The 230,686-nt window shown below is 76.4% G+C and carries 178 protein-coding genes, 1 tRNA gene, 2 pseudogenes and 1 riboswitch (2 of these 182 running past the window's edge); of the genes and pseudogenes, 73 read left to right on the plus strand and 108 right to left on the minus strand.

What is annotated here, in order from left to right; translation table 11 throughout:
- From E5225_RS16170 to dcd, 4 genes are all read right to left on the minus strand, one after another.
- Positions 1 to 257, minus strand: partial view of a glycoside hydrolase family 15 protein gene (locus tag E5225_RS16170; RefSeq protein ID WP_341765632.1) — the 5' portion only. It extends 1,744 nt beyond the left edge of the window; the window shows 257 of its 2,001 coding nt (coding positions 1–257); its start codon is at positions 255 to 257; its stop codon lies off the left edge, out of view.
- A 275-nt stretch (positions 258 to 532) separates the two neighbouring features.
- Positions 533 to 994 (minus strand): hypothetical protein, encoded by a 462-nt coding sequence (locus E5225_RS16175; RefSeq protein ID WP_135973267.1) that lies wholly within the window; start codon positions 992 to 994, stop codon positions 533 to 535.
- A gap of 100 nt (positions 995 to 1,094) precedes the next feature.
- On the minus strand, positions 1,095 to 2,234 hold the full coding sequence (locus E5225_RS16180; RefSeq protein ID WP_135973268.1) for a hypothetical protein: 1,140 nt from the start codon (positions 2,232 to 2,234) through the stop codon (positions 1,095 to 1,097).
- 3 nt (positions 2,235 to 2,237) lie between these two features.
- Complete coding sequence (gene dcd, locus E5225_RS16185) at positions 2,238 to 2,813, minus strand: dCTP deaminase (RefSeq protein WP_135973269.1); 576 nt, start codon at positions 2,811 to 2,813, stop codon at positions 2,238 to 2,240.
- A gap of 401 nt (positions 2,814 to 3,214) precedes the next feature.
- Here dcd and E5225_RS16190 point away from each other — a divergent pair, with 401 nt between their 5' ends.
- The 3 genes from E5225_RS16190 (at position 3,215) to E5225_RS16200 (ending at position 7,996) form a co-directional block, all read left to right on the plus strand.
- Positions 3,215 to 5,683, plus strand: a complete 2,469-nt coding sequence (locus E5225_RS16190) for a glycoside hydrolase family 94 protein (RefSeq protein ID WP_135973270.1) — start codon at positions 3,215 to 3,217, stop codon at positions 5,681 to 5,683.
- 40 nt (positions 5,684 to 5,723) lie between these two features.
- Positions 5,724 to 6,764: an aldose epimerase family protein gene (locus E5225_RS16195; RefSeq protein WP_135973271.1), complete on the plus strand. Its 1,041-nt coding sequence runs from the start codon at positions 5,724 to 5,726 to the stop codon at positions 6,762 to 6,764.
- A gap of 98 nt (positions 6,765 to 6,862) precedes the next feature.
- On the plus strand, positions 6,863 to 7,996 hold the full coding sequence (locus E5225_RS16200; RefSeq protein ID WP_135973272.1) for a GNAT family N-acetyltransferase: 1,134 nt from the start codon (positions 6,863 to 6,865) through the stop codon (positions 7,994 to 7,996).
- A 43-nt stretch (positions 7,997 to 8,039) separates the two neighbouring features.
- Here the strand turns inward: E5225_RS16200 and E5225_RS16205 are convergent, their stop codons facing one another.
- On the minus strand, positions 8,040 to 8,642 hold the full coding sequence (locus tag E5225_RS16205; RefSeq protein WP_135973273.1) for a GNAT family N-acetyltransferase: 603 nt from the start codon (positions 8,640 to 8,642) through the stop codon (positions 8,040 to 8,042).
- An 82-nt stretch (positions 8,643 to 8,724) separates the two neighbouring features.
- Here E5225_RS16205 and E5225_RS16210 point away from each other — a divergent pair.
- From E5225_RS16210 to E5225_RS16250, 9 genes are all read left to right on the plus strand, one after another.
- Positions 8,725 to 8,795, plus strand: a tRNA-Gly gene (locus E5225_RS16210).
- 150 nt (positions 8,796 to 8,945) lie between these two features.
- Positions 8,946 to 9,380 carry a ChaB family protein gene (locus E5225_RS16215; protein WP_135973274.1) on the plus strand — a complete coding sequence of 145 codons (435 nt, stop codon included), beginning with the start codon at positions 8,946 to 8,948 and terminating at the stop codon, positions 9,378 to 9,380.
- A 146-nt stretch (positions 9,381 to 9,526) separates the two neighbouring features.
- Entirely contained in the window at positions 9,527 to 10,210 is a 684-nt protein-coding gene (locus E5225_RS16220; protein ID WP_135973275.1) for a TetR/AcrR family transcriptional regulator, read from the plus strand.
- An 11-nt stretch (positions 10,211 to 10,221) separates the two neighbouring features.
- Entirely contained in the window at positions 10,222 to 11,109 is an 888-nt protein-coding gene (locus E5225_RS16225) for an ABC transporter ATP-binding protein (protein WP_135973276.1), read from the plus strand.
- On the plus strand, positions 11,106 to 12,740 hold the full coding sequence (locus tag E5225_RS16230; protein ID WP_135973277.1) for an ABC transporter permease: 1,635 nt from the start codon (positions 11,106 to 11,108) through the stop codon (positions 12,738 to 12,740). Before E5225_RS16225 ends, E5225_RS16230 begins: the two co-directional genes overlap by 4 nt.
- Before the next feature lie 306 nt (positions 12,741 to 13,046).
- A complete protein-coding gene (locus E5225_RS16235) occupies positions 13,047 to 13,721 on the plus strand; it encodes a hypothetical protein (RefSeq protein WP_135973278.1) in 675 nt (224 codons plus the stop codon).
- Positions 13,722 to 14,031: 310 nt separating this feature from the next.
- A complete protein-coding gene (locus E5225_RS16240; RefSeq protein ID WP_135973279.1) occupies positions 14,032 to 14,643 on the plus strand; it encodes a hypothetical protein in 612 nt (203 codons plus the stop codon).
- Between the two features lie 138 nt (positions 14,644 to 14,781).
- Positions 14,782 to 17,472 carry a circularly permuted type 2 ATP-grasp protein gene (locus tag E5225_RS16245; RefSeq protein ID WP_135973280.1) on the plus strand — a complete coding sequence of 897 codons (2,691 nt, stop codon included), beginning with the start codon at positions 14,782 to 14,784 and terminating at the stop codon, positions 17,470 to 17,472.
- Positions 17,469 to 18,413: a transglutaminase family protein gene (locus E5225_RS16250; RefSeq protein WP_135973281.1), complete on the plus strand. Its 945-nt coding sequence runs from the start codon at positions 17,469 to 17,471 to the stop codon at positions 18,411 to 18,413. The genes E5225_RS16245 and E5225_RS16250 overlap by 4 nt, the downstream gene beginning before the upstream one ends.
- Positions 18,414 to 18,449: 36 nt before the next feature.
- Here the strand turns inward: E5225_RS16250 and E5225_RS16255 are convergent, their stop codons facing one another.
- From E5225_RS16255 to E5225_RS16265, 3 genes are all read right to left on the minus strand, one after another.
- Positions 18,450 to 19,358, minus strand: a complete 909-nt coding sequence (locus E5225_RS16255; protein ID WP_135973282.1) for a hypothetical protein — start codon at positions 19,356 to 19,358, stop codon at positions 18,450 to 18,452.
- Between the two features lie 133 nt (positions 19,359 to 19,491).
- A complete protein-coding gene (locus E5225_RS16260) occupies positions 19,492 to 20,049 on the minus strand; it encodes a DinB family protein (RefSeq protein ID WP_135973283.1) in 558 nt (185 codons plus the stop codon).
- A 317-nt stretch (positions 20,050 to 20,366) separates the two neighbouring features.
- On the minus strand, positions 20,367 to 21,641 hold the full coding sequence (locus E5225_RS16265; RefSeq protein WP_135973284.1) for a GAF domain-containing protein: 1,275 nt from the start codon (positions 21,639 to 21,641) through the stop codon (positions 20,367 to 20,369).
- 207 nt (positions 21,642 to 21,848) lie between these two features.
- Between E5225_RS16265 and E5225_RS16270 the strand changes: the two genes are divergently transcribed.
- The 6 genes from E5225_RS16270 (at position 21,849) to E5225_RS16295 (ending at position 29,783) form a co-directional block, all read left to right on the plus strand.
- Positions 21,849 to 22,457 carry a TetR/AcrR family transcriptional regulator gene (locus E5225_RS16270; RefSeq protein ID WP_135973285.1) on the plus strand — a complete coding sequence of 203 codons (609 nt, stop codon included), beginning with the start codon at positions 21,849 to 21,851 and terminating at the stop codon, positions 22,455 to 22,457.
- A 281-nt stretch (positions 22,458 to 22,738) separates the two neighbouring features.
- The gene (locus E5225_RS16275) at positions 22,739 to 23,737 is read left to right on the plus strand and encodes a class I SAM-dependent methyltransferase (RefSeq protein ID WP_243738194.1); all 999 of its coding nucleotides are present in this window, start codon (positions 22,739 to 22,741) and stop codon (positions 23,735 to 23,737) included.
- Positions 23,738 to 23,968: 231 nt separating this feature from the next.
- A complete protein-coding gene (locus E5225_RS16280; RefSeq protein ID WP_135973287.1) occupies positions 23,969 to 25,072 on the plus strand; it encodes a lytic polysaccharide monooxygenase in 1,104 nt (367 codons plus the stop codon).
- A 151-nt stretch (positions 25,073 to 25,223) separates the two neighbouring features.
- Positions 25,224 to 26,486: an FAD-dependent oxidoreductase gene (locus E5225_RS16285; protein ID WP_135973288.1), complete on the plus strand. Its 1,263-nt coding sequence runs from the start codon at positions 25,224 to 25,226 to the stop codon at positions 26,484 to 26,486.
- A 136-nt stretch (positions 26,487 to 26,622) separates the two neighbouring features.
- Positions 26,623 to 27,708 (plus strand): lytic polysaccharide monooxygenase, encoded by a 1,086-nt coding sequence (locus tag E5225_RS16290; protein ID WP_135973289.1) that lies wholly within the window; start codon positions 26,623 to 26,625, stop codon positions 27,706 to 27,708.
- A gap of 158 nt (positions 27,709 to 27,866) precedes the next feature.
- Complete coding sequence (locus E5225_RS16295; RefSeq protein ID WP_135973290.1) at positions 27,867 to 29,783, plus strand: NHL domain-containing thioredoxin family protein; 1,917 nt, start codon at positions 27,867 to 27,869, stop codon at positions 29,781 to 29,783.
- Positions 29,784 to 29,803: 20 nt separating this feature from the next.
- Here E5225_RS16295 and E5225_RS16300 read toward each other — a convergent pair whose 3' ends face one another.
- The gene (locus tag E5225_RS16300) at positions 29,804 to 31,228 is read right to left on the minus strand and encodes a GGDEF domain-containing protein (protein WP_135973291.1); all 1,425 of its coding nucleotides are present in this window, start codon (positions 31,226 to 31,228) and stop codon (positions 29,804 to 29,806) included.
- Positions 31,229 to 31,486: 258 nt separating this feature from the next.
- Between E5225_RS16300 and E5225_RS16305 the strand changes: the two genes are divergently transcribed.
- A complete protein-coding gene (locus tag E5225_RS16305) occupies positions 31,487 to 32,677 on the plus strand; it encodes a lytic polysaccharide monooxygenase (RefSeq protein ID WP_135973292.1) in 1,191 nt (396 codons plus the stop codon).
- 339 nt (positions 32,678 to 33,016) lie between these two features.
- Here E5225_RS16305 and E5225_RS16310 read toward each other — a convergent pair whose 3' ends face one another.
- From E5225_RS16310 to E5225_RS16350, 9 genes are all read right to left on the minus strand, one after another.
- Complete coding sequence (locus E5225_RS16310; RefSeq protein WP_135973293.1) at positions 33,017 to 33,244, minus strand: hypothetical protein; 228 nt, start codon at positions 33,242 to 33,244, stop codon at positions 33,017 to 33,019.
- Between the two features lie 42 nt (positions 33,245 to 33,286).
- On the minus strand, positions 33,287 to 34,288 hold the full coding sequence (locus tag E5225_RS16315; protein ID WP_341765633.1) for a chymotrypsin family serine protease: 1,002 nt from the start codon (positions 34,286 to 34,288) through the stop codon (positions 33,287 to 33,289).
- A gap of 350 nt (positions 34,289 to 34,638) precedes the next feature.
- Positions 34,639 to 34,863, minus strand: coding sequence for a DUF6458 family protein (locus E5225_RS16320; protein WP_135973294.1), 225 nt, complete (start codon positions 34,861 to 34,863; stop codon positions 34,639 to 34,641).
- Between the two features lie 130 nt (positions 34,864 to 34,993).
- On the minus strand, positions 34,994 to 37,108 hold the full coding sequence (locus tag E5225_RS16325; RefSeq protein WP_135973295.1) for a S9 family peptidase: 2,115 nt from the start codon (positions 37,106 to 37,108) through the stop codon (positions 34,994 to 34,996).
- 58 nt (positions 37,109 to 37,166) lie between these two features.
- Complete coding sequence (locus E5225_RS16330) at positions 37,167 to 39,260, minus strand: PhoX family protein (RefSeq protein ID WP_135973296.1); 2,094 nt, start codon at positions 39,258 to 39,260, stop codon at positions 37,167 to 37,169.
- A gap of 172 nt (positions 39,261 to 39,432) precedes the next feature.
- Positions 39,433 to 41,496 (minus strand): cytochrome c oxidase assembly protein, encoded by a 2,064-nt coding sequence (locus E5225_RS16335; RefSeq protein WP_135973297.1) that lies wholly within the window; start codon positions 41,494 to 41,496, stop codon positions 39,433 to 39,435.
- Between the two features lie 27 nt (positions 41,497 to 41,523).
- The gene (locus E5225_RS16340; protein WP_135973298.1) at positions 41,524 to 41,928 is read right to left on the minus strand and encodes a hypothetical protein; all 405 of its coding nucleotides are present in this window, start codon (positions 41,926 to 41,928) and stop codon (positions 41,524 to 41,526) included.
- 86 nt (positions 41,929 to 42,014) lie between these two features.
- Positions 42,015 to 42,812 (minus strand): copper resistance CopC family protein, encoded by a 798-nt coding sequence (locus tag E5225_RS18175; RefSeq protein ID WP_135973299.1) that lies wholly within the window; start codon positions 42,810 to 42,812, stop codon positions 42,015 to 42,017.
- 42 nt (positions 42,813 to 42,854) lie between these two features.
- Entirely contained in the window at positions 42,855 to 43,556 is a 702-nt protein-coding gene (locus E5225_RS16350) for a hypothetical protein (RefSeq protein WP_136225509.1), read from the minus strand.
- Between the two features lie 156 nt (positions 43,557 to 43,712).
- On the opposite strand from E5225_RS16350, the gene E5225_RS16355 reads away from it, so the two are divergent.
- Entirely contained in the window at positions 43,713 to 44,297 is a 585-nt protein-coding gene (locus E5225_RS16355) for a Rieske (2Fe-2S) protein (protein ID WP_244243671.1), read from the plus strand.
- A 41-nt stretch (positions 44,298 to 44,338) separates the two neighbouring features.
- On the opposite strand, the gene E5225_RS16360 is transcribed toward E5225_RS16355, so the two are convergent.
- The 9 genes from E5225_RS16360 to E5225_RS16400 all read right to left on the minus strand — a co-directional run bounded on the left by E5225_RS16360 (position 44,339) and on the right by E5225_RS16400 (position 56,055).
- Positions 44,339 to 45,868, minus strand: coding sequence for a dihydrolipoamide acetyltransferase family protein (locus E5225_RS16360; RefSeq protein WP_136225511.1), 1,530 nt, complete (start codon positions 45,866 to 45,868; stop codon positions 44,339 to 44,341).
- A 29-nt stretch (positions 45,869 to 45,897) separates the two neighbouring features.
- Positions 45,898 to 46,971: an alpha-ketoacid dehydrogenase subunit beta gene (locus E5225_RS16365; protein WP_135975024.1), complete on the minus strand. Its 1,074-nt coding sequence runs from the start codon at positions 46,969 to 46,971 to the stop codon at positions 45,898 to 45,900.
- A complete protein-coding gene (gene pdhA, locus E5225_RS16370) occupies positions 46,968 to 48,113 on the minus strand; it encodes a pyruvate dehydrogenase (acetyl-transferring) E1 component subunit alpha (RefSeq protein WP_135975022.1) in 1,146 nt (381 codons plus the stop codon). Before pdhA ends, E5225_RS16365 begins: the two co-directional genes overlap by 4 nt.
- Positions 48,114 to 48,256: 143 nt before the next feature.
- Entirely contained in the window at positions 48,257 to 48,913 is a 657-nt protein-coding gene (locus E5225_RS16375) for a hypothetical protein (RefSeq protein WP_135975020.1), read from the minus strand.
- On the minus strand, positions 48,910 to 49,620 hold the full coding sequence (locus E5225_RS16380) for a hypothetical protein (protein ID WP_135975018.1): 711 nt from the start codon (positions 49,618 to 49,620) through the stop codon (positions 48,910 to 48,912). The genes E5225_RS16375 and E5225_RS16380 overlap by 4 nt, the downstream gene beginning before the upstream one ends.
- Positions 49,617 to 50,951 carry a WXG100 family type VII secretion target gene (locus E5225_RS16385; protein ID WP_135975016.1) on the minus strand — a complete coding sequence of 445 codons (1,335 nt, stop codon included), beginning with the start codon at positions 50,949 to 50,951 and terminating at the stop codon, positions 49,617 to 49,619. The genes E5225_RS16380 and E5225_RS16385 overlap by 4 nt, the downstream gene beginning before the upstream one ends.
- A gap of 25 nt (positions 50,952 to 50,976) precedes the next feature.
- Positions 50,977 to 51,258 (minus strand): hypothetical protein, encoded by a 282-nt coding sequence (locus tag E5225_RS16390; RefSeq protein ID WP_135975014.1) that lies wholly within the window; start codon positions 51,256 to 51,258, stop codon positions 50,977 to 50,979.
- Positions 51,258 to 55,688 carry an FtsK/SpoIIIE domain-containing protein gene (locus E5225_RS16395; protein WP_135975012.1) on the minus strand — a complete coding sequence of 1,477 codons (4,431 nt, stop codon included), beginning with the start codon at positions 55,686 to 55,688 and terminating at the stop codon, positions 51,258 to 51,260. The genes E5225_RS16390 and E5225_RS16395 overlap by 1 nt, the downstream gene beginning before the upstream one ends.
- A gap of 70 nt (positions 55,689 to 55,758) precedes the next feature.
- Positions 55,759 to 56,055 carry a WXG100 family type VII secretion target gene (locus E5225_RS16400; protein WP_135975010.1) on the minus strand — a complete coding sequence of 99 codons (297 nt, stop codon included), beginning with the start codon at positions 56,053 to 56,055 and terminating at the stop codon, positions 55,759 to 55,761.
- A gap of 239 nt (positions 56,056 to 56,294) precedes the next feature.
- Between E5225_RS16400 and E5225_RS16405 the strand changes: the two genes are divergently transcribed.
- Complete coding sequence (locus E5225_RS16405; RefSeq protein WP_136225513.1) at positions 56,295 to 58,004, plus strand: LysM peptidoglycan-binding domain-containing protein; 1,710 nt, start codon at positions 56,295 to 56,297, stop codon at positions 58,002 to 58,004.
- A gap of 35 nt (positions 58,005 to 58,039) precedes the next feature.
- Positions 58,040 to 58,597, plus strand: coding sequence for a helix-turn-helix transcriptional regulator (locus E5225_RS16410; protein ID WP_135975587.1), 558 nt, complete (start codon positions 58,040 to 58,042; stop codon positions 58,595 to 58,597).
- 1 nt (position 58,598) lies between these two features.
- Here the strand turns inward: E5225_RS16410 and E5225_RS16415 are convergent, their stop codons facing one another.
- Together E5225_RS16415 and hisC are read right to left on the minus strand one after the other, a co-directional pair.
- A complete protein-coding gene (locus tag E5225_RS16415; protein WP_136225515.1) occupies positions 58,599 to 61,475 on the minus strand; it encodes an AfsR/SARP family transcriptional regulator in 2,877 nt (958 codons plus the stop codon).
- Positions 61,476 to 61,686: 211 nt separating this feature from the next.
- Positions 61,687 to 62,754: a histidinol-phosphate transaminase gene (gene hisC, locus E5225_RS16420; protein WP_135975506.1), complete on the minus strand. Its 1,068-nt coding sequence runs from the start codon at positions 62,752 to 62,754 to the stop codon at positions 61,687 to 61,689.
- A gap of 40 nt (positions 62,755 to 62,794) precedes the next feature.
- On the opposite strand from hisC, the gene E5225_RS16425 reads away from it, so the two are divergent.
- The gene (locus E5225_RS16425) at positions 62,795 to 63,169 is read left to right on the plus strand and encodes a phage holin family protein (protein WP_135975504.1); all 375 of its coding nucleotides are present in this window, start codon (positions 62,795 to 62,797) and stop codon (positions 63,167 to 63,169) included.
- On the opposite strand, the gene E5225_RS16430 is transcribed toward E5225_RS16425, so the two are convergent.
- From E5225_RS16430 to E5225_RS16455, 7 genes are all read right to left on the minus strand, one after another.
- A complete protein-coding gene (locus tag E5225_RS16430) occupies positions 63,153 to 64,649 on the minus strand; it encodes a hypothetical protein (RefSeq protein ID WP_135975502.1) in 1,497 nt (498 codons plus the stop codon). The two genes, E5225_RS16425 and E5225_RS16430, sit on opposite strands and share 17 nt — an antisense overlap.
- Positions 64,646 to 64,906: a hypothetical protein gene (locus tag E5225_RS17625; protein ID WP_166436066.1), complete on the minus strand. Its 261-nt coding sequence runs from the start codon at positions 64,904 to 64,906 to the stop codon at positions 64,646 to 64,648. Before E5225_RS17625 ends, E5225_RS16430 begins: the two co-directional genes overlap by 4 nt.
- 97 nt (positions 64,907 to 65,003) lie before the next feature.
- Positions 65,004 to 65,633, minus strand: a complete 630-nt coding sequence (locus E5225_RS16435) for a hypothetical protein (RefSeq protein WP_135975500.1) — start codon at positions 65,631 to 65,633, stop codon at positions 65,004 to 65,006.
- Between the two features lie 43 nt (positions 65,634 to 65,676).
- Positions 65,677 to 66,975, minus strand: a complete 1,299-nt coding sequence (locus E5225_RS16440) for a DUF58 domain-containing protein (protein WP_243738420.1) — start codon at positions 66,973 to 66,975, stop codon at positions 65,677 to 65,679.
- A 50-nt stretch (positions 66,976 to 67,025) separates the two neighbouring features.
- Positions 67,026 to 68,033 (minus strand): AAA family ATPase, encoded by a 1,008-nt coding sequence (locus E5225_RS16445; protein WP_135975518.1) that lies wholly within the window; start codon positions 68,031 to 68,033, stop codon positions 67,026 to 67,028.
- Entirely contained in the window at positions 68,030 to 68,587 is a 558-nt protein-coding gene (locus tag E5225_RS16450) for a hypothetical protein (RefSeq protein WP_135975517.1), read from the minus strand. Before E5225_RS16450 ends, E5225_RS16445 begins: the two co-directional genes overlap by 4 nt.
- Positions 68,584 to 69,366, minus strand: a complete 783-nt coding sequence (locus E5225_RS16455) for a DUF4129 domain-containing protein (RefSeq protein WP_166436068.1) — start codon at positions 69,364 to 69,366, stop codon at positions 68,584 to 68,586. Before E5225_RS16455 ends, E5225_RS16450 begins: the two co-directional genes overlap by 4 nt.
- Positions 69,367 to 69,542: 176 nt before the next feature.
- Here E5225_RS16455 and E5225_RS16460 point away from each other — a divergent pair, with 176 nt between their 5' ends.
- The 5 genes from E5225_RS16460 (at position 69,543) to E5225_RS16480 (ending at position 75,197) form a co-directional block, all read left to right on the plus strand.
- Positions 69,543 to 70,298 carry a DUF2243 domain-containing protein gene (locus E5225_RS16460; protein WP_244243672.1) on the plus strand — a complete coding sequence of 252 codons (756 nt, stop codon included), beginning with the start codon at positions 69,543 to 69,545 and terminating at the stop codon, positions 70,296 to 70,298.
- Positions 70,295 to 71,167, plus strand: coding sequence for a cytochrome c oxidase assembly protein (locus E5225_RS16465; RefSeq protein ID WP_135975476.1), 873 nt, complete (start codon positions 70,295 to 70,297; stop codon positions 71,165 to 71,167). Before E5225_RS16460 ends, E5225_RS16465 begins: the two co-directional genes overlap by 4 nt.
- 103 nt (positions 71,168 to 71,270) lie before the next feature.
- Positions 71,271 to 72,398: a class I SAM-dependent methyltransferase gene (locus E5225_RS16470; protein WP_135975478.1), complete on the plus strand. Its 1,128-nt coding sequence runs from the start codon at positions 71,271 to 71,273 to the stop codon at positions 72,396 to 72,398.
- Positions 72,399 to 72,689: 291 nt separating this feature from the next.
- Complete coding sequence (purB, locus tag E5225_RS16475; RefSeq protein ID WP_135975480.1) at positions 72,690 to 74,141, plus strand: adenylosuccinate lyase; 1,452 nt, start codon at positions 72,690 to 72,692, stop codon at positions 74,139 to 74,141.
- A gap of 201 nt (positions 74,142 to 74,342) precedes the next feature.
- On the plus strand, positions 74,343 to 75,197 hold the full coding sequence (locus tag E5225_RS16480; RefSeq protein WP_243738416.1) for a hypothetical protein: 855 nt from the start codon (positions 74,343 to 74,345) through the stop codon (positions 75,195 to 75,197).
- Positions 75,198 to 75,522: 325 nt separating this feature from the next.
- Here E5225_RS16480 and E5225_RS16485 read toward each other — a convergent pair whose 3' ends face one another.
- Positions 75,523 to 76,809, minus strand: a complete 1,287-nt coding sequence (locus E5225_RS16485) for a glutamyl-tRNA reductase (RefSeq protein WP_136225517.1) — start codon at positions 76,807 to 76,809, stop codon at positions 75,523 to 75,525.
- Between the two features lie 25 nt (positions 76,810 to 76,834).
- Between E5225_RS16485 and hemE the strand changes: the two genes are divergently transcribed.
- From hemE to hemL, 6 genes are all read left to right on the plus strand, one after another.
- Complete coding sequence (gene hemE, locus E5225_RS16490) at positions 76,835 to 77,920, plus strand: uroporphyrinogen decarboxylase (protein WP_135975464.1); 1,086 nt, start codon at positions 76,835 to 76,837, stop codon at positions 77,918 to 77,920.
- The gene (locus tag E5225_RS16495; RefSeq protein WP_341765701.1) at positions 77,917 to 79,482 is read left to right on the plus strand and encodes a protoporphyrinogen/coproporphyrinogen oxidase; all 1,566 of its coding nucleotides are present in this window, start codon (positions 77,917 to 77,919) and stop codon (positions 79,480 to 79,482) included. Before hemE ends, E5225_RS16495 begins: the two co-directional genes overlap by 4 nt.
- A 204-nt stretch (positions 79,483 to 79,686) precedes the next feature.
- Positions 79,687 to 80,703: a hydroxymethylbilane synthase gene (gene hemC, locus E5225_RS16500; RefSeq protein ID WP_135975466.1), complete on the plus strand. Its 1,017-nt coding sequence runs from the start codon at positions 79,687 to 79,689 to the stop codon at positions 80,701 to 80,703.
- Positions 80,700 to 81,578, plus strand: a complete 879-nt coding sequence (locus tag E5225_RS16505) for a uroporphyrinogen-III synthase (RefSeq protein ID WP_136225519.1) — start codon at positions 80,700 to 80,702, stop codon at positions 81,576 to 81,578. The genes hemC and E5225_RS16505 overlap by 4 nt, the downstream gene beginning before the upstream one ends.
- Positions 81,575 to 82,618: a porphobilinogen synthase gene (gene hemB, locus E5225_RS16510; RefSeq protein WP_279536553.1), complete on the plus strand. Its 1,044-nt coding sequence runs from the start codon at positions 81,575 to 81,577 to the stop codon at positions 82,616 to 82,618. The genes E5225_RS16505 and hemB overlap by 4 nt, the downstream gene beginning before the upstream one ends.
- The gene (gene hemL / locus E5225_RS16515; RefSeq protein WP_135973865.1) at positions 82,618 to 84,045 is read left to right on the plus strand and encodes a glutamate-1-semialdehyde 2,1-aminomutase; all 1,428 of its coding nucleotides are present in this window, start codon (positions 82,618 to 82,620) and stop codon (positions 84,043 to 84,045) included. The genes hemB and hemL overlap by 1 nt, the downstream gene beginning before the upstream one ends.
- Positions 84,046 to 84,146: 101 nt before the next feature.
- Here the strand turns inward: hemL and E5225_RS16520 are convergent, their stop codons facing one another.
- Entirely contained in the window at positions 84,147 to 85,100 is a 954-nt protein-coding gene (locus E5225_RS16520; RefSeq protein WP_135973866.1) for a sulfite exporter TauE/SafE family protein, read from the minus strand.
- 170 nt (positions 85,101 to 85,270) lie between these two features.
- Positions 85,271 to 85,729 (minus strand): RrF2 family transcriptional regulator, encoded by a 459-nt coding sequence (locus tag E5225_RS16525; RefSeq protein ID WP_135973867.1) that lies wholly within the window; start codon positions 85,727 to 85,729, stop codon positions 85,271 to 85,273.
- Positions 85,730 to 85,836: 107 nt separating this feature from the next.
- Between E5225_RS16525 and E5225_RS16530 the strand changes: the two genes are divergently transcribed.
- The 3 genes from E5225_RS16530 to E5225_RS16540 all read left to right on the plus strand — a co-directional run bounded on the left by E5225_RS16530 (position 85,837) and on the right by E5225_RS16540 (position 89,080).
- Complete coding sequence (locus tag E5225_RS16530; protein ID WP_243738274.1) at positions 85,837 to 86,184, plus strand: metal-sensitive transcriptional regulator; 348 nt, start codon at positions 85,837 to 85,839, stop codon at positions 86,182 to 86,184.
- A gap of 68 nt (positions 86,185 to 86,252) precedes the next feature.
- Complete coding sequence (locus tag E5225_RS16535) at positions 86,253 to 86,486, plus strand: heavy-metal-associated domain-containing protein (protein ID WP_135973868.1); 234 nt, start codon at positions 86,253 to 86,255, stop codon at positions 86,484 to 86,486.
- 89 nt (positions 86,487 to 86,575) lie between these two features.
- Positions 86,576 to 89,080 (plus strand): heavy metal translocating P-type ATPase, encoded by a 2,505-nt coding sequence (locus tag E5225_RS16540; RefSeq protein WP_135973888.1) that lies wholly within the window; start codon positions 86,576 to 86,578, stop codon positions 89,078 to 89,080.
- Between the two features lie 88 nt (positions 89,081 to 89,168).
- On the opposite strand, the gene E5225_RS16545 is transcribed toward E5225_RS16540, so the two are convergent.
- From E5225_RS16545 to E5225_RS16560, 4 genes are read right to left on the minus strand one after another with little or no spacing between them, the layout of a single operon-like run.
- Positions 89,169 to 89,981 carry an ABC transporter permease gene (locus E5225_RS16545; protein ID WP_135973869.1) on the minus strand — a complete coding sequence of 271 codons (813 nt, stop codon included), beginning with the start codon at positions 89,979 to 89,981 and terminating at the stop codon, positions 89,169 to 89,171.
- Positions 89,978 to 91,009 carry an ABC transporter ATP-binding protein gene (locus tag E5225_RS16550; protein WP_135973870.1) on the minus strand — a complete coding sequence of 344 codons (1,032 nt, stop codon included), beginning with the start codon at positions 91,007 to 91,009 and terminating at the stop codon, positions 89,978 to 89,980. Before E5225_RS16550 ends, E5225_RS16545 begins: the two co-directional genes overlap by 4 nt.
- Positions 91,006 to 91,311 carry a transcriptional regulator gene (locus E5225_RS16555; RefSeq protein ID WP_135973871.1) on the minus strand — a complete coding sequence of 102 codons (306 nt, stop codon included), beginning with the start codon at positions 91,309 to 91,311 and terminating at the stop codon, positions 91,006 to 91,008. The genes E5225_RS16550 and E5225_RS16555 overlap by 4 nt, the downstream gene beginning before the upstream one ends.
- Positions 91,308 to 91,937 carry a hypothetical protein gene (locus E5225_RS16560; RefSeq protein WP_135973872.1) on the minus strand — a complete coding sequence of 210 codons (630 nt, stop codon included), beginning with the start codon at positions 91,935 to 91,937 and terminating at the stop codon, positions 91,308 to 91,310. Before E5225_RS16560 ends, E5225_RS16555 begins: the two co-directional genes overlap by 4 nt.
- Positions 91,938 to 92,121: 184 nt before the next feature.
- On the opposite strand from E5225_RS16560, the gene E5225_RS16565 reads away from it, so the two are divergent.
- A complete protein-coding gene (locus E5225_RS16565; protein WP_166435978.1) occupies positions 92,122 to 92,961 on the plus strand; it encodes a CPBP family intramembrane glutamic endopeptidase in 840 nt (279 codons plus the stop codon).
- 38 nt (positions 92,962 to 92,999) lie between these two features.
- Here E5225_RS16565 and E5225_RS16570 read toward each other — a convergent pair whose 3' ends face one another.
- Complete coding sequence (locus E5225_RS16570; RefSeq protein ID WP_135973873.1) at positions 93,000 to 93,587, minus strand: HdeD family acid-resistance protein; 588 nt, start codon at positions 93,585 to 93,587, stop codon at positions 93,000 to 93,002.
- 141 nt (positions 93,588 to 93,728) lie between these two features.
- Positions 93,729 to 93,941 (minus strand): hypothetical protein, encoded by a 213-nt coding sequence (locus E5225_RS16575; RefSeq protein WP_166435980.1) that lies wholly within the window; start codon positions 93,939 to 93,941, stop codon positions 93,729 to 93,731.
- Between the two features lie 172 nt (positions 93,942 to 94,113).
- On the opposite strand from E5225_RS16575, the gene E5225_RS16580 reads away from it, so the two are divergent.
- Positions 94,114 to 96,750, plus strand: coding sequence for a lysylphosphatidylglycerol synthase transmembrane domain-containing protein (locus E5225_RS16580; RefSeq protein ID WP_135973875.1), 2,637 nt, complete (start codon positions 94,114 to 94,116; stop codon positions 96,748 to 96,750).
- 165 nt (positions 96,751 to 96,915) lie between these two features.
- On the opposite strand, the gene E5225_RS17630 is transcribed toward E5225_RS16580, so the two are convergent.
- The 6 genes from E5225_RS17630 to E5225_RS16605 all read right to left on the minus strand — a co-directional run bounded on the left by E5225_RS17630 (position 96,916) and on the right by E5225_RS16605 (position 103,738).
- A complete protein-coding gene (locus tag E5225_RS17630) occupies positions 96,916 to 97,062 on the minus strand; it encodes a hypothetical protein (protein ID WP_166435979.1) in 147 nt (48 codons plus the stop codon).
- Positions 97,063 to 97,080: 18 nt separating this feature from the next.
- Positions 97,081 to 97,155: riboswitch (cyclic di-GMP riboswitch) on the minus strand.
- Between the two features lie 197 nt (positions 97,156 to 97,352).
- Positions 97,353 to 97,523, minus strand: a complete 171-nt coding sequence (locus tag E5225_RS16585; protein WP_135973876.1) for a CsbD family protein — start codon at positions 97,521 to 97,523, stop codon at positions 97,353 to 97,355.
- Between the two features lie 154 nt (positions 97,524 to 97,677).
- Positions 97,678 to 98,280 carry a 1-acyl-sn-glycerol-3-phosphate acyltransferase gene (locus E5225_RS16590; RefSeq protein ID WP_243738275.1) on the minus strand — a complete coding sequence of 201 codons (603 nt, stop codon included), beginning with the start codon at positions 98,278 to 98,280 and terminating at the stop codon, positions 97,678 to 97,680.
- The gene (locus E5225_RS16595; RefSeq protein ID WP_135973877.1) at positions 98,277 to 100,583 is read right to left on the minus strand and encodes a SpoIIE family protein phosphatase; all 2,307 of its coding nucleotides are present in this window, start codon (positions 100,581 to 100,583) and stop codon (positions 98,277 to 98,279) included. The genes E5225_RS16590 and E5225_RS16595 overlap by 4 nt, the downstream gene beginning before the upstream one ends.
- Before the next feature lie 88 nt (positions 100,584 to 100,671).
- Positions 100,672 to 101,649, minus strand: a complete 978-nt coding sequence (locus tag E5225_RS16600) for an aldo/keto reductase (protein ID WP_135973878.1) — start codon at positions 101,647 to 101,649, stop codon at positions 100,672 to 100,674.
- Positions 101,650 to 101,719: 70 nt separating this feature from the next.
- Positions 101,720 to 103,738 carry a penicillin-binding transpeptidase domain-containing protein gene (locus E5225_RS16605; protein WP_135973879.1) on the minus strand — a complete coding sequence of 673 codons (2,019 nt, stop codon included), beginning with the start codon at positions 103,736 to 103,738 and terminating at the stop codon, positions 101,720 to 101,722.
- Positions 103,739 to 104,117: 379 nt separating this feature from the next.
- Here E5225_RS16605 and E5225_RS16610 point away from each other — a divergent pair, with 379 nt between their 5' ends.
- Entirely contained in the window at positions 104,118 to 104,792 is a 675-nt protein-coding gene (locus tag E5225_RS16610; RefSeq protein ID WP_135973880.1) for a GNAT family N-acetyltransferase, read from the plus strand.
- 74 nt (positions 104,793 to 104,866) lie between these two features.
- Here E5225_RS16610 and E5225_RS16615 read toward each other — a convergent pair whose 3' ends face one another.
- Entirely contained in the window at positions 104,867 to 105,817 is a 951-nt protein-coding gene (locus tag E5225_RS16615; RefSeq protein WP_341765669.1) for an LLM class flavin-dependent oxidoreductase, read from the minus strand.
- Between the two features lie 106 nt (positions 105,818 to 105,923).
- On the opposite strand from E5225_RS16615, the gene E5225_RS16620 reads away from it, so the two are divergent.
- The 3 genes from E5225_RS16620 (at position 105,924) to aroD (ending at position 109,033) form a co-directional block, all read left to right on the plus strand.
- Positions 105,924 to 107,402 (plus strand): phytoene desaturase family protein, encoded by a 1,479-nt coding sequence (locus E5225_RS16620; RefSeq protein ID WP_243738276.1) that lies wholly within the window; start codon positions 105,924 to 105,926, stop codon positions 107,400 to 107,402.
- 139 nt (positions 107,403 to 107,541) lie between these two features.
- Positions 107,542 to 108,129, plus strand: a complete 588-nt coding sequence (locus E5225_RS16625; RefSeq protein WP_135973883.1) for an ATP-binding protein — start codon at positions 107,542 to 107,544, stop codon at positions 108,127 to 108,129.
- Positions 108,130 to 108,202: 73 nt separating this feature from the next.
- Positions 108,203 to 109,033: a type I 3-dehydroquinate dehydratase gene (gene aroD, locus E5225_RS16630; protein ID WP_135973884.1), complete on the plus strand. Its 831-nt coding sequence runs from the start codon at positions 108,203 to 108,205 to the stop codon at positions 109,031 to 109,033.
- Positions 109,034 to 109,175: 142 nt separating this feature from the next.
- Here the strand turns inward: aroD and E5225_RS16635 are convergent, their stop codons facing one another.
- The 3 genes from E5225_RS16635 to E5225_RS16645 form a co-directional block, all read right to left on the minus strand.
- Positions 109,176 to 110,444 (minus strand): AI-2E family transporter, encoded by a 1,269-nt coding sequence (locus tag E5225_RS16635; protein ID WP_243738277.1) that lies wholly within the window; start codon positions 110,442 to 110,444, stop codon positions 109,176 to 109,178.
- 135 nt (positions 110,445 to 110,579) lie between these two features.
- Positions 110,580 to 111,566 carry a DMT family transporter gene (locus tag E5225_RS16640; protein WP_136225521.1) on the minus strand — a complete coding sequence of 329 codons (987 nt, stop codon included), beginning with the start codon at positions 111,564 to 111,566 and terminating at the stop codon, positions 110,580 to 110,582.
- 85 nt (positions 111,567 to 111,651) lie between these two features.
- Positions 111,652 to 112,215, minus strand: a complete 564-nt coding sequence (locus tag E5225_RS16645; protein ID WP_135975640.1) for a TIGR03086 family metal-binding protein — start codon at positions 112,213 to 112,215, stop codon at positions 111,652 to 111,654.
- Between the two features lie 35 nt (positions 112,216 to 112,250).
- Between E5225_RS16645 and E5225_RS16650 the strand changes: the two genes are divergently transcribed.
- Positions 112,251 to 113,111 carry a helix-turn-helix domain-containing protein gene (locus tag E5225_RS16650; RefSeq protein ID WP_135975642.1) on the plus strand — a complete coding sequence of 287 codons (861 nt, stop codon included), beginning with the start codon at positions 112,251 to 112,253 and terminating at the stop codon, positions 113,109 to 113,111.
- Between the two features lie 96 nt (positions 113,112 to 113,207).
- Here the strand turns inward: E5225_RS16650 and E5225_RS16655 are convergent, their stop codons facing one another.
- From E5225_RS16655 to E5225_RS16665, 3 genes are all read right to left on the minus strand, one after another.
- Positions 113,208 to 113,657, minus strand: a complete 450-nt coding sequence (locus E5225_RS16655; RefSeq protein ID WP_244243673.1) for an ArsR/SmtB family transcription factor — start codon at positions 113,655 to 113,657, stop codon at positions 113,208 to 113,210.
- Complete coding sequence (locus E5225_RS16660; RefSeq protein WP_135974308.1) at positions 113,654 to 114,373, minus strand: SRPBCC family protein; 720 nt, start codon at positions 114,371 to 114,373, stop codon at positions 113,654 to 113,656. The genes E5225_RS16655 and E5225_RS16660 overlap by 4 nt, the downstream gene beginning before the upstream one ends.
- 134 nt (positions 114,374 to 114,507) lie before the next feature.
- Positions 114,508 to 114,726: a helix-hairpin-helix domain-containing protein gene (locus E5225_RS16665; RefSeq protein WP_135974309.1), complete on the minus strand. Its 219-nt coding sequence runs from the start codon at positions 114,724 to 114,726 to the stop codon at positions 114,508 to 114,510.
- A 150-nt stretch (positions 114,727 to 114,876) separates the two neighbouring features.
- Here E5225_RS16665 and E5225_RS16670 point away from each other — a divergent pair, with 150 nt between their 5' ends.
- From E5225_RS16670 to E5225_RS16685, 4 genes are all read left to right on the plus strand, one after another.
- Positions 114,877 to 116,007 (plus strand): 6-phosphofructokinase, encoded by a 1,131-nt coding sequence (locus E5225_RS16670; RefSeq protein ID WP_135974310.1) that lies wholly within the window; start codon positions 114,877 to 114,879, stop codon positions 116,005 to 116,007.
- Positions 116,008 to 116,069: 62 nt separating this feature from the next.
- Positions 116,070 to 116,576 (plus strand): DUF6584 family protein, encoded by a 507-nt coding sequence (locus E5225_RS16675; protein WP_135974311.1) that lies wholly within the window; start codon positions 116,070 to 116,072, stop codon positions 116,574 to 116,576.
- A gap of 52 nt (positions 116,577 to 116,628) precedes the next feature.
- The gene (locus E5225_RS16680) at positions 116,629 to 117,897 is read left to right on the plus strand and encodes an alpha-amylase family protein (RefSeq protein WP_135974312.1); all 1,269 of its coding nucleotides are present in this window, start codon (positions 116,629 to 116,631) and stop codon (positions 117,895 to 117,897) included.
- A gap of 58 nt (positions 117,898 to 117,955) precedes the next feature.
- Entirely contained in the window at positions 117,956 to 119,146 is a 1,191-nt protein-coding gene (locus E5225_RS16685) for an AAA family ATPase (RefSeq protein ID WP_135974313.1), read from the plus strand.
- A gap of 3 nt (positions 119,147 to 119,149) precedes the next feature.
- On the opposite strand, the gene E5225_RS16690 is transcribed toward E5225_RS16685, so the two are convergent.
- Positions 119,150 to 119,761 carry a LysE/ArgO family amino acid transporter gene (locus E5225_RS16690; protein ID WP_135974314.1) on the minus strand — a complete coding sequence of 204 codons (612 nt, stop codon included), beginning with the start codon at positions 119,759 to 119,761 and terminating at the stop codon, positions 119,150 to 119,152.
- A gap of 70 nt (positions 119,762 to 119,831) precedes the next feature.
- On the opposite strand from E5225_RS16690, the gene E5225_RS16695 reads away from it, so the two are divergent.
- Entirely contained in the window at positions 119,832 to 120,728 is an 897-nt protein-coding gene (locus E5225_RS16695) for an ArgP/LysG family DNA-binding transcriptional regulator (RefSeq protein ID WP_135974315.1), read from the plus strand.
- 53 nt (positions 120,729 to 120,781) lie between these two features.
- Here the strand turns inward: E5225_RS16695 and E5225_RS18230 are convergent, their stop codons facing one another.
- On the minus strand, positions 120,782 to 121,312 hold the full coding sequence (locus E5225_RS18230; RefSeq protein WP_166436009.1) for a DUF1905 domain-containing protein: 531 nt from the start codon (positions 121,310 to 121,312) through the stop codon (positions 120,782 to 120,784).
- 65 nt (positions 121,313 to 121,377) lie between these two features.
- Complete coding sequence (locus E5225_RS16705; protein ID WP_135974316.1) at positions 121,378 to 122,151, minus strand: potassium channel family protein; 774 nt, start codon at positions 122,149 to 122,151, stop codon at positions 121,378 to 121,380.
- A gap of 187 nt (positions 122,152 to 122,338) precedes the next feature.
- Between E5225_RS16705 and E5225_RS16710 the strand changes: the two genes are divergently transcribed.
- Complete coding sequence (locus E5225_RS16710; RefSeq protein WP_135974317.1) at positions 122,339 to 123,652, plus strand: CE1 family esterase; 1,314 nt, start codon at positions 122,339 to 122,341, stop codon at positions 123,650 to 123,652.
- Between the two features lie 75 nt (positions 123,653 to 123,727).
- Here the strand turns inward: E5225_RS16710 and E5225_RS16715 are convergent, their stop codons facing one another.
- Entirely contained in the window at positions 123,728 to 124,213 is a 486-nt protein-coding gene (locus tag E5225_RS16715) for a type III secretion system chaperone family protein (RefSeq protein ID WP_135974318.1), read from the minus strand.
- Positions 124,214 to 124,423: 210 nt separating this feature from the next.
- Here E5225_RS16715 and E5225_RS16720 point away from each other — a divergent pair, with 210 nt between their 5' ends.
- Together E5225_RS16720 and E5225_RS16725 are read left to right on the plus strand one after the other, a co-directional pair.
- Positions 124,424 to 124,834: a YciI family protein gene (locus E5225_RS16720; protein WP_135974319.1), complete on the plus strand. Its 411-nt coding sequence runs from the start codon at positions 124,424 to 124,426 to the stop codon at positions 124,832 to 124,834.
- Positions 124,835 to 124,839: 5 nt separating this feature from the next.
- The gene (locus tag E5225_RS16725) at positions 124,840 to 126,084 is read left to right on the plus strand and encodes an RNA polymerase sigma factor (protein ID WP_243738335.1); all 1,245 of its coding nucleotides are present in this window, start codon (positions 124,840 to 124,842) and stop codon (positions 126,082 to 126,084) included.
- Positions 126,085 to 126,132: 48 nt separating this feature from the next.
- Here the strand turns inward: E5225_RS16725 and E5225_RS16730 are convergent, their stop codons facing one another.
- The 4 genes from E5225_RS16730 to E5225_RS16745 all read right to left on the minus strand — a co-directional run bounded on the left by E5225_RS16730 (position 126,133) and on the right by E5225_RS16745 (position 130,716).
- Positions 126,133 to 127,584: an amino acid permease gene (locus E5225_RS16730; protein WP_135974320.1), complete on the minus strand. Its 1,452-nt coding sequence runs from the start codon at positions 127,582 to 127,584 to the stop codon at positions 126,133 to 126,135.
- 77 nt (positions 127,585 to 127,661) lie between these two features.
- Positions 127,662 to 128,357: an HAD-IA family hydrolase gene (locus tag E5225_RS16735; protein ID WP_166436010.1), complete on the minus strand. Its 696-nt coding sequence runs from the start codon at positions 128,355 to 128,357 to the stop codon at positions 127,662 to 127,664.
- Between the two features lie 172 nt (positions 128,358 to 128,529).
- On the minus strand, positions 128,530 to 129,798 hold the full coding sequence (locus E5225_RS16740) for an MFS transporter (RefSeq protein ID WP_135974322.1): 1,269 nt from the start codon (positions 129,796 to 129,798) through the stop codon (positions 128,530 to 128,532).
- Positions 129,799 to 129,891: 93 nt separating this feature from the next.
- A complete protein-coding gene (locus E5225_RS16745) occupies positions 129,892 to 130,716 on the minus strand; it encodes a GNAT family N-acetyltransferase (protein WP_166436011.1) in 825 nt (274 codons plus the stop codon).
- A 368-nt stretch (positions 130,717 to 131,084) separates the two neighbouring features.
- Here E5225_RS16745 and E5225_RS18060 point away from each other — a divergent pair, with 368 nt between their 5' ends.
- Both E5225_RS18060 and E5225_RS16755 read left to right on the plus strand, forming a co-directional pair.
- Entirely contained in the window at positions 131,085 to 132,788 is a 1,704-nt protein-coding gene (locus E5225_RS18060) for a glucuronyl esterase domain-containing protein (RefSeq protein WP_166436012.1), read from the plus strand.
- A gap of 240 nt (positions 132,789 to 133,028) precedes the next feature.
- Positions 133,029 to 133,526 carry a hypothetical protein gene (locus E5225_RS16755; protein ID WP_135974324.1) on the plus strand — a complete coding sequence of 166 codons (498 nt, stop codon included), beginning with the start codon at positions 133,029 to 133,031 and terminating at the stop codon, positions 133,524 to 133,526.
- Between the two features lie 8 nt (positions 133,527 to 133,534).
- On the opposite strand, the gene E5225_RS16760 is transcribed toward E5225_RS16755, so the two are convergent.
- The 4 genes from E5225_RS16760 to E5225_RS16775 all read right to left on the minus strand — a co-directional run bounded on the left by E5225_RS16760 (position 133,535) and on the right by E5225_RS16775 (position 136,185).
- Positions 133,535 to 134,272 (minus strand): anti-sigma factor family protein, encoded by a 738-nt coding sequence (locus E5225_RS16760; RefSeq protein ID WP_136225523.1) that lies wholly within the window; start codon positions 134,270 to 134,272, stop codon positions 133,535 to 133,537.
- Entirely contained in the window at positions 134,269 to 134,772 is a 504-nt protein-coding gene (locus E5225_RS16765; RefSeq protein WP_135974986.1) for a sigma-70 family RNA polymerase sigma factor, read from the minus strand. Before E5225_RS16765 ends, E5225_RS16760 begins: the two co-directional genes overlap by 4 nt.
- Positions 134,773 to 134,783: 11 nt before the next feature.
- Positions 134,784 to 135,461 carry a YceI family protein gene (locus E5225_RS16770; protein WP_135974988.1) on the minus strand — a complete coding sequence of 226 codons (678 nt, stop codon included), beginning with the start codon at positions 135,459 to 135,461 and terminating at the stop codon, positions 134,784 to 134,786.
- A 160-nt stretch (positions 135,462 to 135,621) separates the two neighbouring features.
- Positions 135,622 to 136,185 (minus strand): class I SAM-dependent methyltransferase, encoded by a 564-nt coding sequence (locus E5225_RS16775; RefSeq protein ID WP_135974990.1) that lies wholly within the window; start codon positions 136,183 to 136,185, stop codon positions 135,622 to 135,624.
- A gap of 127 nt (positions 136,186 to 136,312) precedes the next feature.
- Here E5225_RS16775 and E5225_RS18065 point away from each other — a divergent pair, with 127 nt between their 5' ends.
- The 3 genes from E5225_RS18065 (at position 136,313) to E5225_RS16790 (ending at position 139,980) form a co-directional block, all read left to right on the plus strand.
- Positions 136,313 to 137,119 (plus strand): 4'-phosphopantetheinyl transferase family protein, encoded by an 807-nt coding sequence (locus E5225_RS18065; RefSeq protein WP_135974992.1) that lies wholly within the window; start codon positions 136,313 to 136,315, stop codon positions 137,117 to 137,119.
- Between the two features lie 78 nt (positions 137,120 to 137,197).
- Entirely contained in the window at positions 137,198 to 138,574 is a 1,377-nt protein-coding gene (locus E5225_RS16785; RefSeq protein WP_135974994.1) for a M16 family metallopeptidase, read from the plus strand.
- Positions 138,575 to 138,585: 11 nt separating this feature from the next.
- Positions 138,586 to 139,980: a M16 family metallopeptidase gene (locus E5225_RS16790; protein ID WP_135974996.1), complete on the plus strand. Its 1,395-nt coding sequence runs from the start codon at positions 138,586 to 138,588 to the stop codon at positions 139,978 to 139,980.
- A gap of 144 nt (positions 139,981 to 140,124) precedes the next feature.
- Here the strand turns inward: E5225_RS16790 and E5225_RS16795 are convergent, their stop codons facing one another.
- The 3 genes from E5225_RS16795 to E5225_RS16805 all read right to left on the minus strand — a co-directional run bounded on the left by E5225_RS16795 (position 140,125) and on the right by E5225_RS16805 (position 141,405).
- Positions 140,125 to 140,394 carry a hypothetical protein gene (locus tag E5225_RS16795; protein WP_135974998.1) on the minus strand — a complete coding sequence of 90 codons (270 nt, stop codon included), beginning with the start codon at positions 140,392 to 140,394 and terminating at the stop codon, positions 140,125 to 140,127.
- 64 nt (positions 140,395 to 140,458) lie between these two features.
- On the minus strand, positions 140,459 to 140,794 hold the full coding sequence (locus E5225_RS16800; protein WP_135975000.1) for a transcriptional regulator: 336 nt from the start codon (positions 140,792 to 140,794) through the stop codon (positions 140,459 to 140,461).
- The gene (locus tag E5225_RS16805) at positions 140,791 to 141,405 is read right to left on the minus strand and encodes a hypothetical protein (protein ID WP_135975002.1); all 615 of its coding nucleotides are present in this window, start codon (positions 141,403 to 141,405) and stop codon (positions 140,791 to 140,793) included. Before E5225_RS16805 ends, E5225_RS16800 begins: the two co-directional genes overlap by 4 nt.
- A gap of 225 nt (positions 141,406 to 141,630) precedes the next feature.
- Between E5225_RS16805 and E5225_RS16810 the strand changes: the two genes are divergently transcribed.
- Positions 141,631 to 142,746 (plus strand): methyltransferase, encoded by a 1,116-nt coding sequence (locus E5225_RS16810; RefSeq protein ID WP_135975004.1) that lies wholly within the window; start codon positions 141,631 to 141,633, stop codon positions 142,744 to 142,746.
- Between the two features lie 75 nt (positions 142,747 to 142,821).
- Here the strand turns inward: E5225_RS16810 and E5225_RS16815 are convergent, their stop codons facing one another.
- The 19 genes and pseudogenes from E5225_RS16815 to E5225_RS16890 all read right to left on the minus strand — a co-directional run bounded on the left by E5225_RS16815 (position 142,822) and on the right by E5225_RS16890 (position 173,873).
- On the minus strand, positions 142,822 to 144,507 hold the full coding sequence (locus tag E5225_RS16815; protein ID WP_208012617.1) for an alpha/beta fold hydrolase: 1,686 nt from the start codon (positions 144,505 to 144,507) through the stop codon (positions 142,822 to 142,824).
- Positions 144,504 to 145,832: an NAD(P)/FAD-dependent oxidoreductase gene (locus E5225_RS16820; protein WP_135975007.1), complete on the minus strand. Its 1,329-nt coding sequence runs from the start codon at positions 145,830 to 145,832 to the stop codon at positions 144,504 to 144,506. Before E5225_RS16820 ends, E5225_RS16815 begins: the two co-directional genes overlap by 4 nt.
- Positions 145,829 to 146,299 (minus strand): thiol-disulfide oxidoreductase DCC family protein, encoded by a 471-nt coding sequence (locus E5225_RS16825; protein WP_208543834.1) that lies wholly within the window; start codon positions 146,297 to 146,299, stop codon positions 145,829 to 145,831. Before E5225_RS16825 ends, E5225_RS16820 begins: the two co-directional genes overlap by 4 nt.
- Positions 146,300 to 146,307: 8 nt before the next feature.
- Positions 146,308 to 146,997, minus strand: a complete 690-nt coding sequence (locus tag E5225_RS16830; RefSeq protein WP_135975507.1) for a helix-turn-helix transcriptional regulator — start codon at positions 146,995 to 146,997, stop codon at positions 146,308 to 146,310.
- Between the two features lie 22 nt (positions 146,998 to 147,019).
- On the minus strand, positions 147,020 to 147,571 hold the full coding sequence (locus tag E5225_RS16835; protein WP_135975509.1) for a hypothetical protein: 552 nt from the start codon (positions 147,569 to 147,571) through the stop codon (positions 147,020 to 147,022).
- Positions 147,568 to 148,644: an alpha/beta fold hydrolase gene (locus E5225_RS16840; RefSeq protein WP_135975511.1), complete on the minus strand. Its 1,077-nt coding sequence runs from the start codon at positions 148,642 to 148,644 to the stop codon at positions 147,568 to 147,570. The genes E5225_RS16835 and E5225_RS16840 overlap by 4 nt, the downstream gene beginning before the upstream one ends.
- Entirely contained in the window at positions 148,641 to 150,536 is a 1,896-nt protein-coding gene (locus E5225_RS16845; RefSeq protein ID WP_167306028.1) for an ABC transporter ATP-binding protein, read from the minus strand. Before E5225_RS16845 ends, E5225_RS16840 begins: the two co-directional genes overlap by 4 nt.
- Positions 150,537 to 150,541: 5 nt before the next feature.
- Positions 150,542 to 151,360 carry a hypothetical protein gene (locus E5225_RS17640; RefSeq protein ID WP_135975530.1) on the minus strand — a complete coding sequence of 273 codons (819 nt, stop codon included), beginning with the start codon at positions 151,358 to 151,360 and terminating at the stop codon, positions 150,542 to 150,544.
- A gap of 407 nt (positions 151,361 to 151,767) precedes the next feature.
- Positions 151,768 to 152,040, minus strand: coding sequence for a hypothetical protein (locus tag E5225_RS16850; RefSeq protein ID WP_135975532.1), 273 nt, complete (start codon positions 152,038 to 152,040; stop codon positions 151,768 to 151,770).
- Between the two features lie 55 nt (positions 152,041 to 152,095).
- Positions 152,096 to 153,619, minus strand: coding sequence for an amino acid adenylation domain-containing protein (locus tag E5225_RS16855; RefSeq protein WP_135975534.1), 1,524 nt, complete (start codon positions 153,617 to 153,619; stop codon positions 152,096 to 152,098).
- Positions 153,616 to 156,555: a thioester reductase domain-containing protein gene (locus E5225_RS16860; protein ID WP_136225527.1), complete on the minus strand. Its 2,940-nt coding sequence runs from the start codon at positions 156,553 to 156,555 to the stop codon at positions 153,616 to 153,618. Before E5225_RS16860 ends, E5225_RS16855 begins: the two co-directional genes overlap by 4 nt.
- Positions 156,552 to 157,289, minus strand: a complete 738-nt coding sequence (locus tag E5225_RS16865; protein ID WP_135973116.1) for a thioesterase II family protein — start codon at positions 157,287 to 157,289, stop codon at positions 156,552 to 156,554. Before E5225_RS16865 ends, E5225_RS16860 begins: the two co-directional genes overlap by 4 nt.
- Positions 157,286 to 158,530, minus strand: coding sequence for an acyl-CoA dehydrogenase family protein (locus E5225_RS16870; RefSeq protein WP_208012512.1), 1,245 nt, complete (start codon positions 158,528 to 158,530; stop codon positions 157,286 to 157,288). The genes E5225_RS16865 and E5225_RS16870 overlap by 4 nt, the downstream gene beginning before the upstream one ends.
- Positions 158,527 to 163,020, minus strand: coding sequence for a non-ribosomal peptide synthetase (locus E5225_RS18310; protein WP_482764123.1), 4,494 nt, complete (start codon positions 163,018 to 163,020; stop codon positions 158,527 to 158,529). The genes E5225_RS16870 and E5225_RS18310 overlap by 4 nt, the downstream gene beginning before the upstream one ends.
- A gap of 135 nt (positions 163,021 to 163,155) precedes the next feature.
- Positions 163,156 to 163,281 (minus strand): annotated as a pseudogene (locus E5225_RS18315) (phosphopantetheine-binding protein); the annotation flags it as partial.
- 309 nt (positions 163,282 to 163,590) lie between these two features.
- Positions 163,591 to 166,161, minus strand: a pseudogene (locus tag E5225_RS18320) (type I polyketide synthase); the annotation flags it as partial.
- Positions 166,158 to 171,680: a non-ribosomal peptide synthetase gene (locus E5225_RS18180; RefSeq protein ID WP_167306029.1), complete on the minus strand. Its 5,523-nt coding sequence runs from the start codon at positions 171,678 to 171,680 to the stop codon at positions 166,158 to 166,160. The gene E5225_RS18180 and the pseudogene E5225_RS18320, both read right to left, overlap by 4 nt.
- Before the next feature lie 316 nt (positions 171,681 to 171,996).
- Positions 171,997 to 172,842 carry an ABC transporter permease gene (locus E5225_RS16885; RefSeq protein WP_135973119.1) on the minus strand — a complete coding sequence of 282 codons (846 nt, stop codon included), beginning with the start codon at positions 172,840 to 172,842 and terminating at the stop codon, positions 171,997 to 171,999.
- Positions 172,839 to 173,873, minus strand: a complete 1,035-nt coding sequence (locus tag E5225_RS16890) for an ATP-binding cassette domain-containing protein (RefSeq protein ID WP_135973120.1) — start codon at positions 173,871 to 173,873, stop codon at positions 172,839 to 172,841. Before E5225_RS16890 ends, E5225_RS16885 begins: the two co-directional genes overlap by 4 nt.
- A gap of 96 nt (positions 173,874 to 173,969) precedes the next feature.
- Between E5225_RS16890 and E5225_RS16895 the strand changes: the two genes are divergently transcribed.
- Positions 173,970 to 174,614, plus strand: a complete 645-nt coding sequence (locus E5225_RS16895) for a TetR/AcrR family transcriptional regulator (protein WP_243738173.1) — start codon at positions 173,970 to 173,972, stop codon at positions 174,612 to 174,614.
- A gap of 93 nt (positions 174,615 to 174,707) precedes the next feature.
- On the opposite strand, the gene E5225_RS16900 is transcribed toward E5225_RS16895, so the two are convergent.
- The 13 genes from E5225_RS16900 to E5225_RS16960 all read right to left on the minus strand — a co-directional run bounded on the left by E5225_RS16900 (position 174,708) and on the right by E5225_RS16960 (position 202,038).
- Complete coding sequence (locus tag E5225_RS16900) at positions 174,708 to 175,493, minus strand: response regulator transcription factor (RefSeq protein ID WP_208012514.1); 786 nt, start codon at positions 175,491 to 175,493, stop codon at positions 174,708 to 174,710.
- Positions 175,494 to 175,682: 189 nt separating this feature from the next.
- Positions 175,683 to 176,921, minus strand: coding sequence for a cation:proton antiporter (locus tag E5225_RS16905; protein WP_135973121.1), 1,239 nt, complete (start codon positions 176,919 to 176,921; stop codon positions 175,683 to 175,685).
- A 295-nt stretch (positions 176,922 to 177,216) separates the two neighbouring features.
- Complete coding sequence (locus E5225_RS16910) at positions 177,217 to 178,743, minus strand: alpha-N-arabinofuranosidase (RefSeq protein ID WP_135973122.1); 1,527 nt, start codon at positions 178,741 to 178,743, stop codon at positions 177,217 to 177,219.
- 169 nt (positions 178,744 to 178,912) lie between these two features.
- Positions 178,913 to 182,638, minus strand: coding sequence for an FG-GAP-like repeat-containing protein (locus tag E5225_RS16915; protein ID WP_136225529.1), 3,726 nt, complete (start codon positions 182,636 to 182,638; stop codon positions 178,913 to 178,915).
- Between the two features lie 40 nt (positions 182,639 to 182,678).
- Positions 182,679 to 186,032, minus strand: coding sequence for a DUF4214 domain-containing protein (locus tag E5225_RS16920; protein ID WP_135973124.1), 3,354 nt, complete (start codon positions 186,030 to 186,032; stop codon positions 182,679 to 182,681).
- A 303-nt stretch (positions 186,033 to 186,335) separates the two neighbouring features.
- Positions 186,336 to 186,851 carry a hypothetical protein gene (locus E5225_RS16925; protein ID WP_135973125.1) on the minus strand — a complete coding sequence of 172 codons (516 nt, stop codon included), beginning with the start codon at positions 186,849 to 186,851 and terminating at the stop codon, positions 186,336 to 186,338.
- On the minus strand, positions 186,848 to 193,900 hold the full coding sequence (locus tag E5225_RS16930) for a polymorphic toxin-type HINT domain-containing protein (RefSeq protein ID WP_135973126.1): 7,053 nt from the start codon (positions 193,898 to 193,900) through the stop codon (positions 186,848 to 186,850). Before E5225_RS16930 ends, E5225_RS16925 begins: the two co-directional genes overlap by 4 nt.
- A gap of 993 nt (positions 193,901 to 194,893) precedes the next feature.
- Positions 194,894 to 196,801 (minus strand): FG-GAP repeat domain-containing protein, encoded by a 1,908-nt coding sequence (locus E5225_RS16935; RefSeq protein WP_135973127.1) that lies wholly within the window; start codon positions 196,799 to 196,801, stop codon positions 194,894 to 194,896.
- 199 nt (positions 196,802 to 197,000) lie between these two features.
- Positions 197,001 to 198,119, minus strand: a complete 1,119-nt coding sequence (locus tag E5225_RS16940) for a nitroreductase family protein (protein ID WP_135973128.1) — start codon at positions 198,117 to 198,119, stop codon at positions 197,001 to 197,003.
- The gene (locus E5225_RS16945) at positions 198,116 to 199,264 is read right to left on the minus strand and encodes a hypothetical protein (protein ID WP_135973129.1); all 1,149 of its coding nucleotides are present in this window, start codon (positions 199,262 to 199,264) and stop codon (positions 198,116 to 198,118) included. The genes E5225_RS16940 and E5225_RS16945 overlap by 4 nt, the downstream gene beginning before the upstream one ends.
- Positions 199,261 to 200,058, minus strand: coding sequence for a hypothetical protein (locus E5225_RS16950; protein WP_135973130.1), 798 nt, complete (start codon positions 200,056 to 200,058; stop codon positions 199,261 to 199,263). Before E5225_RS16950 ends, E5225_RS16945 begins: the two co-directional genes overlap by 4 nt.
- Positions 200,058 to 201,722 (minus strand): phenylacetate--CoA ligase family protein, encoded by a 1,665-nt coding sequence (locus E5225_RS16955; protein WP_243738174.1) that lies wholly within the window; start codon positions 201,720 to 201,722, stop codon positions 200,058 to 200,060. The genes E5225_RS16950 and E5225_RS16955 overlap by 1 nt, the downstream gene beginning before the upstream one ends.
- 76 nt (positions 201,723 to 201,798) lie before the next feature.
- Positions 201,799 to 202,038, minus strand: coding sequence for a hypothetical protein (locus E5225_RS16960; protein WP_135973131.1), 240 nt, complete (start codon positions 202,036 to 202,038; stop codon positions 201,799 to 201,801).
- Between the two features lie 127 nt (positions 202,039 to 202,165).
- On the opposite strand from E5225_RS16960, the gene E5225_RS16965 reads away from it, so the two are divergent.
- Together E5225_RS16965 and E5225_RS16970 are read left to right on the plus strand one after the other, a co-directional pair.
- Positions 202,166 to 203,221, plus strand: a complete 1,056-nt coding sequence (locus E5225_RS16965; RefSeq protein ID WP_135973132.1) for an ankyrin repeat domain-containing protein — start codon at positions 202,166 to 202,168, stop codon at positions 203,219 to 203,221.
- Between the two features lie 62 nt (positions 203,222 to 203,283).
- A complete protein-coding gene (locus E5225_RS16970; RefSeq protein WP_135973133.1) occupies positions 203,284 to 203,808 on the plus strand; it encodes a GNAT family N-acetyltransferase in 525 nt (174 codons plus the stop codon).
- 231 nt (positions 203,809 to 204,039) lie between these two features.
- Here the strand turns inward: E5225_RS16970 and E5225_RS16975 are convergent, their stop codons facing one another.
- Positions 204,040 to 205,332 (minus strand): cation:proton antiporter, encoded by a 1,293-nt coding sequence (locus E5225_RS16975; RefSeq protein WP_135973134.1) that lies wholly within the window; start codon positions 205,330 to 205,332, stop codon positions 204,040 to 204,042.
- 237 nt (positions 205,333 to 205,569) lie between these two features.
- On the opposite strand from E5225_RS16975, the gene E5225_RS16980 reads away from it, so the two are divergent.
- From E5225_RS16980 to E5225_RS17005, 6 genes are all read left to right on the plus strand, one after another.
- Positions 205,570 to 207,000: a glycoside hydrolase family 10 protein gene (locus tag E5225_RS16980; RefSeq protein ID WP_166435937.1), complete on the plus strand. Its 1,431-nt coding sequence runs from the start codon at positions 205,570 to 205,572 to the stop codon at positions 206,998 to 207,000.
- 142 nt (positions 207,001 to 207,142) lie between these two features.
- Complete coding sequence (locus E5225_RS16985) at positions 207,143 to 208,120, plus strand: pseudouridine synthase (RefSeq protein WP_135973135.1); 978 nt, start codon at positions 207,143 to 207,145, stop codon at positions 208,118 to 208,120.
- A gap of 37 nt (positions 208,121 to 208,157) precedes the next feature.
- Positions 208,158 to 209,495, plus strand: a complete 1,338-nt coding sequence (locus E5225_RS16990) for an FAD-binding oxidoreductase (protein ID WP_135973136.1) — start codon at positions 208,158 to 208,160, stop codon at positions 209,493 to 209,495.
- A 229-nt stretch (positions 209,496 to 209,724) separates the two neighbouring features.
- Positions 209,725 to 211,755: a family 43 glycosylhydrolase gene (locus tag E5225_RS16995; RefSeq protein ID WP_136225576.1), complete on the plus strand. Its 2,031-nt coding sequence runs from the start codon at positions 209,725 to 209,727 to the stop codon at positions 211,753 to 211,755.
- A gap of 49 nt (positions 211,756 to 211,804) precedes the next feature.
- Entirely contained in the window at positions 211,805 to 213,976 is a 2,172-nt protein-coding gene (locus E5225_RS17000; protein WP_208012443.1) for a cellulase family glycosylhydrolase, read from the plus strand.
- A 134-nt stretch (positions 213,977 to 214,110) separates the two neighbouring features.
- The gene (locus E5225_RS17005; RefSeq protein ID WP_166435874.1) at positions 214,111 to 215,778 is read left to right on the plus strand and encodes a glycoside hydrolase family 27 protein; all 1,668 of its coding nucleotides are present in this window, start codon (positions 214,111 to 214,113) and stop codon (positions 215,776 to 215,778) included.
- Positions 215,779 to 215,860: 82 nt separating this feature from the next.
- Here E5225_RS17005 and E5225_RS17010 read toward each other — a convergent pair whose 3' ends face one another.
- Together E5225_RS17010 and E5225_RS17015 are read right to left on the minus strand one after the other, a co-directional pair.
- Positions 215,861 to 217,660, minus strand: coding sequence for an endo-1,4-beta-xylanase (locus E5225_RS17010; RefSeq protein ID WP_166435875.1), 1,800 nt, complete (start codon positions 217,658 to 217,660; stop codon positions 215,861 to 215,863).
- 473 nt (positions 217,661 to 218,133) lie between these two features.
- Positions 218,134 to 220,431, minus strand: a complete 2,298-nt coding sequence (locus E5225_RS17015; protein WP_166435876.1) for an endo-1,4-beta-xylanase — start codon at positions 220,429 to 220,431, stop codon at positions 218,134 to 218,136.
- A 307-nt stretch (positions 220,432 to 220,738) separates the two neighbouring features.
- On the opposite strand from E5225_RS17015, the gene E5225_RS17020 reads away from it, so the two are divergent.
- The 6 genes from E5225_RS17020 to E5225_RS17045 form a co-directional block, all read left to right on the plus strand.
- The gene (locus E5225_RS17020; protein ID WP_166435877.1) at positions 220,739 to 223,126 is read left to right on the plus strand and encodes an ATP-binding protein; all 2,388 of its coding nucleotides are present in this window, start codon (positions 220,739 to 220,741) and stop codon (positions 223,124 to 223,126) included.
- A gap of 301 nt (positions 223,127 to 223,427) precedes the next feature.
- Entirely contained in the window at positions 223,428 to 224,633 is a 1,206-nt protein-coding gene (locus tag E5225_RS17025) for an ACP S-malonyltransferase (protein WP_135972141.1), read from the plus strand.
- A gap of 68 nt (positions 224,634 to 224,701) precedes the next feature.
- Positions 224,702 to 225,538 carry an ACP S-malonyltransferase gene (locus E5225_RS17030; RefSeq protein ID WP_135972142.1) on the plus strand — a complete coding sequence of 279 codons (837 nt, stop codon included), beginning with the start codon at positions 224,702 to 224,704 and terminating at the stop codon, positions 225,536 to 225,538.
- Positions 225,535 to 226,668 carry a hypothetical protein gene (locus E5225_RS17035; RefSeq protein WP_135972143.1) on the plus strand — a complete coding sequence of 378 codons (1,134 nt, stop codon included), beginning with the start codon at positions 225,535 to 225,537 and terminating at the stop codon, positions 226,666 to 226,668. Before E5225_RS17030 ends, E5225_RS17035 begins: the two co-directional genes overlap by 4 nt.
- Before the next feature lie 16 nt (positions 226,669 to 226,684).
- Positions 226,685 to 230,329, plus strand: coding sequence for a type I polyketide synthase (locus tag E5225_RS17040; protein WP_135972144.1), 3,645 nt, complete (start codon positions 226,685 to 226,687; stop codon positions 230,327 to 230,329).
- Positions 230,326 to 230,686, plus strand: partial view of a glycosyltransferase family 39 protein gene (locus E5225_RS17045; RefSeq protein WP_135972145.1) — the 5' end (the start) only. 1,268 nt of this gene lie beyond the right edge of the window; the window shows 361 of its 1,629 coding nt (coding positions 1–361); the start codon lies at positions 230,326 to 230,328; its stop codon lies off the right edge, out of view. The genes E5225_RS17040 and E5225_RS17045 overlap by 4 nt, the downstream gene beginning before the upstream one ends.

Genomic DNA, 230,686 nt, shown 5'->3' on the forward strand with positions numbered 1-230,686 from the left:
CCGCCCCCCTCGGCGTCGAGCAGCGCCGCGAAGGTGGGCCGGGTGTCGAGCGCCGGCACGGGGAACCAGTCGATGCGGCCGTCCTCGGCGACGAGCGCGACCGTGCGGCCGTCGCCGATCGCGCCGTAGGAGCGCAGCGGCACGTACCCGTCCGTGCGCGGCGCCGGCGGACGGGTCCGGTCGGCGTCGCGCCGGCCGGATCCGGGGATGCCCTCCTGCGCGGTGAGGGAGTCGGGGAGCGCGGGGTCGCCGGTCACGGGGTCGGGTCGGCGTCGAGGCCGGGACCGTCGAGGCTCTGCTCGGGGATCTCCGGCTGCGGGTGCTGCGCGACGGGGTCGGTCATCGTGTGCTGGTCGGCCACGGGGGCCTCCTGTCCGTGCGTCGGTGGAGTGGGGGCGTCCGTCCGGACGTCACGTGCGGCCCGCCGGGCACCGTGCCGCACCGCGGGGACGGTGCGTCGCGCGTGCCGCGACGGTGGTGCTGTCGGTCGTGCACCGACGGGGCTGGGGTCGGCCCGACGGTGCCCGGGGTGTCAGCGGGAGGTCGCGACGAGCGTGCCGGCCGTCGCCAGGACGAGGGCGTCCTCGGCCAGCCCGGCCGCGCGCCCGCTGAGGAACGCGGGACCGTGCTCCGCCGCCCACTCCCGCCACGACGCACCGCCGACCGCACCCGCGAACGCACCGGCCGCACCCGCGGCGCCCGCGAGCACGACGACCGGCACCCGCCGCCGCTCGACCAGCGCGAGCGCGACGGCGCCGCCGGCGCCGGACAGCACGCGGGCCACCAGCATCGGCGGGACCAGCCGGCTCGGCAGGCCGGGCAGCTTGTCGGTGACGGCCTCGCCGGCGAGCGCGGCCCGGGCGGCCGTGCGCGCGAGGGTCGCACCGGCGCCCCGCCGCCCCGCGGTCGCGGCGAGCACGGGCACCGCCACGCCGACCGCCGCCCGTCCGCCGGCCGCCAGGCCGAGCGCTGCAGATCGCACGAGAGCTCCCATGCGACGTGTCTACCTGCGCGGCCGCCGCCCGGCATCCCGAGCGGGAGGGTCGGGTCGGCCGGGGCCCGCGGACCTCCCGCGACCCGCCTCCGCGCGGGCGTCAGAGGTCGGCCGGGTCCACCAGGAAGTCGGCCTCGTCGGCGATCTCGCCGCCCAGCTCGGCGTGCAGCACGCGTGCGACGGCCGCGACGAGCGGTGCGGAGCGGCTGCGCGCGACGCGGTGCTCGAGCGTCGGCCGCTCCCGCTCGATCTGCTCGATCTCCCGCGGCTCCCAGCGCACCCGGTACGCGACGACGCCGTCCGCGACCCACGGCAGGCCCGCCAGCAGCGGGGGGAGCTGCTCCGTCGCGGACACCTCGACGGCGAGCATGCCGTCGACGCCGAGGTCGACGAGCACGCCGAACGCCTCGGCGGCGGGCGGTGCGGCGAGCATGAGCTCGTCGTAGGCGTCGGCCTCGGCCATGAGGCGGTGCCGCTCGGCCTCGTCGTCGACGCCGTGGCGCTCGAGGGCGGCGCGCAGACCCGAGCCGCCGCGCTCCGGCGAGCCCCCGACGGCGCCCTGCGAGCCGCGGCCGGTGCGCGACGCGGGACCGGCCCACCCGCCGGGCGTCGCGACGGACGCGTACGCGCGCGGCTGCACGCGCTGCACGAGCGCGAGCACCTCCCCCGGCTCGACCCACCGGTCCGTCAGCACGGTGAGGTCGGTCGACGCGTCCGGGTCCGGGGTCAGCACGGCGCCGGTCTGCGTCCGCACGGCACCGCCGAGCCGACGCGCGGCGGCGACGAGCCACTGCAGCACGCGCTCCTCCTCGCGCACGGGCAGCCCGTCGGGGAACGCGCGCTTGAGACCGTCGCGGTCACCCCCGGGCCAGGGCCGCTCGCCGCGCTCGCGGGGCGCGGTCAGGACCCACACGGTCCGCGTCGTCCCCGGCAGGCCGAGCGCGACGGCGTCCTCGCCGCGCACCGCGTACGGCCCCGCGAGCGACGACAGCCGGGCGAGCCGCAGCGACCGCGCCGGCGTCGCCCGGGCGGCGACGGTCCGGATGCCGAGCGCCGCCGTCACGGCGGGCAGGACGCCCGTGCGCGGCGGCTCGGCGGGCCCGTCCTCCCAGCGCACGTTGCGGAACCGGCTCGCCGCGAGGACCTCGACCTCGTCCGGCTCGACGCCCTCGGGCAGCGCGAGCAGGTGCTTGCCCGCCAGCGCCGGGTCGCGCACGGCGAGCACGGGCAGGTCGGCCACGGCTCAGACCTCGGTCCGGTGGAAGTTCTGCCAGGACCGCGACGCCGTCGGCCCGCGCTGCCCCTGGTACCGCGAGCCGTAGGCGGCGGACCCGTACGGCTGCTCGGCCGCCGACGACAGCCGGAAGAAGCACAGCTGGCCGATCTTCATGCCGGGCCACAGCAGGATCGGCAGGGTCGCGACGTTGGACAGCTCGAGCGTGACGTGCCCCGAGAACCCGGGGTCGATGAACCCGGCCGTGGAGTGCGTGAGCAGCCCGAGCCGCCCGAGGGACGACTTGCCCTCGAGCCGCGCCGCGACGTCGTCGGGCAGCGTGACGCGCTCGAACGTCGAGCCGAGCACGAACTCCCCCGGGTGCAGGACGAACGACTCGCCCTTCTCGACCTCGACGAGCCGCGTGAGGTCGGGCTGGTCCACCGCGGGGTCGATGACGGGGTACTTGTGGTTGTCGAAGAGCCGGAAGAACCGGTCGAGGCGCACGTCGATGCTGGACGGCTGGATCATCGCGGGCTCGTAGGGGTCGAGGGCCACGCGGCCCTGCTCGAGCTCGGCACGGATGTCGCGGTCGGAGAGCAGCACGGGGCCACGGTAGTGGTCCTGCCGGTGCCCGGAACGCCCGTCCGGCACCTGCCGGCACGGCGCGCGACCGGGCGGCCGCACCGGTGCGGTGGGACGCTGGGACGCAAGCGGTTCGACGACCAGCGTCACGTCACCCGTCCGGATGACGGAACGGTGGGCGTCGCCGCCCGACCGGCCGCCCCCGTGAAAGGTGTCGGCCCGTTCCGGGCCGGGGTGCGCTGGGTCTATGCTGTCCGACAGCAGGCGTGGGAGCGCTCTCGCACGACGACGAGCAGGACCGCGCCGCACAGCACCACAGACCACGACCAGGTACCCGAGCAGGGCCGCTGACCTGGGCGCCCACCGCCCCGGTGGCGCGCCGTCCGGCGGTCACGTGCGACGGAGCACGCGAGAGGCATGCCATGCGGTTCGGCCACTTCGACGACGAGGCCCGCGAGTACGTCATCACGACGCCTCACACCCCGTACCCCTGGATCAACTACCTGGGGTCCGAGCGCTTCTTCTCGCTGCTGTCGCACCAGGCGGGCGGGTACTCGTTCTACCGCGACGCCAAGATGCGCCGTCTCACGCGGTACCGCTACAACAACATCCCCGCCGACGCGGGCGGCCGGTACCTCTACGTGCACGACGACGGCGACGTGTGGACCCCGTCGTGGCTGCCGGTGAAGGCCGACCTCGACCACTTCGAGACGCGGCACGGCCTCGGCTACTCCCGCATCACGGGCGAGCGCGGCGGGCTGCGCGTCTCGACCCTGTTCTTCGTGCCGCTCGGCGAGGACGCCGAGGTGCAGAAGGTCACCGTCACCAACATCTCGGACGCCGAGAAGACCGTGACGCTCTTCTCGTTCGTCGAGTTCTGCCTGTGGAACGCGCAGGACGACCAGACGAACTACCAGCGCAACCTCTCCATCGGCGAGGTCGAGGTCGAGCAGGACGGCCCGCACGGGTCCGCGATCATCCACAAGACGGAGTACCGCGAGCGCCGCGACCACTACGCGGTCTTCGGCGTGAACACGCGCGCGGACGGGTTCGACACCGACCGCGACACGTTCGTCGGCGCGTACAACGGCCTCGGTGAGGCCGCCGTGCCGCGCGCGGGCGTCTCCGGCGGCTCGGTCGCCTCGGGCTGGTACCCGATCGGCTCGCACTCGGTGCGCGTGACGCTCGCCCCCGGCGAGTCGCGCGACCTCGTCTACGTGCTCGGCTACGTCGAGAACCCGCAGGACGAGAAGTGGGCCGACGACGCCCACCAGGTCGTCAACAAGGAGCGGGCGCACGCGCTGCTCGGCCGGTTCGCGACGAGCGAGCAGACCGACGCCGCCTTCGAGGCGCTGCGCGCCTACTGGACGGACCTGCTCTCGACGTACTCGGTCCGCTCGGACGACGAGAAGCTCGACCGGATGGTCAACATCTGGAACCAGTACCAGTGCATGGTCACGTTCAACATGTCGCGCTCGGCGTCGTTCTTCGAGACCGGCATCGGCCGCGGCATGGGCTTCCGGGACTCCAACCAGGACCTGCTCGGCTTCGTGCACCTGATCCCCGAGCGGGCGCGCGAGCGCATCGTCGACATCGCCTCGACGCAGTTCTCCGACGGCTCCGCGTACCACCAGTACCAGCCGCTGACGAAGCGCGGGAACAACGACATCGGCTCGGGCTTCAACGACGACCCGCTGTGGCTGATCGCCGGCACCGCGGCGTACGTCAAGGAGACGGGCGACTGGTCGCTCCTCGACGAGCCCGTGCCGTTCGACAACGAGGCCGGCTCCGAGGTCCCGCTGTTCGACCACCTCACGCGCTCGTTCGAGTACACCGTCAACCACCGCGGCCCCCACGGCCTGCCGCTGATCGGCCGCGCCGACTGGAACGACTGCCTCAACCTCAACTGCTTCTCCACCGAGCCGGGCGAGTCGTTCCAGACGACGGAGAACAAGGGCGGCGGCGCCGCGGAGTCGGTGTTCATCGCGGCGCAGTTCGTCCTCTACGGCGAGGAGTACGCCGAGCTGGCCGAGCGTCGCGGGCTCGGCGAGGTCGCGTCGCAGGCGCGCAAGGTCGTCGAGGAGGTCCGCCAGGCCGTGCTCGACCACGGCTGGGACGGCCGCTGGTTCCTGCGCGCGTACGACTACTTCGGCAACCCGGTCGGCACGGACGCGACGCCCGAGGGCAAGATCTGGATCGAGCCGCAGGGCTTCGCCGTCATGGCGGGCATCGGCGTCGGCGACGGCCCGGACGACACCGAGGCGCCCGCCGTGCAGGCGCTCGACGCGGTCGGCGAGATGCTCGGCACGCCGCACGGGCTGGTGCTGCAGTACCCCGCCTACACGACCTACCGGATCGAGCTGGGCGAGGTCTCCACCTACCCGCCGGGGTACAAGGAGAACGGTGGCATCTTCTGCCACAACAACCCCTGGGTGATCATCGCCGAGACGGTGCTGGGTCGCGGTGACCGCGCGTTCGACTACTACAAGCGGATCACCCCGGCGTACCGCGAGGAGATCAGCGACGTGCACCGGCTCGAGCCGTACGTGTACGCGCAGATGATCGCCGGCAAGCAGGCGCCCCGCGCCGGCGAGGCGAAGAACTCCTGGCTGACCGGCACGGCGGCGTGGAACTTCGTCGCCGTCTCGCAGCACCTGCTCGGCGTCCGTCCCGGGTACGACGGCCTGGTCGTCGACCCGCAGATCGGCCCCGAGGTCCCGTCGTTCACGGTCACGCGCGTCGCCCGCGGCGCGACGTACGAGATCGCGGTGACGAACTCCGGTGCGCGCGGCTCGCGCGGCCGGCTGGTGGTCGACGGGGCACCGGTCGAGGGCAACCTCGTGCCGTACGCGCCGGCCGGCAGCACCGTCCGCGTCGAGGTCACGCTCTGACGCGGTCCGCACCGACCGCACTGCCGCCGGGGGCACTCACATGACTCTCATCGAGACGATCGACGCGCTCGACGCGCCGCCGCTCCGCCCGCCGCTGCGGGCGGGGTCCGGCGTCCCGCACCCGCTCGCGCCGCCGGACCGCCGGGTCCTGTCGGTGCGCAGCGACGGGTGGCAGCTCGACGTGCTCCCGGGGACGGGCGCCTGCCTGGCCGCGGGCCGCATCCGCACGTCCGACGGCGTCTGGCGGGACCTGCTCCGCCCGACCCGCCGGGTGCACCTGGGCGACCCGGAGAAGACCGCGAGCTTCCCGATGGTCCCGTGGTCGAACCGCATCCGCGGCGGCGTGCTCCCGTTCCGCGGGCGCACGTGGCAGCTCCAGCGCAACGCCGCGGACGGCACCGCGATCCACGGCGCGGCGCGGCACGCGGCGTGGGACGTCGTGGCGCGCACCGACGGTGCGGTGACGCTGCGCCTCGACTCGTCGCCCCTGGTCGGGGTCAACTTCCCGTGGCGCTTCCTCGCCTCGGTGACGTACGCCGTGCACGCGTCGACGCTCACCGTGACGACCACGGTGCGCAACGTCGACGACGAGCCGTTCCCCGCGGGCTTCGGTCACCACCCGTACCTGCGGCGCGCGCTCCTGCCGGCCGGGGCGCCGGCGGCGGAGTACCCGCTGACGCCCGGCCCGGTCGTGCACGTGCCGGCGTCGGGCGGCTACCGGCTGTCCTCCGCGATGGCGACCGGCCCCGCCGGTGCACCGCCCGCGCGCGCCGACTACCGCACGCCCCGCCCGCTGGGCACGGCGTTCGTCGACGACGTGCTCACGGGCTTCGAGCCGGGCGCGCCCGTGCGCCTGCACTACGTCGAGGACGGCGTGACCGTCGAGGTGGCGATGGACGAGGCGTACCAGCACCTCGTGCTCTACGCACCGCGCCGGCGCTGCTACTTCGCGGTCGAGCCCGCCACCAACGTCAACGACGGCTTCACGCTGCGCGAGGCCGGCGTGCCGGGCACGGGCGTGTTCGAGCTCGCGCCCGGCGAGGAGCGCACGGGCACGTTCACGATCACCACCCGCGGCTGACGGCGCGCGGCGACCGGGCGCGGGGACGCGGCCGCACGGTGCCGACCCGCCCGCTAAATGATTCGTCGGCACGCTCGCCCGCGGGTCACGCTGACCTCATGAGCACCACCGTCCCCGACGTCGCGGCGCGCCCCTGGCACGTCCTGCCCGCACCCCCCGTCCCCGACTCCCCGGACGCGGCGGACGCCTGGGCGTTCGCCGGCATCGCCGAGGTGGCGCGGCGCGTCGAGCTGGCCCGCTGGGGCTGGGACGACCTGCACGAGCCGGTCCCGGTGCTGCTCGGCTCGCTGCGGCCGAACCCGTACCGCGACGTCGCCGTGTGGGTGGCCGTGACCGGCGACGGCGAGCCGACCGCCCAGGACGTCGTCGGGTACGCCCGCGCCCTGCTGCCGCTGACCGCGAACACGCACACCGCCGAGATCGAGGTCGCGGTGCGCCCCGACCACGAGTCGCGCGGCATCGGCTCCGCGCTGCTGGCGGCGCTGGAGGACCACGTCCGCGCGGCGGGCCGCACGACGACCCTCACGTGGTCGGGCGTCCGCCCCGAGCCCGAGCCGGGCCCGGGCGTCCTGACGGCCCCGACGGGCACCGGCCGCGTCCCCGCCGACGCCCGCGCCGTGCGCTTCGCCCTCGCCCGCGGCTACGCGCTCGAGCAGGTCGAGCGGTACTCGGTGCTCGAGCTGCCGGGCGACCCGGGCCACCGGGCCGACCTGCTCGCCGACGCCCGCGCACGTGCCGGCGGCGACTACCGCACCCACACCTGGCACGACGAGCTGCCCGCGGACCGGCTCGACGACCTCGCGGAGCTGTGGACGCGCATGAGCACCGACGTGCCGCTCGGCGGTCTCGACCTCGCCGAGGACCGCTGGGACGCCGAGCGCGTGCGCGGGCTGCTGGAGCGCATGGCGAAGCGCCACCAGCGCGTGCTGCTCACCGCGGCGGAGCACGTCCCGACGGGCCGGCTGGCGGCGTTCACGTGGCTCCAGGTGCCGGTCGCGGACGTGCCGTTCGCCTTCCAGGCGGACACGCTCGTGCTGCACGAGCACCGCGGGCACCGGCTCGGGATGCTCGTCAAGGGCGTCAACCTCGACGCGTTCACCGCGTGGCGGCCCGGCGTCCGGCGCATCCACACGTGGAACGCCCAGGAGAACGACCACATGCTCGCGATCAACGTCGCGCTCGGCTTCCGGCAGGCGGGCGTGGAGGCGGCCCTGCAGCGCGCAGGGCTCTGAGGGGACCGCCGGTGGTCGGTGCCCGTGGCACGGCCGTCGTCGGTCAGGCGAGCGGCAGCACCATCCGGTACCCCCAGTCGAACGACTCGTGCACGCGCATGCCGATCCGCTCGTAGAACGCGACCGCCCCGGTGTTCTGCGCGGCCACGCCCAGGTGCAGGCCCGGCACGCCGCGGGCCCGCAGCGCGTCGGACAGCGTCGCGACGAGGCGCCGTCCCCAGCCCTGCCCCTGCAGGTGCGGGAGCAGGTCGATGTGCAGGTGCGCGGGGAAGCCTGCCGGGACGTCCGCGCGCGAGCGGTCGTGCAGGAGGTCGACGAGGACGTGGTCGCGGGTGCCGTCGCCGGGGTCGGCGCGGCGGGCGTACCGGGCCCGCAGGACCGGCCACCAGTGCTGCTCCAGCCAGTCGTCGAACGCGCGCGTGTCGGCGGTCGCGACGACGTACCCGGCGACGCGGCCGGCGTCGTCCGTCACGACCCACGTCAGGCCCGGGTCCGCGACGGGGTACGGCCCGGCGTACACGTGCCCGAGCAGGTCGGGGTCCCGGTAGAGGGGCGTCGCGTCGCGGCCGGCGTCCCCCGTGGCGAGGCAGACGCGGTACAGGCCGGGCTGGTCGGACGGGTGGTACGGGCGCAGGACGGCGGGCACGGGCCGAGCCTGCCACGCACGTCGCGACGGGCGCCGCCGATTGGGTAGGATCGTCGGCGCAGCGTCCTCCGCAGGGCGTCGCGCGGGTGTAGTTCAATGGTAGAACTCGACCTTCCCAAGGTCGTAGCGCGGGTTCGATTCCCGTCACCCGCTCCGCTTCGAGGGCCAGGTCCGGACGGCGTCCGGCCTGGCCCTTCGTGCACCCGCCGGCACTGCGCGTCACCCGGCCGCCGCGGTCGGCGTGCGACCCGTCCGTCCCGGCGCCACCATCGTGCGGACGGTGCACCGGTGAGGAGACGCGCCATGCCGAAGACCACGCGCACGGGCGACGCGAAGCAGAGCGAGATCCCGTCGACGCTGAGGCGCTCGGACGCCAAGGCGCAGCGGACGTTCGCGAAGACGTACGACTCCGCCGTCGAGACCTACGACGGCGACGAGCAGCGCGCCGCCCGGGCGGCGTTCGCGGCGGTCAAGCACACGCACGAGAAGGTCGGCGACCACTGGGAGCCGAAGGAGGAGAACGGCCCGTCCGACGCACGCGCCGAGGGCGGCGGTCCGGACGGCGACGCCCCGACGGCCGGTGGCGTCGACGCGAACGCGAGCAAGAGGCACCTGGTCGACGTGGCGGCGGAGCTCGACATCAGCGGGCGGTCGCGCATGAGCAAGGACGAGCTGGTCGAGGCGATCGGCAAGGAGAACGACCGCCGCACCCGCAGGGCCCGCGAGTCCGGCGGCTGACCGACGCCGCGGCAACGCCGGCCTCCGGTACACCGGCTCCTGCCCGAGGTGTGAAGCGTTGGGGACGCCCGGCGTCCGCAACGCTTCACACGTCCGCCGGGTCAGGGTCTGGCGCCGTGACTGAACGCGCGGTTAGTCTGCTGACCATGCGGTCAGCACCCCTCCCGACGCCCGACGACCTCACCGCGCGCGCCCGCATCCGCGACGCCGCGATCGACCGCTTCGGGCGCGACGGGTTCGGCGTGAGCCTGCGGACCATCGCGCAGGACGCGGGGGTCAGCGCGCCGCTGGTCCTGCACCACTTCGGCTCGAAGGACCGCCTGCGGGCGGAGTGCGACGTGCACGTGCTCGCCACGATCGCGGCGCACAAGCAGGACGTCGTCAGCACGGGCGGTGCCGACCACCTGCTCGTCGAGCTCGCCCAGGTCGAGACCTACGCGCCCCTCGTGGGGTACGTGCTGCGCAGCCTGCAGCACGGGGGCGAGCTCGCGCGGACGTTCTTCGAGGCCGTCGTCGCCGACGCCGAGCAGTACCTGCGCGCGGGCGTCGCGGCCGGCACCGTCCGCCCGAGCCGGGACGAGCCCGCGCGCGCCCGGTTCCTCGCGCAGCAGGCGTACGGCGGCCTGCTCGTCGCGCTCACGCTCGAGCCCGTCGACGACCCCGCGCTGCTGGGCCCGCGCCTGCGCGCCCACCTGGACGCGGTCGCGCTGCCGTCCCTCGAGCTCTACACCGAGGGCCTCCTCGCCGACCGCACGATGCTCGACACCTACCTCGCGTACGCGGCCGACCCGTCCCGGGCCGCCGCCGACGCCCCCGCACAGCCCGCCTGAGAGGCACCGCCATGCCCGTCGTCGACGTCCGCGACCTCAGCAAGTCCTTCGGCGCCGTCCGGGCGCTCGACCACCTGGACCTGACGGTCGAGGCGGGCGAGGTGCACGGGTTCCTCGGGCCCAACGGCGCCGGCAAGTCCACGACGCTGCGCGTCCTGCTGGGGCTCGTGCGCGCCGACTCGGGGACGGCGCTCGTGCTCGGCGCGGACCCGTGGGCCGACGCCGTGGCCCTGCACCGCCGCACCGCGTACGTACCGGGCGACGTCACGCTGTGGCCCCAGCTCACGGGCGGTGAGGCGATCGACCTGCTGCTGCGCCTGCACGGCCGCGCGGACGCCCGCCGCCGCGACGAGCTGCTCGAACGCTTCGCCCTCGACCCGACGCGCAAGGCGCGCGCGTACTCCAAGGGCAACCGGCAGAAGGTCGCCCTGGTCGCGGCGCTCGCGAGCGACGCCGAGCTGCTCGTGCTCGACGAGCCCACGTCGGGCCTCGACCCCCTCATGGAGATCGTGTTCCAGGAGTGCGTCGCCGAGGCCGTGGCCGCGGGGCGCACGGTGCTGCTCTCGAGCCACGTGCTCGCCGAGGTCGAGCGGCTGTGCGAGCGCGTCACGATCATCCGGGACGGCCGCGCGGTGCTGACGGGATCGCTCGCCGACCTGCGTGCGCTGCACCGCACCGCCGTCACGGCGACGACGGACGCCCCGACAGACGCCCTCGCGCGCATCCCCGGTGTGCACGACGTGCGGCGCGACGGCACCCGCGTGCACCTCGCGGTCGACGAAGACGCCGTGCCGGCCCTGCTCGCCCACCTCGCCGGCGCGGGCGCGCGCGGGCTCGTCGCGACGCCGCCGTCGCTCGAGGAGCTGTTCGTGCAGCAGTACGGCGGGGTGGCCCGGTGACCGCCGCGACGCTCGTCCGGACCTCCGCCCCCGCCGACGGCGGCGGCTGGACCGGCACCGGCACGCTGCTGCGGGTGGCCCTGCGCCGCGACCGCCTCCGCCTCGCCGTGTGGGCCGTCGCCCTCGGGGGGCTCGTCACGTACTTCGTCGCCGCGCTGCCGGCCGTGTACCCGGACGCGGCCTCGCGGCAGGCCCGCGCGGCGATCATGCGTGAGCCGTCCGGCGCCCTCATGAGCGGCCCCGGCTTCGGCCTCGACGACTACACGGTGGGAGTGATGGTCGCCAACGAGCTGCTCGGGATGCTCGCCGTGGCGGCGGCGCTGATGTCCTCCTTCCTCGTCGTGCGCCACACGCGCGCCGAGGAGGAGGCCGGCCGGCTCGACCTCGTGCTCGCGGGTGCCGTCGGCCGTCGCGCCCCGCTCACGGCGGCGCTGCTGACCGCCCTCGTGGCGAACGCGGTCGTCGCCGCGGCGCTCCTCGCCGCGCTGCTGCCCGCGGGTCTCGCCGTGCCCGACTCCGTGGCCGTCGCGGGCGGCGTGGCGGCCGTGGGCCTGGTGCTGGCGGGCGTCGCCGCCGTCGCGGCGCAGCTGACCACGACCGCCCGCGGCGCGAACGGGCTGGCCGGCGCGGTCGTCGGCCTCGCGTTCGTGCTGCGCGGCGTCGGGGACGCCCGGCAGCGGGGCGGGAGCGCGCTGTCGTGGGCGTCGCCGATCGGGTGGGCGCAGCAGTCCCGCGCCTTCGTCGAGCTGCGGTGGTGGCCGCTGCTGCTGTGCCTCGCGCTCGCCGCCGCGCTCGTCGTGCTCGCGTCGGCCCTCGCCCGGCGCCGGGACGTCGGTGCCGGCCTGCTGCCCGAGCGCCGCGGCCGCGCCACCGCGGGACCGCTGCTGCGCTCGCCGCTGGCGCTCGTGGTGCGGCTCGAGCGGACCGCCGTCGTCGCGTGGGCGGCGGGTCTCGCGGTGATGGCCGCCCTCACGGGGTCGCTCGTCGAGGGCGTGGTCGACAGCTTCGCGGACGACCCGGAGCTCGCCGCGGCGTTCGGGGCGACCGGTGCCGACGTGGTGCTGGGGATGCTCTCGGCGTTCGTCGGCTTCTTCGCGATGGCGGTGACGGTGTTCGCCGTCGCGACGGTGCTGCGCATGGGCCGCGAGGAGGCGCGCGGGCGCACCGCCACGGTGCTGGCCGCGCCCGTCGGGCGGCCCGCGTGGATGGGCGCCCACCTGGCCGTCGCGCTTGCCGGGTCGGCGGGCCTGCTGGCCGTCGGCGGGGCGGCGCTCGGGGCGGGCGCGCAGACCGTCACCGGCGACCGCGGACTGGTGGGCGACCTCGGGCTCGCGGCGCTCGGGCACCTGCCGGTCGTCGCGGCCTTCGCCGCCGTGGCCGCGCTGGTGCACGCCCTGCGCGCACCCGCCTGGGCGGTGTGGGTGCCGCTCGCCGCCTCGATCGTGGTCGGCCTCTACGGCGGGCTGCTCGACCTGCCGAGGGCCGTGCTCGACGCCGTGCCGTTCGCGATCCTGCCGGCGCTGCCCGCGGACGCCTTCGCGGCCGCCCCCGTGGCGGCGGTGACGGGCGCCGCACTGGCCATCGGTGCCGCCGCGGTGGCTCTGTACCGCCGCCGCGACCTCGTCGCCTGACGCGGGCGCGGACCGTCCCGGGCGGCACGGGCCCGGGCGCGCCGTCCGCGTCGCGACCGTAGTCACAGCGCCTACGACTGCGGGTGAGAACTCGGTGTGAACCCCCACGTCATAAGCGTTTAGGCAGGGTGGGTCGTGGCTACGGTCGTCGCCGACGTCGCCCCCACGTCCCCGGCCCGCCGGTGCGGTGGCGCGTCGACTCGCGCCGCCGCGGCACGTGCACCCGCACCCCGCGGCGCTCGCAGCCGACCCCGCCGGGACCTCCTCCCCGGGGCGGTCTGCGCCCGCCGACCAGGGAGACCCGACGTGACCGCACACCGCCCGCCCTTCGAGGGAGCGCTCCCACCGACGATGCCCGCGCGGCCTGCCGACGCGCGCGGGAGCGGCGTCGCCGTCGCGACGGACCCGGCGTTCCTCGCACCGGCCGCACCCGAGCACCCCCGGCCCCGGCGGCTCCGGCAGCTGCGCACCTGGGCGGTGCTGGCCCTCGTCGTCGCGGCCGTGGTGATCGCCCTGGCCGTGCGTGCGGCGCTGTTCCCGGGGGGCGGCGCCGCGATCGACACGGGCCGCGGGGCACCGGAGCCGCTGACGGCCGGCCTGACGGCGTTCGGCGCGCCGTTCACGTACGCGGACGGCCTCGCCGTCGAGGTGGCCGCGCCGCAGCCCTTCACGCCCTCCCGCACGGCCGTGGGCGGGGACGCGGGCACCCCGGTGCTCTTCCAGGTCACGGTCACCAACGACACCGGGGCGACGTACCGCGCGAGCACGCTCGAGGTGACGGCCACCTCGGGAGGGCTCGAGGCGGAGCCGGTGTGGGACCCGGACCAGGGGGTCGAGCTGTCGGGGCCGATGTTCGCCGTCCCGCCGGGCGGCGCGGTCCAGTTCCGGGTCGGGTTCGCGGTGCGCGAGCCGGACGACGTGCGCCTGACGATCGTGCCCGCGCTCTACGGGTACGAGCCGCTCGAGGTCGGCCAGGGCTGACGAGGCGGGGGCGGCGAGGCGGCGCGACACGCCATTGTTTCGGGCGCATTTCCGGAGCCGGCGGAAAGCACGCCCCGGGCAGCGGGGGCCGTCGCGCGTCACCGGCTCGTAGCGTGCGTGCGGCGCCCTGACCAGCGACGACGGCCCGCCCATCGTCGCACGGGCGCGCAGCAGAAAGTCGCCGCGCAGATTCCGGCCCGGACGACGGAATGCGCTGCTAGGTTCATCACCGACCGGCGGGGGCCGGATGAAGAACGGCCTTTCTCCCCGGACTGCCCGCGTCCCCAGCGGACATCCCGAGGAGCTCCGAGTGACCCACGACCGCACCGCACGCCGAACCGGCGGCGGCCTGCCCGCCGCCGTCCCCCCGGGTCCCGGCACGGGCGGTCGTCCCGCGGCCGCCCGTGCCCGGGCCGCCGTCGCCGCCGTCGCCGGCGCCGCCCTCGTCGCCCTGCTCGCGTCGGGGTGCGCGTCGACCGCGGGTGCGGCCGACGCGGCGCAGACCGCGACCGCGGGCCCGACGCACCCGGGTGCGACCGTCCCCTTCGGCCGGCCGTTCGAGTACGCGGACGGCCTGTTCGTCAGCGTCAAGGCGCCGCAGGAGTTCGAGCCGTCCCCGGAGGCGGAGGGTCTCGCGGGCGGCGGCGTGCCCGTGCGCCTGCGCGTGCAGGTCACCAACGGCACCGCCGAGCCGTACTCGCCGAGCACCCTGTCGGCGACCGCCGTGTCCGCCGGCGTCGAGGCCTCGCCCGTCTGGGACGTCCCGCTCGCGATCGACACGGCCGGCCCGTACGTGACGCTCGACCCGGCCGGCACCGTGGCGTTCGACATCGCGTTCGCGGTCGCCGACCCGTCGGACCTGCAGATCACCGTGCTGCCCGCGTTGGGCGGCTACGACCCGCTGGTCGTCACGACGGGCTGAGCGCCCCCGGTCGGCGGAGCGGCGGGGCCGGTGAGCCGCGGCTGCGACCGGCGGACGGACCCGGACGGATCGGGCGACGGGGCGTCCGCCCGCCGTCCGCCGCGCGCCGCCCGGCGCCGGGTGCGACAGACTGCCCCGGTGACCGACCTGCTCTCGTCTCCCCGACTCGTGGGCGACGGGCCGGCGATCGCGCACCGGCCGGACTGGACGTGGCTGCCCGACCCCGCCGACGCGCCGGGCCCCGACCGGCTCGCACGTGCCCGCCGGCAGGCCGAGCAGCTGCTCGCCGAGCACGGCGTCACGTACGGCGCGGACCGGCCCGACGGGCACGGGCAGTGGCGCCTCGACCCGCTCCCCGTGGTCGTCGACGAGACCGAGTGGGCGGGCCTCGACGCGGCGCTCGTGCAGCGGGCGGAGCTCCTCGACGCGGTGCTGCACGACCTGTACGGCCCCCGGCGGCTGCTCGACGACCGCCTCCTGCCGCCGACGGTCGTCCTCGCGCACCCGGGGTTCCTGCGCGCGGTCGACGGCCTGCGCACGCCCGGGGGGCGCGAGCTCGTGCTCACGGCGACGGACCTGGTCCGCGACGCGTCGGGCGGGTGGTGCGCGGTCGCCGACCGCACGCAGGCCCCCTCCGGCGCGGGGTACGCGATGGAGGACCGCCGCGTCACCGCGCAGGTGCTCGCGGGCGTCTACCGGCAGGCGCCGATCGCCCGGCTCGGGCCGTTCTTCCACGCCCTGCGGCACGCCCTGCGGGACGTCGCGCCGCCGACCGCGTCGGACGACCCGCGCGTCGTGCTGCTCTCCCCGGGGCCGGGCAGCGAGACGGCGTTCGACCAGGCGTACCTGGCGTCGATGCTGGGCCTGCCGCTCGTCGAGGGCCGCGACCTGCTGGTGCGGGACGGGCGCGTGCACCTCGAGGGCATCGACGGGCTCGAGCCGGTCGACGTCGTCCTGCGCCGTGTCGACGCCGACTGGTGCGACCCCCTCGACCTGCGCGCGGGCTCGCGGCTCGGCGTGCCCGGGCTCGTGCGGGCGGTGCGCGGCGGGACGGTCAGCATCGTCAACCCGCTGGGCGCGTCGGTGCTGGAGAGTCCCGCGTTCCTCACGTACCTGCCGCGCCTGGCGCGCGCCGTGCTCGACCAGGACCTCGCGCTGCCGTCCGCGGAGACCTGGTGGTGCGGCGAGGCCCGGTCGCTGCGGCACGTCCTCGCGCACCTCGACCGGCTCGTGATCAAGCCGACCGTGCACGGCGCGCACGTGACGACCGTGCTCGGCTGGACCCTGTCCGCCGCCGAGCGGGAGGCGCTGACCGCGCGCATCCAGGCCGAGCCGTGGCTGTGGGTCGGGCAGGAGGCCGTCGGCCCCACGGTCGACCGCCGCGACCCCGCGGGCGTCGGCTCGGACCGTCCCGACGCGGCCGGTGTCGGGCCCGCCGACCTCGGCCCGCGGGCCGCGGTGCTGCGGGCGTACGCGGTCGCGCACGCCGGCACGTACACCGTCATGGCCGGGGGCCTCGCGCGCGTCGCCGACTCGCACGTGGTCTCGTCGTCGCGGGGCGCGTCGGCCAAGGACGTGTGGGTGCTGGCCAGCCAGCCGGCGACCGCCCCCGACACGGCCGTCCGCGAGGACGACGTGGCCGCGGTCGGGCGCGCGGTGGGCGCCGGCATCTCGCCCCGCACCGCGGAGAACCTCTACTGGATGGGCCGGTACGCGGAGCGCGCCGAGGGCGAGGCGCGCGTGCTGCGCGCGGTCGCCGACCGGTGGGACGACTACCACCGCAGCCCCGGGTCGGCGGGCGGCCGCGCGCTCGCCGTGCTGCTCCAGGCGCTGACGCCCGCGGCGCTGCCGGACGGCGGCCCCCACCTCGCCGACGACGACGAGCACATCGGCCCGCGAGTCCCCGCGCTGCGCGACCTCCTGCTGGACCGGGCCACACCCGGGAGCGTCGCGCGGGCGGTGCACCGCCTCGCCGGTGCGGCGGCGTCGGTGCGCGACCAGCTGTCCACCGACACGTTCGGCCCGCTGGCCCGCGTCGAGCGCGCGCTGCGCGACGAGCGCGGCCGCACCCGTCCTCGCCCCGAGGGCGCGCTCGACCTCGGCACGACGCCGGCCCAGGAGCAGGCGGCCGCCGTCACGGCCGGCCTGCGGCCGACGCTCGACCGCGTCCTGCACGGCCTGCTGGCGCTGTCCGGGGTCGCCGCGGAGGGCCTCACGCGCGACGTCGGCTGGCACCTGCTGGACGCGGGCCGCCGCATCGAGCGCGCGCAGAACCTCGTCGACACGCTCGCCGCGACGCTCGTCGTCCGCCGCTCCGCCGACGTCGAGGACCTGCTGCTCGAGTCCGTCCTGCTGGCCACCGAGTCCGCGATCACCTACCGGCGCCGCCACCAGTCCGCACCGACCGTGCCGAGCGTGCTGGACCTGCTCGTGCACGACCGGACGAACCCGCGCTCGCTGGCGTTCCAGCTCGACCGGCTCCTGGCCGACCTCGAGGCCGTGCCGGCGCCGTGGCGGTCCGCCGGGCAGCGCGACCACCTGCTGCACGGCGTCGGCGAGCTGGTCGCGGAGCTCGACACGGTCGCCGTCGGTGCGGTCGTGTCCGAGGACGGGCGGCGCACGCGGCTCGAGGAGGCGCTGGACTCCATGCTGTGGCGCCTGCGCGCCGCGTCCGACGAGATCGAGCGCGTGCACTTCGTGCGCCCGGCGGCGAGCCGCGTGCTCGACGACCTGTGGGGCGCCACGAACCTGCGCGAGCAGGACGACACGGTGCGCGACGAGCCGGTGCGGGACCACGCCCCGCAGGACGCGGACGGGGGTGCGCGGTGACGGCCGACGAGCGCGGGCCCGCGCGCGTCTACGACCTCGTCCACCGCACGACGTACGAGTACCCGCAGCCCGTCACGGACTCCTACGGCCGCACCACGATGACGCCCCGCGACCTGCCGGACCAGCGCCTCCTCACGACGTCCCTGACGGTCGACCCCCAGCCGGCGGACACGCAGACGCACGTCGACTGGTTCGGCAGCACCACCACCTGGTTCGGTGTGACGACGGCGCACACGCGGCTCGTCGTGACGTCCCGCTCGACGCTCGAGGTCAGCCGCGTCGCGCCGACGCGCGAGCAGCTGCCCGACGTGCGGTGGCGGTCCGTCGCGCGTGCCGTCACGGTCGGCGACCTCGGCACGCTGCACACCGACACGACGGGCCTCGTCGCGCTGCGCGAGGCGGTGCTGCCGTCGACGCACGTGTCCTTCGCCGACGAGGTGCGCGCGTGGGCCGCGCCGTCCTTCGCCGCGGACCGCCCCCTCGCCGACGTGGTCACGGACCTCGTCCACCGCATCCGCACGGAGATCACCTACCGGTCCGGCTCGACCACGGTGCACACCACGCAGGCGCAGCTGCTCGCGCAGGGCGCCGGCGTCTGCCAGGACTTCGCCCACCTGATGATCGCGGCGCTGCGCCTGCACGGGCTGCCCGCGCGGTACGCCTCCGGGTACATCGAGACGCGACCGCGTCCGGGGCGGCAGAAGCTGCGCGGCGCGGACGCGTCGCACGCGTGGGTGTCGGTGTGGGTGCCGGGGCACGGCTGGCTGGACGCGGACCCGACGAACGACCAGCTCGTCGACGACCGGTACGTCGTCCTCGGCTGGGGGCGCGACTACCACGACGTGCCGCCGCTGCGCGGGGTCATCTTCACGGAGGGCGGCGGCGCGTCGCCGCGCGTGGAGGTCGACCTCGTGCCGGCCGGGTCGGACCCGTTCGTCTGACCGCGCCGCGGCCGCCGGTCACCGCGCGGCCGCCGGTCAGCGCGTGACGGCGCGCGTCCGGTCGTCCAGCTCCGCCGCCGGCACCACGAAGCCGCCCGCGTCGACGACGGTCCCGCCGGCGGCCCGCCACAGGGTCGCCGTCACCCGTGCGACCGCGGGCGCGACCCGCTGCCGGGCGACCACGTGCAGCTGCGACGGGTGCTCGAGCTCGAGCTCGCGCGGGTCCGGCGGCCGCCACGTCACGTGGTAGCCCCACGGCCCGTGCTCGCGCCAGTCGAGCGTCGACAGCACGACCGGCACCTCGCGTGACCGCGTCAGCCGCACGATCACCGCGCCGTCGTACTCGTACGTCGCGGTGAGCGAGAACCCCTCCGCCCCGCTCCCCTGCTGCGGGGTCTCCGTCGGGCCGAGGCGGCTGCCGGACAGCGCGGGCCGCACGAGCGGCACCGCGTCCTGCGCCGCGATGGTCACGGGCGACCAGAGCGTGAGGTCGAGCGCGGAGGCGGGGTCCGGCACGACCGCGTACCGCCGGTCGGCGGGGACGATGCCGCCGCCCGTCCGGCGCGCCGCGGCGGTCGCCCAGCCGGCCACGAGGTCGGCGGTGACCGCGGCGCCGGCGGGCGTCACGACGGGCAGCCCGTACAGGTCGGCGTCCTTGGCGGGAAGCCCCATCGCACGCGCCGCGGCCGCGTCCGAGGGGTGCGGCCCGGTGACCGTGACCCCCTCCGCCAGGACGAGGGCGCCCGCCGTCGCGACCGGCTCGACGGTGATGCCGCGGAACCGTGCGCCCGTCGGGCGGACCGCCGGCTGCCCGGCCGTCGGCACCCGCTCCCAGCCGGCCTCCGGGAACCAGGCGCGCGCCAGGGCCAGCACGTCGGACCCCGCGGGCAGCGCGAGGACGTGCAGGCCGTCGAGCGCGGGCGGGACCGGTGCCGGCGGGGTCATGGGCGGACCGTAGCGGCCCCGGGCTACGCCGGTGTTTCCGCGCGGACACGGATCGGGGGACGCGCCGACGACGCGCCGGTGGCAGGCGCGCCGTGTCCGGCGGGTGGTCGGGCGGGGCGGTCGGGCGCGCTCGTCAGGCGCGGACGTCGTGGAGGTGGTGCACGACGTCGTGCAGGAAGTACTGGCCGAGCGTGCGGACCGTGAAGCGCGAGCCGTTGCTGCGCCGGCCGGGGCGCTCCCACGCGTGCGGCGCGACCCCGTCGAACCGCTCCGCCGTCGTCTCCGCCGCTGCCGCGAGCTCACCGGCCACGACCTGGGGGTCCTGCAGGTCGTAGCGGTCCTCGACGGCTGTCGCGTCCTGGTCCCAGTTGGCGAACAGCGGGTCGTCCTCGTCGAGCATGAGCTGCACGCGCTCGCCGAAGACGCGCATCACGTCGCGCACGTGGGCGCCGTACTCGAGCGTCGACCACGTCGTGCTGGCGGGGCGCGCCCGCACGTCGTCGCGGTGCAGCGCGGCCACCCAGCGCGGCACCAGGTCGCGGACCGTGCCGGCGACCGCCTCCGCGGGGACGTCCGACGCCGAGAACCCGCACTCCGGGCAGCGCCGCTCGACGACCCAGGTCCAGTCCTTGTCGTCCGGCGCGATCACGGGCGGCTCGGAGGTGTGCGCGGGTGACGGAGGGGTGTCCACGCGCGCCACGGTAGCGCTCGCACCCGGGGTCGCGCCGGGGCGCCGGGCGGGTGAGGCACGGGCGCACGCGACGCTGCGCGGCCCGGGCCGTCCCGTGGGAGGGGCGGGGTGAGAGGCCGGGCGGCACGCCCCCTCCCGCGCGCCGCCCGACCGGGCACCGGTGCGCCGAACCCCCTCAGGTCGCCGCGGTGGTGCCGCTGCGCGGAACGGTATCCGGGTGACCGTTGCACGACCGTTGCACGGTGTATGCGCGGTTGTGTGCCCATTCCGCGACGAGCACCGAGGGCCGGCACGGGTCGCGGGCGACGCCGGGCGGGTCAGCCCAGGGTGCGGTCGAGCTGGGCGAGACGGGTGTGCGCGCGCAGGTGCGCGGCGGAGCCGATCGGCGCCGCCTGCGCGAGGGCCTGCCACGCCTCCCAGTCGTCGGCGCCGTGGTCCCCGGCGGTCCACCGCCCCACGAGGTCGACGTCGCGCGACGCGAGCACGGACGCCCGCAGCCAGCCGACCAGCGCGTCGCGCACGCGCTCGACGCCGGGTGCCATGGACCGCGGCAGCACCGGCCCGGCGTAGGCCGCGAGCGCGCCGGCCACGTCCTCGACCGCGAGCGCGTCGCGCACGTGGTCGACGTCGGTGTGCAGCTGCGACGTCAGCCGGTACGGCCGGGACTCGGACAGCATCGGGCCGACGAGCCGGCGCAGCCGCGAGATCTCGGCGCGCACGGTGACCTCGGACAGCTCGGCCTCGGACAGCAGGACGGTCAGCTCGTCGCCCGTCAGGCCGGCGGGGTGCTCGGCGAGGAGCAGCAGGATCTCCGCGTGCCGGCACGTGAGCCGGCGGCGGCCCTGCGGCGTGTGCAGCGTGCCGCCGTGCGTGCCGAGGACCTCGAGCCGCGTCGTGGGCGGCTGGGTGGCCGTCGAGGCGAGCGTCGCCTCGACGGCGGCGACGGTGGCGCGCACGAGAGCGAGCGCCATCCAGGACGCCGCCTCGTCGCGACCCGTCACGTCGAGCACGCCGACGACGCGACCGGAGGGGTCGCGCACGGGTGCGGCCGCACAGTTCCACGGGTGCACGACGCGCGCCCAGTGCTCGGTGCTGAGCACCTGCACGGGCCGCCGCGTCGCGAGCGCGGTGCCGAGGGCGTTGGTCCCGGCGGCGTCCTCGCGCCACGCCGCCCCCTCGACGAAGCCGACGCGCTCGAGCGGGCGTCGCAGCGCCGGGTCGCCCTCGACCCACAGGAGGCGGCCCGTCTCGTCGCTCAGCGCGGCGACCCACCCGGACGCGGGCTCGACGAGCAGGCGGCGCACGGCGGGCACGGCACCCGAGATGGGGTGCGCGGTGCGCAACCGGTTGAGCTCGGGGTCGGACAGGTCGACGGGCGGGGTCGGCAGCTCCGGGTCGACGCCGACCCGGCGGCTCCGCTGCCACGACTCCGCGACGACCTGTCGCACGCCGCCGCCCGGCTCGCCGCCCGCGACGACGAACCGCTCGTGCGCCGCGCGCACGCGCCCGACCGTGCTCGGTCCGAACCCGCTCAGGGCGGGCTCCGCAGACCGGTCGGCGCCGCCGGACGGGATCCGGGCATGTCGGCTCATGCGGTGACTTCCGTGGTGGAGCGGGCCCGAGGCCGACCGCCGTGGGGTGCGGGTGGCGGACGAGGGATGACGTCGGGCGGGACGGTGCGGGTGTCGCACGACGCATGGTACGCGAAAGCGACAGCGGGGACGTGAGCGACATCACACCTATTTCCGCCGCCTCCCCTGGGCGCCGCCTTTCCTGACGTCGTGTGCGAGAATGTCAGCATGCCCAAGATCATCGGCGGATCGCTCCACGAGCACCGCGAGCAGACCCGCCTGCGGCTGTTCTCCGCCCTGTCCACGCTCATGTCCGAGCGCGGGTTCGACGGCATCACGCTCGCCGACATCGCCGCCGCCGCGGGCGTCGGGCGCACCGCGGTGTACAACCACTTCCCCGACAAGGAGGCGCTCCTGCTCGGGTTCATCACGCACGAGACCGAGCAGTACGCCGCCGGCCTGCAGGCGTCCCTCGACGACATCGACGACCCCGTCGAGCAGCTGCGCGCGTACGTCCGCGCGCAGGCCTCGCTGACCCGCGTCTACCACGTGGCCCCCGGCCCCGAGCTGCGGTCCGTGCTCTCCCGCGGCGCGCAGCAGCGCGTCCGCGAGCACGTCGGCGTCGTCGAGCAGATCCTGCGCCGGATCCTGGCCGCCGGGATCGAGTCCGGTGCGTTCCCCGAGCAGGACCTCGACACGACCGTGCCGCTCGTGAACGCGTGCCTGTCCGGCCGCAACCTGCCCGACGTCGACGGCCCCGACCGTGAGCGGGCGGTCGGGCAGACGGAGACGTTCGTCCTGCGCGCGGTCGGTGCACCCGTGCCGGTGGCGGCCTGAGCGCCGCCCGCGGCGCCCGGCCGCAGCGGGGTGCGGGAGGCCCCGGCCGCGCCGCGCCGCCGCGCCGTGACGCCCCCGCGCGACGGCCCCAGCGCGCGACGACCACGCGGTCCGTCGCCCGGCGGCCGGAGGCGACCGCGGTCGAGCTGACGTTCCTGCCCGGCCTGCGCGACGTCCTCGCCGCCGAGGTCGCCGAGGTCCTGCCCGACGCGCGCGACCTGCACGACGTCCCCGGCCGGGACGACGCCGTCGCGCTGCGGCTGCCCGGCCCGCTGGCACCGGTGGTCCGGCTGCGCACGGCGGTCGCCGCGTGGGTCGTCGTGCACCTCGACGTGCCGCGCCCCAAGTCCATCGCGAGCCCCGAGCACCTGCAGCGCGTCGTCGACGCCGTGTACGCGTCCCTGCGCGTCGCCGGGTCCTCGACGTTCCGGTTCGAGGCCGCGGGCAGCGACTCCGCCGTGTTCGCGCGGCTCGCGGAGCTGCTGCACGAGGCGACCGGGCTGCGGCACGACGCCGCCCACGGCGACCTCGTCGTGCGCGTGCGGCGCGGGGTGCGCGGCGCCGGCGGCACGCGGCCCGGCGCCGGGCGGGGCGCCGTGGACCGCGCGCGTCGCACCGGGGGCGACGAGGCGGACCCCGGCTGGGACGTGCTCGTCCGGGTGGGTCCGCGGCCGCTGTCGGCACGCACGTGGCGGGTCGTCGACTTCCCCGGGGCGGCGAACGCGACGATCGCGGCGGCGATGACCCGGCTCGCCGGCACGCGGGACGACGACCGCGTCCTCAACCTCATGTGCGGTTCGGGCACGCTGCTCGCCGAACGCCTGCTCGCGGCGCCGGCGGCCGCCTCGCTGGGCGTCGACCGCGCGCAGCCGGCGCTCGACGCGGCGCGCGCCAACCTGGAGGCGGCGGGGCTGCTCGGCCGGGCGTCGCGCACGGCCCTCGTGCGCGCGGACGCCACCGACGCGGCCGCCGTGCGGGACGCGGTGGACGCGCACCTCGCGGTCGACGACCGGCCGCCCGCGGCGGACCTCGTCCTGGCCGACCCGCCGTGGGGCACGCTGCACGGTTCGCACGCCGCGAGCCCGGCCCTGCACGCCGGGCTGCTGCGCGGCGCGCACGCCGTGACGGCGCCCGGTGCGCGCCTCGTCGTCCTCACGCACGAGGTGAAGGTGATGGAGCGCGTGGTGCGCGAGGCGGCCGACCTGTGGGCGCCCGTCACGACGACGCGCGTCTTCGCCAAGGGGCACCACCCGCGCGTGCACGTGCTGCGCCGGGTCTGACCGCCGCGACGCCGCACGCCGCACGCCGCCGTCGCCGCACGCCGCACGCCACCGTCGCCGCACGTCGCGGCCGTCGAACCGCTTCACCGCGAATCGCTTCACGGCCTTCCGCCGCCCGCCCACGGGCGACGAGCGTGGGCGCCGACGCGCCCTCGCCGCCGCGGCACGGCAGCGTCGCCGGACCCCGCGGCGGCATCCCCGCAGCGCGTCCCGACCCCACGGGAGACCCGCATGACCTGGAGAACCCGGCTGCGCACGCTCGCGCTCGCCGTCCCGCTGGCCGTCGCCGCCACGACCGTCGTCGCCGCCGTGCCCGCCGCGGCGCACGGCTCCGTGACGGACCCGCCGACGCGCAACTACCGCTGCTGGAACGTCTGGGGGTCCCGCTTCCAGGACCCCGCGATGGCCACGCAGGACCCCATGTGCTGGCAGGCCTGGCAGGCCGACACGAGCGCGATGTGGAACTGGAACGGCCTGTACCACGAGGGCATCGGCGGCCGGCACGAGGAGCTCATCCCCGACGGCCAGCTCTGCTCGGGCGGGCGCACGGAGGGCGGTCGGTACGACGCCATGGACACGCCCGGCCCGTGGATCGCGACCACCGTCCCGACCCGGTTCACGCTGACGCTCACCGACCAGGCCCAGCACGGCGCCGACTACCTGCGCGTCTACGTCACGAAGCCCGGTTTCGACCCGACGCGCGCCGCGCCCGCGTGGTCGGACATGCAGCTGCTCAAGGTCACCGGCCGGTACGCCCCCGCGGCCGAGTACCGCGCCGACGTCGACCTGACCGGCCGCTCGGGCCGCGCGATCCTCTACACGATCTGGCAGGCCAGCCACTCCGACCAGCCGTACTACCTGTGCTCCGACATCAGCATCGGCGGGCCGGCCCCGACACCGACGGCCACGCCCACCCCGACGCCGACCGCCACGGCGACGGCCACCCCGCGGCCGACGCCGACGGCCACGCCCACGCCCACACCCACCCGGACGGCCACGCCCACGCCGACGCCCACCCGGACGGCGACGCCGACCCCCACGCCCACCACCACCCCCGGCACGGGGGCCTGCACGGCGGCGGTCCGCGTGGTCGGCTCGTGGCCCGGCGGCTGGCAGGGCGAGCTGACGGTCACCGCGGGGGCGGCCGGCACGACCGGCTGGCGGGCGACCGTCGCCGGCGCGACGGTGACCCAGGCGTGGAACGCGTCGGCGTCCGGCGGCGCGCTCACGAACGCGTCGTGGAACGGCACGCTCGCACCGGGCGCCAGCGCGACGGCGGGCTTCCTCGCCTCGGGCACGCCCGGCACCCCGACGGCCACGTGCGCGGGCGCCTGACGCCCGGCACCCGGTAGGCAGGCCGGCAACCCGGCTCCTACGATCGCGGCGGGGGCGACGTCTCGTCCCCGCCGCGAGACCGTCATCGAGGGGACGTGAGGTCCCCCGGGCGGCGGTCTCACGGGTCCGGGCGCTGCCGGAGGGGGTGGGCGTGACGTCCTCCGGCACCGGGGGCACGGCCGACCGGACGACCTGCGCCGTCGTCGGCGGCGGGCCGGCCGGGCTCGTCCTCGGCCTCCTGCTGGCGCGCGCGGGCGTCCGGGTCACCGTGCTCGAGAAGCACGCCGACTTCCTGCGGGACTTCCGGGGCGACACCGTCCACCCGTCGACGCTCGCCATGCTGGACGACCTCGGCCTCGGTGAGCGGTTCGCCGCACTGCCGCACTCGCGCCTCGCGCGCATCACGGTGCCGGCCGACGGCGGCGAGGTGGTCGTGGCCGACTTCGGGCGGCTGCCGCTGCGGCACCCGTACATCGCGATGGTCCCGCAGTGGGACCTGCTGAACCTGCTGGCGGACGCCGCGGCCGAGGAGCCGACGTTCGAGCTGCGGACGCGGCACGAGGTCACGGGCGTGGTGCGCGACGGCGAGCGCGTCGTCGGGGTCGACGTCGCCACGCCGGACGGCCCCCGGCGGCTGCTCGCCGACCTCGTCGTGGCGTGCGACGGGCGCTGGTCGACCGTCCGCCGCGCGGTCGGGCTGCCGTCGCGGCGGTGGCCCGTGCCGTTCGACGTGTGGTGGGTGCGCGTGCCGACCCGGCACCGGGTCGGTGAGGCGCTGCTGCCGCGGCTCGGGGTCGGGCGCGCCGCCGTCGCCATCCCGCGCGAGGGGTACCTGCAGGTCGCCTACCTGGGGCACAAGGGCACGGACACCGTGCGGCGCGCGCGGGGCGTCGCGGCGTTCCGCGCGGAGGTGGCCGCGCTCGTGCCCGAGGTCGCCGACGACGTGGCGGCGATCGCGTCGATGGACGACGTCAAGCACCTCGACGTGCGCCTCGACCGGCTGCGCCGCTGGCACGCGCCCGGCGTGCTGTGCATCGGCGACGCCGCGCACGCGATGTCGCCGGTCGGCGGCGTCGGCATCAACCTCGCCGTGCAGGACGCCGTCGCCGCGGCCCGCCTGCTCGCGGCGCCCCTGCGCCGCGGGGCGCTCACCGGCCGGGCCGGGGACCGCGTGCTGGCGCGCATCCGGCGTCGGCGGCTCATGCCGACGGTCCTCGTGCAGGCCGCCCAGCGGGTCGTGCACGCCGCGGTGATCCGGCCCGCGCTCGACGGCCGGCTCACCGTCCCGCCGGGTGCGGCGCTCGGGGTGCTGCGCCGCGTGCCGGCGCTCACCGCGCTGCCCGCGGCGTTCGTCGGGATCGGCCCACGGCCCGAGCGCGTCCCGTCGTGGGCACGGCGCCCCCGGACCGGCTGAAACGGTTAGCCCCCTGCCGCTGGGCGGTCGCGCGGCGCACCGTGGGAGCGACCCGCGGTGCCCCTCGGCCCGGACCTCGACATCGTTGTCGTTCCGACGGCCGGCACCGACCCTCAGCGGACAGGAGAACCCCCGCATGCCCATCCGCGCGCGTGACCGGCTGCGCCGGCTCGCACTCGCCCTCCCCGTCGCGGTGCTCGCGGCCGGGCTCGGCGCCACCCTCGCCGCCACCCCCGCGGCCGCCCACGGTTCCGTCACCGACCCGCCCACCCGCAACTACGGCTGCTGGGAGCGCTGGGGCGACAACCACCTCGACCCGGCGATGGCCCAGCAGGACCCCATGTGCTACCAGGCGTGGCAGGCCAACCCGAACACGATGTGGAACTGGAACGGCCTCTTCCGTGAGGGCGTCGGCGGCCGCCACGAGGCCGTGATCCCCAACGGCCAGCTCTGCTCGGGCGGCCGGACGCAGAACGCCCTGTACGGGTCGCTCGACACCCCGGGCGCGTGGGTCATGAAGAGCGTCCCGACGAACTTCACGCTCACCCTGACGGACAGCGCGAAGCACGGCGCCGACTACCTGCGCGTGTACGTCTCGAAGGCGGGCTTCGACCCGACCCGCGAGGCGCTCGGCTGGGACGACCTCGACCTGGTCAAGGAGACGGGGCGCTACGGCACCACCGGGCTCTACCAGACGGACGTGAACCTGGCGGGCCGCTCGGGCCGTGCGGTGCTCTTCACGGTGTGGCAGGCCAGCCACCTCGACCAGCCGTACTACCTGTGCTCCGACATCAACATCGGCGGCACGGCGAACCCGAACCCGACGACGCCGGCCCCGCAGCCGACGACGCCGGCTCCCCAGCCCACGACGCCCGCTCCCACCACGCCGGCTCCCCAGCCGACGACACCGGCTCCGACCACCCCGGCCCCGCAGCCGACGACCCCCACGGGCGCCTGCTCCGCGACGGTCTCGGTGACGAGCTCGTGGAACAACGGCTACCAGGCGGACGTGCGGGTCACGGCCGGCTCGGCCGGCGTCAACGGCTGGAGGGTCACGGTGAACGGCGCGACCATCACGCAGTCGTGGAACGTCAGCGCGTCCGGCAACGTCCTGTCCAACGTCGCGTGGAACGGGCGGCTCGCCGCCAGCGCCTCGACCAGCTTCGGCTTCCTCGGCTCGGGCTCCTCGTCCGGTCTGACGGCCACCTGCGCCGCGGCGTGACCCCCTCGGCCTGATGACCGGCAGCACGCCGGACGCCGGGCCACGCACCACCCGAGGCCCGGGTGCAGCCCTCTCCGCTGCACCCGGGCCTCGTGGCGTCCGGGCGCGTGCGACGGACGCCCCGACGCTGCCGCCCGCGTGTCGTGTTCACTACTGCCGTGACGACGAGCAGCACCCGACTCCCCCGCGTCCGCGCCTCCGAGCTCGTGGGCCGCGGCTGGCTCAACACCGGCGGGCGGGACGTGACGCTGGCCGACCTGCGCGGCAAGGTCGTCGTCCTCGACTTCTGGACGTTCTGCTGCATCAACTGCCTGCACGTCCTCGACGAGCTGCGCGAGCTCGAGGAGCGGCACCGGGACGTGCTCGTCATCATCGGCGTGCACTCGCCGAAGTTCGTGCACGAGGCCGACCCGGTGGCGATCGCCGCGGCGGTGGAGCGGTACGAGGTGCACCACCCCGTGCTGGACGACCCCGAGCTCGTCACGTGGCAGGCGTACACCGCGCGCGCGTGGCCGACGCTCGTCGTGGTCGACCCCGAGGGCTACGTCGTCGCGCAGATGGCCGGCGAGGGGCACGCGCACGCGGTCGAGGCGCTGGTCGACGAGCTCGTCGCGGAGCACGAGGCGAAGGGCACGCTGCACCGCGGCTCGGGCCCGTACGTGCCGCCGGCGCCGCAGCCGTCGACGCTGCGGTTCCCCGCCAAGGCGGTCGAGCTGCCGGGCGGGACGCTGCTCGTCGCGGACGCCGGGCACCACGCGCTCACCGAGGTCGCCGCGGACGGCGGGACGCCCGTGCGCCGGATCGGGTCGGGGCAGCGCGGACTGGCCGACGGGGGCCCCGACGAGGCCCGGTTCAGCGAGCCGAACGGGCTGTGCCTCGTGCCGGAGGAGCTGCGCGAGCGGCTCGGGTACGACGTGCTGGTCGCCGACACCGTCAACCACGCGCTGCGCGGCGTGCGGCTCGCCGACGGCCACGTGACGACGGTCGCGGGCACCGGCGAGCAGTACATGGTCAGCGCGGTGGACAACGTGCGACCGGCGGACGCCGCCGCCCCCGCCGAGAACGGCGTCGGCGACGTGTGGCCGGCGCGGCAGGTCAAGCTGTCGTCGCCGTGGGACGTGGCGTGGTCGCCCGCGGCCGGCGCGTTCGTCGTCGCGATGGCCGGCAACCACACGCTGTGGGCGTTCGACGCGGTCGCGGGCACGGTCGCGTACCTCGCGGGGACGATGAACGAGGGCCTCCTCGACGGTGCGCCGGCCGACTCGTGGTTCGCGCAGCCGTCAGGGCTGTCGGTCGCCGCGGACGGGCGGATCTGGCTCGCGGACGCCGAGACGTCGGCGCTGCGGTGGGTCGACCCCGCCGACGCGTCCGTCACGACCGTCGCCGGCACGGGCCTGTTCGACTTCGGGCACCGGGACGGCGCCGCCGACCAGGCGCTGTTCCAGCACCCGCTCGGCGTCGCGGCGCTGCCCGACGGCTCGGTCCTGGTGGCGGACACCTACAACGGCGCGCTGCGCCGCTGGACGTCCGGCACCGACGGCGGCCCGGGCGAGGTGACGACGCTCGCGACCGACCTCGCCGAGCCCAGCGGCCTGGTGCTGCCCGCGGGCGACGCCGACCACGTGCTCGTCGTCGAGTCCGCCGCGCACCGGCTCACGCGCGTGCCGCTGCCGGCCGGCGCCGCCGGCACGCACGTGGACGGCGGCGCGCACCGCACGCAGCGCCCGGTGACCGAGGTCGCGGCCGGCGAGCTGCGCCTCGACGTGGTGTTCACGCCCGCGCCGGGGCAGAAGCTGGACCTGCGGTGGGGGCCGTCGACGTCGCTGCGCGTGTCGTCCACGCCACCCGGGCTGCTGCTCGACGGCGCCGGCGACGACGTCGAGCTGACGCGCACGCTGCGCCTGGACCCGGCGGTCGGCGAGGGCGTCCTGCACGTCACCGCGCGCGCCGCGTCCTGCGACGACGACCCGGCCGTCGAGCACCCCGCGTGCCACCTCGCCGCGCAGGACTGGGGCGTGCCGGTGCGCGTCGTCGACGGCGCGCCGGACGTCCTCACGCTGCCGCTGCTGGGCTGACGCCCGTCCGTCGCGTGGCGTCAGTGGGTCGCGTCGCCCACCGCGATCGCGAGGAGCACGGACAGGGCCGTGCGCACCTGCGGGCCCGTCGACGCAGCGCTCGAGGCGGCGACCTCGACGACCCACTCGCCGCGCGCGACCGTGAGGGACGTCGTCCGGCCCGCGTCGGCGGGGCTGCCGCCGCGGGCGATCGTCGCCGGCTCGCCGTCACCGGCCCGGCGCAGCACCGCCCACTCGTCGCCGCCGAGCGTCTCCGTGACCGCCCCCGCGAACGCCAGCAGACGCGGGACGACGCCGGGCTGCGCCGCCCCGATCGCGACCGCGCCCGTCGCGACGAGCCGCTCGACGGCGACCGTCGGGTCGGCCACCGCCGGCAGCGTGCGTGCCCGGGCGCGCTGGCGCCGGCGCTTGGCCTGGTACTGCGCCTGGTCCGCGCGGCGGAACAGGTGTCGCGCTCCCACGGCGCCCATGACGGCCGTCGAGGCGATGCCGTAGGAGATCGCCGCGCCGTGCGGGAGGGGGAACTTCGCGACGGTCGAGGCCATCGTCTCGGTCACCTCGGCGCGCGCCTGCCCCACCGTCACCAGGCAGAACTCGTCACCGCCGATGCGCGCGGCCGTCGTGCCGGGCAGCGCGTCGGACGCGCGGCGCAGCACGTCCGCGACCGCGCGCAGCAGGTCGTCGCCCGCGTCGTGCCCGAGCTCGTCGTTGACGCGCTTGAGCCCGTCGACGTCGCACATGACGATGCAGGTCTCGCGCCCCGAGGCGAGGGCCGCGTCGGCGGCCTGGTCGGCGACGCGGCGGTTGGCCAGCCCGGTGAGCGGGTCGTCGGCGATCATGTGCCGCACCTGCTGCTCGAGGTCGACGCGCGCGATCGCGCCGGCCGCCAGCGCGGCCAGGACCTCGGCGGCGGCGACGTCGTCGGCGTCGAAGCGCGGCGCCTCGACGCCGCGGACCACGGAGACCTGACCCCACACCGAGTCGTTCACGACGATCGGGGAGCTGAGCGCCGAGCCCGCACCCAGCTCGCGCAGCGCCTCGACCTCGACCCGGTCGCCCGCGGACTCGTCACCGGGCAGCACCGAGCGGCCCCGCTCGTCGAACGCGTGCGCGACCCAGCTCGCCCGGTCGCGGATCAGCCCGCGCAGGGCCGGACGGTCGTCGGCGCGGTACGTCGTCGCGAGGAGGGAGAGGGACCGGGCGTCGTCGGTCGGCGGCTCGAGGCGCAGCACGCGGCACGTGTCCTGCGAGATGCGGCACAGCGCGGCCGAGTCGGCACCGAGCACGTCGACGGCCATCTGCGCGGCTGCCTCAAGCACGCCGTCGACGTCGCGGCAGGCGTCGAACCCGTGGGCGGCGACGGCGAGACCGCGCACGCCACCGAGGTCCGCAGCCGAGAGCCCGCCCCGGTGCGCACCCTTGGCAGCCGTGCCCCGACGCGTCACCGGGACATCATCGACCCTCGGTGCGCCCGGCGCCGAGACCGACCCGTGAGAGGTCGGTGAGATCACCCACGTGCGCACCCGTCCGGAGGGCCCACGGCGGGAAACGTTTCGCGGGATTGCCCACGCGTGCCGCGCTCACGACCCTGACCGCACACCGTCTCCCCTGCCGAGGCCGTGCCCCACGCCGAGCCGCCGGCAGACCCACCCCGACGCAGACCCGACCGCGGCCACGACGCCGCCCGTGCGAGAGGCCCCCGCATGACCCGACACCGCCCCGTCCGGCGCGCCCTCGCAGGGCTCGCCGCCACGTCCGTGCTGGCCGGGGCGCTCGTCGCCCTGCCCACCGCCGCCCAGGCCCACGGCGGCCTCACCTACCCCGCGACCCGCACCTACCAGTGCTACGTCGACGGCCTCGCGGGCGGCCAGGCCGCGGGCCAGGCCGGCAACATGCTGCCCACCAACCCGGCGTGCAAGAACGCGCTCGCGTCGAACAGCTACGGCTTCTACAACTGGTTCGGCAACCTGCTCGGCACGATCAACGGCCGGCACGAGACGATCCCGGACGGGAAGCTCTGCGGCCCCGACGCCCGCTTCGAGGCGTTCAACACGCCGAGCGCGTCGTGGCCCACGACCCGGGTGCAGGCCGGCCAGCGGATCACGTTCCAGTACGCGGCGACCGTGCCGCACCCCGGCTGGTGGACGCAGTACATCACCAAGGACGGCTGGAACCAGAACGAGCCGATCGGCTGGGACGACCTCGAGCCGGCCCCGTTCGACCGCGTCCTCAACCCGCCGCTGCGCAACGGCGGCCCGACCGGCCCCGAGTACGCCTGGGACGCGACCCTGCCGCAGAAGTCCGGCAAGCACGTGATCTTCTCGATCTGGGAGCGCACGGACAGCCCCGAGTCGTTCTACAACTGCTCGGACGTCGACTTCGGCGGCGGGAACCCGAGCCCCACGCCCACCCCGACGCGCACCGCCACGCCGACGCCGACCCCGACGCGCACGCCGACCCCCACCCCGACCGTCACGCCGACGCGCACGGCGACCCCGACCCCGACCCCGACCCCGACGCCCACGGTCACGCCGACGCCCACCGCGACGCCCACGCCCACGCCGTCGGTCCCGGCCGACGCGGTGTGCGAGGTCGAGATCGACACCACGAGTGCGTGGAACGGCGGCTTCCAGGGCAACGTCACCGTGTTCAACGCGACGATGCAGCCGGTCAGCGGCTGGGAGGTGACGTGGCGCTTCACCAACGGCGAGAAGGTGACGCAGGCGTGGAGCTCGACGACCACGCAGTCGGGTGACACCGTGACCGCCAGGAACGCCGCCTGGAACGGCACGATCGCGCACCACAACGCGGTGTCGTTCGGCTTCATCGGCTCGGGCACCCCGAGGCCCGCGACCGACGTGACGCTCAACGGCTCGCCCTGCATCGTCCGCTGACGCGGCGGCACGGGCACGGACGACCGACGCCCGGCGCACCCTCTCCTCGGGACGCCGGGCGTCGGCGCGTGCGGGCCCGTCGGCCGGCCGGCGCGGCCGCGGTGCGGCACGCCGAGGGGCGGCGCGTCCCGTCGGGCGTGTCGGTCGAGCAGGAGACGTGCTCTCGCGGCTGTACGCACACCGTGCGTACAGCCGCGGAAGTGACCCCAGGTCGGGCGCGGGCGGCAGGCCCGCCGCGCGCGCTCCCTCGAGCGCGTCGGCCGAACGCACGCGGTCGCGGGAACGCCCACCGTGCCTGGGCTCCGAGAAGTCCCCCGGATCCGGGCGGACGCGCCGCGGTCAGGACTGCGCGTGCACCGTCCCGCCGGGGCGGACGTGCACGTGCACGCCGTGCACGACGCGCGGCACGTCCGCGGAGCGGGCGGTCACCTCGTCGCCGCGGACACGCACGAGCAACCCGTACCCGTCGTCGTCGGGTGCGATGCCGACGGCCGTGACGTCCTGCCGCCCGGCCAGCGTCGCCTTGAGCTCCGCCTTCGCGCGTCGGGCCTCGCCGAGATCGGCCACGTCTCCACCTCCCGGTTCCCGAAGCGGTGGGCGGCGCTCGCGTCAGGCGAGCAGCGTCGCGTCCAGCGCACCGAGGACGGCGTCGATCGGGTTGACGTACGTCAGCCCGCGACCATTGTCACCCCCGGCCTCCGACCCGGCAAAGAGGAGCCCCAGCGCGACCCCGTCCGCGCGGTACACGAGCGACCCCGAGTCGCCGCCGCGCGAGAACGGGCCGGGCCCGGTGCCCTCCACCTCGATCTGGTCGTCGAACGCCAGGTCGCCGAGCGGGTCGCCGTAGCCGACGAGCACGTCGTCGAGCTCGATCGCCGTGACGCGGCCCGCGGTGACCGCGGTCGTCCGGCCGACCTTGCCGACGCGCTCACCGCCGACGGCCCGCGCGGTGGTGGTCACGCGGCCCACCGGGTACGTCGCGTCGACGTCCTCCTCGTCGAGCAGCGCGACCGCGGCGTCCACGTACGCGGTCCGGCCCGCCGCGAGGGGGACGGTGGCGGCCAGGGTCCCGACCCGGTCGCGTGCCGTGCCGCCGTCCGCCGGGCCCGGCTGCACGACGAGGTCGCCGACCTGCGCGGACGGCGTGCCCGCGAGCACGTGGTAGTTCGACAGCGCGTGCAGCCGCCCGCCCACCAGGACGAACGCGCCGAGCGTCCCCGCCGTGACGTCGACGTGGGCGATGGAGACGCCGGGTCGCAACGGCCGGACCCGGCCCGTCTCGCCGAGGGCCTGCGCCGTGATGACCGGCGGGCGCGGCCGCACGGGCTGGTCGTCGACGACGAGCGCGCGGATGCGGCCCGTGCGGCGGACGTCGACCGCGGGCCCGACCTCGTCCGCCACCCTCCGGGCGAGGGACCGCACCTCCGGCAGGCCCCGGCGGTAGCGGACGGCGACGCCGTAGCCGCCGTCCGGGCCCGTGGCGAGGCCGATCGCGAGCAGCGCCGCCGTCGGGCCGTCGGTCGACGGGCGCACCGCCCGCTCGACCAGCTCGCGTGCGAACGTCGTCGCGTGGGCCTTGGCCCGCCGTGCCGCGTCGTGGTCCATCATCATGCGCTGCCCCCTGCGTCCCGCTCGCCGTCGTCGGCGCCCCCGGGGCGCCGCACGGTCCGTGCGATCCGTCCGGTCCGTCCGGTCGGTCGTCAGTGTGGAGGGCACCACCGACAGCCGCCCGCCGGGGCCGCCGCCGTCCGGCAGGCGGACGGCGCGTCGTCCCGGCGGCGTGTCGTGCGGCGTCGGTCATTACGGACGCGCTCGGCCGGGACGGCGGCGGACCGGGACCCGGGCACGACCCGGGACACACGGAGGACGAGCCGGCGCCGGACGGGGCCCGGTCGTCCGTGGACGAGGCGGGGTCCCGGCCGGCGCCGGTGTCAGGGGTGGTGCGGGGGTGGTGCGTCCGCTCAGACCCGGGGGGCCGGCGGGTTGTCGTGCCGCTCCACGACCTCGCGGTGCGTGGTGTTCGTGCGCTGCGCGTTGAGGGCCATGGCCGCGATGAGCGCGATCAGACCGCCGCCCATGCAGATGTACCCGATCACGGTGAGGTTGATGCCCTCGATGCGGTCGGCTACGCCGAACGAGAGGATCGCGCCGATGACCAGGAGTGCGATGCCGCCTCCGATGCCCATGTCGCTCCTTCAGCTCGGACCGGGGCGGCGCCCCGGTCGTGGTGCCGGAGAGTCTGTCGGGGACCGCCCCGGAGCGCATGTCGAACGGTCCCCGGACCCGCCGGACCACCCCGTCGGAGCACGCGACGGGTCAGCCGAGGACCTCCGGGTACGCGACCGCGTCGTCCCCGGTGGCGCCCAGCACGTGGGTCGCGAGGAACGCCCCGACGGTCTGGTACCAGACCTTCGCGTGCTGGGGCGTGAGCACCCAGTGGTTCTCGTCCGGGAAGTACAGGAACCGGTGCGGGCTGCGGCCCTCGTCGTCGGCGGGCAGGCCGGACGCCGAGAGCAGCTCGTACCAGAGGCGCAGGCCCTCGCCGATCGGCACGCGGTAGTCCTTGTCGCCGTGGACGACGAGCATCGGCGTGACGATGTCGCCGACGAACCGGTGCGGCGAGTTCTCGAGCGCCATCTCCGGCGTCATCTCGCGCTGCCAGTAGTACGACGCGTCCGTCGTGGGGCCGAACTGGTCGAGGGCCCACAGGCTCGCGTGCGTGACGATCGCGCGGAACCGGTCGGTGTGCCCGGCGACCCAGTTGGCCATGTACCCGCCGAACGAGCCGCCCATCGCGGCCGTGCGGGTCGCGTCGAGGTCGAGCCGCTCGAGCGCCGCGTCCGTGACGGCCATGAGGTCCGTGTACGGCGCCGCGCCCCACGCGCCCCAGCCGCGCTGGACGAACTCCTGCCCGTACCCGGTGGACAGTGCCGGGTCCGGCAGCAGCACGGCGTAGCCCTGGGCGACGAGCAGCCACGGGTTCCACCGCCACGACCACGCGTTCCACGATCCGAGCGGCCCGCCGTGGATCCACAGCAGGAACGGCGCGGGGTCGTCCGCGGACGCCCCCTCGGGGACCGCGAGCCACGCGCGGACGCGCGAGCCGTCCTCCGCCGTCGTCTCGACCTCCTCCAGGCGGCCGGGCAGTGCGGGCAGCGGCGCGGGCGCGGGCAGCGGAGTCGCCGGCACCGGTGCGCCGCCGTCGAGCGCGGCCGCCACGTCGATGCGGACGGGGTGCGCGGGAGCCTCGTACGACGTGCGCAGCGCGTAGGCGGTGCGGCCGTCGGGGGCCACCTGGACGTCGCTGAACGCGGCATCGTCGCTGGTGAGGCGCGTCACAGCGCCCGTGCGTCGTTCCACGTGGAACACCGGCGCGCGGCCGTCGTCGTCCGCCGTGACGAGCAGGCCCTCGGACGACGGCAGCCACACCCACGCGCCGGGCCAGCGGTCCCAGTCCGCCCCGAGGCGGTGCGGCTCACCGCCGTCGAGGGCGACGACCCAGAGCTCGATGCTCGGCGCCCGGTCCGGCGTCGAGAGCGTCTCGCGCTCGTAGGCGACCCACCGGCCGTCGGGCGAGACGACCGGGCTGCCGAGGTCGGCGTCGGGGTCCGACACCAGCACGGACCGCTCCCCCGTCGCGACGTCGATCGTCACGAGGTCGGTGCGCACGTTGCCGCGGGCGACGTTGCGGCCCCACGAGGCGACGACCGTGCGCCCGTCCGGCGTCAGGACGGCGCGCTGCTCACGCAGCCCGGTGCCGGCGTCCGGCGTCACGTCCCGCAGCGCCAGGCGGGCGTCGGGCTCGCCCGCGACCGGCGCGGCGACGTCGTCGGAGACCGTGGCGACGAACGCGTGCGGCGTCGCCGGGCCGAGGTCGTGGTCCCAGTACCGGATCGGGTACGAGTCGTGCAGGACCGCCGCGACCTTCGTGTCCTTGCGCTCCTTGGCGATCCGCGCGTCGGCCTCGTCGTCGCCGGCGGACGGCAGCACGTCGGAGACGACCAGCACCGTCGGCGCGTCCGTCGCCACCTGCACGCCGCCGACGCCCGCCGCGCGGTGCCCGACCACACGGGCCTCGGCGCCGTCGGCGGGCAGCAGCCACAGCGCCGCGACCGGGTCGCCGTCGGGCTCCTCGGCGTCGGGGTCGGGGCGCGCGCTCGCGAAGAGCAGGTCGCCGGACGGCGTGAACGCCGCCGACGACTCGCTCTTCGCGCTGCGGGTCAGGCGCCGCGCGGGCCGCGCACCGGCCGGGTCCACCTCCCACAGCGCGGTCACCCACGCGGTGCGCTTGCGGTCGAGGGTCTGCACGGCCGTGACGAGGCGCGTGCCGTCGGGCGAGAGCTTCAGGCCGCCCAGACGCGGCAGCGCGATGTAGGCGTCGAGGTCGTGGAAGGGCGTGGCGTGGCTGTCCGGGGGGGTGGGTTCGGTCACCGGACCGGTCTACCACGCGCACGCGGCGCGGGGCGGGGCGCTGCCCGCCCGCGCCGCGTCAGTCGCGCCAGACCTGCACGACGCTCGGCCGCGGCCCGCCCCACCGGCCGCCCTCGAGCGCCCCGGGAGCGACGTAGTCGGGGAAGAACGACTGCTGGGCGCCCCACACGCCGTCCTCGCCGGGGTGCTGCACCGCGACGTAGACCATCCCGTCACGGTCGCGCACGACCGGACCGCACGTCTCCGCACCCGTCGGCACCGACAGGAACTGCTGCACCCGTCCGCGCTCGCGCCCCGTGAGCGGGACCTTGAACAGGCCGTCGCCGTAGCCGATGGTGCCCGGCTGGCCGTCCGTCGAGATCCACAGGGTGCCCTCGGAGTCGAACGCGACGTTGTCGGGGCACGAGATCGGCGACACCTTCTCGGGCGGGAACCCGGCGAAGTACGTGCCGGACGTGGTGGCCGGGTCGCCGGCCAGGAGCAGGATGCTCCAGCCGAACGTGGTGGCGCGTACGTCGTCGCCGGCCTCCGTGATCTCCACGACGTGCCCGTGCCGGTTCTGCGTGCGCGGGTTCGGCTCCGTCGGGCCCTCCTTGCCGGCGGCGCCGCGGTCCGTGTTGTTGGTGCACGCGACGTAGACGCGGCCCGTGACCGGGTTGGGCTCGACGTCCTCGGGCCGGTCCATCTTCGTCGCGCCGACCGTGTCCGCCGCGAGCCGCGTGTGCACGAGCACCTGCTCGGTGCTGAAGCCGGGCACCTGGCTGGTCCCGTCGACCACCAGCGGCAGCCACTCCCCCGTCCCGTCGAACGCGCCGTCGGACGGCAGCGCGCCCGTGCCCGTGATCTCCGCGACCGGCGAGTCGCCGTGGAAGCGCGCGACGTAGAGGCTGCCCGCCGCGAGGAGCTGCTTGTTGCGCGCCCGGTGCCGCGCGCCGGGCCGGTACCGCTCCGTCGAGACGAACTTGTAGACGTAGTCGAAGCGCTCGTCGTCGCCCATGTACGCCGCGACGTGGCCCGAGCGGCCGACGATCACGTTCGCGCCCTCGTGCTTGAACCGGCCGAGCGCCGTGTGCTTGACCGGCGGTGCGGTCGGGTCCTGCGGGTCGAGCTCGACGACCCAGCCGAACCGGTTGACCTCGTTCTCGTAGCCGGGCGTCCGGGCGTCGAAGCGGGGGTCGACGTGCTCCCAGCCGCGCGCCGTCTCCTTGTCGGCGAAGCCGTACCGCTTCTCCTCCGCCGTGCCGCGCGCACGGAAGTACTGGTTGACGTTCTCCTCGCCCGACAGGACCGTGCCCCACGGCGTCGTCCCACCCGCGCAGTTGTTGAGCGTGCCGAGCGGCGTCGTGCCCGCCGGGTCGGCCACCGTGCGCAGCAGCGCCGACCCGGCCGCCGGGCCGTCGAACGTGCAGGGCGTCGTCGCGGTGACGCGCCGGTTGACGCGCGCGCCGACCTGGTGCTGCCACGGGCGACCCGCCCGGCGCCGGTGCAGCGCGACGACGGACATGCCGTGCGCCGCCATCGCCACGCGACGCTGGCGGTCCAGCTCCTCGGGCGTCGCGGCGGGCGGGAACATGATGCCCTCGTTGGTGTACTCGTGGTTCGCCACGAGCACGGCGGTGCGGCCGCTCGGGTCCTCGAGCAGGTCCACGTAGTCGCAGTTGTAGCCGAACAGCCGCTCCGCGACGTCGGGCGTCATGGTCGCCGGGTCGAAGGCGTCCCGGTGCGAGAGCAGCGGGTCGCCCCACCGCACGAGCGGCGCCCAGCGGTACCCGGCGGGGACCGTCACGGCGTCCGTCGCCGCCGGCACGGGCGCGATCGGCCGGAACGGCAGGCCGCCCCGGCGCAGGCCCCACCCGCGGTCGTGCGCGGCGGCCGGCGGCGCGTCGGCGACGACCGACCCGACGACCACGGCCGCGCCGGCGACCAGCCCGCCGGCGAGCACCGCCCGGCGGGAGAGCGCCGCCGACGCCACGTCCCGGAAGTACTCGTTGCCGCTCACGTTCGGCACCGGCTGCGCGCACGCGTCGCCGCAGCGCAGGTGGCAGGTGACGGGCGAGCGCCGGCCGGCGGTGTGCCCGGCCATGGGCAGGAGGGGCAGCAGCGCCCGGCGCGGGACTCCGCCGGTGACGTCGCGGTCGTCGGTCGTGGTCATCGGGGTCTCCGGGGCTCTGCGTGCGGGTCGCGGGCGCGCACACCCTCGCAACCGGAAGAACCCGGCACCGGCACGCAGGATGAGCGCCGGGTGAACGCACGACGACATCACCGGGCGGCGGCGCGGACTCGCGCTGTCCGCGCCGCGTCCGTCGTCCTCCGGGCCGGCGGGGTCAGGCGGACGGGCCGCTGCCGCGGTCGGCGAGGCGGCCGAGCATCGCGTTGTACTCGTCCAGCTCGGCGTCGCCGTCCCGGTCGGCGCGGCGGTCGCTGCGGCGCGCCGTGCGCTCGTCGTCGCGCGTCCACTGCACCGCCACGACGATGGCGAGCACGACCGTCGGGATCTCGCCGATCCCCCAGGCCACCGAGCCGCCGAGCTGCTGGTCGCGGATCGCCGACGGCCCCCAGGGGCGCCCCATGAGGCCGAACCAGTCGGCCGCGAGCAGCGACTGCCCGCCGACGAGCGCCACGCCGAAGAACGCGTGGAACGCCATGGTCGCGAACAGCAGCAGCAGCCGCATCGGGTAGGGCGGGCGCGTCGGGCCGGGGTCCACCCCGACCAGGGCGTTGACGAAGAGGTACCCGGCCAGCGAGAAGTGCACGACCATCACGAGGTGCCCGACGGGGCTGCGCATCGACCACTCGAACACCGGCGAGTAGTAGAAGACCACCATCGACCCGGCGAAGTTCACGGCGGCGACGATCGGGTTCGCGAGGAACGTCCCCACCCGGCTGTGCACGAGCGTGAGGATCCACTCCCGCGGCCCGCGCGACGCGTCGCCGCTCAGCTGCCCCGACCGGCCGGGCAGGGCCCGCAGCGCGAGGGTCACGGGGGCCGAGAGCGCGACGAAGATCGGCACGACCATCGCCAGCACCATGTGCTGCACCATGTGCGCGCTGAACAGCACGTGCCCGTACATGGCCGGCCCGCCCGACGTCGTCCACAGGAACGTCAGCATCCCGAGCAGCCAGGACACGGTCCGGAGCCACGGCCACGCGTCGCCGCGGCGGCGCAGCCGCACGACCCAGCGCAGGTACACGACGATCCCCGCCACGGCGGCGGCCGCCATCAGCAGGTCCCAGCGCCACTGCGCGACCCACTGCAGGCCCGTCGGCTCGGGCGGCAGCGCGTGCCCGGTGAGCAGGTACGCCGGGGACGTGTCGGCCGACGGCTCGTCGGGCACGGGCGGCGGCGAGGACCCGAGCGCCACGGCCACCCCGGACACCGCACCCATCACGGCGATCTCGACCAGCGCGAGCCGCCAGAACAGCCGGCCGGCGCGGCCGCCGACGAGCTGCGGGACGGTCCGCCGGCGGTGCACCAGGCCCAGCAGCCCGAGGACGCCGAACAGCACGACCTTGACGGCGAGCAGCGCCCCGTACCGGGTGCCCAGGCCCTCCCAGCCGCCGAGCCGCACGATGCTGTTGACGACGCCCGACAGCGCGACCGCGGCGAAGCACCACGCCGCGATCGTCGAGTACCGCGCGACCGCGGGGGCGGCGTCCGTGCCGAGGCGTCCGACGAGCAGCGCCAGGGCGCCGAGCGCGCCGATCCACACCGCCGCCCCGACGAGGTGCAGGAACAGCGACGACGTCGCCAGCTCGTGGCTCGCGGCCCCCGCGGCGTGCCCCGTCTGCCCGAGCTGCCACAGCGCGACGACGACCAGCGCGGCCGCCCACGCCGCACCCGTGGGCGTCGCGACGACCAGCGCGAGCACGGTCGCGACCGCGGCCAGCGTGGTGAGGGTCAGCAGCGACCGGCCGAGGTCGATCTGCGTGACGAACAGCGCGAGCTCGTCGCCGAAGCCCGGCGACGTCGGGGACGACCCCGCGACGGACGCGTAGGCGAGCACGAGGTGGACCACGGACAGGAGCGTCCACGCCCCCGCCGCGACGCCGGCGACCACCAGGCTGCGCGCGTAGGCCCCGCCGTCGGCCACGGCCGCTCCCGGGCGGGGCTCGCGGGCCGCGCGGTCGCCGGCGTCCGGCGCGGGCGCGCGGCGCGGCAGGACGCAGACGGCGAGCACGAGGGCGCCGAGCGTCAGGGCGCCGGCGAGCTCGGTGAGCGTCTCGACGACCGGCAGGCCCCAGCGCACGACGGCACCGGGGTCGCCGAGCGCGACGGCCGCGGCGGTACCGCTGAACGCGACGCCGACGAGCACCGCCAGCGCACCGGTGGCCGCGAGGACCGCGGGCGCACCGGCGCGGCGCACCGAGACGGCCGACGACTGATCCACCGGATCAGCGTAGGCGTCGCCGCGGCGTCACCCGGCTCGGGGACCCCGGTCCCGGGGGGTGCCGTCCGCCACGTCGGGGCCGCCGTCCGCGGCCCCCGCGCGACGGCGCTGCATCAGGACGGCCACCGTGGCGACGCCCACGATGACCGACGCGAGGAGCACGACCCACACCCACGTCGGCAGCCCGTCCGGGTAGTTGTCCCGCGCCGCCTCGCCGGACCCGCCCTGGTCGGGCGTCAGGTCGGTCTCCTCCGACGCGGTCGGCGTCGGCTCGGCGCTGACCGCCTGCGCGGGCTGCGCGGCGGCGGCGGTCGGCGCGCCGGCGACGAGCGCGGCCAGCACCGCGACGAGGGCGACGAGGAAGGCGGCGAGCAGGGGACGTGCGGGCGCGTGCGGCGCGCGGGCCGGCACGAGGGTGGTGGTCGGGCGCATGGCTCTCCCGGGGTTCGCGGGGCGGGCTGTCGCTCGATCCCACCACCGCCGCGCGCGAACCGCGAGGCGGGCGCCGGGGCCGGGGCTCAGCCGGCGGCGGGACGGGAGCCGTCGGACGCGGTGCCGTCGGACGCGGTGCCGTCGGACGCAGCGCCGTCGGACGCAGCGCCGTCGGACGCGTCGGCCGCGCGGCGGCGTGCGGCGACGGCACCGCCGGCGGCCGCGGCGACGGCCCCGGCGACCACCACCGCGACGACCGGCCACAGCCACACGGGCGTGCCCGTGCCGTCGTCGTCGGACGCCGCGCCGACGGTCGGGGACGGCGACGGCTCGGCCGTCGCCTCGTCCGCGGGCGTCGGCTCCTGCGACTCCTCGGAGGGCTGCGCCTGCGTCGTCATCATCGGCTCGGGCGACGGCGCCACCGACGCCGCGGGGCCGGCGGCCTCCGCGGCCGTGAACCCGAACGTGCCGGTCACCGGGTGGCCGTCCGCGCTGGTCGCCCGCCAGTCGACGCGGTACGCGCCGGCCGGGAGGTCCGCCGCGAGCGGCTGCACGACGGACGCGTCCACGAGCTGCACCGGCCCCGCGCTGACGACCGTCCCGTCGGCGGCCGTCACGACGACCTCGGTGCCGAGCTCGAGCACCGCCTGGTCGAACGTCAGCGTCACCTGCGGCGGCGCCTGCGGGAGAGTCGTGCCGTCCGCCGGGTCCGTGCTGCGCAGCCCGTTGTGCGCGGCCGCGGGGAGCGCCGTCAGCAGCAGCGTGACGAACGCCGCCGCCAGCGCGGCCGGCAGGGCGACCGCCGCCGTGCGCGCGCGCACCGCGGCGCGCGCCGGGGCGGGACCCAGCTCACGCGCGAGGTCGGGACGGAGCGACGGGCGCATGGCTCTCCCGGGGTCGAGGGGCGGGGCTCGTCCCCGATCCCATCACGCCGCCCCGGGTGGGACCGAACCGCGCGGGTGCCCCGGGCCGCCCGGACGCCGACGCACCCGAGCCGCCAGCAGGACGAGGACGCCGGCCGCCGTCGCCACGGCGATCGTGCGGACGGGGCCGGTGCCGGGCGTGGCGGTGTCGACGGCGGGCACCACGGGCACCGCGACCGGCACCGGGGCGTCGGCCGGCTCGGCGACAGGCGCAACGGGCTCCTCCGCCGCGGCCGGTGCCCCGTGGTGGCCCTGCGCGTGGTGGTCGGCCTCCGCTCCGTGGTCGCCGTGCGCGCCGACGGCGGCGCCGGCGGTCGGCCCGGTCGCGCCTGACCCGTCGGCGGGCATGCCCGGGGGCGCGTCCGCCGGCGTCGTCCGCTCGGGTGCCGCGGCCGCCGGGGCGACGGCCGGGGCGAGCGTCGCCAGCACCGGCTGCAGCGCCACGACGGCGAGCGCGACCGTGCCGGCGGCGACGAGCGCGGCGCGCCGTCCGCCCGCCGCCCGGGCGCCGGCGACACCGGCCGCCACGGCGAGCGCCGCCAGCGCGGCGAGGACGGTGGCGGCGGGCAGCGGACCGCCGGCCGACACGTGCGCCAGCACGGCCGCGGTCAGCGCGACGCCGGCCGTGCCGCCGCCGCGCAGCAGCAGCCGGCGCCCCGAGGGCAGCCGGACGGCGCGCGTGGGCGCGTCCTCGTCGTCGAGCACGCGACGACGGTGCCGCCCGCCCACGGGCGCGGTCCACGCGCGAATCGCTTAGGGCGTGCGGCCGTCGCCGGTTTCCCGGGTCACCCGCTGCGGGGTGACGATGGGGCGCATCGGATGCCCCCGCCGCCCACGGGCGGCCCACCGAGAGGAGGACCCGTGCCCGTCCGCACCACCCCGGTCACCCGCACCACCCCGGTCACCCACCCCACCCCGGCCGCTCGCCCCGCCACCCCGGCCGCGGCGCCGTCCCCCGCCGTCGACGCGTCCGCCGGCACCGGGCACGGCCCGGGCTGCACGCACTGCCCGTCGCGGCGCGACGTCCTCACGCGCGTGGGCGCCGCGACGCTGGGCGCGGCGGCCGTCGGCGTGCTCGCGGCCTGCGGCGGCGGCACGGGGGCCGACGGCCCGGGGACCGCCGCGGGCGGGGCCACGGCGGGCCCCGACGGCGCGCTGGCGTCGGTGGACGACGTCCCGGTCGGCGGCGCGCTCCTGGTGACCGGTCCGGACGGCACGCCGCTCCTGCTGACGCAGCCCGCGGCGGGCACCGTCGTGGGCCTGTCCGCGGTGTGCACGCACCAGGGGTGCACGGTCGTGCCGGGCGACGAGGAGCTCGAGTGCCCGTGCCACCGGTCCGTGTTCACGCTCGAGGGCGAGCCGGTCTCGGGCCCGGCGACCGAGCCGCTGCCGCCGTTCCCCGTCACGGTGCGCGACGACGGGAGCATCGTCGCCGCCGGTGCGTGACGCGGGCCTGAACCGCACCACGCAGACGGGGCGGGGTGGCCTCAGCCCCAGACGAGCGCCTGCGCCGGGTCCGCCAGCACCGCCGCGACGTCGGCGAGCACGCGCGAGCCCAGCTCGCCGTCGACGAGCCGGTGGTCGAAGCTCAGCGCGAGCTGCGTGACGTGACGCGGCTTGACCTTGCCCTTGTGCACCCACGGCTGCTGCCGGATCGCGCCGAACGCGAGGATCGCGGCCTCGCCCGGGTTGAGGATCGGCGTGCCGGTGTCGATGCCGAAGACCCCGACGTTCGTGACGGTGATCGTCCCGTCGCGCATGTCGGTGGGCGACGTGCGGCCGGCGCGGGCGGTCGCGGTGAGCTCGCCGAGGGCGCGGGCGAGGCCCAGCAGGTCGAGCCGGTGCGCGTCCTTCATGTTCGGCACGACGAGCCCGCGGGGCGTCGCCGCCGCGATGCCGAGGTTCACGTAGTGCTTGTAGACGATCTCCTGCGTCTCCTCGTCCCACGAGGCGTTGATCTCCGGGTGCCGATCGATCGCGAGCAGCAGCGCCTTCGCGGCGATCAGCAGCGGTGTGACGCGCACGTCGGCGAACTCGCGGTCCGTGCGCAGGCGCTCGACGAGCTTCATGGTCCGGGTGACGTCGACCGTGTGGAACACCGTGACGTGCGGGGCGGAGAACGCGCTCGAGACCATCGCCTCGGCCGTGCGCTTGCGCACGGACCGGACGGGCACGCGCGTCTGGCGGCCGTCGGGCGTGACCGTGCCGCTCGCGAGCCACGGCTGGTCGTCGCCGGGGTACGTCGCGAGCGTGCGGGCCTCCGCGCGCGCGGAGTGCGCGAGCACGTCCTCCCGCGTGACGATCCCGCCGGGGCCCGTGGCCTGCACGCCGTCGAGGTCGACGCCGAGGTCGCGCGCGAGCTTGCGCACGGGCGGCTTGGCCAGCGCGTGCCGGCGGACGGCCGTGTCGGTGTCCGTCGTCGTCGCGGGCGCCTGGCGGCTGCCCGCGACCGGCCGGGCGGGTGCGGGCGCCGGGGCGGGCGGGGTCGCCGCGACGGCGGCGGCGGCGCGCGGACGGCGGCGGGAGCCCCCGTCGGCGACCCCGTACCCGACGAGCACGGCGCCCGAGCCCTCGCCGTCGGACCCGCTCGCGCCGTCGGCCTGCTGCGTGCGCTCGTCCCGTGCGGCCTCGACCTCGTCGGCGCCGCCCGGCTCCTCGGACTGCCGGCTCGGGTGCGGGCGGCTCGCGCGCGGGCCGTCGTGGTGCGCGGCGGACCGCCGCGCGGCCGGAGCCTCGGGTGCCGGTGCCTCGGGCACCGGCGCGGCGCCCGTGGGGTCGGTGTCCACCTCGATGATGGGCGTCCCGACCTCGACGGTCTCACCGGGCTCGACGAGGATCCGCGTGACGACGCCGGTCCACGGCGACGGCAGGTCGACGAGCGACTTCGCCGTCTCGATCTCGACGATCGTCTGGTTGACCTCGACGGCGTCGCCGACCGCGACGTGCCACGTGACGATGTCGGCCTCGGTGAGGCCCTCGCCCGCGTCGGGCAGGGGGAACTGCTGGTACGTCGGCACCCGGTGCTCCTGTGCGTGGTGGGGCGTGGTCAGAACGCGAGCGCGCGGTCGACGGCGTCGAGCAGCCGGTCCAGGCCCGGCAGGTAGTCGTGCTCGATCTTCGCCACCGGGTACGGCGCGTGGTAGCCGCCGACGCGCAGCACGGGCGCCTCGAGCTGGAAGAAGCAGGCCTCGGTGATGCGCGCGGCGACCTCGGCGCCCGTGCCGTACAGCACGGGGGCCTCGTGCACGACGACGCAGCGGCCCGTGCGGGCCACGGACGCGGCGACGGTGCCGGTGTCGAGCGGGGACAGGGTCCGCAGGTCGATCACCTCGAGGCTGCGCCCCTCGGCGGCCGCGGCGTCGGCGGCCTTGAGCGCGGTGGCGACGGTCGGCCCGTACGCGACGACCGTCACGTCGGTGCCGGCGCGCACGACCCGCGCGTGGTCGAGGTCGGCACCCGCGGCGGCGCCGTGCGGGGCGGGCAGCGCGGCGTCGAGGTCGACGTCGCCCTTCTCCCAGTACCGGCCCTTGGGCTCGAGGAAGATGACGGGGTCCGGCGAGGCGATGGCCTGCTGGATCATCGTGAAGCCGTCGGCGGGCGTCGACGGCGACACGACGCGCAGGCCGGCGGTGTGCGCGAACAGCACCTCGGGCGACTCGCTGTGGTGCTCGACCGCGCCGATGCCGCCGCCGTAGGGGATGCGGATGACGACGGGCAGCCGCAGGCGGCCCTGCGAGCGGTAGTGCATCTTGGCGAGCTGCGTCGTGATCTGGTCGAACGCGGGGAACACGAACCCGTCGAACTGGATCTCGCACACGGGCCGGTAGCCGCGCAGCGCCAGGCCGATGGCCGTGCCGACGATGCCGGACTCCGCGAGCGGGGTGTCGACGACGCGGTCGCCGCCGAACTCGGCGTGCAGGCCGTCGGTGACCCGGAAGACGCCCCCGAGCGGGCCGATGTCCTCGCCCATGAGCAGCACCTTCGGGTCGTTCGCGAGGGCGCGGCGCAGGCCGAGGTTGATCGCCTTCGCGAACGGCAGGCGCTGCGTGCCGGTCGGGAACGGGGCGACGGGCGGTGCCGTCGGCGTGCTGGTGCTGGTGCGCTCGCTCGTGAGCGTCATCGGTGCCCCCCTGCGTCGGCGCCGTCGTGCTGGGCGTAGGACTGCTCGTACTCGGTGAACCACGCGCGCTCGGCGTCGACGACGGAGTGCGACGTCGCGTACACGTGGGCGAACATGCTCTGGCTGCTCGGCCGGCCCATGCCACGGACCGTGGTGCGGATGTGCTCGCCGAGCGCGTCCGCCTCGCCGGCCAGCTCCGCCTGGAAGACCTCGGGCAGCTCGCCCGTCGTCTCCAGGTAGCGGCGCACGCGGTCGATCGGGTCGCGGCGGCGCCAGTGCTCCTCCTCCTCGCGGGGGCGGTAGCGGCTCGGGTCGTCGGACGTCGTGTGGGCGCCCATGCGGTAGGTGAACGCCTCGACGAACGTCGGGCCGCCGCCGCTGCGCGCCCGCTCGAGCGCCTGGCGCGTCACGGCGTAGGTGGCGAGGACGTCGTTGCCGTCGACCCGCACGGACGGGATGCCGAACCCGGGGGCGCGGTCGGCCAGCGGCACGCGGGCCTGGCGGGTCGTCGGCTCGGAGATGGCCCACTGGTTGTTCTGGCAGAACAGGACGACGGGCGCCTGGTTGACCGACGCGAACACGAGCGCCTCGCTGACGTCGCCCTGCGCGGTGGCGCCGTCGCCGAAGTACGTGACGACCGCGGTGTCCCGCTGCGGGTCGCCCGTGCCGACGAGGCCGTCGCGCTGCACGCCCATCGCGTAGCCCGTCGCGTGCAGCGTGTGCGAGCCGATGACCAGCGTGAACAGGTGGAAGTTGTGGTCCGCGGGGTCCCAGCCGCCGTGGTCGACGCCCCGGAACAGCCGCAGCAGGTCGGTCATCTCCATGCCGCGCGCCTGCGCGACGCCGTGCTCGCGGTAGCTGGGGAACACGTGGTCCTGCGGGGCCAGCGCGTGGCCGGAGCCGGTCTGCGCGGCCTCCTGCCCGAGGCACTGCGCGTAGAGGGCGAGCTCGCCCTGCCGCTGCAGCGACGTGGCCTCGGTGTCGAAGCGCCTGGTCAGCACCATGTCGCGGTACATCGCGCGCAGCCGCTCGGGGGTCACGTCGGCGGCCCAGGCGTCGTACTCGGGGTGCGCCACGCGTTCGCCCGTGGGCGTGAGCAGCTGGACGAGACCGTCGTCGGTCAGGGGTCCGGTCGGGCTCACGGGCCCTCCTCAACCTCGGGAACTGCGAACCTACGTCAGCGTAGGCTACGGCACCGTAGGTTGAGGGGCGGAGGCGCCGACAAGCGTCGGGCGCGCCGTTTGTCGGAACCCCACACGCGGCCCGCGGTCCCCGCCGGCCCGGGTCACACGGAGGCGCGGTGGCCGGCCTCGACCCGGCCGGGCAGGTCGTCCGGCTCCGGCGTCCCCACCGGCTCGCACCACTGCAGCGTGCCGGCCACCGCGTCGAACATCGCCGTGACGACCACGACGCCGTCGGCCGCGACGTCGCCGTCCGTCAGGACCGTGAACGTCAGCAGCGCCCAGACCCCCGCGGTGTCCGGGTGCGCGACGTAGTAGGTCACCCGCACCGACGGCTGCGACCGCCCGACGCGGTGGCTGTCGACGACCGACGCGACCCGCACCGCGGGCGCCCCGCCCACCTCGAGGTACGTGCCCTCGTCGCCCGCGCCCGCGAGCAGGGCGGCGAGCAGGTCCTCGGGGTCGACCGTCGGGTCGTCCTCGAGCACCGTCAGCAGCATCGAGCCCGGCAGGCGCTGCGTGCCGTACTCGACGAGCGGCAGCAGCACGGACCGCGCCCCGTGGCCGGCGGCGTCGTCGGCCGCAGCCGCCAGCTGCTTGCGCAGCTCGCGCCGCCACGGCTCGGCGCGGTCCCGGGGCAGCGAGTCGGGCACGAACTCGCGCACCAGGTCGTCGATCAGGCGCGCCCGGAGCCGCTCCGTCCCGGGCGAGGTGGGCAGCTGCACCCAGCCCTCGGGCAGCAGGACCTCGACGTCGATCACGGCAGGCTCCTCACGGTCGGCAGGACGATCGCGGGCACCCCGTCGGCGCCCGGCAGGCACTGCGCGGCCACGACGTGCATGAGCTCCTCGACGCCCGGGCCGACGGTCGCGAACAGGCCCAGCTCGCTCACCCGGACCGACAGCACGACGTCGGCGCTCCGCGCGGGCCGCGCGGCCGTGGCCGGGACGTCGAGCCGCATCGCCGCGTCGACCCGGACGAACGCCGCACGTCGCGGGCCGCGCACGAGCGCGGTCACCCGCACCCCGTCGCCGGCCGCGGTGGTGACGTAGTCGACGGCCGGGGGGCGCGCGTCGTCGGGGCGGCCGCGGGTCGCGACGACGTCCATCAGGTAGGACGGGTCGGGGGCGGACGGCTCGCGGAACTCGACGGTGGCGACGACCGGCGCCCACTGCGGCCGGTCGTCGACGACGAAGCCCGCGCCCCAGGCGACGCGCGTCCAGTCGGGCAGCCCGTCGGTGCGCCCGCGCAGCCACGCCGCGACCTCGTCGCCGACCGCCGCCGCGGTGAGCCCGTCGCGCAGCACGCCGGGGTGCTCCCCGTGCAGGGCGGCGAGGCCACCGGCCGCCCACCCGGCGAACACGGGCGCCGTCGCCCCCTGCCAGGCGGCGACCTCGTCGCCCGACGCACCGGCGGGCGGCACCCACTGCCACCACCACGACACCTCGGGCACGACGACGGCCGTCACGACGCGCCCTCGCGCGCGCCGTACTCGCCGATGACCTCGGTGGTACGGCCCCCCGTCCAGGCGAGCCCGGCGCCGATGGCGAACAGGCTGTTGCCGGCACCCCACCACCCCCACAGGGACGACGTGGACCGGGCGGCGCCCCCCTGGATCGCCGCGAGCCCGGTGTAGCCGCTCCACCCGCCGACCACGCCGAGCCAGTTGCCGCCGGCCTGGCGCGGGTTGGTCAGGATCGACCGCCACAGACCCCCGGCCGCGAGCAGCTGCTGCTTCGACGACGCCCAGAACCCGACCTCCGGGACCAGGCCCGGCGGCAGCAACCGGTTCGTGAGCGGGTTGTTGAACCAGTCGGACTGGTTCTTCCAGCCGGCGGGCACCGACGAGGGCAGGTTCCGCGGGAACCGCGTCCCGAGGTTCTGCAGGGGGAGGAACGAGGTCGTCGTCTGCCGCTTGATGCCCGCGGTCAGGCCGCGGGCCGCGACCGACAGGTGCTTGCCGACCAGCGACGCGACGGTCAGGCCGCCGAGCAGCGCCACGCCGAGCACCGCGAAGATGAGGTCCGTCAGCCCCTCGTTGCCCGTCGCGTAGAGCGTCGCCGTGACGGCCAGCCCCGCGACGGCGGCCACCGCCGCCAACGCCACCAGCGCGGCGACACCGGGGATGAGGATGCACAGCACCCCCAGCACCATCGCGATGATCGCGAGCGCCTTGCTGACGATCTTCAGCGCGGCGATGATCTCGTCCTTCAGGGTGTGGGACAGGCCGTCGTCGTACCGCTTGCAGTTGACGGCGTCGCCGAACCGCTTGCCTGCGACGCCGAGCTTCTCGACCGCCGTGTCCATGCGGCGGGTCGCCGCCGTGAGCCGGTCCGCGGCGGCCGCCACGGCCGTGGCCTTCTGCTCGTCCTTCGCCCTCTCGTCGGCCGGGAGCGCGCCGTCCTCCCCGGGCACGCCGTCGGGCAGGCCCTCGGCCGCCGCCCCGGCCGACGTCGCCTCGCGCGCGTCGGTGAGCGCACCCGCCGTCTCGGTCAGCGCGTCGTCCAGCTCCGGCTGGTAGCGGGCGATCTCCCGGGCGACGTCCTCGTAGCGCACCGACGCCTTCGCCAGGCCGTCGCGGACGCTCGTCGCGTCCTCGCGCAGCTTCTCCGCGTACTTCCCGGCCAGCCCCTCGCTGCCCGTCGAGACGATCCGCTCGAGCCGGCCGACCGCGTCGGTGATCGTCGTCGCGATGTCCCGGTAGCGGCGGCCCGCCTCCTGGACCTTCTCGGGGTCGGCCTCGACCGGGTCGGACCCCCTGCCCAGCGGGCTCCAGTCGCCCAGGTTGCGCACGCTCATCGCCGGTCCTCCCTCACGGTGGCCCTCACTCCGTCGCCAGGCTCTCGGAGAGCTCCGCGTCGGCACGGGCCCACTCGTCCGCGCACTGCCGCAGCCGCTCACGCAGCTTCTTCATCGCCTCGACCATCTCGTCGCGGTGCACGGTCCAGTTGTCCGCGAAGTCGCCCATCGACAGCTCCGCGTTCCGCTGGCCCCACACCGTCGCGTAGTCGTTCTCGAAGTCCAGGGCTCCCTGGAACTCCCCGATCAGCACGTCGAGGTCGTGGGCCAGGCTCACGAGGTCGTCCGTCACGACGAGGTCGGCCATCAGGTCTCCTTCTTCTGCGGGAGGGGCGCGTGGGGCACCCGGGTGGTCACGAGGGCCGCGTCGCCGAGGTGCACGAGCGCGGCCCCGGGGACGACGCGCGGGGACAGCTGCGCGCGCGCCAGGCGGGTCCCGACGAGGTCGCCGTCGCCGAGGTTCTGCGGCGAGAGCAGCGCCCCGCGCCGGTTCTTCTTCACGTCCGCCTGCCAGCCGCTGAAGCCGGCCCCGACGGCCCCGACGTCGCCGGCGATGACGACGCCGCGCCGGTCCCCCGCCGCGCGGCGCACGAGCGCCCGCAGCCACTCCCGGGCGGGCGCGTCGCGCCACGCCTCCGCGTCGTCGACCAGCAGGACGACCGGCTCGTCGCCGCCGTCGACGAGGTCGGCGAGGGTCGCCGCGTCCGGTGCGTCGTCCGTGACCACGCCGCGCACGCCGGGCCGGCCGGCGAGGTCGCGCAGCGGGGAGCGCCACGGCGCGCCGATCACGAGCTGGGTGCCCGAGCGCAGCAGCGACTCCGCCATGACGGACAGCACGGTGCTGCGCCCGGACCGCGACGGCCCGGCGACGAGGAACGTCGCCTGGTCCCCGCCGAGGTCGACGCCCACCGGCTCGAGCTCGTCACCGCCCACGCCGAGCAGCGCCCACATCGGGCGCGGGCCCGCGAGCGCCCACGCGTCCTCGAACCCGAGCTGCGCCGGCATCACGGCCACGCGCAGCGGGCGCGCGGCGGGGGGCACGTGCGCCTCGCGCCGGGCCAGGCGCTCGCCGAGCGCGTGCAGCGCGGCGACCTGCGCCGGTCCCGACGGGTCGTCGGCGAGCAGGGACACGTGCGTCTCCACCCCGCCCGGCACGCGCACCCCCCGGCCGGGCGGCGGGTCCTCGGGCAGCGCGCGCGGGCTCAGCCCTGCCAGCGTCCCGTCCGTGCGGTCGGCGAGCCGCAGCACCAGCTTGTCCTCGCACAGCGCCGCGATCCGGCCGCTGAGCAGGGTGTGGTCGCCCGCGACCACCACGTGCACGCCGACGCTCGCGCCCTCGCGCAGCAGCCCGTGGACGGCCTCCGTGAGCGCGCCGCCGTCGTGCTCGCCGAGCGTGCCGACGAACCCCTCCCACCGGTCCACGAGGAGCAGCACGTGCGCGAGCCGGTCGCCCGGGGCGGCCGCGGCGCGCTGCTCCGTGACGTTCGCGAACCCGCCCTCGCCCAGCAGCCGCTGCCGGCGCTGGACCTCGGCGGTGAGCCGGGTCAGCAGCCGCGCGGCCCGCTCCACCTCGGTGCGCTGCACGACGACGCCGCAGTGCGGCAGCCGCGTCAGCGCCAGCAGCGCGCCGTTGCCGCAGTCGATGCCGTACACGTGCAGGTCCGCGACCGACGCGGCCGCGCACGCCGCCGCCGCGAGGGTCCGCAGCGCCTGCGAGCGTCCCGAGCGCGGCGCCCCGACGACGTGCAGGTGCCCGAACGTCGCGAGGTCCGTGCGGACGTCCTCCTGGCGCTGCCGGCGCGGCAGGTCCCGGCGGGCCCAGGAGAACGACGGCTCACCGGTCGCGGGCTCGTCCGCGAGGGGCGCGACGTGCACGTGCGCGAGCGGCGGCAGCCAGGGCCGGCGCTGGCGCGGGACGCCCAGCATCTCGGCGCCCTGGCCGATCGCCCGGACCAGCACCGACAGGTCCGTCGCCGCCTCGCCGCGCTGCTCCTCGACGCGGCGCTCGGGGACGGGCCGGCCGAGGTCGAGCCACGACACCGGGTGCAGGAACGGCGGTGGCAGCTCCGCACGCCGCTGCGGGCGCCGCCCACCGACGCGGGCCGCCTGGAACGGGATCAGCGACGAGTGGCCGAGGCGCACGAACGCCCGCCCCGGCTGGTCGGAGCCGATGCCCGCCGCCTCGCGCGCGTCGATGACGTCCTGGCTCTCCGCCGCGTCGGTCACCCGCAGCGCGATCCGCAGGTTGGTGTTCGCGCGGATCTCGGCCGACACGACCCCCGACGGGCGCTGCGTGGCCAGCACGAGGTGGATGCCGAGGGACCGGCCCCGCTGCGCGATGTTGACCAGGCCGGTGACGAAGTCCGGCAGCTCGCGCGCGACCGACGCGAACTCGTCGATGACGATGAGCAGGCGCGGCAGCGGGTCGAGGCCCGGGCGCCGGTCGAGCAGGTCGACGTACTCGTCGAGGTCCTTGGCGCCCGCCGCGGCCAGCACGTGCTCGCGGTGCGTCAGCTCCGCGCCGAGCGACGTCAGCGCCCGCTCCACGAGGTGCGGGTCGAGGTCGGTGACCATGCCCACGGTGTGCGGCAGCGCCACGCAGTCCTGGAACGCGGCGCCGCCCTTGTAGTCGACGAGGACGAAGTTCATGGCGTCGGGCCGGTTCGCCACCGCGAGGGACGCGACCAGCGTCTGCAGCAGCTCCGACTTGCCCGAGCCGGTGGTGCCCGCGACGAGCCCGTGCGGGCCGTGCTCGGCGAGGTCGATCGCGAACGGCCCGTCGAGGGAGACGCCGACGACGGCCCGCGTCGTGCGCCCGCCGGCCTGCCACCGGGCGGCCAGCGCGGCGGGGCCCGGGTCCGTCAGGTCGAGGACGTCGAGCAGGCGCACCGTCGCGGGCAGCGCCGCCTCGCCGGTCGTCGCGCTGGTGTCGCGCAGGGGCGCCAGGCGGCGCCCGACGGCGGTGAACCACGCGTCGTCGACCTCGTCCACCCGGATCCCCTCGACCCGGTCCGCGCGCTGCTGACGCAGGACCGCGCGCCGCCCCGGGCCGCCCACGACGACGGCCGTGCACTCCTCGGGCAGCGTGCGCTCGTCCGTGTCGACGCAGATGCAGTGGACCCCGACGGCCGGCCCGTCCCGCAGGATCGCGACCACGCCGGGCATGGCGCGCAGCCGCAGCGCGCCGTCGAGCACGACCACCACGTCGGGCCCGGGCAGCGGCGCGCGCGCCCCGCCGGCCAGGCGGGCACGCTGGCGGCTCGCGACGAGCTCCAGCAGCTCGGCCACGCGGCGGCCGAGCGTCTCGGCGTCCGCACCGACCAGCGCGACGGTCCGCTGGCCCAGCGCCGGGCGCACGTGCGGCAGCCACGTCGCCCACTCCCAGAGCCGGTGCCCCTCGGGGTCGGTGAGCACGTACACCTGCACGTCGCGAGGGCTCTGCAGCACGCCGAGCTGCGCGACCAGCCAGCGCGCGAGCCGCCGCGGCCAGTCGCCAGGCCCGGCGAGGCCCACGACGCCGGCCGCGGCGACCGAGAGCGCGGCGGGCACGTCGGTGGACGTGCGCGGCTCCTGGCGCCGCGTGACGCCCTCGCCCTCGGTGACGACGAGCACGCTCGGCAGGTCGGCCGTGCCGATCCGCACCAGCAGGTGGTCGGGGTCGGTGCGCCGCCGCTCCCACAGCCGCGCGCGGGGGGCCGTCGCGATGAGCAGCAGCTCGGCCGGGTCGGGGCACGCGGAGCGGCGGTCGGCACGCTCCGTCTGCAGCGCGTCGCGCACGTCGCGCTCGACCTGCTCGAGCTCGGCGCGGTGCTCGGCCAGGCGGCGGCGGTGCCCGAGGCGCCCCCCGCGGCGGCTGGACCACCAGTTCCCGACCACCATGACGGGCGACATCGCCGCGAACAGCAGGTACATGGGGTTGTTCATGACGAGCGCGACGATGCCGCCCCCGACCGCGGGCAGCGCCGCCGTGAGCCACGGCAGCGCGCTGGGCTGCGGCGCCCTCGGGTCGGGCGGGACCTGGAACTCCGTGCGCCGCTCGGGCGGCAGCAGGCGCGGCGGACGGTTGTAGTCGAGGTGCTCGCCGTCGGCGGACGGCTCGACGACCGCGTCCGCCAGCACCGTGGGGTGCACCTCGAGCAGGCGGTCGCCGACCTGCAGCTGCACGGTCTCCGGCCACGGCACCTCGCCGGCCGGCAGCGGGGCGCGGTCCAGCAGGGGGGTGCGGTCCAGCAGCGGGGCACGATCGAGCAACGGGGCGCGGTCCGGCCCGGCTCCGGGACCGACCGTCCCGGCACCGGCCACGTGCACGCGCGCGTCGAACGTGACGCGCACGGTGGCGGCCACGGGGTCCGCGCCGTCGACGCGGACCGAGCAGGCGGGGTCCGAGCCGATGCGGTGGTGCCCGGCGTCGAGGTGCCACACGCGGCCCGCGCCGTCGCCCGCCACGACGCGCACGGTCACCAGACCGGTCGCCGGTGCGCCGTCGGCGTCCGGCTGCCCCAGCCACAGCACCGCGCCGTCGTGGACGCCGCTCGAGCCGAGCGGCTCGCTCGCGTCCACCGGCCGGCGGCCGACGTGCAGCTGAGCGAGGCCCGCGTGCCCGTCGGGGTGGCGCGAGGGGTCGAGACCGTCGACGGCGTTCTTGACGATGTCGCCGACCGGGGTGAGCGGGTCCGCGTCCACGACGACGTCGGCCGACCAGTCCCCCGGCCGGGCCAGCGTGATCATCAGGCGCATCGCGACCGCTCCTCGGGCGACGGGCCGCCCGCGCCGGCGGAGGGGCCGGCGCGGGCGGGGTAAGGGACGGTCAGGAACCGAGCGAGGAGGCCATCTGCGTGTCCATGTCGCGCAGCGCCTCGACCGCCTTGTCCAACCAGGTCGAGAGCGTCTCGAGGTTCACCATCACGTCGTTCGCGGCGGTGACGAACTGCGTGTGCACCTCGTCGAACCGGCCGGACGCCTGGTCGGTGACGAAGCCCGAGGCCGTGAGGGCGGCGACGAGCGACTTGCACTGGCTCAGGCGGTCGTCGATGTCGTTCTTGTTGTTGCGCAGCTTCGTCGCGCTGTCGGACATCTCGGCGTAGGTGACGTTCAGGTTCGGCATCGGTCTCCCTCTCGGATCGCGCCGCGCGGTCTGCGCAGCCCCGGCGGCACCGGCGGGGACGACGCTAGGAACGCCGCCACCGGCGGGTCCAGGCGTGCGCCGCTCCCCTGGGCCCGAGGGCCCACGGCGTCTTGGCCGGGCGTCCGCGCCGCCGCGACGATCGGCCCAGCAGGGGGCTGCCGTCCGGGCGTCCCCACCCTCCCGGCGCCGCCGGGCCCGGCGGGACGAGGAGGCGGTCCATGAGGTCGCAGCGGCAGGGCGGTCCCCGCAGCGGGGTGGTCGGGGTGGTCGGGGTGGTCGGGGTGGTCCTCGCGGTCGTCGCCGCGGTGCTCGTCGGCCTGGGCGGGACGGCCCCGGCCGCCGGGACGGCAGGAGCCGCCGCCGGCACCGCGGGGGCCGCCGCGGGCCAGGAGCGGTACTACGTCGTCCAGCACTCCTGGCAGGGCCAGCCCGAGTTCCTGCACGAGATCGCGGAGCGATTCCTCGGCACGGGCGACCGCGCCCTGGAGATCTACGAGCTCAACGCGGGCCGCGTGCAGCCGGACGGCGTGCTGGTCTCCGACCCGTCCGTCATCACGGCCGGGTGGGTCCTGCGCCTCCCGGACGACGCGACGGGCGACGGCGTGCAGACGGGCTCGGTCGACGCCGTCATCGCCGACGCCGCCCGCGCCGCCGCGACCCCCGCACCGGCGGCCGGCGCGGACACCCGGTACTACGTCGTGCAGGACGCGTGGCAGGGCGAGCCGGAGTTCCTGTACGCGATCGCCGAGCGGTTCCTCGGCACGGGCGACCGCGCGATGGAGATCTTCGAGCTCAACCGCGGGCGCCCCCAGCCCGGCGGGCTCACCGTCACGGCGCCCGAGGTCATCCGGCCGGGGTGGGTGCTCGAGCTCCCCGCCGACGCCGCGGGGGACGGCGTGCAGACGGGCCCGCTGCCGACCCCCGCCGGCGTCGCCCCCGCGGACGCGTCGGCCTCCGCCACACCGCGCGCCTCGGCGGCCGGGGGCGCCGCGACGACCCCCACGCGCAGCACGACGACCTCGTGGGTGCTGCCCGCGGCGGCGGCCGTCCTCCTGCTGCTCGTGCTGGCGACCGGCGCCGTGCTCCTCGTCCGGCGGCGCCGTGCCGCGGCCCCCGACGCGCCGCCCCGCACCGGTGCGTCGGCGCCGGCCGCACGCACCGCCCCGGCGCGCACCGGCCTGCGCCGCCGGCGCCGCGGCACGCCCGTGGCACCGGCCCGCGAGGACCCGGGCGCCTGGACGATCGACCGCGTCACGCGTGCCCTCGCGCGGGCCTGCGCGGACGCCGGCCGGGCGGTGCCGGAGGTGTACGTGCTGCTCGTGGCCGACGACGCGGTGCGGCTGCGTCTCGCCGCCCCGGACCGCGACGCCCCGGCGGGGTGGGCCGCGTCGCCCGACGGCCGCACCTGGACCGCCGGGATGCACGCCCTGCAGGAGGTGGCGCTGACGGCGCACGTCGCGGCGCCGTTCCCGCGGCTCGTGCCCCTCGGCGACGACGCGGACGGCCGGGTGCTGCTCGACCTGGCCCGCGCCGGCGGCACCGTCGCGCTCGAGGGCGACGCCCGGTGGACGCGCCGGCTCGCCGAGCAGTGGCTGCGCGACCTGGCCACGAGCCCCTGGTCGCGCGGTGTCCGCGTGGTCGGGGTGGGCCTGGGCCCGGACGCCGTCACGACGCTCGACGACGCCGTCCGGACGATCCTCGACGCGGGTGCGGGGGTGTGCGTGGTGGCCGGCGTGCGCGGCCGGGAGCTCGACCGGCTGGCCGAGCTCGCGGCCGACCCCGCGTGGTCCGTCGTCCTCGTCGGCGACGGCGACCGGGCGGGGGCGCGCTGGCGCCTGACGGTCGACGCCGCCGGGGCGGTCACGGGCGGGCCGCTCGACGGCGCGGTCACGGTGCGCGGCGGCGAGAGGCGTCTGGAGCCGGCGTGAAGCGGCTCTGGAGCGGCGCACCCGACGCTGCCGCCATGACGACGAACGCCGCAGGGACGACCGGCTGCCGCATGCGCCTCGCGATCTCCAGCCCGGAGATCGTGGCCCGCATCCGGGACGTGTTCGCGAGCCGCGGGCTCGACGTGGTCCTCGACGACGTGCACCCGACGTTCGAGGTCACGGTCGTGCCCGGCCCGGGGGCGCGCCCCGCACCGGCCGCCCTCGGTGACGCGCTCAGCCACCTCGTCGGCGCCCGGGCACGCCGCGAGGAGCCCACGGTCAGCGCCCGCTACCGGCTGCGGCTGGCGGCCGCCCCGGAGCCCTGCAGCACGGGTCCCCGGCCCGGCGCCGGCACCGCGGCCCGGGTGGACGGCCTCTCGTCCCGCGAGGCGCAGGTCATGGCGTGCATCGCGCGCGGGCTGCGCAACGGGGCCATCGGCGCGGAGCTGGGCGTCACGGAGAAGACCGTCAAGAACCACGTGAACCGCATCTTCGCCAAGCTCGGCGCGCGCGACCGCGTCGAGGCCGTCCTGGTGTGGCAATCGGCGGGCGACCGGCGCGGCGCCCGGGCCGGCGTCTCCCTCGCGGGCTGAGTCAGCCGACCTCCAGCGTCAGCAGCGCGAGGAACTCCCGCACCGCGCCCGCCTCCTCGGCCGCCAGCTCCTGGAACCGCACGAGCGCACGCTCGGCGAGGGGACGCGCCTCGGCCGCCGCGGCGGCGTCGCCCCGGCCGGAGCGCACCCGCGCGAGCCCGAACAGCGCGAGCGCCTCGTGGTAGCGGTCCCCGATGTCGGCGCACGTGCGCAGCGCCTGCGCGAACCGCTCCTCCGCGACGTCGTGCTCGAGCAGCCCGTCCGACGCCAGCCCGAGGTTGACGAGCAGGTTCGCCTCGACGATGCGGTTCCGCGCGGCCCGGGCCTGCGCGAGGGCGGGGGTGCCGACCTCCACCGCCGCGGACAGGTCGCCCGTCTCCACGTACAGCTCGCACAGCACGTCCGCCGAGGCCGCCTCGTAGTACGCGTCCCCGATCCGGCCCGCCAGCCGGTGCGCGTCGATCGCCGCGGGCCGCGCCGCCGCGTACTCACCGGCCTCCCGCAGGGTCGAGGCGAGGTTGAGGCCGAGGCTCACGCGGTACCACCAGTCGTCGTCGCCGAGCACGTCGAGGCCCTCCTGCAGCCGTTCCACCGCGAGGTCGTTGCGGCCGAGCCGCGAGCACGCGACGCTCGCGTGGTTGAGCAGCACCGCCTGCCCCCGGCGGTCGTCGACCGCACGTGCCGAGCGCAGCGCGACCCGCAGCAGGCGCAGCCACTCCCCCGCGTCCCCCGCGGCGTAGAACGTCTCGAAGAGCAGCGCGGCGAGCCGCCACGCGAGCGCGTGGTGCCCGTGCACCTGGCCGTCGCGGATCAGCGCCGTCATGTTGGGGAGCTCGTCGACGGTCCAGCGCAGCAGCGCGGCGTGGTCGGTCAGCGCCGGGACGTCGTGCGGGGCGGCAGGCACGTCGAACGCGAGCCGGGTCTGCGCGGACTGGTCGGCGATCGTCCGGACGTACCAGGCGAGGAGCCGCAGGCGCGCGCCACGCGTCTCGTCGTCCGGGCGGCGCGCCGCGAGCTCGGCGGCGTGCGCGCGCGTCAGGTCGTGCATGACGAACCGCCCGTGCGCCTCGTCGACGAGGTGCTGCGAGCCGAGCGCCGCCAGGACCGCGGCCGCGCGCGCCACCGGGACGTCGAGCAGCGCGGCCGCGCCCAGCACCGACGTGCTCGCACACGGCAGCGCGCCCAGCAGGCACAGCGCCCGGGACTGCTCGGCGTCGAGCGCGGCCGTCGACGACGCGAGCACGTGCCGCACGGACGTCGTCGTGTCGCCGCCGTCCAGCTCGAGGGCGTCCAGGCGGTGCCGCGAGTCCTCGAGGCGCGCGACGGTCGCGGCGATCGTCGCGCCGGGGTCCGAGACGACCTGCTCCGCCGCGATCCGCAGCGCGAAGGGCAGCGCGTCGCACAGCTCGACGAGCCGGCGCGCCGCCGCCTCCTCGCGCGCCAGCGCCGGGGCGCCGATCGTGCGCGTCAGGAGCGCCGTCGCCTCCGCCGGGTCGAAGCGGCGGAGCGTGACGCGCCGCGCGCCGTGCCGCACCGCGAGGCCGGCGAGGCGGTCGCGGCTGGTCACGAGCACGAAGCACGTCGCCGACCCGGGCAGCAGGTCCTCCACCTGGTCCGCGGACGACGCGTTGTCCAGCAGGACCAGCATGCGGCGGTCGGCGAGCATGCTGCGCCACAGGGCGACGAGCTGCTCGTGCTGCTGCGGCGCGGACAGCACGCCGAGCGCGCCGAGCACCTGCCGCAGCGCCGCCGACGGCGTCAGCGGCGGGTGCCGCGGGTCGAACCCGCGCAGGTTCACGTGGACCTGCCCGTCCGGGAACCGGTCGCGCAGCATGTGCCCCGCCCGGACGGCGAGCGACGTCTTCCCGACGCCCCCCACGCCGACCACGCTGACGATGCGGGTGCCGTCGGGCGCGCCGGCGACGCGCAGCACGTCGACCAGCTCCTCCGCGCGGCCGACGAACGTGCCGATGTCCGGCGGCAGCTGCGCGGGGCGCACGTACCCGTCGACGTGGGCGACCGCGGCGGCCGTCGGGGTGGGCGCGGGCGGGGCGGCAGCTGCGAGCGGGGCCGCGGGCGCGGGCGGCGCGACGAGGGCCGGCGCGGCGGTGCCGCCGGCCGGGGCGGCGGCCCGCAGGCGGTCGTGCGCCGCCCGGGTCGCGGGTGCGGGGTCGATCCCGAGCTCGTCGTGCAGCGTGCGCCGCAGGTCGGCGTACTGGCCGAGCGCCTCGGCCGCGCGCCCGCAGCGGTGCAGCGCCGCCATGAGGACGGCGCGCAGCCGCTCGTCGTAGGGGTGCGTGGCGACCTCGGCGGCGAGGCGGTCCGCGGCGTCGGCGACCTCCGCGGCCCCGGCCGTCGCGGTCACGAGCTCGGTGCGGTCGACGAGCACGCGGACGCGCAGCCGCGCCAGCCGGTCGCGCTGCTCGGCGGCGTACGGGCCGGGCACGCCGGCGAGCGGGTCACCGGGGTGCCACAGCGCCAGCGCGGCGTCGAGGGCGGCGAGCGCCGTCCGGTCGTCGCCGGCCTCGCGGGCCGCGAGCGCCCGCCGCGCGAGCCGCTCGGCGCGTCGTGCGTCCACGTCGTCGGGGTCGGTCCCCAGCAGGTAGCCCGTCGGGGTGCGGACCAGGCGTCCCGCACCGAGGACGCGCCGCAGCCCCGACACGTACGTGTGCACGCTCCCCCGTGCGGTGGCGGGCGGGTGCTCGCCCCACGTCCCGTCCACCAGCTGGTCGTCGCCGACGACCTCGCCCGCCCGCAGCGCGAGGAGCGTGAGGACGGCGCGCTGCTTGGGTGCGCCGAGGTCCACGTCGGCGTCACCGAGCGTCGCCGTCACCGGGCCGAGCAGGCGGACGCGCAGCGCGAGGGGAGGGGGTGGCACGGCACTCCTTCACGACGTCGGCGGCGCCGGTCGCCGGATTCGTGTCGTTTGTACCTCCGCCCGGGGCAACGGTCAACGCGCGTCCGCACTCCAGTCCGTGCGCTCTGTCACAGCGACGGGAGCGCGGGGGTCGGGTCGCGGCGAACGCCTCGGCTCGGTCGTCGCCGTGCCGCCGGGCCCGACGCGGGCGGCCGTGCCCGGTCCGGGCGCGTCAGCGCGGGGCGTGCGCTGCGGCGACCTCCAGGAAGAGCTCGGTCGCCTCCTTCTCGCCCACGCTCACGCGGACGCCGTCGCCGGCGAAGGGGCGCACGAGCACGCCGGCGCGCGCGCAGCGCTCGGCGAACGTGGTGGCGTGGTCGCCCAGCGGCAGCCACACGAAGTTCGCCTGCGAGTCGGGCACGGCCCACCCCTGGGCCCACAGCGCCTCGAGCACGCGGACCCGCTCGGCGACCAGCGCCTCGACGCGCGTCAGCAGCTCACCCTCGGCGCGCAGCGAGGCCAGCGCGGCGAGCTGGGCGACGTGCGAGACGCCGAACGGCGTGGACGCCGCGCGGATGCCGTTGGCGAGCCGGGGCCGCGCGACGGCGTAGCCGACGCGCAGGCCCGCCAGCCCGTACGCCTTGGAGAACGTGCGCAGCACGACGACGTTCGGGTGCTCCGCGAAGAGCGCGAGCGCGTCGGGCGCCTGCGGGTCGCGGACGAACTCGACGTACGCCTCGTCGAGGACCACCAGCACGTCGCGCGGGACGCGGTCGAGGAACGCGCGCAGCTCGTCGTCGCGCACCGCCGGCCCGGTGGGGTTGTTCGGGGTGCAGACGAGCACGACCTTGGTCCGCCTGGTCACCGCGTCGGCCATCCGGGCCAGGTCGAGGCGGCCGTCGGCGCCCACCGGCACCCGGACGCCACGCGCGTGGGCCAGCTCGACGGCGATCGGGTACGCCTCGAACGAGCGCCACGGGAGCACGACCTCGTCGCCCTCCTCGCACACGGCCGTCAGCACGTGGCCGAGCACCGCGACGGACCCGCAGCCCGCGACCACCGACTCCTGCGCGACGCCGAGGCGCGCGGCGATCGCCGCGGTGAGCTCGGTCGCGTACATGTCGGGGTACCGGTTGACGTCCACGGCGGCGTCCGCGATCGCGACGACCACCGACGGCAGCGGCGGGTAGGGGTTCTCGTTGGACGAGAGCTTGTACGCCGCCGCCCCGACGGGCACGCGCGCGCCCGGGACGTACGCGGGCAGGTCGGCGAGGGCCTTGCGGAGGGGGACGCGGCTCACGCGCCCAGCATGCCACCGCGTCCGGTGGCAGGATCGCGGCATGGGATTCGTCGTGCGCGTCCTCATCAACGGTGTGGCGATCTGGGTGGCCACGCTGATCCTGCCCGGCCTGCAGGTGCTGGGCGGGCAGACCACCGCCGGGCGCATCGGCGTGATCCTGCTGGTCGCGCTGCTGTTCGGCATCGTCAACGCGGTGGTGAAGCCGATCGTCGCGCTGCTCTCGCTGCCGCTGTACATCCTCACGCTGGGCCTGTTCACGCTGGTCGTGAACGGCCTGATGCTCCTGCTCACCGAGTGGATCACCGAGCGCACCGACTGGGGCCTGCGGATCGACGACTTCGGCACGGCCGTGCTCGGCGCGCTCATCGTGTCCGTCGTCAGCTTCGTGCTCTCGGCGGTCACGAACCGCGACTGACGGCACGCGCGGACGGCTCGGGCGGCACCGGCACCGCCTGCGGGGACGGGGCGGGCGCGGGCACGAGGACGGCCTGCGGCGGCGTCGTCGCGACCCACTGCGTCGTCGTCGTGGTGGCCCCGCCCGGGCCGACGCCCAGCACGTCCGCGAGCGCCTGCCGCTCCCGGGAGTCCTCCGGTGCCTCGGCGAGCGCGGCGTCCACCGCGTCGGCCGTGCGCGCGTACCCGCCCACGTCGTGGGCCTCGAACGGCTGGTCGGGCAGGGACCGGCTGTCGATCCCGACGACGTCCGCGCGGCGCGTGCCCGGCTCGGCGTCGAGCGACGGGACGCCGTCCATGTCGTTCACCAGGGCGACGTGCACCGTCCCCGGCGGCAGCGTCCGCGGGACGTCGGGCGACCCGGCGGTCACGACGGCCCGCACGGCGTAGGCGCCCGTCGCCGCGACCGTGGCCGCCACCATCCCGCCCTGCGAGTGCCCGACGAGCATCACCGGGTCCTCGCGGCCCACTCCCGCGGCCGCCATGGCGGCGAGCACCGCCGCCGACATCGCGTCGGGCCGACCCGCGGCCAGCTGGGCGTTCGTGCCGTTGTGCGTCGGCGACAGTCCCGTCAGGCCCGGTGACTGCGTGCCGGGGATCGCGACGACCCACGACACCGCGCCGTCCGCGCGCTCGATGCGCTGCACCGTGATCGTCGCCTCCGGGAGGCCGACCGGCCCGTGGCCGTACGTGGACCCGACGAGGCGCATCGCGTCGCCCAGGTCACGGACGCGAGGGCTCACGACCGGCCCGAGGAGGGGAGTCACGGAGGGCGGCCGGAAGGGGACCGCCCGCGCCGCGGCGGCGACCAGGTCCTCCATCGCGCGTCCGCTGCGCATCCACGGCGGCAGGGTCGTGGCGAGCGCCCCGGTGACGAACGCGAGGGCGTCCGCCGTGCCCGGGGCGTCGAGCAGGCGCGCCGGGACGGACGGCAGCCCGTCGATCGTCGCGTCGAGGGGGTTGCGGCCGCCGCGCACCCACAGGAGGACGTTGCGGACCCAGTCGCGCAGCACCTGGTCCGCGACCCACGCGACGCCGGTGGACACCAGCAGCGGCAGCATCAGGGGTCCGCTGCCGGCGGCCGCGGCCCCCGCGACCTCGAGCCCCGCCCGGGCGGCCCGGGCGGCGTCGGACTCGGCCTCGGCGTAGCGCTCGGCCGCTCCCGCCATGCCGCGCGCGAGGGCCCGGACGTCGTCGGCGAGGTGGTGCGGCGCGTACCAGGCGGTCCGGACGTCGCGCAGGGCCTGGTCGAGGGCCGCGGCCTCCGGGGTGCCGGGCAGCGTCGCCACCTCGTACGTGGCCGTCATGAGGTCGGCCGCGGCGCCGTCCAGGCGCTCCGCGAACGCCCGCAGCCGCGCGGCCGCGGCGGCGAGCGCGTCGCACTCGACGGTCGTGGTGCCTGCCGACGTGACGTGCACGACGGTGCGGTCGGCGCCCGTCACGGGGCACCGCCGGGGTGGGCGGCCGTCAGGTCCCGGCAGACGGCGGCCTCGCGGGCGGCGACGACGCGGGCGTCGAGCTGGTCCAGCGCCGCCAACGCGTACCGCGCGGCCTGGTCGAGCTCGGCCCGCCGGTGCGCGGCGGCGTCCGCGGCGCGCCCCCGCCACCAGACGTCGTCGAGCACGGCCAGGGCGGTGCGCGCGGCGGCGACGTCGGCGCGCGCGGCGTCCACGAGAGCCTGGATCCGGGAGGTGGCCATGGCGAGGACGGTAGGGACCGGCCGGTGCCGTCCCGTCGCGCCCCGCGCACCGCTGCGGACGGGCTCGCGGCCACCCCGGGCTGTGGTCGGTCCGGGGTCAGCCGTCCGGGCTGGCCCTGCTCCACCAGGGCTCGTCCGGGCGCGCCAGCACCAGCGCGCCGACGACGGCCGCGGCGACCGTACCGGCCACGCGCCACCCGTCGCCGCCCGTCGCACCGCCCGCGAGCGCCGCGGCGACCAGCGCGAGCACCTGAGCCCCGGCCTGCACGACGAGGGCGACCGGGGCGGCGTCCCGCAGCACCGCGAGCTCGACCCGCGTCCGGCGCCCGGTGCGGGCGGCGACGGCCGCGAGCCACAGCACGGCGTGGACCAGCAGCACGAGCAGCGCGAGCCGCCAGGCCTCCGGCGGCCCCGCGACCAGCACGCGCACCCCCAGCCCGAGCACCAGGAGCGCGGGCGCCACCGACCGCGGCCACACCGCGGGCGCCGCGCCCGCCACGACGAGCAGCACCGCCACCGCCGTCGGCACCGCTCCCCCCGCCGCGGTCGCCGCGGCGGCGAGCCCGGCGAGCGCGAGCGCGCCGCGCAGCACGAGCGCGTGCACCGCGGGACCCGTGCGGAGCGTGACGGAGGGGTCCGTACGGCGCGCCGCACCGGGTCGCACCGACCCGACGGCGCGCCGCACGCGGTCGGCGGTCCGGCGGACGCGCTCCGTCCCGGCGCTCATGCGCGCGCCCCGGCGTGGCCCCGCCGGCGGGGCGCCGCCGCGCTCACGCGGGCACCCCCGCCCCCGGGCGGCGCCGGGCGCGCCGCGCCAGCGCCTGCAGCGCCACGCCGGGCGCGTCACGCCAGGTGACGAGCTCGACGTCGTGGTCCGCGAGCGCGGCGAGCCGGTCGGCACGCCTCACCTGCACGATCCGCAGGGCCAGCTGCTCCCGCGACCCGAGGTGCGCGGTCCGCACGCGCGGCAGCACGTCGACGGCGAGGACCCGGTGCCCGGCGCGGCGCCACTGCTCGGCGGTCGCCGCGGCCTCGTCGTCGAGGAAGGTCGAGAACAGCACGACGAGCGCGCCCGACGGCACGCGCGGCGGTCGCAGGCGCGTGGCCGGCTCCCCCTCGGGGTGGGTGAGGGCGAGCGCGTGGCGGATGCGGTCGAGCTGGCGGCGGCCGCCGCCGGGCGGGAGCGGCCGGCGGCGCACGCCGAGGTCGTCGAGCCCGACGCGGTCCCCGCGGTCGAGGAAGGCGCGCGCGACGGCCGACGCCGCCTGGCGGGCGCGGTCGAGCGACGTCGCGTCCTGCGGGCGGGGCGGCTGCGACCCGCGCCACGTGAGCGGGTCGGGGCCGACGTCGTCGCGGCTGTCGACGACGAGCACGACGACGGCCTCGGCGAGCGCGTGCTCGCGGCGGACCCACAGCTCGCGCAGGTCGGGCGACCGGCGGGCGGTGACGCGCCAGTCGATGCGTCGCAGCCGGTCGCCCGGCGCCCACGGGTGCACGTCGCGCAGGTCCCCGCCCTCCCCGGGCCGCGGCGACGGGTGCCCACCGGTGAGGCCGCGCAGGCGCGGCGGCAGCGGCACGTCGGGCAGGACGCCCGCGGTGGGCAGCACGACGGTCCGCCGTGCCACCGGCGGCGTCGGGTGCGCCACGGAGGCGGCGCCCGCCCCCACGCCCTGCACGTGCACGGTGGCGACCTCCTGCGGCCCGGTGCGCACGGTGCGCGTCAGCACCGGGACCCGCCGCACGCCCCGGACCTGCACGAGCGCATCGGCCACCGGCTGGTCGTGCCGCAGCACGTCGAGGTTCGCCGCCACCGCCCCGGGCGGCGCGTGGAGGACGACCGTGCCGGTGAGCCGCCCGCCCTCGCCGGCACCCTCGCCGGACCCCTCCCCCGCGTCGTCCTGACCCGCGGCCAGCGACGCGCGCACGGGCCCGGCCGGTCGGCGCAGCACCTCCCGCACCGTCACGAGCAGCGGGCCGGCGCCGAGCACCGCGACGTCGGGCCGGCCGGAGAACGCGCCGACCAGCAGCAGCACGACGCACGCGGCCGCGCCCAGGGTCACCGACGTCACGGGCGTCCACCGCACGGTCGCCGGCGCTCGCGGGTCGGCCGGTGCCGACGTCATGCGCGGCGCGCGGTGGTCGGCCCGGGCACCTGCGCCAGCACCTCCTGGACCACCGCCTGCGGCGCCAGGCCGGACGCCCACGCCTGCGGGGTCAGCGACAGCCGGTGCGCGAGGGCGGCCACGGCGACGGCCTTGACGTCCTCGGGCGTGACGAAGTCCCGGCCGTCGAGCACCGCGAGCGAGCGCGCGACCAGCACGAGCGCCTGCGAGCCGCGCGGTGAGGCACCGACCTCGACGGCCCGGTGCGCGCGCGTCGCCGCCGCGAGGTCCACGCCGTACGCGAGCACGTCCGGGTCGACCGTGACGGCCTCGACGCCCGCCTGCATCGCGACGAGCGTCTCGGCGTCGACGACGCGCCCCACCGACGCCTGCTCCTGCCGCCGCTCGAGCCGCCGCGCGAGCACGTCGACCTCGGCGTCGCGGGCCGGGTACCCCACCGCGAGCCGCACCATGAACCGGTCGAGCTGCGCCTCGGGCAGCGGGTACGTGCCCTCGTACTCCACGGGGTTGGACGTCGCCACCACGTGGAACGGGTCAGGCAGCGGGTGCGTGCGCCCGTCGACGCTCACCTGCCGCTCCGCCATGGCCTCGAGCAGGGCGGACTGCGTCTTGGGCGGCGTGCGGTTGATCTCGTCGGCGAGCAGCAGCCCGGCGAACACGGGCCCGGGCCGGAACTCGAACGTCGCCGTTGCCGGGTCGAACACGCTGGACCCGGTGACGTCGGACGGCAGCAGGTCCGGCGTGCACTGCACGCGCCGGAAGTCGAGGCCGAGCGCCGTCGCGAGGCTGCGCGCGGCGAGCGTCTTGCCGAGGCCGGGGACGTCCTCGAACAGCACGTGCCCGCCCGCGAGCACCGCCGCGAGCGCGAGCCGCAGGGGCTGCCGCATGCCGACGACCACCGTCGCGACCTCGTCGAGCACGGCGCTGCCGCGCGCGCTGACGTCCGCGACGGTGAGGGCACGCGTGGCGCGGGCCGGCGCGGGCGTGGTGGGGGCGTCGGTCATGCGTCGGTCCTCCGGGGGTGGGGATCGGGGGCGGGGCGGCCGGCGGCCGGGGGCGGCGCGAGGTCCGGCGACGGGTGCGGCCCGAGGCGCTCGAGCGCCGTCACGGTGTGCGCGACGTCGGCCGGCGTGGGCAGCGGGTGGGTGGTGCGCGTGAGCGTCGCGCGGGCGCGGGCGCCGAGGAGCCGGTCGACGTCCGCCGCGGCGTCCGGGTCGGCGAGGTCGACGCCGTGCCGTGCGAGCCTGCCGGCCGCGACCGAGCGCAGCTCCCGCAGGACGCGCTCGCCGGCGCGTCCGTCGCGGCCGACCATCGTCCACGCGAGGTCGAGCACCTCGCCGCGGGCGCCGTCGCGTCGGTCGGCGCGGTGCCGCTCGGGCGCCGGTTCGGGGCGCAGGTCGATGCGCTCGACGACCGCGGTGAGGGCCGCGGCGCCGAGCCCCGCGACGAGCGCGGAGCCCGGTGCGATGCCGAGCGCGAGGAGGGCGCCCGCCACGGCGAGCAGGACGACGGCGGGGCGCGTCAGCCGGGCGCGCAGGCCGCGCAGCGCGACGCTCACGGCGCACCGCCCGCGGCGTCGTCGGCCCGCCGTGCGAGGCCGTCGCCGACCACCGCGAGCAGCTCCCGCGCCCGCTGCACGTCGGCCGCGGTGACGGGGTGCGCACCGAACCGGGCCTCGAGGTACAGCACGAGCAGCGCGCGTGTCGCGGCGGGGTCGGCGCGCGTGCCGTCGAGGACGTCGAGGGTGAACTCGGTCGCCGTCTGCGCGCGGTCGCGCACGATGCCGGTCGACGCGGCCGCGTCCTCGACGGCGACCCAGGCGGCCACCACCGCGTCGCCCGGCGGCACGTCGTCGTCCAGCGCACGGGCCGCGGCCGACACCCCCGCCCGCAGCGCCGTGACCACGTGCGTCTCGTCGACGTCGCCCTCGGCCCCGCCGAGGTCGTCGTCACCCGGCGGCGGCGGGCCGGGCCACCTCCGGCGCAGCAGCCACCGCGCCACGAGGGCGAGCACGGCGGCCGCCAGGACCACGAGCACCACGGCCACGACCGGGCCCAGCCACTCGGGCGGGTCGGTGACCTCCGCCACGGGGCGGTCCGGTGCGCTGGTGGGCTGCGGCGGCGGCGTCAGCGCCGAGAGGCTCGGCAGCGGCGGCGGCGGTGGTGCACCGCGCGAGGCCAGGCGGACCGGGCCCGCGAGCGCCGCGGCGAGGACCGCGACGACGACGAGCACGCCCGCGAGCACCGTGACGACGGTCGCGCGGTCGGCGTCCCCGCGGCCGGCGGGCCGGGCAGGCGGCGGCGCGGCCGGTCGCGGCGTCCGCTGCGTCGTCGGCACCGGCCTCCCTCTCGTCGTCGGTGCGGGAGCGGCCAGGCTAGTCGTGCGGGCCGGCACCGGCGGACGGGCCCGCGGACGGCTGCGCCGTCCGGGCGACCGGGTGCCCGCCCGCGGTTCGGCGGGCGCCGGCGCGCGGGTCGGGGTACGCAGGTCGCAGGCACCGGGAGGGGAAGCACGTGGACGACCAGGGACGGACGAGGACGGGCGAGCGCCGTCGCTCGCTGGGCGCGGCGGCGCTCGTGGGGGCGGGGCTCATGGCCGCGGTGGACGAGATCGTGTTCCACCAGGTCCTCGGGTGGCACCACTTCTACGACCGCTCGACGCCGGACATCGCGCTGCTGTCGGACGGCCTGCTTCACGCGGCCGAGCTGGTCGCGCTCGTCGCGGGCGCGTTCCTGCTGGCGGACCTGCTGCGGCGCCGCGCGCTCGTTCCCGTCGCCGCGTGGGCGGGCGGGCTGCTGGGCGCGGGCGTGTTCCAGCTGGTCGACGGGGTGGTCAACCACAAGGTGCTGCGGCTGCACCAGGTGCGCTACGACGTCGACCTGCTGCCGTACGACCTGGCGTGGAACGGGTTCGGCGTCGCGCTCGTGCTGGCCGCCGGCGTGCTGCTGCTGCGGTCGCGGCGTGACGCGGGCGCCGGGTCGGGGCGTGCTGCGCGCGGGGGCGGGGCGCACGCCGGCGGCGAGCCCGCCGACGCACCGGGCACCGGGCCGGGCACGGCGCCCGCCACGGGTCCGGGCACGGGTCCGGTCGACGCGGTCGGCGACCACCGCGCACGCGGGGCGCACGGCGGCACGGGCCGGCGCCGGGCGACCGGTCCCGCGACGGGCGCCATGCCGACCGTCCGGCCCGCGAGCCCGGGCGCGCACGCCGACGGCCCGCGGCGGCGGCGCGACGACCGTCCGTCCGGCCGCCGCGCCGCGGACCCGTGACCGCGGACGCCCTCGCCGCCGCCGGCCACCACGCGGCGGACGGCGGCGCGGCGGCGACGGCCTGGCCGGTCGCCGTGCTCGTCGCCGCCCTGCTCACGGCGCCGTACGCGGCCGGCGTCGCCCGGTACCGGGCGACGATGCCCCGCGCGTGGAGCCCGTGGCGCACGGCGTCGTGGGGCGCGGGCGCGCTGCTCGTGGGGGTGGCCGTCTCGCCCGTCCTCGGCGTCGTGCCGGACCCGGCGGTGCGGCACATGGTCCAGCACCTGCTGCTCGGCATGCTGGCACCGTTGGGCCTGGTGCTCGCTGCCCCCGTGACGCTGCTGCTGGGGGCCGCGTCGGCGCGCGGGCGGCGGGCCGTGGCGGCGGTCCTGCGGCTGGGCGTGGTCCGCGTCCTGACGCATCCCGTCACGTCGGCGCTGCTGCACGTCGGCGGGCTGGTGGTCCTGTACCTCACGCCGCTGTACGCGCGTGCGGCCGACGACCCGGTCGTCCACGCGCTCGTCCTCCTGCACTTCCTGCTCGCCGGGTGCCTGTTCGCGTGGGCCGTCGCCGGCCCCGACCCGGCACCCCACCGCCCGGGCCTCGCGACGCGCCTGGGGGTGCTCGTGGTCGCCGCGGGCGTCCACGGCGCGCTCGCCACGTACCTCTACGCGCACGCCGACCGGCTCCCGCCCGGCGGCGGGCACACCGTCGCGCAGGTCGAGGCGGCGGCGCAGTGGATGTACTACGGCGGCGACGTCGCCGAGGTGCTGCTGGCGGTCGCGCTGTTCGCGGGGTGGTGGCGGTCGCGACGCCGCGCGGACGCGCGGGGGTCCGCCCCCTCGGCCGGCCGGGTGCCCGCGGTCTCGCCCGCAGGTGCGGCGCGATGAGGGGCACGGGAACGGTCGCGGCGGGACCGTGCGCGCCGGTCGGCGCCGTGCCGCCGGTGCACACCGCCTTCGATAACCTCGGTCCGGTGATCCGGTGCGTGCGATGAGCGACGTCCTCGACGACCTGCGTCGCCACCCCGACCTCGAGGCGCCGAACCTCTACGCCGTCGACGCGACGGACCGGCTGGTCCTCGACGAGGCCGCGCCGGCGCTCGCGGACGCCGCCGACGGGACCGTCGTCGTGATCGGGGACCGCTACGGCGCGCTGACGCTCGGCGCGATCGCCCGGCACGGCGTCACCGGCCTCCGCACGCACCAGGACCGGCTGACCGGCGAGCTCGCGCTGCGCGAGAACGCGGAGCGGCTGGGCCTGGGCGGGTTCACCTCGCACGCGCTGACCCCCGACCTCGTCGCGGGCGCGCGCCTGGTGCTGCTGCAGCTGCCGCGGTCGCTCGACGCGCTCGACGAGATCGCCGCGCTGGTCGCGGAGCACGCGGACCCGGCCGTCGTCGTGGTTGCCGGCGGGCGGGTCAAGCACATGACGACCGCGATGAACGACGTGCTGGCGCGGCACCTCGCGGTCGTCGAGGCGCGGCTGGCCCGGCAGAAGTCGCGGGTGCTCGTGGCGTCGTCGCCGCGCCCGGCGGTCGAGCGACCGGCGCGGCGGTGGCCCGAGCGCGACGAGCACCCGGATCTCGGGATCACCGTGTGCGCGCACGGCGGCGCGTTCGCCGGCGCGGGCGTCGACATCGGGACCCGCGCGCTGCTCGCCCACCTCGACGCCCTCGAGGTGGGCGAGGGCACGGCGGTGGACCTCGGCTGCGGCACGGGCGTGCTGGCCGTCGCGCTCGCGCGGCTGCGACCCGGGCTGGCGGTCACGGCGACCGACGAGTCCGCGGCGGCCGTCGCGTCGGCGCGCGCGACCGTCGAGGCCAACGGCGTCGGCGACCGCGTCCACGTCACCCGCGCCGTCGGCACCGACGGCATCCCCGACGCGAGCGTCGACCTCGTGCTGCTCAACCCTCCGTTCCACGTGGGGGCCACGGTGCACCCCGGCGTCGCACGCGCCCTGTTCGCCGACGCCGCGCGCGTGCTGCGCCCGGGCGGAGAGCTGTGGGCGGTGTGGAACTCGCACCTGCGCTACCGGCCGACGCTCGAGCAGGTCGTCGGGCCGACCCGTCAGCTCGGGCGGGACCCGAAGTTCACGGTGACGGCGTCGACGCGACGCTGACTGCGCGGCGGTCGACTTCGTCCTGGCGCTGGCGTCGGGCGAGATCGGCGACGTGGACGCCATCGCCGCCGTCCTCGGCCGCCACTGCCACCCCCTGTAGGCAGCCACCGCTCGGCGGGCCGGCGCGCGTACGTGTGCCCCGGCACGGTTCTCGAACAGGCGCTCCTTCCACGTGCACCGCCCGCGATCGGCTGGTCTCGCCCAGGTCGTCGTGCCACCTCGCCCCGTGCCCGCGCCGCGCGCCCGTGGACGCGGGACCGGACCCCCGCACGGCTCTGGGAGACTTCCCCCATGACCTCGTCCGTCGACGCCTCCGCACGCGTCCGCCTCGCCGACGTCACCCCGCCGATCGCGCTGGGCCCGCTCGACGGGCGGTACCGCCCCGCGGTCGCACCGCTGGTCGACCACCTGTCCGAGGCGGCGCTGAACCGGGCGCGCATCGAGGTCGAGGTCGAGTGGGTCATCCACCTGACCGACCACGGGGTCGTCCCCGGCGCCCCGGAGCTCGCGCCGGACGAGCAGGACTACCTGCGCGACGTCGTCGCGACGTTCGGCGCCGCCGAGGTGGCCGAGCTCGCCGAGATCGAGCGCACCACCGTGCACGACGTGAAGGCCGTCGAGTACTTCCTCAAGCGCCGCATCGCCGCGGCACCGCAGGCCCTGCGCGCCGACACCGTGCTCCCCCGGGTCAACGAGCTCGTGCACTTCGCCCTGACCAGCGAGGACGTCAACAACCTGTCCTACGCGCTCATGGTGCGCGGCGCGGTGCGCGAGGTGTGGTTCCCGGCCGCCGTCGGGCTGGTCGACGAGGTCGCGGCCCTGGCCGCGCAGCACGCGGGCCGCGCCATGCTCGCCCTGACCCACGGCCAGCCGGCGACACCCACGACGCTCGGCAAGGAGCTCGCGGTCCTCGCGCACCGCCTGCGCCGCCAGCTGCGCCGCATCGAGGGCGACGAATTCCTCGGCAAGCTCAACGGCGCGACCGGCACGTACGGCGCGCACCTCGCGGCCGTCCCCGACGCGGACTGGCAGCTCGTCTCGCGCACGTTCGTCGAGCACCTGGGCCTGACGTGGAACCCGCTGACCACGCAGATCGAGTCGCACGACTGGCAGGCCGAGCTCTACGCCGACGTCGCGCGCTTCAACCGCGTCCTGCACAACCTCGCCACGGACGTGTGGACGTACATCAGCCGGGGCGTGTTCACGCAGATCCCCGTCGCGGGCGCCACGGGCAGCTCGACGATGCCGCACAAGGTCAACCCGATCCGCTTCGAGAACGCCGAGGCGAACCTCGAGCTCTCGTCCGCGCTGCTCGACGCGCTCGCGTCGACGCTCGTCACCAGCCGCCTCCAGCGCGACCTCACCGACTCCACCACGCAGCGCAACATCGGCCCCGCGTTCGGCCACTCCCTGCTCGCGATCGACAACGTGCGCCGCGGGCTGCGCGCCCTGTCGGTCGACGACGCGCTGCTGGCGCGCGAGCTCGACGAGAACTGGGAGGTCCTCGGCGAGGCCGTGCAGTCGGCCATGCGCGCGGCGTCCGTCGCGGGCGTCGAGGGCATGGAGAACCCCTACGAGCGGCTCAAGGAGCTGACCCGCGGGCGGCGGCTCACCGCCGACGACATGCGCACCTTCGTCGCGGGTCTCGGGCTGCCCGCCGACGTGGCGGAGCGCCTCGCCGCGCTCACGCCGGCGACGTACACCGGTCTGGCGACGGAGCTCGTCGCCCACCTGGAGCACTAGACCGACCGATCCGGGCCGGTGTGCCCGTTTCGTCCCGTCTTGTCCTCACCCGGATGGAGTAACCGGGTCCCCGGCCGTGGGAGCGATCCCGATCGGGGCCTCGCAAACCTGGACATGTGCCCTGTTGCGGGCCAGAATCGTCGCGTCCGTCGGAATCCTCCCCTTCATCCGATACGGCAAGGAAGCCCGCCCGTGACTCTGATGCAGAAGGCGATCACGCCCGCGCAAACCCAGGCGCACCTCACGCAGGGCCACGACCGCATCGCCGGCTACGTGGTGCGCGCCGAGGACGTCGCGTTCGCCACGACGCCCGCGCAGCTGTTCGAGGTGCACGGCCTGGGCTACCCCGGCTCGCCGTTCAGCCCCTACGACCGGTACATCGACATCCTGCGCTTCGAGTCGTCGCCGCAGCTGCAGTACCGCGACGTCCCCGGCTACATCGTCCCGCTGTGGTGGCTGCGCCACTCGCGCATCCCCCCGGGCGCCGAGCTCATCCGCGTGCACGACAACGGGTCCTCGACGCTGCTCGCACGCTACGGCGACGTCGGCACCGGGTGGACGGTCACGCAGCTCGGTGCGCCGCGCGCCGCGCTGGCGTCCCTGTCCCGCTGCGTCGGGCCCGTCGCCAAGTGGCACGGCGCGTACCTCGAGGCGGACGTCGTCGACGGCGGGCACACGGTCGTGCTCGCGCTGGCGAACCCCCCGCTGGCGGAGACCGGCTTCCACCAGTCGCCGTCGGGCCGCTGGTACCGGCGCGTGGCCCGCGAGGACGTCACCGAGCTGTTCGAGCTCGACCTGACCGCCCGCTGGAACGGGCTGTCGGTCCGCGTCGTCGACCAGTGGCAGGACGCGCAGCGGTACGTCGTCGCGCGCATCTCGCACCTCGGGGACGACATCGAGCGGGCCGAGCGCCTGCACCTCGAGCGCGTCGAGGCCGGCGTGTACGAGGCGATCGTGTACGCCGCCGAGCTCACCGACATCCAGACCAACCAGGTCGTCCCGCACACGTGGGCGCCCGGGCCGGCCGCACAGCAGCGGCACTGGGCGCACTCGTGACCCGCCCGGACCTCGATCTGGACGAATGTGTGGAAACACTCCCATCCTTCGCCGTGATCCTCTAGAGTCGGAGTACACCGGCACGGACAGCGCTTCACCAGCGCCCCCGCCGACGTCAGGCCCGTGAGGGCGCTGACCCCCGGAACCGCACCGGGCCTGGTCCTCCCCCCCGACCAGGCCCGGTGCGCTTTTTCTGCCAGTCACCGACCCCCCGGCGCGCGAACCCGGAGAACCTCAGGACGGCACCGTCGGGGTGCTGACCAACGGCCGGTTCGCCGCGCGGATCGGGTGGCGGGCGGGCGGCGCGTCGCGTGCGGCGAGGGCGTCAGCGGCGGGCGGTGGCCGCGCCGGCGTCGGGGACCTCCACGGCGGCCAGCTCGGCGAGGGCCGCGGCGTACGCGGCGGCGTCGCCGGCGCGCGCGGCCGCCCGCGCGGCGACCGTCGGGGCGTGCAGCCGCGAGCGGGCCGCGCGACGCAGCGACCGGGCGCGGCGCTCGTCGCGCTCGCCCTCCGGGACGGCGTCGAGAGCGGCCTCGAGCGCACCGAGCACACGGGTGCGCTCGGCGACGACGGCGGGACCCCAGTCGCGGACGCGGCGGTCCGCCTCGAACTCGTCGGCGGCCCGCTCGACGAGCCCGCGCGCGTGCCCGAGCGCGGCGTGCTCGGCCGGCGCGTGCTCCGCCACCGACTGCAGGGACACGAGCGCGACGCCCGGCAGCGTGCGGACGTCGGGGTCGACGTCGTGCCGCAGCGCCAGGTCGACGACCGTCAGCGGGCGCGTCTCGCCCCGCCGGGCCGCCGCGAGCGCGTCGACGCCGAGCACGGCACCGGCGGCGCCGCTGCACGCGACGACGAGGTCGACGTCCCCCAGCTCGGCCAGCAGGTCGGCGCCCGCCGGCAGGGCGCGCACGCCGCGCGCGGCCGCGAAGTCGCCGGCGCGGCCGCTCGGCGAGTACACGCGCACGTCACGGACCCCGCGGGCCTTGAGCGCCGCGAGGCTCGCGCCGGCGTACGAGCCGGTCCCGACGAGCACGCACCGCACGCCCGCCCAGTCCGCCGAGCCGGCGGGCCCCTGCGGCAGGGTCCGCTCGGCGAGGTCGAGCGCGACGCCGACTACCGAGCGTCCGGTCGCGCCGAGGCCGGTCGCGGACTCGACGGCGCGCGACGCCCGCGACGCGGCCTGGAAGAGCGCCTCGAGGGTGGACGTCGTCGTGCCGTCCTCCCGCGCGCTGCTCAGCGCGCGGCGGACCTGCCCGGCGATCTCGCGCTCCCCCACGACCATCGACTCGAGGCCCGACGCGACGGCGAACAGGTGCTCGCTGGCGGCGGTGCCGGTCAGCGGGCTCAGGTGCTCCGCGACCTGCTCGGGCGCGTACCCGGACCGGGCGGCGATGGCGTCGGCGACGGCGCGGCGGGCGCTCGGGGTGTGCGCGACGTCGTCGACGTCCAGGTACAGCTCGAACCGGTTGCACGTCGCGAGGACGACGGCACCGGTGACGGCAGGGGTCGCGGCCACGAGCTCGCGCCCGACCGCGTGGACGTCGTACTGCAGGCGCTCCAGGACGTTCAGGTCGAGGTCGTGGTGGCTCGCGACGAGGGACAGCAGCACCACGTGCTCGATTCAATCATCCCTCGAAATGTCCGGCACAATCGGTGGCGTGAGTCTTTCAACACACCATCCGCTCGTGGACGGGCGCACCACCGAATCACCGCTCGTGACCGCGTATTCCGGCCGCCGGCCGGAGCGCCTCCCGGTGTGGTTCATGCGCCAGGCCGGCCGTTCCCTGCCCGAGTACCGCGAGGTCCGCGCGGGCGTCCCGATGCTCGACTCGTGCCTCGACCCCGACCTCGCGGCGGAGATCACGCTGCAGCCGGTGCGCCGGCACGGCGTCGACGCGGCCGTCTTCTTCTCGGACATCGTCGTGCCGCTCCGGCTCGTCGGCGTGGACGTCGAGATCCGCCCCGGCGTCGGCCCCGTCATGGGCACCCCCGTGCGCACGGCCGACGACGTGGCCCGCCTGCGCGACCTCGGCCCGCTGACACCCGAGCGCCTGGCGCCCGTCACGGCAGGCGTCGAGCGGACCGTCGCGGCGCTGGGCGCGACGCCGCTGGTGGGCTTCGCGGGTGCGCCGTTCACGCTCGCCGCGTACCTCGTGGAGGGCGGGCCGTCGCGCGACCACCTGGCCGCGCGCCGCCTCATGCACGCCGACCCGGCCACGTGGTCGGCCCTCATGGCGTGGACCGCCGAGGTCACCGGCGCGTTCCTCGAGGCGCAGATCCGCGCCGGGGCGAGCGCCGGGCAGCTCTTCGACTCGTGGGCGGGCGCCCTGTCGCTCGCGGACTACGCGGCCCACTGCGCACCGGCGTCGTCGCAGGTCCTGGCGCTGGTCCGGTCGCTGGGCGTGCCGGCCGTGCACTTCGGGGTCGCGACCGGTGAGCTCCTCGTCGCCATGCGGGACGCCGGCGCCGACGTCATGGGCGTCGACTACCGCGTGCCGCTGGACGAGGCGTCCCGCCGGCTCGGCGGTGCGACGCCGCTGCAGGGCAACGTCGACCCGGCGCTGCTCGGCGCGCCGTGGGACGTGCTCGAGGCGCACGTGCGCGACGTCGTCGAGCGCGGCCGGTCGGCCCCCGGGCACGTCGTGAACCTCGGCCACGGCGTGCCGCCGGAGACCGACCCGACCGTGCTGACGCGGGTCGTCGAGCTGGTCCACTCGCTGTGAGCGGCGCCGGCGCCGGCCCGGCGGCGGACGTCCTCCCGGGCGAGACCGGCACCCCGGACGACGCCGTGGCCTGGGACGTCGTCGTCGTGGGCGCCGGCGTCGCGGGGCTCGTGGCGGCGCGGGACCTCGTCCACGCGGGCCGGCGGGTCGTGCTGGTCGACGCGCGCGACGCCCCGGGGGGCGCGGTCCGCGGGCACGACGTCGCCGGCCTGCGGCTCGACGCGGGGGCGGAGTCGTTCGCGACGCGCGGCGGTGCCGTGGCGGCGCTGCTGGCCGAGCTCGGGCTCGCCGCCGACGTGGTCGCGCCCGAGCCGCACGGTGCGTGGGTGCACCTGACCAGCGGTGACGGCCCCCTGCCGCGCACCGGCCTGCTCGGCGTGCCGGCGCACCCGCTCGCGGCGGACGTGCGCGCGACGCTCGGCACGCGCGGGGCGCTGCGGGCCGCGCTCGACCTGGTCCTGCCCGCCCGGGTCGGTGCCGACGCCACGACGCTCGGGGCGCTCGTGCGGGCCCGGATGGGTGACGCCGTCGCGGACCGGCTCGTGCACCCCGTGGTCGGCGGCGTGCACGCGGCCGACCCCGACGACCTCGCGACCGACACGGTCGCGCCGGGGCTCGCGGCCGCCCGCGCCGCGGCCGGAGGGTCGCTGGCGCGCGGCGTCCGGGCGCTGCGCGCGTCGGCGCCGGCCGGCACCGCGGTGCAGGGGCTGACCGGCGGGATCCACCGGCTCGTCGACGCGCTCGTCGACGACGTGACGCGCCACGGCGGCGTCGTCCTCACCCGGACGCGCGCGACCTCGCTGGTCAGGCGCGCGGACGGCGGGTTCGTCGTGCGCACCGAGCACGTCGGGGCCGCCGCGCCCGGCGCCGCACCGGACGACGGCGGCTGCGGAGCGTCCCCGGCCGGCGGCTCGGGGGACCTGGCCACGGCCCGCGTGCTGCTCGCGACGCCCCAGGCCCCCGCGCTGCTGACGGGGCTGGGCGCGGACCTCGCCTCCGTCGCCACCGACGACGGCGTACCGGTCACGCTCGTCACGCTCGTGGTGGACTCCCCCGCCCTGGACGCCGCACCCCGCGGCACGGGCGTGCTCGTGGGCACGGACGTCACGGACGTCGCCGCGAAGGCCCTCACGCACGCGACCGCGAAGTGGGGCTGGCTCCGCCGCGCGGCACCGCCCGGGCGGCACGTGGTCCGCCTCTCCTACGGGCGGGCCACCGCGGCCCACGCCGCCGACGGCACGCCGCCGGCGGACGCCCTGCTGGACGTCGCGCTCGCCGACGCGTCGACCCTGCTGGGCGTCCCGCTCACCGCCGACGCGCTGGTCGGCCACGCGGTCGTGCGGTGGACGCAGTCGCTGCCCCGCCCGAGCGCCGCGCACCGGGAGGCCGTCGCGGCCGCGCGCGCCGCGGTGGCGGACGTGCCGGGCCTGGCGGTGTGCGGCGCGTGGGCCGCCGGGACGGGCCTCGCGTCGGTGGTGCCAGACGCCCGGGCGGCGGCCGCGCTCCTCGCCGACCTCCCGCCCCGGGCGGGTGCGCGGGACGCCGGAGCGGCGCACAATTGATGCGGGAAAGGCCCGTCGCGCCCATTTCGCACCGCCGCGGCGGACGCGCTGTGACGCCGTCCTGACGAATTGTCAGAACATTCTTGTGGCACCCGTGGCCACGTCCTGACGAATTGTCAGCACCACGCGACGGGAATTGTGAGAACGGCCACCACGGCCGCCCACCGCTTCGACATCGCCCCGCGGCAGGACGAGACTGGACGCATGCCCCAGCAGGTCCGTGTCGGTACCCGTGCGAGCGCGCTCGCCCTCACCCAGACCGGGCACGTCGCCGACGCGCTCGCCGCACTCGCGGACGTCACGGTCGAGACGGTCCGCGTGCGCACCGAGGGCGACCGCGTCTCGACGTCGCTCGCGTCCCTCGGTGGCACCGGGGTGTTCGTCACCGCGCTGCGGGACGCCCTGCTCGACGGCCGCTGCGACGTCGCCGTGCACTCCCTCAAGGACCTGCCGACGGGCGACGCCGAGGGCCTGACCGTCGCCGCGATGCCCGTGCGGCAGGACCCGCGCGACGCCCTGTGCGCGCGGGACGGCCTCACGCTCGCGGCGCTGCCCCTCGGCGCGCGGGTCGGCACGGGCTCCCCCCGCCGGGCCGCGCAGCTGCGCGCGCGGCGCCCCGACCTCGAGGTCGTCGACATCCGCGGCAACGTCGACACCCGCCTGCGCCGCGTGCGCGGGTCCGTCCCCGTCGCGGGCGCGGCGCCGGCCCCGACCGCCACGCCGGTCGCACCCCCCGGGGGGTCGCCGGTCGGTGACCTCGACGCCGTCGTCCTTGCCGCCGCGGGGCTCGCCCGGCTCGGCCGCCTCGACGCGGCCACCGAGCTGTTCGCCCCCGACGTCCTGCTGCCCGCCCCCGGGCAGGGGGCGCTCGCGGTCGAGGTCCGCACCGCCGACGCCGACGGCGAGGCACCGCTCGCGCAGGCGCTGCGCGCGCTCGACGACGTCGCGACGCGGCGCGCCGTGGTCGCCGAGCGCGCCGTCCTGGCCCGGCTGGAGGCGGGCTGCGCCGCTCCGGTGGGCGCGTGGGGCGAGCTGGCCGCGGACGGCACCCTCAGCCTCGACGCCAACGTCACCGCGGTCGACGGCACGGGCTCCCTGCGCCGGCGCACGCGCGGCCTCGTGGCGAGCGACGACGACGCCCGGGCGCTCGGCCGCGCGCTCGCCGACGAGCTGCTCACGGCCGGCGCCGGCGACCTCGCCCCGCTGGGCGCCACCCGGTGACGACCGGCACCCCCGGCCCCGCGGGCGCGCTCGCCGGCCTGCGCGTCCTCGTCCCCCGTCCGCCGCTCGACGCGCCCGGCGCGACGGCGCCCAGCCCCGCCGCGATCGCGCTGCGGGCCGCCGGCGCGGAGCCGGTCGTCGTCCCCCTCGTGCGGACGGTGCCGGTCGAGGACACGACCGCCCTCGACGACGCCCTGCTCGCGCTCGGCGCCGGCTGGTACGCCTGGCTCGCGCTGACCAGCCAGGCGGGCGTGGCCGTGCTCGCGGACCGCGCCGGCGCGACGGACGACGGCCTCGCCGCGGTCGTCGCGCGCGGCGGCGCCCGCGTGGCGGCGGTCGGCCCGGGCACCCGGCGCGCGCTGGAGGCCGTCGGCGTGCGTGTCGACGTCGTGCCGCCCGTCCGGTCCACGGCGGTCGACCTCGTCGCCGCCTGGCCCGCCGCACCGACCACGACGGCGGCGCCCGGCGACACCGAGGCCGCCGCGCGCGTGCTGTTCCCCCGCGGCGACCTCGCCGCGCCCACGCTCGCCGACGGGCTCACCGCCGCCGGCTGGTCGGTCGACGACCCGGTCGTCTACCGCACCGTCCCGGCGGGCCCGCCCGAGCCGGAGGTCGCCCGCGCGTGGGCGGCCGGCGAGGTCGACGCGGTCCTGCTGACGTCCGCGAGCACGGTCCGCGCGCTCGTCGAGCACCTCGGGCCCCCGCCGGCCGGCACGCGCGTCGCCGTCATCGGGCCGAGCACCGCGGCCGAGGCCCGGCGCCTGGGCCTGCGGGTCGACGCGGTGGCCGCCGAGCAGACCCTCCTCGGGCTCGTCGCCGCCCTCGCCGGCGTCGTCGGCCCGTCCACCCCCACCCCCACGGAGGACACCCCGTGACCACCCCCACCGCACCGACCACCCCCGGCGGCGAGGACCCCACCGCCGCCGGCGGCTACACCGCGGGCCGCCACCGCCCCCGCCGCCTGCGCCGCACCCCCGCCATGCGCCGCCTGGTCGCGCAGACCCGCCTGCACCCGGCGGACCTGGTCCTGCCCGCCTTCGTGCGCGAGGGCCTCGCGCAGCCGCGGCCCATCACGTCGATGCCCGGCGTCGAGCAGCACACGCGCGACTCGCTGCGCCGGGCGGCGGCCGCCGCGGCCGAGGCGGGCGTCGGCGGCATCATGCTGTTCGGCGTCCCCGAGGTCCGCGACGCCGTCGGCTCGCAGGCCACCGATCCCGGCGGCATCCTCAACGTCGCGATCGCGGACGTCGTGGCGGAGGTCGGCGACGCGCTCGTCGTGCAGGCCGACCTGTGCCTCGACGAGTTCACCGACCACGGCCACTGCGGCGTGCTGACGCCGTCGGGGGTGGTCGACAACGACGCGACGCTCGACCGCTACGCGCGCATGGCCGTGGCCCAGGCGGACGCGGGCGCCCACCTCGTCGGGCTCAGCGGGATGATGGACGGCCAGACCGCGGTCGTCCGCGACGCCCTCGACGGCGCCGGCCACACCGACGTGTCGGTGCTCGCGTACGCCGCGAAGTACGCGTCGGCGTTCTACGGGCCGTTCCGCGAGGCCGTGGAGTCGCAGCTGGCGGGCGACCGCCGCACGTACCAGATGGACGCGGCGAACCGGCGCGAGGCGCTGCGCGAGGTCGCCATCGACGTGGACGAGGGCGCCGACGTCGTGATGGTGAAGCCGGCGATGTCGTACCTGGACGTGCTGGCCGACGTCGCCGCGACGTCCACGGTGCCCGTGTGGGCGTACCAGGTGTCCGGCGAGTACGCGATGATCGAGGCCGCCGCGGCGCACGGGTGGATCACTCGTCGGGGTGCGATCACGGAGTCCGTGCTCAGCATCACGCGTGCGGGTGCCGATGCCGTGCTGACCTACTGGGCGACGGAGCTGGCCGGCTGGCTGGCGGAGGAGCGGTGATGACGCAGCTCGAGCACGAGCCCGCGACCGACGAGCCGGACGACCACCCGGCGCCGCACGACGCGGTCCCCGCGGACGGCCCGGCCGACGCACCGGCCGACGGCTGGGACGCGACGAGCGACGACGCGTTCGCCCACGCGCAGGCGGTGATCCCCGGCGGCGTGAACTCCCCCGTGCGCGCGTTCGGCTCGGTCGGCGGCACGCCGCGGTTCATCGCGTCGGCGTCCGGCCCGTACCTCACGGACGTGGACGGGCGCGAGTACGTCGACCTCGTCATGTCGTGGGGCCCGGCGCTGCTGGGGCACGCGCGCCCCGAGGTCGTCGCCGCCGTGCAGGAGGCGGCCGCGCGCGGCCTCGGCTTCGGCGCCCCGACGACGACCGAGGTCGAGCTCGTCGACGAGATCCGCCGCCGCGTGCCCGCGGCCGAGCGCGTGCGCCTGGTCTCGACCGGCACGGAGGCCGCGATGACCGCCGTGCGGCTGGCCCGCGGCGCGACCGGCCGCGACACGGTGATCAAGTTCGCCGGCTGCTACCACGGGCACGTCGACGGCCTGCTGGCGTCCGCCGGCTCGGGCGTCGCGACGCTCGCGCTGCCCGGGTCCGCCGGCGTCACCGCCGCGACCGCCGCCGAGACGATCGTCCTGCCGTACAACGACCTCGACGCCGTCGAGGCGGCGTTCGCGGAGCACGGCGACACCATCGCGGCCGTGATCACCGAGGCGGCGCCCGCCAACATGGGTGTCGTCCCGCCGCTGCCCGGCTTCAACGCCGGCCTGCGCCGCATCACCGCCGAGCACGGCGCGCTGCTGGTGCAGGACGAGGTGCTCACGGGGTTCCGCGTCGGCCCCGGCGGCTGGTGGGGGCTCGAGGGCAGCGTCGAGGGGTGGGCCCCCGACCTGCTGATGTTCGGCAAGGTCGTCGGGGGCGGGCTGCCCGTCGCCGCGGTCGCCGGGCGCGCGGACGTGATGGACCTGCTCGCGCCGCTCGGTCCCGTCTACCAGGCGGGCACGCTGTCCGGGAACCCGGTCGCCACGGCCGCGGGCCTCGCGACGCTCCGCCTCGCCGACGCCGACGCGTACGCGCACGTCGACGCCGCGTCGACGTACCTGCGCCGCGCCGTGGCGGGTGCGCTGGTCGAGGCCGGCGTGCCGCACGCGCTGCAGTGGGCGGGCAACCTGTTCAGCATCGTGTTCGGGGAGCAGGCGGCCGCCGAGGGCGCCCGTGACTACGCCGCCGTGCAGGCGAGCGAGCACTGGCGCTACGCGCCGTTCTTCCACGCGCTGCTCGACGCCGGCGTGTACGCGCCGCCGTCGGCGTTCGAGGCGTGGTTCGTCTCGGCCGCGCACGACGAGGCGGCGCTCGGCCGGGTCGTCGAGGCCCTCCCCGCGGCCGCCCGCGCGGCGGCGGAGGCCCGACCGCCCGCCTGACCGCCCGCCGGCGCCGCCGGCGGCCTCGCCTGCGGGGTCCCGGGCGTACGACGACGCCCCCACCGGTGACCGGTGGGGGCGTCGTGGCGTGCGGGGACGGGTCAGGCGGTGGGACCGGCGACGGGCGTGCGGTCGGCCGGTGCCTCGTCGGCCGGGCCGTGGCCGGCGACGTCGGCGCGGCCGGCCGCCAGGTCGGCCCGGTACGCGCGCACCGACCACACGACGGCGGCGACCCAGACCAGGGCGAGGACCGCGAGCGTCAGCCCCTCCTGCGGCGTGCCCTTCCACCCCACCCAGTCGGACCGGATGATCGTGCGGGTGTTCGTCAGGACGATGACGCCGCCGACGGCCGAGCCGAGCACGCGGCCCGGCACGCGCCGGACGAGCCAGGCGGCGGCCGGTGCGGCGATGACGCCACCGATGAGGAGCGCCAGCACCCAGGTGACGTCGATGTCCTGCGAGCCGAGCGCGAACAGGAAGCCGAGGCTCGCCGCGAGCGCGACGAGGAACTCCGACGTGTCGATCGAGCCGACGACCTTGCGCGGCTCGAGCCGCCCGGACGCGAGCAGCGCGGGCGTGCCCACGGGCCCCCAGCCACCGCCGCCCGTCGCGTCGACGAACCCGGCGACGAGGCCGAGCGGCGTGAGGAACCGCTTGCGCAGCGGCAGCCCCTGCCGGTCGGTGCGCAGGCCCGCGAACGTGAAGCGCACCAGCAGGTAGATGCCGAGCGCCAGCAGGAGGAACGACATGATCGGCCCGGCCGACTCGGTCGAGAGGTTCGACAGGAACGTCGCGCCCGCGAACGCGCCGATCGCACCGGGCACGCCGACCCTGAGGACGACTTTCCAGTCGACGTTGCCGAAGCGCCAGTGCGAGACGCCGGACGCGAGCGTCGTGCCGATCTCGGCGAGGTGCACCGTCGCGGAGGCGGCGGCCGGGTTGGTGCCGATCGCGAGCAGCAGCGTGGTCGACGTGACGCCGTACGCCATGCCGAGCGCGCCGTCCACGAGCTGGGCGGCGAGGCCCACGAGGGCGAGGAGGACGAGGGAGGGCACAGGGAACCACCTCGGGCGGGCGGCCGGCGCGGAGGCGTCGGACGGGGGTCGGAGCGGCGCCGGGGCGCCGTTGCGGGCACACCGATAATTCCGACCAGGATGCTCGCCTTTCAAGGCCCATCCGCATGCTGGACGGGCGTTCCGTCAGGCGGACGCGCCCGCCGCCGCCGTCACGGGTTGTGCCAGGCGTCCTCGCGCGCGGCCAGGGCGTGCACCGCCTCGGGCAGGTCGCCGGCGACCAGGTCGGCGAGGGTCACGACGTCGAGCACGTCGCGGACCGACGCGCGCAGCGCGACCCACACCTCCAGCAGGGACCTCGCCGACCCCTCGTAGGCGAGCTCGGGCGGGCGGACGTCGCGCACCGTCACGAGCGGGCCGTCGACCGCGCGGATGACGTCGGCGAGCGTGATCTCGGCCGCCGGCCGCGCGAGCCGGTAGCCGCCCGCGCGTCCGCGCACGCTCGTCACGACCCCACCGCGGCGCAGGTCGCCCAGGATGCGCTCGAGGAAGCTCGTCGGGATGTCCTGGCCCGCGGCGAGCGCGTCCGTGGGCACGGACTCCTCCGCCGGCCGGGTCGCCAGCTCCGCGCACGCCCGCACCGCATAGTCCGCCTTCGCCGAGACCCGCATGCGTCGATCATCGCCGACGCGTCCCACCATCCGGGACACCGACGTGGCCGCGGGACCGAGGTCCCCCCGAACGGAATACCCCCGGGGGGTACCGTGTTGGGGTGGGCATGGACGAGACGACCACCGCGGTGGAGCCGCTGCACGGCCCGGGCGAAGGGAACGCCCCCGCCCCGCCGCACGGCTACGCGCCCGCCAAGGACGACTACCTCAAGCGCCTGCGCCGCATCGAGGGCCAGGTCCGCGGCATCGCCCGCATGGTCGACGAGGACACGTACTGCATCGACGTCCTGACGCAGATCGCCGCCGTCACCAAGGCGCTGCAGGCGGTGAGCATCGGCCTCGTCGAGGACCACCTCGGGCACTGCGTCGTCGACGCCGCCCGCCAGTCGCCCGAGGCCGGTGCCGCGAAGGTGCGTGAGGCGTCCGACGCCATCGCCCGCCTCGTCCGCAGCTGACCCCACCCCCGCACGCCCCAGCCCACGCCGCGCGGCAGCACGCCGCGGCACCGTCGAAGGAGAGACCCATGAGCCAGACCACCACGTTCCGCGTCGACGGCATGACGTGCGGCCACTGCGTGCACGCCGTCACGTCCGAGCTGACCGCGCTGCCCGGCGTCACGGACGTGCAGGTGGAGCTCGTCGCCGGCGGCTCGTCGCCCGTCACCGTCACGTCCGACGCGCCGCTGGACACCGCGACGGTGTCCGCCGCCGTCGAGGAGGCCGGGTACGCGGTGACACCGACCCGGTCGCTGCTGTGAGCGCCGCACGCACGGGCGGTCCGCAGGACGCGGCGGTCGGGCACGCCCTCGGGGCGCCCGTCGCGACGGTCGACCTGGCCGTCGAGGGCATGACGTGCGCGTCGTGCGTCGCGCGCGTGGAGAAGAAGCTGAACCGCGTGCCCGGCGCGAGCGCCACCGTCAACCTCGCGCTGGAGAGCGCGCACGTCGAGCTGTCCGACCCGGGCCCCGACGCGCCCGCCCCCACCGTCGACGCCCTCGTCGCCGCCGTCCGGTCGGCCGGGTACGACGCCCGCCGGACCGGCGGCACGGGCACGGTCCCGGGCGACGCCGACACCGGCCCCTCCACCGACGCCGCGACCGGCACCTCCACCGTGCCCGCCGTCGCCCAGGGCGCCCCGGCCGGCCCGGGAGCCGCGCCGGTGCACCACGGCACGCACCCCGACCCCGCCGAGCACGCCGGCCACGGGGCCGGCGAGGGGCACCGCCGCGGCGCCCACGACCACGGCGGCATCGACGGGTTCTCCGCCGACGACACGTCGGCCCCGGTCGACGCCCGCGGCACGGACCTGCGCCGCCGCCTGCGCGTGGCGGCCGTCCTCACGGTGCCCGTGGTCGTGCTGAGCATGGTCCCGGCGACGCAGTTCCGGGGCTGGCAGTGGGTCGTCGCGGCCCTCGCGCTGCCCGTGGTGACGTGGGCGGCGTGGCCGTTCCACAAGGCCGCGGCGCGCGCGGCGCGCCACCGCGCGTCGACGATGGACACGCTCGTCTCGATCGGCGTCGTCGCGGCGACCGCCTGGTCGCTGTGGGCGCTCCTGCTCGGCGGCGCCGGGGTGCTGGGCATGCGCATGCAGCCGACGCTCCTGCCCGCGCAGGCGGCGGGGCACACCCCCGGGATGCCCGAGCTGTACTTCGAGGTCGCGGCCGTCGTCACGACGTTCCTGCTGGCCGGCCGCTACGCCGAGCACCGGTCCCGCCGCCGCGCGGGCGACGCCCTGCGGGCGCTGCTCGACCTCGGCGCGAAGGACGTCGGCCTGCTCGTGACCGGCCCCGACGGGCGCCGGCGCGAGGAGCGCGTCCCGGTCTCCCGCCTGGCCGTGGACGACCTGTTCGCCGTGCGGCCGGGCGAGAAGGTCGCCACGGACGGCGTCGTCGTCGAGGGCAGCAGCGCCGTCGACACGTCGCTGCTCACGGGTGAGCCCGTGCCCGTCGACGTCGGCCCGGGTGACGAGGTCACCGGCGCGACCGTCAACGCGTCCGGCCACCTCGTGGTGCGCGCGACGCGCGTGGGCGAGCAGACGCGGCTGGCCCAGATCGGCCGGCTCGTGTCCCGCGCGCAGACCGGCAAGGCGCCCGTGCAGCGGCTCGCGGACCGCGTGTCAGCCGTGTTCGTGCCCGTGGTGATCGTCATCGCGCTCGGCACGTTCGGCGTGTGGCTGGCCACCGGCGGCGGCCTGCAGGCCGCCTTCACCGCCGCCGTCGCCGTGCTGATCATCGCGTGCCCCTGCGCGCTCGGCCTCGCCACGCCGACCGCGCTGCTGGTCGGCACGGGGCGCGGCGCGCAGCTCGGCATCCTCATCAAGGGCCCGGAGATCCTCGAGGAGACGCGCGCGGTCGACACCGTCGTGCTCGACAAGACCGGCACGGTGACCGCCGGCCGCATGTCGCTCGTGGACGTGCTGCCCGTCGCGGGCGCGGACCGGGACGAGGTGCTGCGCCTGGCGGGCGCCGTCGAGGCGCGTGCCGAGCACCCGATCGCCCGCGCGGTCGCGGAGGCCGCGGAGGCCGCCGTCCCCGCGTCCGGGGTCGGGGTCGGCGCCGACGGCGTCGCGATCGGCGCCGACGAGGTCCGCGACTTCCGCGCCGCGGCCGGCGGTGGCGTCGTCGGCCTGGTCCGGGCGGCGCACTCCGGCGTCGGCCTCGCGCGGCGCGTGCTGGTCGGCCGGCTCGGCTGGCTCGGCGAGCAGGGCGTCGACACCTCGGCGGCCACGGACGCCGTCGCCGCCGCGGAGGCCGACGGTGCCACCGCCGTCGTCGCCGCCTGGGACGGCGCGGCGCGCGGCGTGCTCGTGCTGCGCGACCCCGTGCGGCCCACCTCCGCCGAGGCGGTGCGCGACCTGCGGGCCCTCGGGCTGCGGCCCGTGCTGCTCACGGGCGACAACCGGGGTGCCGCGCTGGCGGCGGCCCGCGAGGTGGGCATCCCCGCGGACGACGTGATCGCGCAGGTGCTCCCCGACCAGAAGGTCGCGGTCGTGGAGCGGCTGCAGGCGCAGGGCGCGCGCGTCGCGATGGTCGGCGACGGCGTCAACGACGCGGCGGCGCTCGCGACGGCCGACCTGGGCCTGGCCATGGGCACGGGCACGGACGTCGCGATCGAGGCGGCGGACCTGACCCTCGTCCGCGGCGACCTGGCGGCGGCGCCCCAGGCGGTCCGGCTCGCGCGGCGGACGCTGCGCGTGATCCGGCAGAACCTGTTCTGGGCGTTCGCGTACAACGTCGCGGCGATCCCGCTGGCGGCGCTGGGCCTGCTCAACCCGATGATCGCGGGCGCGGCGATGGCGTTCTCGTCGGTCCTGGTGGTGACGAACAGCCTCCGCCTGCGCCGCTTCCGCTGACGCGGCGGACCGCGTCGGCGGCCGTGCGCACCGTGGGTGCCCCTCCCGGGTCGGGAACGGGCACCCACGGTGCGTCGTGCGTTCCGCGTCAGTGGAAGCGGCGGCCCTCGTCGCGGCGGACGGCCCACACGGCCAGGGCGGCGAACGCGACCGTCCACGCGAGCAGCACGGGTGCGGCCAGGCCGGGCGCCTCGGCGCCGGTCGTCACCTGGACGACCAGGTCGCGCGCCGCGCGCGACGGCAGCAGGCGGGAGATGCCGTCGAGCCAGCCGGGGAACATCTGCGGCGGCAGGAACAGGCCACCGGCGAACCCCAGGGGGAACAGCGTGCACTGCGTGACCGCGAGCGCCGCCTTGGTCGACATCGAGTAGCCGATCGTGAGGCCGAGCAGCGTGAACGGCACGGCGACCGCCACGACCATGAGGACGGCGCCGAGCGCCTGCGTCCACGTGAGCGTCGCGGCCGTGAGGACGGTGCCGATGAGCACGAGCGGGATCAGCGACAGGTACGCCCACGCCAGCCCGTTCAGCACCCGCCCGGCGAGCCGCGGGCCCGGCCGCGCCGGCAGGGTCCGCAGGTACCCGTCGAACGGCAGGGCGCGGTCCTCCGCGACGCCCGCCCCGTGCGTGAACAGGCACGCGGACATGATCGCGAACACCGCGAGCTGGCCCACGGCCGCGGTCGCCGCGACCGGGTCGTCCGCCACCACGCGCTGCGGGATGACGAAGAAGAGCAGCGCGAGGCCGGGGAAGAGCATGTTGCCGAGCACCGCGATGGGCACGCGCAGCGTCTCGACGAACTGGTAGCGCGCGTGCAGCCACGCGACGGCGAGGGGCGGGCGCAGCGCGGCACGCGGGCCGGGGTCGGCCGCGGTGGCGGTGGCGGGAACGGTCGTGCTCATCGGGGCACCTCCGTGGTGGGGACGGACGTGGTGGGGACGGACGTGGTGGGAGCTGACGCAGGGGCGCCGGTCGCGCCGCGGGCGGTGAGGGCGAGGAACGCCTCCTCGAGGGACGCGCCGCGCACCTCGAGCGCGTGGAAGGCGAGCCCGGACGCGACGAGGGCGCGCACGGCCGCGTCGGCGTCGGCCGCGAGCAGCGTGAGCCGCGTGCCGCCCGACGCCGGCACGGCGTCGACGACGTCGTGCACGCCGGGCAGGGCCGCGAGCGCGGCCCTGGCGTGCGTCGCGTCCCCGGGCAGCGTGAGCGTGACCCGGCGCAGCGCGACGAGGTCGAGCACCCGGTCGATGCGGTCGTCGGCGAGCACGCGGCCCCCGCCCACCACGACGACACGCTCGGCGAGCGCCTCGATCTCCTCGAGGTAGTGGCTGGTCACGATGACCGTGGCGCCGTCGCGGTGGTAGTCCCGCAGCGACTCCCAGAGCACGTGCCGCGCCTCGACGTCGAGGCCGGTCGTGGGCTCGTCGAGCAGCACGAGCCGCGGGCGCCCGACGAGCGACAGCGCGACCGCGAGCCGGCGACGCTGCCCCCCGGACAGCCCACCGGTCTGCCGCCCCGCGAGGTCCTCGAGCCCGAACCGGGCGAGCACCTCGGCCCGCGGCATCGGGGTCGCGTAGTGCCCGGCGACGAAGTCGACGACCTCGCCCACCCGGAGCGTCTCCGGCAGCCCCGTCTCCTGCGGGGTCGTGCCGAGCCGCGTGCGGGACGCGGGGTCGCGGGGGTCGCCGCCGAACAGCCGGACGGTGCCCGCATCGGGCCGCCGCAGCCCGGACAGCAGCGACAGCAGCGTCGTCTTCCCGGCACCGTTCGGGCCGAGCAGCCCGACGATCTCGCCGGCGTCGACGCGCAGGCTCACGTCGTCGAGGGCCGTGACGTCGCCGAACCGGCGCGTCACGCGGTCGACGAGGACGGGCGGCGCGCTCGCGCCGGTGGGGGTGGCGCCGCGTGCGCCGCCGGCCGTGGTGGTCATGGTTGTGCTCCCTTGAGCAGCTCGGTGAGGGTCACGGTGTAGCGCTCGAACGCGGCACGTCCGGCGCGGGTGAGCGCGACGTACGTCGCGGGCGTGCGGCCGTGGTGCGTCTTGGTCTGCTCCACGTAGCCGGCCTCCTCGAGGCGGCGCAGGTGCGTGGAGAGGTTGCCCGCGGTCATGTCGAGCAGGCTCTGCAGCCGCGGGAAGGCGATGCGGTCGCCGCGTTCGAGCGCGGCGAGGGTGGCGACGACCCGCAGGCGGGACGCCGAGTGGATGACGGGGTCGAGCTCGGCGTCGGTCATGCCCGCTGCCGCGCCACGTGGGCGACGACCGCGCCCAGGAGCATGCCGCCGCCACCGGCGAGCGACATGACGAGGTACCCGCCCGGCGTCCCCACGAGGCTCGCCGCGGCGGCCGCCGCGATGATCCACACGCCCAGCACGTACATGGGCCGGACCTGCCACATCGCGCCGCACGCCATGTAGAGCAGGCCGACGACGAGGCACGCGATGCCGTTGGCGACGACCGCGATCAGCTCGGGGCTCGCACCGGCCGCGACGACACCGGCCACGATCAGCGCCTGCGCCATGAAGCCGGTGAACCAGGTCATGCCGATCATCGCGCCGACGGACCGGCTCACGCCCCGCATGCCGCGCGAGCGGCGGCCGACGTGCGTGAGGGTGACGACGAGGCCGACGACCATGAGCACGCCGAACACCGCGCCCGCGGGGGCGGTGGACGTCCCGGTGGGCGAGCGCTCGGCGGACCACCACTGGACCGCGTAGCCGACGAGCCACAGGGCGCCCCACGTGCCGAAGAGCACCCGGTCGTCGACGTCCGCGTCCTGCACGCGCCGGCGCTGCGCCGCGACGATCGCCAGGCCCTCGGCCGGGTCGAGCGGTGCGTCGTCCTCGTCGTGCGTGTCCATGTCGGCCCCTCGTCGTCCGGTGCTCGTCGCCGGCGGGTTGCGGCCGGCGACGACTTTGCGTTGCAAACTACTTTGTCGCGGCGGCAGGGGTGGCGTCAAGGGGTGGGTCGGGTGGACCGGGGTGCGGTGGGCGGGCCGGGGCGCGCTGCGGGTGGGCCGGCGCGGCGCGTCGTACCCTGCCGAGGTGGACGAGCCCGCGGACGCGACGGCACCCCCCGCCCGCACGGAGCCCGCGGGGGTGGCGTCCGCTCCCCCGCCCGGCGAGCGCGCGACGCGGCGGCGCATCGGCGCGGAGATCTGGATCGTCCTCGGGCTCTCGCTCGGCCGGTCCGCCGTGTACGCGGTCGTCGACCTGGTCGCGAGGCTGACGGCCGGCCCGCCGCTCGCCGAGCAGACGACCACGCTGAACCCGAGCCGCTCGCCGCGCCCGTACCTCGACCTGACCTACCAGCTGCTCTCGATCGGCTTCGCGCTGCTGCCGGTCGCTCTCGCGCTGTACCTGCTGTCCGCGAACGGGCGCTCGGCGGTGCGGCGCATCGGGCTCGACGGCGCCCGCCCGTGGCGCGACCTCGGCGTGGGCCTCGGGCTCGCGGCCGTCATCGGCATCCCCGGCCTGGGGCTGTACGTGGCCGGCCGCGCGCTCGGCATCACGGTGGAGGTGCAGGCGGCGGCGCTGAACGCGGCCTGGTGGACCGTCCCCGTGCTGGTGCTGGCCGCGCTGCAGAACGCCCTGCTCGAGGAGGTCGTCGCCGTCGGCTACCTCATGGAGCGGCTGCGCGACCTGCGGTGGAGCACGCCGGCGATCATCGTCGCGAGCGCGCTGCTGCGCGGCTCGTACCACCTGTACCAGGGCTGGGGGCCGTTCGTCGGCAACGTCGTCATGGGGCTGGTGTTCGCGGAGTACTACCGGCGACGACGGCGCGTCATGCCCCTCGTCGTCGCGCACACCGCGCTCGACGTCGTCGCGTTCGTCGGCTACGCGCTGCTGCCGGACGCGTGGCTGGAGGCGATCGGCGTCGGCTGACGGCGGCGCGGACGGGGCGGCGCGTCCCGGCGGGCTCCTCAGAGCGCGCGCGTGGCCTGCTCCAGGTCGCGCAGGGCCGCCCGGACGGCGAAGCCGCTCACGACCGCGAGCGCGCCGGCGACGAACGCGAACAGCCCCAGCAGCACGGCGAACACGCCGATGGTCTCCTGCGGCCGGGCGACGAGCAGCAGCGCGAACAGCGTGCTGACCAGCCCGGACGCGAGCATCCAGAACCAGCCCGGGTCACGCGTGCGCGACAGCGCGGCCGCGGCGATGATCCAGATGACGCCGAGCACGAGCAGCCAGGCGGCGAGCAGGAAGAAGAGCACGCGCACGGTCGGCTCCTGCCACAGGATCACGATGGCACCGACCACGATGCCGGCGAGGCCCTGCGCGACCCACCAGCCCCACCCCGGCACGCCCCGGTTGGCGAGGCCCTGCACGACCGCGACGACACCGTCGACCACGGCGAAGATGCCGAACAGCCAGACGATCGCGCCCAGCGTGGCCTCGGGCTGCGCCATGAGCAGCAGGCCGAGGACGATGAGCACCACCCCGCGCAGCACGGGCAGCCACCAGAGCTTGCGCAGCGTGCGCCTCACCTCACGCGCGACGTCGTCGACCATGGCACCTCCCGGCGGGTGCCGGGCGGCCCGACGGCCACGGCGACGGCTCCCCTGCCGGGCACGCTAGCGCGGGCGGGGTCACGGCACCCGTCGAGCGGGGGCCACCGCCCCCGCGGGTCGCGCCGGGCACCGCGGCGCCGGTCAGGCGCGTCCGAACCGGCCGCCGTACTTGCGGTGCACCGCCTGCTTGCTCACGCCGAGCATGGCTGCGATCGCGACCCACGGGACGCCCGCCGTGCGCGCCCGCCGCACGGCGACCGCCTCGCGACGCTCCACCTCGCGACGCAGCCGGGACAGCGCGAGCAGCGCGCCCAACGGATCGTCGTCCTCCGCCCCGCGCACCAGTGCCGCCATGTCGGTCCCCTCCTCGGTCACGTGCTCTCCCCCGTCGATTGCGTCAACACATGTTGACCCACACGGGCGATGTTCGTCAACAGACGTTGACCCCCTGGGTGGAGGACGCGGCACGGCAACTGCGCCGCGAGGCGGACGATGCCCACGCGGGCCGCTGCCTAGACTCGCCATCATGTCCACACCGCCGACGCCCGCGCCGGAAGGCGCCGTCGGCTCGCAGCAGGACGGCCCGGGGCGGCCCGCCGACGAGCACGACGCCGCGCCCCGCACCCCGTCCGCCGCCCCGTCCGCCACCGCCACGCCGTCGGCAACCGCCTCCACCTCCGGCGTCCGCGAGGTCCGGCCCCCGGTCGACGTGGTCGACGTGCCGCGTGCGCGCGTGCACCACCCGAGCGACCTGCTGGGCCTCGTGCTCTTCTCCGTGCTCGCCGTGCTGGTCGTCGTCATGGCCACGTACGCGCAGAACACCACGACGGGCGTCGCGCAGGACGTGCAGGGCTTCGCGGTGCTGCTGCGCCGCATCCTGTTCGTCCCCGTGTCCTTCCTCGAGGGCTTCACGACCGTCGTCGTGCCCATCGCCGTGCTCACCGAGCTCGCGCTGCGCCGCCTCGGCCGCCAGCTCATCGAGGGCCTGGTGGCCGCCGCCGGCGCGACCGCCCTGACCGCGGCGCTGCACTGGGCGCTGGTCTCGATCGGCTCCGAGGACCTCGTCGGGGGGCTGTCGGTGCGGCTCGGCGGCGACTGGCGCCTGACGCTGCCCGGCTACGTCGCCATGCTCGCCGCGCTGCTCACCGTGAGCGGTCCGCGCAACCGCCGACGCACGGTCGCGTGGTCGTGGAACCTGCTCTGGGTGACGATCGGCGTCGTCCTCATCACCGCCGGCGCCTCCCTGCCGGGTGTCGCCCTCGCCCTGCTGATCGGGCGGGTCGCGGGGCTCGCCGTGCGGTACGCCGCGGGTGTCACGCCCGAGCGCGCGTACGGCGACGCGCTGATCGCCGCGGTGCGCCGCGCCGGGTTCACCCCCACCGCCGTCGTGCGCGTGCCCGACGCCGTGCTCGAGTCGGAGCGCGGGCCGGGCGCCGCCGACGCCGTCGCGGCGCTGCCCCCGGCCACGCCGGCGCAGTGCGCGCTCGCCCGGTCGTCGGGCGACCGCCTCTACACGCTCGTCGACGCCGACGACCGCCGGCTCGACCTGCTCGCGTTCGACGGGGACCGCCAGGTCGTGGGCATGCTCACGCGGCTGTGGCGGAGCCTGCGGCTGCGGGGCATCGAGGGCCGGTCGGCGATCTCGCTGCGCCAGGCCACCGAGCGCGCCGCGCTGCTCGCGTACGCCGCGAGCGCCGCGGGGGTCCGCACGCCGCAGCTGCTCAGCATCGCCGAGGCGGACGACTCGATGTTCCTCGTGCAGGAGCGCCCCGGCGACGCCGTCCCGCTCTCCGACCTGGAGCCCGAGGACGTCGACGACGAGGTGCTGCACGCGATCTGGGCGGAGCTGGCGCTCGCGCACACGGCGGGCATCGCGCACCGCTCGCTGACGTCCGACGTCGTCCTCGTCGAGCGCACCGCCGACGGCCCGCGCGTGTGGATCACCGCGTGGGAGCAGGGCGACGTCGCGTCGTCCGAGCTCGCGCGCCGGCTCGACACCACCCAGATCGTCGCGCTGCTCGCCCTGCGCGTCGGCGCCCGCCGGGCCGTGGAGTCCGCCGCGGCCGTGCTGCCCGAGGCCGACATCGAGGCGATCGGGCCACTGCTGCAGACCGTGACCCTGCCCCGGCGCACGCGCGAGGAGATGCGGGCGCACCGCGAGGTGCTCGCTGACCTGCGCAAGGCGCTCGTCGCCCGGCTGCCCGAGGCCGACGTGCAGCCCGAGCAGCTCGTGCGGTTCGGCGCCCGGACGATCTTCACGATCCTCATCACGATCGTGGCGGTGTTCGTCGTGCTCGGGTACGTCAACGTCGCGCAGATCGGCGAGGTGCTCGCCGACAGCGACTGGCGCTACAGCGCGCTCACGTTCGCCCTCGGCCTCGTGACGCTGCTCGGTGCCGCGCTGACGTTCGTCGCGTTCTCGCCCGTGCGGCTGTCGGTCTGGCGGGCGACGCTCGTCCAGACCGCCGCGACGTTCGTGGCGCTCGCCGCGCCCGCCGGCATCGGCCCGGCCGCCCTCAACCTGCGGATGCTGACCCGGCAGGGCGTCACCGGCTCCCTCGCGGCGGCGACCGTCGCGCTCGTGCAGGTGAGCCAGTTCATCACCACGCTGCTCGTGCTGCTGGTCCTCACCGTCACGTCCGGCGTCAGCTCGCCCTCGCCCTCGACGCTGTCGGTGTCGCCGGCGATGCTCATCGCGCTCGCTGTCGTCGCGGCGACCGTCGGCGTCGCCCTGCTCTTCCCCGGCGTACGGGCGTGGGCGCACCGCACCGCCGGGCCGACCGTCCGGCAGACGCTGCCGCGGCTCATCGAGGTCGTCGGGCAGCCGTGGCGGCTCGCCCTCGCGGTCGGCGGCAACGTGCTCATGACGATGGGGTACGTGCTCGCGTTCGAGGCGGCGCTCGCCGCGCTCGGTCAGGAGGTCGGGCTCGTGCAGACCGCGCTCGTGTACCTCACGGGCAACACGGCGGGCTCGGTGGTGCCGACGCCCGGCGGCATCGGCACCGTCGAGGCGGCGCTCACGGTCGGCCTGTCGACCATCGCGGGCGTCAACGCCGGTGTCGCCGGCACGGTGGCCCTGCTGTTCCGCCTGCTGACCTACTGGCTGCGCATCCCGTTCGGGTGGGCGGCCATGCGCTACCTGTCGAGCAAGGGCGACCTCTAGACGCACGTCCGCGCAGGTCGCGGACCGTCGTGCCTCGGTCCACGCCTGCGCGGCGGTGTGCGGCCGGTGCCGCGTTCGGTGCGGTGTGCTGGTGCAGACGGCATCGCGCCGTGCTCGTGCTGACGGCACCGCCCGGGCGGTGCCGTCACGCCGAGCCCGTGCGGCTCAGGCGGCCAGGCGGTCGCGCTGGGCCGGGAGCGTCGCGACCACCTGCAGGCGGCGGGCCGTCGCGGCCCACGACGCCACGCGGGCGTCGGGGAGGGAGTTGGTGCGTGCCTCGAAGGGCTCTGCGGCAGATCCACGCTGATCCATGATGTGGGCCTCTCGTCGTTCGGTAGCCCGGCTGACCGCGTGGGTCCCGTGGCTTTGCGTCCCCGCCTTGCGGAGGGTTTGCCGTTTTCGCTGACAAGTCAGACATTAGCCCGTTCTCATGGCCCGGGGAAGTGTTCCAGGTCACGTGACCAGGACAGCCGCTCATTTCACCCGTTCGGCGTCCGGGCGTCGGCACCCGCCAGGGTCCGAGGTCCCGCGGATGCCGACGCGCCCCCGGCCGACGAGCGGTCCGGGGGCGCGCGACCTGCCAGGTCAGCGAAGGTGTGGCGTCAGCGGAACGCGTCCTTGACGTTCTCGCCGGCCTGCTTGACGTTGGCCTTCGACTGGTCCTTGTGGCCCTCGGCCTCGAGGTGCTCGTCGTCGGAGGCCTTGCCCAGGCCCTCCTTGGCCTTGCCCTTGGCCTCCTCGGCCGCGTTCTTGATCTTGTCGTCCAGACCCATGACAGCCTCCTTCTCGATTCCGTCCCGCCGACGGTATGCCGGGTGCGGTACCCCCGCAATCGGGGGCAGACCGGCGATCGGGTGGAGCAGCCGGGCCGGGCAGTCGGGCCTGGCAGCCGGGCCAGCAGTCGGGCCGGGACGCCGGGCCGAGGGGTCAGGCGTCGGCGGCCGGGCCGGCCTCGTCCCGCAGGCGCGGCTCGGTGCGCCGGGCCGGCGCGAAGCCGGCCTTGTCGGCGTAGAACGCGCGGACCTGGTCCATGTCCGCGCGCACGTCGCCCGTGAGGTGCAGCGTCGGGCCGAGGCCCGCCGTCATCGTGGTGCGGTCGACGTAGCCGAGCGTTACCGGCAGGTCCGTGGCGCGCGCGATCCGGTAGAAGCCCGACTTCCACCCCGACCCCGACCGCGACCCCTCGGGCGTCACGACGAGGTAGAACCGCTCGCCCGCGCGGATGCGCGCCACGATGTCCTCCACGAGGCCCGCCGGGTCGCTGCGGTCCACGGGGATGCCGCCGAGCGCCCGCATGAGGGGCCCCGCCGGGCCGGAGAACAGGGTGTGCTTGCCGAGCCAGCGGAAGGTCACGCCGGCCTCCCACGCGATGGCCAGCATCAGGACGAAGTCCCAGTTGGACGTGTGCGGCGCACCGATGAGCACCCCGGTGCCGTCCCGGGGGATGCGCTCGGTGCGCAGCTGCCACCGGCTGACGCGCCAGAAGGCGCGCGCCAGCGCCGCCCGCACGCCGGGGACGCGGGCGCTCACGCGGCCCCCGCCCCGGCGGTCACGAGCACCTGCTCGCGCGCCAGCACGAGGAGCGTGATGTCGTCCGTCGAGTCGTCGTCGCGGCACGCCTCGACGACGTCGTCGATGTCGACCCGCTCCCCCCGCGCGCCGGCACCGAACGCGGACACGAGCCGCTCGATGCCCGCGGCCAACGACGTCGACCGCGAGTCGACGAGCCCGTCGCTGTAGAGCACGAGCGCTCCTCCCATCTCGACCTGCACGGACGCCGCGCGCGGCGCTCCCGAACCCACACCGATCGGCCGGTCCACCGGGACGTCGGCCAGCGAGGCGCGGCCCGACCCGTCGACGAGCAGCGGCAGCGGGTGGCCCGCCGCGCCGACCAGCGCCTCGCCCGTCGCCGGGTCGACGACCGCCACGACGAGCGTCGCCATGTCGTCCCGCATGGTGCGGCGGGCCAGCGCGTCGAGGTCCGCGAGCGCCTCCTCGACGGCCTGCCCCCGCAGCAGGTAGGCGCGCAGCGCGTTGCGCAGCTGGCCCATGGCCGCCGCGGCACCCACGCCGTGCCCGGCGACGTCCCCGACCACGACGGCGACCCGCCCGTCGGGCAGCTCGAGCGCGTCGTACCAGTCGCCGCCGACGCGGCCGCCCGCGGACGGCTCGTAGCGCGCGTGCACCGACCAGCCGGCCGGCTGCGGCAGCGCACGCGGGAGCAGCGACTGCTGGAGCGCGTACGCCGCGGCCATCTGCCAGCGGTTGCGCAGCAGCAGCACCTCGAGCAGGCGCGTGCGCAGCTGCTCGACCGCGCGCACGTGCGCACCGGCCCACGCCTCGCTGCGCCCGCGCACCACCTCGCGCCACCGGTCGAACGACAGGCGCGGGCTGAGCCGCACCTTCCCGTCCTCCTCGCGCGCGATCTTCGCGTTGTGCGGGTCGCCGCCCCAGTACACGTCCTGCACGACCTCGTGCCGCAGCCACACGACGCACTGGTCGTCGGGCAGCTGCACGGCGAGCACGCCCGCGACACCGGGCAGGCGCGCGGCCAGCTCCGGGGCCTGCTCGGCGAGGGACGTGCACGCCGTCACCGGGGCGTCGCGGCCCGCGACCCAGTCGAGCAGGGGGGCGACGTCCGCGGGGACCGCGCCGGTCGTCGCGACCAGCCCGTCCGCGCGGACCACGACGCCCTGCGCCGGGACCAGGTCGAGCAGCCCGCTGCCCGCCGCGAGCGCGTCGGCGAGGGCGCGGTCGGAGTCGCGGGCTGCGTGCAGCACACGGCCGAGGGCGCCCTGCGCGGCCAGCTCGGTCTCGAGCTCGCGCTCCTCGGCGCGCGCGACCAGCCGCAGCGACAGCGTGGAACCGAGGAACTCGGCGGCCGCGCGGACGCCGTAGGGCGGCATGTAGGGACCGCTGTAGTGGTGGCACGCCACGAGGCCCCAGAGCCTGCCGTCGCGCAGCAGGGAGATCGACATGGACGCGCGCACGCCCATGTTGCCCAGGTACTCGATGTGCACGGGCGAGACGCTGCGCAGCACGGCGTGCGTCATGTCCAGCGGCTCCCCGGACGCCGGGTCGAGCGGCGGGACCACGGGCGAGGGCGTGTACCCGACGTCCGCGATGAGCCGGACCCAGTTGGTCTCGTAGAGCTGGCGCGCCTGCGGCGGGATGTCGGAGGCCGGGTAGTGCAGGCCGAGGAACGAGTTGAGGTCCTCCCGCCTCGCCTCCGCGACGACCTCGCCGTTGTACTCCGCGTCGAAGCGGTAGACCATCACGCGGTCGAACCCGGTGAGCGCCCGCACCTCGCGCGCCGCGACGTCGTACAGCGCCTCGAGGCTGCGCGCGCCGTTGAGCTCCTCCACGGCGCCGCGCACCGCCTGGTACGTGTTCGGGAACGAGAACGGTCGCGGCCCGTACGCCGGCTCCAGCTCGACCACCAGCAGCGTGCCCGTGCCGACCGCGACGCGGTGCAGGATCGCGTCCATCGTCACGGGCCCGGCCGGGCCGGCGACGTCCACGCTCAGCGGGTTGCGCGCCCGCAGGTCCCCGAAGGTGCGCACGTGGTGACGGACCGCGTCCGCTGCCTCGAGACCGAGCACGGACCCCAGGCCGGTCCCGACGACGTCCTCGGCGGGCCGGCCGACCAGCCCCTCGACGGTGCGCGACGCGTGCCGCACCTCGAGCCCGGGCTCCGTGACCGCGAGCAGCACACCGTGCGGCTGCACCGAGCCCGGGACGCGGATCGGCTCCGCCGCGCAGGCGTCCAGGTCGACCGGCACGTCCGCAGGGAGTCCGCCGACGCGCGGCGTCGCGCTGCCGTGCTGGGTCATGCGACTCCGTCCTGCGCGGTGCGGGCACTGTCCCCAGCACCGTAGACGATGCCTCCGACGCCGCCCGCCCCGGTCCGGCCCGCGGGCCTCAGCCCTCGAACGGGGCGTCGAGCCAGACGTCCGCGGGCGGGACGAGCGTCTCGAGCTCCTCGAACAGCGCGTCGGACAGCGGCGCGGCCGCGGCGGCGAGGGTCTGCGCGACCCGGTCGGGCCGCGAGAAGCCGACGATCGTCGCGGCGAACCGCTCGTCGCGGAGCGAGAACTGCAGCGCCGCCGTGCCGATGTCGGTGCCGTGCTCGGCGCACACCCGGCGCATCGCGTCCGCCGCCGTCAGGACCGCGTCCGGCGCCGGGCGGTACCCGTAGGTCGTCGGCCCCCCGGACTGGTGCGCGAGGATCCCGCCGCCGTACACGGCCGCGTTGAGGATCCCCATGCCGCGCGCCTGCGCCTCGTCCAGCAGCCCGCCCGCGCTGCGGTCGAGCAGCGTCCAGCGGTTGTGCACGAGCAGCACGTCGAAGACGCCGAGCGCCAGGTAGCGCGCGATCTCCTGCACGCGACCGCCGGCCAGGCCGATCGCGCCGACCGCCCCCGACTCGCGCAGCTCGACGAGCGCCTCGACGGCGCCGCCGGGCGCGGTGAGGTCGTCGAACTCGTGGAACTCCGGGTCGTGCAGGTGCACGAGCGGCAGGTGGTCCATGCCGAGCCGGGCGCGCGACTCCTCGACCGAGCGGCGCACGCGCTCCCCGGAGTAGTCCGCACCGTCCGGGTCGACCTTCGTCGCGACGACGACGTCGGCCGGCACCCCGCCCGCGGCCGTGAGCGCCGCGCCGATGCGCCGCTCGCTCTCGCCCCCCGAGTACCCGTTGGACGTGTCGATGAACCGGATGTCGCTGTGCAGCGCCGCCCGGACGGTGTCGATGCCGCGCTCCGGGGAGACGTCCTGGCCGAACAGCTCCGGCATGCTCCCCAGCGGTCCGCCGCCGAGCGCCACGGCGCTCACGGTCAGGCCGGTCCCGGGCAGGGGGCGCATCCACCCGGCCCCTCCGGGCACGTGCGCTGCGGTCATGGACCCTCCTCGATGTGCGGGCGCCGGCGGGCCGGACGTCCGTGTCGGTACCGACGTGTGGGCCGGCGCGTCAGCCGGCCAGGAAGGACCGCAGCAGCGGTCCCGCCGTCGTCGAACCGTAGTCCCCCTCGCCCACGAACACCGCGACGGCGAGGTCCCCCTGCACCGCGATCATCCAGGCGTGGTTGCGCAGGTCCGCGTCGTCGCCGAACTGCGCGGTCCCGGTCTTGGCCAGCACCGGCTCGCCCGGCAGGTCGGCGAGCAGCGTGGCGCCGCCCTCGGTGACCACGGCCCGCATCAGGTCCTGCAGCGCGGCGGCCTCGTCGCCCGTCAGGGGCGTCGCGGGGCCGGCGGCGGCGGCCGGCTGCACGGTGGCGGCGGTGTCCGCGGCGGCGTCGGCCGTGCTGCCGGCGGTGTCCGGGCTCGGCTCGGCTGCCGGGTCGCCGCCCGGCTCCGGGTCGACGACGAGCCGCGGGACCACGACCGCCCCCGCAGCCACCGACGCGGCGACCGTCGCCATGCCGAGCGGGGAGGCGAGCACCTGCCCCTGGCCGATGACCGACGCCGCGTGGCCCGTGCCCGACGACTCGTCCGGCACGGCACCCAGGAACGCCGGGAAGCCGAGCTCCGCCGCCGGGTCGAGCCCGAGCGAGCGGGCGGCGTCGGCGAGGGCGCCGGAGTCGGCGAGGTCGCGCGACCCGATGAAGGCCGTGTTGCACGAGTGCGCGAACGCCGTGCGGAACGGCACGTCGCCGAGCGCGGCGGCGGGGTAGCCCGGGAAGTTCCCGAACGTGCGCCCGTCCACCGAGATGGTCGGCGGGCACGTGACCGCCGACGCGGGCGTGAGCCCGCCGCGCAGGTACGCGAGCGCGCTGACGACCTTGAACGTCGAGCCGGGCGCGTACTGCCCGAGCGTCGCCGTCGACATGCCCTCACCGCCGGCGCCGCTGGCCGCGACGACCACGTCGCCCGTCGAGGGCCGGACCGCGACGATCGCCGACGCCGGGGCGACGCCCGCCAGGATGCCCTCGGCGTGCTCCTGCAGGGCGGGGTCGATCGTGGTGCGCAGCGGCTCGCCCGCCACGGGCTCGGTCCGGAACAGCAGCCGCACGGTCGAGCTGTCGACGCCCTCCGCGGGGACTGCGGACACCGTGACGCCCGGCGTGCCGCGCAGGCGCTCGTCGTACTGGCGCTGCAGCCCGGACAGCCCCGCCAGGTCACCGGCGGCCACCGCACCCTCGGAGGCCTCGACGACCTCGGCCGTGGCCGGACCCACCGCGCCGAGGACGGGCCGCGCGAACGTCCGCGTGGGCGCGAGCGGCACCCGGTCCGGCACCGCGACGACGCCCGGGAGCGCGCGCAGCGCCATCTTGTCGACCGACGCGTCCTCGACCCGCAGCGTGATGGCCTCGACGAACGCCTTCTCGCCCGCGCCGGCCACCCGCTGCGCGTACGCGTCGGCGTCCGTGCCGAGGGCCGCCGCCAGGGCGCGGGCCGCCGCGTCCTGCTGGTCAGGGGGCACGCGCGTCTTGTCGATGCCGAAGCGCTCGACGTCGCGCGGCGTGACGATGACCGCGTCGCCGGCGCCCAGCACGTCGCCGCGGGGTGCCGCGGTGCGCTCGGCGCGGAGCACCTCGGTGTCCGTCAGGCCGGGTGCGAGCAGCCCCGGCGACCACGCCACGGTCCACGCGTCCTCGTCGTCGCGGGCGAGGCGGGCGTCGGCGGTCCACGTCCAGTCGGTGTCCGTCCACGGCACGTCCCACGTGACGTCGAGGGCGGCGGTGGCCGTCTCGTCGTCGTCGGCCGTCGTGATGTCGCCGACCTCGACCGTCGCCGTCGCGGTCTCCCCCAGGCCCGCGACCACCGCGGCGCGCCGCGTCGCGAGCTCGGCCGGCGCGGGGGCGCCGGCGTCGAGCGGCACGTCGGCGAAGTCGCCCGACGCCAGCGCGGCGGCGAGCGCCTCGGCCGCCGGCCGCGGCTCCGGCCGGTCCGGTGTGCAGGCCGCGACGCCGGACGTCAGGAGCGCCGCGCACGCGGCGGCCCACGCCGTCCGCCGCAGGTGCGAGCGTGCCGTCCTCGTCGTCGCCATGCCGTCCTCCTCCTCGTCCGTGCGGACTCCTCCGCGCGGACTCCTGCGTGCGGTCCCTGCCGGGCGGACCCTGCCGTCCGGCCCGCCCGTGCGGACCCCGCGTGCGGACTCCTCCGTGCGGACCCGCGGTCCGGCTCCGCCCCCCCGCGTGGCCGTGCCGCGCGCCGGCCCCCCGTGCCGCCCGGCGCCTCGGCCGCGCGGTCAGTGCGCGGCCGTCGACGTCGGCCGGTGCGGCCCGGGCGCGAGCCGCACCGAGCCTGGCACCTGCGTGGGTGCGCCGCTGCGAGTCACGGGTGATCTTCACGTCACCTCCCCACGGGGTAGACGCCGTCGCTCCCAGCGGTTGCATCTGGACGCGGGTCCAGGTAACGATGCAGGGATGTACCCAGGGGGGACGCCGGGAGGACCGGCACGACGACAGCCGCCGCCGGACGTCGTGGGCCCGCTCCAGCCCCGTGACCGCACCGCCGCCGCCGCCGTGCTCGCCGCGGCACTCGCCGACGACCCCGGGTACTCGCACCTGTTCCCCGTGCGTGCACGGCGTGAGCGCGAGCTGCGCGAGGTGTACCGGATGACCCTGGCCGACGGCATGCGGTACGGCCGCGTGCTCGTCACCAAGCTCGGTGACGAGGTGACGGGGGTCCTGGCGCTGTACCCGCCGAGCACCTACCCGATGACGGTGGCCCGGTGGGTCCGGCAGGGCCTGCGGCTCGCCCGCATCGCGTCGTTCACCCGGGAGCACAGCGGCGGGATCATCCGGTTCGGCACCCTGACGTCGCAGGGCGTCCCGCCGGACAAGTGGTACGTCGAGGCGTTCGGCGTGCGCCCCGACCTGCAGCGGGCCGGTCGTGGCTCGCTGCTCCTGCAGCGCTTCCTCGACGACCTCGACCGTGCCGGCGTCGCGTCGTACCTCGAGACCACCAAGCAGGAGAACGTCGGGTACTACCACGCGCGCGGCTACACGGACGCGCACGAGCCCGTCCCGCTCGCCCCCGGCGGCCCGTTCATCTACCCCATGACGCGGCACGCTCCCGCGGGGCGTCCCGGCGGCTGACCGCACCGGCAGCACGTTCACGGCCCGCGGACGCAGCGCCCGGACGGCAGCGGCGCGCACGCGCCCGCACCGGCTCAGGCGTCCGGACGGCCGCGGCGCAGGCGGTCGAGCAGCGCCGCCGGCGTCGCCGTCGCAGGGTCCCACCGGGAGTCGACGAACCAGGTCGCACCCGCACCGGCCAGCGCCTGCACCCGGTCGCGCGCCGCGCCGGGGTCGTCCGGCAGCACGCCCTGCACGACGACGTCGAACGGCCCGGCGTCGGGCGCCCGGTGCGCGCGCACCCAGGCCACCACCGCCTCCACGTCCGCCGCCGTCATCTCCTGGTCCGGCGCCGCGCCGCGCAGCTGCGGCACCACGCCGTCCCACCGCACGGCGCGGCCCATCGACCGGTCGCTGGGGAACGCCGCGACCGGCCAGACCGGCACGTGCGTGCGCCCGTCGGGTCGGGGCACGGGCCGCGGGTCGAACCGCATGCCGTCCACCCGCAGGTGCGTGCCCTCGTGCTGCACCGGCCCGCCGGTGAACGCCTGTGCGAGGACCGCGAGGTCGTCGTCGAGCAGCTCCGCGCGCTCGCGGAGCGTGCGCCGCTCGGCCGGCACCGCGGCGACCGCGCCGTCGTCGGCGATCCCCACGCCCACGGGCAGGACCAGCCGCCCGCCCGAGAGGTGGTCCACCGTGACGGCCTGCTTCGCCACGACCCACGGCCGCCGTCGCGGCAGCGCGAACACCATCGCGCCCAGGGTGATCCGCCGCGTGCGGACCGCGGCCGCCGCGAGGAGCGCCCACGGGTCCCACGACGGCATGCCGGCGACGTCCACACCGTCCCAGGTGAACCAGCCGTCCCAGCCGTGCTCCTCCGCCTCGACCGCCATGTCGACGACCTGCTCCGCCGTCCCGAAGCTCGCCACGAACCCGACCCGCACCCGGTCCACCCCCACCGCCGACCCGCCCGGCGTCGCGGCACGCCCCGGGTGGGCGCGCCCGACGGCACCGGCGTCGTCCTGCAGGACGCTACGCGCGGGCACCGACACCGGGCCGCGCCCCGGACGGTGCTCCCGGCGCGCGACGCCTAGGCTGGCGGCACCCTGCACGGCCCGCGTCGTGCTCCGCCCCCAGCACAGGGAGGCCCCCGTGCCCACCGACGTCGTGGTGGTCGGGTCCGGACCGAACGGCCTCGCCGCGGCGGTGACCTGCGCCCGGGCCGGGCTCGAGGTCGTCGTGCTCGAGGCGCAGGAGACGGTCGGCGGCGGGGCCCGGACCCTCGACCTCGGCCTGGCCGACGGGGTCGTGCACGACCTCTGCTCCGCGGTGCACCCCATGGCGTGGGCGTCACCGTTCCTGCAGGAGTTCGACCTCGCCGCGCGCGGCGTGGAGCTGCTGACGCCGGAGGTGTCGTACGCACAGCCGCTCGACGACGGCGAGGCCGGCATCGCGTACCGCGACCTCGAGCGCACGGTGGCCGCGCTCGGCCCGGACGGCCCGGCGTGGCGCGCGCTCCTGGGCCCGCTCGCCGCCCGGCCGGACGTCGTCGTCGGGGTCGGGCTGGGCGACCGCCGCAGCATCCCCGGCGGCCTCCTGCCGACCGGTGTGCCGACGGCGCTGCGCTACGCGCTCGGGCTCGTCGAGCAGGGGACGCCCCTGTGGACGCGCCGGTTCCGCGGGCACGTCGCGCCCGCGCTGCTCACGGGCGTCATGTCGCACGCGATCCACCCGCTGCCCGCGGTCCCCGCCGCGGGCGCGGGCCTGCTGCTCGCGGCGCTCGCGCACGCCGGCGCCGGCTGGCCGCTGCCGCGCGGTGGCTCCCAGGCGATCGTCGCCGCGCTGCGCGCGGACCTCGAGGCGCACGGCGGCACCGTCCGGCCCGGTCACCGCGTCGCGTCGCCCGCCGACCTGCCGCCCGCGCGCTGCGTCCTGCTCGACACCAACCCCCGGACCGCGGTCCGGGTGCTCGGCGACCGGCTCCCCGCACGCAGGCGCCGTGCGCTCGAGCGGTTCCGCTACGGCCACGGCGCCGCCAAGGTCGACTTCGTGCTCTCCGGGCCCGTGCCGTGGGCGCACCCGGAGGTCGGGCGCGCGGGGACGGTGCACGTCGGCGGCTCGCAGGAGCAGGTCGCGGAGGCCGAGGCCCACGTCGGCGCCGGCCGGCACGCCCCGCGGCCCACGATCCTGCTCAGCGACCCGACCGTCGTCGACCCCGGCCGCGAGGTCGGCGGGCTGCGCCCCCTGTGGACGTACGCGCACGTGCCCGCGGGCTCGGACGTCGACGTCACCGAGGCGGTCACGGCGCAGGTCGAGCGGTTCGCGCCCGGCTTCCGCGACGTCGTCGTCACGTCCCGGTGCATCCCCGCGGCGCGCCTGGTCGACCACGACGAGAACTACGTCGGCGGCGACATCTCCGCCGGTGCGCTCGACCTGGTCCAGATGGTCGCGCGCCCGAGCGCGTCCGTGGACCCGTACCGGCTGGCCGAGGGCGTGTACCTGTGCTCGGCGTCGGCGCCGCCCGGCCCCGGCGTGCACGGCATGGCGGGCTGGTTCGCGGCGCGTCGGGCGCTGCGCCAGGTCTTCGACGTGCGCCGCCCGCCGGCCCTCGCACCGGGGGTGCCGGCGTGACCCGACCCCTGTACGCAGGTCCAGGTCGGTGCGCCACCACGCCGTGCCTTCGGTGGTGCGATCCCCGCGCTGCCCTTACGGTCGTCCGTGGACCGCACGGGACGACGTGCGGCGGCACCCGTAGACCGAGGAGGGGGACATGGGCGTGAACGACGAGCCGACCGCGGCACCGCCCCGCGCGACCCCCGCGGGCACGGCGGCCGCGCCCGTCGGCGCCGCGGCCCACGGCGGCGTCGTGCCGCCCGCGACGCTGCCGGCGGACCACCTGTCGGGCCGCCCCACGCCCACCGGCGAGGAGCTGCACGCGTCGCACCCCGCGCCGACGTTCGTCGCGCTGCGCCGGTGGGTGCTCTCCAACGCGGTCCAGCTGCGCACCCTGCGCGGGGACCTGCGCAAGCAGATCGCCGCGTCCTCGTCGTCCGCGGTCGGCCCGCTCGGCGACGTGCCGGAGAAGGTCGTGCTCGTGGCGTCCGAGCTCGCGACGAACGCGCTCGCGCACGGCCGGCCGCCCACGCAGGTGCGGCTCGCGCAGGACGGCACGACCTTCCTGCTCGAGGTGTCGGACGGCGCGGTCGACCGCCACCCGTTCCTCGCCGAGGGCCGCGCGCCCGGCGACGGCGGCTTCGGCCTGCAGATCGCGCGCCGGCTCTCGCTCGACGTCGGCTGGTACGCCGACTCCGAGGGCAAGCACGTGTGGGCGACGTTCTGCGCGACCGACGACGCGTGAGACCGGGCGCACCCGCACGATCGTCCTCCGGACGCCGGCCCGTACGGCCCCGGCCGTGACCCAGACTGGCCCCATGGCCGGCAGCACCCCCGCGCGCCCTGCCGCGCCCGACACCGGATCCCCGTCCGCACGGCTCGTGCGCCTGCGGGGCACGACGCTCGGCACGGGCGTACCCGCCGTCTGCGTGCCCCTCGTCGCGACGACGCCCGAGCGCGCGGCCGCGGACGCGCGCGCGCTGCCGCCCGGCGCCGCCGACGTCGTCGAGGTGCGGCTCGACCACGTCGCGGGGTCCGCCGCCGACCCGGCCCTCGTCACCGCGACGCTGCGCGCCGTGCGGGCGGCGCTGCCCGACGACGTGCCCGTGCTCGCGACGTTCCGGTCCGCGCGCGAGGGCGGCGTGCAGCCCGCGGACGACGCCGCCTACGCGGCGGTCGTGCGGGCGGCCGTGCGGGCGGCCGTGGACGCGGGCGCGGCCGACGCCGTGGACGTCGAGCTCGCGACGCCCGACGCGCTGCGCGACGACCTGCTGGCCGGGGCGCGCGCGCACGGGCTGCCCGTCGTCGTCTCGACGCACGACTTCACCGGGACGCCGCCCCACGACGCGCTGGTCGACGTGCTGCGACGCCAGCGGGACGTCGGCGCGGACGTGTGCAAGGTGGCGGTGACGCCCGCGGACGCGGACGACGTGCTCACGCTCCTGCGGGCGACGCGCACGTTCGCGCGCGAGGCGGACCGGCCGGTCGTGACGATCGCGATGGGCGGGCTCGGGCTCGTCACGCGGCTGGCCGGCGAGGTGTTCGGCTCCGCGCTGACGTTCGGCTCCGTGGGCGCCGCGAGCGCACCCGGTCAGCTCGACGCGGTGCGGCTGCGCGAGGTGCTCGCGCTCGTGCACGACGCGCTCTGAGGCGTCACTCGCCGAGCATCCGGTACAGCTCGAGCCGACGCCCGTGTTCCGGCAGGTTCGGGCGGCGGCGTTCGGCGGGACGGCCTGAGCGGGCGCTACGTCAGGGCGCGGGTCGCGCGCCCGGGCGGCACGTGCCGCCGCGTCACTGCACGCCGTCGGCGTGCCGCTCCTCGACCTCGCGCGCCGCGGCCCGCGTGCGGTCCGCGTTGCTGGCGCCGCGGCCCGTGCGGCCCGGGTCCTCCTGCGCCTCGCCGGGGTCGTGCAGCATGTGCGACTGCACCAGCTCGTGCCGCTGCACGTACGTGTTCGCGACGGCCTGGATCGTCGCCGCGATCGGCAGCGCGAGGAACGCGCCGAGCGCGCCGAACACCGCACCGAACCCGAGCACGACGACGAACGACACGGCGGCGTTCATCTCCAGCGCGCGCGCCGACACCTTCGGTGCGAGCCAGAGGTTCTCGACCTGCTGGTACCCGAGGATGAACGCCAGCACACCCAGCCCCTGCGGCACGCCCTGCGAGGTCAGCGCGACGACGATCGGCAGCGCACCGCCGATGTACGTGCCGATCGTGGGGACGAACTGCGAGACGACGCCCGTGAACACCGCGAGCGGCAGCGAGTACGGCGTGCCGAGGATCGCGAGGAACGCGAACGTCGCGACCGTCGCGATGGCGGCGAGCACGATGCGCGTGTTGATGAAGTCGGCGACCTTGACCTGCGTGATCTCCCACAGTCGCAGCACCTCCTGCTGGCGGCCGGGCGTGAGCCACCGGCAGATCGACGCGCGGAACCGCGGGCCGGCGGCGAGCAGGTAGTACGTCACGAGCAGGATGGTCAGCGCCGCGAAGACGCCGCCGAGGATGGTCGTCCCCACGAGGAGCGCACCGCTCGCGACGTCGCCGCCCCAGGCCTCGGTGGCCTGCCGCAGCAGGTCGTCCGTCTCCGGCACCTCGACGCCGAACCGGTCGGCGATCATGGTGCGCGCGTCCGCGTACAGCTGCGGCACGTTCTCGACCAGCTGCACGAGCTGCTGCACGAACAGGTTGCCGAACAGCGCCAGCACGACGATGACCAGCACCAGGCCGCCGATCAGCGCGAACGCGGCCGCGCCGCCGCGCCGCCACCCGTGCCGGACGAGCCAGACGACGATCGGCTCGAGCGCGAGCGCCAGGAAGAACGCGATGAGCAGGTTGACGAACAGCCCGCCGAGGGCGCCGAGCGCGTTCCACGCGAAGATGCCGACGAAGACCGCGACGACCGTCATCGCCAGCGCCTTGCCCCACCAGCGCGGCGGGCGGCGGGCGTCGTGCTGCAGAGCGCGGGTCCCCTCGTCGCCGGGGACCTCGGGCGCGCCGAGCACGGGGGCCGGCGTGGTCGCGGCGGTGGGGCGCGGGGTGTCGGGGCTGCTCACGGACGTCCTCCGGTGGGGCGATGGCCTGGGGGCGAGGCTCGCGCACACCCTAGGGCCGACGGCGGCACGGACGGTGCGACGCGACGACGCCCCGGACGACGCACGCGCCCGCGCCCGACGCCGACTGCGGTGCATCTACCGCGCTGGTGGCGCGCCGGCCGGGCGGCGACTGCCGGCGGCGAGGACCACGAGGCCCGCCGTGAGCACCCCCAGGCCGACGACGGAGGTCACCGCGAGCCGCTCGTCCAGGAGGGTCAGGCCGAGCACGGTCGCGGTGAGCGGCTCGGCCAGCGTCAGCGTGGCGACCGTCGGCGCCCCGAGGCGCGCGAGCCCGTAGCCGAACAGCACGTAGGCGACCGTCGTCGTCACGAGGCCGAGCCACGCGACCTGAACGAGGCCGGCGGGCGTCGTCAGCGCGCCGGCACCGGCCACGAGCAGCACGGGGACGCTCACCGCGCCCGCGGTGCCGAACAGCACGCCCATGCTGGTCGTCGAGGTCCAGCCGCCGTCGATCAGCGCGGAGCCGGCGAGCGTGTAGACGGCGTACGCGGCGCCGGCCCCGAGCGAGGCGAGCACCCCGACGACGTCGATGCCGCCCGCCGACGCACCGGGGTCGCCGCCCGGCGACCCGAGGCCGAGCACCGCGACGCCCACGGTCGCGAGGCCCGTCGCGACGCCCCACGTGCCCGACGGCCGCTCGCGCCGCACCGCCCACGCGAGCAGGCCCGTGACGACCGGTGCCGACCCCAGCGCGATCACCGTGCCGACGGCCACGCCGTTGCGCGCCGTGCCGAGGAAGAACGCGGGCTGGTACGCGAGCACGCCCGCGGCCCCGAGCGCGACGGCACCGACCCGGGCGGCGGTGGTGCGGGCGGCGGTGGTGCGGGCGGCGGCGGTGCGGGCGGCGGCGGTGCGGGCGGCCGTCGCCGCCACCTCGTCGTCCGGCACCGGCTGTGGCGCCCGGCGCGCGACCACCGCGGCGACCAGCGCGAGCGCCAACCCGCCGACGGCGATGCGCGCCGCGCCGAGGGCCACCGGGTCGGCGTCGGGCCCGAGCGCCTGGGCGGTGCCCGTCGTGCCGAAGCACACGGCGGCGAGGAGGACGGCGAGGACGGCACGCACGGGCGGGATCGTCGCACGCCGGACGGGCTCCGGAACGCACGGGCGCGGGCGGCGCGCGCCGCGGGTCAGGCCGGGTCAGGCCAGGTCAGGCCGGGACGGTGGCCCGCCGGCCCAGCGCCGCGAGCGCGCGCGTCTGCCGGTCGGCGTCCGCGGGGACGTCCAGCGGCGGTGCGCACACGCCCTCGCCGTACAGGTGCTCCCCCATCGCGGCGACCATGCCCTCGAGGACGTCGAGGTCGGCGTCGGTGAACCGGTGCGCGCGCCCGTCGGCGGCGGCGACGTCCCAGCGGTGCGCGACCATGTCGAACCCGTAGAACATGTCGAACGTGGCGCCGAGGGTCGACGGGCCGGTCATGGCCTCGAACGGGCGGTCGACGACGCCGGGCAACGCGAGTGCGCTGCGGACGGCGTCCGCGTGCGCGTGCCAGGCGGCCGCGGGTTCGGCGAGATCGGGGCGCGGGCCGAGGTCGACGTCGTGGCGGGCGAGGTACTCGCGCTGCGTGTCGACGACGTGCGCGACGACGTCGCGGCCGGTCCAGCCCTCGCACGGCGAGGGCGCGTCCCAGGCCGCCGGGCGCGCCGCGTCGAGGACGCCCGCGAAGCCGTCGGAGCGCATCGTGTAGGCGTCGAGGATCGGGTTGTCGGTCATGTGCACGACGCTAGGGCCGGACGAGGAGGTGGGCATTGGACGAACGCGACAGCGTCCGCGCGGCCGACGACGTCGAGCGCGCGCACCTGGTCGACCCGCGGGACACGTCGTTCCGGATCGGCCGCTGGGGCCCGCCGGACGACCTCGCGCCGCTCGTGCGCCGCTACTGGGTGCCCACGTGGTCGGTGCCCGGCGGGCAGGAGGCCGAGCAGCGGGTGCTGCAGTACCCGGTGTGCCTCGTGGTCGTGGCCGACTCCTACGCGCGGTTCTACGGCGTGCAGCCCGGGTTGTCGACGACGACGCTGCGCGGCACCGGCTGGGCGGTCGGCGTCATGCTGCAGCCGGCGGCGGGGGCGCTGCTCGTGGGCGGGTCGGTCGCGCCGTGGACCGGCCGGCACGCGGACGTCGCCGACGCGCTGGCGGCGACGACGCCGCGGCCCGACGTCGACGCGATGGTGGCGGGGGTGCGGGACGTCATGGCCCCGGACCCGGCCGACGAGGCGCGGCAGCGTGCCGCGACGGACCTCGTCGGGACGTTCCTGCGCCGCTACCTGCCGGTGGACGACGAGGGGCGGCTGGTCGACGCCGTGGTCGCCGCGGTCGAGGACGACCCCGGCCTGGTGCGCGTCTCGCAGCTGTGCGAGCGGTTCGCCACGACGGAGCGGACGTTGCAGCGGCTGACCCGGCGGCGGCTCGGGCTCACGCCGAAGTGGCTCGTGCAGCGCCGGCGCCTGCACGAGGCGGCGGGGCGGCTGCGCGCGGGCGGGACGACGCTCGCGGACCTCGCGGCCGAGCTCGGCTACGCCGACGAGTCGCACCTGTCCCGCGACTTCCGGCACGTCACCGGCATGACGCCGGGCGCGTTCGCGGCCCGCTTCACGGGCCGCGGCGCCTGACGCGCGCCCCCTCCGTGACGGGCTCACTGCGGACGTGAAGCGATGTGGACGCCCGGTGTCCGGAACGCTGCACGGGCCGCGCACCGCGGCGCGGGGTCAGGCGCCCGCGGCGCGGGGGCGCCGCTCGGCGGGCGTCGCGGCGGCCGGGCGTGCGCGGCGGCCGCGGGCCAGCTCGGTGGCGAGCGCGTCGAGCGGCTGTGTGAACGGGTCCTGGAACGCGTGCAGCCAGTCCCCGACGACCGCGAGGGCGCGGGGGTCGACGGCGTAGACGCGTCGGCTCCCGTCCGCGCGCACCGTCACGACGCCCGCCTCGCGCAGCACGCGCAGGTGCTGGGACGTCGCGGGCTGGGAGATGCCGAACTCGGCGCCCGCGAGCGCGACGAGGTCACCCGCGGTGCACTCCCCGACGGCGAGCCGCTCGAGCAGACGCCGGCGCACCGGCTCGGCGAGCGCGGCGAGGACGCCGTCGACGGCGGGCGCACGGGCACCCGCCGCCCCGGCGTCGTCCCCGTCCGCCACCGCCGCGTGCCGGCGCGCCGCGCTCAACCCGCCTGCCCGGTGCCGTCGGGTGCGCCCTCCGCCGTGCCATCGGCTGCACTCTCTGCCGTGCCGGCGCCGTCCGCCCCCGGCGCCTCCTGCCCGGTGTAGAACGCGATGGTCCGCGCGCCGGCGCGCTGCGCGGCGTCGGGGTCCTCGCCGTCACCGACCGCGGCGGCGGCCCAGCCGGTCGCGGCGGACGTGACGACCGCCTGCCCCTCCGGCCCGACCGTCCACGCCTCGGCGGCGGCCGGGTCGACCGCCTCGCCCGTCGCGAGGTGCAGCACGAGGCCCCACAGCGCCAGGTCCCAGCCGACGCCGACCGCTCCCGGCCCGAACTGCTCCCAGAACGCGGGGTCGACGTGGGCCTCGTGCAGCAGGCGCAGCTCGGTGCCGCCCTCCGCGGGCGCGAGGTGCACCTCGACCCAGCCGACGTCGCCGCCGTACTCCCAGGTGACGGCGAGCCGGTCGGGCCGGTCGCACGCCTCGACCGTGCCGCCGGCGTTGCCCTCGAGCTGGTAGCGCCCGCCGACGCGCAGGTCGCCGCTGACGGGCATGAACCAGCGCGGCAGACGCTCGGGGCTCGTGACGGCGTCCCAGACGTCGTCGACCTCGGCGCGGTACACGCGGCGCGCCTCGGCGATCTTCGTGGGCCGTCCGTCCCGCTCGCCCGTGCGCACCACGCGCGTGACCAGCCCGACCTGCTCCAGTGCGTCGATCGTCATGACCCGGCCTCTCGTATAAGTGGTGTCTTATACGCTAGCGGGTGACGCGGCCCGCTGTCGAGAGGGGGCAGCGCCCGGCACGTCGCCGTCGTCGGCCGCCCGGGTCGGAGCGTCGCCGGCCCGGGTGCACCGACCTAGGCCCGCTCCTCCGCGAACGACAGCCCGCGCGCCGCGAGCTCCTCGCGCAGGATGCCGACCGCCCTCGGGCCGACCCCGTGCAGCGCGAGCAGGTCGTGGGCGCGCACCGCCGGCAGCTGCTCCCACCGCGTGTACCCCGCGAGCGCGAGGGCGCGGCGCGCCGTGCGGCCGATCGCGGGCGGGTACTGCGTGGGCACGGGCGCGTCGTCGGGCACGGCGTCCTCCGTCGTCGGGTCGTGACGGCCAGTGTGCCGCGCACCGCCGACACCCCGCCGCGCCTTCCCGTTGCCGCAGGTCACGCGCTGCACCAGGCTGTGCGCCGACAGGGCCGGTCCGCCGGCCTGGCACGAGCACGGGAGATCGTCGTGGGACGCAGGACGAAGCGGGTCGGCATCCTCACCGCCGGTGGGGACAGCCCCGGGCTCAACGCGGCGATCCGCGGGTTCGGCAAGACGGCGATCGGGCACTACGGCATGGAGCTCATCGGCTTCCGCGACGGCGTCACGGGCCTCGTCGAGAACCGGTACGTCGAGCTCGACGCGGAGGCGCTGTCCGGCATCCTCACCGTCGGCGGCACGATCCTCGGCACGAGCCGCGACAAGGTGCACCGCTTCCCGGTCGACGGCACCCCGCAGGACATGGTCCCGACCGTCGTCGAGAACTACCGCGAGCTGGGCCTCGACGCGCTCATCATGCTGGGCGGCGGCGGGACGGCGAAGAACGCGAAGCGCCTCGTCGACGCCGGCCTCAACGTGGTGCACCTGCCGAAGACGATCGACAACGACATCGCCGAGACCGACACGACGTTCGGCTTCGCGACCGCCACCGAGATCGCGACGGAGGCGGTGGACCGCGTGCACTCCACGGCGCACAGCCACCACCGGATCATCCTCACCGAGATCATGGGCCACCGGGCCGGCTGGCTGACCCTCGCGGCGGGCATCGCGGGCGGCGCGGACATCATCCTCATCCCCGAGATCCCGTACACGGTGGCGTCCGTCGCGGACACGATCAAGGCCCGCACGGCGCGCGGGTCGTCGTTCTCGGTCGTCGCGGTCGCGGAGGGCGCGCGGGACGCCGACGACACCGCGGACTACGAGGCGGCGCAGCTGCTGGTCAAGGCCGCGAAGACGCCCGAGGCCCAGCGGGCCGCGCGCACGCACCTCGCCAACGTGGAGGACCAGCAGCGCGAGCACACGTTCCGGCTCGCGCGCGAGCTCGAGGCCGCCACGGGCCTGGAGACGCGCGTGACGATCCTCGGCTACGTGCAGCGCGGCGGGACGCCGTGCGCCGCCGACCGCCTGCTCGCGACCCGGCTCGGGGCGGCCGCCGCGGACCACGTCGCACGCGGCGAGTTCGGGGTCATGATCGCGGCGCGCGGCGAGGGCACGGCCGCCGTGCCGCTGGGTGACGTCGCGGGCAAGGTCAAGCTCGTCCCGCCGGACCACGCGTGGATCGCCGCGGCGCGCCAGGTCGGGACTGGGCTGGGCGACTGACACCCCGCAGGACCCGCGCCATTGTCCTTCTCGACGGGCGGCACGACCCCTAGGGTCCCTCCGTGACCGTGGAGCGGACCTTGGCGAAGGTCGACGACGACCTCCGGCGTGGCGACCTCACGATGGCGCGGACGCGGCTGAAGAGCCTCACCCACAGCCTGCCGCACCGGCTGGACGCCCGGGAGCGGCTGGCCGACGTCTACCGGCTCGAGGGCAACACGGTGGAGGCGGGGCGCTGGTCGTACCTCGCCGAGCAGCGCGACCCGGCGGAGGTGGCGGCGTTCGAGCGCGCCTGCGGGCAGAAGCCGGTCCGGATCATGCGGGCGCTGCTCTGGCGTGGCTCCGAGGACGCGGCCGCCACCGAGATCGCGAGGGACCGCCTGCGCGACGTCCGGGCGCGGGCCGAGGCGGACACCGGCAGGCGGCTCGACTGGTCCGACCCCGGGCGCGGTGCGGAGGGGCCGTGGTGGGAGGACGCCGCCGGCCTGATCGGCTGCATGGTCGTCGGCCTCGTGCTCGCGGTGCTGGTGGTGGTGGGCGCGGCCACGGTCGTCGGCTGGATCTTCTAGGCGGCGGCGCACCGGTCGCGCCGTCGGCCGGAGCGGGGGCAGGCTGGAGCCCGTGACCAGCCCTGTTGTCCCGTCCGCACGCGCCTGGGTCGAGCACGCCATCTGGTGGCACGTCTACCCGCTGGGCGCGGTCGGCGCGCCGGTCCGCGAGCCCGACCACGACCCGGAGCCCCACCGCCTGCGCCGGCTGATCCCGTGGCTCGACCACGTCGTCGCGCTCGGCGCCAACGGCGTGCTGCTCGGCCCGGTGTTCGCGTCCTCGACGCACGGGTACGACACGACGGACTACTTCCGCGTCGACCCGCGCCTGGGCACGGAGCAGGACCTGGACGCGCTGCTGGCCGCCGCCCGCGACCGCGGCGTCCGGGTCCTGATGGACGGCGTGTTCCACCACGTCGGCGCCGAGCACCCGCTGGTCGCGCAGGTGCTCGCCGAGGGGCGCGACGGTCCGCGCGCGTCGTGGGTCGCCGTGGACTGGGACGCCCCCGGCGGGCCGCGCACGGCGGACTTCGAGGGCCACCGCGCGCTCGTGAAGCTCAACCACGACGAGCCGGCGGTCGCGGACCTCGTCGTGGACGTCATGACGCACTGGCTCGACCGCGGGATCGACGGCTGGCGGCTCGACGCCGCGTACGCGGTGCCGCCGGCGTTCTGGGCGCGAGTGCTCCCCCACGTGCGCGAGCGCCACCCGGGCGCCTGGGTGGTCGGGGAGGTCATCCACGGCGACTACGCCGCGATCGTGCGCGAGTCCGGCATGGACTCGATCACGCAGTACCCGCTGTGGAAGGCGACGTGGAGCAGCCTGCGCGACCGGAACTTCTACGAGCTGGACTGGGCGCTGCAGCGCCACGCGGAGCTGCTCGACGTGTTCCTCCCCCAGACGTTCGTCGGCAACCACGACGTCACGCGCATCGCCACGCAGGTCGGCGGTGAGGCCGCGGTCCTCGCACTCGTCGTGCTCATGACCGTCGGCGGCGTGCCGTCCGTGTACTACGGCGACGAGGTGGGGGCGACGGGCCTCAAGGAGGACCGCGAGGGCGGGGACGACGTGGTCCGCCCCGCCCTGCCGGACACCCCGCCGGACCCCGCCGCGCCCGGGCAGGAGGTGCTGCACGCGCACCAGGCGCTCATCGCGCTGCGCCGGCGGCACCCGTGGCTCGTCACCGCCCGCACCACGGCCGACGAGCTGACCAACGAGCGCTACCGGTACACGGCGACGTCGGCCGACGGGACCCAGCGGCTGCAGGTGGAGCTCGACGTCACGGGCGCGCCGCGGGCCGTCGTGCGGGACGGGGACCGCGTGCTCTACGCCTGGGGGTGACGGGCGCACGCCCGCCCGGGTACCGCGTGGTGTGGGTGGCGGCCCCTACGGTGGCCGCGTGATCAGGACCGTCGCCGTCGAGGGCTACCGCTCCCTGCGCAGCCTCGTGCTCGAGCCCGGCGCGCTCACCGTCGTCACCGGCGGCAACGGGTCGGGCAAGTCGTCGCTGTACCGGTCGCTGCGCCTGCTGCAGGCGTGCAGCACGGGTGCCTTCGCGGCGACGCTCGCGCAGGAGGGCGGGCTCGCGTCCGCGCTGTGGGCCGGCCGCCGCGTGCGCGAGGGGCGCGGGCCGGGCGCGGGTCCGGTGCGGCTGCGGCTCGGCGTCCAGCACGGGCCGGGTCACGTGCGCGGGCAGATCGCGGACGACGACGTGGCGTTCGGCTACGCCTGCGAGGTCGGCCTGCCGCAGCTCGAGCGGACGTCGCCGTTCGTCCGCGACCCGGAGATCAAGGCGGAGACGGTGTGGGTCGGCCACGCGCCGCGGCCGCGGGACGTCGTCGCCGAGCGGCGTGGGCCGTCCGTGCGGGCGCGCGACGCCGACGACGCCTGGGTGCAGGTGCCCGCGCAGCCCGACCCGACGGAGAGCCTGCTCACCGAGCTCGTCGACCCGCTGCTCGCGCCGCAGGTGCTGCTCGTGCGCGAGAGCCTGCGCGGGTGGCGGTTCTACGACCACGTCCGCACGGACGCCGAGGCCCCTGCGCGCCGCGGGTCGGTGCTCACCCGGACCCCGGTCCTCGCGGCCGACGGGCGGGACCTCGCCGCCGCGGTCGCGACCATCCGGTACCTCGGCGGCGGCGCCGAGCTCGCGGAGGTCGTCGACCGGGCGTTCCCCGGGTCGACCCTCGACGTCGGCGGCACCGACGAGCACGCGACGGTGACCATGACGCAGCCGGGGCTGCTGCGCCCCCTCTCGGCCGCGGAGCTGTCCGACGGCACGCTGCGGTTCGTGCTGTGGGCGGCGGCGCTGCTCACGCCGCGTCCGCCGGCGCTCATGGTGGTCAACGAGCCGGAGACGAGCCTGCACCCGGACCTGCTGCCCGCGCTGGCGCACCTGCTGGCGGCCGCGGCCCGGCGCACGCAGGTCGTCGTCGTCAGCCACGCGCGCCCGCTGGTCGACGCCCTGCTGGCCGACGACAGCACGCCCGCCGACACCAGGCACGTGGCGCTCGAGAAGGACGTCGGCGAGACGGTCGTCGCCGGGCGCGGTGGTCTGCTCGACGTGCCGGCGTGGCACTGGCCGGGGCGGTGAGGCTCAGAGCAGGTCGACGACCAGGGTGACCGCGATGGCGACCATGACGAGCGCGATCACGCTGTCGAGGACCCGCCACGCGCCGGGCCGCGCGAACAGGGGTCGCAGCGCCGCCGCGCCGAAGCCCAGGCCCGTGAACCACACGACGCTCGCCACGGCCGCGCCGAGCGCGAACCACCAGCGGCCGTCGCCGTGGCCGGTGGCGACGGACCCGAGCAGGACGACCGTGTCCAGGTACACGTGCGGGTTCAGCCACGTGAGGGCGAGGGTCGTCGCGACGGCCGCCCCCGTGCTCAGGGCCGCGCCGCCCTCCTCCGCGACGAGCGCGGCCGGACGGGCCGCACGCCGGGCCGCCACGGCCGCGTACCCGAGCAGCACGAGCGCGCCGAGCACCGTGACGACCACCGTCACGGCCCGGCTCGCGGCGATCACCGCGCCCACGCCGGCCGTCCCCACCGCGATGAGGACCACGTCCGACAGCGCGCAGATCGCCACCACCAGCCCCACGTGCTCGCGCCGCAGCCCCTGCCGCAGCACGTGCGCGTTCTGCGCACCGATCGCGACGATCAGCGCGAACCCGAACCCCGCGCCCGCGAGCGCCGCCGTCCATCCCATGCCGCTGAACGTACGCACCCGCACGGCTGTACTCCAGCGAAAGTTCCTCACGCACCGTTAGCGTGGCTTCATGCCCGACTGGGACCTCGGCCAGCTCCGCGCGCTCGCCGCCGCGGCGGACCTCGGCACGCTCGACGCGGCCGCGCGCGCCCTGCACCTCACCCCGTCGGCCGTGAGCCAGCGCATCAAGGCCCTGGAGCAGTCCGTCGGGGCGGTGCTGCTGCGCCGCGAGCGGCCCGTGCGGCCGACCGCCGCCGGTGAGCCGCTCGTCCGGCTGGCGCGTCAGCTCGACGCCCTCACCGCGGACGCGACCCGCCACCTCGCCGAGGCACCCGCGCCGCGGGTCGCCCTCGCGGTCAACGGCGACTCGCTCACCACGTGGCTGCTGCCGGCGCTCGCCCCCCTCGCCGGGCGGGTCGCGATCCAGCTCCTCCGCGAGGACCAGGACCGCTCCGCGGCGCTGCTGCGCGACGGGTCCGTCATGGCCGCCGTCACCGCGGAGGCCACGGCGGTGCAGGGCTGCACGGCCGAGCCGCTGGGCGTCGTGCGCTACCGCCCGTACGCCGCGCCCGCGTTCCGGGACCGCTGGTTCGCCGAGGGGGCCACGGCCGGCGCGCTGACCGTGGCGCCCGTCGTCGTCTTCGACGCCGCCGACCGCCTCCAGGACCGCTGGCTCGAGCGCCGGGGCGCGGACCCGCTCGCGCCGCCGCGGCACCTCGTCCCCGCGTCCGCCGACTTCGCGACCGCGGTCCGGCTCGGCTTCGGCTGGGGCATGCTGCCCGACCAGCAGAGCGACGACGACGTGGCGGCCGGCCGGCTCGTGCTGCTCGACGACGGGCCGGGCGTCGACGTGCCGCTGTTCTGGCAGCAGTGGTCGCTGCGGACGGCCGCGCTCGACGCCGTCGCCGCGCACGTGCGCCGGGGCGCGCGGGCGGCACTCGCACCGCTGCGAGGGTCGCGGGGCTGACGGCTGTCGGCGGCGTCACCGCCTACCGTCGCGGGGGCTCGACCGCCGAGGCGTCACCCGCGGCGCAGCGTGGGGTCGTCCGCCGGGTCGTAGAAGTCGTCGTCGGCGGCGGCGCGGTGGTGCGGCGCGAGGGCGCGCACCCGGCCGGCGCCTCCGACCGCCTCGGCACGGTCGTACCCGGCACGGTCGTCCGGCGCTCCGTCGTCCGGCGCTCCGTCGTCCGGCGCTCCGTCGTCGTCCGGTCCGTCGCCGCCCGCACGGTCGCCCGTGCCACCCCCGACCTCCGCGCCGCCGTCGGGGTCGGCGATGCGGACGGTCAGCGCCACGTCGTCCCCGAGCTCGACCCCCTCGGCGCGGCGCACCCGGGCCTTGACCGGCACGACGTACCCGCCGTCCTTGGGGAACAGCGACGTGGTGAACGTCGTGTCCCCCAGCGTGACGGTCGCCGGGATGCAGCCCCAGCCGTACGTCACCCGCCCCGCGACGGCCCGCAACCGCGCCACCTCGGGCTCCGGCAGCGCGACGAAGTGGAACGGCGTGGGCCCGCGCCACCAGACCACCTCACCGTCGAACTCCAGCTCCACCCGGCGAGCATGGCAGCGCCCACCGACACCGGGAGCACGCGACGCACGTCCCGAGCGCTCCCCGCTCAGTCGCCCGGCGCCCGGCCCACCGGCTCGCGCGGGGCGGGGACGTCCCCGTCGGCGCGCGCGGCGCGCTGGCTCAGCTCCGCCCGCAGGGCGCGGACCTCCTCGGCCAGCTCGGTGACCTGCGTGCGCGTCGCGACCTGCTCCTGCTCGTTCTCGGCCGCCACCCGGTCGACCAGCCACGAGGCGATCGTGGCCGTGACGACACCGACGAGCGCCACGCCGCCGATCATCAGCGCCGCGGCGACGAACCGGCCCGTCGTCGTCACCGGGTACCGGTCCCCGTAGCCGACGGTGGTCATGGTGGTCAGGGCCCACCACAGGCCGTCACCGAGGTGGGTGATCGTCGCGTCCGGCGCGCCCCGCTCGGCGTCGGTGACCGCGAGCGCGCCGGTGAGCACGAGCAGCACCGTGCCGGCCCCGACGTACAGCACGACGCGGCCGCGCAACGACCGCGCACCGACCCGGTGCAGCACCGACAGCAGCGCGGCGAGCCGCAGCAGCCGCAGCGGGCGCAGCACGGGCAGGAGCAGCAGCGCGAGGTCCAGCAGGTGCGCCCGGACGAACCGCGGGCGGTCGTCGGCGAGCACCAGGCGCGTGGCGTAGTCGAGGCCGAGCACGACCCACGTCGCCGTGACGACCCACCCGCAGAGGCGGTCGACGCCCGCCGGCAGGCTGGGCCACGCGATCGGGCCGCCGTACGCGACGAGGAACACCAGCGACACCGCGATCAGCGGCGTCTCCGCGCGGTGCTCCCACCGCTCCACCCGTGACACCCGGCGACCCTACCCACCCGCACGCCGCCCGGCCCGCAAGGCGAGCCGCCCGGGGCCGGTGCGCCGTGAATCGTTTCCGACTGTTCGCCCGGATGGGGTGTATCGGTACATTCGGGCGGGCCGCGGGCGTGCCCACGCCCGCGCACCGCGCCCGGCAACGCCGCCGGGCCTGCTGGAGGGAGCCACCGTGCGACACCCCACCCCGACCCGAGGCAGGCGCGCCCTGCTCGCCGCCGCGGCCGCCGTGCTCGCCCTCGCGGGCCTCACGGCACCCGCGTCCGCGCTGCCCGGCGGTCCCGTCACCGCCGCCGCCACCGCCGGCTGCGGCAGGCCGGCCGCCCTGTCGACCGGCAACCACACGATCACGAGCGGCGGGCAGGCCCGCACGTTCCGCCTCGACGTGCCGGCCGGGTACGACCCGAACCGGCAGTACCGCCTCGTCGTCGGGCTGCACTGGTGGCACGGCACGTCGCAGGACGTCGTCAACCAGGGCTTCTACGGCCTCAAGCCGCTCGCGAACAACAGCACGATCTTCGTCGCGCCCCAGGGCATCGACAACGCGTGGCCCAACACGAACGGCCGCGACCTCACCTTCGTCGACGACGTGCTGCGGGCCGTCGAGTCCGCGTTGTGCGTCGACACGACGCAGCGGTTCGCGACCGGCTTCAGCTACGGCGGCGGCATGAGCAACGCCATCGCGTGCGCGCGCGCCGACGTCTTCCGCGCGGTCGCCGTGCTCAACGGCGCCCAGCTCTCCGGGTGCGCCGGCGGCACGCAGCCCATCGCCTACCTCGGCTCGCACGGCGTCGTCGACGACGTCCTCAACATCTCCCAGGGCCGCGCGCTGCGGGACCGCGTGCTGCGCACCAACGGCTGCCAGGCGCAGCAGGCGCCGGAGCCCGCCGCGGGCAGCGGCACGCACGTGCGGACGGCGTACACGTGCCGCGCCGGCTACCCCGTCGTGTGGATCGCGTCGGACAGCGGCCACCAGTGGGACCCGCGCGACCGCGGCCAGCAGCAGTCGTGGGTGCCGGGTGAGGTCTGGCGGTTCTTCTCGTCGCTGACGTCCACGACGACGCCCACGCCCACGCCCACCGCGACGCCGACCACCAACCCCACGCCGACGGCGAGCCCGACCGCCACGCCCACCGCGACGCCGACGAACAACCCCACGCCGACGCCCACGGCCAACCCCACGACCCCGCCGCCCGCCGGCGCGTGCACGGCGACGTACCGCACCGTGAACTCCTGGCCCGGCGGGTTCCAGGGCGAGGTCACCGTGCGCGCCGGGTCCCCGTCGACCTCCTGGAGCGTGACCTGGCAGCCCGCCGGTGAGCGCGTCGAGCAGGTGTGGAACGGGACGCTGACGACGCAGGGCGGCCTCGTGGTCGTCCGCAGCTCCGCCTGGAACGGCGCCCTGCCCGCGGGCGGCTCCGCGACGTTCGGCCTGCTCGGCAGCGGCACCCCGCCGACGCCGGCGCTGACCTGCACCAGCTCCTGACGTCGGAGCGCACCGGCCGCCGGCGGCGAGTCCGCCGGCGGCCGGTGGTGCGCCAGGCGCCGGAGCGGACCCGCGTCAGCTCCGGCCGAGCTCCGCGCGCGCTGCCGCGGCGATCTGCGGGTACGCCTCGTCGAGGCGCTCGAACAGCGCGAGCGCCGTGCTGATCCCGCAGGCCAGGTGCGTGTCGAGCTGCTCGTCGGTGAGGCCGTGCTCGTAGTCGACCGTGTGCTCGGCGTACACGCCCAGCTGACCGTCCTCGACGCGCACGTAGCCCTTGGGCCAGAGCCGCTCGGCGTTCCAGTCGTTGACCAGGCGCGTCACCGCGTCGAGCTCCGCGATCGGCACCGGACGGTTCCAGCGGCCGCGCACCTGCAGGTACTCGCGGTTCTCGCCGAGGCGCAGGAAGTAGAACAGGTGCCCGTCCCAGTAGCCGCCGATGTCGCCCTCGTCGTCGATGCCGTAGCGCATCTCCCGCTTCTCGAGCGTCGCGGTGATCCGCTCGTGCGTGAGCAGCGGGAGCGCGGGCGCGGTGCCCTCGGACGGCGTGGTGAAGAAGGCCATGGGTCCTCGTCGGTCGGGCGGCAGGGAATGCGGCGCGCCGGGGCGAACCACCTCGACGAGCCTAGACCTGCGTGCAATGTCCCGTCTGTGCCGTGCCCCTCCCGGCTCCCGCCGGCGGCGCGCGCGCGGGACGATGTCGAGAACCGCCGACCGGCTCCGCTCATCGGGTGAGGGCCGCGACGGGCGCGGGCCACGACACCGGAGGCGACCATGCCGAAGTACCTGCTCCTCAAGCACTACCGCGGCGGCCCCGAGCACCACCGCCCCGTGCCGCCGATGGACCAGTGGGCGCCCGAGGACGTCGAGGCGCACATGACGTTCCTGCGGCACGTCGGCGAGATGCTCGAGGAGAGCGGCGAGTACGTCGACGCGCAGGCACTCACGCCCGCGCAGACGTGGGTGCGCTACGGCGGCCCCGGGGCCGCGCCCGTGGTCACGGACGGCCCCCACCCGGAGACGAGCGACCTCGTGGCCGGCTGGTACATGGTCGACGTCGCGTCGTACGAGCGGGCGGTGGAGATCGCCGCGTACGTGTCGTCCGAGCCCGGGCCGGGCGGCACGCCGCTCCACGAGTGGATCGACGTGCGTGAGGTCATGTCCGGGATGCCGACGGAGGACTGACGGCCGTGGCCGACGGGCGGGTGGACGGCGTGCCGGTCGCGCCGCCCGACGACCGGCCGCCGCTGGACGAGGGCGCCCTGCGCGCCCTCGTCCCGCGCGTGCTCGCGGGGCTGGTCCGCCGGGGCGAGGACTTCGACGCCGCCGAGGACGCCCTGCAGGAGGCGCTGCTCGAGGCGCTGCGGGTCTGGCCCGAGCACCCGCCGCGGGACGCGCGCGCGTGGCTGGCCACGGTCGCGACGCGGCGGCTCGTCGACGCTCGCAGGAGCGCGGCGGCACGGACCCGGCGGGAGGACGCGACGTGGGCCGAGCCGCGCCCCGGCGCGGTCGAGGAGGGCGACGACACGCTGCTCCTGCTGTTCTGCTGCTGCCACCCGGACCTCGCGCCGGCGTCGCAGGTCGCGCTGACGCTGCGGGCCGTCGGCGGCCTGACGACACGGGAGATCGCCGACGCGTTCTGGGTGCCGGAGGCGACCATGGCGCAGCGGATCAGCCGCGCCAAGCGCACGCTCCGGGGGCGGCGCCTGGACCGTCCGGGCGACCTGGCCGTCGTCCTGCACGTGCTGTACCTGGTCTACGACGCGGGGCACGCGGGACGCGTCGACCTGGCGGCGGAGGCGATCCGGCTCGCGCGCCAGCTCACGCTCGCGACGGACGAGCCCGAGGCCCGCGGGCTGCTCGCCCTGATGCTGCTGCACCACGCGCGCCTCCCCGCGCGGTTCGACGACGGCCGGCTCGTCCCGCTCGACCGGCAGGACAGGTCGCGGTGGGACACGCGTCAGGTCGCCGAGGGCGTCCGCGTGCTGCAGTCCGCGCTGGCGGCGCAGACGGACGCACGCCCGCCCGGCCGTTACCAGGTGCAGGCGGCCGTCGCGGCGCTGCACGACGACGCGGCGAGCGCCGCGGAGACGGACTGGCCCCAGGTGCTCGCCTGGTACGACGACCTCGTCGCGCTGTCCGCCGACCCGGTCCGCCAGGACCCCGCCGCCGTCCTGGGCCGGGCCGTGGCGGTCGGGCACGTGCTCGGTGGGGCCGCCGGGCTGCGCGAGACGGACCGGCTGGCGGGCGTGCTCGGCGACCGGCACCGGTGGCACGCGACGCGCGGCTACCTGCACGAGCTCGCGGGCGACCTGCCGGCGGCGGCGGAGGCGTACGCGCGGGGCGCCGGGCGCGCGACGAACGCGGCCGAGCGCGACCACCTCGTGCTGGAGGCGGCACGGGCCCGGGCCGGGCGGTCGCGGCCGGTGCGCTGACAGCGGCGTGCACCTGCCCGTGGCGCCGGCACGCCGCCGTGCCGCAGGTCAGCCGCCGGCGTGCGCCCGCGCGCGCCGCCGACGCACCAGCGCCGTCACCCCGTACACGGCGACGACGACCGCCACGAGCCCGGTCGTCGCGGCCAGCTGTGCCCGCGCCGCGGCGTCGGTCGCCATGAGCACGACCACGCCCGCGAGCGCGGCGAGCGTCGCCCACGTCAGCCACGGGTACAGCCACATGCGCAGCTCGAGCGGGCGGCCCGCGGCGCGCGCCTCGGCCTCCAGGCGCGGGCGCAGCCGCAGCTGGGAGACCGCGACGAGCAGCCACACGACCAGCAGCGACGCCCCGACGGCGTTGAGCAGGATGCCGAGCAGGGCGTCCGGGAGCAGCCAGTTGAGCGCGACGGCGACGAGGGCGAGCACGACCGAGACGACCACCGCGACCCACGGCACGTCGCGGCCCGACACGCGCCGCAGCACCGCCGGCCCGTCGCCGCGTCCCGCGAGCGAGAACGCCATGCGCGACGTCGCGTAGACGTTCGCGTTGAACGCCGACAGCAGGGCGAGCACGACCACGACCTCCATCAGGCGCGCCGCGCCCGCCAGCCCAGCCAGGTCGAGCACCGCGACGAACGGCCCCTGCTGCAGCGCGGGCGCGTCCCACGGGAGCACGAGCACCATGAGGGCGACGGAACCGACGTAGAACAGCAGGACCCGCCACACGATGGACCGGGTCGCGCGCGCCACGGCCCGCTGCGGCTCCTCCGCCTCGGCGGCGGCGATCGTGACGATCTCGATGCCGCCGAACGCGAAGACCACCACGAGCAGGCCCGCCGCGATCCCGGCGACGCCCGTGGGCGCGAACCCGTCCTCGAGCAGCACCGACGTGCCGACGGGGTCCGTGCCCGGCAGCAGCCCGAGCACGAGCGCGGTGCCGACGACCAGGAACGCGACGATCGCCACGACCTTGACGGCGGCGAACCAGAACTCCATCTCCCCGAACTGCCGCACGCCCACGAGGTTCACGACCGCGAACAGCGCGACGACCGCCAGCGCGACCGCCCACTGCGGCACGCCCGGCGCCCACCCGGTGACGATCCGCGCCACGCCCGTCACCTCGACGCCGAGCACCATGACGATCGTGAACCAGTAGACCCACCCGAGCGTGAACCCGGCCCACCGGCCCAGCGCCTTCTCCGCGTACACCGAGAACGACCCGCTCGACGGCACCGCGGACGCCATCTCGGCGAGCATCCGCATGACGAGGACGACCAGCGCACCCGCGAGCGCGTACGACACGAGGACCGCCGGCCCGGCGGTCGCGATGCCGACGCCGCTGCCGAGGAACAGCCCCGCACCGATCGCCGACCCGAGGCCCATCATCGTCAGGTGCCGCGTGCGCAGCCCGTGCCGCAGGGGGTCGTCGGTGCCGGTGGCCGGCTGCGGGGCGGGGCCGGCGTCCGCGGGGGCGGACGGGTCGGCGGGGGTGGTCGACGTCATGGCGGTGCCTCGGTGGTGCGGGGGTGCTCGGCCGGGCGGCCGACGGGCCACCGTAGTCGCGCGGCGCCCTCCCGGGTTCACCGGCCTGCGGGGCTCCGGGTGGACGCGCCGTGCACGGTGAGCCGCAGGACGTCGCCGTCGGCCGTGACGCGGACCCGGCCGGGGGCGTCGACGAGGACGTCCGCACCGGCGGCGCGCAGGTCGTCCGGCGCGTGCGTGCCGAGCACGCCGACGACCCGCAGTCCCGCCGCGCGGGCCGACCGGACGCCGTCGGGCGTGTCCTCGAGCGCGACGGCGTCGACCGGGTCGACGCCGACCAGCTCCGCCCCCCGCAGGTACGGCTGCGGGTGCGGCTTGCCGCACTCGACGTCCTCGGCCGTGACGAACACGGCGGGGACGGGCAGGCCGGCGCCGCGCAGCCGGGCGGTCAGGATCTCCCGGCGGCCGGACGTGACGCAGCCCCACGCGCCGTCGGGCAGGCTCCCCAGCAGGTCGGCCGCGCCGGGCAGCGCCCGCACCAGGTGGGCGGTGCCGACCGACGCGCGCAGCGACGCGTCCAGCGCGTGGGCGCGGTCCTCGGGCGCGAAGAACTCCTCCGCCACCTCGGTGGCGCGCCGGGCGAGCGCGGCCGCCGCGACCGTGCCGGCGTCCGCGCCCAGCTCCTGCGCCACCGCGGACCACGCCGCGCGCACCGACTCCGCCGAGTCGACGAGCGTCCCGTCGACGTCCAGCAGCAGCGCACGGCACGTCCACGTCACGAGGGAGCCATCCACCCCCCGATCCCAGCACACCGACGCCCCACGGGCCCGCGCCCACCCCGCTCGCCCCCTCCCCGCCGAGTTCGTCACTCCGGTGCCGAGTTCGGTGGGTACGACCGGCGAGCTCGATGCCGAACCACCGAGCTCGGCGGCGGGTGTGGTGGCGGGACGGGGACGCGGGGTGCCGTCAGGTCACCGGGTCGGTGACCTGGGACGTGACGACGGGCGGGCGCAGCTGCACCGCGGTCGTCACGGCGACGAGCACGACGAGGACCCCCGCGAGCCCGCCGAACCCGAGGAGCGTCAGCACCGGGCCGGCCAGGGCGCCGCCGACGGCTCCCGCCAGGCTCATCAGCGCGTCGGACACGCCCTGCAGCGCGGGCCGCCGCGCGGGCTCGACGGCCGTCACGACGAGCGCGGACCCCGCGACCGTCGACGCCGACCAGCCCAGGCCCAGCAGCACCAGCGCGACGACGACCGCGATGTGCGACTCGGCGCCGACGAGCACGAGCAGCAGCGACGCGAGCAGCAGCGCCTGGCCGACGAGCACCACCTGCCGCCGTCCCCAGCGGTCCGCGAGGTACCCGAACACGGGCGACAGCGCGAACATCCCGGCGACGTGCAGGCTGATCGTCAGGCCGACCGCCGTCATGGTGGCGCCGTGGCCGGTCAGGTGCACGGGCGTCATGCTCATGAGCGCGACCATGACGGCGTGGCTCAGCGCCACCGTGAGCACGGCGCGGCGTGCGGGCGGGCTCTCCCGCAGCACCCGCAGCCCACCGGCACGCGGCGCCGGTGAGGTGTCCGCGGGGGTGCGCGCGGCGTCGTCGGCCGCCGCCGTGAGCAGCGGGTCCGGTCGCAGGCCGACCAGGTAGACCAGCGCGCCGACGGCCTGCGCGACGGCCGCGATGACGAACCCTCCCGCCAGCGGCGGCACGCCCAGCGCCCGGCCCAGGTCCTCCCCCGGCTCGTACAGGTTGGGCCCCACGACCGCGCCGACGGTCGTCGCCCACACGACGAGCGACAGGTCACGGGCCCGCGCGTCCGGCGCGGCCAGGTCGGTGGCGGCGAACCGCGCCTGCAGGTTCAGCGAGGTCGCGGCACCGACCAGCAGGACGCCGAGCAGCAGCGGCAGGAGCGCGCCCGCGACCGCCGCGACGACCACGACGAGGCTGCCGAGCACCGCGACGACCGCGCCCGTGGTCAGCGACACGCGCCGGCCCCGGCGCAGGGCGAGGGTCGCCAACGGCACCGAGAGCAGCGCGGCACCCAGCGTGCCCATGGTCGCCGACATGCCGGACCACGCCGGCGAGCCGGCGACCTCCGCGACGAGCAGCGCCCCCAGGCCGAGCGCGGCGCCCGTGCCGAGCCCGCCGAGCACCTGCCCGGCCGCGAGGACCCGCACGACGCGCCCCTGCAGGCGGCGGCGGTCGGGCGTGGTGGCGGGCTGCGGCACGGGTGCTCCTCGGGGTGGGCCGGGGCTCGCGGCCCGGGTGGGCGGACGCCCGCGACCGCCAGGATGGCAGGCGGGACGGCCCCCGCCGAAGCGTCAGGCGAGGTCCACGTACACGTCGAGCCCGCCGACCTCGGTGAACCCCAGCCGCGCGTACACGCGTGCGGCCGCGTCGGTGTCGGGGTGCAGGTGCGCGAGCCGGGCACCGGCGCCCGCCGCGCGGTGCAGCAACCAGGCCGACACGGCTGCGCCGACGCCCCGCCGGCGTGCCGCGGGCAGCACGGCGACGCCCGCCAGGTACGCGGCCGGCCCCGCGCGGCCGTCCGAGCGCAGCGTGTACGCGGTGGCGACCGGGTCGCCGTCGAGCTGCGCGAGCGCGACGGTCGTGCGCGAGGCGGTCAGGTGCGGGCGGATCCACGGCTCCTCGCCGGCCGGGTCGCCGTCGAAGGCGATGGCGTCGACGTGCAGCACCGCGTCGAGGTCGGCCGGTCCGGCGGCGCGCACGTGCAGGCCCGGGACGTCCGGCGCGGTGGCGAGGTCACCGAGGTGCAGCAGCATGAGGCGCTTCGTGAACAGCCGCCGCCCGTGGGGCCACGGCGCGCCCGCCGGCACGCGCACGCCCCACGGCACGCCCCGTCGCGCGTACCAGCGGCGGACGGCGTCGACGTCGACGCGCGCGGGGTCGGTGACGTCCGCGTTGTTCCACTGCGCGTGCGGCAGGCCGCTGGCCATGAGGCGGACGCCGGGCAGCTCCGCGGCCGCGCCGCCCGTGCCCGCACGCAGCAGCCCGTGCTGCTGCCATGCGTCGGCGTGCGCCGTGCGCGCCAGGTCCGTGCCCGCCAGGCCCGCGCGTGCGGGCTCGGTTCGTGCACCGTCCGTACGTGCGGGATCCGTGCCTGGACCGGTCGATGTCACACCCATCCCCGGCTCCTTCCTCCCCGGCACCCTCGGACCCTGGCCTCCGTGCCAGCGCCTCCGTGCCGCGCGCCTCCGTGCCGGCGCCCCGTGCCCCGTGCCTCCGTGCCCGGCGCCTCCGCCTCGCACGCCCCCGAGCATGCCGACCGCGCGCCGCGCCGTGCCGCTCATTTCCGGCGCCGCACCGTCACGGGCGCGCCCGGTGCGACCCCGCGGCAAAAGTTTCGCTAAAGGGTTCGCGCGATTGATCTGCGCCGGGACCCTCCGGACAGTGGGCACGAGTGCCGTCGGGACCCGTCCCGATCGCGCGGCGGAGCGGAAGTTTCGACCCAACGACGGGCCGCGACCTGCTCCCACCCCGGAGGGAGACACTCGTGACCACACCCCGCCACCCGTCCCGCAGGACGGCGGTCCGCTCGGCGGTCGTCGTCCTGGCGGTGGCCGCCCTGACGACCGCCTCGGTCGTGACCGACGTCGGCACCGCGGCGCCGGCGCAGGCCGCGCCGTTCGCGTCGGCGGTCGAGAACGAGGGCGCCGACTGCGCCGTGCCGACGCTGCCCGACGCCGGCGCCCTGCCCACGAACGCACAGCTGCCCGACCCGTTCCGCCGGCTCGACGGCTCGCGCATCGCGACCAAGGCCGACTGGCGCTGCCAGCGCGAGCTCACGCGCCGGCTCGCCGAGAAGTTCGTCTACGGCGAGAAGCCGGCGAGGCCCGCGAGCGTCACCGGCACGGTGAGCAGCACCAGCATCACCGTGACCACCTCCCACCAGGGCCGCAGCTCGAGCTTCTCGGCGAAGGTCGAGCTGCCCAGCGGCACCGGCCCGTTCCCGGCCGTCGTCGTCTACGGCGGGTTCGGCGCGGACACCGCCGCGATCAAGGCCGCCGGCGCCGCCGTCATCAGCTACGACCCGTACACGGTCGGGCGCGAGGGCACGGGCCGCGCCACCAAGCAGGGCGCGTTCTACACGCTGTACGGCGCGCAGAGCCAGACCGGCCTGCTCATGGCGTGGGCGTGGGGCGTCAGCCGGATCATCGACGTCATCGGCCAGTCCGGCGGGACGGTCCTCAAGGCCGACGCGACCGGCGTCACCGGCTGCTCACGCTTCGGCAAGGGCGCGTTCGTCGCCGGCGCCTTCGACCAGCGCATCGCGCTCACCATGCCGATCGAGTCCGGCAGCGCCGGCGTGCCGATCTTCCGCGGCATCCCCGGCGAGGGCGCCCAGAGCCTGAGCAGCGCGTACGGCGAGCAGCCGTGGCTGGGCGACGCGTTCGGGTCGTTCACGAGCAGCCCGAACCGCCTGCCGATCGACACGCACCAGGTCGTGGGGCTCGTGGCGCCGCGCGGGCTGCTCATCATGGACAACCCGCACATCGCCAACCTCGGCCCGCGCTCGGCGAGCGTCGCCGCGCTCGGCGGCGCGGAGGTCTACAAGGCGCTCGGCGCGGGCCAGAACATCTCCTACTGGTCCGACGTGCAGGACGGCTCGCACTGCGCCAACCGCCCCGAGTGGCGCACGCCCATCCAGCAGCACGTGCAGAAGTACCTCGTCGGCACGGGCACCGCCCCCGGCGCGATCCGGATCTCCAGCCGCGCGCAGGGACGCCTCGCCGACTGGGCGTCGTGGTCGACGCCGACGCTGACGGACGGCCCGGGCACCACCCCAACGCCCACGCCCACGCCCACGGTCTCCCCCACGCCGACCGTGTCGCCCACGCCGACGCCCTCCCCGACGCCGACGGTCTCGCCCACGCCGACCGCCACGCCGACGCCCACGCCCTCCCCGACGCAGCAGCCCGGCGGCGCGTGCTCGGCGAGCGTCTCCGTCAACCAGTGGAACGGCGGGTTCGTCGCCACCGTGCGGGTCACGGCCGGCGCCGCGGCGCTGAGCCGGTGGACCGTCGGCGTCACGCTGCCGGCGGGCGCGGCGGTCACCAACGCGTGGAACGCGTCGGTGAACGGCACGCGGTTCTCGAACGCCGCCTGGAACGGGTCGGTGAGCGCGGGCGGGAGCACCGAGTTCGGGTTCCAGGGCACGGGCAGCGCGAGCGGCCTGACGGCGACCTGCTCGGGCTGACCGGCGCCCGCCGCACCGCCGAGATCGCCGGTCCGACGCCGAGGTCGCCGCTCGCAGGAGGCGACCTCGGTGCGGAACCGGCGATCTCGGCGGGAGGGCGGGAGGGCGGGGCGGGAGGGCGAGGCGGGAGGGCGAGGCGGGAGGGCGGTGGTGGGCGCGTGGGCGTGCCGGGCGCCGCACGGCGCGCCACAGTGGGACATGACGGGCGTTCCGGACGCCCGCGACCGATCGGGGGACGACGTGCGACACGGAGGACTCACCGCGGCGGCGGTGCTCGCGCTGGCGCTCTGCGCGGGCTGCGCCGACACCCCGGCCCCCGGCAGCGGCGGTCTGGAGACGTCCGCGGCCCCCACGCCCGACGACACGGCGTCGCCCACGGCGCAGGGCTCGGCGTCGCCGGGCCGCTCGGCGATCCCGAACGCGGCCGAGACCTCCTTCCCCGGTGCGCCGCAGGACGTGGAGTCGGAGGAGATCGCGGTGGCGCCCGATGACGACCCGCGCCGGTTCCGGCTCGTCACGTGGGGCAGCTCGACCTGCCCGACCCTGCCCGACGAGGTCGAGTGGGACGAGTCGGCCCAGGTCGTCCGCGTGACGCTCACGGACGCCACCGCCTACGGGGACGCCCCGTGCACGGCGGACATCGCACCCACGACGAGCGTCGTGGCCCTGCCGGACGGGGCCCCCGACGCGCCGGGGCTCGTGGTCGAGGTCGCCGGCGCGCGGCTCACGATCGACTGACGGCGGCGTCAGGCGCCCGCGGGCACGTCCACCGCCGCGAGCGGCACGTCCAGCCCCACCACGCCCAGCTCGACCCGCCGGATGCCGTCGCTCGGCACCGCGACCGACGCCCCCAGCCCGGCGGCCGTCCGGTCCCCCGTGCTCGTCCACGTGCCGACCACGGAGCGCCCGCCGTCCTCGTCGACGACGACGAGCTCGTACACGCCCTCCGCGAGCTCCGCCGCCGTGTACTCGCACCACCAGTCCAGCCGCGTGCCCCAGCCGGCGGCCGTGAGCGTCAGGTCGGCGGTCACACCGGACCCGCCGACGGGCGTCAGCGTCACGGTCCGCGCCTCGCCCGCGAGGACGGGCGGCGCGGCCTGCTCACCACCCACGACCGCGGCGCCGCCGAGACCGCCCGCGACGACGAGCCCCGCCGCGGCGACGCCCAGCAGGGTGCGCACGCGGGTGCGCCGCCGCCGCGCGCGGCCCGCGAGCGCCGCCAGCGGCACGACCGGCGCGAGGCCGTCGTCGCCGGCGGCGTCCGCCGGCCCGGGAACAGCCGGCGCGGCCGGTGCCGCGGCCGTCGCGACGTCCCGCGGGACCGTGCCGAGCAGCCCGGGCATGCCGGCCAGCTCGGCCACGGCCTCCCGGCACGGGGCGCACACGGCGAGGTGCTGCTCGTAGTCGCGGCGCTCGTCGGGGGCGAGCGCGCCGAGCACGTAGGCGGCGTCCCACTCGCGGTACGGGTCGGTGCCCGGGTTCATGAGGACACTCCCTTCTCCTGGAGCGCGAGCCGCAGCGCGCGCAGCGCGTAGTGCAGGCGGGACTTCACGGTGCCCTGCGGCACGCCGTGCTCGTCCGCGAGCTCGGCGACCGAGCGGCCGCCGTAGTAGGCGCCGACGACGACGGCGCGGTGCTCGGGCGTCAGGCCCTCGAGCGCGTCGGCGACGAGCCACGCGTCGAGGACGCGCTGCGTGCCGTCCGGCGTCGGCGCGTCGGGGACGCGGTCGGTGGCGAGCTCGCGGCGGCGGTGGGCGCTGCGCACGTCGTCGACGACGAGGTTGCGCGCGACCGTGAACAGCCACGCCCGCACCGAGTTCTCCGTGCGCGTGAGCACCTCCGGGTGCCGCCACGCGCGCAGCAGGGTCTCCTGCACGACGTCCTGGGCGCGCGCGTCGTCGGTCATGCGCGCGACGTACCGGTGCAGCTCGGTCGCGTGCGCGGCGTGCACGGCACGCAGCAGCTCGTCGGCGTCGGCGGTCATCGCTCCTCCCGTCACCCCGCGGCCGGGGCGAGGGCGAGGTCGAACTCGACCGTGCCGGTGTCCTCGACCTTGACGAAGCCGAGGTCGGGCGGGGTGATGCCGAAGTCCTCGAACGTGACGGGCACCGACCCCACCACCTGCACGGTGTCCCCCGCGGACGCGATCTGCGCGTCGACCGTCACGGGGCGCGTGACGTCCCGGACCGTCAGGTCGCCGACGAGCCGCGCGTCGGTCGCACCCGCGGTCAGCTCGGCCGGCTCCGTCAGCACGAACGTCGCCGTCGGGTAGGTCGCGACGTCGATCGCGGTGCCGCGGAAGTAGTCGTCGCGGCGCTGCTGGTCGGTGGCGATGCTCGCCAGGTCGACCTCGACCGTCGCCTCGGTGAGCGCACCGCCGTCGACCGTGACCCCGCCCGTGACCTGCTCCGTGCGGCCCGTGACGGTGACGTCCTCACCGCCCAGCACCTCCTCGAGCCGGTAGCCGGCGAAGGAGCCGTCGCCGACCGTCCACGTGCCGTCGAGCGTGGCCGGGTCGGGCAGGCCGCCGTCGGCCGCGGCCGCGTCGAGGGTCGGCGCCGCCTCGGCCACGACCGTGCTCTCGTAGATCCGCGGACCCACGACCGCACCCACGCCGGCCAGCACCCCCACCGCGACCCCCGCGCCCGTGAGCACCTTCGTCCGTCGCTGCATGGTCCCGCCTCCTGCTGCCGTCGTGGGTACTCGTACAGGAGACGAGACGGCGGGCCCGGAGGTTCACCGGGGTGCGGGGCGGCACGCTCTCGCGGGCGTCGACCGACCGGGCCGCGCGCGTACGCCGAGCACGGTCGTCGCCGGGCCCGCGGGGTGTCGGTCAACCGGCCGGCGCGCGCAGGCGGGCGCCCCGGTAGAGCAGCGACGGCAGGACGTACCCGCGCACCAGCACGCGGTCGAACGCGACGCCGGGCACGTCCGCGACGGCACGTCGAACCCCGTCGAACGGCGCCGCGCCGACGTCGTACAGGTACGCGCTCCCGCCGGGGCGCAGGACGCGCAGCACCTCGTGCACCGACCCGGCCAGCGGCTGCCAGTGGTGAAAGCTCATGGTGGACGTCACGACGTCGAAGGACGCGTCGGCGAACGGCAGCGCGGCGGCGTCCCCCCTGATCACGCGCGTGCGGTCCGCGAGCCCGGCGTCCGCCAGGAGGCGCGCCGCGTGGTCGACCATCTGCGGGGTCACGTCGACGCCCTCGACCCGCAGGTCGGGGCGGCGGCGCGCGAGCAGGCGCACGAGCCGCCCGGGGCCGCAGCCGACGTCGAGCGCTGCACCGCCGCGCGGCGCGGCCGCGGACGCGTGCCGCGCCGCACGGTGGTGCAGCGCGGTGAAGAACACGCCCGTCGACCGCTGGTAGCCGTCGGGCGACGTGTAGTCAGGCATCGGGCCCCCTCGGACGCGCCCAGGCTAGTCACCTCCGCGTCCGTGCGCGCGGGCCGTCCCCAGCCCCGGCGCCGTGCCGGGTGCGCGGTGTCGACACGGGACCCGCGCCGCCGGGAAGGTGGTCCCCATGACGCACGACGCGACCCCCCCGCCCGTCGTGCACGTGCTCCGCACCCCGCACCAGGACGTCGGCGCGGCGGGACTGGCCCTGCTGTCCCCCGGTGAGCGCGCGCGCGCCGACGCGTACCGCCGCGACGACGACCGCCGCCGCTCGCGCACGGCTGCGCTCCTGCTGCGGTGCGCGACCGCCGCGCTGACGGGCACACCCCCGGCGGCCGTGCCGGTCCACCGCCGCTGCGCCACGTGCGGGGACGGCGACCACGGGCGGCCGGGTCTGCCCGGCACGGGGTGGCACGCGTCGGTGAGCCACGCCGGCGCGTGGTGCGTCGTCGCGCTGACCCGGTCGGGGCCCGTGGGCGTCGACGTGGAGGTGCTGGTCCCGCTCGACGTGGCCGAGGTCGCACCGGGCGTGCTCGGACCGGGCGAGGTGGCCGCCGGCGCGGCGGCGCTGCTGCGGCTGTGGACGCGCAAGGAGGCGGTGGTCAAGGCCACCGGGCAGGGGCTGCGCACCCCGCTCGGCGAGGTGCTCGTGGGGCCGGCGGACGCACCGGCGGTGCTGCTGGCCTGCCCCGGCGTCCCCCCCGGCACCGGGGTGCTCCGGGACGTCGACGCGCCGCCGGGGCACCTGGCCGCGGTGTGCGTGCTGACCGCCGCCCGCCCGCCCGGGGCACGGCCGTCCCGCCTGGTCGTGCGGGGCGCCGCCGTGGCCGCGCCCGCCGACGCGGCGCACGTCCTGCCCGGGCCCGCCGGGGCGCCGACCGGTGCGGCGCCGTCTCCACCGGACGGTGGAGGGCGGTCCCCCCGGCACGCATGAGCATGGACGCCGACCGCCGGCGCGGGTGCGACGGGCACCTGCCGGCACCGGCCCGCCGGCGGCGACGAGGAGGCGCCCGTGCCCACGGCCCGCAGCTCGAACGGCGTGCGCACGCCGCCGATCACGACCGCCCGCCTCGCGAACGGGCTGCGCGCCGTGGTGGTGCCCGACCGGGCCACGCACGTCGCGTGCGTCGCAGTCGTCTACGACGTCGGCATGCGCGCCGAGCCGCCGGGCCGCACCGGCTTCGCCCATCTCGTCGAGCACCTCATGTTCGCGGGCTCGCGCCGGGCCGCACCGGGGGGACACGCCCGGTTCGTGCAGGGCGTCGGCGGCACGTTCAACGGGTCCACCGCCGCGGACCGCACGTGCTTCCACCAGGTCGTGCCGCCGGCCGCCGTCGAGCGCGTGCTCGCCCTCGAGGCGGACCGCATGGCCGGACCGGTGCTGACGCCGGACGCGCTCGCCGCCCAGCGCGCGGTCGTGCGCGAGGAGGTGCGCGGCAAGACGCTGCACCGCCCCTACGGCGGGTTCCCGCGCGTGCCCGTGTCGGCGCTGCTCTTCGACGAGTTCGCGTACGCCCACGACGGGTTCGGCTCCCTCGCCGACCTCGAGGCGGCGACCCTGGAGGACGCCGTGGCGTTCGTCGAGCAGCACTACCGGCCCCGTCACGCCGTCGTGGCCGTGGTCGGCGACGTCGACCCGGACGACGTGCTCGCCGCCGTGCAGCGGTGGTTCGGCGACCTGCCCGCGGGGGCGTCGGCGCCGGCCGCCCCGCGCGCACGGCCGGCGTCGCTCGCCGCGGACCGCACGGCCCGCTCGTGGGACCCGCTCGCGCCGGTCCCCGCCCTGGCGTGCGCCTGGCGCGTCCCCGACCCGGCCGACCTCGCCGCGTACCTGCCGTACGTGCTGCTGGCCGACCTGCTCGGCGACGGTGCCACGGGCCGGCTCGCCCGAGCCCTGGTCCGCCGCGCGGGCGTCGCCCACGCGGTCGGCGCGGGCCTCGACCTCGCGGGCGACCCGTTCGACGTGCGCGACCCCACCGGCCTCGTGGCGACCGCGTTCCTGCGGCCCGGTGCGGACCCGGCACACGCGCTGCGCCTGGTGGACGACGAGCTCGCCGCCGTCGCGGCCCACGGCGTGCCGGCGGACGAGCTCGAGCGGCTGCACGCGGTGGCGACCGCGCGCACGTGGGCGCGTGTCGAGCGTCCCGCACGCCGGGCGCTCGCGGTCGCGACCGCGCTGCTGCAGCGCGACCGGCCGTCGCTGCCGTGGGAGGTGCCGGGCCTGCTGGCGCAGGTCGGACCGGCCGACCTCCGCGCTGCGGCGGCCGACCTGGGCGCGGCTCCGCGCGCGGTGCACGTCGTGCTGCCCGGGGAGCCCGGTGCCGGACCCGGCTCCGCGCCGGACGCGACCGGACCGCGCGAGCGGACGTCCGCGGGGGCCGTCGCGTGACCGCCGGCGCCATGTCCCGGTCCGATCCGTCCACCGCTGCCCACCTCACCCCGGGCCCGGACCTCGCCGCACCCCTCGACCTGGCCGGCGCCCACGCTCGCACCGACGCCCCGCCGACCGTCCGCGTGCGCGCGGCCTCCGGGCTGGCGGTCGTCGCCGTCCGCCTCCCCACCGTGCCGCTCGTCGAGGTGCGTCTGCGGGTGCCGCTGCACGGCGCCGCGCCCGCGGGGGCCGTCCTGCTCGCGCACCTGCTCGCCCGGCCGGACCGCCCTGTGCCCGGCGGCACGCTGGCCGCGCAGGTCCAGCGGCTCGGCGGGCACGTCGCCGTCGGCGCGGACGCCGACGCGCTGCAGGTCTCCGCCGGCTGCCTGGCCGAGCACCTGCCGCGGCTGCTCGCGCTGCTGGCGCACGTGCTGGGCGAGGACGTGGCGCCGGACGGCGTGCCCGCGCCCGACCGCACCCAGGTCGCGCAGGTCGCGGCGATGGGGCGCGCGCAGCCGGCCCTGCGGGCCGTGGAGACGCTCAACCGGTCTGCGTACGGCGGCCGCCACCCGTACGGCCGGGCCGGCGCGGGGCCTGCCGAGGTGCTGGAGCTGCCGGCGCCCGAGGTGGAGGCCCTGCGCCGCGCGCGCGTGCTGCCCGGTGCGGCGACGCTCGTGCTCGTCGGGGACCTCGACCCGGACCGTGCGGCGGCCGCCGCGCAGGACGCGCTGCGGGGCTGGACGGGGACGCCGGCCGCCCCGCCCCTGCCGCCGGTGCCGCGCGACCTGTCCGGCCCCGTCGTGCTCGACCCCGTGCCGGGTGCGGTGCAGTCGTGCCTGCGGGCCGCGCTGCCCGTGGTCGGGCGCGCGCACCCGGACTACGCGGCGCTGCAGGTGGCCAACCTCGTCCTGGGCGGGTACTTCTCGTCGCGTCTCGTGCTCGACCTGCGCGAGCGCCGCGGCATCTGCTACGGCGCGCGCACGGCGTTCGTCCACGCCCACGCCGGCGCGCTGCTCGTGGCGTCGGTCGACGTCGGCCGGGACGCGACCGCAGAGGCCCTCGGCGCGCTGTGGGACCAGCTGGACGGCCTGCGGCGCCGCCCGCCGACGGCGCTCGAGCACGGGCACGCCCGCCGCCACGCGCTCGGGGCCCAGCAGCTCGCGGCGAGCACGCAGGGGTCGTACGCGGACCGCACGGTCGAGCTCGAGCACCAGGGGCTGGGCGCCGGCTGGGTGGCCGCGCACCTGGAGCAGCTCACCCGCGTGACCGCGCGGGACGTGGCCGCGGCCGTCGAGCGGCACCTCGACCCGGCACGGGCGGCGCTCGTGCTCACCGGCGACGCCGTGGTCGCCGCACCGCTGGCCCCGGTGGCCGCCGCGGTCGGCCGCGCGCTCCAGGTCCTGCCCGCGACCGGTACCGCCTGAGGCCGCCGCGCCGGGTCGCGTTCGCGGTCCGCCCCACGCGCCGGTCCCGCCTGCACGGCCCCGTACGCCGCCGCACCCCGACGCCCGGCGCCGGACACGCCACGGCCGGGCGGGGGCGTCGCCACCCGCCCGGCCGTGGGGGGATCAGCCGGCCAGGTAGTCCTGACGTGCGGCGATGAGCTCGCCGACGCCCATCTCACCGAAGCCGACGGAGGCCGTGGCGGCCTCCGCCTCGCTGTAGCCGAACACCATGTCCATCACCGCGTAGCCGGCCAGGACTCCCTGGAAGCCCGCCCAGGCGAGCGCCGGCGTGGCCAGCGTCGGGACGGTGCTCCTGGGCATCTCGAGCGGACGGACGACGTCGCCCTCGGTACCGCGGACGAGCCGGGTGGCGGCAGCCTCGATCGCGTTCATGCGTACTCCTCGTGGGTGGTGGGATGTGCACCGCCGACGCTAGGCAACGCGTCCCACGCCGACATCAACCGTTCTGCGGAGATCGTCGGCGGGCGCCCCACCGGCTGCCGAGGCGCGCCATGGTCGCCCAGTAGTCGTCCACGACGTAGGAGCCGAGCTCCGAGAGCTCGACCCACGTGCGCGGCCGGCGGTCGGCGTAGCCCTTCGTGATGGTGACGAGGCCCGCCGCCTCCAGGGTGAGCAGGTGGCTCGAGAGGTTGCCCTTGGACAGGCCGGTGGCCCGGTGCAGGTACACGAAGTCCGCCGCCTCGCACTCCGCGAGCGCCGACACCACGGCGAGCCGGGCCGGCTCGTGGACGAGCTTGTCGAGCCGGGCGAGCTCCGCGAAGGGCTCGCTCATGCCCCGGCCGCCGGGTGCGCGCCGAGCACCCGACGCAGGACGAGGTGGCACCACACGGCGATGACGACCTGCGCGAGCGCGACCGCCGTGAGGAGGACGGCCATCTGCGACAGCGGGTGCACGTCCGTGCCGGCCCAGCGCCCGAGCGGCAGCGCGGACGCGACGGCGCCCACGACGCCCGCCGTGATGAGCGGCGGCGCGAGCGGCCCGGCCCGCAGGCCCGCGACGACGACCACGGCGGAGACCACGAGCCCCTCCGGGCTGGCGTCCGTGCGCAGGTCGAGCAGGTGCACGACGAGCACGCCCGCGAGCGCGACGAACGAGACGAGCGCGTACCGCGACCCGACGCCGGCGTGCGGGCGCACCGACCCGTACCGCTCCCGGTACCGCCGGGCGGCGAGGGTTGCGAGGGCTGTGGCGAGGACGCCGAGGGCGACGACGCCGAACCGCCAGCCCGCGCCCTCGAGCACCGCGCCCGACGGCGTGGCGGCGAACATGAGCAGCGCGATCACGAGCATGCCGGGCGCGACGACCAGGCCCTGCAGCATCTCGTAGTGGGCGCTGACGAACCGCACGTCCTCGATGCGCTCGGCGGACACGTTCGACGTCATGGTGGCTCCCTCTGCTCGGCGTACCTCCAGCCTGCGCCGCGGACCGGTCCGTGCGGCAGACCCCTCGGTGCGGCCGACCGGGCATGGCCGGACGGGCAGGCTGCCGCGGACCGTCCGCACCTTCCGCACGCTCGCCGGCCTGCGGACGCTGGAGGTCCGCCCGCCGCCGGGCCGGCCGCGGCGACGCGCCGTGCGGCCGACACGGCCGACACGACAGGAGCACCGATGACCGCCACGTCGACCGTCACGCCCGCGCGGCGGGCCGTCCCGCCCCCGCTCGCCCCGCCGCCGCCGCTCACGCCGGACGACGAGCGGCGCGCCGGCGAGCTCATCAACTTCATGAGCGTGCTGCCGCAGGCGGCGCTGCGGGCGGTCGCGACGCTGCGGGTCGCCGACCTGGTCGCCGCGGGCGTCGACGAGGTCGGCGCGCTCGCGGCGCACGCGGGGGTGCAGCCGGACCGACTGCTGCGGGTGCTGCGCTACCTGGCCGTGCGCGGGTTCGTCGTCGAGGCCGCGCCCGGCCGGTTCGCGCTGACCGACCTCGGGCAGCTGCTGCGCGACGACCACCCGCTGGGCCTGCGGGCGCACTTCGACCTGCACGGCGTCACGCACCGCATGGAGCAGGCGTACGAGGGCCTGCTGGGCACGCTGTGCACGGGCGAGCCGGCGTACCGCGGCACCCACGGGCGCGACCTGTACGACGACGTCGAGGACGAGCCCGGGCGGACCGCGGCCTTCACGGCGCAGATGTCCTCCCGCGCGCAGCCGTCGGCGCGAGGGCTCGCTGCGCTGCCGGGCTGGGCGGACGGGCAGGACGTCGTCGACGTCGGCGGTGGCGACGGCGCCCACCTCGCCGAGCTGCTCACCGCGCACCCGCACCTGCGCGGCACGGTGGTCGACCTGCCCGCCACGTGCCGGCAGGCCGTGCGGCGGTTCGCGGCGCTGGGGCTCGGGGAGCGCGCGCGCACCGCCGCGGGCAGCTTCTTCGACCCGCTCCCCGCGGGGGCGGACGCGTACCTGCTGTGCAGCATCCTCATCGACTGGCCCGACGAGGACGCCGTGCGCGTGCTGACGCGCTGCGCCGAGGCGTGCCGGCCCGGCGGTGCCGTGCTCGTCGTCGACTGGCTCCGGGCCGAGGGTGCGAACCCCGTCGTCACCACGCACGTCGACCTGCACGAGATGGTGCTGGTCGGCGGGCGCGTGCGCACGCCGACCGAGGTCGCGGCGCTCGCCGCGCGCGCCGGCCTGCGGCACGTCGCCACGGCGCCGTGCGGGGCGGGGACCACGCTCCTCACGCTCGTCCCGGTGACCGACGGCGCGGCGGGCGACCCCCCGCGCTGAGCCGGTCCGCGCACGCCGCTGCGCCCCGGGTGGTGGGACCCGGGGCGCAGGTGCGTCAGGACCGGCGCGGCCGCCTCAGCCGCGCGCGCGGGCCCACGGCGTCGCCACGCCGGGTGCGGTCGGCGCGTCGGGGGGACCGGTCGGCGCGGGCTCGACGGCGTGGCTGCGCGCCCCCGCGGCGTCGGGCCCGGACAGCGCCGCAGCGGGCCACGGCACCGGCTCGGGACCCGCCGGGCACGTCACGTCCGCCCCCGGGCCGGATGCGTCGGCGGGCAGGGCGCCGTCGACGAGGTAGCGGACCACCACGGGGTCGACGCACGCGTCCCCGCGCACCAGGGAGACGCTGTGCTCGCGCCCGCCGTCGGACAGCACGAGCCGCGACGCCGGGAACGCGGCGTGCATCGCGAGCCCGCCGGACAGCCGCATGCCGGCGTCGTGGGTCGCGTGCACGACGAGCGCGGGCACCCGCCCGCCGTGCACCGCCACCGGGCGCGCCTTCACGGGCCACGCGACGCAGGGGGCGACGTACCAGACGTTGTTCCACGTCGCGAAGGGCGCCTGCGCGTGCGTCGCGGCCGCGTCCCGCCGCCAGCGGCGCCAGTCCCGGCTCCACCGGGCGTCGGTGCACTGCGCGGCGGTGTACGCCGCGTAGCTCGTGTCGTCCGGGTGGGCGCCGAAGTCCTGGTGCACGAGGCGCAGGAGCGTGGTGTCGCCGTGCACCGCGGCGTCCGCGAGCACCTGCCCGAGGATCGGCCAGAACGCCGTCTCCCAGCCGAGGTTGAGGAAGGTCGCCTCGAGCTCCCACGGCCCGACGACGCCGTCGACCGGCGCCTGCGCCGTCCGCGCGCGCAGCGCGTGGTACGCCGCGGCGACCTCGCCCTCCGTGCCGCCGAGGCCGTACGTCCCGTCGTGGCGCGCCGCCCACGCGAAGAACTCGTGCGCGCGGACGTCGAAGTCGCGGCTCTGGTCGAGGTAGTGCTGGTACAGGTCCCCGTCGGGCCGCAGGCTCGAGTCGAGCACGAGGCGGCCGACGGTGCGGGGGTGCAGCGTCGCGTACAGGGCGGCGACGTAGGCCCCGTACCCGTAGCCGGCGAGGTGCAGGGTGCGCTCGCCGAGCGCGCGGCGCACGACCTCGAGGTCCCGCGCCGCGTCCGCGGACGACAGGTGCGCCAGCAGGTCCCCGTGGGCGGCCGCGCACTCGCGGGCGTACCCGGCCGCGCCGGCCAGCATCGCGGCCTCCTGCGCAGGCCCCGCCGGGACGGGGTCGGGCTGCACCGGCGCCAGCTGGGCCGGGTCGCACGACAGCCTCGGCATGCTGCCGCCGACGCCGCGCGGGTCGACGCCGACGACGTCGTAGCGGGCCAGCACGTCGGGGGCGAGGCGCGCCGCGAGCATGCCCGCCGTCGACCGCCCGGGGATGCCCGGGCCGCCGGGCTGGACGACGAGCGAGCCGAGCCGCTGCCCCGCCGGCCCGTCGGCGGGCCGCCGCGCCACCGCGAGGGTCAGCCGCCGGCCGTGCGGGCGCCGGTGGTCGCGGGGCACCGCGACGTCCGCGCACTGCAGGCCGAGCGCGGCGAGGTCCGGCTCCACGCAGGCGCGCCACGCCACCGGCGCCGGCGCACCGGTGGCTGTCGCCGCGTCCGTGCGTGCCGCCGTGCCCGCCACGCCGGGCGGGGCGGTCAGCACCGTGACGACGACCGCGACGACGAGCGCCGCCACGGCGGACCGGGGCGCCCGGCCGCCGCGGCGGGGCCGCGTCACAGCTCCCCCACGAGCACGGGGTCGGCCGGGTCGACGGTGCCCGCGCGCACGTCGGCGGCCTCCGCGGCGGCCGGGTCGTCGACGCCCGGGATCTCGTACAGCGCGGACAGCGCGAGCGTGCCCGCGACCACCGCCACGAAGGCGTGCCGGGCCTCCGGGTACCGCTCGTGGAAGTCCGCCATCGCGCGTGCCTGCGCGAAGTAGTCCTCGCGGTCGCGGTCGGGGTCGTAGAAGAAGCGCACGTAGGACAGGAAGCTCGAGATCATCCGCCGGTACCCGGCGTCGTACGCGGCGACCGCCTGCGCCTCCAGGTCGGGCCGGCGCAGCGCCACGTCGACGGCCGCGGCCGCCGGGTCGGCCCCGAGGACCGCGAGGCACACGCCGCCCGAGAACAGGGGGTCGATGAACGCGCCGGCGTCGCCCGCGGCCAGCCAGCCCGGACCGGCGAACCGCTCCGAGCAGTACGACCAGTCGCGCGTCGTGCGGTACCCGGACACGCACTCCGCGCCCTCGAGGAGGTGCCGCAGCTCGCGCGTGCGCGCACGACGCGAGTCGAACAGCTCCTGCAGCCCCAGGCCCGTCTCCTGCAGGGTCGACGTCGGGGTCACGAACCCGACGCTCAGGCGGCTCGTGCGGTCGTCCACCGGGATCGCCCAGAACCACCCGTCGTCCACCCGCTCGACGAGGATGTTGCCCCGCTGGCCCTCGGGCAGCGGGCGGGTGCCCTCGAAGTAGGTCCAGTACGCGACGTTGCGCAGGTCCTCCTGCCACTGCACCTGGGTGAGGCGGCGCGTGAGGACCCGGGCCTGGCCGGACGCGTCGACGGTCAGGCGCGCCCGCAGGTCCTGCTCCACCCCGTCGACCGACGCCCGCACGCCCGTGACACGCCCGTCCTCGACCAGCGGTGCGCTCACGGTCGCCCGCTCGAGCACCCGCACGCCGAGCTCGCGGGCACGGTCCAGCAGCAGCGCGTCGAACTCGTCGCGCCGCACGTGGTAGCTCGACGGGTACGGGCCGCCCGCCTCGGCGAAGTCGACGTTCCACAGGTCGCGGTCGGCTCCCCACACGAGGCTCAGCCCGTTCTTGCGCGGGAAGCCGGCGGCGGCGACGCGGTCGAGCACACCCAGCCGGTCGAGCACGCCGAGCATCCCCGTGATGAGGGACTCACCGATGTGGTAGCGCGGGAACGTCTCGCGCTCGAGGAGCGTGACGGCGTGACCGCGCTGCGCGAGCAGGCCGGCCGTCGCGGAGCCGGCGGGACCGCCGCCGACCACGAGCACGTCGGTCGGCGCGGGCGTCCCGCCCGGGGTCGTGGGCACGGTCATGGGGTCCTCCTGGGGTCGGTGCGGGACGGGACGGACGGTGCGTGGTCCAGGCGGCATGCCACGGTGCCGCCCGGCATGCGGTGGCGGTGCCGGGCGACCACCCGGTACACGCCGGCGGCGAGCCAGCGCACGGGCGGGGCGCCGAGGACGGCGCCGGCCCCGCGCCACGCGGCGGCCCCCCGGCCGGTCGCCCGGCGCAGCAGACCGGCCGCCGCGAGGGCCCCGCCGGCCGGGCGCGCACCCGGGGCGAGCAGGACCATCTCCCGGTCCGTCCGCCCCGGGGCGAGGCCGAACGCGGCGTGGTCGACGACGTACGACGCGACGGGCGTCGCGTCCGGGCGGACGTGGTCGTCCGCCCACGTGACGGCGCGTGTGCAGAAGCCGCAGTCGGCGTCGTACACGAGCAGGGCGTGCCCGGGCGCGATCGGCGGGCCGACGAGCGGCCGGGCACCGGTGGTCGGGGTCACGGGTCTCCTCACAGCCGACCGACGGCGTCCCGGCCGTCGATCTCGGTCTCGTCGGTCTCCATGTCGAGCAGCCCGGTCCGGTAGGCGCGTACGACGGCGTCCGTGCGGTTCCGGGCGCCGAGCTTGCGCAGGATGCTCAGCACGTGCGTGCGCACCGTCGCCGGCGCGATGAACAGGCGCTCCGCGACCTGCGCGTTCGAGCGGCCCAGCGCCATGTGCCGCAGCACCTCGAGCTCGCGCTCGGTGAGCGGCACCACCGGCCCGGGCACGGTCGGGCGCGTCGCGAGCCGGGTCACACCGGCCAGGAGCACGGGCGGCACGAACGGGTGCCCGGCGGCCACCGCGCGCACGGCCGTCACGACCTCCTCGCGCGGTGCGCCCGTGAGCACGAACCCGCGCACGCCGGCTCGGAACAGCTCGACGACCTGCGCGAGCGTGCCCGTCTGCGACGCGGCGACGACCACCACGCCCGCGCCCGCCTGCTGCGTGAGCCACCGGTGCAGCAGGTCGTGGCCGAGGGCACCGGCCACGGCGTGCAGCACGTGCACCACCGGGCCGGCGCCCACCGGCACGCAGGGCGTGCCGAAGGGCCGGGTCAGGACGGCGTCGATCCCCTCGGCACCCGTGAGGGCGGCCGTGAGGCGCGCCTGCCACACGTCGTCCTGCGGACCGGTGCGCAGCAGGACCACGGTCGTCATGCCGGGCCCCGGCCGATCGCGCTCACGGCAGCGGGTGCAGGTTCGAGAGGAAGAGCAGCAGCGGTGCGTCGCTCTCCTCGTGGCCGGTCGACCGGGCGATGAGGAACTGCGTGCGCCGGGCACCGGGCGGGTGCTCGCGCCCGTGCGTCGCGTAGTTCAGCAGCACCAGGTAGGTGATCGTGACCTGCAGGTCCTCCTTCTTCTGCAGGACCTTCGAGTCGAGCACGCGGATGATCTCGCCGATCGCGTCCATGACGACCTTCTCGGCGCGGCGGTCCGGGTGCCACAGGATCTGGCTGACGCGACGCTGCTCGGCCGGGAAGCACTCCTTCCACGGCGTGAGCGACCCGTCCGCGAGCTGGTCGCGGTAGAGCAGGTGCGTGTCGTGCACGCCCGGGTTGGGCGCGAAGAACCGCCACTCCGGCAGGACGATCCCCCAGCCGTCGAGCTTGTCCAGCGCCTTGAGACGACGGGTCGGCTCCTGCTTGACGACGCTCGCGAGGAACCACGACCCGAGCAGGGTGACGACGGCGCCCAGGCGCACGTCCGCGGCGGACGGTCGCAGCGCGCTCACCGGGCCACCTCCTCGGCCACGCCGACGGCCACGGGTGCCGGCGTCACGGCCGGCCCCTCCGCGCCGGGAGGCTCCGGCGGCGACGCGAGCGGCCGGCCCGTGCGCACCGCCGCCAGCACGTCGCGCACCGCGCCGACGACCGCGGCGGCGTGCTGCGCGTCGGTCAGCAGGCTGAAGTGGTCCGCGCCCGCGACGACCCGCACGTCGTGGTCGTCGGACAGCGCGGCGATCTCGCGCTGCAGGACGAGGTGCACGGGGTCCTCCGTCAACGTCCGCTCGGCGACCAGGACGCACACGGGCACGTCGCGCCGCAGCACGGACGTGCGCACCTCGTCGTTGACGAGTCGCGTCCATGCCTCGAACTCGGCGATCGCCGCCGTCCACGTCCGCCGCGCGCGGGACGCCGCCACGCCCGACGCGGCACGCTCCGGCGGGAGGCCCGCGAGGTTGAGCCGCTCCGCGGTGGCGGTGCGGCGCAGCAGCCCGACGGCGGCCCGCAGCTCCGCGTCGCGCAGGTGCTGCTCCACGCCGGTGAGCCCCAGCTGCTGGCGCGGGGAGCGCGTGAGCTGGTCGGGGTGCGACACGTCGGCGAGCACGAGGCCCGCCACCTCGTCGGGGTGCGCGGAGGCGAAGTGCCGCGCCAGCAGGCCCCCGTAGGAGTGCGCGACCAGCACGTACGGCGGCGCGTGCCCGGCGGCGGCCAGGGCGGCCCGCAGCTCGGCCACGCTGCTCGCGGCCGTGCGCGGCCGGGGGCTGGGCGACGACCTCCCGAGCCCGGCACGGTCGTAGGCCACCACGGGCGCGTCCGCGCCCACGGCGTCCTGCACCCACGACCAGATCTCCAGCGGGCACGCCATGCCGTTCTCCAGGACCACGGTGGGGCCCGGCAGCCCCGCACCCCGCTCCTCGACGTGCAGGCGCACGCCGTCCGCGTCCACGAACCGCCCCGGCGGCGGGTACCGGCGACGGTCCCGCCGTGTGCCGACGGCCTCGGCCGCGGCCCCGGCGGCGGCGAGCGCGCCCGTCGCGACGGCCACGGCCGCCAGGCCTCCCCAGAACTGCGTCTCCCTCATCGGACCCCCTCCGTGACGGCGTCCTCGCCGGCCGCGGGGTCGCAGCCGGCGTCGATCAGCTGGTGCCGCACCAGGCGGCGGTACGTGTCGTCCGCGAGCAGCTCCGCATGGGTGCCGCTCGCGCGCACCCGCCCGCCGTCCAGCACGTGGATCCGGTCGGCCTCGACGACGGTCGAGAGCCGGTGCGCGACCACGACGACGGCCCGCTCCCGAGCGACCTCGTGCACCGCGCGGCGCAGTGCCGCCTCGCTGTCGGCGTCGAGGTGCGCCGTGGCCTCGTCGAGCAGCAGCACGTCCGGCCGCAGCAGCAGCATCCGCGCGACCGCGACGCGCTGACGCTGCCCGCCGGACAGCGCGGCGCCGCGCTCCCCCACCTCGGTGCGGTCACCCTCCGGCAGCGACCGGACCCAGTCGGTGAGGTCGGCCCGCGCCAGCGCCTCGGCGATCGCGTCGTCGTCCGCGTCCGGCGCGGCCAGCAGGACGTTCTCCCGGATGGACGCGTCGAGGACGGCAGCGTCCTGCTCGACCAGCGCGACGCGGCGGCGCAGCGTGCCCAGCGGCAGCTCGCGCACGTCGCGGCCGTCGAGCAGGATGCGCCCGGCGTCGGCCTCCCAGAGCCGCGTCAGCAGCGCGAGCAGCGTGGACTTGCCCGACCCGGACGCCCCCACGAGGGCGGTGACGCCGCGCGCCGGCACGTCGAGGTCGAGGCCGTCCAGCACCGGCCGGTCCGGCTCGTAGCCGAACGTCAGCCCCCGCACCCGCAGCACCGCGTCCGCGCCGGCGTCGGCCGGGGGCGCCGGCGGCACCGGCGCGCCGGCGGCCGCCGCCTCGTCGGGGAGCGCCAGCACGTCCGCGACGCGGGCCGCGGCGGCCATGCCCTGCTGCAGCTGCGCGAGCGCCCCGAACAGCGCCACCAGCGGCGAGATGAGGTAGAAGAGCAGCAGCAGGAACGACGCGAGGTCCCCGAGCGTGAGCGTCCCGGCCGCCATCCGGACGGCGCCCAGGGTGAACACGAGCGCGAAGGTGGCCTGCACGCCGCCGTTCGCGACGGGCGTCATGAGCGCCGCCAGGCGCAGCGAGCGCACGCCGCTGCGGTGCGCGGCCTCCGCGTGCCGGCCGATCCGCTCGGCCTCGCGGTCCTCCGCCCGGCTGAGCTTGAGCGTCGCCACCCCACCGAGCGCGCGCTGCAGGGCAGCGGACAGGTCGCCGACCCGCTCGAGCATGTCCTGCGTCGCTTCGCGGATGCGCCGCGAGACGAGCAGGGCGGCCCCGGCGGTGAGCGAGATGCACAGCACGAGCACGCCGGTGAGCACGGGGTCGACCGCCACCATGAGACCCACGGCGCCGAGCACCGTGACGACGGACAGCACGAGCACCGCGAGCGCCTGCGTGAGGGACGTGCGCAGCGCCGAGGTGTCGGACACCAGCCGGCTGAGCGTGTCCCCCAGCCGGCGGCGCGCGTGCTCGGCCATGGGGGCGCGCAGCAGCGCGAGGGCCAGTCCGCGGCGCAGGTCGAGGACGACCCGGCTGCCGGAGACGCCGAGCACGTACGCCTGCACGCCGAGCAGCACGGCCTCGAGCAGGAAGACGCCGACCAGTGTGGCGGCCGTGGCGGTGCGCGCTCCGCCCTCCTGCACCTCGCCGACCACCCGGCCGATGAGCACCGGCTGGCTGAGCGATGCGGCCGCCGCGAGGACGCCGATCGCGACGGCGCCCAGGAGCGCGCGCAGGCGCGGCCGCAGCAGCGCCAGCACGAGCGCGCCCGGGCCGGCCTGGGCACCTCCGGGCGGCGCGGGCGGAGGAGTCCCGGGCGCAGGCGGGGCGGGCGGGGTTCCGGGCGCCCGGGCGGCGCCGGCCGGGACGTCGGCGCGGGCGGCACCCGCGCCGGCCACGGCGGTCACCGCTCCCGCAGGCGGCGCAGCGCGCCACCCACCCGCAGCGCGAGGTCCCGCGGGTCGTCCGGCGACAGGTGCCGCGCGCACGCGACCACGGCCGGGTACGTGCCGACGAACGCCCAGACGAAGCGGTTGAGCCCCATGAACGCGGCGTTGCCGAGGTGGAACGACGCCCCGAGGCCGAGCAGCCCCCAGCCCGACGCCTTCGGCGCGACGAGCACGAGCGGCAGGACGACCTCGCCGGCGATGACCGCCCAGCCCGCGACGGTCGACAGTGCGCGGCGGTCCTTGAGCAGCTCGTACACGCGGCGGTCGCCGTAGACCTTGGTGCGGAAGATGCCGGGCATCGCGAGCCCCGTGCGCCAGGACGGACCCGCGGCCTTCGCGAGGCCCGCCGCGAGGTACGACAGCGTCGTCTGCCCCGCGAGGAACCAGGCGACCGCCTGACGCACGCGCTCGTCGGCGGGCAGCACCCGCGCGACGAACAGCGACGCGTACGTCAGCAGCGTCATGTGGTCCGTGCCGTCGGTGCCGTACCGGATCCGGTAGTGCAGCGCGTACGTGGTCGCGGACAGGTACCCGACCGCGATCGTGCGGGCCCGCGCCGGGGACGCGGGGTTGAGCAGCACGAGGGCGGCCAGCAGGCGCAGCGCGAAGATCACGTGGATGCCGGGCGGCTTCGCCAGCACGTTCAGTGCGTCGGCGCGCCGGCGGGACGCCGCCTTCATGCGCGTGCGCTCCACGTCCCAGCTGAGCAGCCCTTTGTCGCCCAGCTGGCCGGGACGCGCGAGATATTCCAGCGCGGTCAGCGCGATTCCCACGGAGGTGATCGTCTCGACCTGTTTCAGCGCACGCTCGAAAGGCGCGACGGAATTGGCTGCCATGAGCCCCCCGCTCGTCGTGACGCCGGCGGTCACCGGCGGCCGCGACCATCGTGCGCGTTCCCGGGAATTACCACCAATGCCCCTGCGGCGGCTTGCCCGGCTACGGCCGCCGTAGCCGATCGGGCAGGGGGCCGCGCACCGCCCGACCTCGGTACCCCGACGCACGGCCGGGACCCGTGGTGCGAGGGCCCGCACGCCGGCGCCGGCGCGCACGCCCGGTGCCACGCGGGGCCGGCGCGCGGCGCTCCCGACCGGACGCAGCACGACGTGGGCCGCACGGGACGTTCCCGTGCGACCCACGTCGTGGTAGGTCAGAGGCGCCGTACGGACCGACGGCGATCCGGTCAGCCGCGCAGCAGCTCCGCGCGGCCGTGCAGCAGCTCGTCGGCCGACAGGTCGGCACCGTTGTCCTCGACCATGGTGACGAAGGCCGCCTCCACCGACGTGCAGCCGTTCTTGTAGCAGTGGTACGCGGCGCCGGCCGCCATCCCCGCCGCCCACGCGACGGCCACGGGGGTCAGCACGGGAGCGGCCACGGCCACCGGCTCGAGCGGCGCGATCACCGCCTCGCCCTCCGCCGGGACGAGACGCTGCGCGGCATTCTCGATGCTGTTCATGTTTTCCTCCACGGGGTCGGTTCCGCCGGCGCCTCGTGCTCCGGCGAGAACGACGCTACGAGCGCGTCCCGACCGCGGCATCCACCATTGTGCTGGAACACGCGCGCGCATTTGCGAGCGCCTGCACGTCTACCTTTCCGTGGTCCGTGACGGGCAGCCGGTCGTGCCGCACGACCCGGTCCGGGACGAGGTGGCGCGGCACCGCGGCGGCCAGGTGACGGACCACGTCGCCGGGCGCCAGCGCGGCGCCGGGCACGGTCGCGTAGTCGGCGGCGAGCAGGGCCGTGCCGTCGGGCGCCGCGACCACGTGCACGACGGCCTGCAGCACGTCGGGGTGCGCCCGCAGCACGGCCTCCGGCTCGCCCAGCTCGACCCGGAACCCACGCAGCTGCACCTGGCGGTCGCGGCGGCCGAGCACGTGCAGCTCGCCGTCCGCGTCGAGCAGGCCCCAGTCGCCGCTGCGGTAGGCGCGGCCGCGCGGACCGTCGACGAACCGCTCGCGGTCCAGCTCGGGGCGGTCGAGGTAGCCGTGCGCCACCGACGCGCCCGCGACGAGCAGCTCGCCCGGGGTGCCGGGTGGCACGGGCGTCAGGTGCTCGTCGACGACCGTGACGTCGAGGTGGTCCAGCGGCCGGCCGGCCGGCGTGGCGCCCGGCACGACGGCCCGCTCGCCGCCCGTCAGGTAGCGGTGCGTGACGTGCACCGTGGTCTCGGTGATCCCGTACATGTTCGACACCCGCGCCGCGGGAGCGGCACCCAGGCGCCGCCAGCGCGCCACCGCGTCGAGGTCGACGGCCTCCCCGCCGAGCACGACGTGGCGCAGGTCGGGCAGCGGGCGCGGGGCGTCGACGAGCGCGCCGACCAGGTGCCCGAACACCGTCGGCACGAGGTTGAGGACGCTGACCTGCTCGGCCACGAGCAGGTCAGCCAGCGCGCCCAGGTCCCGCGTGAGCGCGCGCGGCACGACGACGGCCTGGCCGCCGGACAGGAGCGACCCGAACATCTCCCACACCGAGAAGTCGAAGGACGCGGAGTGGAAGAGCGTCCAGACGTCGTCCTCGCCGGTGTCGAGCCGCCCGGCGCACGCGTCGAGGAGCGCCAGCACGTGGGCGTGGCCGACGAGGACGCCCTTCGGCCGGCCCGTCGAGCCCGACGTGTGGATGACGTAGCAGGTGTCGTCCGGCACGCGGTGCGGCGGTCCCGCGTCCGCCGACGCGCACGGGTGCACCCGCGGACGGCCCGCGGCGTCCGGGACCACCACGACGGCCAGGCGCGCGTCCTGCTCCACGAGCTCGCGGCGCGCCGGCGGGTACGTCGGGTCGACCGGCACGTAGGCGCACCCGTGGCCGAGCACGCCCAGCAGCGCGGCCACGAGGCCCGCACCCCGGGGCATGCGCACGCCGACGAGCGATCCCGGCGCCACGCCCGCGGCGGCGAGACCGGCGGTGACGTCGGCCGCGTCGGCCGCGAGCTCGGCGTAGGTGAGCCAGCGCGTCCCGTCGACCAGCGCGACCGCGTCGGGGCGGCGCGCCACGACCGCGGCGAACCGTGCGTCGACGCGGTCGGCCGACCCCGTCACCGCGCACCCGCCGGGGCCGGGGTCACGAACCCCGCGTCGGCGAGGTGGCGCAGGTAGCGGCCCACGAGTTCGGCGTCGACGGGGACGCCGGCCGCGTCGGGCCCGGCCAGGCGAACCGCCTCGTCGGTGGCGTACCGCCCCTCGCGCCGCCCCGCGTGCAGGTCCGCGAGCCACGGCTCGAGCACGGCCAGCACCATCGCCCACGTCGAGCCCGGGTCGTCCGCGGCGAGCCGGCGCAGGCCGCCCGCCCACGGGTCCAGCGGCACCGTACGGGCCGGCACGCCGAGGTCGCCCAGCGCCTCGGCCAGGACGGGGAAGGTGAAGCGGGACCGGCTCGCGACGGTGAGCCACCGGCCGGTGGACGCCGCCGACGCACCGGCGGCGACGACCGCGCGGGCCGCGACGTCCACGGGCATGAGGTCGATCTCGGCCTCCGTGTCGGGGACCTCGCCCAGCGCGACGCACGCGCGCAGCACCTGGCTCAGCACGTCGCCCAGCTTCCAGCGGCCCGTCACGCTGTCGCCCGCCATGCGGCCCAGCCGGTGCACGGTCACGGGCAGCCCTCGGTCGTGCGCGAGGCCCACCACCTGCTCGGCGACCCACTTGGACTGCTCATACCCGTTCTCCAGCCCCGGCGGGACCGGCCCGAGCCGGCCCTCCGGATGGTCCGCGCCGCCCGGCTGCCACCCGCCGTGCACCGCCGTGGACGACACGTGGTGCACCCGGGCGCCCCCGAGCGCCGCGAGGCGCAGCACCTCGACCACCCCCTGCACGTTGGTCGGGGCGAGCCGGCGGTACGGCGGGAGGAAGTTGACCGACGCGCCCGCGTGCAGCACGTCGTCGACGCGCCGCGCGAGCGTGCGGAACGTCTCCTCGTCGAGGCCGAGCAGCGGGCGCGCGAGGTTGCCGCTCACCACCTCGACGCGGTCCGCCGCGTCCTCGTCGCCGCCGGACGCCGCGAGCGCGGCCAGCACCCGCTCGCGGCCCGCGTCGGCACGCCCGCGCACGAGGCAGACGACGTGCGCGGGCGTGCCGCGCAGCAGCGCCGCGAGCAGTGCCGCACCGACCGTGCCCGTGGCGCCGGTGAGGAGCACCCCGCCCCGGAACCCCGGGCGCGGGTCGGCCGCGCCGGCCGCGGCGCGCCGCACGTCGTCGTCGAGGCGGACGTGCGCCGTCAGGTCGGACGCGGGGCCGTGCGGCTGGTCGGGAGCCCGGTCGGCCCGGTGGCCGGACGTGCGCGCCGGCGCGGTGCCGGACCCGCCCGCCGCGCCGGCCGGGGCGTCGGCGGGCGCCGCGGCCGCGGCCAGCAGCGCGTCGACCGTGCGCGCCAGCCCGGCGACCGTCGGCCGCTCGAACAGCACCCGCAGCGGCACGTCGACGCCCAACCGCCGGGCCAGGCGGTTGACGACACGCGTGCCGAGCAGCGAGTGCAGACCGAGCTCGAGCAGGTCCTGCCCGCGGCCGAGTGCGGGCTGGTCGAGGAGCTCGGCGAGGACCGCCGCGACCTCCGTCTCCGTCCCGGCGCGCGGGGCGGCCTCCGGCGGGCCGTCGACGGCGTCCGCAGACGACCCTGCGGCGGGGTCCGGCACCGTCAGGTCGGGCACGTCGCCGAGCAGCCCTCGCAGCGCCGCGACCGTGACCCGCCCGTCGTGCGCGCCCGCGTCCGCCAGCGCGTCCACGACCCGCACGGTCGCCTCGAGCAGGGCCCGCGCGGCGCCCGCACCCACCCGGCGCGTGTCGTGCACGAGGCGGAGCGGCAGGTCGCCCGGCGGGACCACCAGGCTCAGGGGCACGTGGGGGCGGCTGTCCATCGCGACGCCGACGAGCCGCGGCCCGTGCGCGCCCAGGTCGACGGCGGGCAGCGGGACGTTCATGTGCTCGACGAGGGTCTCGACCAGCTCGGCGCCGGCGGGCGTGCCCGCCACGCGCTGCACGTCGGCGAGCGGCACGTCGAGGTGGTCCCGCACGCGCTGCACCGTCGCCTGGACGCCCGCCAGCCAGTCGTCGACCGGCGCGTCGTCGCTCACGTGCACGCGCACGGGGACGGTCGCGAGCAGGCAGCCCACGACGCCCTCGACACCGGAGACGTCGGCGGGGCGGTGCGCGAACGTGGTGCCCGCAGCGACGTCGTCCCGTCCGGTCGCCGCCGCCAGGACCAGCGACCACGACGCCTGCACCACGCTGTGCCGGCTGACGCGCGCGCGCCGCGCCGCCCGGTCGAGGCGCTCGGCCACCGCGCCGGCGTCGACCTCGACGAGGCCGTGCGGCAGGTCGCCCGCGGCCTCGCCCGCGTCGGCGCTCCGCACGGGCGGCGGTGGCACCCAGCCGGCCGTCTCGGCGCGCCAGAACGCGAGCTCGTCCGGGTCGCCGGCCCGCCGCGCCCACCGCTCGACGTAGGGGCGCAGCGGCGGCGCGGGCGGCAGCACCGGCACGCGGCCGGCCGCGAGCGCGCGGTACGCCGCGACGAACTCGCCGCACAGCACGCCGACCGACCAGCCGTCGACGACGAGGTGCGACATGCGCAGCGCGACGACGTGCGCGTCGTCGCCGTGGTGCACGAGCGCGACGCGCAGCAGCGGCGGCCGCTCGAGGTCGAGGCCCGCCCGGCGCTCCGTGTCGAGCAGGTCACGCAGCCGCCGCTCGACCTCCGCGGGCGGCGCGCCGCGCCAGTCGAGCTCCTCGTGCGGGAGCACCACGCCCCGGCGGACGACCTGGACGGGCACGCGCACGTCGCGCCAGTGCACACCCGTGCGCAGCGACGGGTGGCGGTCGACGACGAGCTGCCACGCGTCCCAGAACGCCGCGCCGTCCAACGGGCCGGCCAGGCGCAGGAGCGTCTGCTCGACGTAGGCGCCGTCCTGCGGCGCGCGCAGGCCGTGCACCAGCATCCCGCGCGGCACCGGTGCGAGCTCGTAGATGTCCTCGACGTCGATCATGCGCTCACCTCGGCGACGGGCCCACCGACGCGCAGGGCGTCGGCGAGCGTGCGGAGCAGGCCCTCGCGGGAGGGCCGCAGGAAGAAGTGGTCCCCCGGGAGCAGGTGGCGCCGGAAGGGCCCGGTGGTGGCCGCGGCCCACGCGTCGAGCGCGGCGGCGGTGACGCTGCGGTCGGCGGTGCCGCCCAGGGCCGTGACCGGGCAGCCGACGCCCGGGCCGTCGCGCCACAGGTAGGAGTCGGCGACAGCGAAGTCCGCGCGGAGGACGGGCTCCATGAGCGCCATGAACCCCAGGTCGTCGAGCAGCTCGCGGGGCGTGCCGTTGAGGCGCGCGAGCCGGTGGCGGAACCGCTCGGGCGACAGCTGCGCCACCTGCACGACCGGCCCGGGCCAGCGCGGCCCCCGCATCGCGGCGACGACGAGGTGCTCCGGCCGCAGCCCGTGCGCGTGCTCGAGCGCCCGGGCCAGCTCGAACGCCAGCACCGCGCCGTAGCTGTAGCCGAGCACCGCGAAGGGCGCGGGCCCGTGCGCGACGCGGTCCCGCAGCACGGAGCCCACGACGTCGCGCACCACCGGCTCCAGGCGGTCGAGGGGCTCCTCGCGCAGGCGGGAACCACGGCCCGGCAGCTCGAGCGGGACGACGTCGACGCGGGGTGCCAGGTCGGGCCCCCAGTCCGCGAACACCCGGCCCGACCCTCCCGCGTAGGGGAGGCAGTACAGGCGCAGGGGGGTCACCGCGCACCGCCCAGCAGCACCGACGCGAGCGTGCGCAGCTGCATGTTCGTCGTCCCCTCGTAGATGGTGCCGACCTTCGCGTCGCGGTAGAGCCGCTCGACGGGGTGGGCGTCGGTGAAGCCCGCGCCGCCCAGCGTCTCGACCGCCTGCGACGCGGCCCGCTCCGCCACCTGCGAGGCGAGCAGCTTGGCCGTCGCGGCTGCCGCCATGCGCTCCGCGGGATCGGGGTGCTCCATGAGCGCGACGCCGTCGTGCACGAGCAGGCGCACCGCGCGCACCTCGGCGGCCAGCTGGGCGAGCGGGAACTGCACGCCCTGGAACGTGCCGACGGGCACGCCGAACTGGCGGCGCTCCTGCGCGTAGGCGACCGCCGCGGCGAGCGCGCCCTCGGCGAGCCCGAGCAGCTGGGCAGCGATGCCGAGCTTGCCGATGTTGAGCGTCTCGACGGTCACGTGCTCGCCGTCGCCCACGCCGCCGAGCACCTGCTCGCGGCCCACGCGCACGTCATCGAGCACGACGTCGCACGTCGAGCTCGCGCGGATGCCGAGCGTGCGCACCGGCGGCTGCACCGACACGCCCGGCCGGTCGCGGTCCACGAGGAACGCCGTGGTGCGCCGGGCGCCGCCCCCGTCGGCCGCGTCGGGCCCGTCCAGGACCGCGGCGAACACCACCAGGACCCCGGCCTCCCGCGCGCTCGTCGTCCACGCCTTGCGTCCCGTCAGCCGGTAGCCGTCGCCGTCCGGGACCGCGACGGTGGTCAGCGCGAACGCGTCGCTGCCGGACCCCGGCTCGGACAGCGCGTACGCGCCCACCGTGCCGGTCGCCAGCCGCGGCAGGTACCGCCGCCGCTGGTCGCCCGTCCCGTGCCGCAGCAGCGCCGCCGCGACGAGCGCGTTCTGCACGTCGACGAAGACCCCGACGGCCGGGTCGACGCGGCTGATCTCCTCGATGGCCACGACCACGTCGAGGAGGTCGCCCCCGTGCCCGCCGTACACGCGCGGCACCTCGACCGCCAGGAGGCCCGCCCGGACCAGCTCCGGCAGCAGGTCGGGGTCGATGCGCGCCTGCGCGTCCATGGCGGCCGAGCGCGGCGCCACGTGCGTGCGGGCGAACGTGCGCACGTGCGTCCGCCAGGCATCCCGTCCGGGCGGCAGCACGCTGAGCGACGCCAGCGGAGCCGCGGGTGCGGGTGCCGCGGCCCGCGTGGGCCCGGCGACGACGGTGACGACCGGCGCGCTCACCGCGCACCGTCCTGCGTGAGCGCGGCCAGCAGGCCGGTGAGCTCGTCGTCGTCGAGGCCCGACATCGGGAAGTCGCCGGCCGTGACGCCCGCCGTCCCGTCCGCCGCCGTGCAGCCCGCCGCGAGGTCGGTCAGCGCCGCGGCCAGCGCGGACGCGGCGGCGCCGGCCGCGTCGACGTCGGCGGCGGCCACCGAGAGCCGCAGGCCGTGGCCCGTCAGCACCGCCGTCACCACCACCGGGTGGGTGCGGACCGCGCCGGGCAGCACGTCGAGCACCGGTCCCGCGGTGGCGTCCGAGGCATCCGGGGCGGCTGAGCCGGGCGCGCCTGCGCCCGTCAGCCCGCGCCCGTCCACGACCCGCAGCAGCACGTCGCCGGGCGGGTCCCCGGCCGCGCCGGCCGCCGCGACGGCCGCCCGTGCGCGGTGCTTGGCCGCGGCGAGCCACCCTGCGACGTCGGGGCCGTCGCCCGCACCCGGGTCGCCGCCGGCAGGCACGGCCGCCGTCCAGCCGAACGGCCCCGCGGTGCGGTGCAACGCGCCGGCCGGCACCGCGTCGCGCCCGTCGACCACGAGGTCGACGCGGAGGCCCGCACCCAGTCGGTCGACCGCCGCGAGAAGGACGTGCGTGGGCTCCGCGCGGTGCGCCGCCCACGCGCCGTCGAGGAGGGCGGCGCTCGCGTCGGCCTCCCACCCGACGCTCGCCACGGCTGTCGCGTCCGCGCCGACGGGCAGCGGGTGCCGCGGCACGTCCGGCAGCGCGCCCGCCCAGGACGTGAACGCGTCCTCGGGCAGCGCCGGGACGACCTGCTCGCCGCGGACCAGCGTCACGACGGTCCGCGCGAGCGCGTCGGCCAACAGGCGGCACGACGGCGCGTCGACCACCAGCTCGCTGAGCACCCACACCAGCGACCGGCCCTGCGACCCGCGGTCGAGCAGCACGAGCTTCGTGGCGGGGCCGTGCACGGTGTCCAGCTCGTCGTGCAGCTGCGCGACGACCTCCTCGGCCGCTGCGGGGCGAGCCTGCGGGTCGAGGACGCCGAGCTCGACGAGCGCCACGTAGTCGTCCTCGTCGGCCGCGGGTGCGACCGCCTGCCGGGCTCCGTCCCCGTCGGCCACCACGCGCAGGCGCAGCGCGTCGTGCGCGTCGAGCAGGTGGCGGAACGCCGCGCGGGCGACGTCGGGGCAGACGTCGGCCGACACCGGCAGCTCCACCCGGAACGCCCCGGGCGCCGTCCCGCCGGACGCGCCCGCCAGGACGGCGTCCTGCAGCGGCGTGAGCGCCACCGTGCCGCCGCCGCAGGCGGCCGCACCGTGCCGGGCCCGCTCCTCGACGAGCACGCCGAGCTCGGCGATCGACGTCGCCTCGAACAGGTCGTGCAGCACGACCGGCACGCCCTCGCGGCTCGCCCGGTTGACCACCCGGACGCCCGCGATGGAGTCCCCGCCGAGGTCGAAGAAGCTCGCGTACGGGTCGACCTCGGCCGCGCCCAGCACCTCCCGCGCCAGCTCGGCGATCCGGAGCGCGGCGGGCGTCAGGTCGGGCCGCACGGCCGGCGCCGCCGGCGCACCCCCGCCCGCGACGAGCGCCGCCAGGCGGCTGCGGTCGACCTTGCCGTTCGCGCTGAGCGGCAGGGCGTCGAGGACCTCGAGCGCGCCGGGCACCATGTAGTGCGGCAGCACGGTCGCGACGTGCGCGAGCACGCCGGCCGCGACCGCCGGCGGGTCGGCGTCCGGTCCGCCGGCGTCCGGGGCGAGGACGACGCCGGCGACCAGGCGCCGGTGGTGCCGCTCGCCGACGGCGGCCGCGACCGCGCCCAGCACCGCGGGGTGCCGCTGCAGCACGGCCTCGATCTCGCCGAGCTCGATGCGGTACCCGCCGACCTTGACCTGGAGGTCGACGCGGCCGAGGAACTCCAGCGTGCCGTCCGGCCCGCGTCGCGCCAGGTCGCCCGTGCGGTACAGCCGCCGGCCCGTCACCGGGTGCGTGACGAACGCTGCGGCGGTGCGCTCCGGGTCGTCCCAGTACCCGTCGGCGAGGCCGGTGCCGCCGATGTACAGGTCGCCGGTCACCTCGACCGGGCACTCCTGCATCCGGTCGTCGAGCACATGCAGGGTCTGGTTGCGCAGCGGCCGGCCGTACGGGATCGAGTCCCACGCGGGGTCGACCTCGTCGACCTCGTGCAGGACCGACCAGATGCCTGCCTCCGTCGCCCCGCCCAGGCTCACCACGCGGCACGCCGGCGCGACCGCGCGGAGCCGGTCCGGCAGGTCCACGGGGATCCAGTCGCCGCTGAGCAGCGACAGCCGCAGGCCCCCGAGGCCGGCGTCGGCACCGCCCTCCACGTGCTCCACGAGCATCTGCATGAGCGCGGGCACCGAGTTCCACAGCGTCACGCCGTGCGTGCGCACCAGCTCGAGCCAGCGGGCCGGGTCCCGGCGCGCCGCCGGCTCCGGCAGCACGAGCGTGCCGCCGGCACCGAGCACGCCGAACACGTCCCACACCGACAGGTCGAACCCGAGGGACGACAGGCCCAGCACCGCGTCGCCCGGGCCGACGCCGAAGCGCTCGTCCACGTCGACGCACGTGTTGACCGCCGCGCGGTGCGAGACCACGACGCCCTTCGGCAGGCCCGTGGAGCCGGACGTGTAGATGACGTACGCCGTGTCGCCCGGCTCCACCAGCGCACGGGGCGCGTCGTGGCGCCGGGGGGCCCCGGCGCCTGCGAGCACGGGCACGGCCGTCACACCGGCGGGCCGCGCACGGTCGTCGTCCTGCGCGACGACGACGACGCGGCAGCCGCCCAGGCCGACCACCTGGTCCTGGCGTGCGGCCGGTGCGCTCGCGTCGACCGGCAGGTACGCGGCGCCGGTGAGCAGCACCGCGAGCGCGGCGACCACCTGCTCGGCGGACTTGTCCACCGTCACGGCGACCCGCTGCCCCGGCCCGACCCCCAGGTCGCGCAGCTGCCAGGCGAGGCCGCACGCGCGCTCGTGCAGGTCGCGGTACGTCACGGGACCGGCGGCGTCGACGACCGCGACGGCCTCCGGCGTGCGGACGGCGTGGTCGATCAGGCGGGTGTGCAGCAGCCCGTCCGGCACGGTCCCGGCCGTCGCGTTGGCGGCCTCGACGACCTCCCGGTCCCCCGCCGGCAGCAGGTCCGGCGCCGCGTCCCACGCGCCGCCGTCCGGGTCGCCGAGCGCCTCCAGCAAGGCGCGGTACGCCGCGAACATCGCGTCGACGACGCCCTCGCGGAACAGGCCGTCGACCGCCGGGAACCCGACGACGAGGCCCGCCTCGACCTCGAGCGCCGCGGCGTCGAGCCACACCTGCGGAGTCTGGATGATCTCGTGCGCCAGGTCGCCGAGCCAGTCGACCATCGACGTGCGGTCCTCGCCGACGCTGTTGACGAGCGTGCTGGTGAAGACGACGGGCATGAGCGCGCCGGACCCGTCGCCGCGGACCCGCGCGAGCTCGCGGAGCACCTCCACGCCGTTGACCCAGCGGTGCTCGAGGTCCTGCCAGCTCTGCTCCTGCAGGGCGCGCGCGACCTGCAGGACGGTCGGACGGTCGGCCAGGTCCACGGGCAGCAGCCCGAACGACGCGAACCCGCCGGCGATCTGCTCGACGTCCTCGTGCACGGGCAGGCGCACGTTGCTCGTCACGTTGAGCGTGAACGCCGCCGTGCGGCTCCACCGCCCGAGCACCAGCGCGTACGACGCGAGCAGCACCGTCGAGGGCGTCAGCCCGTGCCGCGCGGCGCGCGCGGTGACGCGGTCCCAGACCTCCCGCTGGATGCGCGCGGTGCGCGGGCTGAACCGCGGCGTGCGCACCTCCTCGGGCGCCACGGCCAGCGGCAGGTCGGGCGCCGGCGGCAGCTGCGCGACGCGCTCGCGCCAGTACGCCAGGCTGCGCCGGTACCGCTCGGTCTCCTTCATGCGCGCCGACGCGAGCTGGTAGTCGCGGAAGGACAGGCCGAGGGCCGGCAGCTCGCGCGCCGGGTCCTCGTACATCGCGCGCCAGTCGCGCAGCAGGATGCGGACGCTGCCCATGTCGGCCATGACGAGCTCGAAGCCGAGGAAGAGGCGCGTCACCCCGCCGGGCAGCTGCACCGCGCGCACGTCGAACAGCGGCCACCGGTCGAGCGGGCGCATCTCGTGCGACAGGGCGGTGCGCATGTCCGCGAGGTGCTGCTCGCGCTCGGCGGCGGGCACGTCACGCAGGTCGGTGACGCCGATGCGGTACGGCTCGACGTGCGGCAGCACCTGCTGCAGGCCGTCCTCCCGGATCACCGCGCGCAGCATCGCGTGCCGGTCGACCAGCCGGTGCAGCGCCGCCTCGAGCCGCGGCAGGTCGAGCGTCGTGCCGTCGACCTCCCAGTACATGTGCGCGCCGACCTCGCCGAGGGCGAACGTGCTCATCCGGCCGAGCCACTGCACCTGCTGGATCTCGCTGAGCGGGAACGCCTCGTGCAGGTGCTCGGGGTCGGGCACGGCGCGCGGCAGGTCGTCCGCGTCCTCGTCGGCGCCCGCGGCCGCGTCGCCCGGGGCGCGTCCCCCGAGCTCCTCGACGAGCGCCGCGACGGCCTCGACGGTCGCCGCGTCGACGAGGCGCCGCAGCGGCAGCTCGACACCGGTCTCGCGACGCAGCCGGCTGACCACCTTCGTCGCGAGCAGGGAGTGCCCGCCGAGCTCGACGAACGCGTCGTGCAGGCCGACGGGGGCGACGCCCAGCAGGTCCTCCCACACCGCGGCCACGCACCGCTGCAGCGGCGTCGCGGGCGCGACCCAGGCCGTCGAGAGGTCGGGCCGCGGGTCCGCGGCCCGAGGTGCGGCGAGGTCGGTGCCGGGCGTGGCCGGGTCGGCCGCGGCGGGGTCGTGCACGGCCGGGTCGGCGGCGCCCGGGACCGCGACGACGAGCTCCGCGGCGAAGGCGGTCGCCGGCACGGCGTGGGCGTCCGCCCAGTACCGGCGCCGGCGGAACGGCGTGCCGGGCAGCCCGGTGCGGCGCACGGGCGTGTCGGCGGCGGGCGCGAGCGCGTCCCAGTCGACGTCGACGCCGGCGGTCCACAGCCGCCCGACCGCCGTGAGCGCGGTGCGCAGGTCGGCGTGCGACTCCTGCGCGCCGGCGGCCCCGGCGGCCGCCATCGTCGCCACCACGGTGCGGCCGCGCACGGCGGGCTCGGTGCGGGCGAGGGTGGACAGGGCGGTGCCCGGACCGACCTCGACGACGGCACCGACGCCCTCGGCGACGGCCCGGCGCAGCGCCGGGCCGAACAGGACGGTGCGGCGCAGGTGGCGCACGTAGTGCTCCGGGTCCGTCGCCTGCTCCGCCGTGACCCAGTCACCCGTGACCCCGGTCAGGTACGGCAGGCGTGGCGCGTGCAGCGGGACCCCGGCGACGACGTCGCGGAACGCCGCGAGCGCGGGCTCGACCATCGCGGAGTGGTACGCGTGCGACGTGTGCAGCCGGCGCGACGCGACGCCCGCGTCGTCGAGGACGGCGCGCGCGGCGTCCACGGCGGCGTGAGGGCCGGAGACGACGCACAGGTGCGGTCCGTTGTCCGCCGCGACCTCGACCTCCGGCGGCAGGAGCGGCGCCACCACGGACGCCGCCTCCGCGACCGAGAGCATCGCGCCGGTCGGCAGCGCGTCGAGCAGCCGGCCCCGCGCGGCCACGACCCGCACCGCGCCGGGCAGGTCGAGCACGCCCGCCAGGCACGCCGCCGCGAGCTCGCCGACGCTGTGCCCGAGCATCGCCGCGGGGCGCAGGCCCCAGCGCAGCAGCAGCCGAGCGACCGCGATCTCGACGACGAACAGCGCGGGCTGCGTGACGGCGGTGCGAGCGAGCTCCGCCGCGGCGCGCGACGCGTCCTCTGGCGTCGCGGGCCGGTCGAGCAGCAGGCCGCGCAGGTCGGCGTCCACCTCCGGGGCGAACAGCTCGAGGCACGCGTCGACGTCCGCGGCGACACCCGGGTCGGAGGCGTGCAGGCCGGCCGCCATGCCGGGGTGCTGGCTGCCCTGCCCGGGCAGCAGCCACACGGCGCCGGTCCCGCCCGTCGGCACGGGCGGGCCCACGGCCCGGCCGGGGTCCGCCAGGGTGCGGGCCGCCTCGTCGAGGTCGGCCGCGACGACCGCGTCGCGCCGGCGCTCGTGGCGCCGGCCCGTCTGCAGCGTGCGAGCCACGACGCCGAGGGACGCCTGCCCGGGCAGCGCCCTCGAGAGGTCGGCGCGCAGCGCGGTCAGCCCCTCGGCGTCGCGCGCGGAGACCGGCAGCAGCACGGGGGGCGCGTCGGCGGCCGCGGGCGCGGGGGGTGCCGGCCGCGGTGGCGCCTGCTCGAGCACCACGTGCACGTTGGTGCCCCCGAACCCGAAGGCGCTCACGCCGATGCGGCGCGGGCCGTCGGGCTCCCACGGCGTCGTCGCCGTCGCCACCCGGAACGGCGAGCCCTCCAGACCCGCACCCGGGTTCGGCTCCTCGAAGTGCACGCTCGGCACCAGCTCGCCGTGCCGTACCTGCAGCACCGCCTTGACCAGCGACGTGACGCCCGCGGCACAGTCGAGGTGCCCGACGTTGGACTTGACCGAGCCGATCGTCACCGACCCGGGCGCCACGTCGCCGTCCTGCGCCCACACCTTCGTCAGCGCGGCGACCTCCACGGGGTCACCCAGCTGCGTGCCCGTGCCGTGCGCCTCGACCGCCGTGACGTCCCGCGGGCGCAGCCCGGCCGCCGCGAGCGCGGCCGCGACGACCGACGCCTGGCCTGCGACGCTGGGCGCCGTGTACCCGACCTTCGTCGCGCCGTCGTTGTTGGCCGCCGACCCCCGGATCACCGCGTCGACGCGGTCGCCGTCGGCCAGCGCGTCGGCCAGCCGGCGCAGCACCACGAGCCCGGCGCCGTTGCCGGCGACCGTCCCCGCAGCGCGCGCGTCGAACGGCCGGCACCGGCCGTCGGGCGACAGGATCATGCCCTCCTGGTGCAGGTACCCCGCGTCCTGCGGGAAGCGCACCGTCACCCCGCCCGCGAGCGCCATGTCGCACTCGTCGTCGAGCAGCGCCTGGCACGCGAGGTGCACCGCCAGCAGCGACGTCGAGCAGGCGCTCTGCACGCACACTGCCGGGCCGGTCAGGCCGAGCTTGTAGCTGATCCGGCTGGCCAGGTAGTCCTTGTCGTTCGCCACCAGGAGCTCGAGGCCGTCCGCGCCCGGCGGCAGGCCGCGGCCGCGCAGCAGCGTGCCCAGCAGGTACGTCGACACGCTGGCGCCGGCGTAGACGCCGACGCGCCCGTGGAACGCGCCCGGCGCGTGGCCGGCGTCCTCCAGCGCGTGCCACGCCACCTCGAGGAGCACGCGCTGCTGAGGGTCCAGCAGCGTCGCCTCCCGCGCGCTGTAGCCGAAGTGCGCGGCGTCGAACAGGTCCGCGTCGTCGAGCCGGCCCCACACCGGCACGTAGCGCGGGTCGTCGCGCGTGGCGTCGGCGACGCCCGCGGCCCGCAGGTCGTCGTCGTCGAAGCGGGTGACGGCGTCGACGCCGTCACGCAGGTTGCGCCACAGCGCGTCCACGTCCCGCGCGCCGGGGAACCGGCCGGCGAGTCCGATGACGGCGATGTCGGTGGTGCTCACGTGCTCGGTCACAACAGCTCCAGGGCGTCGGGTCGGACGGTGTCGGCGAGGACGGCGGCGGGTGCCGGGGAGCGGCGCGCGGCCCGGCGCGGTGCACGCGCCCCCGTCGGCGCCTCCTCCCGGCCGTCGAGGTGGTCGGCGAGCGCCCGCACCGTCGGGTGCTCGAAGAAGGCGGTCAGCGGCACGGGCCGGCCCGTCGCCTCGAGCAGGCGGCGGTGCAGGCGGACGAGGCCGACGCTGTCCACGCCGAGCTCGAACAGGTGGGTGTCGATGCCGACGTCGCCGCCGACCTCCGCCGCAGTGAGGCGGCGCAGCAGCTCGGCGGTCGCGCCGGCCGCGGACCCCGGGCCGGGCGGTACCCCGCCGACCACGGGTGCCGCGGACGCCGCCGCGGCGGCCGCCTGCGCGAGCGCCGCCCGGTCGACCTTGCCGTTGGCCGTGAGGGGCAGGTCCGGGCGGACGAGGACCGCGGACGGCACGAGCGCCGCAGCGAGCACCGTCGCGGCGTGCGCGCGCACGTCGTCCGCGAGGGCGCGGGCGTCCGCGGCACCGCACCCCGCGCCGTCCTCCGGGACGACGTGCGCGACGAGCCGCCGCCGGTGCCGCGGCCCCACGGCCGACGCGACCGCCGCACGCACCCGCGGGTGCCGCGCGAGGGCCGCCTCCACCTCGCCGAGCTCGACGCGGTGGCCGCCGATCTTCACCTGCCCGTCCTCGCGGCCGAGGAACTCGACGAGCCCGCCGGGCCGCCAGCGCCCGAGGTCGCCCGTGCGGTACAGCCGCTCCCCCGTCGCCGGGTGGGTGACGAACGACCGCGCGGTGCGCTCCGCGTCGCCGCGGTAGCCGAGCGCCAGCCCGACGCCGGCGAGGTGGATCTCGCCCGTGACCCACGCGGGGCACTCGTGGCCGCGGTCGTCGAGCACGTGCACGCGCTGGTTGCGCAGCGCATGCCCGTACGGCACCGAGTCCCACCCGGCCGGCGTGCGGACGCCCGGCTCGTGCGCGATGGACCAGATGGCCGCCTCGGTCGCGCCGCCGAGAGCGACCAGCCGCGCCCCGGGGACGACCCGCGCGAGCCGCGCGGGCAGGTCCACCGGGATCCAGTCGCCGCTGAGCAGGACCAGCCGCAGCGGGGGCGCCGGTGCGGCCGCACCGTCGAGGTGCTCGAGGAGCATGCCCATGAGCGCGGGCACCGTGTTCCACAGCGTCACGCCGTGCGCGGCCATGAGGTCCACCCAGCGGGCCGGGTCGCGTCGGTCGGCGGGGTCGGGCAGGACGAGCGCACCGCCCGCGCCCAGCACCCCGAAGACGTCCCACACCGACAGGTCGAAGCTCATGGACGACAGGCCGAGCACGCGGTCGCCCGCGCCGACGTCGTACCGCTCGACCAGGTCGACGCACGTGTTCAGGGCGGCGGCGTGCGTGACCGTCACACCCTTGGGCACACCCGTGGAGCCGGAGGTGTAGATGACGTACGCGGGCGCGTCCGGGTCGACCGGGACGTCCGCGAGTGCGAGCGCGGTGTCGAGGTCGAGGCCGGGGTCGGCGCCGGCGTCCGCGGCCGCGTCCGCGCCGACGTCGGGACCGGCGCCGAGGTCCGCCGGCACTGCGGGCACCCCCGCCGCCGCGGCCACCGCCGGGTCGCCGGCGGGCCCGACGACGACGGCGACCGCCCCGCCGTGGCGCACCAGGTGGTCCTGCCGCTCGCGCGGCAGCGCCGGGTCGACCGGCAGGTAGGCGGCACCGGTGAGCAGGGCGGCGAGCACGCCCGCGACCTGCTCGGGGCTCGTCGCCGCCAGCACGGCGACCGTGGTGCCGGGGCCCGCGCCGGCTGCGCGCAGCCCGGCCGCCGCCCGCCCGGCCGCCGCGAGCAGCTCGCCGCGGCGCACCGCACGGTCCGCGGTGAGCACGGCGGGCGCGTCCGGGTCCTCCCGCACCCGCTCGACGAGGGGGCCGTGCAGGGCACCGCGGGGCGCGGGCCCCTGCGTCGCGTTCGCGGCGGCAACCTCGGCGAGGTGCTCGTGGTCGGGCGTGCGCGCGGCCTGCGACCAGGCGCCGTCGTCGGCGGCGAGCCGGTCGAGCAGGTCCGCGCACGCCGCCACGAGGCGCCGCGCGACGCCGTCGGGCAGGGCCGCTTCGACGACGTCCCACGACAGCAGCAGCGCGCCACCCGCCTCGACTGCCTGGTGGTCGAGGGCGACCTGCGGCGTCTGGGACACCGCGAAGACCTCCTCGCCGAGCCAGCGCGTCGGCAGGTCGTCCCCGCCGCCGCCCTGCCCGAGCGCGCACGTCAGCACGACGCCCGGTGCGGGCGCTCGCCGCCCGTCGCGGCGCACCAGGAGGCGCAGCACCTCGACGCCCGGCACCGCGCGGTGCTCCAGGTCAGCGGCCAGGCGCGCCTGCAGTGCCGCCGCAAGGTCCGCGACCGTCGGGTCGCCGGTCAGGTCGACCTCGAGGACCTCCACCCCGGTGAAGTCGCCGACGACGCCCTCGATGCCCGGCAGCCCCGGCCGGTCGGCCACCGTGAGGGTCACGTGGAAGCGCCCGGTGCGGCTCCACGTGCCGACGGCCGCCGCCCAGGCGGTCGCCAGCACGGTCGCCGGCGTCAGCCCGCGGGCCGCCGCGCGCTCGCGCAGCCGTCCCCACGCCGCGGGGTCGAGCCGGTGCCGGAGCCGGGTGAACCGCGGCGGCCCGGCCGTGTCGAGGTCGGGCGCCCACGGCAGGTCCGGCCCCGCCGGCAGAGTCTCCAGCCGATCCCGCCAGTAGCGCTCGGCGCGGTCGCCCGCGGGTCCGGCGGCGCGCGCGTCGAGGGCGCGCACCCCGTCGCGGAACGAGGTGCGCAGCGCGGGCAGCACCCGCGCGTCGGCGTCGGACGCGTAGAGCTGCCGCCACTCGTCGAGCAGGACGCGCAGGCTCGCCGCGTCCGCGACCAGGAGGTCGACCCCGAGGTGCACACGCCGGCGCCCGCTGCCGAGGTCGGTCGTCTCGAGGTCCACCAGCGGCCACACCGCGGGATCGCGCACCGCGTGCGACAGCCGCTCGCGCACCTGCGCCAGGTGCGCCTCGCGGGCCGGGGCGTCGGCGTCCGCGAGGTCGTGGTGGCGCACGGGCACGGACGGCACCACGGGGAGCACGCGCTGGCCGGAGCCGGGCGTGACGACCGCACGGAGCATCTCGTGCCGCCCGACCAGCGCGTCGAACGCCCGCACGAGCCGGTCGGTGTCCACGCCGTCGGCGTCGACCTCCACGTACCAGTGCGCCGCGACGCCGCCGAGGCGGTGCGCCGGGCTGCGCCCGACCAGGTACGCCTGCTGGACGGGGGTGAGGGCGAACTCGCCGTCCGGCCCACCCGGGTCGGCGGCGGCCGGGCGCACGCCGGCCCGGTCGCTGCCGGCACGGTCGGCGCCGGCACGGTCGGCGTCGGCACGGTCGGCGTCGGCACGGTCGGCGTCGGCGATCGGAGGTGCGTCCGTGCTCGGGGGTGCGTCCGCCGCCGCGGGTCCCGCGGTCGGTGCGTCGCACGCGGCCACCAGCCGCTCGGCGAGCCGCGCCGGCGTCGCCGCCAGCAGGTCCGCGAGCGGCACCTCGGTGCCGTGGTCGTCCACCAGCGCGCGCTGCAGCGCCATCGCCCGCAGCGAGTCGACGCCGAGCGCGACGAGGGGCCGGTCCCGGTCGGCGCCACCGCCGGTGACCCGGCGCAGCACGTCCGCCAGCGCGACCTCGTGCCGGAGCGTGGCGGGCAGGCCCCGCAGCAGGTCGCGCATCGCGGGGCCGCCGACGGGTCCGGCCGGCACGGTCGCGGGCCGGGCGGGCGCGACCCACCGGTGCAGCTCCGCGAGCGTGCCGGCCGTGAACCGCTCGGCGCACGCGCCGCGCTGCACCTTGCCGCTCGTGGTGCGCGGCAGACCGCCGGGGCGCAGCAGGACGACCGCGCCGGGCTCGACCTCGAGGTCCGCGAGCACCGCCGCGCACACGGCCTCGACGACCTCGGCGAGGTCGTCGGCCGCGGTGTCGCGCGCCACCTCGGCCGCGACCAGGACGCGCTCCTCCCCGTCGACGTCGAGGGACGAGGCCGCGCACAGGTGCTGCCGCACGGCCGGGTGCGCCTCGGCGGCCGCGTGCTCGACGTCCTGCGGGTGCACGTTGCGCCCGCGCACGATGATGAGGTCCTTGCGCCGCCCGCACACGACGACGCCCACGGGACCGCCGTCGGGGTCCGGTACCACGAAGCCGAGGTCGCCGGTGCGCAGGAAGGGCCCGTCCCCCGTGGCGGTGCGGGCGCCGAACGTCCCGCCGCTGAGCTCGGGCCGACCCCAGTAGCCGAGCGCCACGCTGGGCCCGGCGACCCAGATCTCGCCGGTACGTCCCGGGGGCAGCTCCTCGCCGGTCGCGGGGTCGACGATCCGCAGGTCCTGCCGCGGGTCCACGTCCTGCCCCGAGACGACGAGGGTGCGGGCCACGGTGCCGGGTGCGGCGTCGTCGTCGACCCGGCGGACCTCGCCGTCCGCCAGCGCGGCGGCGTCGACGCGGACGGTCGCGGCGGGCCGGCCCAGCGCGCCGACCGCCACCGCGAGCGTGGACTCGGCGAGCCCGTACCCGCCGTGCACGGAGGCCGCCCGCATGCCGCAGGGGCCGAAGGTCTTCACGAACCGCTCGAAGGTCGGCGCCCGCAACGGCTCGGCGCCGACCACGAGGCTGCGCACGGTCGACAGGTCGAGGGTGGCACGCTCCTGCGCGGTGACCCGCTCGGTGCACAGGTCGAGCGCGAAGGTGGGGGCGTACGCGTACGTGCCGCCGTGCCGGGTGATCGCCTCGAGCCACCGGTACGGGTCCGCCGCGAACGTCGCGGGGGCGAGGAGCACCGCGTGACAACCGGACGCCAGCGGCTCGAGGATCCCGGCGACGAGCCCCATGTCGTGGAACGGAGGCAGCCAGCTGACGGACACGCCGCGCGCCGCCTCCGCCGGGTCGTCGTGCCCGAGGCGCCGCGCGAGCACCGCCACGTTGTGCGCGAGGGCGCCCTGGCCGACCATCACGCCGCGCGGTCGCCGCGTGGTACCGGACGTGTACTGCAGGAACGCGACGTCGTCGGGCCGGTGCTCGGGACGGCGCCACTCGGTCGTGTCTGCCGTGCAGTCGGCGACGTCGATCCACCGCACGTCGCCGAGGCGGCCCGCGGCCCGCAGTGCCGCGGCCGACGCGGTCGCCTCCCCCGCGGTGAGCACCACCGCGGGTGTGGCGTCGGCGACGACCGCCCCGAGCAGCTCGCCGCCGTGCGCGAGCGCCCGCGGGTGGCTCGTCACGGGGACGAGCCCGGCCGCGACGCTCGCCAGGAACGAGACGACGTAGTCGACGCCCGCCGCCTGCACGACCACCGCGCGGTCCCCCGGCGCGGCGACCTGCTGCAGCCCGGCCGCCGTCGCCCGGACGCGGTGCGCGAGCTCGGCGCGCGTCAGGTGCGCGCGATCCGCGCCGTCCCGGCCGACGAGCGTGACGGCCGGCGCGCCGGGCGCCTCGTCCGCCCGCCGCATGATGGTGTCGACGACCGTCGTACACCTGTCGGCCCCCTCGCCGCGGGCTGTGACGTCAACGCCCCCGACCGTCGTCCCCGTGCTCTCCGCCACCCGCATGACGTCCTCCGCCTCGTGCCGCTCCGCCGCTCGCGGCACAGACGATCACGGGGGGGTGGAGGCGAGGAATGGTCGAGTGGGTGGCCCGCACGGGTACCGCGGACGCCTGGTCGTCCGGCTACCCCGGCCCTGCCCGGCGGGCGTCCGGCCGGGCGCCGAGCAGCGCGCACGCCAACGGCGCGGCCCCCCTCCCGGGCCGCGCCGTGACGCCCGGGCCCTAGGCCCGGCCGCGTGCGACGCGCCCGCGGAGGGCGAGCAGCGCCATGGTGTGGGTGATGACCGCGACGATGCCGATGGCGACGAACGCGCGGAGCAGGAGGGTGCCGTCCCAGCCGTCGGTGACCAGCGAGCGCAGTGCCGCGAACACGTGCGTCAGGGGGTTCACGTCGGCCACCGCGGCGAGCCAGTCGGTCATGCGCTCCTGGGGCACGATCGTCGTGGTGAGGAACACGAACGGGAAGAACAGCAAGAACGCCTGGGCCGTGACGGTCGGGTTGCCGGTGCGCAGCGCAACCGCGTAGAGCCACCCGACGTACCCGAGCGCCCAGGCGGCCGCGACGCCGACGAACGCCAGCATCCCCAGCACCCCGGTCGTGAACTCGACGCCGACGGCGAAGCCGAGCGCGAGCACGGGCAGGCTCATGAGGAGCACCATCACCAGGTCGGTGACCATGAAGCCGAGGAGCAGGGCCAGCCGGTTGACCGGCGCCATGAGCATCCGGTCGAAGTACCCCGTCGTGATGTCGTGCACGAGCGCCGTGGCGCGCGTCAGGCCGGTCGTCGCGACCACGATCGAGACGGGCAGCTGGAACGCCCGGAAGTCCTCCACCCCCGCCCCGCCGAGCATGTCCTCGAGTGAGCCGACGAACACGGCGAAGAAGAAGACGGGGATGAACAGCGGCGCGACGAACTCGGCCGGCTCGCGCCGCGCCTGGCGCAGGGAGCGCCCGGCGACGGACACGACGTCGCGCCAGAAGCCGGCGGGCCGGGCGAGCGCGGGCGGGCGCGGTTCGACGGAGCGCGCCGTCGTCGCGGTGGGCAGGGCCGCCGTGGGCACGGTCATCGCGTGGCCTCCCGGGCCTCGTCGGGGTGGGGCGCGCCGTCGTCCGTGGCGAAGTGGCGGCCGGTGAGGGACAGGAACACGTCGTCGAGCGTCGGCCGGCGCAGCGCGAGGCTGCGGGTGCGGACCCCGGCGGTGGCGAGCGCGACGGCGACGGGCCCGAGCGCGCGCGTGCCGTCGAGCACGGACGCGGTCACCTGGTCACCGCGGACCTCGACGCCCTCGACGACGTCGAGCCGGCGCAGCGCGTCGGCCGCGTCGCCGGCCTGCTCGTCGACCTCGGCGACGACGACGTCGGTGCCGATGGTCCGCTTGAGCTCGTCGGGCGTGCCCTCGGCGACGACCCGGCCGGCGCTGATGATGCCGACCCGGTGCGCGAGCACGTCGGCCTCCTCGAGGTACTGCGTGGTGAGGAAGACGGTGACGCCCAGCTCGGCGTTGAGGTGCTGCACCTCGGCCCACAGCGCCTCGCGGCTCTCCGGGTCGAGGCCGGTCGTCGGCTCGTCGAGGAAGACGACGCCCGGGCTGTGCACGAGCGCCATCGCGACGTCCAGCCGGCGGCGCATGCCGCCCGAGTAGCTGCCGGCGGGCCGGTCGAGCGCCGACCCGAGGGCGACGAGGTCGCCGAGCTCGCGCAGCCGCCGGTCGATCTGCGCGGCGCGCATGCCGTAGAGCCGCCCCTGCAGCCGCAGCAGCTCGCGGCCGGTCTGCTTGAGGTCGAGCGCGGTGGCCTGCAGGGCGGCGCCGATCCGCAACCGCACCTCGCCGGGGCGCGTCGCGACGTCGAAGCCGGCGACGACGGCGCGTCCGGACGTGGGGGCCAGCAGCGTGCACAACGTGCGCACGAGGGTCGTCTTCCCGGCGCCGTTGGGACCGAGGAAGCCGTAGACCTCCCCGTCACGGACGGCGAGGTCCACCCCGGCGAGGACGTCGCGGCCCCCGAGGGTCCGGTGCAGGTCCTCCACGAGGACGGAGCACGGCGTCCCGTCGCCGGGCGGGCGCCGCACGGGCGCGAGGGTCGCAGACGTCGTCATGTTCGGGCCTTCGTTCCGCCGGGGGCAGGGTTACCCTCACAGGGTGCCGATACAGTGGGGAGAAGGTCAAGACATGATGTCTCGGGGTCAGTCATCGTGATCGAGTCGGGCGCACCGGTCGCCACCGGGTGGCAGGACGCGATCGAGGCCCACAAGGCCCGCTACCGCGACCGGATCATGGACGCCGCGGTCGAGCTCGCCGCGTCGGAGGGGGCTGCGCGCATCACCATGGCGCGGCTCGCGCAGCACGCCGGCATCGGTCGCGCGACGCTCTACAAGTACTTCCCCGACGTGGAGCAGGCGCTGCTGGCGCACGTCCGGCGGGAGATCGACCGCTGCGCCGAGGTGCTGGCCCGCGCCGCCGCCCTGCCCGGCTCCACCGGTCTCGAGCGGCTGCACGGCAGCATCACCGCGGTCGCCGACTACTTCGCCAGCAGCGGCCACCGCATGAGCTGGGCGAGCCTCGACCGCGCCGAGCTGAGCACGACCGCGAACAGCGTGGTGACCGCGCACATGGCTGCGCTCGTCGAGCCGGTCGTCGGCGTCTTCGCGGACGGTCTGCGCGACGGCAGCATCCGCGCCGGGCTCGACCCGGCCGTGCACGGGCCGCTCGTCCTCAAGCTCGTCGTCAGCCTGCACGACGAGCTGTTCCGAGGCGTCATGACGAGCGCCGAGGCCGTCGAGGCCGTGTGGCAGCTGGTCGCGCGGGGCATCGCCGCGCAGCCCGACGCGACCGTCTGACGCGCTCGCGAGAGGTCGGCAGGGCGCCCGCCGGGAGGACCGGCCGGGCCGGCGGACGACGGCCGCGCGACGGTGCGCGCGGGCCGTCCCCGGTCAGCGGTGGGCGAGCGCGAGCGCCCCCGTCGCGGGGACGCGACGCTGCGCCCCGGTCACGTGCTCGGCACGGCGCGGCGCACCCGCGGGCTCCTCGGCACCCGGGCGCGGCTCCACGAGGTTCTCGCGCAGGGCCACGGACACCGCCGACGTGCGGTTGGAGCAGTTGAGCTTGGCGAGGACGTTGGCGACGAGCCGCTTGACGCCGTGCTGCGAGATGCGCAGGGCCTTGGCGATCTGCTTGTTGCTCATGCCGTCCACCAAGAGCGCCACGACCTCCCGCTCACGCGGCGTGAGCTGGCCGTACGCCGGCCGCCGGCCCACCTGACCCTCGCGGGCGCTGGCGAGCAGGCGCCCGGCGAGGGTGGCGGGCAGGTACACCTGCCGGCGCGACACGCAGTCGACGGCCGTCGCGAGGTCCGCCGTCGTCAGCTCCCGCTGGAGCAGGTAGCCGTCCGACGGGATCGACGTGACGTCCTCGAGGACCTCCTCGTCCGCCGACCCGACGAGCACGAGCACCGCCGCGCCGCGGTCCCGGCACTCGGAGGCGAGGGCGCCGACCGCGGCGCAGTCGCCGTCCTCGAGGCCCAGGATGACCGTCACCTCGGCGGCCGAGGCGACGAGGGCACGGAGCTCACTGGGACATCGGGGGGTCCGCACGGTGCCGGCGCCGATCGCGTCGAGCATGGCGGTCAGGCCGTGCCGGACGAGCTCCACCCCGGTGTGGACCAGAACCAACCCGTCGCCCTCCACGGTCGCCCCTGGTGTGCCGGCGTTCTCGATCATGTGCTCCCCCTTGTGCCACGACCCGAGCGAGAACCGGCAAAGGGCGCGTGTGGGAGGGATCGCTGGATCCCGTACCGCCTGCGCGCCGCCACCGGACCGTGGGTATCAAAGCACAGATCGAGACGATCTGTCTCTACCTCATGCACACGGTATGCGCACGTCCAGATCGGCGCGGCGGCACCCGGCCGATCAGCGTTCCGTGGCGACCACCGGGCCGGCCACGGGCTGCGCCCCGCGCATGCGGGCGCGCTCGATGCGCGCCGTCCACGGGCCGGTCGCGAGGGTCGTCACCACGGCCATGACGAGGAAGGCCGTGGCGAGCGGCGGGTCGAGCAGCCCCGCCTCGACGCCCGTCTGCACGACCAGCACCTCGGTCAGCCCGCGGGTGTTGAGCAGGGCGCTCAGCATCGGGGCGTCCGCCGCTGGCACGGCACCCCTGCGGACCGCCAGCCGCACGCCGAGGAGCTTGCCGCCCACGCCCAGCACCAGGACCACGACGGGCAGGAGGAGCCCCGCGCCCGCGAGGCTCAGTGGCGCCGCGGCCAGGCCCGCGACGAGGAAGAACACCGGTAGCAGGACGTGCGTGGCGACCCACCGCACCGGCCCGTCGAGCACCCGGCGCGTCCCCGCCGGCAGTGCGTCGAGGGGCACGACCGCCCCCAGCAGGAAGGCCCCGACGACGCCGTGCACGCCCGCGACCTCGCCGAGCCGCACGAAGCCGACCGTCGCCGCCCCCAGCAGGACGAGCATGAGGACCGACCCCGCGGCGCCCGGCGGGACCGCAGCGAGCAGCCGGGGTGCGAGCCGGGCGAGCGCGAGTGTCGCGACGACGAGCCCGACCAGCGCCGGGACCGCCGCCGGGCGCGTGCCGTCCCCGCCGGGTGCGAGCACCGCGGCGAGGCCCAGCAGCAACCACACGAGGCCGTCCTGCACCGCCGCCGTCGCCAGGGCGGTGTCCGCCTCCCGACGCCCGGCCAGGCCGCGGGAGCGCACGATCTCGCCCAGCACCGGCAGCGCCGTCGCCCCGAGCGCGCAGCCGCACACGATCGCCAGGGGCACCACCGGCGTGCCGTGCCCCGTGGCCACGAGGACGCCCGCGAGCCCGGCGCCGAGCACCAGCGCGACACCCAGCCCCGTGCCCGCGAGCACGCCCGTCGCACGGGACACCGCCGCCGAGGCGCGCGTGTCGAGGTGCAGCCCGAGCAGGACCACCAGCACCGCGACGCCGACGCGCGCGGCACCGTCCCGCAGGCCTGCCGAGTCGTCGGGCCACAGGGTGGCCGTGACGTGTGGCGCCCAGCTGCCGAGCCCCACCGGCCCGAGCAGGAGGCAGGCGACCATGACGCCCAGCACCGGCGGCTGCCGGAGTCGGCGCGCGACCGCGCCCGCGAGCGCGGCCAGGGCGACGACGGCGACGACGCCCGTCACGGCCGCGCCCCCGCACCGGTCGGCCGCGGGTCGGCGGTCGAGGGCTGCGCGGTCGAGGGCTGCGCGGTCGCGAGCCGGCCGGCGGTCGGGCGGGGACGGGCGGGCACGGGCACCTCCGGCGCATCACGGGACCGGGGGTGCGCACCCCCTCCCGCACCCTCCCGCCCCGCCTCCCGCCCGGGATCCACCGCGCGGACGGCGGTGCCGGACCCGGCGGGGGTACCCGCTCGGGCAGGGGCGGTGCGCGCGGCGGGGCGGAGGGCGGCGGGGCGGGGCGGCGGCGGGGCCGGTGCGCTCAGCCCAGCGTGAGCGACACCGTCACGTAGGAGTGCGCCGGCAGCTCGACCTCGAGCCCGCGGGCGTGCGGGCGCACGCCGTCGAACGCCGTCGGCGCGACCGCGTCGGGCGCGTCCGGGGTGTTGTGGGCGTCGAGCCGGGGCGCGGTGAGGACGCGGGCGGAGTGCCCGGTGACGTCCCGGCCGCGCAGGTCGAGCACGAGGGTGACCGGCTGGTCGGCGTCGAGGTTCGAGAGCGAGACGAGCGCCGTCTCCCCCGTGGTCGACGCCGACGCCGACAGCAGCGCCAGGGTGCCGCCGTCGACCTCGCGCGTCGGGACGTCGCCCTTGAGGTGCACCGTGAGCGCGGACGCGTCGTGGTGGGGCGTGTTCATCTCGAACACGTGGTAGCTGGGCGTGCGGACGAGCGCGCCCGTCTCGGGGTCGGTCAGCAGCATCGCCTGCAGGACGTTGACGGTCTGCGCGATGTTCGCCATGACGACGCGGTCGGCGTGCCGGTGGAACGCGTCGAAGTGGCGGCTCGCGACGAGCGCGTCGCGCAGGGTGTTCTGCTGGTACAGGAACCCGGGGTTGGTGCCCTTCTCGACGTTCCACCAGGTGCCCCACTCGTCCACGACGAGGCCGATGCGCTTCTTGGGGTCGTACCGGTCCATGACCGCGCCGTGCCGGTCGAGGAGCTGCTCCATGACCGCGGCGCGGGCGAGCGCGAGGTACCACTCGTCGGTCGTGAACTCGGTGGCGTCGCCCTTGTCCGCCCACGGCCCGGTCATCGTGTAGTAGTGCAGCGACAGCGCCTGGAACGGCGCGGCGGGGCCGTCGCCCTTCTCGAGCGGGTCGAAGGACCGCATGAGCGTCTCGGTCCAGTGCACGTCGTGGTCGGAGGCGCCGGCGGCGATCCGGTAGACGTCGTTGCCGGCGTGCGAGCGCACGTACGTCGCGTACTGGCGGGCCAGGGACGCGAACTGCTCGGCGCGCAGGTGGCCGCCGCACCCCCACGCCTCGTTGCCGAGGCCCCAGAACGGGACCTTCCACGGCTCGTCGCGGCCGTTCTCCCGGCGCAGCGCCGCCATGGGCGAGTCGTCGGCGCGCGTGAGGTACTCGATCCACTCGCTCATCTCGGCGACGGAGCCCGAGCCGATGTTGCCGCTGACGTACGCGTCGGCGCCGAGCATCTCGCACAGGTCCATGAACTCGTGCGTGCCGAACGAGTTGTCCTCGACGACGTCGCCCCAGTGCGAGTTGACCATCCGCGGCCGCTGGTCGCGCGGGCCGATGCCGTCGCGCCAGTGGTAGTCGTCGGCGAAGCAGCCGCCCGGCCAGCGCAGGTTGGGGATCTTGAGGGCCCGCAGCGCCTCGACGACGTCGGTGCGGATGCCGCGCTCGTTCGGGACGTCCGAGTCCTCGCCGACCCAGAACCCGCCGTAGATGCAGCGGCCGAGGTGCTCGGCGAAGTGGCCGTAGACGTGCCGGCTGATGGTGGGGCCGGGCAGGTCGAGGTCGATAACGGCCGTCAGGGGGACGGGCATGGTGCTCCTTCGCACGAGGGGCGGGCTCCGGACGCCCGCCGCGCCACCGGCAGATTACGTGGCGGTCGCGGCCGGGTCGCGATCCGCGACCCGGCAGGTCGCGCGTCGGGGCGGACGGCACGGGGCGGCGGGTGCTCGTGGCACCCGCCGCCCCGTCTCGCGCAGGTGGTCAGCGCACCCGCACCTGCCCGGTCGCCTCACCGGCGCTGTTGATCCGCTTCCAGCCCGTCGTGCTGCCCGACGAGACCCACCACTCGCCGTTCGGGTGCGACAGGAACACGTCGTCCTTGCCGTCGCCGTCCATGTCGGCGAGCTGGAAGGCGTCGGTGCGCAGGGCGCCGCCGTTGTCGAAGATCTGCCAGCTGGTGGTGCCGCCGTACGAGACGCGCCCGTGGCCGTCCGCGGGGTCGGCGTAGAAGACGTCCGCCTTGCCGTCTCCGTTAAGGTCGCCGAGCTTCAGCTGCGCGATCGGGACGCCGCCGCCGGCGTTGATCGCGCGCCACGCGGTCGTTCCGCTGTCCGAGACCATCCAGGCCCCGTTGTGCGGGTCGACCATGAAGACGTCGTCCTTGCCGTCGCCGTTGAAGTCGGCGATCCGGAACTGCTCCGTGCCGTAGGGCCCGGCGTTGTTGACGATCTTCCAGTCGGTGGCGCCGCGGTCGTAGGAGATGCGCCAGTTGCCGTCGTGCGCCCACGCCCAGAAGACGTCGTCCTTGCCGTCGCCGTCGAAGTCGCCGAGCGTGATGTTGGTGCCGGCGTTCGGGTCGCCCCCCAGGCGCTGCCAGCCGGTCGTCCCACCCGAGGACATGAGCCAGCTGTTGTTCCAGACGAGGAACACGTCGTCGCGGCCGTCACCGTCCAGGTCGCCGAACTGGTAGCTCGACGTCGGGATCGCGCCGGCGTAGTTCACCGCTGCCCACGGCGCGACCCCGCCGTACGACACGCGCCACCAGCCGTCCTGCATGCTCGACCAGAACACGTCGGCCCGGCCGTCACCGTCGAAGTCGTTGCCGCCGGCGTTGCGGCGAGTCGGCGACGGCGGGTTGGTCGGGCCGGCGGGCATGGTGCCAGGGCTCTGGCACGAGGCCCGCAGCTGGGCGAGCGAGACCTCGCCGGTGTACGTGCGCACGTCGCCGATCGCACCCGTCAGGTGCCGCGCCGCAGCGCCGGCCTCACGGCCATGACCGAGCTGGAGCGGCCCGGCCGCCAGCCACGGCCTCGGTGCGGCCGTCGGTGTCGCCTCGCGCACGACGAGCGAGCGCGTGACGTCCGGGGTGCTGAGGTCACAGACGTAGAGCCGGAGCTGCCCGTCACCGCCGCGTACGCCGGTGATCTGCGCCCACGCGCCCGCCGTGAGCGGCTGTGCGGACCGCACCACGACCGGGGCCGCCGAGTCCGCGTCCGCGCCGCGCATCGCGAACGTCCAGCAGTGGCCTCCCGTCGCCGGGGGGCACGCCGGGTCGGTGCGGTGCCCGAGCTCGAACCCGCTCACGCGGGTGCCGTCCTGGCTGACGACCGTCGCCGAGCCCGTGATGGCGTCGAGCCGCACGAGCGCGGACACGGAGAACGCGCCGCCCCCGGCGACGACAGGGCGCGCCGAGGTCGCCGTGTCCAGCGGCGAGTCGAACCGCAGCGCACGGTCCGTGAGCTCGATCCCGCGCTCCGCGAGCAAGCCGTTCACCACGGTGGTCGACGGGGAGACCGTGAGGTTGTTCGCGCTGCCCGTGGCGACGTCCTTCGCAGTGCCGGCCGTCGTCTCGTCGAGGCGCCAGGCGCTGCCGAGGGCCGCCAGCTCGACGGTGAACCGGTACGTGCGCATCGGCCCGAGGTTGCCGGCCCGGTCCTGCGCCACGACGTTGAGCACCTGAGGCCCGACCTGCGTCGGCGTGAACGTGATGACCGGCGTCGTGGCCGGCACGCTGCCGTTCAGGTCCGTGCTGTTGAAGGCGTAGCGGTACTGGAGGTCGTCCGTCGACCCGCCGCTGGAGACGCGGAACAGCCCGCCCTGTCCCAGCCCGCCGGCCGTCGCGTCCTCGGCGTAGACGACGTCGCGCCCGGCGATCGCGGTCACGACCGGCATCGCCGGCGGCGTGTAGTCGACCGCGAACTCGCAGACGCCGTCGGGACCGACGCGGCCATCGCCGTCGATGCCGTGGGCGATCCAGCGGTACAGGCCGCCGTCGTTGAGGTCCATGGGCACCTGCACCGACTGCAGCGCACCCGACCCCTGCGCCGGGTTGGGCGCCGGGTCCCACACGACGACGGCTGGGTTCACCGCGCTGACGAGCGCGACGTTGCCGTGCACGTTGCCGCCGTCCGGGTCGCTGAAGACGGCCTTGAGCACCGGCCGACGATCACGTGTCACCGGTCGGTCCGCGCCCACGACGCAGCCGTCCGCGCCGACCAGGCCCATTGCGCTCGGCGCCGATGGTGCGCGGTTGTACGTCACCGACAGGCCGGCGTCCCAGCCATAGCGCTTCCAGTACGCCATCGAGCTCTCGTCGACGGCGATGCCGAACGAGCCGTGCCCCTGGTTGGCCGCCGCGATGTCCTGCGCCGCGACCGTCGCGTCGAACTCGATACGGCGCGGCACCTGACCGTTGGTGCAGCCGTTGCGGTGCGCGATCGTGTGCGTCTGCAGCGGCTTCCAGTACGACCCACCCGGGTACGGCGTGCCCGACGTGAAGTCCGCCACCGCGTGCAGCGTCACCGGCCGCGGCGTGCAGTCATAGGAGTGCGTGCCGGCCACCGAGAACGTCGCACCGCGCACGTCCCCGGGCTCCACCGCGCCGACCGCGTCGAGCCCCACGAACTGGTACAGCACCCGGCTGTAGAACGTGTGCGAACAGGTCGTCGACGTCGCGCGCGAGCACAGCCCCACACCCTCGTCGCCGGCGAAGTTGTACGCGTTGCCGACCACCGTGCGCACCGCGGAACGCTGGTTCAGCGAGCCGCTGACACCCGGGTCGATGTACACCGGCCACTCGGTGCCCGGGTCTGCGAGCATCCCGGCGTCCGGCGTGACGGTCACGGCGTCGGGCGCCACCTCGGCGGGGATCTCGGCGACGGTCTCGTCCCCGACAGGCGCCACCGTGGGGTCGGCGTCCTCGAGCGTGCCCAGGGCACGGTCCGTCGTGCCCTCGGCCACGTCGCTCGAGGAGTCCCACATGACCGGGACAGGGCTGGTGAAGACCGGCGCACCGTCGGCCTCGGCGGCGACGAAGCCACCGTCCTGCGCCTGGACCTCGATGCTGTCGGAGGTGGTGACCGGGAAGGTGAGGTCCGCAAGATCGGGGTGCGCGGCCGCCTCGGGCGACTCGACCCGCAGCACCTCCGAGAAGCCGGTGGCGTCCTCGTTGACCGTCACGACCAGGTCCACACCCGGCAGCACGTCCGCGTAGATCAGCTGCGAGCCGTCGACGTCCGGTGCCGGTAGCTCGAAGGGCATCTCGAACGTCAGGGTGTGCCCGTCGCGCTCGATCGTCGCGAACGGCTCGTCACCCGACCCGTCCGAGAACCGCATCGGCGTCACCGGGGAGGCCACCGTGACGGCCGCGCCCGTGTCCTCGAGCGTCGCGCTGACCGCCGCCCACTCCCCCGACACGTCGGTGCGGACCGCACCGGTCGAGATGTCCAGGCGCATCGAGCCGTCCGACAGGGCGAACGTCGTCGCCCACTCCGTCCGCGCGTCGACCACCTCCACCTCGGTGTCGCACCGCACTGCCAACGCCGCGGCCGCAGCCACGTCCGACGCGACCTCCGCGCAGGCCGGCGCGGCCGCCCGCGGCGCCGCCTCGACCCGCGGTCCCGCCAGCGCCACCGCCCCTCCGCTGCCGACGACGGCCACCGCCGTGACCGCCGCCCACGCGAGCCTGCCCCTCACCCGACCGCTCATCTGTGACCTCATCTCTCAGCCGCCCCCAGAGGGGCGGTGCTCAGGACACGCGGACGCGCGCGACCTGGTACTCGTGACTGGCCGCGAGGCGCACCAGCAGGTCCGGCACCGACCCGCCGGCACGCAGGGCGTCCACCGAGCCGCTCAGCCCGGCGGGGTCGGCCGGGCGTCCGAGCACCGAGCGGTAGGCGCCGTCGACGACCCGGTTGAGGTGCTCCGTCGACAGCAGGACGCCTCGGGCGACGGCGTCGCGGCCCGCCGAGCCGACGTGCGGAACCCAGGTGTCCACGTCGCCCTGGCCGGCCGCCCGTCCCAGCAGGTCGCGGTAGAGCGCACGGACGAACTCGACGTCGGTCGACCCGGCGCGCTGGTAGTACTCCGCGGAGCCGAGCACGCCGATCTCGACCGTGAACGTGTCCATGCCGCGTTCCATGGCGTCCACCCACACGAAGGCGCCGTCGTCGTACGGCCGCCCGAGGTAGGTGCGGTAGGTGTCGCCGACGAACTGGATCTTCCACTCGCGCGAGCCCACGAGGTCCCGGGGGATCACGTCGAGCGGGTGGCCCGCCTCGAGGCGGGCCGTGCGCCCGACGAGCTCGTCGAACCACGGGTCGCGCCGCAGCAGGTCGCGGTGAACGCTCGACACGTACGCCGGAAGGAACGCCGGCGTACCGGGTGCGGGCGCCGGCAGCGGCGGGGGCGGCGGCGCGGCGGGGTCTCCGGCCGGTGGGTCGAGCGCCGGCAGCACCGACCACGGGTTGAGGCACGAGACCCGCAGCTGCTCGATCGCGACGACACCGGTGTACGTGCGGACCTGGCTCACCGAGCCGGGCCACGGGTGCGCCGCCGCGCCGTTCACGCGACCGCGTCCGACCTGCAGGCCGCCGTACGTCCCCACCCTGGCGGACGCGGCCACGCCTGCACTGAGGACGGCGTTGCCGCGCTTGGGCGCGCCTGCAGATCCCAGGTCGCACACCCCGACGCGCACGGTGCCGGTGCCCGCGTCGCGGACGCCGACGAGCTGCACCCAGGAGCCGGCGCGCGCGGGCACGGTCGACATCGCCACGACCCGTGATGCCCCGGCCGCGTCGCTCGTCGGCACGGAGAACGCCCAGCAGTGCCCCTCCGTCCCGGCAGGGCACGCCGGGTCGACGCGGTGGCCGAGCTCGAACCCGCTGACGTGCGTGCCGTCCTGGCTCACGACCGTGGCCGTCGACGTGACCGCGTCCAGCTTCGCGAACGCCATGACGGAGTAGGTCCCGTCGGTCCGGACGACCGGTGCGGAGGTGTTGGCGCCGTCCGCGGGTGCGTCGAACCGCAGCGCGAGGTCACCGGTGTGGCCGCCCACCTCGCGCCCCAACCCGTCGGCGCGGGTCGTGCCGGACGCGACGACGAGGTCACGGGTGCCCGGCGTCACGGTGTTCGCGGCGGTTGCGCCGCTCGCCTCGTCGAGCTGCCAGGCGTCGCTCACGCCGGCGAAGCCGACGGTGAAGCGGTGCGTGCGCCTCGGGCTCGGCCAGCCCGCCGCGTCGAGGGACCAGACCTCGAGCGTCTGCGGCCCGGCCACCGCCGGCAGCACCGAGATCGTGGGCGACGACGCGGGGACGGTGCGCACGGGCCCGCCCGCGACCTGGTACTGGTACCACGCCACGTCGGCCGAGCCGCCGTTGCCGAACGTGAAGCGGCCCTCGACGCCGATGCCGCCCGCCGGGGCCGGCCCCTCGGCGTAGACGGCGGGCATGCCGGCGACGGGTGTCACGCCGGGCGTCGCCGGCGGCGTCAGGTCGACGACGAGCTCGCACCCGACGGGCGAGCCCCAGGCGCCGCGGTCGTCGACGCCCGCCATGCTCCAGCGGTAGGTGCCGCCATCACGGAGGACCCCCGAGGGAACCGTGATGGAGTGCTCCGCACCGGAGCCCTGCGCGGGGCTGTCCTGCGCCAGCCACACACGTGCGCCGGAGCCCACGTCGTCGATCGCGAACATCGGCCGGACGGCGCCTCCGTCGGGGTCGTGCAGGACGCCGCGGAGCGTCGGCGTAGCGCTCCGGATCACGGGCCGCGGCCCGCCCCACACGCAGGCCGCGTCGGGGTCGGTGGTGCGCGCCGACGCGGGCGCCTGCGGCGCACGGTTGTAGTCGACGGAGAACGTCGCGTCCCAGCCGTAGCGCTTCCAGGAGGCCATGGAGCTCTCGTCGACGGCGATGCCGAAGGACGCGTTGGCCGTGTTCGCCGCGGCGACGTCCCGCGCCATCTGCGTGGCGTCGAACTCGATGCGCCGCGGGACCTGGCCGTTGGTGCACCCGTCGCGGTGCGCGATCGTGTGCGTCTGCAGCGGCTTCCAGTACGAGCCGCCGGGGTACGGCGTCGCGGCGGTGAAGTCCGCGACCGCGTGCAGCGTCACGGGGCGCGGGGTGCAGTCGTAGGAGTGGGTTCCCGTCACGGCGAACGTCGCGCTCAGGACCTCACCCGGCTCGATCCCGCCCACGGCCTGGAGACCGCCGAACTGGTACAGCACCCGGCTCTGGAACGTGTGCGAGCAGGTCGTCGACGTCGCGCGCGAGCACAGCCCCACACCCTCGTCGCCGGCGAAGTTGTACGCGTTGCCGATCACAGTGCGCACCGCGGAGCGCTGGTTCAGCGAGCCGCTCACGCCGGGGTCGATGTACACCGGCCACTCGGTGGCCGGGTCCGCCAGGATGCCCGCGTCCGGCGTGATCGTCACCGCGTCGCCGGCGACCTCGGCGGGGATCGCCGTGACGACCTCGTCACCCACCGGGGCCACCGTCGGGTCGGCGTCCTCGACCGTCCCGAGCGCGGCGTCGGTCGCGCCCTCGGCCACGTCGCTCGAGGAGTCCCACATGACGGGGGTCGGGCTCACGAACACCGGATCACCGGACTCGTCCGCGGCAACGAACCCACCGTCCCGTGCCGCCAGCTCGATGCCGTCGGAGGTGACCACCGGGAACGTCAGGTCCTGCAGTTCGGCCTGCGCCGCCGCCTCGGGCGACTCGACCCGCAGCACCTCGGAGAACCCGGTGGCGTCCCCGTTCACCGTCACCACGAGGTCGACCCCGGGCAGGACGTCGGCGTACGTCAGCTGCGACCCCTCCACGTCCGGCGCCGGCAGGTCGAACGGCATCTCGAACGTGAGGGTGTGCCCGTCGCGCTCGATCGTCGCGAACGGCTCGTCACCCGACCCGTCCGAGAACCGCATCGGCGTCACCGGCGACGCGACCTCCACCGCGCCACCCGTGTCCACGAGCGCCGCGTCCACCGGCGCCCACTCCCCCGACACCTCCGTGCGCACCGCACCCGTCGACACGTCGAGACGCATCGACCCGTCCGGCAGCGCGAAGGTGGACGCGAACTCCGTCCGCGCGCCTGCGACTTCCACCGCGACGTCACATCGCACCGCCAACGCCCACGCCGCTACCGCGTCAGCGACGACCTCTCCACACGCGGGCTCGGCCGGTAACGAGCGTGCTGGCAGCGCGACGCTGGGCACCGCCGCCGCGACCGCTCCACCGGTCGTGGCCAGGACGCACGAGGTGACAATCGCCCCCGCGATCATCGTGCCAATCCATCCGTTCACAGCCGCCCTCACCTTCCCACCGCGTGCGACGGCCCGCATGGCGCGTCGTCCTCGTGCCTGCTGCCTACTCGCTGATCGACCCTCCGCCGTTCCGCTTCGAGCGCCCTAGGCGCCGGGCGGACACGTCGGTCGGTGGTTGCGCCGGTACCTCTCGAGCGCGGCAACGCACCGCGCCAGGGCCGTGACGGGCGGCGGATACGCAAACCACTCCTTCTCGAACCTCGTCGCTGGATCCGTCAAGAACGCTGCGGTGGACTCGACCACACGGGACGCGAAGCGTTCGAGGCCGATGTCATCGCCCTGCCAGCGCAGCTCCGGTGGCGTCTCCTGAGCCCACGAATCGAAGAAATGGATGGACATCCCGACCGAATCGTGCCTCCTGACGATCTTCCAGCGATATTCGCCGGGCTCTTGGTCCAGCGACAGAGATTGCTCGGATGCGCCCTCGAGCAATGCCGTGACGGCGCCGAGCACTACCGTCGGCACGTCGCTGGAATCGGCGACGTTGAAGTTCTTAGCGACACCGCCCCTCTCCACGCGGAACGTGATGGAACCAGCTTCCACACGGACCCAAGAGAAGTCGAAATCGCTCCGGTGTGTTGCACGGGCGGGCGCGGTCACTTCGGGTACGCCGTCCAGATCTCACTGCCTCGCACGACGATCTCCACCACGCTCGTCTTGTCACCCTTGCCGTTCACGCCGATGTTCGTACCGAAGTCGTACCGATGGAGAACGCCCTCGCCCCGCGGGTTCGGGCACGACGTGGACCCGCATACCGCCGCGCGCAGGCGCTGGGAGACGGCCGGCGTGTCGCCGTCCCAGAAGAACTGCTCGTCGAACTCACCGGGTGTGTCTGCGTCGCCGTTGGCTCTTGCGCGATCCTGCGCTCCCGGGCCGTGACGGGTCTCGATGTGCCCGAGTCGCGCGTCGGACAACGTCACAGGGCACGTGCTCTCGTTGTGCACCAGAACTGCGCTCTGGCCCACGTGATACGTGTGCACCTCGGCGATGCCGAGGTTGTACGCCTTTCCTCGATTCGCCGGAACGACGGACCCGACAGGCAACACGTTCCAGTCGGCACCAAGCACCAGCTCGCCGTCAGCCAGCTCGTCGGCCCGCTCGAACTCCTGGTCCGTCACCGACCAGAACGGGTGGTCCTCGGTGGTCCGGATCGTCTCGCCGCCTACGCGGAGATCCACCAGGTCGTCGTCGTGGACGAAGGTCTCCTGAACGGCCCGCGAGCCCTGCTCACCCGTCTCCGGATCGGTGGCGATCACCTTGTCGCCGACCTTGACTGTCCGGATCGGCTTCTTCGACCCGTCCGCCATGAGCACGAGCACCGACCCGGCGAAGGAGCACGCCCGGGCCGCCGTCGGCTGGCTCGAGCTCGGCGCGTCTCCCTTCGCCGCCGCGTTCGTGTTCGGCTTCGCCGCCGGAGCCGCGGTCGGCGGCTTCGCACTCGCCGGCACCCCCCGGCTCGCCGTACTCGCTCGCGCGCTCACCGCCGTCGCCGCCCGGTTCACCGCCGACCTCGCGGCGTTCCCCGCGGCCGACGCCGCCCGCTGAACCCCGGGCACCCGCATGGCCAGGCGCCCCGCCTGCCCGCCGACCGCCCCGAGCAGTCCGCCGATCGCCGTGTCGCGCGCCAGGCCGCTCCAGGAGAACTTCTGCGTCCTCTGGACCTTCGTCTTCCACAGGTTCGTGGCTGCGGCACCGGCGGCGCCGCCGAGGGCGAGGCAGCCGACGCTGCCCGCGCCGCCGGTGGCCGCCAGGCACCCAGCGGTCACCAGGCCGCCGGCGACGAAGCCGGCGATGTCGGCCTGATGGCGCTTGACGAACCTGGCGGCGCTCCGCCCGGCGTTCTTGATCGACTTCCACGCGCTGCCCCACGACAGCATTCCGGTGGGGTCCCAGAAGGTGATCGGGTTGTTGTCGGCGTACGAGTACGCGGCCCACTGCTGGGGCTTGCCCAGGTCCATCACCGGGTCCACGGAGAGGAACCGGCCGATGGTCGGGTCGTAGTACCGGGCACCCATCTGCACCAGGCCGCTGCTGTCGACCGGCTTGTTGAGGAAGCCGTGGTCACCGGGCCATGCCGGGGTGCCGCCGCGGGCGTTGCCGTACGGGTCGGTCCGCCGGTAGGTGACGGTGTGGGTCTCGTTGTTGATCCCCATGCTCGCCGTCTGGTGGGGGTCGTTGACGAGGCTGGTGACGTCCTTCATCGCCGAGCCCGTGCGCACGGCGACGGTGTTGCCACCGAACCCGTAGTAGCGGACCGCCTTCACCGCCCCCGTGCCGACCGTGAGGTTCAGCTCCTGGCCGCCGGGCAGGTAGACGGTCGTGACGCCGCCCTGCCGACGGACGAGACGGTCGCCCTCGGGCGTGTACACGTACTCACCGGCGCTGCCGACGCCTGCGTCGACGACCGACGCCAGGCGGCCGTCGTCGTTCCACGTCAGCGTCTGCGCCGGCTTGCCCGCACGGTTGCGCGTCGCGGTGTTGCCCGACGCGTCGTACGTGTAGCTGTCGGTCGTCGTCGCCGCCCCCGTCGTCGTCGTCACCTTCTGGACGGCGTGCGGGCGTGCCTGGCCGGCAGCGGGGTAGGTGTACGTGCGGGTCGTGTCGCCGCCGGACTTGTGGTGCACCTCGGTCGCGCGGTTGCCGACCGCGTCGAAGGCCCAGTCCGTCCAGTACGGTGCCGGACCGCCCATGGCGGCGACGCTCGGTGCCGTCGCGCAGTTCGCGTTCGCCGGTGTCCAGGCCCGGGCCAGGCGCTGCAGACCGTCGTACGTGAAGCACTGGGCGTCGGTGGGCTTGCCGGTCGGACGGTCGACGATCGACGTCGGGTTGCCCGCGGCGTCGTACGTGTACGTGATGTCGGCGTCGTACCCGGAGACGCCCTGTCGCTGCGTCCACGTCTTCGCCAGCCGACGCGTGCCCGTCTCGTAGGAGTAGTTGACGAAGTCGACGTACGTGTTCCCCAGGCTGTAGCGAAGGAGCTCGCCGTACACGTCGTACAGCGACCCGGACACGTAGACGCCGTTACCCAGGCCGCCGGCCATCCACTCCGGCACGGACATCTGGTCGAAGAACGTCACGACCGTCTCCTCGGGGAGGCCACCCGCAGCCGGCAGCGTCACCTCCTCGCGCTGCCCGTCCGGCGCGTACCGGTACGACGTCGTGTACGTCCCGGCCAGGGCACCCTCCGCCGCGGGGATCGTCACCGACTGGCCGAGCGGCTGGTAGGCGTCGTCGTAGGCGGTGACGGCGGTGGTGTACGCCGCCCCCGCGACGTGCCGCGTCGACGACGTCGTCTGGCCCTTCGCGAGGGTGTCGTACACCCACGACGCCTGCAGCGGTCCGGTCGCGGTGCTGGTGCGCTGCTCGACGGGCCGGCCCAGTGCGTCGCGCACGACGACCTGCGTGCGGTTTCGCGCGTCGGTCGTCGAGACGACCTGGCCGGCGTCGTCGTACGTCGTCGTCGTGGTGCCCTTGTCGGGGTCGGTCGCGGAGACCTGGCGCCCGCGCAGGTCGTATCCGTACGTCCACCGGTTGCCGGCCGTGTCGGTGACGGCCGCGCGCCTGCCGGCACGGTCGTATGCGTACGTCGTCGCCTGGTAGGCACCCGTGGGCGCTGTGCCCGTGTACTGGCGCAGCTCGACGACCTGCCCGCGCGCGTCGGTGATCGACGTCTCGGGGATCGTGCCGTCCGGCGGGTCGACCGTCACGCGGTCGCCGCCGTGGGTCGTCGTCGTGCGCCAACGCTCCTGCTCGTCGACGTCGAAGATCTCGGCCGTCGTGCGCCCGGCGCCGTCGTAGACGTACCGCGTACGCGCCGGCACCGCCGCCGACGCCCGCACGAGCGTCGCCGCCGGCGGCCCGGTGGTGAACCACGGCCCGAGCTCACGGTCGACCAGGCCGCGGCTGTCGTACATCGTCTCCGAGACGATGCGGCCCTGGTTGTCGCGCGCGGCCGAGATGGACTGGGTCTGCCGCGGACGCAGCATGCCGTCGTAGAGCTCGACCGTCGCCTGGTAGTCCCCGAGCGCGGTCAGCGACTGCGTCGTCACCGTGTTCGGGCCGGAGGCCGAGACGGTGTAGGCGAACTTCATGCTCGGCGTGTCCGACGCCTGCAGGCGGCCGGGCAGCCACACGGCGGTGGTCCGGCCCAGGCCGTCGAACGTCGCCGACGTGACCTTCCCGTTCGGGTCGCTCTGGCGGACGGGCGTGCCCCACGCGGGGTTGACGGTGGTGCTGGACGTGAGCGCCGTGCGCGGGCCGCTGCCGTCCGGGTCGGGCGTCGTCTGCGACGTGGCCGTGAGCGGTCCGCCCGTCGCCGGCGTGTACGCCGTGGTCGACTTGCGCCCGAGCGCGTCGGTCGAGCTCAGCGGGCGGCCGTGCGCGTCGTACGTCGTCGTCGCGTCAGTGACGTACGTCGGCGCTCCGGCGGCGTAGTCCTTGAGGCTCTGCGACGTCGTCACCAGGCCCCGCGTCGGTGCAGCGCCGACGGCGAGGCCGTCGTACGCGACCCGTGAGTCGCTGATGACGTCCCCGGGACGGGCCGGCGCCACACCGCAGCCGACGCCGACGACCTCGGTGCGTGACGTCGTCGCGACGACGTGCGCCGTCGTGTTCCGCGCGTACTCGACGCGCGTGCAGCGGTCGTCCGCGGGCGTCGCGACGTCGCCCTGGTCGTCGATCTGCGTCGTCATGCCGTACGTGGGGTCGTACGTCGTGGCGATGCGGGTGGTCCGGCGCCCACCGGGAAGCGCCGGCGCGGCCGTACGCTCCTCGACGGCCGCGATACCGATGAGGGTCGCGCGGCTGCCGTCGGCACCGGTGGCGGTCGGCGGCGAGATCCATGGCGAGCTCAGCGTGCCGCTGACCTCGGCGCCACCGACGCCGTCGTAGGTGATCTCCTCACGGACGAACCCGTTGAGCCGGTCCTCGTCGGCGATGCCGTCGACGAGCACGGACCGCGTGCCGCCGGCCGCGACCTTGTCGCCGTGCATGCCGCGGAAGTACCGGGTGCGCGTCATGGACCGCTGCGGCGCGGTCGGCGCACCCGTGACGACGTCCACCTGTGCGTACCCGCGGAACTCGTTCCACGTGCGCTCGGCGGCGGGGACCAGCGGGTTGTCGTCGTACCGCCACGCGGCGTCGCCGTGGTACCGGTACTCCGTCTGGACCGACAGGCTGCCGTCGTCGTTCGGGTTCTCGACGACCGACGTCACCAGGTACTTGTGGAAGTACTCGGTGATCGCCGGCACGGCGCCCACGGGCTGCCAGCGCACCGGGAAGCAGCGGCGTGTGTTCGAGTCGGCCGACGCGGGCAGGCTCGTGGGCGTGCAGTCCTTCGGGGTGTAGTTGACGCTGACGCGCGCGCCGGTCTCGGTGTCGAGCGCGTTGAGGCGGAACCGGTTCATCGGCGGCCCGGCGTCGCCGACGGTGTCCACGCGGTTCGCCATCTGGGTGCCGTAGAAGCGCACGTCCGGCAGCTCGACGGCCGACCCGACGAGACCCTTGTGACCGATCCGGTCCAGCCACAGCGCCTTGCTGGTCGAGTCGCCCGGGTCGGGGAAGGTGTGCGTGAACGACCAGGCGTCGACCGACTGGTACGACGCGCCCGACAGCACCTTCGTGGTTACACCTACCAGGCGCTTGCGCGTGAAGAACGCCGGCGACGTCACGGCCGGGCAGGAGGTGGTCGACGTGCAGATGAGGTCGCCCGGGACGTCCGGCCACGACGCGGCGGTCGTCGTCAGGGCCGCCGGGTCGCAGGAGACACCCGTCGCGGGGATGCACCGCTCCGCCACGGCGAAGTCGACTCGCATCGGCGCCTGGCCCGAGGCCTCGGAACCGGCCCGCTGGCCGTACTCGATGGCGGTCGGGTGCCCGCCACGCACGTACGTGGACACCGCCTCGTTGTTGTTCCTGCCGTAGCTGTTCGTCTCCTTGGCGTAGAACGTCGTCAGGGTGTTACCCGACGTGTCCACGATGTACTCGAGGTTCCACCGCCACGTCTGCATGCACTGTGACGCCGCGAACGACGCCGCGTAGCAGGGGTCGCCCGGGTGGTTGCCGTAGACGGGCACCGACCAGGCGGAGTTCGTCTTCGTCGTGTCCGTCGCGGAACGCTGGCCCCGGCCGAACACGTACTGGGTCCCGTCGGTCGTCGTGACCTTCCAGTACTCGCCGTCGTTGTCGTCGTTCCACCCGCCGGTCAGGCGCTCGACGCGCGTGCCGTCGTCCTCCTTGAGCCGCCACCCGCCGGTGACGGCGTCCTTCACCAGCTCGCTGGAGTGGCCCGCGAGCGCCAACGTCGCGTTGTCGGACTGCCAGCACAGGTCGCCCGTGACGCGGGCCGCGTTGTTCACCGCCCCCTGACGGTCCTGCGAGCAGGAGACGTACTTGCGCTCGACGAACCCGACAGGCATGTCCCAGCCGTCGCCGATCCAGGACGACTGGTTGTTCGTGTTGGCGACCTTGCCGTCGACCGCCTGCGACGAGTAGGACAGCGCGAGCTCCGGCTCGGGGCCGCCCACGCTGGGCGGGACCCGCAGCGGGTAGGACCAGCTGAAGCTGCCGGTCTGCCCGGAGACCTGCCAGGAGGAGGACGGGGAGAGCGACGTGGCGCCGAAGCTGCCCGACGACCCCGACGTGCCGGCAGTCACCGCCATCAGGCGCGTCGCCGCGGCCGGCACCGTGGCGCTCAGGGTCGAGCGGCGCACGTCGTTGGTCGACTCCAGCACCGTCTGCTCGCGGCACTCGGCACGCTCGGGCGTCGTCAAGGCGCAGTCGGGCAGCTGGACGAGGCGCAGGCGGGAGCCCCAGCCGCCGCCGTACGCCTGGTCGAACGACGAGTAGTCGACGGCGACCTCGAGCGGGGCGTCCACCGGCGCCAGGAACTCGGGGGCGGCGGGGACCGCCGACTCCTCCGGAGCCTGCGCCGGTTCGGCGACGCGGGCCGTCGGGACGGGTGTCGGCGCCGTCGGGACGGGTGTCGGCGCCGTCGGGACGGGCGTCGCGGCCGTCGGGACGGGCGTCGGCGCCGTCGGGACGGGCGTCGCAGTCGTCGGGGTCGTGCTCGGCACGTCCTGCGGACTCGACGTCGACGCGTTGCTCACCGCCGCCACACCGTGGGCGACGGTGGGCGCGACCGCCGCGGCCCTGCCCTGCCCCGCGTCCCCGGCGGCGTCCTGGGCGTCCTCCTGGACGGGCACGCCGACCCGCAGCAGCAGACCCGGGACGCCCGCGGCGACCGCCGCGCGCTGGTCGATCACCTCGACGGGGACCTCCGTCGCCCCGGTGCCGGCGACGCGTGCTGCCTCGGTGCCGGCGCGTCCCACGCGGACGAAGGGGGAACCGGCACCGGCGCCCGTGCGCGGCGCCGCTTCGGCGCCGTCGGGCGCGACGGGCTCGACGCCCTTCCACGCCTCCGGGAACCGCGGGCGCACAGGCAGCGTGACCGGCATCGTGCGGCGCGGAAGGGAGCGCGCGGCGGGCACGTCCTTCGCCGGCACGGGGTCGGTCGCGTCCTCACGCTCGGGCGCGATCTGCTCCGCGTAGGCATGCAGCTCGGCGGCGGGCCGAGGGGGGCCCGCGCGTCCCTCGTCCCCCGCCACGGCGGGGCCCGTCGCGCCCAGCGTCACGAGCAGCGCGACGGCCACCAGACCACCGACGGCGCGGGGCAGGGCGCCCGGAACGCTCCGGCGGGCGCGGGGAGCTGCGTCGCGGCCTCGCGGCGAATGCCGTCGCGCGCTCATGCGCGTGCCTGCTGCGGACCCGGTCCGTCGACGTCCGTGCGGAAGCCGTGGTCACGCTGCCCCATCGCGCTGCCCTCCGAGTCACACGGACGCACCCCCGCCCGAATGAGCGTCACCGTAGTGGCGGGGCAGCGTCACAGGGGTGCATTCGCTGGATGACTTCGCAGGACACGCCGGCGACACGCTGTGACGGATCGGTGCATAGGTAGCGACTTCACCCGCTCGGGTGTACGCGCGAGGGGAGGGCGATCGGACACGCGAGGCGGCAACGAGCCCCGTCCGGGTGAACGGTCCGCGAGCTCGGCCGGCCACCCGGGCGGCGTGCACGGCGTGGACGGCGGCGCTGGAGCGTTCCCTCGGCGTGCGGATCCGCGAGGAGGCGCTCGGCGACCTGCCCCGCGCGGCAGGAGGCGTTCCGCGTCGTGCAGGCGGCGGAGGCCTGGCGGGCGCACGGCGCCTGGGTGACCGCGCACGGCGGCACGCTCGACGGCGACGTAGCGGCCCGGTTCCGTGCCGCGGCAGCCGTCACCGCGGCCGAGGAGCAGGCTGCGCGCCGCGCCGTGGCCGCTGCACGCACCACGATGCTCGAGAGGCTGGCAGCATGGACGCTCGTCCTGCCGACCGCACCGGGGCCGGCACCGAGCCGCGCCCTGCCAGGCGTGGACCTCGACCGGGTGCGGGTCGCAGCCGTGCGGCTGAGCACATTTCGCGGCCGCGGCCGGTCTGCCGGCGGCCAGCGCGCCTGCCCTCGAGCTCGGCGACGGGCACCTCGGGCGGCCCGTCGGGGTGTCGTTCGTGCGTGCCGCGGGCACGGACCTCGCGCTCGTCCAGGGCGCCCCGGCGCTCGTCGGCGGGAGGACGCGGTCGTCCGCGCCCGGCCCCCGGGCCATGCACCGGTCACGGGACGATGCGCGGCTGACGGAAGTTCATGAACGCCCACTCGTCGTACGTGAGCTGGTGGACCAGCCCCGCGGGGTCCCTCACGTAGATGTACGGCTCGTTCGCCCGCTTGTAGACGTCCGAGCCCTCGATCCACGTGGCGGTGCGCGGCGCCGGGAACCCGGCACGCTGCCACAGCTCGTACGTGAGGAGGTCCCACTGCCACCGAGCGGGCCAGAAGGTCACCGCGTACAGCGTCGGCGCCCAGGGGTACTTGACGTAGTCCGTGTTGGTGGGGCGCGGCGACGGGAAGCCCGCGGCCTGCCACTCGGCGTAGCTCACGGGGGTCGCCACCCCGTTCACCAACCGGTACAGCGTCGGGCTGTACGCGTTCTTGTAGACGGGGAAGGACGCACGGGAGGAGTTGGAGCCGCTGCGTGTCATGTTGTGCTTGAACGTCGGCCAGTCGGCGCGCCCGAGCGCCGTGTTGGTCGTCCAGGCGAAGACCTTGCCGCGGTTCCCGTTCGCGGTCGCCTCGACGATCCACGTGCGGCCGTTGACCTGCACGACCGTCGGCGCCGCCGTCATGGGGTCCGTGCCTGCCGACGTCTCGCCGCTGTAGCGCAGGTCGCCGTTGCCGTCGTAGGCGCGCAACCACTGCTCGCCACCGATGACGACGTTCTGCCGGCCGTCGTTGTCGACGTCGGCGATGGTCGGTGACGCGTGCAGGCCGGGGCACGTCGTCGCGGTCGCGACGCCCGTGTTCGGCGGGGCGAACGGGTTGTTGCCCGCGCACCGCGTCCACAGCCGCTGGCCCGTCCCGCTGTACGCGTAGAGCAGCCCGTCCTCCGCGACGAACGCAACGTCAGGGCGCCCGTCTCCGTCGATGTCGCCGACCGCCGGCGACGACGTGACGTTGCGGCCGATCCGCACGGGCCACCCCGGCACGTTCGACCCGTCGCCGCGGAAGGCGTAGACGTACTCGCCGTTCATGGGTTGGCGCCCGCCGTCCCACATGGTCGCGGGCATGTTGCCCGTGCCGACGACGACGTCGAGGCGGCTGTCGCCGTCCAGATCGGCGAGCGCCGGGCTCGACCACACGACCTGCTTGCTGACGAACCGGGGCCACCCGGCGACGCGGCTGCCGTCCGGGTTCCACGCGCCCACGTAGCCGCCGTAGTCGGGCGAGCACGACTGGCCGGGGGCGCCGTCGCAGTCGTACCCGGCGACGATCTCGACCTCGCCGTCCCCGTCGATGTCGCCGACCGCCGGGCTGGACCAGCTCGTGTCGCCCACGAACACCGGCCACCCGGGGAACAGGTGGCCGTTCTCCATCCACACCCACATGCGCTGGTCGAAGCTCGACGCGATGATCTCGTAGTTGCCGTTGTTGTCGATGTCGGCGACGGCGGGCGTGCCGAAGGCTCCCGTCCACGGGTGGTCCGGTCCGAACTTCACCGTCACGAGGCGGTGGTAGTCGGCCTCCACCACGCCGACGTCGCCGTGCGTGTTCGCGTACACGATGTCCAGCCGGCCGTCCCGGTCGAAGTCGACGAGCAGGGGCGACGCCTGGATCGCGCCCGGACCGGTGAAGAAGTCGAACCACCGCACGCCGTTGTCGGTCCGCCAGGCGTAGAGGTGCCCGTCCGGGTACCCGGCGACGATGTCGAGCACGCCGTTGTTGTCGAGGTCGCCGACCGCTGCCGTGGAGAACTTCTCGCCGATCTGGCTGTAGTTGGCGGCGAAGGCCGGCGTGTCCCAGCCCGCCGGAGGGCTGACCTTGGGGAGGGCGACGTTCGGCGGCGCCATGGGGGCGGCGCCGGCCACGGGCACGGGCACCGCGGGGACGCCGGCCAGCGCCGGCACGGCTGCTCCGCCCACGGCGAGGGCCCCCGCCGTCACGACGGCCGTGATCAGCTTGCGCATCGGTGCCTCCAACCTCCTCCGGCTGGCCGGCTTCTTCGGCGGGGCCGGGACGCGGAGGGTGAGCGGGCGGGCCGCCTCGCCAGCGGCGTCGGGTGCTCCTTCGTACCTCGTCGGGTGGCCGGTTGGCGAGTAGCACGAACCCGCCCAAACCCGCGCAAGCGGCACAACCGGCGCGGGGTTCGTCCACCGCCGTCGCCGGTCAGCCCTTCGTGACACCGTCCGTCAGGCGCGGCGACCGCGGCGACGGCGTCGTCGGCCGCCCCACGCTGAACACCGCGAGCGCGACCTGCGACCGGCGCAGCCCGAGCCGGCGCCGCAGCGCGCCGACGGCGTGCGGGGAGTCGACCACCTCGGAGTGGGGCGCGACCGCGAGCCCGGCGCGGTGGGCGTGCAGCCACGTGCGCTGCAGCGCGCGCCCGGCCTCGACGACGTCCGCCGGCGCCAGGCCCAGCCGGGCGTCGAGGGTCTCCGTCGCGCTGTGCACCGTGGGCGTGCGGGCGACGAGCACGAGGTGCTGCGGCCCGCGCACCGGGGCGCCGGGAGCGGGCGGCGGTGGGAGTGGGCGGGCGCGGTCGACGGCCTCGACCCACCGGCCGACCAGGACGGCGAGGCGCAGGGCGGCGTCGTGCAGCGCGGGCCGCCGGGTGACCGGTGCGGCGAGGCGCGCGGCCCAGGACGGCATGAGCAGCATCCGGTCGGTCATGCCGTCGCGCGCGTAGCGCGGGTGCGCCGGGGACAGGCGGAGCCAGCGGACGAGCTCGGCGGCGACGGCGCGCCGGGACGCGGTCCATGCCGTCCCCAGCCGGACCAGCCGGGACATCGCGGCGTCGTCCACCTGGAGCAGCCGGAGCCCTGCGGGCAGGGCCGGCGCGTCCACCCGCAGGTCCGGGGCCGGCGCGAGCTCGCCGCGGTGCACGCGCCGGTCCCGCACGTCCTGCGGCGTGAAGGGCGTCGCGTACGGCTCGGCGACCGGCCGCAGCACGAGGACCGGCAGCGTCGGGTCGGCCGCGCCGCGCACCGGCAGGTCCTCGAGCCGGTCGAGGGCGGGGGTCGGCTCGACCGCGAGCCCCCGGCCGTCGGCGGCCGCGGCGACGGCCGCCGACTCCACCCAGGCGCCCAGCGAGAGCAGCAGGTCACGGAAGGACGGGTCCCCCGCGCACAGCACCCGGTCCGGGACGACCGCGACCTCGATCCGCCCGTCGGTGACCCGCACGGCCCAGGGCTGCGTGTTGTGGGCCGACGGCGCCCTCCCGGCGACGCGCACCCACCGGCGCAGGTCGTCGTCGGTGGCGGCCGTCCCGTCGTGCGTCGCCGTCATGCGACCTCCTCCGCCGCCGTGCCGGCGGCCGTCGTGCCGGTGCCGACCGGCCTGCGGTAGAACGTGACGCCGTGCAGCGGACGCCCGCCGGCACGCTGGAACTGCCGGGCCGAGGCGGGGTTGTCGCGCCCGACGAACGTCGAGCGCAGCCGCGCGTACCCGCCCGCGGCGAGGTTGGCGTGCAGCGTGCGGGACAGCAGCGTGAGCACGCCGCGCCCCTGCCGGTCCGGTTCGGTGCCCTGGATGATCAGCACCGCCTCCCGCCGGTAGCGGCCCCGGGTCGCGAGGAGCCGCAGCTGCTGCAGCGGCCCGAGCCGCCCGCCGACGCGCTGCACGAAGGCCGTGATGTCCGGCACCACCAGCACGAACGCCACGAGCGCGCCGCTGGCGTCGTCGCGCGCCAGGAGCAGCAGGTCCTCGTCCACGAGGAAGCCCAGCCCGTCGGTGGCGGCCGCCATCTCCGCGTCCGTGATGGTCGTGTAGTACGGCAGGGCCGCGAACGCGCGGTTGAGGACCGCGAGCACCTCGGGCACCAGCCGGCCCACCTCGGAGCGGCGTCCCCGCTCGAGCCGCAGCCCGGCGGCGCGCCACTCCGCGTCGGTCGGCGCGCCCGCCGCGGACGACGGATCGACGTCGACGACCCACGTGTCGGACTCGCCCCACCGCTCGAAGCCGAGGGCCTCGTACGCGGCCGGCACCCACGCCGGGTTCCACGGCGAGTCGACGAACCCGCGCTCGTCGAAGCCGGACGTGATCACCCCGCCCGACTGGTTCGGCAGCAGCGACACGGGGCCGAACAGCTGGGCGCGACCGTCCGCGCGGGCCTCCAGCGCGCCGACGAGCGCGGCCGCCGCGTCGGCGTCGGCGAACTCGGTCGCCCCGAACAGCAGCGACGGGGTGCCGAGCCGCGCGTCGAGGCGGGCGTCGGTGTGCACGGTGGTCCGCCCCACCGCGCGCCCCGCGGCGTCGCGCACCAGCAGCAGCTCGACCGGTCCCGGGTGCGGCGAGGTGCCCCGCCACCAGGACGTGACGGTGGACGCGAGCAGCGGCACCGCGAGGTCCCGCGGGTGCAGGCGCAGCGGCAGGTCGACGAAGTCGCGCAGGTCCGCGCGCGAGCGCACCGGCGTCACGGCCAGGCGGGTCACGGCGCCCCGCCCGGCCCCGGCGCGACGTGCACGCGGATGTACCCGCCGGTGCCGTGCCGCCGGTCGCGCGTGATCCACTCCATGAGCCGCCGGTGCGCGGGCAGCCGCGCGAACAGCATGAGGGCGTCCCGGTCGGTGAAGAACGCGATCGTGCCCAGGGTGAACGGCGGCGCCCAGTAGACCCGGTGCCACACGTACCCCGTCATCCGCCGCATGGCCGCGACCATCGGGTACCACTCGCGCGAGAGCAGGGCCCACGAGTGCGGCCCGCGGTACCGCGTCGCGCCCAGGAACATCGCCCCGGCCTGCGCGGGCGTCCGGGCGGGGCGGGACGACGGGTCCGGGTCGCGCGCACCGTCCGCCGCCGTCCGCTCCGTGGTGCGCCGCGGCGGCGCCGGGGCCACGGGCGGCGGCGTCCGCCCACGCGCGCTCTCGCTGGTCAGCGCGGTGAACCGCTCGATGTGCGCCATCTCGTCGCCCTCGGCGCGCCAGACGCCGTTGGAGTAGCCCTGCGGGTCGGCGACGAACACGCGCGCGCGCTCGTGCCCGAGGCCGGCACCGTCCGCGAGCGCACGCCCCTGCGCCGGCGTCGCGACGCACACGACGAGCCCGCGCACGGGCGCGCCGGCGGCGTCGCGCGCGCGCACCCCCGCGCTCCACACGTACCCGTCCGCCGCACGCACCGCCCGGTGCGCGCGCCACGCCCACGCGGGTCCGGCTCCGGTCCGCTCGAGCACGACGAGCGCCTCGGCGCGGGACTCCACCGGCGCGCGCGAGAAGTCGCGGGTCCGCATCAGCCGGCGCCGCCGGCGGCCGCCACGGGGTCGGCGGCAGCAGGCCCGCCGGACGAGGGCGACGCCGACGGGTGCGACGTCGACGCGTCCCGGTCGTCGGGGTCGACGACGTAGACGTTCTTGATCTTCGTGCTCCCGCCCGTGAAGGGCCCCGTCCCGTGGTCGTGCACGTGCACGACCAGCTCGGACGCCGTCGGGTCCTCCTCGAGCGACTGCGCGAAGTCGCGCGACACCGCGGCGAGGTGGCGCAGCACGCCGGCGACGGCCCGCTCGGCCAGGTCCGCCCGCGCGGCGTCGTCCAGGCGGGCGTCGGCACGCAGCTGCACGTGGATCGCCGGGCGCTGCTCGTGGTCCCCGACGTCGACGAGCGCAAGCTTGAACGACTCGATCGCCGCGGCGTGCGGGTTGTCGAGGTACAGGCCGTTCTCGACGTCGAGCGGGTACAGGTTGGCGCCCATGTAGGAGACGGTCGAGTCCTTGCGCCCGTACAGCAGCAGGAACGGCAGGCGCATCCGCTGGATCGCGAACGCCCGCTCGAAGCCGAACGCCAGGCGGTCGCGCGCGGGCTCGGGCAGGGCGGCGATGACGTCCTTCATCTCGTCGAACGTCACGATCATCGCCTCGTCGCCGATGTCGTAGCGCAGCTTCGGGCTCATGATGTCGGCCGAGTTCAGCGTGACGAGCAGGCGCCCGTCGGCGGTCGTCTCGAGGTACGTCTCGAGCGGGTTGTACTGGAAGATCATCGGCGTCCGGGCCTCGTCGGGTCCCAGCAGGGCCTGGCGCAGCGCACCGCCGCCGGCCAGCGTGCGGCGCACCCACACCGACAGGTCGCTCTCCCCCGCCATGCCGATCGTCAGGTCGGACGCGCCGTAGCCGGAGTACACGCGCCCGAACCGGTCCTCGAGGTAGTCGCGCAGGCCCTCGGTCAGGGCCTCACCGCCCACGAACCCGTTGAGGTCGTAGGCGTCCCAGTCGAAGCCCTCGGCGTCGAGCCGGTCACGCAGGTGCTTGAGGAACGGCGGGTAGGCGCACACCAGGTACGTGTAGCCGGGGCCGAAGTGGCGCAGCGTGTCGACGATCTTGTCGAGCTCCGGCCCGGTGTTCTTCACCATCGCGATCCGCGACATGGCGATGCCCGTGTTCGTGCCCGTCGCCCACGCGCCCATCGAGAACGCGTTGACCGCGAACAGCCGGCGGGTGCCGAACAGCAGCGTCACGTACCCGGACACGTTCTTGTGCACGGTCGCCAGCTCGCGCTTCGACCGCATCCAGTTGTACGGCGTGCCCGACGAGCCGCTGGACTCGTCGACGACCGTGCCGACGGTCTCGATCAGGCCGCCCCAGCAGCGCTCCGCCTCGGCGTAGCGGTCGACGTAGCCGTGCTTGGACGTCGGCCGGTAGTTGGTCAGGTCCCACCAGCGGAACCGGAAGCCGTCCTCCTCGACGTACCGCCGGTACGCCGGCACGTCCAGGTACGCGTGCTGGCAGATCATCCACGCGTTCAGGCGCGCGAACCGCTCCATCGCCGGGTGGTAGTTCCGCGCCGTGAACCGCCACAGCGCCGGGTGCAGCCGGTACACGCGGTAGACGACGGTCACGAGCCAGGTGGCGAGGCGGAGGGCGGCCTGGCGCAGGACGCTCGTCCGGGGGGCGTCCGGGGTCATCCACGGACCCTAACAACGCCCCTGGTCAGCGAGCCGGAGGTTCACCCCGACGGTGCACCGTCGGCGCTCGGTGGCGTCAGCGGGCGTCCGGCAGCCACCGCAGGACGACGTGCCCGAACACCGACACCAGCGCCAGCGTCGACGCGGTGCCGCACTGCCCGCAGCTCGCCGTGTGGTTCACCCAGGCGACGTCGGGCAGGCGGTCGACGTCGGTGACGGTGAGGTCGATGGATCCGCACTCGGGGCACCGCAGACGCGCCTGCTCGTCGAAGGCGACATCGCGCCCCGGCACCGTTGCCGTTGACAGCTCGCTCACGTGTGCTCCCGGGATGGACGACGTCGGACGCCCGATATTCTCCACCCGTTCGGGCCAACGCACGACACGACGGGTCCCCTTGCGCCCCGGCGCACGGCGCCCGCCCCACCGACGAGGCGAGGAGCGCATGACCGACCAGCGCGCGGCGCAGCTGCCGAAGGACGTCGAGACCCTGCTGGCGGCGGGCGACCTGGCGCGGCTCACGGCCGTCCTCGACACGTGCCCGCCCGACGCGCGCGGTGGGTACGCGCAGCAGACCGCCCTCGCCTTCGACGACTGCCCGGACGAGCTCGCCCGGTGGCTCGTGGCGCGCGGTGCGGACCTGCAGGCGCCGGACCGGTGGGGCAGCACGCCCCTGCACACCCGCGCACGCAGCCGGCGCGGGCGGATCGGCGTGCTGCTCGAGCTGGGCGCGGACGTGCACCACGACGCCGGCCGGCTCGGCACTCCCCTGCACGCCGCGGCGGCCGGCCGGAACGTCGAGCACGCCCGCCTGCTCCTCGCGCACGGCGCCGCGGTCGACGCGGTGGACGCCCACGGCCGCACGCCGCTCGAGGTGGCGCTGCACGACTGCCCGAACGTCGCGCTCGTGCCGGCGGCGGCCCTCGCCGAGGTGCTCCTCGACGCCGGGGCCCGGCCGACGCCCGCGGCCACCGCCTCGGTCGAGGAGATCGGCAGGCAGCTCGAGCGCTTCCGTGACCGGATCGCGCCGGGGCACCTCGCCCCGGCCGACGCCGCGCTGACGTCGCTCTACCGCCGATTCGCCGTGGCGCCCGTCCCGCGTCACCGCCGGCACGACGGCACGTCGCCGATCGCGGTGACGTCGACGCGCTGGCACGAGCAGCACGCCGAGCTGTGGGAGCTGCTGGTGCCGGCCGAGGGCGCGGCCACGACCGTCCAGGGGGAGGTCGTGCGGATCACGGGCCGGATCTCCCACGAGCTGACGGACAACGGCGGCGCCAACTGGGACGCGGACTTCCGCGCCATGGCACGCGCGCTCGCGGAGCACGTCGGCACGGGAGTGCCGCTGGACGCGCCGGACCTCGTGCGGGTCGGCGCGATCGTCGACGAGCTCGGGCTGTCGGCCTCCGGCGACACGGACCGCCTGGCCGAGCTCGCGGTGGCGTGGGTGCTGCGCAACCCGGAGCCCCGTCCGCTCGGGCGACCGGCGTACCGCAGGTAGCCGTCCCGGCCGCCGGCCGGATCGCACCCACGCGGGGGGCGGCACCGGCGTACGGTGCCCGGATGACCCGGGAACGACGCACCGCGCGCCTGGTGCTGCGCCAGTGGACCGAGGCCGATCTCGAGCCGTTCGCCCGGATGAACGCCGACCCCGAGGTGATGGAGTACTTCCCGGCCACGCTCACGCGGGAGGCGAGCGACGCGATGGTCGCCCGCGTCCGGGCGCACCTCGACGAGCACGACTGGGGTCTGTGGGCGCTGGAGGCCGACGGCCGCTTCGCCGGGTTCACCGGGCTGGCCCGGCCGGGCTGGGCGCCGTCCCTCGTGGAGGTCGGCTGGCGGCTGCCGCGGTGGGCGTGGGGCAGGGGCTACGCGACGGAGGCGGCGCGCGAGGCGCTGGCCGTCGGCTTCGGCGAGCTCGGCCTGACGGAGGTCGTCTCGGTCACCACCGTGTCGAACGAGCGCTCCCAGGCGGTCATGCGCCGGCTCGGCATGACGCGGGACCCGGCCGCGGACTTCGACCACCCCACGATCCCCGAGGGCCACCCCCTGCGCCGCCACGTCCTCTACCGGATCACCGCACCCTGAGGTCCGCGCGCCGGCGCCCGGCGGGTGCGGCCCTCCCGCTCGCACGGACGTCGACCGCGTTCAGTCCCGGGGTTCCCGGGACATGCGCCGGGCGCACCCACCCCGGCTCGGCCGTCGGGCCCGTCATCGCGAGCACGCGCGGGTCGTGCACGGGGCTCTCCTCGTCCTCGGTGACGGCGAGACCGTAGCCGTGCGACGGCCCCGGCGGCCAGCCCTGCGCGCGGGCGGACCTCAGACCGGCGTGGTCGCGGGGTCCTCCCCCGCCACGCGGGCGTGGCGCTCGCGCCGGCGGTCCAGCGCGCGCATCACCGGGGTGGCGGCCGCCCCGTGGATCAGCACCGACGCGACCACCACGAGGGCCGCGACGCCCCACAGCCGATCGGCGTCCGCGAACTCGCCCTCCTGCACGGCGTACGCCACGTAGAACAGCGACCCGACCCCCCGCACGCCGAAGAACGCGACCACCGCACGCTCGCGCGGCCCGGTGCGACCGCCCCGCAGCGCCACCCACCCCGTGAGGGGCCGAACCACCAGCAGGAAGACCAGGGCGACGCCGAGCTCTGCCCAGCCGAGCCCGGAGAACACCCCCCGCACGAGCGCCCCGCCCAGCAGCACGATCACCGCCACCGTGAGCAGCCGCTCGATCTGCTCGACGAAGGCGTGCAGCACCTTGTGGTACTCGTGCTCGCGCTCCGTGCCGCGCAGCGCGACCGCGCACACGAACACCGCGACGAACCCGTACCCCTCGGCCATCTCCGCCCCGCCGTACGCGAGGAAGATCGCCGCGAGCGCGACGAAGCCCTGCGTGTGCTCGGTGATCCGCAGCCGCTCGGCGAACGAGGAGAAGAACAGGCGACCGAGCAGCCAGCCCACGAGGAAGCCGAGGGCGACCCCCACGCTCAGCCGCCACACGACGTCGAGCAGGACCCAGCGGCCGAGCCAGCCGCCCGGGGCGAGCCCCGACAGGCTGACCGCGATCGCGGCGTAGGTGAAGGGGAACGCGAGCCCGTCGTTGAGGCCGGCCTCCGAGGTCAGCGCGAAGCGTGCCTCGTCGTCCTGCGTCCCGGGCTCGTCCACCGGCTCGGTGACCTGGACCTCCGTCGCCAGCACCGGGTCCGTCGGCGCCAGCGCCGCCGCCAGCAGCATGGCGCTCGCGACACCGAGGCCGAGGACCGCCCACCCGAGCACTCCGACGGCGACCATCGACAGCGGCATGGTGATGGCGAGCAGGCGCCAGGTCGTGCCCCACGACCGCCACGAGAACGGACGGTTGATCGCGAGACCGGCGCCCATCAGCGAGACGATCACGCACACCTCGGTGAGGTGGAGCGCGATGTCCGGGTGCTCCGTCGGGCTGGGGTCCGGCAGCTGCGGGAGCAGCCAGAACCCCAGCGCCCCCATCGCCAGGAACACGGCCGGCATCGACACCGGCGCCCGGCGCAGCAGACGCGGCAGCACGGCCGCGGCGAGGGTGGCCACGCCGACGGCGAGGAAGATCGCGGCTGGGCCGTCGACGGGGAACACCTGCACACGGTATGGGCGGATTCGGCAGCGGGCGCGCCGACCGCCTACGGGGGTGGCGCGGCACCGTCGCGGGGACTGCGCGGCCGGTCTGGACGCCCCCGACGCGCCGGGACGCCCGAAATCTGCGGAAACTGTACCGATTACGTGCCTTGACCGATACATCCCGGCGTCGGAGGGTGGGTGCCTCCGCCGACCGGCTCAGCGTGGACCCGGCGGTCGGCCGACCAAGGAGGAACGATGTCCCTACCCATGCTCCGACGAGGGAGCAGGCGCGGCCCCGGCGCTCGAGGCGCAGCCGTCCTCGCCGCCCTGACCCTCGCGGCGACCGCCGCGGCCGCCATCCCGGCTCAGGCCGCCGGCTCGACGCTGCAGGACGCGGCCAACGACCGCGGCCGCTACTTCGGCACGGCGATCGCCGCGAACCGCCTCAGCGACTCGACCTACTCGACCATCGCGAACCGTGAGTTCGACATGATCACGGCCGAGAACGAGATGAAGATGGATGCGACGGAGCCGTCGCAGAACCAGTTCAACTACACCAACGGCGACCGCATCGTGAACTGGGCGCTCCAGAACGGCAAGCAGGTCCGCGGGCACGCGCTGGCGTGGCACTCGCAGCAGCCGGGCTGGATGCAGAACATGTCCGGCACGGCGCTGCGCAACGCCATGCTCAACCACGTCACGCAGGTCGCCACGCACTACCGCGGCAAGATCTACGCCTGGGACGTCGTGAACGAGGCCTTCGCCGACGGCTCGTCCGGCGCCCGCCGCGACTCCAACCTGCAGCGCACCGGCAACGACTGGATCGAGGCGGCCTTCCGCGCCGCCCGGGCCGCCGACCCCGGCGCGAAGCTCTGCTACAACGACTACAACACCGACGACTGGACGCACGCGAAGACGCAGGCCGTGTACAACATGGTCCGCGACTTCAAGGCGCGCGGCGTCCCGATCGACTGCGTCGGCCTGCAGTCGCACTTCAACGCGCAGAGCCCGGTGCCGAGCAACTACCAGACGACCCTGTCGAGCTTCGCCGCGCTCGGCGTGGACGTGCAGATCACCGAGCTCGACATCGAGGGCTCGGGCTCCGCGCAGGCGGAGAGCTACCGGCGCGTCGTCCAGGCGTGCCTCAACGTCTCCCGCTGCACCGGCATCACGGTGTGGGGCGTGCGGGACACCGACTCGTGGCGCGCCTCGGGCACGCCGCTGCTCTTCGACGGCCAGGGCAACAAGAAGGCGGCGTACACCGCGGTCCTCGACACGCTGAACAGCGGACCCGGGACCAACCCGACGACGCCTCCGCCCACCAGCCCCCCGCCGACGACCCCGCCGCCGGTCACCCCGCCGCCGACGACGCCCCCGCCCACGACCCCGCCGCCGGTCACCCCGCCGCCCAGCGGCACCTGCTCCGCGGCACTGACGATCGCGAACAGCTGGGGCGGCGGCTACCAGGCCACCGTCACGGTGCGGGCCGGTTCGTCCGCTCTCAACGGATGGCGGGTCACCCTGCCCGGCGGCGTCACGACGTCGAACCTGTGGAACGGCGTCCTCGCCGGCAGCGTCGTGACGAACGCGCCGTACAACGGCTCCGTCGGAGCCGGCCAGTCGACGTCCTTCGGGTTCATCGGCAACGGCAGCGCACCCGCCGCGGGAGCGCTGAGCTGCAGCTGACCTGCTCCACCTGACCGGCTCCCCGCCGGCCACGACGACGGCGCCGCACCGACCGGGTGCGGCGCCGTCGTCACGTCTGCCCGGGGACGGCTACCGGTGGGCCGCCCGGAACGCGCCGGCCGACGCCTCGTACGATCGACCGGTGCCACCGCGCTCCCCGCTCCCGGCACGCCACGGGCTCGCGGCCGCCCACCTGTGCACCCCGCCCCGCGTCCGCGCGACCCCCGACCCGTGGCCGACGATGGGCGCGTGGCTGCGCGGCCGCCTCCGGGACGGCGTCGACGTGGCGGGGATGCTCGCGCAGGGCCGCTTCGTCGACGAGGACGGCCGCGCGCTGCGCGACGACGACCCGTACGCGCCCGCCCGGCACGTGTGGTTCCACCGCGACCTGCGCGACGAGCCGGTGGTGCCGGGCGAGATCCACGTGGTGCACCGCGACGAGCGCCTCGTCGTCGTCGACAAGCCCCCGTTCCTGTCGACGATCCCCCGGGGTCGGCACGTGGTGCAGAGCGTCGTGGTCCGCCTGCGCGCCGAGCTGGACCTGCCGGAGCTCTCGCCGCTGCACCGGCTCGACCGCGTGACGTCGGGGCTGCTCCTGCTCGCGACCGAGCAGCGCTGGCGCGGCGCCTACCAGACGGCGTTCGAGCGCCGGGCGGTGGACAAGACGTACCGGGCGCTCGCGCCGCTGCGCGCCGACCTCGCCCTGCCGACGGTCGTGCGCGACCACATCCACAAGGAGCGCGGCACCCCACGTGCCGAGGTGGTGCCCGGTGCACCCGTCAACGCGGAGACGCGCGTCGAGCTGGAGCGGGAGGCCGACGGCCGCGGGGTGTACCGGCTGACGCCGCGCACCGGGCGCACCCACCAGCTGCGGGTCCACCTGGACGGCCTCGGCATCCCGATCGTCGGCGACCCGCTGTACCCGGTGGTGCGGGACGTCGCCGTGGACGACTTCCGCGACCCGCTGCAGCTCCTGGCCGCCGAGGTCGCGTTCACCGACCCGGTCGACGGGCGGCGCCGGCGCTTCCGCAGCGTGCGGTCGCTGCCGCTGCCGGCGGAGGACGGCGCACCCAGGGATGCGGAGCGGGCCCCGCGCTCGCGCAGATCGCCCCCACCCTGACCTTGGCGCGCCCGCGGGCAGCCGCCAGAGTGGTGACATGCCCACGCGCGCACCGCTGCCCGCCACGTTCGAGGGCGACGTCCTCCTCCCGGACTCCCCCGGGTACGACGCCGCGCGCGCCGTCTGGAACGGCGCCGTCGACCGCCGCCCCGCGTACGTCGTCCGGTGCGCCGGCACCGACGACGTGCGCACCGCGGTCCGGGTCGCGCGCGAGCTCGGGCTGCCGCTCGGCGTCCTGTGCGGCGGCCACAGCGCGGCGGGGTGGGCGGTGCCCGACGGTGGGCTCATGATCGACCTGTCCCGGATGCGTGGGGTCGTCGTCGACCCGGGGGCGCGCACCGCGCAGGTGCAGGGCGGGGCGCTGCTGGGGTCGCTCGACGCGGCCACGCAGCCGTACGGGCTCGGGACGACCGCCGGGATCGTGTCGCACACCGGCATCGGCGGGCTGGCGCTCGGCGGGGGCGTCGGCTGGCTCGCCCGGCAGCTCGGCCTGACCTGTGACAACGTGCTCGGCTACGAGGTCGTCACCGCCGAGGGCGGGCTGGTCCGCGCGACGGCCGCCGAGAACCCCGACCTGTTCTGGGGGCTGCGCGGCGGCGGGGGCAACTTCGGCGTCGTCACGCGGTTCGACCTCGCCCTGCACGACGTCGGCACGCAGGCGCTCACGGCCGAGGTCGACCTCGACCCGGCCGGCGGGCTCGACGCGCTGCGGACATGGCTTGCCCTCGCGCAGGACGCACCGCGGCGCGCGACCGTCGTCGCGGACGTGCGCGCCGGCGGACCGCTCACGCTCGGGTTCGTCTGGGTCGGAGCACCCGACGAGGCCGGGCCGCTCGTCGCGCGGCTCGACGCGCTCGGCACGCCCCTGGCCCGGCGCGTCACGCCGATGAGCTACCTCGACCTGCAGCGCCGGTCCGACGCCGCCACGGCCCACGGCTCCCGGCGCTACGCGAAGAGCCACTACGTCCGCGAGCTGCCCGACGCCGCGCTGGAGGCGTTCCTCGCCCACGCGGAGGCGGACGTGGGAGGGGCGGACCTCGTCGCCTACGGCGGCGCGATCGCGGACGTCGCCCCGGACGCGACGGCGTTCGCGCACCGCGACGCGTGGTTCGAGTACGGCGTCGGCGCCGCGTGGGACGACCCGGCCGACGACGAGCGCCGTGCCGCGACGTGCCGGCGGCTCGCCGCGTCGATCGAGCCGTGGAGCGTGGGCGTGTACGTCAACGCGCTCGGGGCCGAGGGCGCCGCGCGCGTGCAGCGCGCGTACGGGGCCGCCACCTACGCGCGGCTCCAGCAGGTCAAGTCGGCCTGGGACCCGGACAACGTCTTCCGGCTGAACCAGAACGTCCCGCCGGCCGAGGCGTCCGCGACCTGACGCCGGCCGTTCGCGACGTTGCCTAATCGTTTGCACGGGTCACACCGGGCGTGACGCGTGCCACAGTGAGCGGGTCTTCCATTGTGAGCGCTCACAGCCCCCCGGGGCACGAGCCTCCCCGGCAGCAGGAGACCGTGATGCGCGACGACGACGACGTCCAGCGAGGGTCCGCCCCCTCCCCCGAGCGCGCGCACGGCGGCGCTGGGCAGCCCTCTGCCTCGTGCTGACCATGACCGTGCTCGGCGGGGTCGCGGTCGTCGCAGCCCCGGCGGCGACGGCGGCCACCGTCGACCCGGCAGCGGCGTACGTGCTGGTCAACCGCAACAGCGGCAAGGTGCTGGACGTCTACAACCTCGCCACGTCCGACGGCGCCCGGATCACCCAGTGGACCCGTGGGGACGGCGCCCACCAGCAGTGGCAGTTCGTCAGCTCGGGCGACGGGTACCACCGGCTGAGGTCGAAGCACTCGGGCAAGGTCCTCGACGTCTCGGGATGGTCCGGCGCCGACGGGGCCCCGGTGGTGCAGTGGTCGGACACCAACGGCGCCAACCAGCAGTGGCGCCTCCAGGACACCACCGACGGGTACGTCATGCTGGTCAACCGCAACAGCGGCAAGGCGCTCGAGGTCCAGAACGCCTCCACGGCAGACGGCGGGAACATCGTGCAATACAGCAGCTGGGGCGGCGCCAACCAGCAGTGGCGGCTCGTCCGCGTCGACGGCGGAACCCCCACCACGCCCACCACGCCCACCCCGCCCTCCACGGGGACCTTCACCAACCCCGTCGTCTGGCAGGACTTCGCCGACGGCGACATCATCCGCGTCGGCGACGCGTACTACTACTCCGCGTCGACCATGCACTACTCGCCCGGTGCGCCGATCCTGCGCTCGTACAACCTCGTCGACTGGGAGTACGCCGGCCACTCGGTGCCCAGGCTCGACTTCGACGACAGCGGGTACGACCTCACCGGCGGCCGCAAGTACGTCAAGGGCATCTGGGCGTCCACGCTGGGGTACCGCCGCAGCAACAGCACGTACTACTGGCTCGGCTGCACGGAGTTCAACCGCACGTACGTCTACACCGCGTCGGCGGTGGACGGCACGTGGACGAAGAAGGCCCGCATCAACAACTGCTACTACGACGCCGGGCTGCTCGTCGACGACGACGACACGATGTACGTCGCGTACGGCAACGGCACCATCAGCGTGGCGCAGCTCAACGCCGACGGCACCGCGCAGGTGCGCGCGCAGCAGGTGTTCCAGACGCCGTCGAACGTCGGCACCCTCGAGGGCGCCCGGTTCTACAAGCGCGACGGCTACTACTACATCTGGCTCACCCGGCCGGCGAACGGCCAGTACGTGCTCCGGTCGCGCTCCCCGTTCGGCCCGTACGAGATGCGACAGGTGCTGCTCGACCTGCCGGGCCCGATCTCCGGCGGCGGTGTGCCGCACCAGGGCGGTCTCGTCCAGACGCAGGCCGGCGACTGGTGGTACATGGCCTTCACGGACGCGTACCCCGGCGGACGGGTGCCGACGCTGGCCCCGATCAGCTGGAGCTCCGACGGCTGGCCGGTCCTGCAGACCGTCAACGGACGCTGGGGCACCACGTACGCCCGCCCGAACATCACGACGACCAGGACCGTCAGCTCGATGATCGGGAAGGACACCTTCACGGGTACGAGGCTCGGCCCGCGGTGGGAGTGGAACCACAACCCCGACACCGGCCGGTTCAGCGTCGGCAACGGGCTCCGCCTGCAGACCGCGACCGTGACGAACGACCTGTACAGCGCCCGCAACACCCTCACGCACCGCATCCAGGGCCCGACGTCGACGGCGACGATCGAGCTCGACCACTCCGCGATGGCGGAGGGCGACCGGTCGGGGCTCGCGATGCTGCGGCAGTCGTCGGCCTGGATCGGGGTGGTCAGGCGGAACGGCACCACGCGCGTGGTGATGACCGACGGGCTGACGATGAACAGCTCGTGGGCGACCACCGGCACAGGGGTCGAGCGTGCCTCGGCCGACGTGTCCGGCGGCCGGGTCTGGTTGCGCGCGCGGGCGGACATCCGTCCCGGCTCGGGCCGGACGGCGACCTTCTCCTACAGCACCGACGGCTCCACCTTCGTGCCGCTCGGCCCCGCGTTCGTCCTGAACAACCAGTGGGAGTTCTTCATGGGCTACCGGTTCGGGATCTTCAACTACGCCACCCAGGCGCTCGGCGGCGCCGTGACGGTCCGCAGCTTCGACCTGACCACACCCTGACGGGGCGCGAGCCCGGACCCGGGACCGCTGGAGCAGCAAGGAGGATCTCGTGATCACTGCGCGGCACGGCGGACGGGTCCGCATGCGCCTCATCCTGATGGTCGGCGCCCTGGCCGCGCTGCTGCTCGGGGGCGGCGTGACGGCGGTCAGCGCCGCCGCCGCCGGCTGCCGGGTGGACTACACGGTGCCGTCGCAGTGGCCGGGCGGCTTCACCGCCGACGTGAAGGTCACCAACCTCGGTGACCCCCTGCGCGGCTGGCGGCTGGCGTGGACCTTCCCGTCGGGGCAGCGCGTCACGCACGCGTGGAACGCGACGACCACGGCGTCGGGCAGCCGGGTCGTCGCGGCGGACGCGGGCTACAACGCCGCCGTGCCGAGGGGCGCCACGGTCTCGTTCGGCTTCAACGGCACGTGGACCGGCAGCAACGCCGCGCCGGCGGCGTTCACCCTCAACGGCGTCGCGTGCACCGGGCAGGTGGGCGGGTCGCCGTCGCCGACCGCATCACCGTCACCGACGGCGACCGCGTCGCCGACGGCCACCGTGTCACCGACGGCCACCGCGTCGCCCACGGCCACCGCGTCGCCCACGCCGACGCCGACCACGTCGCCGCGGCCGACCACGTCACCGCAACCGGCCGACGCCATGGCGACGGTCGCCGCGATGCAGCCGGGCTGGAACCTGGGCAACACGCTCGACGCGATCCCGGACGAGACCGCGTGGGGCAACCCGCTGACGACCCGGGAGCTGCTGCACCACGTCCGGTCGGAGGGCTACAACAGCATCCGCATCCCCGTGACCTGGAACGGTCACCTCGGCCCGGCGCCCGACCACACGATCGACCCGGCGTGGCTCGCCAGGGTCGAGCAGATCGTCGACTGGTCCCTGGACGAGGGCTTCTACGTGATGCTCAACCTGCACCACGACTCCTGGGAGTGGGCCGACTCGTACCCGACCGACAAGGCCGCCGTCCTCGAGCGGTACCAGGCCCTGTGGGACCAGCTCGCGACCAGGTTCCGCGACCACTCGTCGCGGCTCGTGTTCGAGAGCATCAACGAGCCCCAGTTCACCGACACCGCCGACGAGCAGGGCGACGTGCTCGTGCAGGAGCTCAACACCGACTTCGTCGAGCGGGTCCGCGGCTCCGGCGGGGGCAACGCCACCCGGCTGCTCGTCCTGCCGACCCTGCACACCAGCAGCGAGCAGCCCCGCCTGGACGCGCTCGCCGCGACGATCGACGAGCTCGACGACCCGAACCTCGCCGCGACCGTGCACTTCTACGGATGGTGGCCCTTCAGCGTCAACATCGCCGGCGGCACGCGGTACAGCAGCGACGTCGAGCAGGACCTCGTCAGCTCGTTCGACCGCGTGACCAGCACGTTCGTCGAGCGCGACATCCCCGTCATCATCGGCGAGTGGGCCCTGCTCGCGTGGGACCACACCCGCCCGGGCATCATCCAGCGCGGGGAGTTCCTCAAGTACCTCGAGGCCGTCGGGTACCACGCGCGCACCCGCGGCCTGACGACGATGGTCTGGGACGCCGGCCAGTTCCTCGACCGCAACGCGCTCGCGTGGCGGGACGCGGGCGTGCACGCCATGATGCGGGCGAGCTGGACGGAGCGTTCCGGCACCGCGTCGTCGGACCAGGTGTACCTGCCGGGCAGCGGCGCCGTCACCGCCCGCTCGCTCACCCTGAACCTCAACGGGACCACGTTCCAGGGGCTGCGGCACGACGGCGCGGACCTGGTCCGCGGGAGCGACTACACGGTCGACGGCGACCGGCTGACGTTGACCGCCTCGGCCCTGTCCCGGCTGGCCGGCGACCGCCGGTACGGGGTGAACGCGACCGTCGAGGCCCGGTTCTCCCAGGGCGTGCCGTGGCGGATCAGCATCATCACCGCCGACACGCCGACCCTGGGCGCCGCGACCGGCAGCACCGCCTCGTTCGTCATCCCCACGCAGTTCCGCGGGGACACGCTCGCCACCATGGAGGCCCGGTACGACGACGGCTCGAACGCCGGGCCCGCGTCCTGGACGTCCTACAAGGAGTTCTGGAGCACCTTCCGGCCCGACGCCGACGCCGGGACCATCCTGCTCACGCAGGACTTCTTCGCCGAGGTCCGGGACGGGCGGGTCACGCTGACGTTCCACTTCTGGAGCGGGGCGCAGGTCACCTACGAGATCACCAGGTCCGGCACGTCGGTGGTGGGCAGCCCGGGATGAGCCGGCGCCCCCCGCCGCTCCCCCGCGCCTCTTGACGGGGCCCTCCCTCGCGGGCGGCGCACGGGGACACGGCGGTCGTGATTGTTAACGCTCACAGCACGCCCGCCGGGCGTGCCCGCACAAAGGAGTGCACCGTGTCGAATGCAGTCGCTCGTCGCTGGGCCGTCGCCTGCCTGGCGCTTCTCTCCCTCGCGAGTGCCGGCCTCACAGGGGGCGTCGGCCCCGCCGCGGCCGCCCCGCCGCCCACGGTCCAGGAGCCCGCGCCGCTGCCACCGATGGGGTGGAACAGCTGGAACACGTTCTACTGCAACATCAACGAGCAGATGGTGCGCCAGACGGCGGACGCCATGGTGAGCTCGGGGATGGCCGCCGCCGGCTACCAGTACGTCGTCGTCGACGACTGCTGGATGCGCGACACGCGTGACGCCGCGGGCAACCTCCAGGCCCGCGCCGACCGGTTCCCCTCGGGGATGAGGGCGCTGGGCGACTACATCCACGGCAAGGGGCTGAAGTTCGGCATCTACCACGCGCCGCGGGAGAAGACCTGCGACCAGTACTTCGGGAACCGGCCCGGCACGTCGTCCAACGGCAACGAGACCAGGGACGCGAACCTCTTCGCGTCCTGGGGCGTCGACTACGTCAAGCACGACTGGTGCGACCCGCGCGGCTCGGTCACCGAGCAGGCCACGCTGTTCGCGAGGTTCGGCGCGGCCCTGAAGGCGACCGGCCGCCCGATCGTCTACTCCATCAACCCCAACAGCGCGCACGCGAACACGGCTCCGACGTACTCGGGCTGGGGTGGCTTCGCGGACATGTGGCGGACGTCCGAGGACCTGGACGACGCCTGGTCGACGGGGTGCGCCCCGAGCGCCGACTGCTTCGTCGGCATCACCGAGGCGCTCGACATCATCGAGCCGATGCGTGAGTGGACGAGGCCGGGGCAGTACAACGACCCGGACATGCTCATGGTCGGGGTGCGCGGCAGCCTGACGCCGACCGAGAACCGCGCCCACATGACCATGTGGGCGATGCTCAGCGCACCGCTCATCGCGGGCAACGACATCCGCTCCATGACCGCGGACGTGCGCGCGATCCTCACCAACCGCGACGTGATCGCGATCGACCAGGACGCGCTCGTGCGGCAGGCCGACCGCGTGCGCGACGACGGCGACGCCGAGGTGTGGGCCAAGCCGCTCTCGGACGGCTCGGTGGCGGTCGCGCTGCTGAACCGCGGCGGCGGCACGCGAGCGATCTCGACCACGCTCGCCCAGGTCGGGCTCGGCGCCGGGTCGCACTCCTACCGCGAGCTGTGGACCGGTGCGACGGGGTCGACCACCGGGTCGCTGGCGGCCCAGGTCCCCGCGCACGGAGCCGCGCTCTACCGGGTCACGCCCGGGGGTGACGTGACGCCGCCGCCGCCGCCGACCGGGAACAGGCTGGTCAGCGCCGCGTCGGGGCGGTGCCTGGACGTCCCGGCGAGCGTCACCACGAACGGCACGAGGCTCGTGATCTGGGACTGCGGCACCGGTGCCAACCAGGTGTGGAGCCAGACCGACGGGACCCTGCGCTCGCTGGGCAAGTGCCTCGACGCCCCGCTCGACGCCACCGCGGGGACGCCCGTGCAGCTGTGGGACTGCAACGGCGGCAACAACCAGCAGTGGACGCTGCAGGCCGACGGGACCGTCCGTGGCGCCCGGTCGGGGCTGTGCCTCGACGTCGACCGCAACCTCACGGCGAACAACACCGCCGTGCTGCTGTGGCACTGCAGCGGCTCCGCCAACCAGGTCTGGTCGCGGCGGTAGCACCGACGCGGTCGGGGTCCCCGCGGGCGCAGGAGCGTCGTCCGCTCCTGCGCCGCGGGGACCCCGACGTGGCGGCCTTCCGTCATGACCTCGGGCGCGTGGGTCCCTTCGGCTCGAGCCGGGCGACGGCGTCCGCGAGCGCGGCGGTCGCCTCGTTGACCTGGGCCTGGGTGCCGCCCCTGGCCAGGACGGCGTTCGCGCGGCCCAACGCCTTCTTCACCGCGGCGACGGTCTTGCCGGTGTAGGTGTGACCGCGAAGGTCGAGCGCCGAGGCCTCGGCGACGGTCTCCTCGAGCGTCGAGGTGTCGGTGATGGGCCTGCGGACGCCGAGCCAGCGCTCCGGGTCGGCGACGGCGGCCGCAGCGAGCTTCTCGGAGAAGTCGCTGTTGAGCAGCAGCGGGTTGTGGGTGGACCGCCAGCTGAGCTGGTCCGTCAGGCCCCAGAAGGTCACCCGGTTGATGTCCTGCGAGTACTTCTTGTAGACCGCGAAGTACTCCGCGAACCGCTGCGCCTGGATGCGCTCCAGCTCCGCGCGGTTGCTGATCTTGCCGACCCAGTAGTCGAACTCGCCGCGGGAGATCCGGTCCTTGACCGACGGGTCGGTCAGGTCGCGGTACGCCGCCCGGTCGTCACCCTCCGGCTGACCGTTCCACGCCTCCCACACCTGCAGGTCCAGCTCGCTGATGTCGGCCGTCATGCCGGCCTCGATGATCATCTGCAGGGACCGCTCCACCGAGGCGGCGTCGGAGCACGCCCCGGGCTGCCACTCGGCGGCGGCGTCGTCGGACAGCCGGGGCAGGCGCGTGTGGTCCGAACAGGCGAAGGCCGGCGTCTGGTTGATGTAGTTGTGCGACTGGAGGCCGATCGTCTCCACGAGCAGCCGCGGGTCCTCGGGGTGCTCGGCGGCGTACCGCTCGTTCAGGTCCGTGGCCATCGCGACGATCGCCTGGGCCTTGCCCTCGGACTGGAAGACGTTGAAGTCGTTGTACACGAGCCGCGTCTCCGGCCCGTACGTGCGGGCCAGGACGAACGCGTCGTACAGGAAGTCCGCCGGGCTCTCCCCGGCCGCCGTGTCCGCGCCGTTGGCGTAGGCCGCGTACCAGTTGGACCAGCCGCCGTTCGGGCCGCCGCGCAGGTAGTCGCGCCAGTCCTCGGTCTCGGGGTCGAACTCCGCGAGCCCGTCGACGAACGCCTCGTTGACCACGTCCCAGGAGACGGCGCGGCCACGGAAGTGGGTGAGCACCTCCTGGATGTAGCGCTCCATGTTCGCCCGTGCCTGCGCGCGGGTGCCGCCCGTGGTGCCGCTGTTGATGCGGGCCGGCGACTGGCCGTGCCAGACGAGCACGTGCCCGTGGACCTTCATGCCGCGCGCGAGGGTCTGGTCGACGAAGGCGTCCGCGGCGGCGAAGTCGAACGTGAACTCACCGGTCTCCGGGTCGATGTTGTCGTTCGGCAGCAGCTGGTCCGGCTTCATGTTGTTCTCGGCCGTCATGACGTTGTAGTGCCGCTCGACCGTCGCCGAGTTCGGCGACCCCGCCGCGTAGGTCTGCGGGCCCGAGTAGATGTTGCCCACGTCGAAGTGGTCCCGGTAGACGTGCTTCAGCGGAGCCATCTCGCGCCGGAACGTCGTCTCGAGCACGACGTCCTCCGCGGGCATCGTGAACGAGTCGACGCGCGCCCCGATCCACCCGAGCTCGGGCGACGTCCAGCCGCCCCACACGTGGGACCTGCCCGGGTCCGCCGTCAGCACGACGGTCTCACCGGCCTCGTAGCTGCCCTCCCCCGTCACCGTCCCGCGCCCGGAGACGCGGATGTCGACCTCGAACGTGTCGTCCGGGGCGGCGGCCTGGGCCGGCGCGGCGAGGCCGACGGCCGCGAGCACGAGCGCCGTGGCGGCTCCCGTCCACCGCGCCGCCCGGCGCCGGCCGTCCCGTGGCCCCGCCCCTGGTGCACCCGCACGCCGTCGTGTGGCAAGCCCAGTCATCTGAGGTTCCTCTCGCTGTCCCGCTCGGAGCCGGTGCCGCGGCGGAGATCTGCCGTCGCGCCGACGTCTGGCACGTCCCTGCGCACGAGTCCCGGGACCCCTCGCTGACGTCGTCGACAGCCACCCCGGGCACAGCGCGATCACGCCTTCACCGGTGGAGGCGTCGTCGTCGACGCACACCGGTCAGTAGGCCGTGTGGGTGACACGCTAGGTAGGCCCCCCGGGGGCGTCAAGGGCGACGGCGCCGGGCCCGCGCGCGCCGGCCGGGGCGCCCTCGGCGCCGCCGGACGGGTGCGGGCGCGGGTGCGGGCACGCCGACGCGGAGCACCGGCCCCCGCGGGGACCGGTGCTCCGCCCGACGCCGGTCCGGCTCAGCCGCAGACGGCGCCCGCGTGCCCGGCCTGGTACGTCGTCAGGGCGCCCTGCCACCCGGCGACCTTGACGCCCGTGACGTTGACGTGGCCTGCGGCGACGCTCGTCCCCGGCGCGGTCCACGTGTGCTCGAAGGACGCCCCCGGCCACAGGACCGTCCCCGCGACCGTCCACCACGGGGTCGTCGCGGCGACGACCACGGGGACCCGCTCGGCGTTGCGCACGTGCACGGTGACCCGCGGCCGCCCGTCGACGCACTGCGCCTGCCCCGACACGGTGAGCGCCACCGCGCGCGGCGTGCCGGGCAGCGCCGACGGCGTCACCGACGCGGACGGTGCCGACGGCGCGGAGTCGCCCGCGGCGTTCGTCGCGACGACCGTGAACGTGTACGCGCGGCCGTTCGTCAGGCCGGTGACCTCGCACGACGTCGCGTCGGTCGTGCACGTCGCACCACCGGGCGACGCGGTGACGGTCGTCGCGGTGACCGGGCTGCCGCCGTCCTCGGCCGGCGGCGTCCACGACACCGTCGCGGCTCCGTCCCCGGCGGTGGCCCGCACGTCGGTGGGCGCCGCCGGCGGGGTGGCCGGCGGGGCGACCGCGCCCGGCCACGTCACGAGGACCTCGTCGCCGGCCGGGGACACCCGCTCCACCGTGATCCGGTTGATCGAGAAGGCGTTGCCGCCCCCGCCCCCGCGGACGCCGATGTTGCCGATCAGCCCGTCGGCCGGCTGCGACCCGTCCATCGTGATCTCGCTGACGAGGTCGTAGCTGCCCATGTTCACCATGCCGCTGTTGAAGTACGCGGGCAGCTGCGTGGCGACCTGGTTCGCGGCGTACGGGTGGGCGTTGACGAGCGCGCCGTCGGCGCTCGTGTAGCCGCCGTTGGTGTTGTCCCTGACCCAGCGGACCCGGATCGCCGTCGTGCCCTTGGCGGTGTAGTTCACCGTGACGCGGTAGGTCGCGCCCGGCTCGGGCCGGAACGCCACCTCGCCGTCGTCCGTCGTGGACCACGGCCACGCCGACGCGTCGTCGCCGAGGACGATGTTCGCCCCGCTCCAGGGGTCGCCGGCCGAGGTGTCGAAGACGTGCACGCCGGGGACGGGAGCGGGCTCCTGGCCGCCCGTGGTGTCGATGTACTCGTGCGTGGCGAGGAACTCGTCCGGGTAGAGGATGCCCAGGAGCGCGAGCTTGGCGTTGCCGTCGTAGTCGTACGGCATGGCGAACTCGCCGCCCTTCCAGCCGGTCACCACGTCGCGGACGCCCGCGAGCTTCACGGCGGTGACGACCTTGGGGTTGCCGGTCGTGTTGGCCGGGCCGGCCGCGTAGTCGCGGTAGATGCGGAACAGCTCGGCGTACTTCATGCCCTGGTTGTTCTCGTTCTCGGGCGTCAGCTCGCCGGGCGGCAGGGCGATGTCCATCTCCGTGACGTTGACCTCGACGTTCCCCAGCGTCGCGAAGAGCCGGATGTTCTCCTCGACGTCCGCGACGTCGGTGGCCAGGCCGTAGTGGCCCTGCATGCCGATGACCTCGATCAGCGGCTTGCCGTCGGGCCGGACGCCGGCGTGGCGGGCGTTGATGTCCTTGACCATCTCGTAGACGACGCGGGCCTTGGCCGGGGAGTCCAGGCCGAAGTCGTTGTACGTGAGCTTCACGTCCCAGCCGTTGGCGTCGACCACCTCGGCCGCCTTGAGGAAGGCGAGCTCGACCCACTCGGCGCCCAGCGCCTGGTACCAGCCCTCGCCCTTGGCCAGCGAGGCCCGCCAGTCGGCGGGGTTCGCGGTGCCGACGGCCTCGTTGACCACGTCGATCGCGACCAGGCGCTCGCCGAAGTGCCCGAGCACCGTCTCGATGTGCGTGTTCAGGTTCTCCAGCGCCACCGCGCGGTCGAACGTGCCCGGCTGGTCGAACCGGGCCGGGGGCGCGTCCCACATCCACGTCGGCGTCTGGGAGTGCCAGGCGAGGGTGTGGCCGTAGAACGCCAGGTCGGGGTTGCGCGCCGCGTGCTCGGCGAAGGCCGCCTCCGCCGCGTCGAACGTGAAGACGCCCTTGTCCCGCTGGGTGCTCTCGGGCTTCATCTCGTTGCCCGGCGTGTAGGACGCGTAGTTGTGGATGAGGCCGTTCATCTCGCCGCGGCCGAAGATGCCGAAGGAGAAGTAGTCCGCGTAGACCTCCTTCATCGGCGGGTAGTGCTCGAAGGTCTGCCCGGGGGGCGGGAGCTCCGGCTCGGGGGGCGCGACGGCCGCGTGCCCGGTCCCCAGCGCGGTGAGCGTCATCAGGCCGGCGACCAGGCCGGCCACGACCGGCCGCATCACCCTGCGCCCCCGGCGGGGGTGCCGCGAGGGGCGCCCCCGTCCGCTCGCCGTGAGTTCTCGTCGCGGATCCGACATGGGACCTCCAGTGATGCCCGGCGCACCGTTGCGCGGGGAGGGTGGTGGCAACATTGCCAACGTTGCACGTGGCGTTGCCAGCGTCGCCGGAGGCGCGAGGCACTGTCAAGGCCACACGCGACGCGTGGCGCGAGCCGCGATGGGGACCCCGGCAGAGGCCGTGTCGGCGGGGTGGACGGCCCGGCCCCATACCGGACATCTTGGGCATGCTGAACCGGTGCAGCCGCCGACCCGCCCCGAGGATCAGGAGTTCGCGCGCCTCCTGATCGCCGCCCGGGAGCACCGGGGCATGTCCCAGGAGTCGCTGGCCGAACGCTCGGGGGTGAGCGTCCGGGCGATCCGTGACCTGGAGCGCGGCCGGGTCGGCCGACCCCGACGTCAGTCGGCGCAGCTGCTGGCTGCCGGGCTGGGGCTGGCCGGTGCCCGCGCGCGGGAGTTCCTGGCGGCCGCCGGGGTGGCGGCCGATCCCGGGACCACGTCGGACGGCTTCTGCTCCCTGCCGCCCCCGCCGGTCCTGGCCGGCCGGCAGGCCGAGCTCGCCGCGCTGGTCGCCGGCGTCTCCGCCCACGACGACGGACGCCCGGGCGGCGTGGTCCTCATCAGCGGGCAGCCCGGTGTCGGCAAGACGGCCGTGGCGGTCGCGGCGGGTTACGCGCTGGCGGACCGGTTCCCCGACGGGCAGCTGTTCGTCTCGCTGCACGGTGCCGATGCCGCCCCGCTGTCGCCCGCGGACGCCCTCGGGCAGGTGCTCGTGGCCCTCGGCGCCGGGCCGGGCCTGCCGACCAGGCTGGAGGAGCGCACGGCGCTGTACCGGGCGCAGCTGCACCGGCGCCGCGTCCTGCTGGTCCTGGACGACGCGGCGTCCGAGGCGCAGGTGCGGCAGCTGCTGCCGGTCGGCGGCTCGCTCGCCCTGGTGACCGCGCGGCGCCGGCTGGCCGGGCTGCACGTCACCGACCGGGTCTTCCTGGACGTGCTCGACGAGGCGGGCGCCGGCCGCATGGTGGAGTCCATCGTCGGGTCGCAGCGCTGCGACGCCGAGCCGGAGGCCGTGGGCCTGCTCACCGCGGCCTGCGGGCGGCTCCCCCTGGCCCTGAGGGTCGCGGCCAACCGGCTGGCGAGCCGGCCGCACTGGACGCTCCGCCAGCTCGTCGACCGGCTCGCCGACGAGCGCAGGCGGCTGAGCGAGCTGAAGGCCGGCGACCTGAGCGTGCGGGGACCGTTCGAGATGTCGTACGGGCAGCTGAGCGGGCGCGCGGCGACCCTGTTCCGGCGGCTGGCCCTGCTCGCGACCGGCGAGTTCGACGGCGGCCTCAGCGCACCCCTGCTCGGCACCGGCCGGTGCGCGGCGGACGGCCCGCTGGACGAGCTGGTGGAGGCGAGCCTGATCGAGTCGACCGGCCCGGACCGGTACCGGCTGCACGACCTCACCCGGATCTTCGCCGCCTGCAAGCTCACGGCCGACCCCGCGTCCGAGCGCGACGCCGCCCGGCTCCGGCTCGACGACTTCGTGCTGGTCACGACGATCCGCGCCGGGGCGCACTTCGACGCTGACGAGACCGTGCAGACCCGGCTGCGGCGGTGGGACGGCGGGTGGACGCCGGGGAGCAGGGACGAGGCGGCGCGCTGGCTGGCGCTGGAGTCGGCGCAGTGGCTCGCGTCGCTGCACCGCGCCGCGCACGAGGGCCGGTACGCCCTGGTGGTGGACGTCTGCGAGGCGATGCACTGGTACTCGGACCGCCACCACGCCGCCGAGGTCTGGCCGCAGGTGTTCACGCTCGGCGTGCAGGCGGCCCGGGCCGGCGGACTGCGCGCGCACGAGGCGCAGCAGCGCAACTACCTGGGGTGGGCGCTGCACATCTGCGCGGGCCGGCGCACCGCGGCCGTCGCGGAGCACGAGTCGGCGCGGGCGATCGCGCGCGAGGCGGGCGACCGGAAGGAGGAGGCGTGGGCGCTGATGTACCTGAGCTGGCTCCAGGTGCGCGAGGAGCCGGACGAGGCGATCGCACGGTGCCGTGACGCGGTGCGCCTGATGGCCGGCGCCCGCCACGTGCAGGGCACCGCGCACGCGCGGTTCTACCTCGGCGTCGTCCTGCACGAGGCGGGGCGGTTCGCGGAGGCGGAGGACGAGCTGCGCGAGGCCGAGGACGGGCACCTGGCGCAGCTCGTGGCCGACGGGGCGGACGTCCAGGCGGCCGACGGCCTCGGGTTCGTCCGTCTGTGGCGGGCGCGCAACCTCCTGCGCCTCGACAGCCCGCAGCCGGCGCTGCGCAAGGCGCAGGAGGCGGCCGACGGGTTCCGCGAGCAGCGCAACCCGCGGGGCCTGGCGCGCGCGCTGCTGGCGGCGGCCGAGGCGGACGCGCAGCAGGGCGACCTCCGGGGGGCGATCCGCCGCCTCGACGTGGCCGCCGACCTGTTCGCGCAGCTGGCGGCGACCCGGTTCGAGGCCGAGTCCCTGCTCGTCGCGGCCGACCTGTACGAGCGGGTCGGCCGCCGGGACCGCGCGCTCGCGACCTGGGAGCGCGCCTCGGAGCTGGCCGCGCAGATCGAGGGAGAGCAGGGGCGGCTGCTGCGCGAGCGCGCGTCGAGGGGCTCGACCGCCCCCTGACCGGAGCGCCCCGCTTTCGCCGGTTCCGGCAGTTCCGCCCCGGTTCCTGCCGGTTCATCTGCCTGTCCGTGCACCGCCACCGATGCTGGACTGGGCCGGCCGGCGGTCGTGGACCAGCGGCTGCACGACGGGACGGGTGGTCGCAGGACCGGACCCCGGCCCCGACGGAGCAGTCACCTCTCGGGCTCTGCCCGTGCCGCACGCGCCCGGGGCCTCCCGGGACGCCGGTCGACGCCGACGTCGACACCGCAGCCCGCAGCAGCACCTGGCCGAGACGTCGACATCCCCTGGGGGACACACCATGCGCCCGACCGCACCCCGGCACGCCCTGCCGGCCGCACACGGTGCGGACACCGGGGACGCGGCGAGCCCGTCGGTCCTGCTGTTCTCCGGGTTCGGGGCCTCCGGTCCCGGCCACGTCCGTCAGCTCCAGGAGCTCTACCGCCGGCCGTCCTACCGGCCGCTGCTGGAGGCGGCCTCGGACGCCGTCGACCGGGCGGTCCACCGGTTCGGCGAGCCGGGCGTCCAGCACCTGCTGCCCGGGGGCATCCCGCTGCGGGCGTGGCTGCGCGCAGCGACCCCGCCCCCGGCGGCTGCCCTGCGCCTGTCCGCCGTCGAGGGCGTGCTGACGCACCTGAGCCACCTGTGCCTCCTGCAGCCGGACGAGGGGGCTGCCGCTGCGGCGCACCGCGCGGCGCCCACGGTCGGGCCGGCCACCGGGCCGGTCGTCGGCCTCGGTCACAGCCTCGGGCTCATCTCGGCGGTCGTCGCGGGGCTCCGCCGCGAGGGTGGGCAGCAGTTCCTCCGCGACGCCCACGAGTCCATGACGATGACCGTGCTCACGCTGCTGCGCTGCCAGGAGGCGGCCGGTGACCAGCGACCGGACCCGGCCCTCGCACGCCGTTACGGCGAGCTCGGTGGTGGACGCGACCGTCCCGGCCCCATGGCCGCCGTGTCGGGGGTGGACGTGGCGACGGTCCGCGACCTGGTGGCCGAGCACCACGCCGGCGGTGGGCAGCCCGTCGAGGTCGGGCTCGTGAACGGCCCCCGGGACGCCGTGCTCTGCGGGAGCCCCACCGGGCTGCTCGAGCTCTGGTCGCGGCAGCAGGGCACCCTGGCCGGCGCGGGCGCGAGCTGGGCGTTCCTGAACAGCTCCGTGCCCTTCCACAACAGCCGGCTGGCGCCGGTCCTCGACCACCTGGCCGCCGACCGCGAGTGGGCGAAGGCGTCGATCTCCGGTGAACGGCTGGCGGCGCCCGTCTACGCCACGGACGAGCCCCGGAACCTGCAGCAGGTCACCGACCTCTACACCGACTGCCTCTCCCAGGTCATCTGCCGGCCGTTGGACTGGACGGCGACGCTGCGCTCGGTGATGGCCGAGCACCGGCCCTCCCGGGTCTACGACTTCGGGCCCGGGGTGGCCGTGCGGATGTTCACCCGCAAGTACCTGGAGCAGCGGGGCCACGCCCTGGAGTACGTCTCGGTCCGCTCGCCCCCGGCGCGCTGACGCTCGTCCTGCCACCGGCGCCACCGCAGGGCCGGCGGGTCACATCCGATCGAACGAGAGGCTCACACATGCGTGCCCTGGTATTCGCCGGGCAGGGGATCCAGCGCAAGGGGATGGGCGCCGGCCTGTTCGAGCGCTACGACGCCCTCGTCGCCGAGGCGGACAGCGTCCTCGGCTGGTCCCTGCGCGAGCTCTGCGAGACGGGTGACACCGGCCGCCTGACGGACACCCGCTACGCCCAGCCGGCCATCTTCATGGTCAACGCGCTGCACGCCCTCGCGCGGGCCGACGAGGGCGGCGGCGACTACCCCGTGTACGCCGGCCACAGCCTCGGTGAGCTCAACGCGCTGGTCGCCGCCGGGATGCTGGACCTGGTCACCGGGCTGCGCCTGGTGCGGGAGCGCGGCCTGGCGATGGCGGCGGTCACCGGCGGTGGCATGGTGGCGGTGACCGGGCTCGGCGCCGACCGCGTCGAGCAGGTGGTCCGGGGCAGCGGCCTGACGCAGGTCTTCCTGGCCAACCGCAACAGCGACCAGCAGGTGACCCTCGGCGGCGAGAGCACCCAGCTCGGCCTGGCGTCCCGGCTGCTGCGCTCCGCGGGCGCCCGGCAGGTGCTCCCGCTGCGCGTCGGCGGCGCGTTCCACACCCCGCTGATGGCGCCGGCGCAGGCGCGGTTCGCCCGGGCCCTCGAGGGCGTCACGTTCACCCGCGGGCACGGGGTCGTCGTCTCCGGCGTCACCGGTGCGGAGGTGGACCCGGACTCCGCGCCCGCGCTGCTCACGCGGCAGATCGTGGCACCGGTGCAGTGGGTCGAGGTGGTCCGTCGGATGCGCCGGCTCGGCGTCACCGAGGTCGACGAGCTGGGCAGCACGACGCTCACGACGATGATGCGGGCGGTCCGGTGACCGCGCCCGGGACGACGACGCCCGCGACGGCCGCGCCCCCGGCCGTGGTGGGCGACGTCGCCGAGGTGGTGCCGACCCGCGTCGGGCCCGTCCTGCGGCTGGCCGCGACGGACCGGATCGCGAACGCCGACCCGGCCATGTACCTCGAGTGCCGCCAGCGGCAGGCCCTGTCGTACCTGCGCGCGGTGACCGCCTCCGCCGACCTGCTCAAGTACCGGGCACTGGGCAGCACCGCCGAGTTCCACCGGCACTGCGCGATCCAGCAGCAGCCGCGCTGGACCATGTCGCAGGACCTGTGCGGGCCCGAGGACCTCGCGGCGCTCGGGTACGAGGTCCAGCTGCTCGGCCACGCCGACCTCGGCCTCCTGCCGCGGCTGCGCGAGCTGGTGCAGGCCGGTCAGCCGGTCACGTTCTACGCGCCGGCCGAGGACGTCGGCTACTGGGCCGACCTGCTGCGCCGCCGTGGACGCCCCGACGGCGGCGGGCGCGGCGCGCACGGCGTCCTGGTCTGCGGCGTCTCGCTGGACGGCGAGTGGCTGGTGACCCCGGACACGACCGACGAGGGGCCCGAGTTCCGCACCGAGCTCCTCTCCGTGGCGGGGCTCAGGGTGGCCGCCGCCGCCGACCCCGAGGGCTGGTTCGTGGACGCCCTGAGCCTGCGTCGGGCTGCTCCCGCGCAGCCCGACGTGTTCGCGGACCGCTACCGCGAGATGGTCACCGGCCTGCAGGACGGGTTCGAGGCGTACGAGGCGCTGCCCCAGCTGCTCGCGGCCGACCGGGCCCGGCGCCCGGACCTCGACCAGCAGGTCGCGAGCACCGACCTGCTGCGGATGCTCGCCGGGTCGCGGGGCCTGTTCAGCCAGTTCGTGCGGAACACGTCGCACAGCGGGCCCGCGGTGGCCACCTACCGGGCCCTGGGGGTGAGCCTGTCCCGGCTGCTCGGCCGCGCCATGGGCTACGTCGCGGGCGACGGGCCCGCCGACCTCGGTTCGTGGCGACGCGACCTGCGGACCCTGCGCACGGCCGAGGTCACGGGCCTGCGCCGCCTGAAGGACGAGCTGGCTGCCGGCCCCGTGTCGGTCGCCCTCCCCGCCGAACGTGACCGACCGACGCCTCCCCAGCCGCACTGAGAGAAGGGCTCCCCGCATGGACATCGCCATCATCGGACTCGCCGTCGACGTCCCGGGCGCAGGCGACCCGCAGGCCCTGTGGGACCTCGTGACGGCCGGCGGCAGCACGAGCCGGCCGTTCCCCGCCCAGCGCCGCCAGGACGTCGACGAGTTCGTCCGCTACCGCGACCGCGCGTCGCTGGGGCAGGAGCCGGACGCGGGCGCCCCCGAGTACCACCGGGCGGGCTACCTGGACCGGATCGACCTCCTCGACCACGAGTTCTTCGGGATGACCCCGGCCCAGGCAGCGGTCGCGGACCCGCACCAGCGGCTGGTCCTGCGCACGACGTACCGGGCCCTCGAGGACGCGGGGTACGTGGGCCCGCGGGTCCGCGGGTCCCGCACCGGCGTCTTCGTCGGCTTCGCGGCCAACCCCGGGCAGGACTACGCGCACTACTGGAGCACCGTCGACCCCTCGCTGAACCAGCTCGGCATCACCGGGAGCATCCCGACCATGCTGGCCAACCGCATCTCCTTCCTGCTCGACCTGCAGGGCCCGAGCATGGTGGTCGACAGCGCCTGCTCCGCGTCGCTGGTCGCCGTGCACCTGGCCCGGACGGCGCTGCTGGCCGACGACTGCGACCAGGCCGTGGTCGCGGGTGCGCGCATCATGCTGCTGCCGGTGCAGCGCGCGTCCACCCGGATCGGGATCGAGTCCTCCGACGGGGAGACCCGCACCTTCGACGCGTCCGCGGACGGCACCGGGATGGGCGAGGGGTCGGGCGCCCTCGTGCTCAAGCGGCTCGACCGGGCCCTCGCGGACCGCGACCAGGTCCTCGCGGTGATCAAGGGCAGCGGCGTCAACCACGACGGCGCGTCGCAGTCGATGACCGGGCCGGACGCGGCGTCCCAGGCCCGGCTGCTCACGTCGACGTGGCAGCGCTCGGGGGTCGACCCGCGCACCCTCGGGTACGTCGAGGTGCACGGGACCGCGACCCGCGTCGGCGACCCCGTCGAGGTCGACGGGCTCACCCGGGCGTTCCGCACGGTGACGGACGAGCGCGGGTTCTGCGCGGTCGGCACGGTCAAGACCACGATCGGGCACCTCTTCGAGGGCTCCGGCGTGCTCGGGATGATCAAGGCCGTCCAGGGGCTGCGGAACCGGCAGATCGCCCCGCTGTCGTACCTGCGCGAGCCGAACCCGGCGATCGCGTTCGAGGACTCCCCGGTCCGGTTGCCGACCGAGCTCGAGCCGTGGCCGCTGCGTGACGGCGTCCGCCGCGGCGCGGTGAGCGCGTTCGGGCTCGGCGGCACGAACGCCCACGTGGTGCTCGAGGAGTGGGTCGGCGACGCGGAGGTCCCGGCGGGGCCCGGCGGGACCGGCTACCTCTTCACGGTCAGCGCCCGGACCGACCGGTCGCTGCGCCTCGTGCTGCGCGCGCTGCACGAGCGGCTGGCCCGCGGCGACCTCGACGGTCGCACGGCGGACGTCTGCTACACCTCGAACGTCTCGCGCTCCCACCACGGCCGCAGGGCCGGGTTCGTGGTGCGGGACGTCGGCGAGCTGCGTGCCGCCCTCGCCGCCGCCCTGGCCGGGGAACCGGCACCGGGGCCCGCCGTCCCCGGCGAGCGGGAGGTGCGGCTGGACCGGCTCCGCGCGGCGTGGGTCGAGGGGGCGGACGTCGACCTCCTGGACCAGTTCGAGGACCACCCCGGGCCGGGGCCGCGCACCGTGAGCCTGGTGCCCTACGTGTTCGACGAGACGCGGGCCTGGGTCACCTTCCCCTCCGACTGGCACGCCCGGGGCCTCGGGGACGCCGGCGCGGCCGCCCAGTCGGGCGCCTACGCGGTCGAGTTCGTGCCCACCGATGCCGATGCCGTGGACGCCGACGGAGCGGTCCCGCCGTCCGCGTCGGTGGTCGCCCTCGTCGACGCGGACGCCGCGCACGGCGCGGGTGCCCGGCTCGCGGCGGCCCTCCCCGGCGTCCACCTGCTCGAGCTGTCCGGGACGGACGCCGACGCCGCCGACCGGATGGCGGCGGTCGTCGACCAGGTCGTCGCCGGTGACCACACCCACCTGGTGTTCGCCCTCGGGTTCGAGCCGGCCCGGGCCGCCGACGTGGCCGAGCTCGACCACCGGGTGGAGAAGAACCTGGTGGGCCTCTTCCTGCTCGCCAAGGCGCTGATGGAGCGGACCAGCCGGCTCAGCCTGGTCGTGCTCACCCGGCGCGCGCTGGCGGTGCACCCCGGCCGGGGCGACGCCGTGGCCGAGAACGCCGCGCTGGCGGGGCTGGCCAAGACGCTGGGCCAGGAGTACCCCGCCCTGAACGTGCGCATGGTGGACGTGGACGACGCCACCGCCGGGCACGTCCTCGGCCGGGAGCTGTGCCGCGGCGTCGCCGGCGTCGTCGCGCTGCGCGAGGGCGTGGTGTACGCCGAGCAGTTCAGCGAGGTCGCCGAGCTGGCACCCCCCGACGGTGCCGACGCCCTCGAGCCCGTCCAGGGACGGCCGGGGGGTGCCTACCTGATCACCGGCGGCACCGGCGGTCTGGGCCTGGCCATCGCGCGCCGCCTGGCGGTGCAGGCCCCCGGTGCGCACCTGTACCTGACCGGCCGGTCCGCCCCGCCCCCGCCCGAGGACTGGGAGCACCTCGCGTACTCCCCGTCCGCGCGCAGCGGCGACCCCGTCGCCGAGCGGGCGCGCGCGCTGCTGGAGCTCGTCGAGCTGGGCGCGGACGTCCGGGTGGAGTCCGGTGACGCCGGGGACGCGGGCCACCTCACCGACCTGGTCGGCCGGATCCGGGCGGAGCACGGGCGGCTCGACGGCGTGGTGCACGCGGCCGGGGTCCCGGGCGAGAACCTGATCATGTTCCGGGCCGTGGCGGACTTCCGCCGGGTGATCCGGCCGAAGATGCGCGGCGCCTTCCTCCTGCACGAGCTCACCCGGGACGACCCGCCGGACTTCGTCGTCCACATGTCCTCGGCGGCGGCGGTCTTCCCCTCGATGGGGCAGGGCGACTACGCGGCGGCCAACTACTACCTGGACACGCTGGCGATGTCGGCGCCGGAGGGCGCGGGGCGGGTGCTGGCCATCGACTGGGTGGCCTGGCGCGACACGGGCATGGCCGTGGCGACCGGGGCGAACGAGGACGGGGTCTTCCGGGCCCTGCGCACCCCCGAGGCGCTGGACCTGCTCTTCGACGGGCTGCGCTCGGACCGCCGCCGGTTCCTGGCCGGGCGGATCGACTACAGCAACGAGCTGACCGCGATCCTGCCCACGCACCGCATGGCCCTCTCCCCGGGGATCGCCACCCGGATCGACGAGGCGGTCGCCGCCTCGGCGGACCGGATGGAGCAGATCGCCGCGCGTGCCCGGGCCGCGATCGACGCGGTCGAGGTCGACCTGGTGGGCCGGCCCGGCGGCGGGTACTCGGACGTCGAGCTGTCGGTGGCCCGGTGCCTCGCCTACGCGACCGGGTCACGCACGGTCCCGGTGGACGCCGACCTGCGGGACCTGGGGATCGACTCGCTCGCGGTCGTGACCGTGACCAGCAACCTCAGCAGCGCTCTCGGCGTCGACCTGGACCCGGTGGACCTGCTGGGCGCGGCGTCCGTCGAGGAGATCGCCGCCGTGGTCGAGAGCCGCCGGTTCGAGTTCGCGGACCAGGGGCTCCTGGGATGACCGGAGCCGGCCTCACCGCCGCTCCGGGCCGTGCCGACCCGGCACCCACGCGCGCAGCGGGCACCCCCGCAGCCGAGCCGTCCCGGGTCGTGGCCGGCGTGCCCGCGCTGCTCCTGCGGCGGCCCGAGCTCCTGGTGGCCGCGGGCCTGTTCGTGGTGCTGCTCGCGACCGCCGGCAGGTACGGGTGGTTCAACGACGAGCTGTACTTCATCCGCGCAGGTCAGGAGCCGGCCTGGGCGTACGCGGACCAGCCGTTCCTCAACCCGGTCCTCCTCAGCCTGCTGCACGACCTGACCGGTGGCCACCTCGTCGCGGTGCGGGCGGTGGCGGCGCTGGCGAGCTGCGCCTGCGTCGTCC

The sequence above is a fragment of the Cellulomonas shaoxiangyii genome (genome assembly GCF_004798685.1).
GTDB classification, from domain to species: Bacteria; Actinomycetota; Actinomycetes; order Actinomycetales; family Cellulomonadaceae; genus Cellulomonas; species Cellulomonas shaoxiangyii.

Coding starts and splice junctions, on each gene's coding strand:
- E5225_RS16175 (WP_135973267.1), bottom strand. CDS start 994: ATGGGAGCTCTCGTGCGATCTGCAGCGCTCGGCCTGGCGGCCGGCGGA.
- E5225_RS16190 (WP_135973270.1), top strand. CDS start 3,215: ATGCGGTTCGGCCACTTCGACGACGAGGCCCGCGAGTACGTCATCACG.
- E5225_RS16195 (WP_135973271.1), top strand. CDS start 5,724: ATGACTCTCATCGAGACGATCGACGCGCTCGACGCGCCGCCGCTCCGC.
- E5225_RS16200 (WP_135973272.1), top strand. CDS start 6,863: ATGAGCACCACCGTCCCCGACGTCGCGGCGCGCCCCTGGCACGTCCTG.
- E5225_RS16215 (WP_135973274.1), top strand. CDS start 8,946: ATGCCGAAGACCACGCGCACGGGCGACGCGAAGCAGAGCGAGATCCCG.
- E5225_RS16220 (WP_135973275.1), top strand. CDS start 9,527: ATGCGGTCAGCACCCCTCCCGACGCCCGACGACCTCACCGCGCGCGCC.
- E5225_RS16225 (WP_135973276.1), top strand. CDS start 10,222: ATGCCCGTCGTCGACGTCCGCGACCTCAGCAAGTCCTTCGGCGCCGTC.
- E5225_RS16255 (WP_135973282.1), bottom strand. CDS start 19,358: ATGACCCCGCCGGCACCGGTCCCGCCCGCGCTCGACGGCCTGCACGTC.
- E5225_RS16265 (WP_135973284.1), bottom strand. CDS start 21,641: ATGAGCCGACATGCCCGGATCCCGTCCGGCGGCGCCGACCGGTCTGCG.
- E5225_RS16270 (WP_135973285.1), top strand. CDS start 21,849: ATGCCCAAGATCATCGGCGGATCGCTCCACGAGCACCGCGAGCAGACC.
- E5225_RS16280 (WP_135973287.1), top strand. CDS start 23,969: ATGACCTGGAGAACCCGGCTGCGCACGCTCGCGCTCGCCGTCCCGCTG.
- E5225_RS16290 (WP_135973289.1), top strand. CDS start 26,623: ATGCCCATCCGCGCGCGTGACCGGCTGCGCCGGCTCGCACTCGCCCTC.
- E5225_RS16305 (WP_135973292.1), top strand. CDS start 31,487: ATGACCCGACACCGCCCCGTCCGGCGCGCCCTCGCAGGGCTCGCCGCC.
- E5225_RS16315 (WP_341765633.1), bottom strand. CDS start 34,288: ATGATGATGGACCACGACGCGGCACGGCGGGCCAAGGCCCACGCGACG.
- E5225_RS16320 (WP_135973294.1), bottom strand. CDS start 34,863: ATGGGCATCGGAGGCGGCATCGCACTCCTGGTCATCGGCGCGATCCTC.
- E5225_RS16330 (WP_135973296.1), bottom strand. CDS start 39,260: ATGACCACGACCGACGACCGCGACGTCACCGGCGGAGTCCCGCGCCGG.
- E5225_RS16340 (WP_135973298.1), bottom strand. CDS start 41,928: ATGCGCCCGACCACCACCCTCGTGCCGGCCCGCGCGCCGCACGCGCCC.
- E5225_RS18175 (WP_135973299.1), bottom strand. CDS start 42,812: ATGCGCCCGTCGCTCCGTCCCGACCTCGCGCGTGAGCTGGGTCCCGCC.
- E5225_RS16365 (WP_135975024.1), bottom strand. CDS start 46,971: ATGACGCTCACGAGCGAGCGCACCAGCACCAGCACGCCGACGGCACCG.
- E5225_RS16385 (WP_135975016.1), bottom strand. CDS start 50,951: ATGAGCGTGCGCAACCTGGGCGACTGGAGCCCGCTGGGCAGGGGGTCC.
- E5225_RS16390 (WP_135975014.1), bottom strand. CDS start 51,258: ATGGCCGACCTCGTCGTGACGGACGACCTCGTGAGCCTGGCCCACGAC.
- E5225_RS16395 (WP_135975012.1), bottom strand. CDS start 55,688: ATGCGCCTGATGATCACGCTGGCCCGGCCGGGGGACTGGTCGGCCGAC.
- E5225_RS16400 (WP_135975010.1), bottom strand. CDS start 56,055: ATGCCGAACCTGAACGTCACCTACGCCGAGATGTCCGACAGCGCGACG.
- E5225_RS16405 (WP_136225513.1), top strand. CDS start 56,295: ATGAGGTCGCAGCGGCAGGGCGGTCCCCGCAGCGGGGTGGTCGGGGTG.
- E5225_RS16410 (WP_135975587.1), top strand. CDS start 58,040: ATGACGACGAACGCCGCAGGGACGACCGGCTGCCGCATGCGCCTCGCG.
- E5225_RS16425 (WP_135975504.1), top strand. CDS start 62,795: ATGGGATTCGTCGTGCGCGTCCTCATCAACGGTGTGGCGATCTGGGTG.
- E5225_RS17625 (WP_166436066.1), bottom strand. CDS start 64,906: ATGGCCACCTCCCGGATCCAGGCTCTCGTGGACGCCGCGCGCGCCGAC.
- E5225_RS16435 (WP_135975500.1), bottom strand. CDS start 65,633: ATGAGCGCCGGGACGGAGCGCGTCCGCCGGACCGCCGACCGCGTGCGG.
- E5225_RS16445 (WP_135975518.1), bottom strand. CDS start 68,033: ATGACCGACGCCCCCACCACGCCCGCGCCGGCCCGCGCCACGCGTGCC.
- E5225_RS16470 (WP_135975478.1), top strand. CDS start 71,271: ATGAGCGACGTCCTCGACGACCTGCGTCGCCACCCCGACCTCGAGGCG.
- purB (WP_135975480.1), top strand. CDS start 72,690: ATGACCTCGTCCGTCGACGCCTCCGCACGCGTCCGCCTCGCCGACGTC.
- E5225_RS16480 (WP_243738416.1), top strand. CDS start 74,343: ATGCAGAAGGCGATCACGCCCGCGCAAACCCAGGCGCACCTCACGCAG.
- hemE (WP_135975464.1), top strand. CDS start 76,835: ATGTCCGGCACAATCGGTGGCGTGAGTCTTTCAACACACCATCCGCTC.
- hemC (WP_135975466.1), top strand. CDS start 79,687: ATGCCCCAGCAGGTCCGTGTCGGTACCCGTGCGAGCGCGCTCGCCCTC.
- hemL (WP_135973865.1), top strand. CDS start 82,618: ATGACGCAGCTCGAGCACGAGCCCGCGACCGACGAGCCGGACGACCAC.
- E5225_RS16525 (WP_135973867.1), bottom strand. CDS start 85,729: ATGCGGGTCTCGGCGAAGGCGGACTATGCGGTGCGGGCGTGCGCGGAG.
- E5225_RS16530 (WP_243738274.1), top strand. CDS start 85,837: ATGGACGAGACGACCACCGCGGTGGAGCCGCTGCACGGCCCGGGCGAA.
- E5225_RS16535 (WP_135973868.1), top strand. CDS start 86,253: ATGAGCCAGACCACCACGTTCCGCGTCGACGGCATGACGTGCGGCCAC.
- E5225_RS16540 (WP_135973888.1), top strand. CDS start 86,576: ATGACGTGCGCGTCGTGCGTCGCGCGCGTGGAGAAGAAGCTGAACCGC.
- E5225_RS16545 (WP_135973869.1), bottom strand. CDS start 89,981: ATGAGCACGACCGTTCCCGCCACCGCCACCGCGGCCGACCCCGGCCCG.
- E5225_RS16550 (WP_135973870.1), bottom strand. CDS start 91,009: ATGACCACCACGGCCGGCGGCGCACGCGGCGCCACCCCCACCGGCGCG.
- E5225_RS16555 (WP_135973871.1), bottom strand. CDS start 91,311: ATGACCGACGCCGAGCTCGACCCCGTCATCCACTCGGCGTCCCGCCTG.
- E5225_RS16560 (WP_135973872.1), bottom strand. CDS start 91,937: ATGGACACGCACGACGAGGACGACGCACCGCTCGACCCGGCCGAGGGC.
- E5225_RS16570 (WP_135973873.1), bottom strand. CDS start 93,587: ATGGTCGACGACGTCGCGCGTGAGGTGAGGCGCACGCTGCGCAAGCTC.
- E5225_RS16575 (WP_166435980.1), bottom strand. CDS start 93,941: ATGGCGGCACTGGTGCGCGGGGCGGAGGACGACGATCCGTTGGGCGCG.
- E5225_RS16580 (WP_135973875.1), top strand. CDS start 94,114: ATGTCCACACCGCCGACGCCCGCGCCGGAAGGCGCCGTCGGCTCGCAG.
- E5225_RS17630 (WP_166435979.1), bottom strand. CDS start 97,062: ATGGATCAGCGTGGATCTGCCGCAGAGCCCTTCGAGGCACGCACCAAC.
- E5225_RS16585 (WP_135973876.1), bottom strand. CDS start 97,523: ATGGGTCTGGACGACAAGATCAAGAACGCGGCCGAGGAGGCCAAGGGC.
- E5225_RS16595 (WP_135973877.1), bottom strand. CDS start 100,583: ATGACCCAGCACGGCAGCGCGACGCCGCGCGTCGGCGGACTCCCTGCG.
- E5225_RS16600 (WP_135973878.1), bottom strand. CDS start 101,649: ATGACCGCAGCGCACGTGCCCGGAGGGGCCGGGTGGATGCGCCCCCTG.
- E5225_RS16605 (WP_135973879.1), bottom strand. CDS start 103,738: ATGGCGACGACGAGGACGGCACGCTCGCACCTGCGGCGGACGGCGTGG.
- E5225_RS16610 (WP_135973880.1), top strand. CDS start 104,118: ATGTACCCAGGGGGGACGCCGGGAGGACCGGCACGACGACAGCCGCCG.
- E5225_RS16625 (WP_135973883.1), top strand. CDS start 107,542: ATGGGCGTGAACGACGAGCCGACCGCGGCACCGCCCCGCGCGACCCCC.
- aroD (WP_135973884.1), top strand. CDS start 108,203: ATGGCCGGCAGCACCCCCGCGCGCCCTGCCGCGCCCGACACCGGATCC.
- E5225_RS16645 (WP_135975640.1), bottom strand. CDS start 112,215: ATGACCGACAACCCGATCCTCGACGCCTACACGATGCGCTCCGACGGC.
- E5225_RS16660 (WP_135974308.1), bottom strand. CDS start 114,373: ATGACGATCGACGCACTGGAGCAGGTCGGGCTGGTCACGCGCGTGGTG.
- E5225_RS16690 (WP_135974314.1), bottom strand. CDS start 119,761: ATGGGATGGACGGCGGCGCTCGCGGGCGCGGGGTTCGGGTTCGCGCTG.
- E5225_RS16695 (WP_135974315.1), top strand. CDS start 119,832: ATGCCCGACTGGGACCTCGGCCAGCTCCGCGCGCTCGCCGCCGCGGCG.
- E5225_RS16715 (WP_135974318.1), bottom strand. CDS start 124,213: ATGGCCTTCTTCACCACGCCGTCCGAGGGCACCGCGCCCGCGCTCCCG.
- E5225_RS16720 (WP_135974319.1), top strand. CDS start 124,424: ATGCCGAAGTACCTGCTCCTCAAGCACTACCGCGGCGGCCCCGAGCAC.
- E5225_RS16730 (WP_135974320.1), bottom strand. CDS start 127,584: ATGACGTCGACCACCCCCGCCGACCCGTCCGCCCCCGCGGACGCCGGC.
- E5225_RS16745 (WP_166436011.1), bottom strand. CDS start 130,716: ATGGGTGTGACATCGACCGGTCCAGGCACGGATCCCGCACGTACGGAC.
- E5225_RS16760 (WP_136225523.1), bottom strand. CDS start 134,272: ATGAACCCGGGCACCGACCCGTACCGCGAGTGGGACGCCGCCTACGTG.
- E5225_RS16765 (WP_135974986.1), bottom strand. CDS start 134,772: ATGACCGCCGACGCCGACGAGCTGCTGCGTGCCGTGCACGCCGCGCAC.
- E5225_RS16770 (WP_135974988.1), bottom strand. CDS start 135,461: ATGCAGCGACGGACGAAGGTGCTCACGGGCGCGGGGGTCGCGGTGGGG.
- E5225_RS16775 (WP_135974990.1), bottom strand. CDS start 136,185: ATGCCTGACTACACGTCGCCCGACGGCTACCAGCGGTCGACGGGCGTG.
- E5225_RS18065 (WP_135974992.1), top strand. CDS start 136,313: ATGACGCACGACGCGACCCCCCCGCCCGTCGTGCACGTGCTCCGCACC.
- E5225_RS16790 (WP_135974996.1), top strand. CDS start 138,586: ATGTCCCGGTCCGATCCGTCCACCGCTGCCCACCTCACCCCGGGCCCG.
- E5225_RS16795 (WP_135974998.1), bottom strand. CDS start 140,394: ATGAACGCGATCGAGGCTGCCGCCACCCGGCTCGTCCGCGGTACCGAG.
- E5225_RS16800 (WP_135975000.1), bottom strand. CDS start 140,794: ATGAGCGAGCCCTTCGCGGAGCTCGCCCGGCTCGACAAGCTCGTCCAC.
- E5225_RS16805 (WP_135975002.1), bottom strand. CDS start 141,405: ATGACGTCGAACGTGTCCGCCGAGCGCATCGAGGACGTGCGGTTCGTC.
- E5225_RS16810 (WP_135975004.1), top strand. CDS start 141,631: ATGACCGCCACGTCGACCGTCACGCCCGCGCGGCGGGCCGTCCCGCCC.
- E5225_RS16820 (WP_135975007.1), bottom strand. CDS start 145,832: ATGACCGTGCCCACGACCCCGGGCGGGACGCCCGCGCCGACCGACGTG.
- E5225_RS16830 (WP_135975507.1), bottom strand. CDS start 146,997: ATGACGACCGTGGTCCTGCTGCGCACCGGTCCGCAGGACGACGTGTGG.
- E5225_RS16840 (WP_135975511.1), bottom strand. CDS start 148,644: ATGAGGGAGACGCAGTTCTGGGGAGGCCTGGCGGCCGTGGCCGTCGCG.
- E5225_RS16850 (WP_135975532.1), bottom strand. CDS start 152,040: ATGAACAGCATCGAGAATGCCGCGCAGCGTCTCGTCCCGGCGGAGGGC.
- E5225_RS16860 (WP_136225527.1), bottom strand. CDS start 156,555: ATGATCGACGTCGAGGACATCTACGAGCTCGCACCGGTGCCGCGCGGG.
- E5225_RS18180 (WP_167306029.1), bottom strand. CDS start 171,680: ATGCGGCGGGCGGACGAGGCGCCCGGCGCGCCGGCCGTCACGCTCGTC.
- E5225_RS16885 (WP_135973119.1), bottom strand. CDS start 172,842: ATGACCGTGCCCACGGCGGCCCTGCCCACCGCGACGACGGCGCGCTCC.
- E5225_RS16890 (WP_135973120.1), bottom strand. CDS start 173,873: ATGACGACGTCTGCGACCCTCGCGCCCGTGCGGCGCCCGCCCGGCGAC.
- E5225_RS16900 (WP_208012514.1), bottom strand. CDS start 175,493: ATGATCGAGAACGCCGGCACACCAGGGGCGACCGTGGAGGGCGACGGG.
- E5225_RS16910 (WP_135973122.1), bottom strand. CDS start 178,743: ATGCCCGTCCCCCTGACGGCCGTTATCGACCTCGACCTGCCCGGCCCC.
- E5225_RS16915 (WP_136225529.1), bottom strand. CDS start 182,638: ATGAGCGGTCGGGTGAGGGGCAGGCTCGCGTGGGCGGCGGTCACGGCG.
- E5225_RS16935 (WP_135973127.1), bottom strand. CDS start 196,801: ATGCGCAAGCTGATCACGGCCGTCGTGACGGCGGGGGCCCTCGCCGTG.
- E5225_RS16940 (WP_135973128.1), bottom strand. CDS start 198,119: ATGACGGCGACGCACGACGGGACGGCCGCCACCGACGACGACCTGCGC.
- E5225_RS16950 (WP_135973130.1), bottom strand. CDS start 200,058: ATGCGGACCCGCGACTTCTCGCGCGCGCCGGTGGAGTCCCGCGCCGAG.
- E5225_RS16955 (WP_243738174.1), bottom strand. CDS start 201,722: ATGACCCCGGACGCCCCCCGGACGAGCGTCCTGCGCCAGGCCGCCCTC.
- E5225_RS16965 (WP_135973132.1), top strand. CDS start 202,166: ATGACCGACCAGCGCGCGGCGCAGCTGCCGAAGGACGTCGAGACCCTG.
- E5225_RS16970 (WP_135973133.1), top strand. CDS start 203,284: ATGACCCGGGAACGACGCACCGCGCGCCTGGTGCTGCGCCAGTGGACC.
- E5225_RS16980 (WP_166435937.1), top strand. CDS start 205,570: ATGTCCCTACCCATGCTCCGACGAGGGAGCAGGCGCGGCCCCGGCGCT.
- E5225_RS16990 (WP_135973136.1), top strand. CDS start 208,158: ATGCCCACGCGCGCACCGCTGCCCGCCACGTTCGAGGGCGACGTCCTC.
- E5225_RS16995 (WP_136225576.1), top strand. CDS start 209,725: ATGACCGTGCTCGGCGGGGTCGCGGTCGTCGCAGCCCCGGCGGCGACG.
- E5225_RS17025 (WP_135972141.1), top strand. CDS start 223,428: ATGCGCCCGACCGCACCCCGGCACGCCCTGCCGGCCGCACACGGTGCG.
- E5225_RS17030 (WP_135972142.1), top strand. CDS start 224,702: ATGCGTGCCCTGGTATTCGCCGGGCAGGGGATCCAGCGCAAGGGGATG.
- E5225_RS17040 (WP_135972144.1), top strand. CDS start 226,685: ATGGACATCGCCATCATCGGACTCGCCGTCGACGTCCCGGGCGCAGGC.